This window comes from Streptomyces sp. NPDC002788 (assembly GCF_053592115.1).
In genome coordinates, this window is record NZ_JBSFVB010000005.1 from 190,301 (window position 1) to 414,447 (window position 224,147).

Consider the following 224,147-nt stretch of genomic DNA (forward strand, 5'->3'; position numbering starts at 1 on the left):
CGATGCCCGGGATCTCCTTGGAGGAGCCGCCGAAGTGCTTCTGGGTCGGGGAGGCCACGCCGTACGCGGCGACCGTGCCGTAGACCATGCCGACCGCCCAGCCCGCGAGCAGGGCCCAGCGGTGGAACCAGCGCGTGAACAGGCCGCCGACCAGAGCCGGGAAGGTCTGCAGGATCCAGATGCCGCCGAGGAGCTGGAAGTTGATGGCGACCGTCTTGTCCATGGTGAGGACGAAGGCCAGTGCGCCCACCTTCACCAGCAGGGAGACCAGCTTGGAGACCTTGGTCTCCTGCGCGGGCGTGGCGTCCGGCTTGATGAAGTCCTTGTAGATGTTGCGGGTGAAGAGGTTCGCGGCCGCGATGGACATGATGGCCGCCGGCACCAGCGCGCCGATGCCGATCGCCGCGAACGCCACACCGGCGAACCAGTCCGGGAACATCGTCTCGAACAGCTGCGGGATCGCCAGCTGCCCGTTCTGCACCTTGATCCCGGCCGCGATCGCCATGAAGCCGAGCAGCGCGAGCAGGCCCAGCATCAGCGAGTACAGCGGCAGGATCGTGGTGTTGCGGCGGATCACCTCACGGCTCTTGGAGGACAGCGTCGCCGTGATGGAGTGCGGGTACATGAACAGCGCGAGCGCGGAGCCCAATGCCAGCGTCGCGTACGTCCACTGGCCCGCCTCCGGCGGGACCAGCGCACCGCGCGGCGCACCCGTCGCCGGGTTCGTCTGGCTGTACGCGTCACCCGCCTTGGCGAAGATCTCGTCGAAACCGCCCAGCTTGATCGGGATGTAGATGATCGCCACCGCGATGACGATGTAGATCAGCGTGTCCTTCACGAACGCGATCAGCGCGGGCGCCCGCAGACCCGACGAGTACGTGTACGCCGCCAGCACACCGAACGCGATCAGCAGCGGCAGGTCCTTGATGAACCAGTTGGTGTTCTCGCCGCCGCCGACCCCCATCACGTCCAGCACGGCCTGGATACCGACCAGCTGGAGCGCGATGTACGGCATCGTCGCCAGGATGCCGGTCAGCGCCACCGCCAGTGACAGGCCCTTCGAGCCGAACCGGCCGCGCACGAAGTCGGACGTCGTCACGTACCCGTGCTTGTGGGACACCGACCACAGGCGGGGGAGGAAGGTGAAGATCAGCGGGTAGACCAGGATCGTGTACGGCACCGCGAAGAAGCCGGCCGCGCCCGCCGCGTAGATCGCCGCCGGGACGGCCACGAAGGTGTACGCCGTGTACAGGTCGCCGCCGAGCAGGAACCAGGTGATCCAGGTGCCGAACGACCGTCCGCCCAGGCCCCATTCGTCGAGGCTGTGCTCGTTCTCGGCCTTGCGCCAGCGCGCGGCCAGGAAGCCCATGACCGTGACGGCCAGGAAGAAGAAGATGAAGACGGCGAGTGCGACGCCGTTCACGCCGTCCTTCACTCCGACGCACCGCCCTTCGAGGCCGAGCGGGCGCGCTGGTCACGCTGCCACAGCTTGTAGGCGATCATGGTCAGCGCGGTGGAGATCAGCACCCACGCCATCTGGTACCAGTAGAAGAACGGGATCCCGATGAAGGCCGGGTCGGTCTTCGCGTACGAGCCGACCCACAGCATGGCCACGAAGGGCGCTATGAGGCAGACGGCGATGACGACGCGCACGGGCGTCACCACCGGCCCTCTACTGGCTTCTGAGGCTTGCGACATCAGGCGGCTCCGTCCCCTCAGTGATCACCTGTGTAATGCGCAGGCAATCTAGGTCAGGGTGTGGCGAAAACGGAACCCCTCGTCCGTAATGCGGTACCCAAAAGAAATCGACGACTCCGCTGCCGGTCCGCTACTCCTGGGGGCGCTTCAGCCGCGCCACGAACTTGTACCGGTCCCCCCGGTACACCGACCGCACCCACTCCACCGGCTGCCCTTCCCGGTCCACCGAGTGCCGGGACAGCATCAGCATCGGCAGGCCGACGTCCGTGCCGAGCAGGCCGGCCTCGCGCGGGGTGGCCAGGGACGTCTCGATGGTCTCCTCGGCCTCCGCGAGATGGACGTCGTAGACCTCGGCGAGCGCGGTGTAGAGGGACGTGTACTTCACCAGGGACCGGCGCAGGGCGGGGAAGCGCTTCGCGCTCAGGTGGGTGGTCTCGATGGCCATCGGCTCGCCGTTGGCCATGCGCAGCCGCTCGATGCGCAGCACCCGACCGCCGGGCGTGATGTCCAGCAGGCCGGCCAGGCGGTCGTCGGCGGTGATGTAGCCGATGTCCAACAGCTGCGAGGTGGGTTCGAGGCCCTGGGCCCGCATGTCCTCCGTGTACGAGGTCAGTTGCAGCGCCTGCGAGACCTTCGGCTTTGCGACGAACGTGCCCTTGCCCTGGATGCGCTCCAGCCGGCCCTCGACCACCAGCTCCTGCAGCGCCTGGCGCACGGTCGTGCGCGAGGTGTCGAACTCCGCCGCCAGCGTGCGCTCGGGCGGCACCGGAGTGCCGGGCGCCTGCGTCTCGGTCATGTCCAGCAGGTGCTTCTTCAGGCGGTAGTACTTGGGCACGCGTGCGGTACGGACGGGCACCCCGGTCTCGTTCTCCGCACTGCTGACGTCGGTGCTCATGCTCCGCCTTCCCGGCTCCGGTCTGCCGACACGATCCCACTTGTATACCGTCGGCGCCTCTTTTGGTCTAGTCCACCGTTCCCTGTGGTCTACCCGCAGTATGCCGTGCCTGCCGGGCTTTTCGCTGGCTTCTTCTTTAAAGGATCCTGCATATGTAGGTCGCATAACGGCTGGTCAGGACCCTCTCGTAACCCTTGACGCCGCCCCTGGTCTGGTCCAGGCTCCCCACGCTGGTCTAAACCTTTGGTCCAGGATCGGCCCCTCGATCACTGCGGGGAACAGAGGCTCGTGGGATCCCTGAGGAGGGTGGCGTGAAGCGCAAACTGACAACCGCGATCGGCTTCATCGTGAACATGCCGAAGGAACTGGAGGAAGCGGCCATGGTCGACGGCTGTTTCCCGCACGGGCGCCTTCCTCCGGGTCGTCTTCCCGCTCCTGACCCCCGGCATGGTCGCCACCTCGGTCCACGGCTTCATCCAGGCCTGGAACGAATACCTCTACGCCCTGATGCTGCTCAGCCGGCAGTACCAGACCGCGACCGTCCGGCTCGGTAACCTCACCACCAAGCACGGCACCGAATACGCCCCGATGACGGCCCAAGCCACGATGATGGCCGTGCCGATCGTCGCCCTCTCCCTCCTCGTCCAGCGCAAGACGGCCGCGGGCCTGACCGCGGGCGCCGTGAAGGGATGACCCCAACCGATGACGACACTCGCCGGCGGCACCGACACACTCACCCGCGACGCCCTGACCGTCCTCCAGCCCGGCTTCACCGGCACCACCGCCCCCGACTGGCTGCTGCGCCGCATCGGTGAGGGCCTCGCCTCCGTCGGGCTGTTCGGCCGCAACATCGCCTCTGCGCGCCAACTGGCCGCCCTGACCGCACAACTGCGCGCCGAACGCGACGACGTCCTTGTCGCGATCGACGAGGAGGGCGGTGACGTGACCCGCCTCGAGGTGCGCACCGGCTCCTCCTTCCCGGGCAACCACGCGCTCGGCGCGGTCGACGACGTGGAGCTGACCGAGCAGGTCGCCCACGAACTGGGCCGCCGCCTCGCCGCCTGCGGGGTGAACCTCGACTGGGCCCCCTCCGCCGACGTCAACTCCGACCCGCGCAACCCGGTGATCGGCGTCCGCTCCTTCGGCGCCGACACGGGGCTGGCCGCCCGGCACACCGCCGCCTATGTGACGGGTCTGCAGTCGGCCGGAGTCGCCGCCTGCACCAAGCACTTCCCTGGCCACGGCGACACGGCCGTCGACTCCCACCACGCCCTGCCGTGCATCGACGTCTCCGCCGAGGTGCTGGCCGACCGCGAACTGACCCCCTTCCGCGCCGCCATCGCCGCCGGCACCCGGGCCGTCATGAGCGCCCACATCCTGGTCCCGGCCCTGGATCCCGACCGTCCGGCCACGCTCTCCCGGCGCATCCTCACCGGCCTGCTCCGCGGCGACCTCGGCTACGACGGCCTCATCGTCACCGACGGCATGGAGATGCGGGCCATCGCGGGCACCTACGGCATCGAACGCGGCAGCGTCCTCGCCATCGCCGCGGGCGCCGACGCGATCTGCGTGGGCGGCGGACTGGCCGACGACGCGACCGTGCTGCGCCTGCGAGACGCCCTGGTCGCTGCCGTACGCACCGGGGAACTCCCCGAGGAACGCCTGGCCGACGCGGCCGACCGGGTCCGGACCCTGGCCCGCTGGGCGGGCACGGCGAGCCGCTCGCCAGAGAGCACCCACGGCACCGAGATCGGCCTGCACGCCGCCCGTCGCGCCCTGACGGTGACCGCCGCGCCCGGCCTCGGCGACCCCGCCACCTTCAGGCCCCTCACCGAACCGCCCTACGTCGCCGCCCTCACCCCCGTCGCCAACATCGCGGTCGGCGACGAGACCCCGTGGGGCGTCGCCGCAGAGCTGATCCACCTCCTGCCCGGCACGGTGACCGGAAGCTTCTCCACCGAGGACGGCAAGGAGAGCGAAGCCGGGGAAGAGGCCGGCCGGGCGGCCCTTCAGGCAGCCGGGCGGCGGCGCATCGTCGCCGTCGTCCGCGACGAGCACCGCCACCCCTGGATGGCAGCCGCCCTCGACACCCTGCTGGCGACCCGCCCCGACACCCTCGTCGTCGAGATGGGCGTCCCCCAGGCCGCCCCCCGCGGCGCCCTGCACATCGCCACCCACGGCGCGGCCCGCGTCTGCGGCCGGGCGGCCGCCGAGGTGATCGCCGGAATCACGGGCCTCCAAGGCGGATAGGGCATGGCCGCAGTTGGCATTGCGGGTTGTAAGGCTGCATTCGAATGTAGTACTTCTTATACATGAGCGAGCAGGTGCACAACAGGTTGGCCGTGGTGCGCGCCGAACGGAAGGTGTCGCGCCAGAGCCTGGCCGAGGCAGTGGGAGCCCACTACCAGACCATCGGCTACATCGAGCGGGGGCAGTACAACCCGAGCCTCGACCTGGCGCTGAAGATCTCGAAGTTCTTCGGTCTGCCGGTCGAGGCCCTGTTCTCCCTCGAACCGTTCCGGCCGCTCACGGACGAGGTCTACGGGAGGAACAAGCCATGACGACGACACGCCTGACCCGCTACGACCGGGGGATGCTGCGGCTGATGAACGACCGCCGGGTAGCGGCCTGGTACGCCACGGCGGCGCGCCGCCGCCTGGCCGTCGCCGCGCACGTCACCCTCACCGTGGCCATCGGCGGGCTGATGACCCACTTCTTCCTCGCCAAGGGCGAGCCCCTGTGGCCCGCCGCCGTGATGGCGGTGCCGCTGCTGCCCTGGATGGTCGCCACCGGCGTAATCAACGGCGCCACCCGAGGCCTGCTGGAACTGCGCGAACAGGTCCTGGACGAGCGCCAGTCCGCCGAACGCACCCGCGTCCTGGCCCGGGCCCACCGCGTGACGACCCTGCTCCTGGCCACCGCGGCCGTCGTGCTGCTGATCACGGGCGGAGTCGAGGGTGACGCCCCGAAGGCCTATGCCGGACCCCTGCTCGTCGCCGTCCTCGTCGTCCACTGGATGATGCCCCTGTGGGTGGCAGGTTGGCGCGCCCAGGACGAACCGGCCGAAGACGAGGTCGACACCGGGGCCCTCGGCCGCTAGACCGGTACCTCGCAGAGCGCTGATCCGGATCTGGCTGCCCCCACAGCGGAGAGAGCCCGGAGGGCAATCCCTTCGGGCTCCCGGTACATGGTCAGATGACCAGCGCTGCCACCCCCACCCCCACGGGCGCGGCACCGGCCAGCAGGACAGGGCCGCCCAGCAGCAGGATGAGCACCGCGCCGAACACGAGCTGTCCCGTCGTACGGCGACCGACCTTGGTGGTCTCGGGTCCCGGGGGGTCGTACGTGATCTCCGCCCGCTCGGCACCCCTGTCCGAGCCCGTGCGCTCGCGCCGCACGCCTTGGCCAACGCCACACCACCAGTCCCGGACCTCACCACGACAACCGGAACATCCGAATCGAGTTGCGAAGTGCGGGGCTAGATGCCCTGCCACTCCGGCTTGTTGGCGTACGTGTGCCGGAAGTAGTCCGCGAGCTTCAGCTTCGACGCGGCGGCCTCGTCGACGACGACGGTCGCGTGCGGGTGGAGCTGGAGCGCGGACGCGGGGCACACCGCGGCGACCGGCCCTTCCACCGTCGCCGCGACCGCGTCCGCCTTGCCCGCACCGGTCGCGAGCAGCACCAGGTGCCGGGCCTCCAGGATGGTGCCGATGCCCTGCGTGATCACGTGGTGCGGCACCTGGTCGATGTCCCCGTCGAAGAAGCGCGCGTTGTCGATCCGGGTCTGTTCGGTCAGCGTCTTGATCCGCGTCCGCGACGCCAGCGACGAGCACGGCTCGTTGAACCCTATGTGCCCGTCGGTCCCGATCCCGAGCAGCTGAAGGTCCACACCCCCGGCGTCCACGAGGGCGTTGTCGTACGCCTCGCACGCCCCCTGCACGTCCTGCGCCGTGCCGTCCGGTCCCGTGAACCGGTCCATCCCGATCCCGAGCGGCTCCAGCACCTCACGCCGCAGCACCGACCGGTACGACTCCGGATGGTCGGCGGGCAGCCCCACGTACTCGTCGAGCTGGGCGATCCGCGCCCGCGCCACGTCCACTGCACCGGAGCGCACCTTCGCCGCCAACGCCTCGTACACCGGCAGCGGCGTCGAGCCGGTGGCCACGCCGAGCAGGGCGTCGGGCTTGCGCCGGAGCAGCTGAGCCATGGCCTCGGCGATGAGCTCGCCGCCCGCCTTGGCGTCCGGAACGATGACAACTTCCACGCTGGGCCTGCCGATCTGAGAGGAATGCTCACCTGGGACCGGACCCGGGAGGGGTCGTGTGGTTTAGACCAATCTAACAGAGCTGGGACCTCCCTCTCAGGGTGAACGCCGCCGTTCCCCGGCCGACGGCAGCCCTGTGCCGAGCACGTCTCCAGGAGGTGAACAAACACCGGCCGGGCGTGGCCGTTTCCGGCCCGGTGCAGGGGCGGTTACGTCAGTGCCCCCACCGGGACGACGGAACGGCTACGTCAGCCCCGGGACGCCGGATGGCTGAGCAAGAGAACCCTCCGTCGCATCCACCCAGCTCCCGGTCACCCACCGCCCGGCGTCCGAGACCGGGGAACGCCACCGCGTCGGAGACCCTGGCCCGCCACACCGGCGCGATGATCCAAGGCATGTCACAACAGGCGCGGGACGGGGCGAGCCGGGAGGAGCTGGAGGCGGTCGCGGAAATTGCCATGTCCATCTGGCCCCGCACAGGAACCCACACGGGTTAGGCTGCCTGATGGACGCCGACGCGTCCGAGAGTCGGAGAACTAACAACAACGAACAGCCTCCAACGCATGGACACCCGCAAGTGGTCTAGTCCACAATGCGTGGCGAGAGCGCGTGTCACAGCGCGCAGCCAGGCTCCGTCTTCCCCGCACAGGAAGACGGACCGAGGAACCGAGGCTCTCTGCCCTGACTGCCCCGGCTCCTCATCCTTCGGCCGACCGGGACCGCACACCCCACGGCCGATACTGCTCCGGGCTGCGGTGCCTGGAGGGTTGAGGGTCCCTCTCAGGCGCCGCGGCCCGCGGGTGTTTCAGGCCCCTGCAAACCCCCGGGTACGCTCGCACACGTGCCCTCCATGAACGAACTCGTACGCCAGCACACCGCCCTCGACGACACTGATCTCGAGTGGCTTCATCTGCTGGTCTCGGAGTGGCAGCTGCTCTCCGACCTCTCCTTCGCCGACCTGGTCCTGTGGGTCCCCACCAGCGACGGCACCCGGTACGTCTCGGTCGCCCAGATGCGGCCCAACACCGGCCCGACCTCGTACCAGGACGACATGGTGGGCCACCTCGTCCCGCGCGGCCGCCGCCCCATGCTGGACGTCGCCCACGACGAGGGGCGCATCGTGCGCGAGGGCGACCCCGAGTGGCGTGAAGAGGTCCCCGTACGGGTCGAGTCGATCCCCGTGCGGCGGGAGGGGCGCGTCCTCGGTGTCATCGCACGCAACACCAATCTCCTCACCGTGCGCACCCCGAGCCGGCTGGAGCTCACCTACCTGCAGAGCGCCTCCGACCTTGCGCAGATGATCGCGGCCGGATCCTTCCCGTTCGCGAACCAACAGCTCGACATGGACGCCTCACCCCGCGTGGGTGACGGTCTCATCCGGCTCGACGCCGACGGCATCGTCCAGTACGCCTCCCCGAACGCCCTGTCCGCCTACCACCGGCTCGGCCTCGCCTCCGACCTGGTCGGCCAGCCCCTCGGCAAGACCACCGCCGAACTCGCCCCGTCGAGGGGCCCGGTGGACGAGGCGCTCGCCAAGGTCGCCAGTGGCTGGGCGCCGCGCGAGTTCGAGATCGAGGCCAGTGACGGGGTCATCCAGTTCCGCGCGATCCCGCTCAAGCCCAAGGGCACCCGCATCGGTTCCCTCGTCCTGCTCCGCGACGTCACGGAACTGCGCCGCCGCGAGCGCGAGTTGATCACCAAGGACGCGACGATCCGGGAGATCCACCACCGGGTCAAGAACAACCTGCAGACGGTCGCGGCCCTGCTCCGCCTCCAGGCCAGGCGCATTGAATCCGACCGCGGCCGGGAAGCCCTCGAAGAGGCGGTGCGGCGCGTCGGATCGATTGCGATCGTGCACGAGACGCTCTCCCAGAACCTGGACGAGCGCGTGGAGTTCGACGACATCGCCGACCGCGTCCTCGCGATGGTCGCGGAGATCTCCCCGGGCAAGGTCACGGGCCGGCGGACCGGCCGCTTCGGCATCCTCGACGCCGAGGTCGCCACCCCGCTGTCGATGGTGCTGACCGAGATCTTGCAGAACGCCCTGGAGCACGGCTTCCGCGAGGGCGACACCGGCACGGTCGAGGTGTCGGCGGTCCGCGGCGGCACCACCAAGGAGGCCCGACTGCTGGTCACGGTCCAGGACGACGGCATCGGCCTGCCGGAGGGCTTCGATCCGCACACCGCCGGCAACCTCGGCCTGCAGATCGTGCGGACCTTGGTGGAGGGTGAGTTGGGCGGCACCTTCGACATGGTCCCGGCCCCGGAGCGCGGCACCCGAGTGATCCTGGACATCCCGGTCCGGGCGGACAAGTAGCGCCATCCGGAGCCCTCGAAAGGGAGCTACGACAGCATAGAGCCCCGGGCCATCAGGTGGCCCGGGGCTAAAGCTCGTTGCTGCTTGACTAAGCGCATCGGGGGGAACTGCGCGCTGCGGCTCGGGGGCGGGAGATGCGTACTCGCTGTACGCGCCGCCAAGCTCAGGCTGTCAGCAGGGGTGGATTGTCAGGCGGAGGCCTGACGGGCCCGGTTGCGGGCGGCGCGGCGCTTCATGGCGCGGCGCTCGTCCTCGCTGAGACCACCCCAGACGCCGGAGTCCTGGCCGGACTCGAGCGCCCACTGCAGACACTGCTCGATCACCGGGCAGCGACGGCAGACGGCCTTGGCTTCCTCGATCTGCAGCAGCGCAGGACCGGTGTTGCCGATGGGGAAGAAGAGCTCGGGGTCTTCCTCGCGGCAAACGGCGTTGTGACGCCAGTCCATGGCTGCTACCTCTCCTTGGTATTACGTGCAGGTGCTTGTGAATGTGAACGCTTTCACGAATCCCTCAACAAGTGAAGGGACGACCGCCAGTTCCCTGGCGTGGGTCCTGTGAATTGAAGAGGGGTTCTGGTGATCAGTGGAGGCCGATGTTGCGGGCCGTCCCGATCGCCACGTAGAGACTCGCAAACCTCAGCGGCGGATACAACCCCTTCTGGAAAGTTTTTTTTGATTCTTCGGTGTCGGCTAGGTCACAGCCGTACTTCCATGGGGTGGATCCTGGTCTAAACGTTCGAGTGAAAGGACTTTAGCCGGTTCTGCTCACACAATCACACGCAGTGCACGGCGTACGCCTGTGAACGTCACGCTGGTTCGCAGCCCTAGGTGGTCACCGTCCATCTGGAGGGGGAGAGGGACCTTCGAATGCAAGGTGAACTCTGTCAAGTCGTGCAGAGAAGTGGCGTGCTTTCCATGGGGTCCGCGCTCGGGGGACGAAGTGAGCAACTGGGTGCCATGCCGGGCAACAGCCACGGTGGACAGGCGACTGAGGGCGAAGATGTCGAGGCCGGTATCGAACGAGGCCTTAGGTGCCGCATAGATCGGGCGATTCCCCAGGAATGTCCACGGTGAGGTGTTCGAGACTATGGACAGCACCAGATCTGTGACCGGATCCTCGCCTGCCCGCTCCAGCGTGATCGTCCCGTGCCGGCGGTTCGGCTCGCCGAGGAGCTGACGCACAACCTGGCGTACGTAAAGAGCATGTGTGGATTTCCGTCCGCGCTCGCGGTGCTGCTCCACCCGGCCGACCACACCGGCGTCGAAGCCGAGCCCCGCGTTGAAGGTGAACCAGCGAGCCGGTACTGCCTCATCCTCCGTGCCCGGGGTGCCCGAGGTCAGGCCCAGGCCGACGGTCCGTTCGCTGCCGTCGCGCAGGGCGTCCAGCAGGGCGCCGGTGGCTTCCACGGCGTCGTTGGGCAGGCCGAGGGCGCGGGCGAAGACGTTGGTCGAGCCACCCGGGACCACGGCGAGGCCGGGCAGGTGCCGCGGGGCGGGGCCCGCGTGAAGCAGACCGTTCACCACCTCGTTGACCGTGCCGTCGCCGCCGAGGGCGACCACCAGGTCGATGTCGTCGCTGTCCGCCGCATGCCGGCCCAGGTCGCGGGCGTGGCCGCGGTACTCGGTGGTGACCGCTTCCAGCTTCATCTCGCTGGCCAGCGCGTGGATCAGTACGTCGCGCGTACGCGCACTTGTGGTGGTTGCCGCCGGATTGACCACGAGAAGTGCACGCATGACTGGCAGCGTACCTACTGGGGGGTACCTGGCCCAGACCGAGGTAGGGATCCGGTAAGAGAGCGGGGGTTGAACCTCGCCCCTGGGCGCCCGTACGGCGAGGGCTACCCTTCAGGGGTGAGCAGTGAGCAGAGCCCCACCATCGAGGAAACCACCGGCCCGCGCCCCCGGCGTCTGACGTACGCCGCGCTGCTGGCCGCACTGGAGGGGCTCGCCCTGGTCGTCGGCGGCGTCTGGATGCTCGTCCTCGGCCTCACCGGTGAGCCGGACGACCGGCAGCAGGCCGTGACCGGGGGCGTCACGCTGGTCGTGCTCGCACTGCTGCCCCTGCTCGCCGCCCGCGGTCTGCTCGCCCGCCGCAGCTGGAGCCGCGGCCCGGCCGTCATCACCCAGCTCCTGGCGCTGCCGGTGTCCTACAACCTGCTGCAGGCCGACAGCATGGCCATCCCGGGCGGGATCGCCCTCGCGGTCGTGGCAGTCGCGGCGCTCGTCCTGTTGGTGAACCCCGAGACGACCCGGGCCCTCGGGATCCGTGGGCCCGGCAACCCCGGCGACATCGAGAAGTAGCCGTCACTCCTCGACGAGGAGCTTCTCCCGCAGCTGCGCCAGCGTGCGCGCCAGCAGCCGGGAGACGTGCATCTGCGAGATGCCGACCTCCTGCGCGATCTGGGACTGAGTCATGTTGCCGAAGAACCGGAGCAGCAGGATCCGCTTCTCTCGCGGCGGGAGGTCCTCCAGCAGCGGCTTGAGGGACTCCCGGTACTCCACGCCCTCCAGCGCCTCGTCCTCCGCGCCGAGAGTGTCCGCGACCGCCGGGGACTCGTCGTCGGTGTCGGGGACGTCCAGGGACAGCGTGGAGTACGCGTTGGCGGACTCCAGGCCCTCCAGGACCTCCTCCTCCGAGATCGCCAGCTTCTCGGCGAGTTCGTGGACCGTGGGGGAGCGGCCGTGCAGCTGCGAGAGCTCGGCCGTGGCCGTGGTGAGCGAGAGGCGCAGCTCCTGCAGCCGACGCGGGACGCGCACCGCCCAGCCCTTGTCGCGGAAGTGCCGCTTGATCTCGCCGACGACCGTCGGCGTCGCGTACGTGGAGAACTCCACGCCGCGGTCCGGGTCGAAACGGTCGACCGATTTGATCAGGCCGATCGTGGCGACCTGGGTGAGATCGTCCAGCGGCTCGCCGCGGTTGCGGAAGCGCCGCGCCAGATGCTCCACGAGCGGCAGATGCATGCGGACCAGCTGGTTGCGCAGCTCCGCGTACTCGGGACTGCCGCTGTCCAGGGTGCGCAGTTTGAGGAACATCTCGCGCGCCCCGCTGCGGTCCGGGGAGCCGTGCCGCGCACCCTGTGTGTGGCGTGCGCTCGGCGTCTCGTCCTCGGAGTGTCGCTCGTGCTCGCTCATCGTCCCGCCCGTCGCCCTTCCCCGAGCCCTCGCCTCCTCCGCCGCCCTCGGCTTCGCGCGGGTGGGGGGACCCCCCTGGGCCGGGGATGCGGCGATCCCTACGCCCGGAGGCGCGCTCCGCGCGGCACTGTCCGACTCCGGCCGCCCGCCGCCCGGGGGGACGGCCCCCGCGGCGTCGTCCTCCGGGTGCGGGCGGGCCTGCTCGGGAATGCCGTCGATGCCGTCCGCCATGCGCCGGGCCGTGCTCGGACCGCTCGTGCCCGTATCCTCGGCCGGCAGCTCTCGTGTGCCGCGCTCTTCGTCCCGCACCGGCCCGTCCTCGTTCCTCACGCCGGCCCGGGTCCCGCGCCGCGCTGTTTGTAGAGGCTGATCGAAACGGTTTTGTCCTTGTCCACCGCGGAGGAGACCTTGCCCGCGAGAGCGGACAGGACGGTCCAGGCGAAGGTGTCCCGGGAGGGGGCATGACCATCCGTGGTCGGGGCCGAGACGGTGACCTCGAGTGAGTCGTCGACGAGGCGGAAGACACAGCTGAGCACCGAGCCGGGCACGGCCTGCTGAAGCAGGATCGCGCAGGCCTCGTCCACCGCGATGCGCAGGTCCTCGATCTCGTCGAGGGTGAAGTCCAAACGGGCCGCGAGACCGGCCGTGGCCGTACGCAGCACCGACAGGTAGGCACCCGCAGCCGGCAGCCGGACTTCCACGAAGTCCTGGGTCGCGGGCTCGCCTGCGATCTGGGACACCCTCACCTCCAAGGTGGTACAAGCGTTTCAGGGCCGAGGGTCGCCCCCCGGGTAACGCGATACGTGGTTCAGCGGTGACGCTATCGCGCTCTCGACGGTCCTGTCCCCGGGACCCCGACCCCTGCCGTCACTCACAGTAAACCTGTGGATACGCTCCGTGTCTAGGGGTCGGGCGGGCCCAAATAGGAAGAGCGCGCGCCGGATTGACGTACCCAGACGTCAGACGGTCGAACCGTCCGGCGGCGGGGCGCTGTCGGGTCACACCAGAACATGGTCGACGAAGCACCACCGCCAGGCCTCTCCGGGCTCGTGCGTCCGCATCACGGGGTGACCGGACTGCTTGTGGTGCTCCGCCGCGTGCCGCCCCGGCGAGGAGTCGCAGCAGCCGACGTGACCACAGGTGAGGCACAGCCGCAGCTGCACCGGATCCATGCCCTCCGCCAAGCACTCCGGACACGTCTCGTTGAGCGGACCAGGTTCGGGGTGCGGCAGCCCGTCGGCGTGCGTGCACTGTTTCATGATTGCCAGGTTACGACGGTCGAGCGGAAGACCGCGTGGAAACCGAGGGCGGGCGAGAACGATGGACGTGATGCCACTGCTGCTTCTGGTGGCGGGCAGCGCCGCGATAGCCGCGGCCGCGCGGCGCACACCGGTGCCGGCGCCGCTGCTGCTGGTGGCGGTCGGACTGGCGGTCAGCTACGTCCCCGGGGTGCCCGACTACACCCTCGACCCGCACATCGTGCTGCCGCTCCTCCTGCCCCCGCTGCTGCACACCGCCGCCATCGACAGCTCCTACCTCGACCTGCGGGCGCAGTTGCGGCCGGTCGCGTTGCTGTCCGTGGGGTACGTGCTGTTCGCGACCTTCGTGGTCGGCTGGGCCCTGTACCAGATCGTGCCGGACATGCCGCTGACCGCTGCCCTGGTCTTCGGCGCGGTCGTGGCGCCCCCGGACGCGGTCGCTGCGACGGCGGTCGCCCGCCGGGTCGGGCTGCCGTCACGGATCACCACGATCCTCCAGGGCGAGTCCCTGCTGAACGACGCCACCGCGATCACCGCCTACCGCGTGGCCCTGGCGGCCGCCGTCGGCGAGGGTGCCACCTGGGCCGGGGGCATCGGCGAGTTCCTGCTCGCCGCCGTCGGCGGAGTCGTGGTCGGGCTGGTGCTGACGGCGCCGATCCACTGGCTGCGCACGCACGTGAAGGACGCGCTGCCGCAGAACACGCTCTCCCTGCTCATCCCGTTCGTCGCGTACGCGGTCGCCGAGCAGTTGCACGCCTCCGGTGTCCTCGCGGTCGTGGTCGTCGCCCTCTACCTGGGACACCGCGCGTGGGAGGTCGACTTCGCCACGCGTCTGCAGGAGGAGGCGGTCTGGAAGATGGTCGCCTTCGTCCTGGAGTCGGCGGTGTTCGCGCTGATCGGCCTGCAGCTGCCGGTGGTGCTCAGGGGCCTCGGGCAGTACGAGGGCGTCGAAGCCGCCTGGTACGCGGTCGCCGTGTTCCTGGTGGTCGTCGCCGCCCGGTTCGTGTGGGTGTACCCGGCGGCCTTCCTGCCGCCGCTGCTGTCGGCCCGGATCCGGGAGCGGGAGGAGAGCCTTACGTGGAAGGCGCCGTTCGTCGTCGCCTGGGCCGGGATGAGGGGCGTGGTATCCCTGGCCATCGCCTTCTCCATCCCGCTCACCATGCACGGCGGCGACGAGCCCTTCCCACAGCGCAACCTCATCCTCTTCCTGACCTTCACCACCGTCATCGGGACCCTGGTCGTGCAGGGCCTGACCCTGCCCCCGCTGATCCGCCTGCTGAAGTTCCCCGGGCGGGACGTTCAGGCCGAGACGCTCGCCGAGGCCAATGCTCAGGCGCAGGCCTCCCGGGCCGCCGAGCGGCGCCTGGACGAACTCCTCACCGACGAGCGCAACACCCTGCCCGCCCCGCTCGCCGAACGGCTGCGCACCGTCCTGGAACGCCGCCGCAACGCCGTCTGGGAGCGGCTCGGGCAGACGAACCCGGTCACCGGGGAGTCCGTCGACGACACCTACCGGCGACTGTCGCGGGAGATGATCAGCGCCGAGCGCGAGGTGTTCGTCAAGCTCCGGGACGGCCGCTACATCGACGACGAGATGCTGCGGACCCTGCTGCGCAGGCTGGACCTGGAGGAGGCGGCGGCCTTCCGGGAGACGGCGTAGCGGCCCGGCCGGGCGTCAGGGGAAGGGGCGGCCGGTGATCACGGCCGCCACGGTCGTCCCGCGCGGGAAGGCGCCTTCGCCGGCCAGGGCGACGAGCCCGTACAGCAGCTTGGCGACATACAGGCGTTCGACGGGCAGGCCGTGACGCTGCTCGAAGTCCGCGGCGAACGCGTCGAGCTCGGCGGGCACGCGCGCGTAGCCGCCGAAATGGAAGCGGTCGTCCAGGTCCCAGGTACCGCGTCGGCCGCCGAAGGCCTGCCGCTGCAAGGCCTCGGTTCCCGCGGTCAGGAAGCCGCCTCTGAGGACCGGGACGCCCAGGGCGCGCTGCCCGGGGGCGAGACCGGCGGCCAGGCCGGCCAGGGTGCCCCCCGTGCCGCAGGCCACCGCTACGGCATCGGCCCGGCCGCGCAGTTCGGCGCCGAGCGCCAGGCAACCGCGTACGGCCTCGGCGTTGGTGCCGCCCTCCGGGACGACGTACGCCTCCTCGACGTCCGCCGCGCGCAGGATGTCGGCCAGGGGCTGTGGCTCGGACTTGCGGCGATACGTCGCGCGGTCCACGAAGTGCAGCCGCATGCCGTCGGCCGTGCAGCGGGCCAGGGAGGGATTCAGGGGCCGGTCGGCCAGTTCGCCGCCGCGTACGACGCCGACCGTGGGGATGCCGAGCAGCCGGCCGGCCGCGGCGGTGGCGCGCAGATGGTTGGACCAGGCGCCGCCGAAGGTGACGACGGTACGGCCGCCCGCCGCCGCGAGATTCGGTGCCAGCTTGCGCCACTTGTTGCCGATCAGCTCCGGGTGGATCAGGTCGTCCCGCTTCAGCAGCAGCCGCATCCCCCGGCGCTCGAACCGGCCGTCCACGACCTCCTGTACCGGCGAGGGCAGCCGGGGGCGAAGTGCGGCGAAGCGGGGGGTGCCGGGGCTGGTCACCGGGCCATTGTCACCCGGTGGTGGGGGAGACGGGCTCGGGGCTGACACCCGGCTCGGGCCGGAGCCCGCCCCGGCGCAGGTCGCGCACCAGTTCCATGAGCGACGGTCCGCCCCGCAGGCACCACGCACGACTCCGCGGCGCGGAAGGCGTAGGTGACCAGCGCGGTGAAGGTGAGCTCCCAGCCGCCCAAGCCGCCGCCGATGAGAGCGACAGGCTCCCACGGGTTGTCGCCACCCCGCCGTCTGGCACGGGTGCTTCAGATCGTTGAACGGGCCGCCTCTGCCCAGCAAAGGGAAGATCCATTCCCGCTCTTTCGGGTAATAGCACTGCGAGCCTGCGTGAGGAAGGCTTGCTCGCGGACAGCGATGCCCGAGGCATATGGGCGTCGGTCACAACCGGGGAGGCAGTTCTCTATGTCGGTAGGCGAAGAGGTCCGCACGGAGCACACCAAGCCGCAGCAGAGTCTGGGCACGGCGGCCGCGCGGAACCTGGCCACCACGACCAAGTCCGTGCCGCAGATGCAGGAGATCAGCTCCCGCTGGCTGCTGCGGATGCTGCCCTGGGTCGATATCCAGGGTGGTACGTACCGGGTCAACCGGCGGCTGACGTTCGCCGTGGGCGACGGCCGCCTGACGTTCGTCAAGACCGGCGACCGCGTCGAGGTCATCCCCGCGGAGCTCGGCGAACTGCCGGCACTGCGGTCGTACGAGGACGAGGAGGTGCTGTTCGAGATCGCCCGCCGCTGCGAGCAGCGGGAGCTCCAGGCGGGCGAGGTGATCGTCTCGTTCGGCAGCCCGTCCGACGAGGTGTACCTGCTGGCGCACGGCCGGGTGGAGAAGGTCGGTACGGGCCCGTACGGGGACGACGAATCTCTAGGCGTCCTCGCCGACGGCGCCTACTTCGGCGACGACGCGCTGCTCAACGAGGACGCGATCTGGGAGTACACGGCCCGCGCGCTCACCGCCTGCACCGTCCTCGTGCTGCCCCGCGCGGAGTTCGAGCAGATCGCCGAGCGCTCCGACACCCTGCGCGAACACCTCCGGCAGCGCCGCTCGATCCCCTCGCAGCGCTCCAACAAGTACGGCGAGAAGGAGATCGACCTCTCCGCCGGCCACTCCGGCGAGCCGGACATCCCGCACACCTTCGTCGACTACGAGGCCCGGCCCCGCGAGTACGAACTGAGCGTCGCCCAGACCGTGCTGCGCATCCACACGCGCGTGGCCGACCTCTACAACCAGCCCATGAACCAGACCGAGCAGCAGATCCGGCTGACGGTCGAGGCGCTCAAGGAGCGCCAGGAGCACGAGCTCATCAACAACCGGGACTTCGGTCTGCTGCACAACTGCGAGTACGACCAGCGGATCCAGCCGCACGACGGCGTCCCCAGCCCGGACGACATGGACGAGCTGCTCAGCCGGCGCCGCGGCACCAAGCTGCTCCTCGCGCACCCGCGCGCCATCTCCGCGTTCGGCCGGGAACTCAACATGCGCGGCCTCGTCCCCGAGACCATCGACATGGCCGGCAACCGCATCCCCACCTGGCGCGGTGTGCCGATCTTCCCGTGCAACAAGATCCCGGTCACCGAAGCGCGTACGACGTCGATCATCGCCCTGCGCACCGGCGAGGCCGACCAGGGCGTCATCGGCCTGCGCGCCACCGGCATCCCGGACGAGATCGAGCCGAGCCTCTCGGTGCGCTTCATGGGCATCAACGAACAGGCCATCATCAAGTACCTGGTCACGGCCTACTACTCGGCAGCGGTCCTGGTGCCGGATGCGCTCGGCGTCCTGGAGAACGTCGAGATCGGCCGCTGGCGGTGACGCTCCCGGTATGCCGACCGTGTCCCCGTCCGTCAGGACGGGTACACCCTCGGGGTACGCGCCCAGCGGCAGCGGAAGCGTTACCGTCCGCTCATCCTCCGAGGCGGTCTCATGGGTGAGTTCCTCACGGAGTTCAGGACGGACACGACGCTGCCCGCTCCCGGTGGGCAGCGCGGCGCCGAGCCCCGGTACGCGGCCGGGGCGCCGGAAAGGCGGGGGCCCATCGGGACACAGCGGGACACGCGGCCGGAACCGGCCGAGGGGCACGAGGCGGTCCTGCTCCTGGAGCGGGCCCGGGCGGAGGTCGACCCGGAGCTGCGGGCCGCGCTCGGCTCGCTGCCCGGACCGATGCGACGGGTCGCGCTCCACCACTTCGGCTGGGAGCCGGCCGACGGCACCCGGGCCGAGGGCGGCTCGGGCAAGGCGATCCGCCCCGCGCTGGTCCTCGCCGCGGCGACGGCCCTCGGGGGGCCCGAAGCACGGGCGGGGGCGGCCCGGGCGGCCGCGGCGGTGGAACTGGTCCACAACTTCACGTTGCTGCACGACGACGTGATGGACCGGGACACCACCCGCCGCCACCGGGCCACCGCGTGGACCGTGTTCGGCGACGCCGACGCGATCCTCGCCGGGGACGCCCTGCAGGCGCTGGCCCTGCGGCTGCTCGCCGAGGATCCTCACCCGGCGTCCCGGGCCGCCGCCGCCCGGCTCGCGGACTGCGTGGTCGAACTGTGCGCGGGGCAGCACGCGGACACGGCCCTGGAGCGCTGCGGCCCCGGCGAGGTCACGCTGGACGAGGTGCTCGCCATGGCGGAGGCCAAGACCGGCGCGCTGCTGGGCAGCGCCTGCGCGATCGGCGGGCTCTACGCGGGCGCCTCGGACGCCGAAGTGGCGGCGCTGGACGCGTTCGGCCGGGAGGCCGGGCTCGCTTTCCAGCTCATCGACGACGTCATCGGCATATGGGGCGACCCGGGCCGCACCGGCAAGCCCGCCGGCGCCGATCTGGCCGCCCGCAAGAAGTCCCTGCCCGTCGTCGCGGCCCTGGTCTCCGGCACCCCGGAGGCCGCCGAACTGGTCGAACTGTACGCACGACCCAGCGAGAAGGAGGACCTCGACCACATCGCCCTGACCGTGGAGCGCGCGGGCGGCCGTGACTGGGCGCAGGGCCAGGCGGCCGACCGGATGGCCCGGGCCGTGCAGCAGCTCGCACGCGCGGTGCCGGACCCGGAGGCGGCGGGCGGGTTGCTGGCCCTCGCCGAGTTCGTGACACGGCGCAGCAGTTGACGGCTGACAGAGGTCGGCGGCCGGCAGCGCGGCAGCAGCGGATCGCCGGCAGCACCTCGTGACCCTTCGGGCGACCGAGGGGAAGGACCCCGGAGCGTCGGGGCCGTGCGGCTCCTGACTCCGCACGGGCACCGGTGTCCGGCCGGCGGGCCCCGCACTGCCCCACGGTGTGCGGGGCCCGCCCCTTACCCGTGTCACTCGACCGAGTTTGGACGGATGTTCGACCGAATCTCGCCAAGCTCCCGCCCCGCCCGCCCCAGGCGGTTCCCGACACCCCTACGATCAACGCCCGTCGGGACGAGCGAAGGGGCGGAGCATGGGTGTGGCGATACGGACGGCGGGCGAAGGGGACAGAGAGCTGATCGTAGGGCTGCTCGACGAGGCGTTCCAGGACGACCCCGTGAGCGGCTGGGTCTTCCCCGGCGTGCAGGACCGCCGTGCCAAGCACCCCGGACTCATGGCCGCGTTCACCGACATCGTGCTCGAGGCCGGACGCATCGACGTCACCGAGGACGGCGCGGCCTGTGCGCTGTGGCTGTCCCTGCCCGCCGGCGACGGTCATGACGGCGACGCCGAGGACGAGGGCCCGGCCCAGGTGCGGGAGGCCGTCGACCCGGACAACGAACGCATCGAGCTGATCGGCCGGCTGACGACGGGCATCCACCCCTCCGGGCGGGCCCACGAGTACCTGTGGATGATCGGTGTGGCCCCCGGGCGCCAGGGCGAGGGGCTCGGTACCGCGCTCATCGAGTCGGTTCTCGACCGCTGCGACCGCGAGGGGCTGCCGGCCTATCTGGAGGCGAGCAGCGCCCGCAGCCGCAAGCTGTACGAGCGCCTCGGCTTCGAACTCGCCGGCCCGGCCCTCGGCCTGCCGGAAGGCCCGGAGATGTGGCCGATGTGGCGCGAGCCCGGGGCACGGACGACCGGCTAGCGCCTGCCCGGCCCGGGCTCAGCAGCACCACGGCCGTCACGTCGTCGGCGCCGCGCCGGAGGGCGCCCCGGCGGTCGGCCTGGGCAGGCATCCGAGCGCCGTCGGCCCTGCGGCCGGTCTGGGTCCCGGCAGGCTCCGACCCTCCCGTCGTCCGACCCTCCAGCCGCCCCCGACCCTGGCGCTCCACCCCCTCCTGGTTCACGGATCCCCCTGGCGCTCCACTCCTCCTGGTTCACCGACCCCCCTGGCCCTCTGATCGCCTACGGCTCGGGCATGCCGATGTTCGGGTCCCGATGCGCGATCTCGGAGTTCACCCTGGAGCCGGTGCGCACGTTCGGCAACGGCGTGCTGGTGCGCACCTCCAGCAGGAAGCGCTGAGCCCCCGACCGGCCTACCCTGAGGACATGGGCAGCGAAGAACACGTCTGTCCCACCTGCGGACAGCCAGTGGAAACCGTCGTCCGGCGGCACAAGACGCTGGGCGCATGGGTCCCGCGATGGTCGGCGGGCCCCTGCCGCAACCCCGAGTGCCGGTCCAACGACGCGCAGAGCGTGGAAACGGGCCGCACAGGCGAGGCCTTCCGGCGTTCCGGAGCCCCCCGGAAGGCCGAAGGCACCGGGCCCGCAGAGGTGGCCCGGCTCGTCGAGGGCACCGCCCCACCTGCTACGACCCCACCCGAGGCGGCCCCGGGTGGAACCGTCGCGGAAAACCCCTGAGACCGTGTCGCGAACCGTGGCCCGGCTCCGACGCCCCTGAGGAGAGCCGCCCACCTGGGCGGTCAGAGCCGAAGGAGCGGACCGATGAAGTACCTGGTCATGGTGCAGGGCACGCAGGTGCGTCCTCGGCGGCCGGGCAGTGGCCGTACCTCGTCCGAGGCGACGGACCGGGCCGAGATCCTCGGCCTGTACGACATCCTCGTCGGCTTGGTTCCCGGCCCGGTCGAACGCCTCAATCGCGCGGTCGCCGCCGCCACGGTCCACGGACCTCGGGCGGCTTCGGGTTCGCCCGCACGTTCCAGGAGGTGACCGCGTACGGCATCCAGGCGGTGTCCCAGGCCGGAGGATGGGACTGGCGTGTGAGGCATGAGCATGACGGGGGAGCGGCGTCGCAGGGTGTGGCGCTGGTTGGTGATCGTGTGGGCGCCGGTCGTGGTCGCCGCGGGCGGGCTGACGCTCTGGATGCAGGACGCGACGGAGCCCCAGGGGCCGTACGTCCGGGAGCAGACGCGGCCCGAGGAGAGCATCGACCCGCCACCCTGCCCGTCGGCCGACGGGACAGTCGTGTGCATGTTCAGCGACGAGGGCTAGATCCGCCTCCGGCCCGTCTCCGGGTCCCGGGTCGTCAGGCAGTACAGGCCGCCCGCCGGGTCGCGCATCACGGTCCAGCCGGGGAAGTCGGCCTCGAACGCGGCTCCGAGTTCCTCGTGCCGGGCCCGGGTCTCCGTGACGTCCGCGCAGGCGAGGTCGAGGTGGGCGGAGGCCGGGCGCTCCTCGTCGAGGCGTTGCAGGAGCAGACGGACCGGCAGACCGGGCGGCGGCTCGACGACGTGGAACTCGGGGAGAGCGCCGGGCAGCGACTCCCAGTCGGCGAGCAGCGCGCTCCAGAAGGCGACTTCGGCGTCGTACGCCGCCGGCGACACGTTGACGCAGACCTGGTCGAGCCGGCTGCCCCGGACCACGCCCGGGCGGGTCGACTGGCCACGCCATGGATCCGCGCAGAACAACTGCCCGCCGGGCGAGCGCAGCACGACGAGCGACCCGAGGTCCTCCACCACGCTCGCGCCGAGCCGCACCGCCGCGCGGGCGAACTCCGCTACGTCGTCCACGCAGAAGTCGAGGTGCGCGCCGCCGGGCCCGGACGCAACGGCCTGTACTTTCACGCTCGCGTCGGCGCCGGCCGGGAGCAGGGTGACGAACTCGTCGTGTTCCCCGCGCAGTTCGGACAGGCGGGTGTCCGTGACCGCCGTCCAGAAGTCACAGGCGGTGCGGAAGCCCGTGCGCGGGCGGTCGATGAAGGCGTATGTCCAGCTGATCCTCATGGCCGCGATCGTAGTGGGGACCGCCACGGCCACCTGCGTGAACCTTGACCAGGCTTTGCCTCACCGTGTCCCGCCCATTGGCCCGCGCTTGTTTGCATTCAGGAATGGACCACATCACGTTCCTCGTGGCGGTCGTGATCGTCACGGCACTCGCCTTCGACTTCACCAACGGATTTCACGACACGGCGAACGCGATGGCCACGTCCATCGCCACCGGCGCGCTCGCTCCCCGGACGGCGGTCCTGATCAGCGGTGTCCTCAACGTCGCCGGTGCCTTCCTGTCCACCGAGGTCGCCAAGACCATCTCGGGCGGCATCGTCGACGACAGCCTCGTCACCCCGGGGATGATCTTCGCGGGGCTGGTCGGGGCGATCCTGTGGAACCTGCTGACCTGGCTCGCCGGACTGCCGTCCAGCTCCTCGCACGCCCTGTTCGGCGGGCTGATCGGGGCCGTGTGGGTCGGGGCGGGCAGCCACGGGATCCACGTCGACAAGGTCGTCGAGAAGGTGCTGGTGCCGGCGGTGGCCTCGCCCGTCGTGGCCGGTGTCGCCGCGCTGCTGGCCACCTACCTCGCCTACCGGCTCACCGCCCGGGCCCGCGAGGAGTCCGTCACCCGGGGATTCCGGGTCGGCCAGATCGCGTCCGCCTCGCTGGTCTCCCTCGCCCACGGTACGAACGACGCGCAGAAGACCATGGGCGTCATCACCCTGACCCTGATCTCGGTCGGCGCGCTCGGCCACGACGCCGGACCGCCCCTGTGGGTCGTCGTCTCCGCGGGCCTGGCCATCGGCCTCGGTACCTACCTCGGCGGCTGGCGGATCATCCGCACCATGGGCAAGGGCCTGACCGAGATCCAGTCACCGCAGGGCTTCGCCGCCGAGACCGCCTCCACGACCGTCATCCTCACCTCCGCCCACCTCGGTTTCGCGCTGTCCACCACCCAGGTGGCCTCGGGCAGCATTCTCGGCGCGGGGCTCGGCCGCAGGCTCGCGGAGGTCCGCTGGGGCGTCGCGGGCCGGATGGCGGTCGCCTGGATGGTCACCCTGCCCGCAGCCGCGCTTGTCGGGGGACTGGCAGCCGCGGTCGTCCAGCACGGCGGCGACCTGGGCACGGCCGGCGTCGCCCTGGTCGGCGCCGCACTCGCCACCGGCATCGTGCTCGTCTCGCGCCGCAACCCGGTGGACGCGCAGAACGTCAATGACGCGCACGACGTCACCCTCCGCACCGAGCCGCCGGCCAAGGTCGGCACGGCCGCCTGAAGGACCGGGAGTCGACAGGCATCCGGACCGGACCGGACCGCACCGGGCCGGGTCACCGCGGTGAGCGTCGGCGCCACCGTCGCCGTGGTCGTCGTCCTCGCGCTCGGCGTCCTCGGCCTCGGCCCGCTGGAAGGCACACCCGCGAGCAGCGGGCGGCAATCCGCCCTCGGCCTCGCACAGGCCGCCCTGTGCTTCCTGGCCCGCGCGGCCGTGGCGGCGTACGGGATCTGTCTGATGGTGCCTCGGTTCCACCGAGGCACGTACGGCGAAGGGCCCGGCCGCTGATCCGCTGATCCCGGCCGGGCCCCTTCGCCGTGTGAGGCGATCAAGCCTTCTTGGTCTCCCAGAAGATCTTGTCGATCTGGGCGATGTAGTCCAGCGCCTTCTGGCCGGTGGCCGGGTCGGTCGAACCCTTGGCGGCCGAGAGGGCCTTCAGGGTGTCATTGACCAGCTGGTGCAGCTCCGGGTACTTCTCGAAGTGCGGCGGCTTGAAGTAGTCGCTCCAGAGCACCGAGACGTGGTGCTTCGCGAGCTCGGCGCGCTGCTCCTTGATGAGGGTGGCGCGCGCCTGGAAGTGCGGGTCGTCGTTTCCGGCCATCTTCTCCTGGACAGCCTTGACCGACTCCGCCTCGATGCGGGCCTGGGCGGGGTCGTAGACACCGCAGGGAAGGTCGCAGTGCGCGCTGACCTTGACCTTGGGTGCAAACAGGCGGGAAAGCATGGAGCATTCCTTCCTCGTGATCGTCTTCTCACAGGGGACATTACTCCGTGGCGGAGGGCTTTTCGCGAGTGCCCCCTAAGGCTTAGGACAAAAGTCCGGGGTGAGTGAGACTGGTGAAGGAAAGAACCGGGGAGGTGCCGGGTGATGCCGGAGCTGTCGCAGGAGTCCGAGCGCGGAGGACCGGTCCCGCCCTTCGGAGTCGCCGAGGTGACCGGGCCCTCGATGGTGCCCACGCTCTACCACGGGGACCGGCTCCTGGTGCACTACGGGGCCCGGATCAGGCCTGGTGACGTCGTCGTGCTGCGGCATCCCTTCCAGCAGGACCTGCTCGTGGTGAAGCGAGCCGCCCAGCGGCGCGAGAACGGCTGGTGGGTGCTAGGGGACAACGCCTACGCCGGCGGCGACAGCACCGACTACGGCGTCGTGCCCGACGACTTGGTGCTGGGGCGGGTCCGATTCCGCTACCGGCCGCTCAGGTCCGGCCGGCGCTCGCCCTGGGCGCTGCTCGGCTGGGCGCTGTCGGCCGCCAGGCCCGTCCTTTCGGGCCGGTCGGGCCGGGCCGCCTCCAAGCGCTTGCGGGCCCGGTAGGCCGCCACGTTGGCCCGGGTCGCGCACCGGTCGGAGCAGTAGCGCCGGGAGCGGTTGGTGGAGGTGTCCAGGTAGGCGTTGCGGCAGGGCGGGGCCTCGCACAGGCCGAGGCGGTCCACGCCGTACTCGGTCAGGTGGAAGGCCAGACCCATCGCCGCGATCGCGGTGTAGCCCGCGGTCGCGTTGGAGGGGTGGTCCGCCAGGTGCATGTGCCACAGCGGGCGGCCGTCGTCGTCACGGAAGTCGTGCCCGGAGATCTGCGGGCTCACCGGGAACTCCAGCAGCAGTGAGTTGAGCAGGTCGACGGCGAGCGTCTCGTCGCCCACGTCGGCCGCCTCGAAGACCGCGCGCAGCCGGGCCCGGATCGAGCGGAACCGCGTCACGTCCGCGTCGGTGGCGCGACGGGCCGCCGACTGGCTGGGGCCGAACAGTTCGCGGACGGCCTCGACCGACGTCAGGGTGTCCTTGCCCCGGGCCGGTTCCTCGGTGTTGACGAGGCGCACGGCATAGTCCGAGTAATAGGCCAGTTCCACTTGTAGTCCTTACGGAGGAGCTCTATTGTCGTGAGCGCGCACTTGTAACAGCTGATGGCGCTTCCAGGGTATTACGAAGGAGGGGCTCGATGACGGACGCGGACTTCACCACGGCCACCACCGACTGGCAGGCCTGGCAGGAGAGCTGGGACCGCCAGCAGGAGTGGTACCTGCCCGACCGCGAGGAACGGTTCCGGATCATGCTCGACATGGTCGAGGCCCTCGTCGGCCCCGCCCCCCGGGTGCTCGACCTCGCCTGCGGCACGGGGAGCATCACCGCCCGGCTGCTCGCCCGGTTCCCGGACGCCACCAGCACCGGAGTCGACCTCGATCCGGCGCTCCTCGCCATCGCCGAGGGCACCTTCGCGAGCGACGAGCGGGTCTCTCTCGTCACCGCGGACCTCAAGGACCCCGACTGGCCGGCGAAGCTCCCGTACGACTCGTACGACGCCGTCCTGACCGCGACGGCTCTGCACTGGCTGCACCGGGAACCCCTCGCGGACCTCTACGGCCAGGTCGCGGGACTCGTCCGCGACGGCGGTGTCTTCATGAACGCGGACCACATGATCGACGAGACGACGCCGAGGATCAACGCCGCGGAGCGCGCTCAGCGGCACGCCCGTATGGATCAGGCCAAGCGGGACAGCATCCTCGACTGGGCCGAGTGGTGGCAGCTCGCCGCCCAGGATCCGGTCCTCGCGGAGCCCACGGCCCGCCGCTACGAGATCTACGGCGAACACGCCGACGGCGACATGCCGTCGGTGCAGTGGCACGCGCGCGTGCTGCGCGAGAAGGGATTCGACGAGGCCAGGCCGGTGTGGTGCTCGCCGTCGGACACCTTGCTGCTGGCGCTGAAGCAGACGGGTGCCGGGCACTGACCGCGCCGGGCCGGGCGGGGCCGACCGAGGGCGGCACGGGAGATGTGCCGGCCTTCCCGTGCCGGCCTTCCCGCGATGCCGCTGCGGCGTGAGGCCTGTCGGCGGCCGTCGATGTGCGGCCCCGATCCGCTCCGCAGCTGTTTCATCCGACGGCGCCTCGATCGGGGCGGTGGTCGTGGTGTCGGCCGCCAGGGCACGTGAGCGGACGCCCGTGGTCGATCCCGCACCCCCCTTACCCCGCCCGGCGGCCAGCCCGGATCCCACCGGTGGAAGCGCTGCGCCGCTGACGGCGTCGACAACGCGAAGGGGCGGTACGGGCCACCTGTACCGCCCCTTCCGTCGCCTTCTGTCAGAGCACCTTGGACAGGAACGACTTCGTCCGCTCGTGCTGCGGGTTCGTCAGCACCTCGCGCGGGTGGCCGGATTCGACCACCACACCGCCGTCCATGAAGACCAGGCTGTCGCCCACCTCGCGGGCGAAGCCCATCTCGTGCGTGACGACGATCATCGTCATGCCGGACTCGGCCAGGTCGCGCATGACGTCCAGGACGTCACCGACCAGCTCCGGGTCGAGCGCCGAGGTCGGCTCGTCGAACAGCATCAGCTTCGGGTCCATGGCCAGGGCCCGGGCGATGGCGACGCGCTGCTGCTGGCCGCCGGAGAGCTGCGAGGGGTAGCTGCCCGCCTTGTCGGCCAGGCCCACCCGGTCCAGGAGCTCCAGGGCCCGCAGCCGGGCCTGGCTCCTGCTCACGCCCTTGACCTGGACCGGCGCCTCCATGACGTTCTCCACGGCCGTCATGTGCGGGAACAGGTTGAAGCGCTGGAAGACCATGCCGATGTCCCGGCGCTTGACGGCGACCTCGCTGTCCTTGAGCTCGTAGAGCTTGTCGCCCTTCTGGCGGTAGCCCACCAGCTCGCCGTCGACGTACAGGCGGCCGGCGTTGATCTTCTCCAGGTGGTTGATGCACCTGAGGAAGGTCGACTTGCCGGAACCGGACGGTCCGATGAGGCAGAACACCTCGCCGGACTTCACCTCCAGGTCGATTCCCTTGAGGACCTCGACGGGGCCGAAGGACTTGTGGACGCCCTCGGCCTTGACCATGGCGGTCATGCGGTGCCTCCCGTCGACGCCGAGCGGTTGGACAGGGACAGCAGGTTCGCCTTGATCTTCTGGAACGGCGTAGCCGGGAGTGAATGGCTCGAGCCACGCGCGTAGTACCGCTCCAGGTAGTACTGGCCGATGCTGAAGACCGAGGTCAGCAGCAGGTACCAGGCCGCCGCCAGGAACAGCATCTCGGCGGGTGCGCCGGAGGTCTGGCCGATGTCCTGGGCGGCGCGGAGCAGTTCGGGGTACTGGACGACCGAGACCAGCGAGGTCGTCTTCAGCATGTTGATGACCTCGTTGCCCGTCGGCGGCACGATCACGCGCATCGCCTGCGGGATGACGATCCGGCGCAGCGTCCGGGAGTGGCTCATGCCCAGCGCGTGCGAGGCCTCGGTCTGGCCCTCGTCGACCGAGAGCAGACCGGCACGGCAGATCTCCGCCATGTAGGCGGCCTCGTTGAGGCCGAGGCCCAGCAGGGCCGTCAGGAACGGGGTCATGAAGTCCGACCACTCGTCCTTGTAGAACGGCCCGAGGTTGATGTACTCGAAGACCAGGCCCAGGTTGAACCAGACGATCAGCTGTACCAGGACCGGGGTGCCGCGGAAGAACCAGATGTAGAACCACGCGATCGACGAGGTCACCGGGTTCTTCGACAGACGCATCACGGCGAGCAGGACGCCGCCGATGATGCCGATCGCCATGGACAGCACCGTCAGCAGGAGCGTCTTGCCCACGCCGTCCAGGATCCGGTCGTCGAGGAAGTAGTCCGGGATCGCGTCCCAGTTGATCTTGCCTTGTGAGAACGCGTAGACGACCCCGACCAGCAGGGCGATGGCGACGACGGCGGACACGTACCGCCCGTAGTGCCGGACCGGAATGGCCTTGATGGCCTCCGGCCCGGCCGGGGGCGTGTCGGCCGGGCCCGTCGTCTTGTCGATGTGAACAGTCACGGGTGTTGCCTTTCAGTGCCGCTGCGACGCGGTCACTTGCCGCCGTTGATGGTGGCTTCCTTGACGGCGCCGTCCGTGACGCCCCACTTCTTCATGATCTTTTCGTACTCGCCGTTCGCGATGACGGCGTCCAGCGCGGCCTTGAGGGCGTCCCGCAGCTGCGTCTGGTTCTTGGCGACCGCGATGCCGTACGGGGCGGCCTCGACCTGCTCGCCGACCAGCTGGAAGTCCTTGCCGCCGCCGGAGGTCTTCACGGCGTACGCGGCGACAGGGAAGTCGGACGAGCCGGCGTCGGCGCCGCCCGCCCGCAGGCGGGTCTGGGCCTGCTGGTCGTTGTCGAAGGGCTCGATGGCGATCTTCTTGCCGGCCGGGCACTTCTTCGACTCCGCCTTGGCGAGGTCCTCGGAGACCGTGCCGCGCTGCAGCACGATCTTCTTGCCGCACAGGTCCGACCAGGTCTTGATGCCCTGGTCGTCGCCCTTCTTGGTGTAGATCGACACGCCGGCGGTGAAGTAGTCGACGAAGTCGACGCCCTCGCCGACCTTCTTGCCGGTGTCGGAGTCGATGCCCTCCTGGCGGTCCTTGGTGTCGGTCATCGCGGACATGGCGATGTCGTACCGCTTGGAGCGCAGACCCGTGATCAGCGTGTCGAAGGTGCCGTTCTCGAACTGGAAGTCGACCCCGAGCTGCTTGCCCATGGCAGCGGCGAGGTCCGGGTCGATACCGACCGTCTTGCCCGAACTGTCCTTGAACTCGACCGGGGCGTAGGCGATGTCGGAGCCGACCTTGATGACACCCTTGTCGCGGATGGCCTGGGGCAGCTTGTCGGCGAGCGGGGCCGAGGCCGCGGTGTCGCTCTCCGAGCCGCTGTCCTTGGTCTGGTCACCGCATCCGGTGAGCATCAGCGTGCCTGCGACCGCGATCGCACCGACCGCTGCTAGCCGGGAGCGGGCGGCGGTCGTACGACGGGTGGAGCTTGCGGTCATGGTGGGTTCCTCCGGCGGATGGGTGGAGTTGCCGATGGGGCGGTGCGCTGCCGACGGGTTCGGCAGCGCCGTGGACTGCCGGCGGTGCCGACAGAGCCGTGGGTCGACGAGAGCACACGTCTTCGAGTGTCGCGACCTCGTGTGATTACGGCATCTTGCCATTCGGACTGCGCCATTCTGGGGGCCAGCCATGTCAAAATCGGATAACGGGCGACCCCCGAACCGCACCACTCCGGTACATCACGGCCGGACCTTCTGCGGGAGTCTTTCGTTCCGACCGGAAGATCTTCGGTGTTTCCCGGATTTTCGAAACGGGGGCCATGCACTTCGCCGACGCTTGAGCGGTTGTCGCGGGTTTGTCCAGGCCTTGTCCTGATTTTGGACGAAGAGTCAGGCCACCGGCATGTGACCTTCGCGTTATGGACTCGTCCTCGGCGCCTTCCGTCCGGTAAGAAGGGTCTTTACACCCCTCATCCGGGGCTCAGGGCGCGTGTGCGGCGCGCCCGTCGCGTATGCGCCCGTACGTATGACGTACACGCCCGACCACGGCCGTACGCGGTCCCGCCCACGCCTCACCAGGAGTGGCCACCCTCAAACCGATGAAGATTTAAGGGGTAAAACGAAGTGGCAGCGGAGATCGTCAATCCTCGCGGCGAGAGCAAGACCGGCGATACGGATCCCGAGGGCGGTGCGGAGCCCCTCGACTCCTTCGACCCGGCGTTCGCATTGCACCGCGGCGGCAAAATGGCTGTGCAGGCCACGGTGCCGGTCCGTGACAAGGACGACCTGTCCCTGGCGTACACCCCCGGTGTCGCGAAGGTGTGCAGCGCGATCGCGGAGCAGCCGGAGCTGGTGCACGACTACACGTGGAAGTCGTCGGTCGTGGCCGTCGTGACGGACGGTACGGCCGTGCTGGGGCTCGGAGACATCGGGCCCGAGGCCTCCCTCCCGGTGATGGAGGGCAAGGCCATCCTGTTCAAGCAGTTCGGTGGTGTGGACGCGGTCCCGATCGCCCTGAACTGCACGGACGTCGACGAGATCGTCGAGACGGTGGTCCGGCTCGCGCCCTCGTTCGGCGGCGTCAACCTGGAGGACATCTCGGCGCCCCGGTGCTTCGAGATCGAGCGGAAGCTGCAGGAGCGGCTGGACATCCCGGTCTTCCACGACGACCAGCACGGCACGGCCGTGGTGACGCTGGCGGCCCTGCGGAACGCCGCGCGGCTGAGCGGGCGGGCGGTGGGCGACCTGCGGGCCGTCATCTCCGGTGCCGGCGCGGCGGGTGTCGCCATCGCGAAGATGCTGGTCGAGGCCGGGGTCGGGGACGTGGCGGTGGCCGACCGCAAGGGTGTCGTGTCGGCGGACCGGGACGACCTCACGCAGGTGAAGCGGGAGCTGGCCGGGTTCACGAACAAGGCCGGGATCACGGGGTCGCTGGAGGCGGCGCTGGCCGGGGCCGATGTGTTCATCGGGGTGTCCGGGGGGACGGTGCCGGAGTCCGCGGTGTCGTCGATGGCCGAGGGCGCGTTCGTCTTCGCCATGGCCAACCCGAATCCCGAGGTGCACCCCGAGGTCGCGCACAAGTACGCGGCCGTTGTCGCCACCGGGCGGTCGGACTTCCCGAACCAGATCAACAACGTGCTGGCCTTCCCGGGGATCTTCGCGGGGGCGCTGCAGGTGCGGGCCTCCCGGATCACCGAGGGGATGAAGCTGGCCGCCGCGGAGGCGCTGGCCGCTGTGGTCGGGGACGATCTCGCGGCCGACTACGTCATCCCGTCGCCGTTCGACGAGCGGGTCACTCCGGCGGTCACGGCCGCGGTGGCGGCTGCGGCTCGGGCCGAGGGTGTGGCTCGGCGCTGACGGTGACGCCGGCGTTTGTGTGATGTGGCCCCGCCCGGGATCGGGCGGGGCCATTTCTTTACGTTCGGGCAGGGCTGTTCGGGTGGTGCGTCGGGGTGCGGGTGCGCGTCTTCGCCTGGCGGTGGGTGGTGGGTCGGGGCCGCGCCGGGGGGTGTCCGTCCCCGGAACGGCGCGATGGGGTCTCACGCCGGCTGACTGTCCGTTGACGCTCCAACCGTTGGGGGCGGCCACCCCCCGACACGGCCCCTACTCGCCGTGCGCGGGCGCGGGTGCGCTCGTTCGGCGGCACCGACCCCCGGACGTTGGCAAGAGGGTGTGTCTCACAGACGTCGGTGGTTCCACTCGGCAGGTGGTGGAACCTATCGTCAAGGCCATGTTCGCTGTCTACGCCGCCCGAATCGACCGCGACCAGCCGCTCTCCGGCCTGGAGTTGGGAGAGCGTCCGGCTCCCGAGGCCCGTCCCGGCTGGAGTACCGTCACGGTCAAGGCCGCCTCCCTCAACCACCACGACCTGTGGTCCCTGCGTGGCGTGGGCCTCGCAGAGGACAAGCTGCCGATGATCCTCGGCTGTGATGCCGCCGGCGTCGACGAGGAGGGCAACGAGGTCGTCCTGCATTCCGTGATCGGGCAGAGCGGGCACGGGGTCGGCCCCAGGGAGCCCCGTTCCATCCTCACCGAGCGCTACCAGGGCACCTTCGCGGAGCAGGTCTCCGTGCCCGCCTGGAACATCCTGCCCAAGCCCGAGGGGCTCTCCTTCGAGGAGGCCGCCTGTCTGCCCACGGCATGGCTGACGGCGTACCGGATGCTGTTCACCAACGCGGGGGTCCGGCCCGGTGACTCCGTGCTGGTGCAGGGCGCCGGCGGTGGTGTCGCCACCGCCGCCATCGTGCTGGGCAAGGCCGCCGGGCTGCGGGTCTTCGCCACCAGCCGGGACGAGGCCAGGCGGAAGCGGGCACTGGAGCTGGGGGCCGTGGAGGCCGTGGAGTCCGGGGCGCGGTTGCCTCAGCGGGTCGACGCGGTGATCGAGACCGTCGGGGCTGCCACGTGGTCGCACTCGGTGAAGTCGCTGAAGCCCGGCGGCACGCTGGTCATCTCCGGTGCCACCAGCGGCGACCGGCCCTCGCACGCCGAGCTGACCCGGATCTTCTTCCTCGAACTCAAGGTCGTCGGATCCACGATGGGCACGAAGGACGAACTGGAGGACCTGCTCGCGTTCTGTGCCGCGACGGGAGTGCGGCCCGTCATCGACGAGGTCATGCCCATGGACCGTGCGCGTGAGGGCTTCGAGCGGCTGGCCTCGGGAGAGCAGTTCGGGAAGGTCGTGCTGACCAATCCCTGAGTCCTCCTGAAGGTGCGTCGACGGCCGGTCCCGGGTGGGCCGGCCGTTTTCGTGTGTCAACGGTGGTTGACGCAGGCGTGGTGTCAACGTAGGTTGACGGTATGACCGAAGCAACCGATCTGGCCGAACGCGCCGGTGACCGTGATCCACGGGTCGGCCTGCGGGCCGTCGCCGCATTGCGCCGGCTGTTGGAGCAGCTGGAAGCCGTACAGGTGCGCAATGCGCGCAATCAGGGCTGGTCGTGGCAGGAGATCGCCACCGAACTCGGTGTGAGCAGGCAGGCCGTGCACAAGAAGTACGGGAGGCATTGATGTTCGAGCGGTTCACCAAAGACGCGCGGGACGTGGTGAAGGGGGCGTTCGAGTACCTGGAGGGTGGTGGTGGCGGGCCGTGTGTGGAGCCGGAGCATCTGCTGCTTGCCCTGCTCGACCGTGAGGGCAGTCGTGGGGCCTTCGCGCTCGCGGCCCTGGGGCTGGGTGCGGGCAGGGAGTCCGTGCGTGAGGCGCTGAGGCAGGCGCGGCGGCGGGCCGGGCTGTCCCGGGCCGAGAGTGACGCGCTTGCCGGGCTGGGGATCGATGTGGCCGAGATCGTCGCCCGGGTCGAGGACGTGCACGGGGTTGGGGCGATGTCCGGGGACCCGAAGGACAAGCGGTGGTGGTCGTCCGGGCGTCCTTCCTTCGGGCGGGACGCCAAGGACGTGCTGGAGCGCTCCCTGCGGGTCGCTCTCGCCCAGCGGGACCGGCACATCGGGGACGAGCACATCCTGCTCGCCCTGACCATGCGCCCCGGGGTGCCGGCCGAGGTCCTCGCCGACCACGGGGTGACGTACGCGTCCCTGCTGCGGGTGCTGTACGGAAGTGGTGGCGAGGCCAAGGCGGGATGAACCGCGGCCGGTTACTTCCTCGGGGTGCGCAGGAGTGCACCTATGTGGGCCGCAGCCGTCGACAGGTGGCGGCGGGCGTCACGGAGCTGGTCGGGAGTGACGCCGTTGTCGCGGGCCGCGTCGCGGATGTCGTCCCGGAAGCGGTCGAGCAGGCGGTCGAGGTCGCGCGCGGGGTCGCCGGTGGAGTCTGCGGGGTCCTCGTGAGCCCAGGCCGGTTCGTAGGCGGCTGGGAAGCCCTCGGCGGGTTGTGAGGGTGCCGGCTCCGGAGTCCGCTTGGCCGTGCCGCTCCAGTCGAAGCCGAAGTCCTTGCCGTAGTCCTTCCCGAACTCCCCCACTTCTTTGACCAGCTCGCTCAGACCCTCGCGCAGGCCCGTCGGCCAGTCGCCGCGGGTGAAGTGGTCCTGCACCTGCTCCTGGACCCGGCGGGTGATGCGCTGCACCTGCTCCTGGGCCTGGGCCCGGGCCTGCTCCTGGGCCTCCTTCGCCTGGCGGCGGGCGCGCTGGGCGTCCTCGCGGGCGCGGCGGCTCTCGTCCTTGGCGCGCCGGGCCTGCTCCTTCCATTCCTGCCGGGCACGCCGCATCTCCTCCTTGGCGATGCGCCAGGCCTCCTTGTCGCCGAACTGCGAGAAGCCGCCGGACGGGGTGCTGCCTTCCGTGCCGTCGGTGCCGGTGCCGGTGCCGGTGCCCCGGGCCTCCGCCGCCGCGCGCATCTCGCGGCGCAGGTCGCCCGCGGCCCCGCGTACATCGGCCTGGATCTCCGCGGCCAGCTCCGCGACCGACTCGCGGATCTCCAGTTCCAGGTCGGCCAGCTCGCCGCTGCGGTCGGCCAGTTCGGCGCGGCCCTCGTCCGTGATCGAGTAGACCTTGCGGCCGCCCTCGGTGGTGTGGGTGACCAGGCCCTCGGCCTCCAGCTTGGCCAGGCGGGGGTAGACCGTGCCCGCCGACGGTGCGTACAGCCCCTGGAAGCGCTCTTCGAGGAGGCGGATCACCTCGTAGCCGTGGCGGGGGGCCTCGTCCAGCAGCTTCAGCAGGTAGAGGCGGAGGCGGCCGTGGGCGAAGACGGGAGGCATGTCAGAGCACCTTCTTGTCGGTCGTACCGTCGGCCGGGGCGCCGGTGGCGCCGGTGTCCCGGCCGGAAACGGAATTGTCTCCCGGACCGGCAGGGGGGTCGCTCTTCGGGTCCGCCGGTGAGCTGCCGGTGCCGGGCCGGCCGCCCCACGGCTCGGCGCCCTCGTTCGCCGGCTCCTTGACGGACCATTCGGACATGGCAGGCCTTCCGATTTGACGCGCCATATCGCGTCCTCGCATTTACGATATATCGCGGCCCGAGAAAGTCAAGACGCCCGTTCTGGGGATGGCGAGGCGGTGAGAACTGCGCATGGCCAGGCGAATCGCCCTAGCGTGTGACCATGCCGACGGAAGCTGTCCGCACCGGTCCGCCTCTGGGGCGCTGCTGTTGTGCCGTGCGGTGCCCGGAGCCCGTCGCCCATCTGCCACGCCCGCCTGCTCGGACTGCTCGCGGTCCTTGCGCGCGTGGGCGTCTCGATGCCCCCCGACTCGCCCCCGGCGCACCCGCCGATCGCCTCCGGGAAGCCGTCGCCCTCCAGCCGGGCAGCGTGCCCGTCGAGTGGCCGGGCCGGGGGACGGCGGTCGCGGAACCCGACACCGTCGAAGCCGTCTCGGCCCCTGGATGCCCTGGACCGGCCGCCCCAGGGCCGGCGCCCTGGCCCTCGCCCAGGCGGCGGCGGGCGTACCGCTGATGCTGTGGGGGCTCCGCAGACGCAGCGGCGGCTGGGTCACGGCCGGAGCGCTGCTCCTGGCGCACGGCGCACCGGGCCTGGCCTACGCCCTCACGCACCCACGCGACTGACTCCGCTGGGGCGGACCGGCGACGACAGCCACCGGTCCGGCACCGCCCGGGGCGACCGCAGCGCCCGGAAAGCGTCCAGGAGCGGTTCCTACTCGTCGTCCTCGTCGTCCAGCCGCGCCAGCCACGTCGCCAGCCGCTCCACCGGCACCTCGAAGTCGGGGTTGAGATCCACGAACGTCCGCAGCTGCTCGGCCAGCCACTCGAAGGTGACCTCCTCCTCGCCGCGCCGCTTCTCCAGTTCCTCGATGCCACGGTCCGTGAAGTACATGCCGTCAAGGATAGGTGGGCGCAAACGGCCGGGCCGCACCCCCGGAAGCGGGGATGCGGCCCGGCCGCACAGGACGCACGAGGGCGGTTACGCCTCGAACACCTCACGCACCAGCTGCTCCTGCTCGGCCTGGTGCCGCTTCGCGGAACCGACGGCCGGGGACGAGGAGTGCGGACGCGAGATGCGGCGCAGGCGCTCGCCGTGCGGCACGTCCGCACCGACCGCCAGGTCCAGGTGGTCGATCAGGTTGAGCGCGATGAACGGCCAGGCACCCTGGTTCGCCGGCTCCTCCTGGGCCCACAGGTACTTCTCGGCGTTCGGGTACTTCTTGATCTCCGCCTGGAGCTCGGCACCCGCCAGCGGGTACAGGCGCTCGATACGGATGATCGCGGTGTCCGTCACGCCGCGCTTCTGGCGCTCGGCCTCCAGGTCGTAGTAGACCTTGCCGGCGCAGAAGACGACCTTCCTGACCGCTGCCGGGTCGACCGACGCGTCGCCGATGACCGGCTGGAACTGGCCCGTCGTGAACTCCTCCGCCTTGGCCGCCGCCGCCTTCAGGCGCAGCATCGACTTCGGCGTGAAGACCACCAGCGGCTTGTGGTGCGGGTTGTGCACCTGCCACCGCAGGAGGTGGAAGTAGTTCGACGGCGACGTCGGCATGGCGACCGTCATGTTGTTCTGCGCGCACATCTGGAGGAAGCGCTCCGGGCGCGCCGAGGAGTGGTCCGGGCCCTGGCCCTCGTAGCCGTGCGGCAGCAGCAGGACGACGCCGGAGGTCTGGGCCCACTTCTGCTCGGCCGACGAGATGAACTCGTCCACGACCGTCTGCGCTCCGTTGACGAAGTCGCCGAACTGCGCCTCCCACATCACGAGCGCCTCGGGGCGGGCCAGCGAGTAGCCGTACTCGAAGCCCATCGCCGCGTACTCGGAGAGGAGGGAGTTGTAGACGTTGAGCCGCGCCTGGTCCTCGGAGAGGTACTGCAGCGGCGTGTACTCCTCGCCCGTGCTGCGGTCGATGATCACCGCGTGGCGCTGGCCGAACGTACCGCGCTGCGAGTCCTGGCCCGCCAGGCGGACCGGGACGCCCTCCAGCAGGAGGGAGCCGATCGCGAGGGTCTCGCCCATGCCCCAGTCGATGGTGCCGTCCTCGACCATCGCCGCCCGGCGCTGCAGCTGCGGCAGCAGACGCGGGTGGACGGTGATGTGATCGGGGATGTTGACCTGCGACTCGGCGATGCGCTTGACGACCTCCGTGGTCACCGCGGTGTTCACGGCGACCGGGAACTCGGCCTGCGGGTCGGACGTCTCCACGATGTTCGGCTGCGAGGTGGCCTCGCGGACCTCCGTGAAGACCTTCTCCAGCTGGCCCTGGTAGTCCTGCAGCGCCTGCTCGGCCTCTTCCAGGGTGATGTCCCCGCGACCGATGAGGGACTCGGTGTAGAGCTTGCGCACCGAGCGCTTCTTGTCGATCAGGTCGTACATCAGCGGCTGGGTGAAGGCCGGGTTGTCCGACTCGTTGTGGCCGCGGCGGCGGTAGCAGATGAGGTCGATCACCACGTCCTTGTTGAACGCCTGGCGGAACTCGAAGGCCAGACGGGCCACGCGGACCACGGCCTCCGGGTCGTCGCCGTTCACGTGGAAGATCGGGGCCTCGATCATGCGGGCCACGTCCGTCGCGTACATGGAGGAACGCGAGGACTCCGGCGCGGCGGTGAAGCCGACCTGGTTGTTGATGACGATGTGGACCGTGCCGCCGGTGCGGTAGCCGCGCAGCTGCGACATGTTCAGGGTCTCGGCCACCACGCCCTGGCCCGCGAAGGCCGCGTCACCGTGGATCGCCACCGGCAGGACGGTGAAGTCCGTGCCGCCCTTGTTGATGATGTCCTGCTTGGCGCGGGAGACGCCTTCCAGGACCGGGTCCACCGCCTCCAGGTGCGAGGGGTTCGCGACCAGGGAGACCTTGATCTGCTCGCCGTCGAGGCCCGTGAAGGTGCCCTCGGCGCCCAGGTGGTACTTCACGTCGCCGGAGCCGTGCATCGACTTCGGGTCGAGGTTGCCCTCGAACTCGCGGAAGATCTGCGCGTACGACTTGCCGACGATGTTGGCGAGGACGTTCAGGCGGCCACGGTGGGCCATGCCGACGACGACCTCGTCCAGCCGGGACTCGGCGGCCGAGTCCAGCACCGCGTCCAGCAGCGGGATGACGGACTCGCCGCCCTCCAGGGAGAAGCGCTTCTGGCCGACGTACTTCGTCTGCAGGAAGGTCTCGAAGGCCTCCGCCGCGTTCAGGCGGCGCAGGATGCGCAGCTGCTCCTCGCGCTCCGGCTTGGAGTGCGGGCGCTCGACGCGGTCCTGGATCCACTTGCGCTGCTTGGGGTCCTGGATGTGCATGAACTCGATGCCGGTGGTGCGGCAGTACGAGTCGCGCAGCACGCCGAGGATGTCGCGCAGCTTCATCATCGACTTGCCGGCGAAGCCGCCGACGGCGAACTCGCGCTCCAGGTCCCACAGGGTGAGCCCGTGCTCGGTGATGTCCAGGTCGGGGTGCTTGCGCTGCTGGTACTCCAGCGGGTCGGTGTCGGCCATGACGTGGCCGCGGACCCGGTAGGAGTGGATCAGCTCGAAGACGCGGGCGGCCTTCGTGACGTCGTCGTCGTGGCTGGCGTCGATGTCCTTGAGCCAGCGGACCGGCTCGTAGGGGATGCGCAGCGCCTCGAAGATCTCGTCGTAGAAGTTGTTCTCGCCGAGCAGGAGGTTCGCGACCTGGCGGAGGAACTCGCCGGAGGCGGCGCCCTGGATCACCCGGTGGTCGTAGGTCGACGTGAGCGTCATGACCTTGGAGATGCCGAGCTTGTTCAGGGTGTCCTGGGAGGTGCCCTGGAACTCCGCCGGGTAGTCCATGGAGCCGACGCCCATGATCACGGACTGGCCGGGCATCAGGCGCGGCACGGAGTGCACGGTGCCGAGACCGCCCGGGTTGGTCAGGGAGACCGTGACACCGGAGAAGTCGTCCATCGTCAGCTTGCCGTCGCGGGCGCGGCGGACGATGTCCTCGTAGGCCTGCCAGAACTCGAAGAAGTTCAGCGTCTCGGCCTTCTTGATCGCCGCGACGACCAGCTGGCGGTCGCCGTTCGGCTTGACCAGGTCGATGGCGAGACCGAGGTTGACGTGCTCCGGCTTGACCAGGGTCGGCTTGCCGTCCACCTTCGCGAACGAGTAGTTCATCGCCGGCATCGCCTTGATGGCCTGGACCATCGCGTAGCCGATGAGGTGCGTGAAGGAGATCTTCCCGCCACGCGCCCGCTTCAGGTGGTTGTTGATGACGATGCGGTTGTCGAACAGCAGCTTCACCGGGACCGCGCGCACGGACGTGGCCGTGGGCAGCTCCAGTGAGGCGTCCATGTTCTTCGCGACCGCGGCCGCCGGTCCGCGCAGCACGATCTGCTCCGGTCCCGCGGGGGCCTCGCCGGCGGGCTCGGCCTTCTTCGGGGCGGCCGCAGGCTTGGCGGCGGCCGGCTTGGCGGCGGCCGGGGCCGCCTTCGCCGGAGCGGGGGCCTGAACCTGAGCCGGGGCCTGCGCCTGCGCGGCGGGCTTCGCCTGGGCGGGAGCCTGCGCGGCGGCGGGCTTCTCGGCCGCCGGGGCGGGGGCCGGGGCGGCCGGGGCCGCCGGCTGAGCGGTGGTGGTCCCTGCGGCCCCCGCGGCCGCGGTACCCGCCGGAGCCGAGGCGGCAGCGCCGCCCGGCTTGTAGTCGGCGAAGAAGTCCCACCAGGCTCGGTCTACGGAATTCGGGTCCTGGAGGTACTGCTGATAGATCTCGTCGACGAGCCACTCGTTGGCACCGAACGACGCAGCGGGGTTCTTACCCGCTTGGTCGGTGTCGGTCGAGATGCTCGAGTTACTGGGGGACTGTGGCGACACGGCGGCAACCGCCCTCTTCCGCTTCACAAGATGATGGACAGCGGGAATCAAGGCTACGCCTCCGGGAGCGGGAAGGTCAGGCCGGGCCCGTTCAACGTCGCGCAAGTCACATCTTTGAGTGCGTTTCGGCGCTTGAAATGGCGGGAAACAAGCGTGGTTCCGCTTCAGAAGGGAAGGGCTGAGCAGGGCCTGACGCGCCGACGGCGCGGGCCTGTGCCTGATCACACGTGTCCGTCAGCGCGGACGCCCGTGGATCTTGTGGCTCCGCTTCGAACTTTACGTCAACTTGGCATAGATGGAAGTCCCGGAAGGGTGACAAGAATCCGGCAACCCCGCTCGGATTCGGCCACTCCGATCCGGCCGCCGTGCAGATCGACGGCCCAGCGGGCGATCGCCAGGCCCAGACCCGTGCCGCCGTCGCTGCCCGGCCCCTGCGGCCGCTTGGCGTTACCGCGGTTGAACCGCTCGAAGACGCGGTGCCACTCCGCCTTCGGAATTCCGGGGCCCTCGTCCAGGACCTCCAGCTCCAGCGACTCCGGCAGCGCGCCGCGCCGCGCCCTGACCGTGACCCGGCCGTGCGGCGGGCTGTGCTTGACCGCGTTGTCGATGAGGTTGGCGACGACCTGGTGGATGCGCTCCGGGTCAGCGTGCGCGGTCAACTCCGGCGGATGGACGTCGAGGTGCAGATGGACGTCCGTGCGGGTGTGACTGCCCGAGCCGGTGGCGATGCCCGCGCGCACGGAGGCGACCATGTTGGCCTCCTTCAGCACGCCGGACAGGTACGGCCACACCTCGAACCGCCGCTGTTTCAGCGGGACGACGCCGTTGTCCAGGCGGGACAGGTCCAGCAGTGTCTCCACCAGCCGGCCGAGCCGCTCGGTCTGCTTCAGCGCCGTGCGCATCGTCTCCGGGTCGGCCTGCGTGACACCGTCGACGATGTTCTCCAGCACCGCGCGCAGCCCGGCGATGGGCGTACGCAGCTCGTGCGAGACGTTCGCCACGAGCTCCTTGCGCTGGCTGTCCTGGGCCTCCAGCTCGTCGGCCATGGCGTTGATCGTCACGGCCAGGTCGCCCAGCTCGTCACGGCGGTTCTCCCGCACCCGGCGGGTGTAGTCACCCTGCGAGATGGAACGGGCCACGGCTGTCATCTCGTCCAGCGGGGCGGTGAGCGAATGGGCCACGAACTGCGTAATGAGCAGTGTGGCGATCATCGAGAAGACCGTGATGAAGCGAAGCTCCGTCTTCGTGTGCACCGCGATCACCGACAGACCCGTGGTGATCAGCACCGAGATGACGACCAGCGCGCCCAGCTTGGTCTTGATCGAGAACGGGCTCACCCCGCCCCAGGGTTCCGGCTCCCCGGGGTTCCTCCGTGCGGCCGGCCCGCCGCTCATGGCGTCGGGGTCTCCAGGGCGTAGCCCACGCCGTGCACCGTGCGGATCCGCTCGGCGCCGATCTTCCGGCGCAGCGCCTTGATGTGGCTGTCGACCGTGCGGGTGCCGGAGGCGTCCGCCCAGTCCCAGACCTCGGCGAGCAGTTGCTCGCGCGAGAGCACCGCGCGGGGGGTGTTCGCCAGGCACACCAGCAGGTCGAACTCGGTGGGCGTGAGGTGGACGTCCTCACTGCGCACCCGGACCCGGCGCTGCGCGTGGTCGATCTCCAGTTCGCCGAGGCGCAGGATGCCGGAGCGGGGGGTGGCCGCCGCGATCGCGGCCCGCTCCACCCGGCGCAGCAGCACGTGCACGCGCGCCGCCAACTCCCGCATCGAGAACGGCTTGGTCATGTAGTCGTCGGCGCCTACGCCGAGCCCGACCAGCATGTCGGTCTCGTCGTCACGCGCGGTGAGCATCAGCACCGGCACCGGGCGGGCGGCCTGCACGCGCCGGCAGACCTCCAGACCGTCGAAGCCGGGCAGCATGATGTCGAGGATCAGCAGGTCGGGCTGCCAGGCCTCGGCCGTGTCGACCGCGGCCGGACCGTCGCCCGCGGTTTGCACGAGGAATCCCTCGGCTCGCAGGCGGGTCGCGATGGCATCCACGATCGTGGCGTCGTCCTCGACGACGAGAACCCGGCGCTGCGCGCCCGGGGTAGCCGTCGCCGAACCGTTGTGGGAGGTGTGTGTCTGCTCCATCGCCCGCCCCTGGGGTGTGCTTTCCGGAATCAGTGGGGTGATTCCTTCTGACTGGCCGTGCCTGCGCATGGTTGCGATTGACGCTTGAATGATCGGCGTCAGGGGAGCAGCGTACGGGGCGGCGGTATGCCTTTGCTATCCAGGGCGGATGCCGAGGTGCACGACGTCGGGAACGCCCCGGGCAACCGGGATCTCTTCGGTACGCACCTGTTGGAACCCGGCATTCCGCAAGGTTTCTTCGAATTCCGGAGAGGGTCGGGCGGACCAGACGGCGAGAACCCCGCCGGGTCTCAACACCCTTGCGCAGCTTGCCAGTCCGGCTTCTCCGTAGAGATCTCCGTTGCCCTCCGTGACGGTCCAGCCGGGGCCGTTGTCGATGTCGAGGCACAGGGCGTCGAACGTGGCGGATGTCTCATTGACGTACGCCACCAGATCGGCTTCGACGATTTCCGTGCGGGGGTCCGCGAGGGCCGTGGCGGAGAACGCGGAGAGCGGGCCGTGGAGATGCCACTCGACGATCGCGTGCTCGCGTTCCACCACTGCGATCCGCCCCCACCGCCGGTTCGCCGCCGCGTGCGCGAGGGAGAAGCCGACGCCGAGTCCGCCGATCAGCACGTCGGGGCGGTCCCGGCCGGGCAGGGCGTCCAGGGCCGCGTCGACCAGTCGCCGCTCCGAGCGGCCGTCGGAGGTGTCCATGAGGAAGCAGCCGTTGGCGATGATCTCCAGCCGGTCGCCGTGCCGCCGCAGCACGACCTCGCCGTGCGGGCCCTCGCGCCGGTCCAGTACGTCAGGCGTGTCGAATGAGGTGGGCATCGGCTCATCCTCCCAGGTCTGTGCTGCCGGGGCGGGGGAATATCAGGGGGACGCGAGGAGCGGCCAGGAGGTTGCTGTGAATCGGCTTTCGCGTGGCGTCCGTCACAGACAGCGGGGTGGTGGCAGGCGAAGGCTGGGACATGATGGAAGGAGCGCCCGGATTGGAACGCACCGCGCCGCCCGACGAGACGGCCTCACCGCTACCGACGGGCGCGCCCGCCTCCGGTGTGTCGGGGCTGCTGGACGGTGTGCCGCGCCAGCGCGGCACGGACGAGAGCGCGGACGCGGGTCTGCGCCTGTCCGCTCCGGCGGAACCGCCCCAACGGCGCTCGCCGCGCCCCTGGCGGTTGCTGCCCACGCCCACCGGGACGCCATTCACCTGCGGGTACGCGGCCGTGCTCTGGGCGACCTCACTGTTCTCCGAACACGCGGACCCCGCGCTGGTGCACGCGCTGCTCCAGGGTTCCAGCACCGATGTGGCGCACCTCGCGCGGACGCCGGAGCTGGTGCTGGTCGGCAGCGCGCTGTGGGTCGCGGGCGGAGTGACCTCGCCGTTCGCCATCGCCTTCGTGCTGGTGCTGACCGCGCTGGAACGGCGCATCGGCGGTCTGCGCACGGCGGCTGTCTTCCTGCTCGGGCATGTCCTCGCCACCCTCGCGACCGAGGTGCCCGTGGGGCTCGCGGTACTGGCCGGGCACCTCCCCGAGTCCTCGCTGCACCGCCTGGACTACGGCGTGAGCTTCGGTGTCGCGGCCGGCACCGGTGCCCTGGCCGGACTGCTGCCGCTGTGGCTGCGCGTGCCGCTGCTGACCGCCTTCGGCGGAATGCTCCTCCAGGACCTGCTCGCTTTCACCGACCCGATGACGAACTGGGGGCATCTGATCGCCCTGGGCGTCGGCATCGCGACCTGGCCGGTGGTGCGGCGGTGGTACGCGTCCCGCCTCGGGCCGAGGGTCCGCAGTGAGGTCCCTCAGGCCTGAGCAGAGGCCGCAGGACCGTGCCTGGCACTGGTCAGCGGGGCCACCACCTCCCAGCCCAGCGCCTCGTAGAGACCTCTCCCCGCGGGTGTCCCGGCCAGGACACCGGTCCGCGCCCCCTGCCGGAAGGCGGCGCTCTGCAGCGTCCGCACGACGAGACTGCCGAGACCCTTGCGGCGGTGTTCGGTGGCCGTCTCGATCAGGTCGACGACGGCGGTTTCACCCGTCGGGGCGGCGATCTGGCCGCGTGCCGCCAGGGACCCGTCCGGCGCGGCCACCATCAGGCGGGTCACCCCGCCGCGCGACCAGCTGCGCAGCCGGTAGCCGTCGGGGACGTCCGGAGCGCCGTCCGCCGCCAGCGGGACCGTCATCAGGTAACCGGGCTCGGGGTCGATCCACCAGCCGCCGTCCAGCCGGCCGGCGACCACCGAGGGGTCCTGGAACACCTTCAGCCACACGCCGTCCCCGGTCACCGCGCCGGCCACCTTGCGGACGGTCGTCTCGTCGAGGTCCTCGCCCGTCGCGCCGAACACGTGCCGCGTGACGTGCCCGTACATCCCCATGTCGATCGTCCAGCCCCACGGCTCGGTCACGGGCGGAGCCGCACCGCGCGACACGGTCCACCCGTCCACCCATGCCCGCACGGTTCCGTCCACGCGCTCCCCCTCGCACCCGTAATGGGCGCCAGTTGAATTGGTCTATTACCGAGAGGGCCATACGCGCCCCCTCGTCCCAGGCGTCAGCGGTGATCGCTGACAGCGAACGCCGGTCGGGGAACATCCAGTCGCCCCCATGCATTGAGTCGGCATAGCTCAACTTGACTGCCGAAGGGGAGATCATGGCTTCGACGTCCACACCGCTCACCCTGCCCGTGCTGCCGCTCGACGGCGAGGTCGTGCTGCCCGGAATGGTGGTCCCGCTGGACCTGAGCGACTCCGAGGTCCGTGCCGCGGTGGAGGCCGCCCAGGCCGCTGCCCGGACAACGTCCGGAAAGCCCCGGGTGCTCCTGGTGCCGCGCATCGACGGGACGTACGCGAACACCGGTGTGCTCGGCACCGTCGAGCAGGTCGGCCGGCTCGCCGACGGCGACCCGGGCGCGCTGATCCGCGGCCGGGGGCGGGTGAGGATCGGTGCGGGGACCACAGGTCCCGGCGCCGCCCTCTGGGTCGAGGGCACCAGGGTCGACGAGACCGTTCCGGAGCCGCTGCCCGGGCAGGTCACCGAACTGGTCAAGGAGTACAAGGCCCTGGCCACCGCCTGGCTGCGCAAGCGCGGTGCCTGGCAGGTCGTCGACCGGGTCCAGGCCATTGATGACGTCTCGGCGCTCGCCGACAACTCCGGTTACTCGCCCTTCCTGACCACCGACCAGAAGGTCGAGCTGCTGGAGACCGCCGACCCGGTGGCCCGGCTCAAGCTCGCCACCCAGCAACTGCGCGACCACCTCGCCGAGCAGGACGTGGCCGAGTCCATCGCCAAGGACGTCCAGGAGGGCGTCGACAAGCAGCAGCGCGAGTTCCTGCTGCGGCGTCAGCTGGAAGCCGTCCGCAAGGAGTTGCGCGAGCTGAACGGCGAGCAGGAGGGCGAGGAGTCCGACGACTACCGGGCCCGCGTGGAGGCCGCCGACCTGCCCGAGAAGGTCCGCGAGGCCGCGCTCAAGGAGGTCGACAAGCTGGAGCGGTCCTCCGACCAGTCGCCCGAGGGCTCGTGGATCCGCACCTGGCTCGACACGGTCCTGGAGATGCCGTGGAACGAGCGCACCGAGGACGCGTACGACATCCAGGGCGCCCAGGCGGTCCTGGACGCCGAGCACTCCGGTCTGGAGGACGTCAAGGAGCGGATCACCGAGTACCTGGCGGTACGCAAGCGGCGCAACGACCGGGGACTGGGTGTCGTCGGCGGGCGGCGCGGCGGTGCCGTGCTCGCGCTCGTCGGGCCGCCCGGCGTCGGCAAGACCAGCCTGGGTGAGTCCGTCGCCCACGCCATGGGCCGGAAGTTCGTGCGCGTCGCCCTCGGCGGTGTGCGGGACGAGGCCGAGATCCGCGGCCACCGGCGCACGTACGTCGGTGCGCTGCCGGGCCGGATCGTCCGCGCGATCAAGGAAGCCGGGTCGATGAACCCGGTCGTGCTGCTCGACGAGATCGACAAGGTCGGCTCGGATTTCCGGGGTGATCCGGCCGCCGCCCTGCTCGAAGTGCTCGACCCGGCGCAGAACCACACCTTCCGCGACCACTACCTGGAGGTCGAGCTCGACCTGTCGGACGTCGTCTTCCTGGCCACCGCCAACGTCCTGGAGGCGATCCCGGAGGCTCTGGCGGACCGCATGGAGATCGTCCGCCTGGACGGCTACACCGAGGACGAGAAGATCGTCATCGCCCGCGACCACCTGCTCCCGCGCCAGCTGGAACGGGCCGGGCTCGACAGGGACGAGGTGACCATCGACGAGAGCGCCCTGCGCAAGCTCGCCGGCGAGTACACGCGCGAGGCGGGCGTGCGCAACCTGGAGCGGTCCGTCGCACGGCTGCTGCGCAAGGTCGCCGCCCAGCACGAACTGGGCGAGCGCAAGCTGCCGTTCACCGTCCGGGACGAGGACCTGCGCGATCTCATCGGCCGGCCGCACCACGTGCCCGAGTCCGCCCAGGACCCCGCCGAGCGGCGGACGTCCGTGCCGGGCGTGGCGACCGGGCTCGCGGTGACCGGAGCGGGCGGTGACGTCCTGTTCGTCGAGGCGTCGCTGGCCGACCCGGAGACGGGCGCGGCCGGACTGACCCTGACCGGTCAGCTGGGAGACGTGATGAAGGAGTCCGCGCAGATCGCGCTGAGCTTCCTGCGCTCCCGCGGCGCCGAACTCGAACTGCCGGTGGCCGATCTGAAGGACCGGGGCGTGCACATCCACTTCCCCGCGGGCGCGGTGCCGAAGGACGGCCCGAGCGCGGGCATCACGATGACCACGGCCCTCGCGTCCCTGCTGTCCGGCCGGCTGGTCCGCACGGACGTGGCGATGACCGGCGAGGTCTCGCTGACCGGGCGGGTCCTGCCGATCGGCGGCGTGAAGCAGAAGCTGCTCGCCGCGCACCGGGCGGGTGTCACCACGGTGATCATCCCCAAGCGCAACGAGCCCGACCTGGACGATGTCCCGGCGGAGGTGCTGGACAAGCTCGACGTCCACGCCGTCACCGACGTCCGCCAGGTGCTGGAGCTGGCGCTCTCGCCCGCCACCGCGGGTGCGACGCCGGAGGTTCCGGTGGCCGCGTGACGGAGGTCATCGGATGAGGGAAGGCCCGGGTTCTCGTGAGGGAAGCCGGGCCTTCACCGTGTGGTGACCCTGTGTAGGCATACGCCGTGACCTGCGGAATACTTGCCGAGCTGCGGCGATGCCCGCGAGTGGCGGAAAATGCAGGTACCCGGCGACGACTGAGGCAGGACTTACGTGCACGAGGACGGCAACGAGGACGAAAACCGCGATGCCGGTGCGGCCGGAAGCGGTGTGGACCAGCCTGCCTTCCTCGCGCTGGAGCGCGAGCTGACCGTGCTGCTGCGGCGCGCCCGGGCCAGTCAGGGCGAGATGGCCCGCGAGGTCCACCCCGACCTGGAATCGTCCGCGTACGGGCTGCTCGTCCGGCTGGACGAGTTCGGCCGGCAGCGGGCCACCGAACTCGCCGCCTACATCGGCGTCGGCAAGGCCACGATGTCCCGCCAGCTGCGCGCTCTGGAGGAGCTCGGCCTGGTCGCCCGCGAGCCCGACCCCGCCGACGGGCGGGCCTGGCTGGTCGCCCTGACCCAGGAGGGGCACGACCGCGTCCGCCGGGTCCGGGAGGCCCGCCGCGCCCGCTACGCCGGCCGCCTCGCCGACTGGGACACCCGCGAGGTCACGGAACTGGCCCGGCTGCTGCACCAGCTCAACCGCGGCATGGAGAAGTAGCCCCGGCGCCGAGTGCCTAGAACTCGACGTACACGACCGTCGCGTCGTCGTGCGTCTTGCTCCGGCCGAGGAACGTCCTGGCCGAATCCGATCGCTCCAGCTCCCGCACGCGGTCCACCAGCGCCTGCGGTCCCTCCTTGCGCACCAGCTGGAAGCAGTCCGCCCAGTCGCCCTCCTCGAACCGCTCCACCCAGCGGCCGGCGCCGTCCGTCAGGGCGGCCAGGGCGCGGACCTCGTGGCGGGGCAGGGTGCCGGTCACCGCTCGCCGGGCCACCGACGGATCGGCCGCCGCCGTGAAGAAGCCGCCCTCCTTGTTACGCAGCGTCGCGTCCACCAGCGCGTCCGTGGCCAGGGCCGAGCGGGGGAGAAGGGCCAGCCGGTCGTCCAGGACGGGCGTCACCGCACCGTCCGGGGACTCCACGAGGAGAGCCGAGTCCGACAGGACCAGGTACTCCACCGCGGCCGGGGTCCAGCGAGCCGCGACCACCGTGGCCTGCGGAGTGCGGGGGTGAGAAAGGTCACAGGTTGCGGCGTGCGCTTCGGCGGTACGCGCGATGGCGCGGGACAAGGCGCCTACCAGAGGGACATCCGGGAGTGAAACGGTCAGTTCGGTCAGTGCTCCGCCGAGGCGTGCGGTGAACCAGGGGACGGAATGCAGACAGCCCGTCCCGGTCTTCGGCGGCGTGACCCCGTCCAGGACGACGACGCAGCCGCCCTGCCCCGAGGCCGGTAGTCCGACGCCGGCGAAGTCCTCGTTCGGGTGGTCCGCGTCTCCGGGTTCCGAGGCGAGTTCAGTGCGCATCCAGCCAGTCTGCACGAGCCCTTCACAAGGTCCGCAAATGGTCGGCGACGGCTGCCGGATCGGCGTCCCCGGGCGGGTCGGGGGCCCTGTTTGGGATGGAATGCTTTGCTCCGGGAAGGCGTGGTGGCGAATACTGCCACCGGCCCGCCATCGTCGTCCAACCGGCGTGCCGCGCAAGGCCGCTGTGAGGGTCGACGGAACTTGCCCCTCAACTCCCCTCCGGGGTTCACTCCTTCGGGTGGCGGGTCAGGTGATGCGCGTGCGCTGCCCACCGGCGCTGGGAGGGTCGGGAAGTGTACCGGGAGTACGCGCCAGTCGACGGAGCGTCACCCGGACCCAAGGGTTCACGAGTCAGGAATGCGAGCACCGGTGCAGAAGACGCGGCCTCGTCGCACAGGCAAGCAGACGGCCACCGATCAGGGAGCTGAGCCGACGCCACTCACCGGCAAGGGCCGCCTCACACATGTCCGCAACCGGCTGATCGTCGCCGTCGCCGTGGTCGCCGCGGCCATCGCCGGGGCCGGGACGCCTTCCGTCCTGGCCGCCTCCGGGCAACTCCACGAGTCACAAGGGCTGGTGACGCTCGCGGAACAGACGCAGGACGCCCTCGTCCTCGCGCACTCCCTCGCCGACGAGCGCGACGACATCACCGCCTACATCGCGGCCGGCCGCCCCAAGTCCAAGGCGCCCTCCGAGCAGCGCAGCGCCCGCGTGGACCGGCAGGTCGAGGAGCTGCGCTCCGACACCGACACGCCCGCCTCGCTCCGGTCCGACCTCGACGGCATAGCGGCCGTGCGCAGGGCGGCGCTCACCGGCAAGAGCAGCGCGCTCGAAGCGCACCAGGCGTACTCCACGACCATCACCGAACTCCACCGGCTCGCCGAGGAACTGGCGCAGCAGACACCGCCGCGCGCCGGCTCCGGCGGCCACGCCCTGGCCGAACTGGACTCCGCCGTCCAGCAGGCCGCCGCGGCCCGCGGCCTGCTGCTCGCCGCGCTCAGCGTGCCGCGCAGCACCGGGACGGTCATCGACCCCGTCACCGGCCTGCCGACCCGGACCTCCACCTCCTCGGACGCCGACACCCGGCAGCGCGACGCCCTGAGCGCCGCCGCCCAGCAGGCCCGGCTGCGCTCCGACGCGGCCCTGGCCGACTTCCGCGACACCGCGCCCAAGGCGGCCCGCAGCTCGTTCGACAGCACGGTCACCGGCACCGAGGTCAACTCCGCCGACACGTACCTCGCGACCCTGACCGACCAGCCGACCCTCTCCGGCAGCGAACTCTCCACCGGCACCAAGAAGCTGGACGCGGCCCTCTCCGCCCGTGTCGACCTGATGCGCGGTGTGGAGTCCGCCCTCTACGACCGCCGCACCAAGGACCTCGAGGCGCTGCGTGACGACGATGTCACCGCGCTGGAGATCCGCATCGCCGTCCTCGGCGCCCTCATGCTGCTCGCCGTCGGCGTCGCCACGGGCATGGCCCGCAGCCTCACGCGTCCCCTCGCCGTCCTGCGCCTGGGCTCCAAGCGCCTCGCCGAGGCCGAGGACCCGGGGGCCGAGGAGCCGGTGAAGTTCACCGGCCGCAACGACGAGTTCGCCCAGGTCGTGCGCTCCGTCAACGCCCTGCGCGCGCACGCGGCGGCCCTCACCGAGCGGATCACCACGCTGGAGGCCGACCGCAAGCACCTCGTCGGCCAGCGCCAGAAGATGGCCGACGCCCGCGAGGAACTGCGCGGCGAACTCGCCGAGTCCGCCGCCCACCTGGAGCGTTTGCGTACGGCCATCGGCGGTACGTTCGTCAGCCTCGCGCTGCGCACCCTGGGCCTGGTCGAGCGGCAACTGGCCGTCATCGAGAACCTGGAGGAGCGCGAGCAGGACCCGGACCGCCTCGCCACGCTGTTCAAGCTCGACCACTTCGCGACGGTCATGCGCCGGCACAGCGAGAACCTCCTGGTTCTCGCCGGTACCGAGCACGTCCAGCACGCGGCCGGGCCCGTGCCGCTCGTGGACGTCGTCCGTGCCGCCGTCAGCGAGATCGAGCGGTACGAGCGGGTCCGGATCGCCGCGCTGCCGCCGCACGCGCACATCGCCGGGTTCGCCGCGGACGACCTCTCCCACCTGCTGGCCGAACTCATGGAGAACGCCACCTCGTTCTCCCCGCCCGACCTGCCCGTGGAGATCTCCGGCTGGCTGCTGGAGAACGGCGAGGTCATGCTCTCCGTCCAGGACGAGGGCATCGGTATGACCGAGGACCGGCTGGAGCGCCTCAACGCCCGCCTGTCCGACTTCGACCCGGAGTCGCCCTACGACCAGGAGGGCGAGGACGGTCTCGGCCTCGGCCTGTACGTCGTGGCCCGCCTCGCCCACCGCCACGGTGTGCGCGTGCAGCTGCGTGAGCAGAAGCAGGGCGGTGTCGCGGCGGTCGTCGTCCTGCCCCGCACGCTGCTGGCGGCCGCCACGCCCGCGGCCGTCCCGGCCTCCGGTCCCCTCTCCGGCACCACCCACTCCTACTCCTTCCCCGGCGCGGACGCCGAGGCCAACTCCAACGTCCTGCCCGGCCGCACGGCGGGCGGCGACCCGCTGGTGGCACTGGCGGAGAAGGCGGTGCAGCGGGAGGAGGCGGGGGCCGCCGGCCACGAGGGGCACGCGGAGTCCCGGGCGGCCACGGATGCCGCGGAGGCCGCGGAGCACCCGGAACCCGCGGAAGGGGCAGCACCGGCGGCTCGGGCGGACGCGGCAGAACCGGCCGCATCCGCGGAATCCGTACCGGCGGCACCGCTGGAAACCCCTGCCGAGACCACGATGGAGCTGCTGCTCCCGGCACCGCGGGCGGCATCGGACGCGGCAGCGCCGGGTGTGGCGGAGTCCGCGCCGCAGGCGGAACCGGAGCCGATGCGCCACGAGCCCGCGCCCGACGGCGAATCGGCCCCACAGGGTGCACCCGCACCCGACGGCGCGACCCGCACGGGGGGTGCGGGTGGGAACGTGACCGCCGAAGGCGAAGCCGAGGCGGAACACGAACGCGCAGCCGACGACGAAGAGGACCGCGTCACCGACAAGGGCCTCCCCAAGCGCACTCCCAAGATCACCGCTCCGGCCACGACCCCGCGCCAGCGCGGCGGGTCGGTCGACGCCGACGTCCTCCGCCGCCGCCTCGGCGGCTTCCGCCAGGGCGCCCAGGCCGGCTACCGGGACGTGGAGGCGGAGATCGCCGAGCAGACGGCCTCGCACAAGCGGCCGGCCACCGGCACAGCAGTACCAGCTGAATCCGAAGAAGCCACGGGGGGCACAGTCGAGGAGGCAAGCAGTTGACCGCTCCCAGTACCTTCGGACTGATCGGACTGAGCAGTGAGGCCCGCAACCTGCACTGGCTGCTGACCAACCTCGTCGAGGAGGTCCCCGGCATCCTTTCGGTCGCGGTCGTCTCGTCCGACGGACTGCTTCTGCTGTCCTCGGACGACCACCGCAACAAGGAGGCCCGCGAGGCCCTGCACTCCCGCGGGACCCGGCGGACCGGACCACGCGGCTCCGCCGCCGACCTGGCCACCATCGTCTCCGGTATCGGCAGCCTCACCGTCGGCGCCGCCAGGCTGATGGAGTTCGGCGGGGTCCGGCACACGATGGTCGCGATGGACGAGGGCACTCTGTTCGTGATGTCCATCAGCGACGGCTCGCTGCTCGGCGTCCACGGCTCCGCGGACTGCGACATGAGCGTGGTGGCGTACCACATGGCCCTGTTCGTGGGCCGCGCCGGCCATGTCCTGACGCCGGAACTCCGCAGCGAGCTCCGAAAATCCCTGGAGGAGTCCCAGACGGCGGGGAGTGCCCGATGAGCAGTACGCCCAAGCACCAGCTCCCGGTCCGCGGTGGTGAGCGCAAACCCGCCCGGGTCCGCCCCTACTCTCTCACCGGCGGCCGGACCCGCTTCGGCCACGTCCTCCTCGTGGAGACGTTCGTGGCGAGCACGGCCGCGCTGGACGCCGCGGAGGAGCGCAAGGAGCTCACGAACGGCTCCCTCTCCACCCGTGTGATGCCGGAATTGCGGGCCATCGTCGAACTGTGCCGCCGGATGCGTACGGTGGCCGAGATCGCCGCGCTGCTGAAGATGCCGCTCGGCGTGGTCCGCGTACTCCTCAGCGACCTCGCGGACCAGGGAAAGATCCGTGTGTACGGAACGGGAACCGGCCACGGCACGGGCCGCCCGGACCGAGCTCTGCTGGAAAGGGTGCTGAGTGGACTCCGTCGTCTCTGACGCCGCTCACGGCGTCTCCGCTACATCCCCGTTCGCCGAGCCCGACGAGGGCATGCACGCCTGGCAGACGGACCGCACCCGGGCCCCCATCGCCACGAAGATCGTGGTGGCGGGTGGCTTCGGCGTGGGCAAGACCACGCTCGTCACCTCCGCCTCGGAGATCACGCCCCTGCAGACCGAGGCGCTGATGACCGAGGCGAGCGAGGCCACCGACGACCTCACCGCCACGCCGGGCAAGACCACCACCACCGTGGCCATGGACTTCGGGCGCATCACGCTCGACGACGACCTGGTGCTCTACCTGTTCGGCACCCCGGGCCAGCAGCGGTTCTGGTTCATGTGGGACGACATCGTGCGCGGCGCGATCGGCGCCGTCGTCATGGCCGACACACGGCGTCTGAAGGACAGCTTCCCGGTCCTGGACTACTTCGAGAGCTCCGGACTGCCGTACGTGGTCGCGGTCAACCACTTCGACGGCAGCGAGATGTTCGAGCCGGAGGACGTGCGGGAGGCCCTGACCATCCCGCAACACATACCTGTCATGATCATGGACGCGCGTCGCCGGATCTCCGTGATCGAGACCCTCCTGGCCCTCGTGGGCCACGCGCTCGACGAAACCCCCGAGTAGAGGAACAGCCCCGCATGCGGAAGATACTCGTCGTCGGAGCCGGTCAGTCCGGGCTCCAGATAGCTCTCGGCCTCCAGTCGCAGGGGTACGAGGTCACCCTGATGTCCAACCGGACGGCGGACGAGATCCGCACGGGCCGGGTCATGTCGACGCAGTGCATGTTCCACACGGCACTGCAGCACGAGCGTGATCTTCAGCTGAACTTCTGGGAGCCCCAGGCCCCGAAGATCGAAGGGCTCGGTGTCTCGGTCGCCGCCCCCGGCTCCTGGGCCGAGGGCCCCTCCGCCCGGGCCATCGACTGGCTGGGCCGCCTCGACGGATACGCCCAGTCGATCGACCAGCGAGTGAAGATGGCCGGCTGGATGGAGACGTTCGCCCAGCGCGGAGGCCAGCTCGTCATCCACGGCGCGGCCGTGGGCGACCTCGACTACTTCTCCCGCACGTACGACCTGGTGCTGGTCGCGGCGGGCAAGGGCGAGCTGGTGCAGATGTTCGCCCGCGACCCGGAGCGGTCCCCCTACAGCGAGCCCCAGCGGGCGCTGGCCGTGTCGTACGTCCACGGCCTCGGCCCGCGCCCCGAGCACCCCGGCACCGAAGCGGTCCGCTGCAACCTCGTGCCGGGCGTCGGCGAACTCTTCGTGATGCCGTGCCTGACCACCTCCGGCCGCGCCGACATCCTGTTCTGGGAGGGCGTACCCGGCGGCCCCCTCGACGCCTTCAACGGCGTCAAGGACCCCGCTGAGCACCTCTCCCTGACTCTGGAACTCATGGAGCGGTACGTTCCCTGGGAGTACGCGCGGGCCACCAAGGTCGAACTGACCGACGCCGGCGGCACACTGGCCGGCCGCTACGCCCCCACCGTCCGCAACCCCATCGGCCGCCTCCCCGGCGGCGGGCTGGTCCTCGGCGTCGCCGACGTGGTCGTCGCCAACGACCCGATCACCGGACAGGGCTCCAACTCGGCCTCCAAGTGCGCCGCCGCCTACCTCGCCTCGATCGTCGAGCACGGCGACAAGCCGTTCGACGAGGAGTGGATGCGGTCCACCTTCGACCGCTACTGGAACACCGCCCAGCACGTCACCAAGTGGACCAACGCGATGCTCGCCCCGCCGCCTGAGCACGTCCTGAACCTCATCGGCGCCGCCGGTGGGATCCAGCCGGTCGCCGACCGCTTCGCCAACGGCTTCAACGACCCGTCCGACTTCGAGAACTTCCTCTACGACCCGGACAAGACCCAGGCCTACCTGGCCGAGGCGTCCGGCGCGGGCGCCGCGTAACCCTCGTAGCCCTCGTCCGGCCCGTCCGTGGCACCCTCAGGGAGCTCCGGCGGCTGGTACCGCCGCAGGGGCTTCCCGTCCGGGTCCGGGCGTACGGCGCCCAGGACCGGGTTGGCCGCGATCGGTGACACCTTCACCTTCGCGCCCGGGCGGGGTGCCTGGACGACCATGCCGTCCCCCAGGTACAGCGCCACGTGCGTGGCCTCGGGGAAGTACACGACCAGGTCGCCCGGGCGCAGCTCGTCCAGCGGGATCCGCTCCAGCCGCTTCCACTGCTCCTGGCTGGTCCGGGGGACGGGCGTCCCGGCCGCGGCCCAGGCCTGCGAGGTCAGTCCCGAGCAGTCGTACGCCTTCGGGCCCTCCGCGCCCCACTCGTACGGCTTGCCGAGCTGCCGTACGGCGTAGCGGACGGCCCGGCCGCCCTCGGCCGTCGGCCGACGGACGCTGCTCCTGCTGCCGCCGCTGCCGCTGAGTGCGCCGGACGCCATGAACTTCTCCTGGGCCTCCGTGATGCCGTCCTCCTCCAACTCGGCGAGCGCGGTCAGCTGGTCGCGGCTGAGGGAGGCGAGCAATTCCTCGACGTCCCCGAGGCGTGTGCGGACCTCGTCCCGTTCCTTCTCGCGCCGCTCGGCGAGCGCGAGTTGCCTGTCCAGGGACTTGCGGGACTTGCGGGCCAGGTCACGGGCCTTGCGCTCGTCACCGGTGAGCCGGCCGACGGTGTCGGCCCGCTCCCGCGCGAGCCGGCCGATCACATGCCCCTGCTCGATCGCGTGCTGCGGGTCGCGGGCCAGGAGCAGACGTACGTACGGGGAGATGTCGGTGCTGCTCTGGTACTGCTGCCGGGCCAGCCGGCCGGCCGCTGCCCGGCTGTCGTGCAGGGAGAGCCGGGCGCGTACGAGGGCGCGGTCCAGGCGGTCGGTCTCGGCGCGCTGCTCCTTCAGCTTCTCCTCGGTGGCGTTGTAGGCCTCGGTGGCCTCCTCCGCCTTCCGGTACAGCTCCTGAAGATCTGTCAGGAGACCGGCGACGGAGACGTCCTGTGCGAGGTCGGGGTCCGGGGCGGCTGCGGCCGGGGTGGGGGAGAGGAGCGTTGTCGCCGCCGTCGCCGCGACGCAGACCAGACGCACGAGTCTTGCCGACATGCCATCACCTCCGTTGCGGGGGCGGCCTTTCGGCCACCGGACACTCGTGAGGATCAGGCGGGTGAGCGTGGTGTGCCCGGTGGGTGTGCGCGGTTCGGCGCAACCAGGTCACCCGTCGGCGTCGTCCGGCTTGCTCGGCGGCGTGGCGTCTGGCTTGCCGGGTGGCGTGGCGTCCGGCTTCGACCAGGGCCAGTTGAGCCGGCGGGCCGGGGCGCCCTCGGGGGCGTAGGCGTACTTCCAGCGGTTGGTCAGGCCGACCTTGCCCTGTCCCCGGGGTACGCGGCGATAGACCAGGATCGTGGGCGGGCCGCCGTCGGGGGCCGGGACGGGGATGCGGTACGTCTTGGGCGGGTGCCCGGTGATGCCGAGCAGGACGGGCAGGATCCTGCCGTCCATGGGGCCGCCCTCGAACGGGGTGTCTTCGCTCTTCACGGGATCAGTGTCGGACATCCTCGGCGAGGGCCCGGACCAGGGCGTCGGTCTGCGGGTCGCGGCGGGCGGTCACGGTCAGCATGGCGACGAACTGCTCGACGAGCCAGTCGCGGAGCTCCCCGGCGGGGGGCTGCTTGTCCTCGTCGAGCCAGATGAGCGACGACGCCTCCACGGCGGTGATCCACATGCGGATGGTCATGCGCAGGCGGGGCCCCGGGTCCGTGGCCCGCAGGTGGCTGAGGATGTGCTCGGCGGCGATACGGCGGACACCGTCGACGATGGCGGTGGTGCGTGAGGTCTCCACGACGCTGCCGCCCTGGAGGAGGGCGCTGAAGCCGGTGTCGTGCTGGTCGACGAAGGTGAGGTAGCGGTCGAGGGCGCGGGACAGACGGGGGAGGAGGGGGCCCTCGCGTGGTTCGTCGAAGCAGTGCTGGAGCTCGTCGGCGGCGGAGCGCAGGGCGGCCTCGTAGAGCTGCTGCTTGCCGCCGGGGAAGTACCGGTACACCAGGGGCCGTGACACCCCGGCCGCCTCCGCCACGTCGTCCAGGGAGACCTCCTCCGGGGCGCGGTGGGCGAAGAGGTTCAGTGCCGAGGTGAGGAGCTGGCTGCGGCGTTCCTCGACGCTGAGTCGCCGGTAGGCGGGGGTGGGGGCGGCTGGTGTCATGCTCGCAGCGTAATCGGGGCGTCGGGGGGCTGCGTGGCGGTTGCCGTCCGGCGGTGGAGCGGGGAGCCTGCGGCGGCCTGTGGCTGCTTCGGTGGGGGTGCGCACCTGCGCCTGCGGGGCGGTGGTGGGTCGGGGCCGCGTCCGGGGGGCCGTCCCCGAAGAGCGGACTGTCGGCCCTCCGGGCCGAGTTCCGCGCTGGAGGGTCGCCCCGCACCGGACGAGCAGCGAGAGCACTGCGACGCCCCATCCGGACCCACCGGGCGGGGCGTCCGATCGTCCGGACCGCTACGCCAGCAACCCCGACGACTTCCACAGCCGTCGCCCGACCCCGCGCAACACCCCGATGTCGTCGAGGAAGTCCGTCAGCCGCCTGGAGCCGTTGCGCATGACCTCCCGGCGATGCCCGCTCTCCCGGACCTGGGCGAGGGCCTCCCGCTTGTCCAGGCCCACGTTCGTGTAGACGTCGGGGTTCACGAACGCCACCGAGAAGACGCGGGCGAACTCGCCGGAGGTGACGCGGGTGAACTCCTGGGACCACTTGGGGGCCGTCACCATCTGGCGGCGGAGTTCCTCGCGGGCGTAGCGGACGTGGCGGGCCTCCTCCACGACGTGGATGCGGGTGACGCCCCGGATGAGGGTCTGGACGCGTTCGTCGGGGAAGGTCAGGCGCTGCATCCAGTCGAGGACCTCCTCGCCCAGCAGGGTCGCCGTGAAGGAACCCGGGGTCGTCGAAATGGTCTTGAACAGGCGGCCCAGGTGCTGGTGCGGGCGGCTGACCGGGTAGTAGGGCGTGCCGCCGCGGGTGATCAGCCGGGCGAACATCTTGGAGTGCCGGCACTCGTCCTCGATCTCGGTGAGCGCGTAGCGGACGTGCGCGCTCGTCGCCGCCTTGTCGTAGATGTGCCGGACCAGCAGCTGCATGAGGATGATCTCGAACCAGATGCCGAGGGAGGCCAGCGCCGCCGCCTCGTGCCGGGAGAGCAGGATCCGCTGCTCCTCGCTCATCCGCTTCCAGAGCGGGGTGTCGTACAGCGACACCAGCTCCGGCGGCCAGAACCACTTGCCCTCCTCGAAGGGCGCGTCCCAGTCCAGTTCCTGGTCCGGGTCGAAGGAGTGCCTGGCTGAGGAGTCGAGCAGCCGCTGGGCCACCTGCTCCCGGTCCTTCAGCAGGCCGAGGGCATCGCGCAGGCCGTCGAGCGCGTCGGCTTCCGTCAGGGTCGTCATGGCTGCCCACCTCGTTGTGCACACGTCACCGTCCCCCTTATGAGACTGCCTGTCAGCAAGCTCGTCAATCCCCTGTGCGCGACTTGTTGACCCGGCGTCTACCACGTGTGAGCCTGCGGGACATGCCGACCTTCGACCTGTACGCCAAGGAACCCGAAGAGCCCGTGTGGCAGGTGCCGGCGACCGGTGCGGCCCGTTTCGACTGGGAGGCCGTCTTTCCAGGCCGACGTGACGGTGTCGGCCGCGACCGCCTCCTGGCCCTCTACCAGAAGGGCAAGGACAAGCAGTGGGACGGGCAGAAGCGGATCGACTGGGAGCTGGAGGTGGATCCGTACGATCCGCTGGGGACTCCCGACGAGGCGATGTCGCTGTACGGGACCCGGCACTGGGCGAAGCTGACGGACAAGGACAAGGGCGATCTGCGGCGGCACTACGCCTCCTGGCAGTTCAGCCAGTTCCTGCACGGCGAGCAGGGCGCGATGATCTGCGCCGCCCGGATCGTGGAGTCGGTCCCCGACCTGGACGCCAAGTTCTACTCCGCGACCCAGACGATGGACGAGGCCCGGCACGCCGAGATCTACGGCCGTTTCCTGCACGAGAAGATCGGACTGCTGTACCCGATCAACGACAACCTCCAGTCCCTGTTGGGGGACACCTTGCGCGACTCGCGCTGGGACATGCCGTACCTGGGCATGCAGGTGCTGATCGAGGGCCTCGCGCTGGCGGCCTTCGGCATGATCAGGGACACGACGGACAAGCCGCTGCCGAAGCAGATCCTCGCCTACGTCATGCAGGACGAGGCCCGGCACGTGGCCTTCGGCCGGATGGCCCTGCGCGACTACTACAAGCAGCTCACCGACGCCGAGCTGAGGGAGCGCGAGGAGTTCGTCATCGAGGGCTGCTACCTCATGCGCGACCGGCTGCGGGGCGTGGAGGTCCTGGAGAACTTCGGCATCCCGAAGCCCGAGGCCGAGGAGTACAGCGAACAGTCCGAATTCCTCGCCCTGTTCCGCAAACTCCTCTTCAGCCGCATCGTCCCCTGCGTCAAGGACATCGGCCTGTGGGGCAAACGCCTCCAGCAGGCCTACGTCGACATGGGCGTCCTGGAGATGGGCGACTCCGATCTGGACCTGCTGATGACCCAGGACGAGGAGATCGCCGAGCAGTTGGACGCCGAGCGCTTCGCGGCGGAGGAGAAGGAGCGGGTGGCGGAGGTGCAGGGGGCGATCGAAACCGGTCGACGGGTCGAGGATTGATCACTCGTTCGACGGGCGGATCGGCATATCCGCCTGGGTACGCCGGCTGCGCCAGGCGTACCTCACCGCCGCCGACCGCCGCCGCTAGGCCGAGCAGCCCAGCCCCTCCGGCACCTCGCCGATCAGTGGTGTCGCCCCCTGGGGCGGGAACTGCGTCCGCAGCGTGAAGGCGTACGGGGTCGGGCCGTGGGTGCGGATGTGGAGGAGGCGGGACTCCGCCTCGGCGACCGTGGGGCGGTGACCCGCAGGGACCCACCACAGGGTGACCATGGCCTCCTGGACCCGCTCGAACCACTCGCGGCGACGGGCGAGCATCTCCCGGTGCCTGCCCTGGTACATGTACGCGGTCAGGGAGTCGATGTCGCGCCACACCGACATGTTGAGGATCAGCCAGGAGTCCCCGAAGACGGGCACATCAGTGGCGTTGCCCGTGTCGCTCTGCAGGCGCCAGACGAAACCGTCGGCCGCGTCGGCGTCGGCGTTCACCGGGTCGAGGGCGTCTACGAAGTCCTTCAGCTGCGGGGAGTCCAGCGGTGCCTTGAGGCGGCCGATGTTGACCTCGGCGAGTTCATACGCGGTGGCAGGCTGAGTCATGCACCGAACGTTAGGTCGGGAGCCCCGGCCGTGGTAGTCCCGTCTCACCGACCGGGCACCTGCGGGCGGGACTTGAGCACCGCCTCCATCACCGCCCGCGCGATCGGCGCCGCGTCGCCGCCCCCGCTGATGTCCCGGCGCTCCGCCTCGGCGTCCTCCACGACCACCGCGACCGCCACCCGTGGCGCCGGATCGCGGTCACCCTGTGCCCAGGAGACGAACCAGGCGTACGGCGTACCGGAGTTGCGGCGGCCGTGCTGCGCGGTGCCGGTCTTGCCGCCGACCTTGGCGCCGCGGATCGCGGCCCGGCGCCCTGAGCCGTTCTCGACCACCTCCCGCATCAACGCGCGCAGCCGGACCGCCGTCGAGGGGGACATCGCCTGGCGGACCGCGCGCGAGCCCGCGGTCGCGAGGACGCTGCCGCCCGGCCGGGTCGTGCGCTCCACCAGGTACGGCTCCCGCACCTGGCCGCCGTTGGCCACGGCCGCCGCGACCATCGCCATCTGCAGTGGTGTGGCGCGGGTGTTGTACTGGCCGATCGACGACAGTCCGAGCTGCGCCCGGTCGAGCGAGGTGTCGAAGGTGGACCGGGCCACCGGGAAGGGGATCCGCAGCGACGGGTTGTTGAAGCCGAAGGCGTGTGCCATGGCCGTCATGTCCCCCACACCGACCTCGACGCCGAGCTTGGCGAACACCGTGTTGCAGGAGAGGGTGAAGGCCTCGCGCACGGAGGCGTTCCGGCAACCCCGGGACGCGTTCGTCAGGCGGGTCCGCGTCCCGGGCAGGGTGTACGGGTCGGGCGAGTCGGTCGGCGCGTCGAGGTCCGTGACCACACCGGTGTCCAGCGCGGCGGCCGTGGTGACGACCTTGAAGGTCGAGCCCGGCGGATACGTGTGGCGTACCGCCCGGTTGAGCATCGGCCGGTCCTTGTCCGAGGTGAGCCGTGTCCAGGCCCGGGCCGCCGCCGACCCGTTCCCGGACAGCGGCTGGGGGTCGTAGGACGGGCGGGACACCAGGGCCAGGATCCGGCCGGTCGACGGTTCCAGCGCCGCGACCGCGCCCTTGAGCCCGGCGAGTCCCCGGTAGGCCGCCTGCTGCGCGGCCGGGTCGAGGGTCGTGACGACGTCACCGCCGGTGCTCCGTGCCCGCGTGAAGTCGTTCCACAGCGGGAACGGAGCGAGCATCGGATCCGAGCCGGACAGGACGCCGTCCTCGGTGCGCTCCAGGAGCGTCGTCCCGTACAGCTGGGAGGCGAAGCCGGTGACCGGCGCGTACAACGGGCCGTCCGTGTAGGTCCGTTCGTAGCGGAGGTGCTCGCGGGTGTCCTTCGAGCCGGTGATCGGCCGGCCGCCGACCAGGATGTCGCCCCGCGGCTCCTCGTAACGGGTGATGTCGGGGCGGCGGTTGGCCGGGTTGCGGTCGTACTCGGGGGCCTGGACGACCTGGACGCGGGCGGCGTTCAGCAGCAGCGCCACCAGCAGCAGCGCACAGAAGACGCCGGCGTGCCGGATGTGCCGCGTCACCGGGTGTCCTGCCCGTCGCCCTGCCGCCGGGCCGAGTCGCTCACCCGGACCAGCAGCGCCACGATCGCCCAGTTGGTGACCACCGACGAACCGCCCTGCGCCAGGAACGGCATCGCCATGCCGGTCAGCGGGATCAGCCCGGTCACCCCGCCCGCGATCACGAACACCTGCAACGCCACCAGCGAGGCGAGGCCGACCGCGAGCAGCCGGCCGAAGGGTTCGCGCAGGGCGAGGCCGGCCCGGTAGCCACGCTCCACCAGCAGCCCGTAGAGGAGGAAGATCGCGGAGAGGCCGACCAGGCCCAGTTCCTCACCGGCCGTGGCCAGGATGAAGTCCGACTTCACGGCGAAGCCGATGAGGACGGAGTGGCCGAGGCCGAGGCCCGTGCCGAGCAGGCCGCCCTCCGCGAAGGCGAACAGGGACTGGGCGAGCTGGTTCGCGCCATCGCCGGCCTCGATGGAGGCGAAGGGGTGCAGCCAGGTCTCGATCCTGCTGTGCACGTGCGGCTCCAGCCGGCCCACGGCGACCGCGCCCAGCGCCGCCAGCAGCAGGCCCACGGCGATCCAGCCGGTGCGGCCGGTGGCGACGTAGAGGAGGACGACGAACAGGCCGAAGAACAACAGAGAGGTGCCCAGGTCGCGTTCCAGGATCAGGACGCCGACGCTCACCAGCCACACCGCGACGATCGGGCCGAGGACCCGGCCGGTGGGGAGCTGGAGCTTCCAGATGCGGCGGCCGGTGCAGGTGAGGGCGTTGCGGTTCGCGGCCAGGTACGCGGCGAAGAACACCGCCAGCAGCACCTTCGCGAACTCGCCCGGCTGGATGGAGAACCCGGCCACCCGGATCCAGATGCGGGCCCCGTTCACCGCCGGGAACAGGATCGGCAGGGTGAGCAGTACCAGGGCGGCGACGACGCAGACGTACGTGTAGCGCTGCAGCACCCGGTGGTCGCGCAGCAGCAGGACGACCAGGATGAACAGCGCCACACCCAGCGTCGACCAGACCAGCTGGGCCGGTGCCGCCCGGTCGCCCGGGGTCTCCAGGTCGAGCCGGTAGATGAGCACCAAACCCAGCCCGTTGAGCAGCACGCCGATCGGCAGCAGGAGGGGGTCGGCGTAGGGGGCCCGCAGGCGTACGGCCAGATGGGCCAGCAGCGCCAGCACGCCCAGCCCGGCGCCGTAGCCGGCCGCACCGGGGGGCAGGGTGCCGTGCTGGGCCAGGCCCACGGCGCAGTAGCCGTACACCGACAGCAGTACGGCCAGGACGATGAGGGCGAGTTCGATGCCCCGGCGCCGGGGGAGGCGGCGGACGGCGGGCGCGGGTGGGTCCGCCGTCGCCACGGTGATTCCGGCCTTGCTCATGTCCGGAACCTACCCAAACGGTTCGTCATGTGTGTCTTTGGATGACCGAATGTCAGCACCAGCGTGGCGCGGGGCCGATGTTGTCGATGTAGCGGGCCGCGCCCCAGGCCCAGGTGCCGTCCGTGAGCAGGTACCACAGGGGGTTGCCCTGCACGGTCTCGCCGCCCGTCTTGCAGAAGATCCTTACGATGTCGCCCTTGTGGGCGTACCGGATGATCTGCGAGCCACGGTTCGGGGCACTGCGCAGCGCCAGCGTGCCGGCCGTGACGACGCCCTGGTAGAGCTGCGAGTCGTGGTCGCCCCCGTTCCCGCCGCTCGGGTCGTGGTCGCCCCCGTTCCCGCCGCTCGGGTCGTGGTCGCCCCCGTTCCCGCCGCTCGGGTCGTGGTCGCCCCCGTTCCCGCCGCTCGGGTCGTGGTCGCCCCCGTTCCCGCCGCTCGGGTCGCGGCCGTCCCCGTTGCCGCCGCTCGGGTCGTGCTGGCCGTGCTGGTTCCCGTTGCCGCCGCTCGGGTCCCAGTCGTCGTGCGTGGCGGCGGCGGGCGTGGCGGCGGCCGCCGCGGCGAGAAGTCCGGCGGCGGTGGCTATGGTGAGGCGGGAGCGCAAAGACATGGGGGTTACCTCCATGTAGGGGCGAGAGTGCCGAAGCTGACTAATCGCCACATTAGGAGCGGCCCACGGCCCCCGCCCTTCACAGTGGGCCATAGGAGGAAGCGCCCCGAACTCTCAGTCCGCCGCCAGCACCAGAGTCGCCATCGCGCCACCGTCCGGCGCGTTCGCGAACTCCAGCCGCGCGCCCAGCACCTCCGCCTGCCCCAGCGCGATGGTCAGCCCGAGCCCGTGACCCCGCGTACCCCCCTCCGTACGGAAGCGCTGCGGACCGTGCGTCACCAGATACTCCGGAAACCCCTCCCCATGATCACGAACGGTCACCACCGGACCGTCCACGGTCAGCACGACCGGCCCCCGCCCGTGCTGGTGCGCGTTGGCCACGAGATTGCCCAGCACCCGCTCCAGCCGCCGCCGGTCCGTCTCCACGGACACGTCCCGTACGACCCTGACCTCCGTGCCGTTCCCCGCCGCCCGCACCGCCCGCTCGGCCAGCGGCCCCAACTGCTCGGTGTCCAGCTCCAGCCGCTCCCGCCCGGTGTCCAGCCGGGAAATCTCCAGCAGGTCCTCCGTGAGCGTGCGCAGCGCCGCCACCCGGTCCCGCACCAGCTCCGTCGGACGGCCCGGCGGCAGCAGCTCGGCCGCCGCGTGCAGTCCGGTCAGCGGCGTGCGCAGCTCGTGCGCGACATCCGCCGTGAACCGCTGCTCCGCGAGCAGCTTGCCCTGCAGCGACGACGCCATGGAGTCAAGCGCGGCGGCGACCGCCGCCACCTCGTCCTGCGGGCCCGTCGGGCCCTTCGTCCGCGGGTCCGTACGGGGGTCGTTCACGCGCGCGTCCAGATCGCCCGCGCTGATCCGCCGCGCCACCCGTGCCGTGGTGTGCAGCCGCCGCGTCACCCGCGTCACCGCGAACGCGCCGACCAGCAGCGTCGCGCCGATCGCCAGGCCCGACGACCACAGGATCGCCCGGTCGAGGCCCGCGATGGTGCGGGCCTGCTGCGAGTAGTCGACCGCCACGGCCAGGGCCCGTTCTCCGTCGGCGGGCCCCGCCGCCCACATGGTGGGGCGTCCCTCCCGGTCGGCGACCATCGTGCCCCGCTCCCCGGCCACCGCCAGGTCGCGCAGCTCCCGGGGCAGCCCCGGCGGGTCCACCCCCGCGCCCCGCCGCAGCGCGTCCCCGGCCTCGTACCGTTCCGCCGCCTGGGCCAGCCGCTGCAACGCCTGGTCGCGGGCCTGCCCGACGGTCTGGTTCGTCACCTGCACATGCACCAGCACACCGAGCAGGGCGGCCAGCGCACAGCACATCACGGTGATGAAGGCGGCGGCCTTGGCGGCGAGCGTGCCGGACCACTGGGGGAGCGAGGGTCTCATCCGGTGCTCGCCGAGGGGGAGACGGTGGGGGAAGGCGACGGGGGCCGGGAGTGCTTGCGCGGGCCGGTGCGCAGCATCTCGTCGTGGGTGAGGAGCATGGCCCGCTGGTCCCGGTCCCACGTCCACTGGAGGCGGTACTCGTAGCCGGCGACCTCGGAGGGCGAGCGGATGACGAGCGAACGCCCGGCCAGCTCGACGCCGCTCAGAGCGTCCTCCCAGGTCATCACCTGCTCGAGCCGGTTCTTCTCGACGGTGTAGACACGCACGGCGGTGGTCCTGCCGGGCAGCAGCCGGAAGCCCAGCGTGAGGTCGGCGCGTCCGTCGCCGGTCAGGTCCCGGTAGTAGGGCCTGAGGACCGGGCACGTGCCGTGTCCCGGACCCTCGGCGCAGTCGGCCATCCGGGCCTCGGTGTCGCGGTAGGGGGCCTCGGCGCCGTCGTAGTCGGCGGGGTGTGCGGAGATCTCGGCCCGGACGATGCCGACCGGGTCCACCCTCCTGATGTCGTCGCCGGGGACCTTCACCCCCTTGACCACCTCGGTGTCCACCTCGCCGATCTCGAAGGCCGGGCTGGACGCCGGTGTCAGCTCGGGCCAGAGCCGGGCCGGTCCGACCGCCGTCGGGGCCGACCCGGCTCCCTCGAGCCCGCCCGCGTCCCCGCAGCCCACTGCGCCGGCCAGCAGCAGGGCGACGACAGCGACACGGCCGGCCACCCGGCCACGGCGGTTCCGCGGGCGGCCGGAGCGGCCGGCAGGTCCGTCGGGGCGGCCGGCGAGGTGGCCGAGGGGACTGCCGGGGCGGCCGGCGAGGTGGACGAGCGGACTGCCGGGGCGGTTGCCAGGGCGGCTGAGGGGCACTGCACTCCTGCGGTTCGTGGGTGATCACGCGGCTCGGACACGACCGCCGGCCGCGTACACCTTATTCGTAGGGAAGTCCTATTTGCGCGGGAGGGCAGTCATGCCGTGCTACCCGGTGCCCTGCTGCTCGGTCAGTTCCTCCAGCAGCCGGGCCGTGGTCAGCCCGGCCCGCAGGTACTCGACGAACAGGTCGTTGTGCAGCGCCCAGGGCGAGCGGCGGTCCCGGATCAGCCGGATCGCCGCCTCGGCCGAGCTGCCCCGGCGCATCAGCGCGTGCGCGACGACCAGGCCGGAGCGGTTGTAGCCGTGGTAACAGCGGACGAGGACCCTGCGGCCCTCCTCCAGCGCCTCGCACGCGGCCTCTGCCAGCCGGATCACCCCGGCCAGCTGTGTTCCGTCCAGCGGCCCGTCCGGGATCGGCCACACATGGTGCCGCACGCCAGGGGCGGGCCCGTGCCCCGGCAGCCGCAGCAGCGTCTGCACGAGATCGAACTCGTCCCGGACGACGGCGAACTCCCTCTGGCCCGAGGCGCCCGTGAACTCGTGGCCGCCCATCCACAGACCGGGGGCGACCTCGTTCCACGGGCTCTCCGGAGTCGGCACATCGGGTTTCCCGCGGGTACGCAACGACGCCTCCCCACCCTCACCGCCCGAGGGCCCGCACGGCGTTGACCAGGCACGGAGTCCTTCCCGCGCCCGATACCCAGGCAGGCCCAACTCCTCTCAAAGGTAACCGGGTTCTTGCCCCCGCAGCACCCCGCCTGTTCCCATGGTCGGGGGTGATGGTGCATGGACGGACTGCGCGTCATACCGACCTGGCGGCACGGACGTGAGCGGCTGTACGTCCGCCTCCCAGACGGCAGGAACATCGCCTGGTACGACCGTGAGGCGGCCCGGGTGAACCTGCTCGGCGAGGATCGCGAGAACGAGGTCCTGCGGGCCCTCAGGCCCTTCGTCACCGGCCCGGTGACGGTCGGACCGCCCCCGGTGCCCACCCCCGCCGAACTCGCCCGCCTCACCCTCCACCCCGACGACGACCTGGCCCCCAACCGCCCCGGCGAGGCCCTCGTCGTCGACCTCGACCGCGCCCCCGGCCCGGCCCACCGGCTTCGCCCCGACCCCCGCCGCCGCGCCCTGGCGGCCGAGCAGGCGGTCGGGGACGCCCTGGACGACCTGGACGGCGCCGGCTGGCACACGCTGCACTCCGTGCCGCTCCCCGGCGGCGACCGCATCCACCACCTGCTGATCGGCCCCGGCGGCCTGTACGCCGTGCACGCGCTGTACGCCCGCAAGCAGCGCGTGACGGTTTCCGACCCGCTTGTCACCCTGGGCCGCCGCGACCCGCACCCCCTGCTCCGACGCGTCCGCGCCGACGCCGACCGCGCCTCCTACGCCCTGACCGCCGAGGTCCGGCCGGCGCTCGCCCTGGTGGACCCCGCGGGAGTGTCGGTCCCGGCCCCGCCACGCGAGGTCCGTGTCCTGACGGACACGGAGCTGCGGGGCCTGGCGCGCCAGGGCGGCGTCCTCAAACCGGCGGACGTGGAGGCCCTGCACGCGATGGCCCGGGACCGGAACACCTGGGCACGGGTGTGAGCGGGGGCTGACGGGGCTGACGGGGCTGAGCGTGGCTGACGGGGCTGCCGGGTTGCTTGGGTGTTTCGGTGGCGCCGGCCCGGCGGGGGCTGCTGGGTCGTCGGGGATTGTCGGGGCCGGTCCGGCGGGGGCTGCCGGACCGCTCGAGTCGTCCGCCCAGCCGTCAGCGGCCTTGCGAGCCGCCCCCTTGCATCCCGACCAGCCGTCCCACCCGCGGCTATGGCAGCCGTCCCGCCGACCCCGGGTCCAGCAGCGGCGCCAGCAGATCCCCGTAGTCCTGCAGCCGAGGCGCGATGTCCCCCGCCTGGAAGTCCAGCCGGCCATCCACGCCCGACGCCTCGATCTCCTCCCAGGTCACCGGCGCCGACACGGTGGGTTCCGCGCGGGCCCGGAGCGTGTAGGGCGTCGCCGTGGTCTTGCGAGCGGCGTTCTGGCTCCAGTCGACGAAGACCTTGCCGGACCGCAGGCTCCGCGTCATCCGGTGCAGGGCGAGGCGCGGCATGGCCTTCTCCGCCTCGACGGCCAGCGCCTTGGCGTATTCCGACACCCGCTCGGAGGACGCCCCGCGCACGGCGGCGAGCAGATGCAGCCCCTTCGAGCCGGAGGTCTTGGCGTAGGTCTCGAAGCCGTCCTCCGCGAGCCGCTCCCGCAGCCACAGCGCGACCTCGCAGCACTGCACGATGCTCGCGGGCGCCCCCGGATCGAGGTCGAACACGATCCGGTCGGCCTCCTCCGGCGTGCCCACGAGCCACTGGTGGGTGTGGAACTCCGTGACGAGGTTCGCCGCCCACATCAGACTCGGCAGGTCCTGCACCACAACCATTCGCGAGGGCCCCTCGACCCGCGGCACCTCGGCGGTGGTGACCCACTCGGGCGTACCCGGCGGCACGTTCTTCGCGAAGAACACCTGCCCGTCCGGCCCGTCCGGATACCGCAGGAAGGACACCGCCCGGTCACGCAGATGGGGCAGCAGGACCTCGGCGACGGTCGCGTAGTAGTGCAGCACCTCGCCCTTGGTGAAGCCGGTGGCGGGATAGAGCACCTTCTCCAGATTGCTGAGTGCGAGCCGTCGCCCCTCCACCACTGTGATAGGCGCCATACGATAAGAATCCCACGCAAACCATGACGAACACTCCCGAGCGTGACCCGAAGGGTGCTGCACGTGAGATCCATCTGGAACGGCGCCATCTCGTTCGGCCTGGTCAGCATTCCGATCAAGCTGGTGAACGCCACCGAGAGCCACTCGATCTCCTTCCGTCAGATCCACACCGAGGACGGCGGCCGCATCCGCTACCGCAAGTTCTGCGAACTGGAGGACCGCGAGGTCACCCAGGAGGACATCGGCAAGGGCTACGAGGACGCGGACGGCACGATCATCCCGATCACCGAGGAAGACCTGTCCAGCCTGCCCCTCCCCACCGCCAAGACGATCGAGATCGTCGCCTTCGTCCCGGCCGACCGGATCGACCCGCTCCAGATGGACGCGGCGTACTACCTGCAGGCGAGCGGCGCCCCGGCGGCGAAGCCGTACACCCTGCTGCGGGAGGCGCTCAAACGCAGCAACAAGGTGGCGATCGCCAAGTTCGCCCTGCGCGGCCGGGAACGCCTCGGCATGCTCCGGGTCGTCGGCGAGGCCATCGCGATGCACGGCCTGCTGTGGCCGGACGAGGTCCGCGCCCCCGAGGGCCTCGCCCCCGACACGAACGTCACCGTCCGTGACCAGGAGCTGGACCTGGCCGACGCGCTGATGGACACCCTCGGCGAGGTCGACCTGGAGGACCTGCACGACGAGTACCGCGAGGCCGTGGAGGAGGTCATCGCCGCGAAGGCCGCCGGAGAGGCCCTGCCCCAGGCTCCGGAACCCGCGGCCGGAGGCAAGGTCCTGGACCTCATGGCGGCCCTGGAGAGCAGTGTCCGCGCGGCCCGCGAGTCCCGAGGCGAGGAGGCCGCCGACCACGCCGAGGTCGAGTCGCTTCCCCCGCGCAGGACGTCCCGCGCGGCTCCCAAGCAGACCGGCGGCAAGAAGTCGACGTCCACAGCGAAGAAGACGGCGGCCAAGAAGACGGCGGCGTCGTCGAAGAAGTCGACGGCCAAGTCGGCCCAGGGCGCGAAGAAGACGGCGGCGAAGAGCACCGCGAAGAAGACCCCGGCGAAGAAGTCGACGACCCGCAAGCGCTCGGCCTGACCCGCTTCAGGGCACGTCCGCGTTGCCCCTCACGTCCGCGATGCCCCTTTCGGTGCTCCGGCCGACTGGCCCGCTCCCGCGCGGGGTACCCCGCCCCAGGGGGAGACGGGAGAGAGCGCCATGCCGCGGCCCACGGACCACCCCACCGACGACGACACCCTCGACGTCCACTTCATCGGCAACGCGACGGTGCTGTTGTCGTACGGCCCCCTGACCCTGCTCACCGACCCGAACTTCCTGCACCGGGGCCAGTACGCCTACCTCGGATACGGCCTGCTCAGCCGCCGGCTGACCGAACCGGCCCTCGACGTGGCCGAGCTCCCACGGATCGACGGGATCGTCCTGTCGCACCTGCACGGTGACCACTGGGACCGCCGGGCCCGCCGGCACCTGGATCACACCGTGCCGATCCTGACCACCCCGCACGCGGCCCGCCGCCTCAAGGTCGTGCAGGGGTTCCACCGCACGGCGGGCCTGCCCACCTGGAAGTCGCTCACCCCCGCGCGCGGCGCGGCCCAGGTCACGGTCACCGCCCTGCCCGGCCGACACGCCGGCAACGCGATGCTGCGCAGGCTGCTGCCGCCGGTCATGGGGAGCATGCTGGAGTTCGGCCCTGCCGGGGGTCCGCCCCGCGTCCGGCTCTACCTCTCGGGCGACACACTCGTCCACGAGGGCCTCGACGAGATCAGCCGGCACTTCCCGGCCGCCGACCTGGCCGTCCTCCACCTGGGCGGCACCCGCCTCCCCGGCGGCTTCGTCGTCACCATGGACGGCCCCCAGGGAGCCGAACTCGCCCGCCGCCTGCGCCCCCGGCTCGTCCTGCCGGTGCACTACGGCGACTACACGGTGATGCGCTCACCGCTGTCCGAGTTCCTGACCGAGGCGGAGAGGCTCGGCCTGGGGGACCGCGTCGTCCACTGCGGCCATGGTGAGCGCGTCCGGGTGTCGTGCGAGGCGGGGGCGGTTCCGAGGCTCCACTGACCAGGGCTCTTGATGCCCTGCGCGTCGGACAGAACCTGATCCGGAGGGCATGTCCCGGGGGCGATCGAGGTCAGGCCACCCGCCTGTCCTCCTGCTCGGACTCTTCCTCGTCGTCCTCGTCCGGCAGATGGACATCGTCGACGGAGATGTTGACCTCCACGACCTCCAGCCCGGTCATCCGCTCCACCGCGTTGATGACGTTGGTCCGGATGTCCGCTGCGGTGTCGGCGATGGCGGCGCCGTACTCGACGACGACGTCCAGATCGACGGCGGCCTGACGCTCGCCGACCTCCACCTTCACGCCCTGCGTGACACCACTGCCCGTGCCGGGCACGCGGTCGCGCACGGCACCGATGGCCCTGGTCATCCCGCCGCCGAGCTGGTGCACCTCGGGAACTTCCCGGGCGGCCATGCCCGCGATCTTCGCCACGACCGGGTCAGCGATCGCGGTGCTCCCGCGCGTCTCGGGGGCGCCCTTGCCGCCCTGCGACGACAGGGCGCCGTCCTGTCCGGTTCTGGTCGTGGGGTTACTGCGCTGTGTGGTCTCCGTCATGACCGTCACCTCGATGATCGGTGAGGGGTACGAGCAGCGTCGTTCTTCTCCACGGTAGAACAGCAGGGCGGATGGGGCGAAAGTGGCGGAAATGACGCAAGGGCCCCGTCGGGGGTTCATCGCGACAGACGAGCGACCTCCGCCTGGGACTCCTCGCACAGCAGGGCGAGTTCAGCCAGGGGACGAGGGTGTCCACGTCGCCGGACACACAGCCGCTCCGAGCCGCTCGGCACACGCCTGCACATACGCGAAGACCCCGGCCTCAGCGTTTCCGCCGGTGACGGGGTCCTTGGGCACCTCATGCAGGTGCCCCCGGCAGGATTCGAACCTGCGCACCCGCCTCCCGAGGCCCCTTGGTTCCTGGACGACACAGCAGGTCACGGGCCTATCTGTGGCAGACCAGGCGGGTCGAGTCCACGGATAGCGCGGCCGTCTGAGCACCGTAACTTTTGGCGGCCGGCCACCCGCCCTTCGAGTGGCCGGCCGCCAGGTGGCGTGGTCGGTGCAGCACGGCCCGTGATCCGAGACGACGTCTGTCCCGAACGCCCACTCAGTCCGCTGTGGGCCGCCAGGACGGTGCAGCGCGGCGGGCGGATCGTGCTGCGAGAAGGCCGATCGTCACCGCGGCCAGGGCGAAGCCGGTGGCTGCGGCGACCAAAACCGGCAAGGAGAATTTGCCCTCCCGCAGGGAGATGACGAAGAACAGCGAGTGCCAATTGGTGACGAACGTCGCGCCGAAGGTCGCGATCAGCAGCGGCACAGTCAGGTACCACAGAGCAATCGTGCGGAAGACCTGGTCATTTCCAGTCAGGACGCTCAGGGGCGCCAGCCCCGCTCTGATGCGTACGAACTCGGCGGCGGCGCCACGAGCAGCAGGGCCAGACCAGTACCGCCGAAGAGGATGAGCCAGTTATTGGTCCGGCTCTTCTGCTGAGCTCCGATCACCCAGACTTCGCCAGGAGTCTCGACGTTGATGCCCGGGTGTGCGGCATAGGCGGCCTTTTCCACCTCAGCCCGGTGCCCGGGCTCATCGGTGGTGATGATCAGAGACCCGTTGACCTGGCCAACGGACAGATCGCCGCTGACAGCCCGGACGGTGAGATTACCCCCGAAGGGGCGGGCCAGCTCTTCCAGCCGTGGATCAGTCGTGCCGACCGGCTGAGCGGTCGCCGGGCAGGGCAGATGCAGTGACCTCAGATCAGAGCAGGATCCCGTCAGATCGATACGGGGTGCCTCGTCACCGGGGTGAGCAGTCGCCGCCAGAAGGTGCGCTCCGTCAGGGAGGCCACGGGAGAGGACCTTTACGGCCTGAGGAGTCAGAGTGCTGCTGTGGGCGGTGTAGAGGGTGTCTCCGACGCGCTGAGTGATCCGCTGGGCTTCGGCGGCACTGTCACCCAGACGGCTGTTCCAGACCTGGAGATGGCTGATGAGACCGATACCGATGATGAAAACCACGGAGAGCCGCACCAGGACACCCGGGTGGGACGCGGTCCAGCGGCCTGCGATGAGTCGGCCGGCATTCCCCTTGCGATAACCACTCGCAGCGATGCGCTTGCCGTTGGCCACACTCAGCATGGCCATCACCGAGGGCAGAGTGGCCCACATCAGGACGGTACCGGACAGGAAGACTACGAGGTCAGCCCCCTTGGGGGCGTATTGACTGAAGGCGATTGCCAGCACGCCCACCACGCACAAGCCCAGACGCCATTTCGGCAGACGTGAAGAGAAGGTGCCCGGCCGCGTCGCTGTCTTTGAGCGTTGCACGCGGTGAAGGAGGACTACCAGCAGCAGCATCAAGACCAGTGAGGCGACAAGTGCGGCGGCCAGCTCGGGCCACGCCCGTCGCAGGTCGGCTGCGTTGATGACGTAGCCGGTGACGGGCAGGCGTGTATCGGTGGCCAGCAGCAGCGCTGCCGGGATGAGGGACACCAGCGTTCCGGCAGCGGCCGGAACGAAGGCTTCCCCGATGTTGATCACAGCCCGATGGGCCCATGAGGCGCCAAGGGCGTTGACGAGTTGGCTTCGACGGTCACGAGTAGCCGATCCGACGCGGGTGGCCACGACCAGCAGAGCCAGGGCCGGTACGGCCATCAGAACAGCGATAGTGCCGGCAGTGTCAGCCTTGTTGTGGGGGTAGATTTCCTGGTTCATTGGGAAGAGCTGGCCGAAGCCGGTGATGTACTGCCAGGACTCTGCTGTGGGGTCGGCCGGCGGGTGTGCGGGGCGGACGTAGGCGATGCGTTCGGAGGGGGACCTCAGCCCTTGCGTGTCGATGAGTCCGGCGTAGTGACCGTAACGGTCAAGGCTGTCGTAATCCTCCGCCGCCTGGGCCAGTCGGGGGGAGAGGAAGGCTTCACCGGGCCGGGGCCAGCGTGAGAGCCCTGGTGGTGGAGGGCTCTTGGACGCGACGGGCTCGATATAGATGATGCTGTGCGGTGAGGTGCCGAAGGAGTCGACGGCTTCCTTCCACAGGGCAGTAGCCTGACGGGCGTTGCTGGTGAGGAGGGGGCCGCGGGCAGCGTCGCGCTGCATGCGTCCATCGAAAGTCGCGCTTGTGGTGAAGAGCGCCAGCGCAGTCATGGCCAAGGCGGCCGAGGCCGCCATCAGCGCCCAAAAACGCAGCCGCGTTCCCGGCGTCGTGCGTGCCGCAGCCAGACCGATTCCGAGGAGCTGGCGCCACAGTCGTCCTGGGCGGCGGGGCTGGGTGTGCTGTGAGCCGATCACGCCGACGTTCCTCGATCGGCGGGAATGAGAGTGCTTTCCTGAAGCTGGAAGGCGTGAGTAGCGCGGTCGGCGATAGTGGGGTCGTGAGTGACGACCAACAGGGCGCAGCGGCGCTCTTGGCACATTCTGAAGAGCTGGTCAGCGACCTTCTCGCGTGCTTTGTGATCGAGGGCGCCGGTGGGCTCATCGGCCAGTAGTACGGACGGCTGTGCGATCAGGGCGCGGGCGACTGCAGTGCGCTGGCGCTCCCCGCCGGAGAGCATGCCGGTGGGGGTGGTGTCATGGGGGACGTCGAGTTCCATGAGAAGCTCGGTCGCCGTCGCGAAGGCGTGGTGATGGTCAGAGCCGTCCAGGAGCATAGGCAGGGCGACGTTTTCCGCGGGAGTCAGTTCGGGCAGCAGCTCGCCGAACTGGAAGACCATGCCGAGGTGCCTACGACGGGCCTTGGCCAGGGCACCGGGCAGCAGACCGGTCAGACGATGTCCACCAGCGGCGATCGAGCCGGAGTCCGGCTTGATCAGACCGAGCACGCACATCAGTAGCGTGGACTTGCCCGATCCGCTGGGCCCGGTGATGGCCGCAGACTCACCCGGAGCCACGGTGAGCTCGACGTTGTCGAGAAGTACGCGGTCCTCGACCTGATAGGTCAAGCCCTCTATTTGAAGGCCATCACCCAGCGGCGGTGTGTGGGGCACAGCACGTCCTTAAGGCAAAACGGAGACGAAACGGAAACCGCTGGGCAAGCCGCACTGCTGCTTGCCCAGCGGATGGCATCACGGTGAAGACACGTTACGGGGCAACCCAGCCAGAGCAGTCGTCCTCGGCCAGGTTGGGGAGCTCAAGGAAAGCCCGATCCCAAGCATCCGTCGAAAAAGCCGAAGGTGGGGGGAAGTTGACCCCCGAGTGGTGGCCAACCCCGAGCAGGCTCGATCGCTGCTGACCGCTGTCTCTTACATCGGTTGCGTCGGTGGGTACGGCCGGGCGCGTGGTCGTCGGCTCGTCGGCCTGCTCGCCTGCATGTACGACGGTGCCTTCCGTCGGGCTGAGGCTGCCGGCCTGACCGAGGCAGACCGGAAGCTGCCTGAGGCCGGCTGGGGCACTGCCCTGCTGAACCGGACTCGTCCCAGCGTCGGCCAGCAGTGGACGGACTCCGGTGAGACGCATGACGATCGAAGTCTCGAGAACCGGCCGACGGAAGAGGTCCGGCTCGGCACTGCCGAGGACGCGCGGCTGTTCACCAACGAGCGTGGGGAGGTGGTCGGCTCCTCGCCGCACTACCGCGTCTGGCAGGAGGTCCGTGCGCTGGCGCTTCCCCCGGCCGTGGTCGCCTCACCGCTCGCGGCCCGACCGCACAACCTCCGGCACTCGGCACTGTCGACCTGGCTCAACTCCGGGTGGCCCCGACCGACGTCGCCGAACGTGCGGGCAGCAGCGTGGAGGTCCTGCTGAGCCGCAACGCCAAGTGCATAGACGGCCGGCAGAAGATCGCCAACCGCGAGATCGAGGAGTTGTCGCGCGAGTACGAGTGATCCCGCGCGGCGCTAGGCTTCGAGTCCCTGGACTCGTCCGGGGGCTTTCGCCGTTGGTGGGCCGGCAGGGATCGGTGGCAGTGCCACTTCTGCTCGCTCACGGCCAACGAGTCCTGTGGTGGTCCTCAAGAGAAGACCGCGCCTTGTGATTTTTTGGGAGATGTCATGGGCTTGCTTGCGGTCCTCGATGAAGCCGTGGCCACGTTCAAGGCTCCTCTGGGAGAGGACGACCGGGCGCAGGGCTGGACCGATGATCTCCGAAGAGAGGTGCAGGCAGAGATCTCGATCAATCGCTCGGTGCTGCGTCGCCACGGGCTGGGTATGGCGCGGCACCTGCGTCCTCGCCTCGACGAGTGGATGGAACATGAGGGCGTGCAGCCCGGGCGCCTCCGGGACCTGGTGGGTGACGTGCAGCGGTCGCTCGTGGAAGCTCGGACCATGACGTGAGAAATGCCTACCGACCTGGGCGTTCGTCGCCCGCCGCCAGTCAATCCACGGACCCCGACATACAGCCGCTCCAGGCAGCACACGCCTGCACATACGCGAAGACCCCGCACTCAGCGTTTCCGCTGATGACGGGGTCTTTGGGCACCTCATACAGCGTGCCCCCGGCAGGATTCGAACCTGCGCACACGGCTCCGGAGGCCCTTACAGGTTCCGACGTTCGAGCAGGTCGCAGGCCTCTGAACCACAGGTGGCGCGCGCTTCGTCCACAGGTAGTCCACGGGGTGTTTTGTAGGCCGCTCGGAGAGTGGGGAAAGAGCCTGGGCCAACACCACGGAGCGCGGTTCACTGAGGCTTCTGCCGACCTGTAGTGATTGCACGGGCTGAGCGCGCGACGCGCTCATGTTGGTGGCCGCACCCCGGCCCTGCCGACTGCATTGGCGGCTGTGCGCACAGGGCGGAAGGACAGGGAAGAGCGTGCTGGGACCCTCTGGCAAGTGCCGCCTTCGGGGCCTGCCGTCCTTCCGGCATAGGCGGCTAAGGGTGGCCGTAGCGAGTTGCAGCCCTCTGCCTCGAACGAGGGTTCAGTTACAGCAGGAGTGCTGCCCGGGTGCGGGAAAGCAGCAGGCTTTCTGTCAGCTTTCAGGGGGGGGAGGGGGCCGACAGGGATGCGCCAGCAGGCCGCAAGAGCGACGAACAAGCGCATTTGCCTATCGCGCGGAGAATCTCATGAGTAGCGTGGGTTGAGCTGGGCGGATGGCGAGGTCACTGCCGAAGCGCGACGCGAGAGCGTGTGTCCGCAGCCGCAGGTGGGCATGCGGCTGCGGGTGGGGAAGCTGGAAAGGTTTGATGGGGTCCGAGTACAAGCAGTGGCACGAGGTGCTCTCTGCAGAGTTCTTCGGTGCGGGCAATGCGCTGCGTAGCACCGTCCTGTACGTCGATGCCGAGGTTGAGAGAGAGCTGGCCGAGCGCGTAGGAACGGGCCTTGCCCAAGCTGTCGCCGGCGAACTCAACTGGAGTGATCCAGACAGACCGCTGCTCAGCCGCATCCAGCGCGAGTGCGAGATGTGGGAGCGAAACGGGAGTGCGGGCCCGCCGCCGAGCCTGCCGGTGCTGGCCCTGTCTGTGCTGGCGGCTACCAGCATGGCGTCCTCGGACGGCATGCTGAAGACCAACTTCTACGGGCGGTGGAGCCAGCTGTTTGGCGAACAGCCTTCCAGCCCTCGGGCTCACAAGCTTGAACACGCCTTTGAGGACGTGGCAGGGATGTGGGAGGAGCTGGACACATGGCTCGAGGAGACGGGCGGTCTCTACGGCACCAGCACAATCAGCACTGACGAGTTCTACTGGAAGATCGGCTTCCCAATCTCACAGGCGCTGGTGCGCGGTTCGGACCGGCAGATCCTCACCCGGTTTTTCGCCGCCACCCGCTTGCGGCCGCACAACCCCGACGAGGTTTCCGGCCGCGAGTTGCTGCGGCGCCTGCGCGTGTGGACAGCAGGGCGGGACCGGCACCTGTCGCCCCGGCTCATGGAAGAGCTTGCCAGCGCCCTGGATACGGGCGACACCCTGATCGCCAGCCTGGTCAAGCGGCTCGCCGATGACTGGGACGGCACCCTCCACGAGCCGGAGCGCGAGCATAGGCGCCGCGCCATCGGACTGAGACTCGTAGTCGCGGACCGAGGCAGGCGCCTGGAATGGCTCGCCGAAGCGTGTGACGGTATCGACGAGACGCGCGTCGCAGTGCCAGGCGGCCGTACGTTCACGCTGCACAAGGGGTATGGGGACGTCTACGAGGGGCTGGAATCGCTGCACCCCTCCTGGCAGCAGCTGGGACACGGCCTGCGCCTTGAAGGGGAGGAGCTGGTCCTTGAGTGGGCACCGCAGGAGGTGCTGCTGCTGCGGCTGCACCCGCACCTAGGGGAGTGGGTGAGTACGGAGTATTTCGAGCCCGGCGAGCAGCACTGGATTCTGGCCGCTGACTCTGCTGTCCGTGCAGTGCGCTCAATGGTCGATGCCCTCGGCGGCCGCACCATCCGTGAAGTATCGGCGCCGGTGCCGGGGTGGAAGCTGATCAAGGGCGTGCGCGCCGTCAATGGGCTGGCCTTCGTGAGGGCCCTCGACCGGGGCGGAGACCACGCACATGTCCTCGAGCCTCAGATCCGGCACCACGCCGCGCTGTCCGGCGGGCTGCGCATCGCCCCTGAGTACCGGGCGGGTGCCGGAGTGGCCGGCCATTTCCTCCGTGGCGGTGCTCCCGACCTCATGTTGCCGGCCAGCGACTCACCGGACGGCCGTGTGGAAATCGTCCTCGACGGCCGTACTGAGAAGTTGCGTGCCGATCCCCGGGTGCCCTTCCCGCTCTGCCTGATCCCACTTGATGAGGGAGAACACCGTGTGGGTACGGCCCACAGCAGCCAGCTGTTCACACTGCACGACGGACTTCACGAAGGCCTGCCGCCGGGCACCGGGACGCTGGGGTACCCTTGCGACGGCACTGCCCAGCCCGAGCTGAGCGACGTAACGGGCTCCAAGGCCGCCATCCGTGGGGCTGATGCGGCAAGCAGCATCAGCCTCCCGCGAACCGAGCTGCTGCGCTCAAGTGTTCTGGAAGCCGTGCTGCTGGATCCCCGCGGCGGCGTGCACCGGGCCAAGCAACGGTCGGTCCCGGCCTGGATGGCTTCCCGTCTGCCTGCTGCAGCCCTCGGCCCCTGCCTCGAGATCGAGGTGCCGGACGGCTGCGTCTGGCTGGTCTACCGTACGGCGACCCGCTGGTCGGTCAGGGCGTTGGCAGCAGCAGCTGACATACCCCCTCCCGCGCCGGCATCCGATGGCTACGCCTGGGCGTACGCCGTTCTTTGCGCTGCCCAGCGCCTGCAGGATCCTGCCTGGCTTGACTACGTAGCGGCAGCGGAATCGATCAGCGGAAGGCGGGGAGCCTGATGACCGACACAGGAGCTCTGCTGTTGCGCTGGCTGAGTGAGCAGGGCGCCGGCACTCTGTCTGATGCCAAGCAGGGCATGTGGTGGCTTGCAGCTAAACACTGTCAAGACATCGAACCGGGAGCCGCGGGCCGCTGGCTGCGCGACGCCGTCTCTCTGGCTTACATGGACATTGACTGGCGCAACCGGCGCTGGTGCGCGGCCCCGCCAGTCCTGACCCGCCTGCCGCAGGCGCGGGGGCTGGCGGTACTCACCGGGAGCCGGACGGCTGCGTTTGACGCGCGCGTAGCGCAGGCGGTGGAGGATGGGTTGCTGGAGCTGTTCCGAGTGCCCAGTGACCGTCCGCCCACCGACATCCCCTTGCCTCCCTCCCTCATCGTCCAGTTTGACGACGAAGCAGGGCTAGCAAGCTGGGCGGCCGAGCTCGGCGTCTCCTACACACCGTGCTTCGCGCTGCAAGGAGCTGCACTCTTGCCGCCTTTGAGTCTTGGAGTGCCTACCTCTGCACCGGAGTTCGGCAAGCCGCTGGAACAGTACGACCTTGAGCGCGGCGAATACCGTCTTGTCCCGCGGCCCCAGGGTGATGGTCTGTACCGGCTCAAGCGGCGCGACAGCAAGCGTGTATGCCAAATCCTGCGCGACCGGCAATGGTACGAGACCAGCCACGAGCAGGGCGTCTACCTCGTGCTGGAGAGCCAAAGCCGGACTGCGGATGTGCTGCGCTGGAGGCCCGAGAAGGACTCCGGGCGTGAGAGATTCGGGACCCTATTCGTCGACTGGGGATACCCCCTGCCTGACCTGCACCGGCGCGTGGCCGTGATGTGCTGCGGCCTCGCGCCCCGTATCAACGCCCAAGCCAAGAACCTCGCCTACGACAACGTGCCCTACGCCGTAGCCGCCAAGATTGCACAATCGCTCGGACAGCATTTGGGGGAGAACGATGAGTGACGCCGCTTCGCAGCAGCCTGGCCGGGACGTGGACATCCTCGGTTCGTTCGAGCACTTGAAGGATGCGCTCTTCCGTTACTACAACACGCCGTTCGGGCTTGCTGACGAGCACCTCGAACGTGAGCGCCAGGACCTGTTCGACGTGGACGGCGGAGCCTGGAGGCGTCCTCTGCTGGAGGTCCGCCCGCGCTACGTTCAGATGGATGCGGGCATCGCGGAATCCGTGAAGGCAGCAGGAGCCCACCCTGATCTGGCGGAACTGGTCCAGCTTGGACTGATGCAGGGCGTCCCCTCCCTGTACGAGCATCAGCACCGGGCCCTGGCCGCCGCTGTGCGCGACGGGCGCGACGTCGTCGTCACGGCTGGTACGGGCTCGGGCAAGACAGAGTCGTTCATGCTGCCCATCCTCGCCGACCTCGTCCGCGAGTCCGCCGACTGGCCGATCGCCTCGCCGCCGTCGAACCGCTGGTGGGCCTCTCCCAACGGTGAGTATCAGCCCCAGCGGGCAGGCGAGGCCGGCCGACACGCAGCTGTACGCGCCCTCGTCCTCTACCCCATGAACGCGCTCGTCGACGACCAGATGATGCGCCTGCGCAGGGCGCTGGACAGCGATGATGCCAGGGCATGGCTTGCCCGGTCGCGGCCCGGCCACCGCTTCTACTTCGGCCGCTACACCGGGGCAACCCCCGTCCCCGGTGAGATCGGTTCGCCGACCGGCGTCAAGACGTTGCGCAAGGAGTTTGCCGCCACGGGGGAGCGCTCCCGCCAGGCGCAGAAAGCCTCCGGTGACGGCCGGTACTTCATCCCCCGGCTGGATGGCGCGGAAATGCGCTGCCGCTGGGACATGATCCAGGCTCCGCCCGACATCATGATCACGAACTACAGCATGCTCAACGTCATGCTGATGCGTTCACGCGAGTCGCAGATCTTCGACAAGACGCGCCGCTGGCTGGAGGAGGTGCCCGACGCCCGCTTCACCCTGGTCGTCGATGAGCTCCACATGTACCGGGGCACGGCGGGCACAGAGATTGCTTACCTCCTGCGTAACCTGCGCCACCGCCTCGGCCTGGACCACAGGCCGGACAAGTTCCGCATCCTGGCGGCCTCCGCCTCCCTCGAAGCCCCGCGCGACCTGGACTTCCTGCAGGAGTTCTTCGGCGTCGACCGCAACCGGTTCGTGGTCCTCGGCGGCCAGCTTGTATTGCCGACGCACAACCGCACCGACATCTCCCATCATGCCGACGCGTATGCCGCCCTGGACCCGGATCCCGCGCCCGCCCAGGCCGAGCAGCTCCTGGCAGATACTGGCGCTGGTGACGCGCTGGTCAACGCCCTGCGTGACGGTGACCGCCTCATCGCCGACTTCGACGACGCCGTTGCCGCCCGCATCTTCCCTGCCGCCGACACCGCCGTGCAGAAGAACGCGTTGCGCGGAGTCCTCACCGCACTGCGCCGCTCGGCCGATCCCAGGACGCCCAAGCTGCGCGGACACCTCTTCTTCCGCAACATCCCCGGCGTCTGGGCCTGCTCAGACCCTCAGTGTCCCGACGCTCCACGCCCGGAAGGCATGGAGAGAACCGTCGGCAAGCTGTACTCGCGCCCCACGCCGCGCTGCAGCTGCGATGCACGCGTCCTGGAACTCCTCTACTGCCAGAACTGCGGAGATCCGTTCCTCGGCGGGTACGCACCAGAATCGGCCTTCCGTAACGCGGCCAAGGGACGCCCCTTCGAAGCCGGCCTGCTTGCGGATCTGCCCGACCTCGACTCACTGCCCGACGCCGCTGCTACGGGGCCGAGCGCAGCCAACTACATCGTCTACTGGCCGCGTAAGGACGACCCGGCGGTGGACAAGCTGGAGTGGAACTCCACCTCGGACAAGGGCACGCTGAGCGCCGACTTCGAGTTCAAGCGCAGCCAGTACGACCCGCGCACCGGCATCCTCCGCAACCAGCGCGACCACAGCGGCTGGTCCTTCCACACCAGCGTTCCGCAGCCCAAGAGGGGGCGGCCCCGGCTCAAAGCGGAGGACCTCCCCGCGGCACCGACCCAGTGCCCCAACTGCGGTGACAACTGGGAGGTCAGGCAGATCGGAACGGAGCATTTCAGCCTCAACGACTCCCGCCGCATGCGTACACCAGTCAGGTCCATGCGCACCGGTTTCGAGAAGGTCAACCAGGTGCTGACCACCGGGATCCTCTCCCACCTGCCGAACAGGCAGGCCGTGGTCTTCTCCGACAGCCGCCAGGACGCAGCGAAGCTGTCCGCAGGCCTGGGACTGCGCCACTACCAGGACCTCCTGCGCCTGCTGCTTGCCGAGGAGGTCAAGGGCCAGGGGGATCCGGCCGCCGACCTCGCAGCCGTATCGGCCTTCTACCGCAAATCCCCAGACAACCCCGTCGACAAGGCGACAGCCAAAGCCGCCCGCGACCGGCTGCGCGCCCGCGATCCGGAGACCTACGACGCCTGGGTGAAGCTCCAGAAAGCATCCGAAAGCCTCGACGATCTCGACGATGACCTCCCCGACCCGGCAGAAGAGGCTGCACTTTACAGCCGCCTCAGCCGGGTGCCCAGCCTCGACAGCCATGGCACCGCCGTCGCTGAACGCCTGGTCCAGCTCGGCATCAATCCCGGCGGCCCGAAAGCGTCCCTGCAGCAGACCAGCTACCAGAATGGCTCCCAGCCGCAGTCCTGGACCTCCCTGTACCAGTGGCCCGAGCCCCCTGGCGGCAAGGTACGTGACGAATCCAGCCTGGTCCTGAGCGACCGGCAGGAGCAGCTGCGCCAGAACATCCGCGAGGCCCTCACCAGCGAGCTGCTCAACGGGCTGTTCGGCAGCGCCGGACGCGACTTCGAGTCTCTGGGCCTGGGCTGGCTCACCCTCGCCACCGATCAGGCACCGCTTGAAGCCGAGCGGGCCTCCGATGCCGCGCTGGCCCGGGCCAGCCTGCGAGTCCTCGGCCACATGCGCCGTTTCGCAGGACTGCGCAGCCCGGCTGACGAACCGCCCAAGAAGTTGCGGGACTTCTGGGCCAGCGCAGCGGACCACCTGGGGCAGGACCCGGACGACCTCCGCAATACCGTCGAGAGGATCTGGGGCGAAGCAGTCAAGAAATACGTCATTCAGCCTGAGCACGTCGCCTTGCGGCACGGCCGAGCGGTGTCCTGGACCTGCTCCGTCTGCCGCCGAAGGCACCTCCACCCCGGCGTCGGAGTGTGCACGAAGTGCCGACGGCCCCTTCCTGCTGCGCCCGAGCCGTTCGAGGGAACAGACGCCGACTACTACGCCTGGATGGCACGCAGGCAGTTCGGTGATTTCCGCCTTAACGCCGCCGAACTCACCGGCCAGACCGACCGCCTGGACGCCCAGGCCCGCCAGGCCCGCTTCCAAGGCATCTTCCTCGACGGCAAGGAGCACAAGCTCCCCGATACCCTCGACATCCTCTCTGTCACCACCACGATGGAAGCCGGAGTCGACATCGGCCCGCTGTCCGCTGTCCTGATGGCGAACATGCCGCCGACCCGGTTCAACTACCAGCAGCGCGTCGGACGGGCAGGACGACGCACCTCGCCGGTCGCGCTCGCACTCACCGTGTGCCGCGGCCGCAGCCACGACGAGCACTACTTCCAGGACCCGCAGCGCATCACCAACGATCCGACCCCGCCGCCTTACCTGTCCACCGACATGCAGGACATCTACCAGCGGGTCCTCGCTGCCGAAGTACTCCGCAGGGCATTCGACGCAGTACAGGGTGCGGCTGGGGACGACACAGGGCCCGACCCGACCCGCAATGTCCACGGCCAGTTCGGCCACACCGCAGACTGGCCCGCCGTAAGCGAAGCGGTCAGCGGATGGATCAAGTCACACGACGCCGAAATCTGCAGTCTCGCCGAAGCCCTCGCCGACCGCACCCGTAGCACCTGGTCCCCGGCACAGGCGGCGGCATGGGTGGCCCAGGAGCTCGTTAACCGCGTCACCCAGATCGCCGACGAGCCTCGCGGCCACCACGAACTCAGCCAACGCCTGGCGGAGTCAGGCCTGCTGCCGATGTTCGGATTCCCCACCTCAGCCCGCTACCTGTACACCAAGCGCCCTTTCGACTCCTACCCCTGGCCGCCGAGCGGTGTAGTCGACCGGTCGCTGGACATCGCGATCTCGCAGTTCGCTCCCGGCGCCGAGACGGTCAAGGACGGACAGGTCCACACGGCAGTCGGCGCAGTCGCGTTCGAGCCGACCGGGCGAGCCCCCCGAGCCGTGCAGGAACCGCTCGGACAGCCCGTCCTCATCGGTATCTGCCGCGCCTGCGGCCACCTCGCAGAGGACGTACAGGCGCTGCCGGAGCAGGAGGACGCCCCGCCGCAGCCCTGCCGCGCCTGCGGAACGGCCGACGGCTCCTACCGCGAGATCGAACTGCGCGAACCGGCCGGCTTCTACTCCGCGGGCAAGGCACGCGACTTCGACGGCAACTTCGCATGGAGGGCCAGGTCGCTCGCCCCCCGCACCGCCGCAGACCTTGAGCACGGCGCACCGCTGAAGATCGAGACGCCTGGCATGGTGGTCCACGCCGGCAAGGGCGAGCGGTACGCAGTCAACGACAACGGCGGCCGACTGTTCCAGTTCTCAAAAGTAAGCCCGACCACACGCTGGTCCGGCGCCTACCTGGAGGCCGGAGCTGCCGATCTGTTCCCCTGGCTTGCAAAGGACATCGCCGCCGACGGGGAACCGCTCACCACCGCCATCGGCGCCACCCAGCGCACGGACCTGTTCCTGCTCGGCCCCCAGGCAAGCGAGATCCCAGCGCTCGGTCTGCGCCTGAACCTCACTTCCGTGCCGCAGCGCACCGGCTTCCCCGACGACCGCTCGGGCCGACGTGCGGCCTGGTACTCGCTGTCCGCCCTGCTGCGCACAGCAGCCGGCTCGCTCCTCCAGGTGCAACCCAACGAGATCGCATCCGGCATCCACGGTGCCGGCTCCGGCAACAGCAAGGCTCGCACCTTCGCCTTCCTCTCCGATACCTTGGACAACGGCGCCGGCTACTGCACACACCTCGCTGAACGGGAGGTCTTCGAGCAGCTCATGGCGACTGCCAACAGGATGCTGACCGACTTCGCGGACGGTGCGCACGGTCGCGAGTGCCGCGGCTCGTGCTACCAGTGCCTGCGCGACTACACGAACATGGCGTATCACAGCCTTCTGGACTGGCGACTTGCCGGCGAACTTCTGGCCATCCTCCAAGGCACAGGCGCCGCCAGCAGCCAGCATGGCCGCCGGGCCGCGGGACTGCTGCGGAACTGGGCGTCCGACTTCCCGCCGGGCGATGCGGAATTTGTGGACGACCTGGGCGGCATCGGCCCTGCGGTCCTCTTCGAAGAGCGGGTCTGGGTCGCTGCCAAGGGCCCGTTCGAGGCAGCCGACGCCACACTCTCCTCCCCCCGCATCAACTCTGTGCGCGACGCCGCCGCAGCCGACAGCCGAGACGTTCCGGACGTGGTATTCGTCGACGACTTCCTCCTCGACAAAGCCCCTGCCCGGGTGTCAGCCATGCTCGCCGACTTCGACGGGGTGTAGAAGATCCGCCCCTTGCGGCTCCGGAGCCGCAAGGGGCAACGGGAGCTGAGAGGCAGCACAGCCGCTGCAGCCGCGCACACGCCCGATGGCTGTCGGCTGCTTGTGCCAAGATGATCGGCTAAGGGAGGGGCATGGCCGAGCCGGAGGGGAATATGGACGACCCGGTACTGCTGCAGCGGTTCGCAGCCTGGCTCCAGCCCGGGCCGTCGGCTGAGGATGCGGAGCGCAGCGCCTTCTTCAAAGACGGCGTCATCGTGCTGGACACGAACGTCCTGCTGAGCCTGTACGAGTACACCGAGACCTCCAGAAAAGAGGTCCTGTCGGCACTTGAGCAGACCGCAGGACGGCTGTGGATGCCCTACCAGGTCGGCCTTGAGTTCGTCCGCGGCCGTCGCAGCACACTGGAATCCCGCAAAAAGGCACTCTCTGATGCTGCCTCAGAAGTCAACAAGAAGCTCATGGCAGCTCGCAAAGCAATCGTTGAAGCCAAGAAGGTCGTGTGCGCCCAGCTCGACAAGTACGCCCGGGCCCAGCAGGAGATCGCGGGACTCGACGCACTTGTCGCGGATGCCGGCGTAGATGCTCACCTCGACGTCTACCGGCACGAGTTCAAACGCCACCTGGACATGCTCAAAGCCGACCACGGCTTAGCACTGAACTCCGCCGATGCGGAAGACCCCATCCTTAAACACATTGCGAAGCTCTACGGGGAAAGGATCGGAGAGCAGCCTGACGACGACATCCTGCGCAAGCGTCTGGAGGAAGCGACCGCCTTCCGGTTCCCGAACAAGATCCCTCCCGGATTCTCCGACTCCGACAAGGACACGCCGTTGAAGTCCGCTGGGGACTTCCTCCTCTGGGAAGAGCTGATCGCGCATGTCCGCCAGCTGCCGCACAGTGGCCGCCGCGTGCTGTTCGTGTCGAACGACACGAAGGAAGACTGGTACGAGCAGGGCTCCAGCTCAAGCAGCTCCCGTCCGTGGCCGAGCCTCGTCGACGAACTGAGGCGGAGGGCACAAGCAGACTTGAGGATCGAGACACCGCCGCACTTCTTCGGCGGGGTCAGGGAGTTCTTGGACGCTGAGCTCGCCGCGGATACTTACGCGGAGATTGAGCGGGTGTCGGAGGCATTCGAGTTGAAAGTTCCGGACACACCGCTGGTGGTCACGGAGGAGACAGCGTCTCACCTAGATCCGCCGGAGGGCCTGGCGCTTGATGCGTCCAATTCAGTGGGGCTCGTCTCTTCGGCCGTGCGTGCGGCTGTGGAGTCGGCGTCGCCGTCCCAACGGTTGTTCCAGTGGTGGCTGATCGGTGTGACAGCTCAGCTTGGGCGGCGGGATGCTGGAGAAACGGAGCCCTCTGTAGGCATTGCTGCGGCAACTCGAAGCAGCAAGCCGCTCTCCCCGGACTGGGTGCCCGGTACCGCCCTCTCTCCAGGTGAATGGCTCCACCGCGACTCATCGTGGATCGCACCGTGGTTCATAGACCTGCTGGACTCCATCCCACAGGCGGACCGCACTATCCTGCGTCGGCTGGCAGCGCAGCAAGCGGAGAGCAACAGGCGCTCCGGCAGCTGACGCTCATGGATTTCCCAACTAGTGTTTTGAACAGACCAGTCGATAAGTCTTGAGCTTGGGAAGCTGTGACCAGTAAGGGCGATAGAGGCCGAGTAGGGAACGGCAATTTTCAACAGGTCGGAGAGACGCAGAGGCCGGGGCTGATCCCACCAGTCCACGGATAGGCTGCGGCTTCCGCTTGGCTAGGACTGGGGAAAGCTCTGCTTGAGCCACTGCCGCACGGAGCCCACGGTCGTTCGTCCCTGCTGGCGGAGCGAGTCGATGATGTCTCGCCCGCAGACCAGGGCAATGGGGTGGCCGTCTTCGTGGACCTCGTCCTGCACCTGCTTGTTGAAGAACGAGGTGGTGACCAGCACGCCGAAGTTCCGGTGCCGGATTCTGGAGATCAGCCGGGAGACCTCGCGCACCCCTACCGAGTTGTCCGCGGCATAGCACTTGGCCTCAAGAGCGAAGTCGATCGCGATGCGGTTTGCCACTGGCCCCAGGATGTAGGTGCCGACTGCATCCCGTCCGCCGTCGCGGCTCGGCCGGGTCACGTCAACCGCACCTGTGCTCGGTGCGATGAGCCGCCAGATCGCGACCGCGCATGCTTCGAAATCGTGCTCGCGGCCGCGGAAGTACTCTCGGATCTCCTCCAGCATGGCCACACCGGTCGTGTCTTCCGGAAGCTGGTCCGTCTTGGAGCGGATGGTGGTGGTGGCAGGAGCCAGCAGGGGGCGGTAGACCCGGCTTTCAACCCAGGTCCGCCATACCTCGGGGCACTCACCGGCCAGCGGGTCGCCGCCTGCCAGTAGGTGCTGAATCCAGTCGCGCGGAATGCGGTCCGCGTCAAGCACCGTGAAGCGAGCGCGGTAGTTCTGGAAGCGTTTGCCCGCTGTAGCCCGCCAGATGGCGGCAAGCTCGTCGTCAGAGGTCATCGTGGGGCCGCCGGGCGCTAGAAGCCCGCGGAAAAGCACCGAACGACCTGTCCGTGCAGCCTTCTCGAACAGGAGGAACGGGGGCACCTTGGCTCTGTCGGCTGGTGTCCCGTGGGAGACCTCGAAGGCATCGCGCAGCAGGACGTTTCCCGAACGCGGCGTCTCGTGAAGGCCTTGCCCAGGCTTCCGGTTGTCACCGTAGTAGGTGAAGGTCCCGGTCTGTACGTCCAGATAGTCGGGCCAGTCGACCTCGCCGCCGCTGGTGTACAGGACGGCGAGCTTCACCGTGCGATTGGTCGGCGAGCCGGCGTATCGGAAGCCTCCCTGGTTACCGATCCCCTTTATGAGCTTGGACATCGGATCGTCGCCAGAGTTGCCGCTCGTCCCGCCGGCGTAGAGCGCATCGACTTGAAGGTCGGCGGTCTCCAAGTCGGAGAACGCCACGTGCGGCACAGCATCGACAGGAAGGGTCATGCTGCTAGGTCTACCAGGCCTCACTGACAGCCCGGTTGGCTGACCGCGCTCCCCCCTGGGGTGTCAGTGGTGGAACGTAAGATCCATCCCCACTGCTGGAAGACCTTGGGGGGATGGTTGATGGAGTCCGTGCGCGTGATGGACCTCTTCGCTGGATGTGGCGGATTTTCGGAGGGCTTCCGCTCCTACGCCCCCGGTGCTGTCGGCTCGCGGGCAGTGTTCGAAACCATTGCAGCAGTGGACCTTGATCGCGCAGCGTTGGCGACGTTCCAGGCCAACCACCCCTCAGCTGAGGTGATGCACCTGGATATCGAGCAGTTTGACCCCAGCCCCTTCGCGAACCGCGTCGACGTCATCACCGGAGGACCGCCCTGCCAGGGATTTTCAGGGCTGAACAAGCGGGGATATTGGGACGATCCGCGCAACAGCCTCTGGCGGGAATACGTTAGGGTCGTCAGCACCGTTCAACCGAAGGTCTTCGTTATGGAGAACGTAGACCGCTTTAAGAAGTCGCATGAGTATGCAGGGATTCTGGATTCAGTTAAGCCTGGTGGACCGCTGGATGACTACACCCTCGTCGAAGGCCTGCTCAACTCGGCTGACTACGGGGTACCCCAGGCGCGGAAGCGGACGATCGTCATCGGTACGCACCGGGCACTGGGTGCGCCTATTCCACTGCCGACGCCCACTCACAGCCGGAACGCTCTCCAGCAGGCTAGTGACTTTCTTCCGTTCGATGGAGGGATGACGCTCCTGCCCTGGGTGCCCGTTGACACGGTGTTCGACCGCTCACGGCATCTAGTGATCAAGGAGGCGGTGCTTCCTGGACGCACCTGCACTGATGGTGTGCCCGGCCCGTTCTTGACGACTGAACTACACATAGGGCGAGCGCCGCAGGCAATATCGTTGGCACGCTATGCGGCGATCCCGCCGGGCGGCAATCGAAAGGATCTGCGCGGGAAGTGGGCGCTGATCGACGGCCGAGAGGTGTACCTCAGCACGGTAAGCTGGGACATGCACAACAGTGGCTCGGGAGACGTTATGGGGCGTCTGAGACTTGGCCATCCTTCGGTCACCATTCGGACCGAGTTCTTCAAGCCCGAGAAGGGCCGATACCTCCACCCAGTGGAGCATCGGCCGATCACTCACTTTGAGGCTGCCCTCATCCAGGGGTTCCCCGAGGAATATCTCTGGCATGGCACGAAGATCGACATTGCGAGGCAGATCGGTAATGCCGTGCCGGTCGGCCTTGCCCGCGCACTGGCTGGCGTCATTCATGACCGGCTAAAACCTAGCGCGATGGGTCACCGAGAGGTCCGGGTTCGCTAAGCGGGGCTCGGTGCCAGGAGAGAACAGAGACCGCTACGGCATGAAGTCCTCGACAGTCGGCCGTAGACGGAGCGCGGCAAGATCTCGCCCGCGCTCACCGATCCGTGCCCGGGCAACCTCTACGACCCCCAAACGCTCCCCGTCCTGGCTTAGCTCGCCAGAGACGGACTGCAGACTCGGCTCGCGCTCTTCGCTGGCGCCGCCGTGGCCGATCTCGCGGTCTTGCCCGCATTTATGTCCCGACGCGACCGGGCGGCCTGGGGCAAAGGCTTTGAAGGAGGCCACGGGGGCGACGGTGCCCAGCTCACGCCCGGGGCGGCCAGGATGCTCCTGATGCCAAACAGCGCAGACGGCATGGGCGGCGAAGTGTTTTGCGAGAGCTACCGGAGATCCGGTGGCATGATGTGCGCGGGGGCGGCCCGAGCCGCAGAAAACAAGTGGGGCGGGGACATGGGCAGACGCCTGATGCTCGGATTTTGTGCGGCACTTCTGGCGCTTGGCACGACTGCCTGCAGCGAAGACGGCAAGAGAGCGGAAGCATTACCGGCGGCCCAGGGCACAGCGGCCGACAACGCCAGCATTAGCCGGGCACAGGAGTGCACGAAGACGGTCCTTGCTGCAGTCACGGATAAAATGTGGGTCGACTCCGGCCAGGTGACCGACGACACGGAGAGCCAGGAACGCAACACGAGGCTGCGCGCTTTCTCCACCGCTTACTTGGGCGTCCCTGAAATGGACATCTTCATGCGGGCGGGCAGTGATGCCGTCAACGCCATCAACGGCGGTTCGACGGTCACGGAAAGCATCGCCAGCACGACCGGCCGAATCACGGAAGAATGCGCCGAGGCGTACCCATAGCCCATGCCAGATCGTCATTGCTAACCGGCGCGTCTGCGCACCTCACAGGTGTTGCCTGGCTGCTTTGACCAGTCGGCTGATGCCGTCACGGGTCCGTATCCTGGCATCGTCGAGTTCGGTTCTGCTGTCTGTCTTGGGCAGCGCCGTAACCTCTGCGAGCACGTCCTCCGCGGCCTGGCTCAGGGTCTCGTCCTCGGTGAGCATCTCGACCCGGAACAGTGCCTCCTGGGCGCTGGAGCGTAGATCGTAGGCACGGATCCGCACCGTGTCAGGGTCCTCCGGTGAAGGCTGTTCGTGCTCGCAGAACCAGAGGTGAACCAGGCAGCGCCGGTAGTTGACCAACGCGCCGGCGTAGGCAGAGTAGGCATCGAGTCGTTCCTGTCGGAGCTTCTCGCGACGGGTGAACTGGTGGCTCCTGTCGGCGGTGCGCTGCTGGAACGCCAGGGTGATCCCCGAACCGAGCAGCGTTCCCAGGACGGCTATGCCGCTGGCGATGATGGTCTCCACGCCTCAAGCTGATCACGCATCGCCGTCCTCCGTGGGGTGTTGCCCAACGCCAGTGCCAACCCGCTTTCCAACTGTGTTGGTGGGGTGTTGGGCTGTGTGCGGGGGCGTTCACCTGGGTTCATGAGCGGTCGGCTGCCAGTGTGGGGACGGCTCCGGATCTCGCCTGAACGGCCCTGAACGGCGCTGAATGAGATGGAAACTGAGACGGTCGGTAGGGCTGGGGCTCGCTAGCATCTTCGGTGTTGGAGGGGGAGTCATGGCGCTGGTCGGAAGGGGATCGCGACGGATCGTTGTCGACGGCACGGTCTACCGCTGGCGGCTGCGGGGCCGGCCGACGTACTGCCAGGGGCTGGCCTGGTCGCCGTGTACGTTCGCTGGGGAGCATGCGAACACTCCGGGGATGACGCTCGTGGTCATCACCGACCAGCCGCATCCGAGCAACTGGATCGGCCGCGAGGCTGAGCCTGTACTGCCGTCCGGTGTAGCCGCGGCTGTTCGGCTTGCCTTGCGTGAGGGTTGCCCTCCGACGGTTCCGGGCTCACCGTTCCACCTCGACCAGTCCACTGGCTTCACGTCCTCGCCCTGAGCGGTGCAGAGGCTGAACACCGCTTTAGGAGTTCGAGCAGTTGACCGTTCCGGTGGTGGTCGACGTCGTACGCCGTAGATACCAATCTCGTGATTGCCCTGTCCGCATCCGCCAATGTGCGCAGTTGTTGATGTCAACCATGGACGTCAGAAGTACCTGCTACGGTCGACCGCTGACCTGAAGGGATTGAAGATGCCGCTGCGGAAACCTCAGCTGGGGGAGTCACTCAACGAGCGGAATCCCGCAGTGGCGGCCGACTGGCACCTCAAACTCAACGGAGGGCTGACCCCGAACGATGTCAAGCCTTTCTCGAGCTTGAAGGTCTGGTGGTGTTGCTCGAAGTGCGGGCATGAGTGGCAGGCGGTCATCGGCAACCGAACGAAGCGAGCTTCCCGGTGCCCCGAGTGCTCAATGCGTCTCGTCCGTGAAAGTCGCACCACTCCGGGGCCAGGTGAATCACTTGCCGAGGTTGACCCGGAGTTGGCCACCCAATGGCATCCGGAGAAGAACAGCCCGCTATTGCCGACTGACGTGAAGCCGAGCCGATCGCTCAAGGTGTGGTGGCGTTGCCCGACATGCGGTCACGAGTGGCAGGCCATCGTTAGAGTACGGGTGTCAGGCCAAGGATGCCGCAGGTGTGCCGCTCGTCGCCGTGCCGGGGCGCGCAGAACGACGTTTCCCCGGAGAGGGCTACCGCTACCGGACCCCCTGCTTGCCGAGTGGCATCTATACCGAAACGAGCGTGAGCCGTCCAGCGTGACGGGCGGTAGTGACTATAGGGCGTGGTGGCGCTGCTCAAAGTGCCAGCATGAATGGCAGGCATCCGTAGCCAACCGCGTTGCTCACGGGTCGGGTTGCCCATCCTGCGCTCACCGTCGGCGTGCCGAGGCAGCCAGTCGTCCCGCGCCAGGGCAGTCCCTGGCCGACCTGCACCCGGCCTTAGTCAATGAGTGGGACGTTGATCGTAATGGGACGCTGAGCCCTGCAGATATCCGCCCAGGAAGCCTGCGGGCCGTGTGGTGGCTTTGCGCGGGATGCGGGCTCAGTTGGCAGGCGGCGCCAAGCTCGCGCACCTCACGTGGCTCTGGCTGTCGCAAGTGCTCGGCGCGGAAGCGGGCGGAGAAACAACATGAGCCGCCGAAGGACGGGTCTCTGGCCGACTCACTGCCCGATGTGGCTGCTGAGTGGCATCCAACCCTTAATCGCCCTCTGCGCCCTGAGGATGTCAAGCCTCGATCGAATCGCAAGGTGTGGTGGCGATGCCGTGAGGGCCACGAGTGGCACACGACAATTGTTCACCGTGCCAATGGTGGGCGTTGCCCGCTGTGCCTGTTGCATGGCACGTCGGCGCAACAGATTCGCCTCGCTGCCGAGCTGACTGCCCTTGGTTTGCCGGTGTCGGCACGGCATGAACCGATCAAGGTTATCGGTCGCCGTGCCGTTCGAGGCGACATCGTTCTGGCCGCCTGGGGTGTGGTTGTCGAACTCGATGGGGAGTTCTGGCACACCGGGAATGTGGCTCGTGATGAGGCGCAGACGCGGGCCTTACTGGGTGCTGGCTGGCACGTGCTGCGGTTGCGTGAAGGGAAGCTACCTGAACTGGATGTCGGTGAGATGTCGGTGCCTGTTCCCGCCTATGCCGATGCACACACTCTCACGTGCGCAACCGTTGACGGTCTTGCGCAACTTGGATGCGACGTACCCGACATACGAGACTATCGCTCGGCCGGCTGCCCCATTGCCACCGCGCAAGCCGACATTGACATCTATTCACTGCGAGATGTAAGCCTTGCCTCCGAGTTCCCTGACGTTGCCGCAGAGTGGCATACGACGAAGAACACCACGAACCCTGATCGAGTGGCCCCGTACGCCAACGTGAAGGTCTGGTGGGCCTGTACCACGTGCAGGCACGAGTGGCAGGCTCTCATAACCAACCGCACGTCAAATGGCTCGGGGTGCCCCCTATGCGGTCGGACGCGATCAGATACTTCCCGTGCGACCCCTAAGCCAGGCCGCTCCCTCGCTGACCTTTTTCCACACGTGGCTGCGACCTGGCATCCAACTTTGAACGGGGAGGTCACTCCGGCTGACGTCAACCCTGGTTCAAACACAGATCGATGGTGGCTCTGCCCTAACTGTGGAAAGGCCTTCCCCTCAACACCACACAACCGGAAGAGAGCCGCTCTGCTCTGCCGGTCGTGCTCGCTTAGCCATCCACGTGGGAAACGCGCTCGGATGCCGCGACTGGGCCAATAGGTTCGTCTTGATTTACCACGGTATCGGGACGGGGATCTTTTGGCGGCTGCCGGATGGTCATGACGAGGGATGGCCACGGCCGACCCGTGACGACGGCCGAAGCCCTCAGCTTGGGAAGCTTGGATCTCCTACGGGCGGCTCTTGGGCTGACCTGCAACGGAGCGGCTACGGGAGCTGGCTGGTCGACGACTTGGTCTCCGCCACTCCCCGCGGTTCCCCGCAGGACCTGGCACGGTTATGGCTTCGCGCTTAATGCGATCCGGGTCCTTTGTGACCCTGTTTCGGGTTTGGTGACCTGCTCGTTCGACTCGGCCACTGTCCATGACTTGTCCGGGGTAGACCTGGAGCGGGTACCCGGTGTGCCCCCGACTGGCCGTCCCTCAGGCTGTGTCTGGGCTGATCAGCAACTTGATCACGGGTGAACCAGTGTCATGTTCGGCTGCAGTTGCGTGCTGCTGTTTGGCTACGCCTGACCTAGTGAGTGTTGCTTAGGGCCTTACGTGCGACGTCAGCAAAGGTCTTTGCTGTGAAGGCGTCATAGGCATCCTCGTACGCTTCCCTGAAGGTGTCGATGATTTCTTCTCCGTCTCCTTCCTGGACCCCCTGGAACCACTTGGTGCCCTCCTTGTCGAGGAGGCTGAGAGCGGCCAGCAAGGAATCTGCGGATGCCGCCACGGGATCGGGACCAGCGATGGCTACGCGGCTATGAGCCGTGGCTGCCTCTACCCATAGAGGCACTGCTGCCTCCACAAGGGCTTCGTCAGCGATCCCTCTGCGCAGCTTGTAGTCAATTTGCCACCAATGCATAACGAATTGCCGCGCTGCACTGACTAGGGCATCGCATGCTTCTCGGCGTATGTCAGCTCTCCGCCGTGCATCGTCCGCCTGCTGCTGGGACAGGACCTGGCGGTTTTGAGCGATCAGGGTGAACAAGCCGCCAGCCAGGCCACCTAGAGTGCCGATGCTCGTTCCGATGAGCGTTGCCGTGGTCGCGTCCATGGGCTGAGTACACAGCTTGTACGGCCTGGCTGTCATGGATGTTGCGGTTTTGGCCCGTGCAAGCACTTGCCGCCTTGGTGCTCGCTCATCGCGCATGAAGCAGGGCTTCTGTTCGGCGAGCGAGTGAAGTCAGGCGAGGTAGTCCTGCGCCGCCGGCTCGGAGATGTACCGGCGCCGCATCTCGGCGCTCGTGAGAAGGGAGGCGAGGCGACGGATGACGGGGCAAACGGCAACGCGGTGGCCTGATCAAGATTGCTTGCCCCGTTTGGCCCTCTGATGAGTGTCGGGGTGGCGGGATCTGAACCCACGACCTCTTCGTCCCGAAGCAACTTGGGTGCGCCCTAGACCTCGGGGCCGTGCGGCTCTCACCTGCTGCGATGGTCCGCAGGTGTGCGCGGTTGTCCGCCGCTGTCCGTCGGCGTTGTCACGCAGTTAGACACTCACACGGCAAGCTGGCGGGAGCTTCAGTCGCCTGCGAACCACAAGTAGCTGCCTGGGGTAGCCGCGCACTGCTCCAGCATCACTGCGAGATCGTCCAGCGCAGCGAGCTGACGCTCATCAGCGCAACTCCCCCTCAAGCCGCGGATCTCCTGGAGGGCGGTCGCGGCCTCTTGCTCGTTCATCAACGTGTTCCCGTACGGATCGACGGCGGTGAGCCTTCCGGGCACTCCAAGGAGTTGGAGCGAGCCGAGTGCATCGGCCAGTGCGTCGCCATGCCCGTGGGAGCTCCGCAGGAGCGTTGCGCGGGACTTGCGCCAGCTGTTGCGTGCTGGCCGTGCCGAGTGCAGCTCCAGATCAATCCCCATGCTTCATGATGACGCGCTGCGCTGCTGCACAGCCACAACTGATCACCGGCGGCCGTGACCTGCGGCTGCCTATTCGATCAACGCTCTGACCTGCTGCTGAGCTGTCGGCAGTTGTCGACGTTGGTCACCATCGAGCGCCCTTCCACGGCCCGAGGACGGCCCCGGGGAGGGCGCTCACTGGCTTCCTCCCGGCGAGACATCGGCCCGTGCTCCCATCGATGACTCGCATTCCCCGGGGCGGCTTCGCGAGGCGATCTGATGCAGGAGTTCAGAGATGGACCGTGGCCATGAGCCCCGGCTTCTGGAAGCCTGCTCACGGCGGATAACGACGCCCGCCAGAGATGGGCAGGCCAATCGATGGACCCTTACCGATTCCTGAGAATCCTGACTCTCGCGAACCGCACTGCGCTGAAAAGCTAGAGAGCATTTGAGGCGTTATTCCAGCGTCGCTCAAACTCGTTGATCAGCTCATTTCCGAAGGTGGAATCAGATTTCACCTGAAGATTCGTTGCTGTAAGCGATGATTTTCCATGCCAAAAGACGCCTATAAAGGCACATTGGTCACCGCTGTACATTTGAAGCGGCGGAATCCCGGTGTACTGTCGGACTTGCACGTCGCCGCCGTTCAGCGTTGACAGGAAATGAGATATTTGGCGCTTGTTGGCCTTGATATGGTCGGATACATCCGTTTCACTCTGAAAGCCTTGATCCAGTGCTCGAAGTCGAGCACACGCAGCTTCATCGCTAAGTATAAGTATTTCCACTATCGCGCCAGCCGCCACTGCCTGCCTGATTGAATTTGCCAGAGCTTCGAAGTTTCCGATCCACGTTTGCAGGATCCTAATCTTTTTCCTTGATGCTGCAAGCTCATCTCTGGCCTTATCCGTCGGAAAATCGGGGAATACATCTTCGATTCCCATACCTTCAAGTCGGCGTAGGTTGGCGAGCTGCCCTTCTAGGGCCGCCGTCACTGCGGTCTCGACAATTTCAAGAAAGTCGCGCCTGAGGAGAAAGTCTGCGAGCCAGCCAACAAGTACTGAAGCTAGCAATATTACTGCTATCCCCTTTGCGACATCTCCAAGCCAGATGTGCCGCCATACCGTTGCACCCAGGGCAACGAGTGAAACGCCCACGAGGGCAATAATCAGTGCAACAATGACAGCCTTATGGGGGTTGAGCCGTTCGCCGAGTGTGGTCATTTTGCAAACCCCTCAAAGGTCGAATGCTGGCACGCTAAGGGCGCTGTGGTAATCGCTCAGCGCTTCGTTAAGCAGGTGTGAAAGTAGAGCCTTATATGTCCAGCCGGATAGGTTTGCACTTTGCGTAAATAGAGACGCAGGGCGCAGATCTGGTTTGTGGTTCGCTTCTAGGAAGAAAGCCTCTGAGTCGCAGAATCGAAAATCTATGCGAGCAAAGTGACGTAGATTCAAGGCTCTTGAAACCTGAATTGCTGCGTCTATGCACCGGGGTGCTTCCGTCGAGAATTCGGTGGCGACGCCCTCCAGTACCCTTGACAATCGATGCTCTCGTTCGTACCCGGGTACCTGTGTTGCAGAGTCGGCTTCCCATTTCATAGATCGCTGAAGTGGGTGTAGGCCGACCATGCGACCGCCTACTTGAAGGATAGGAACCGTCACATCCGCCCCTTCGATATAAGCTTCGACTAGCGAAGGTGTTCTGTATCTGGAGCGCAATGACAGTACAGCTTCGTCTAGTTCTTGTGGCGTGCATACTAGGTAAACTCCGCACCCGCCAAACCCGTGGATTGGCTTTACGACCAATGGGAAATTGGCAGACAGGGAATGACTTCCAGTGTCGGTCTCAATGAGGCGGAATTCTGGTGTCTTGACGCCAACTGTCTGCACGATTCTCTTGGCTACGGACTTATCGTCAGCCATCGCGGAGGGCATAGGCGGTGAGCCTACGTAGGGAAGTCCCAGCATTTCGAGCATGCTGGGGAGGTGGCATGTTGGATCTCGTCCTTGGCCTCCAGCGCTGCATACCCATACAACTTCTATTCTGAGATTTTGAAGAGTGCTTGCGAGTGATGGGCTCTCTTGGAGGACATACGCTGTATGACCCAAACTCGCTAGCCCCTCTGAGATCGCCTCGGCATTTTCCTGGTACTCTTCCCATTCGCGTGAAATGAAAGTGCTCCGGAGATGATCTCCGCGCTTCGGTGTACGCACAACTGCTATTCGCATGGCCATCACCGTTAGTACTTCCCCCTGCGCCTACGGGACCAATTTTTCATGCCTTAGTCATGATCGCCTCTGGGTGCGCTCACGTTGTGAGACATGATTCCAGGTCTCGGTCAACGCGATTGAGGTCCAAGGAGTTGGGCGCCTTGGCTTGACCACGCGGTCGGTGGAGCGGCTTTGGGCGGGAGCTGCTTTGGGGCGAGTGATCGTGGCCCCGTAAGCTTCCGGCGAGTCGGGCAGTCTGTGGACCTGCCCGTTAAAGCACGACGTTGGGGCCATGATCTTAGAGGCTCGCCCCGAAGTGGCTGCCTAAAGCCGTGGAGCCGACCGCCCCCGCCATAGAGGGTGTCTCCCACTTCATGCCCGCAGCCGCCGAGCGCGCCGCCGGGCGCGGCCAGCCGGGGCGCAGACAGGAGGCAGGCCGCGCCGCAGAGGCGGCGCGCGCCCGCGCCGTGCGCGGGCCTTGAACCCGTGAAGAAGGTTGTTACTCAGTAGGGGCTGTGATGCGCCACAAGGGAGCGTCGTACTGCTTCGGACGGCTGTTGATGAGCAGTTGGCGCAGGTCCTCGCGCAAGGAGCCGTTGAGGTTCAGGGCCTCAGTGATGCGGCGGAACGTCGTGTGGGTAACCCCGCGGCTGTGGGCCTCGGCCTCGAAGTGGTCGAGCTGAGACAGTACGGCCTCCGGGTCGAGCTGTGCCGGTGGCTGATCCTTGAGCCACGCGGCCTTGTTGCGCTCGTAGTCGATCTCCGAGTAGCCGCAGATTTCGCGGCTGTGCGCCTCAACTTCGTCCAGGGTGGCGGTCGTCAGGATGGCGCGGGCCAACTGGTTGCGGGTCAGTGCCTCGTCCAGGTCGACCTCATGGACCGTCGGTCCTTCGTTGGTGAGCGGGACCGGGAGGCCGGCGTCTCGCATCTCGCAGGTGCCGCGTACGCCTCGGGCTGTCGCCGCGAGCATCGCGGTTGCCTCGGACGGGTGCCATTCCAGGACCGAGCTGATCGGCTCGATGTCCTTCGCGGTGAGGGTGTGGAGGAGCGGGCCGAGCATGCCGCGCAGTTCGTCGAGAGGGAGTTCGCCGTCGAGGCCAGGGCCCGCCACCAGGAGGCGGACGGGAGCGTTCACCTGGCAGCACGCGGCGAGCGTGAGGGCATCGGCGAGCGGGCTCTTCAGTGTCGGCTCATCGCCGCGGGCGAGGATGTCGCCGCCCACATCCAGGAGGTCGATCGACTCTGGTGACAAGTGGTCCACCAGCTCTTCGAGTTGGCGGGTCACGCCCTCGACCCCATGGCGCGGATCGATCAGCGCGAACGTGTGGTGGAGGTCGGCTGCGAGTCGGGGGAGAGTCGAGCCTGCCGGAGCGATCGGGCGGGCTTCGGCCGGCACTGTCCAAACAACTGGAGTGAGGGGCTGGAGGCCGGTGAAGTTGTCCGGTCCTCGGGGACCCGGAACCGGGTCGATCAGGAGGCGGTCCCACGCGTACGTGAGGATCACCGCCTGGTCCTCGTCACCGTAGAGGGCGGCGTGAATCATTGCGGCGGCGACTGCGTCGCCCCCTCCTCCTGCTGCGACGATCAACCGCGTCATGCGGATCAGCCTACGGGGTAGGGGGTTGACCACTCACCCTATAGTGGCTAGAGGCCATAGCCACTTGTATCGAGAAGCAGGCCTCAGCTCGGTAGCGGGGTGCCCGACTACTCGCCTGGGGCTTGCCTTGGGTGAGGAGGACTGATGCCGCAGATCGAGGAGGCTCAGCCGAAGTATCTCCAGATCGCGCACTACATCCGTGATCAGATTCTTCGGGGTGACCTGCGACCGGGTGATGAGGTGCCGTCTGAACGGCAGTTGGCGGCGGACTGGAAGGTGTCCCGGCCCACGGCCGCACGGTCGTTGGAGGCGCTGAGCCATCAAGGGCTCGTCGAGAAGCGTCAGGGGTCGGGCACGTACGTGCGGAGCCTCGAAGTCAACCGGCGGGCTCGTGAGTTGTACGGGCGCGCTCGGCAGACCGGGAAGATCTACACGCCTGGTGAGTACGCCGTGATCACCTCTGCCGGTTGGCTGGAGGCGCCGGATCACGTCGCTGAGGCGCTGGGCCTGGTCAAGGACCGTCGTGCTGTGCACCGGCGGCGGGTGACCAACAACCAGGACGGGCCGATCACGCTCTCCACCTCGTGGTTCGCTCCGGATGTCGGTCAACGTGCGCCGAAGCTTCTGGAGCCGGAGCGGATCCAAGAGGGGACGCTGCTGTACGTCGAGAACATGACCGGACGGCAGGGGAGTTACGCGGAAGATCGCATGTGCGCGCGTGCGGCCACGGACGAAGAGGCCGAGGACCTGCAACTTGCCGCCGGCTCCGCCGTACTGATCGTGCACCACGTCGTATTCGACCTCCAGGACCGGCCGCTGGAGTTCGCAGAGGCCACCTACCCGCCGCATCGCTGGGCGTTCGAGCAGGGCTACCCCCTCACCTGAGGGGGCCAGTTGCAGCGAATCGCTTGCGTCGACCAAGTGGCTAATGCCACTATCCAGAAAGTGGCTAAGGCCACTTCACTGGGAGGAGGCGCGGTGTGACGAGTCAGCGGCCGGATCAGGGCACGCACTTACCTTGCCGGGGTTGCCGGGGGCGCGGCTGGAAACGTGTCGGCTCGCGAACGACCCTGGCGCTTGCCACCGCCGCCGACCGCACCCGTGCCACATCGAAGCGGCGCTGCCTCGACTGCGACGGCAGCGGCAGGAAGTGAGCACCCATGGCCTACATGATCGACCGCTACCCGTCTGAGGAGTCACCGCGTCTCGGTGCGATGACCTTGCACCCTGTCGCTGAGTCCGTACCGCGGGCTCGGCGCTGGTTCCGCAAGTTCATCGCCCCCTACAACCCGGCCTGCTCCGTCGATGACTGTGCGCTGATGATCTCGGAGCTGATGACCAACGCCATCGCTTACGGCCGGTCGGACGAACCCTGGCTCGTGCGGGTCGAGTGGTTCCGCGAGGGGACTTCGCTCCGGGTCGACGTGCACAACCCCGGCTTTCCGGCGAACGTGCGGCTGAGGCATCCCGACGCCGACGACTCCCACGGGCGCGGGCTGCTCCTGGTTGATTCACTGGCCGAGTCATGGCACGCCGCGCCGAGCCGCTTCGGCGGAACCGTCGTCTCCTTCGTGATGGCCGATGCCTGGCCCGGAAGGTAAGAGTTCGCTCCGCTTCTACTTTGACAATCGAAGATTCGCTAGTCTGGTTGACCAGTTGACTTGGCCAATCCCGACAGGCGGCGTTCATGGCGTATGAAGTGGAGCCACCGAAGTACGTGCGCCTCGCACAGACGATCCAGCGCCGCATCGAGGACGGCACGTACCTGCCTGGCACTCGGGTGCCCAGCGAGAACCAGTTGGTGCAGTCCTTCGGGATGTCCCGCCCCACCGTCGTGCGGGCGCTGGAACTGCTGAAGCGTGACGGCTGGCTGGAGTCCCGACAGGGGTACGGCACGATCGTGCGAGGCCGCCCGGCTGTCGTCGAGCAGAAGGACCGCCGGGGGAGTGAGGCGCTCACGCGCGACGAGTCGCAAACGGCGGGGCGGTTGGTCGAAGTCGGTTACGTCCCCGTTCCGGTGCGTGTCGCCTCTGCCCTTGGGCTGCCCAAGCGGGCCAAGATTCTCATGCGCCGCTTCCTGGTGGAGGAGGATGGCGAACCGGTGGAGCTGGTGTCGTCCTACTTCCCCGCCGGCCTGGTCGAAGGCACGGAGCTGGAGAGCGCCGATGAGCTGTCGGGTGGCACCCGCGCACACCTGGAGACGCGTAAGAAGGTCCGCTTCGACCATGTGGCGGAACGGGTTTCGGCCCGTCTGCCCGAGCGCGCCGAAGCGGAGCTTCTGGATCTCCCTGAGGGTGTTCCGGTCCTCAGTGTCCTGGTCGTCGCGTGTGATGCTTCCGGGCAGGCGCTGCAGGTCTCCGATGTGCTGCTTCCTGCCGACCGTCAAGAACTGGAAGATACCTATCGCCTGAACTGAGTCTGGAAGAGGGCCAGTTCGCCGTCGGCTCTCACCCGATTCACGCTTGACAAGTCAACTTGGCATCTCTAGCTTCGAACTTGCTAAGTCAACTTGTCAGGCTGGCAGGTTGATCGACTCAGAAGGAGAAATCTGTGCGTGTGATCCGCATTGACGCCTCGACCGCCACGATCCTGCTCACCGAAGCGTCGGCGCCGAAGGTGCGCGACCGGCAGACCGGTGAGATCGCCAAGGACGCCGTGAGTGGTGAGGCGCTGATGACGGTCGGTGTCGTCTACATCGACGAGGGTGAGTCGTCGCTGCTCCAGGTCACCGTCCCCGAGAGCGGTGTGACGGACGGTCTGACCGTTGGGGCCCCGGTTTCGCTGCCGGGGCTCATCGCTCGGCCGTGGGAGAGCGTGTTCAACGGGCAGCAGCGGCACGGTATCGCCTACCGGGCGACCGCCGTTGCTCCTGGCGCCTTCCCGATGGAGCAGGCGGGCTGATCGTCGTGACCGACCTGGTGACGTGGGCCGAGCTGGGCGGGTCGCTCGCTGCGATAGGCGGCGCGGCCTATGCCCGGCATGCCCATCCGGCGGCGTACTGGTCCACGGTCGGACTGCCCGTCTCGGTGGCCCGGCTGCTGGCCTCGTACACCTCCACCATGGACGCGTGCGGCCTGACGGTCGAGCCGCCCCGGTGGCGGGCCCTGGCCGTCAAGGCCACGACTCGCCGTGAGGTTCGGCCCGTGCCTCCACGTCGGGGCGTGATCCGGCCCACCTCGACCGGCCTGCGGCTCCGGCTGCGGCTGGCTCCGGGCCAGGAACCGGCGGACGTGGCGGCCTCGGCCGAACGGCTCCGTCATGCCTGGGGTGTTCACGCCGTGTACGTGCGGGACGTCAAGCCCGGTGTCGTGGAACTGCGGCTCGTCGGCTTCGACGTCCTGCGCAAGGTGCGGATGCCACGTCGGACCGATGCCGGTCCGCTCCGCGTGCCGGTGGCTTTACGGGAGGACGCAACCGCCTTCGTACGGGACTACCGGGCCGTACCCCACGAACTCGTGCTCGGCGCCACGCTGTCCGGCAAGTCCATGTTCCTGCGGAACCTGCTTGCCGGGCTGGCCGCTCAGCCGGTGGTCCTGGTCGGGATCGACTGCAAGCGCGGTGTGGAGCTTGCGCCGTTCGCTCCCCGGCTTTCGGCGCTGGCGACCGACCCGGAGCAGGCTGCCGAGCTGCTGCCCGTGCTCGTCAAGGAAATGGAGGACCGATACGACCTGATCAAGGCGCGGCAGGGCGTCGCCCCTGGTACCCCGGATGAGCTGATCACCTCGGACGTCTGGGGCCTGCCGGAGGACGAACGCCCGGCTCCCATCGTGCTGTTCGTCGACGAAGTGGCGGAACTCTTCCTCGTCGCCACGAGGAAGGAGGAGGAGCGACGGGACGAGATGGTCACCCAGCTCATCCGGCTCGCCCAACTCGGCCGTGCGGCCGGCATCTACCTGGAGGTCTGCGGGCAGCGCTTCGGGGCCGAGCTGGGCAAGGGAGCGACCATGCTCCGGGCTCAGCTCACCGGCCGGGTCTGCCACCGGGTGAACGACGAAGCGTCCGCGAAGATGGCGCTCGGTGACATCGCCCCTGAGGCTGTCCTGGCCGCCTGCGCCATCGCCGCCGAGTTGCCCGGCCTCGCCGTCGTCGGCGACACGGCCGGCGGCTGGTCCCGCATCCGTACCCCGTACCTGTCCCTCGCTGACGCTGCGGCCACCTGCCGCGAGACGGCGCACCTGGCCCCGGACGTTCCGGCGCTCGCGCCGTTCCGGCCCCACGTCCCTCCCGTGCCGGTGAAGGGGTCCGGCCCTCTGGCCACTCCTCGGCCGATCACCGAGTAACCGACCCGCTCCCACGGTCAGCGCGGCCGTCCCGCGCCAAGCCCCCCTACCCACCCATGCCCGGAACTGGAAGGAGTGGCCGTGCGCGCCCTGCCCGTCCGTGTGGACGTCGTGCTCGTTCAAGCGGTGATCGCCGCCGCGCTGTCCTTCGCTCATCTGCATGACTTGGCGCTCGCTGCCGGACAGGACGGCTGGAAGGCGTGGGCCTATCCGGTCTCCGTCGACCTGCTGTTGGTGGCGGCCTGGCGGCGCCTGCGCTCCGGTGAGTCGAAGACGGCCGGGTGGTGCTGGTTCCTCGTCGCGCTGGCGGCGTCCCTTGGCGCCAACGTCGCCACCGCCGGTCTGCTCGACCTGGAGAACGTACCGGCGTGGCTCCGCATCCTCGTCGCCGGTTGGCCCGCGGTCGCCTTCCTCGGCGGCACGCTGCTCGCTCACGGAGCAGCGCATCCCAGCGCGGACCCGGCGACGGCACCGGAACCGCCTTCGACGGCACAGGCGCCGGGACCGACCGCCGCAGACATCGAGCCGCCCACGGCTGCGCCCGAACTGCCAGCCACTGCACCGGAGTCAGCTCCGCCGCCTCCATCCCCGGTACCGCCCGCGCTCGTCACCCTCGCCCGCAAGGTCGCTGACGAACACCGCGCCCGGACCGGGACCGACATCGACACCTCGACCCTTCGCGCCCGACTCGGTGTGCCCATGTCGCTCGCCGAAGCCATCACCACCCAACTCACCTGACCCGGAGGAATCTCCCCCTTGCGCCCGTCCACGCTCCGCGCGCTGAAGCGCGCCGCCGAGCTGACCCGACAGAACCGTCTGACCGAAGCCGTGCTGATCGCCGAACCGGTCATCCTCGCCGCCGACAGCTACGAGGGCGACGAGATCTTGCGCTGGCTGGCCGACCACGTCACCGACTTCACCGGCGAGACCGACAAGGAGATCCCCTGATGTCCGCCAACCGCCGCTTCCGCCGCGTCGTCCGCATCGGCCCCGTCCAGGTCGCCACCTACTACGACGGCCGGGGCCGCGAGAAGCACACCGCCGCCTGCACCGCTCCACGCTGCGGCTTCTCCACCGACTACGACAGCCGCGCCGCCGCCGAGCTGGCCGCGCACCCACCGCTGCCGCGTCCGCTGAGGAGCTCCAGTGACCGTCTCGCTGCCGCTCGTCTTCGTCCTGGGCGTCATCGCCTGGGCCGCGATCAAGTTCCTCGGCATCCGCCTCTGGGTCGCCGTCGTGATCGCGCTGTTCGGCTTCTGGCTCTCGCACACCATCCTCGCCCCGGCCATCGAGTCCGGCACCCGCTCCGGAGTCGACGTCGTCAACGGCACCCACGAATGACACCCCGACCGACAAGGAGTCCCGCGATGTTCCGCCCCAAGCTGCCCGACACCCCGCAAGTCCCGAGCATCACCACCCACATCCCGCAGGACCACGCCCCGGCTCCCTCCGCCGGCCGCTCCGTCGCCCCGTTCGTCGGGGTCGGCGCCGGTGCGGTCGCCGCCGTAGTGGTCATCGGCGTCGTCCTCACCGCGCTCCTGGCGGCGGTCGCCGTCTCGGCCGTGTCCGTGGCCATCGCCGCCGTGGTCCTGCGCTCCCTCGTCACCGGCGCGAACAAGCGCTGACCGGCCGCCGGGGCGGCAAACGCCGCCAAGCATCCCGCCGCCCCGGGGCCGTCCCTCCCAACCGCCGAAACAGCCGAAAGGAAGACCCATCATCACCCGGCAGACTCCGCCCCCGCTGGCGGAACTCTCCATGCTGGCCTCCCTCGGCACCATGCCCGAGCTGGCCCGCCAACTCTCCGGCCTGGGCGGCTGCACGAACCCCGTGCGCCTTGACGGCCACCGAACCGAGTACGCGGTTGACCGGACGACCGGAGAGATCGGGCGCGTTCTCCAGCACCTCGACTCGTCCTCCCTGCCCGCCGGAAGTCTCCTCGTCCGCTGCAACAACCGTCGCGCCACCCGCTGCGCGGCCTGCGCGGAGGTCTACCGCCGAGACACCTTCCACCTGATCACAGCCGGACTGCGCGGCGGCAAGGGCACCGCCGAACAGGTCGGCAAGCACCCGCGCGTCTTCGCCACCCTCACCGCACCGAGCTTCGGCCCGGTCCACAACCGCCCCTCCAGCGGGCGGCCCTGCCGCTGCGGTGTCTGGCACGAGGACACAGACCCGGTCCTCGGTACGCCCCTCGATCCGGGCGCGTACGACTACGAAGCGGCTGTGCTCTGGAATGCCCACGCCGGAGCCCTCTGGCGGCGCTTCTCGATCTACCTGCGCCGTGAGATCGCCAAGCGCGCCGGACTCACCCAGCGTGCGTTTCGGGATCACGCGCGCGTCTCCTTCGCCAAGGTCGCCGAGTACCAGAAGCGGGGCGCCGTCCACTTCCACGCGGTCATCCGCCTCGACGGCCCGGAGGGCGGCGACACGGCCCCTCCGGCCTGGGCGTCCGCCGAGCTGCTCACCGACGCCATCCAGGCCGCCGCCACCGCCACACGCGTCAACGGACCGCACGTCGACGGCCGCGCCCACACCTTCACCTTCGGCCGCCAACTCGACGTCCGAACTATCCGCTCCGCCGACTTCGACGGCGGCCAGGAGCTAACCGAACGGGCCGTAGCGGCGTACATCGCCAAGTACGCCACCAAGGGCGCCGAGACAGCGACCGGCACCCTGGACCGGCCGATCCGCTTCCTCGCCGAACTGGCACAGGCCCGGATCACCGACCACGCCCGGCGCATGATCCGGACGGCCTGGGCCCTCGGCGCACGCAAGGACCTCGAACACCTCCGCCTGCGTGCCTGGGCCCACATGCTCGGCTTCCGCGGCCACTTCTCCACCAAATCCCGCCGCTACTCCACCACCCTCGGCGCCCTCCGCGATGCCCGCGCCGAATGGCGCCGCGCCCAAGCCGCCACGGCCGCTCCCCAGGACGGCGAAACCACGCTCGTCCTCGCCCACTGGGTCTTCGCCGGAACCGGCCTGAGTAACGGAGAGGCCTGGCTCGCTGCGTCCCTCGAACCCGCCCCCGGAACGGAAGGAGAACCGACATGGACGCCCGTCGCGACGAGCTGATGACCGTTCGCCAAGTCCTGGATGAGCTGGGCGGTGTCTCCCGTCGGACGTTCTACCGCTGGCGAGAACTTGGGTACGGGCCAGCCGCATTCAAGCTGCCCAATGGAGAGCTGCGGGTTCGGCGGAGTGACTTCAACACATGGCTGCGACAGCTGGAGGAGGCGGCGTGAAGTCTCTCGATGTGAAGGTCTGGGGAGTCCGCAAGCGGGACACCAAAACACCCTCGTACGGTGTCCGCTGGTCCGTCGCAGGCAATGTGTTCTCGGAGTCCTTCCGCACCAAGGCGCTTGCCGACCACTACCGCGCGAAGCTCATGCGTGCCATGCGCGACGGCGAGGAGTTCGACACGGAGTCGGGACTTCCGGCCTCGATGGAAGAGAAGAAGTCGGCCGTGTCGTGGTACGCCTTCGCGCTCAGGTACCTCGCCATGAAATGGCCTCATGCCGCCCCCAATACGAGGGATGGCATCAACGAATCTCTCACCAGCGTGACGCTGGAGCTCCTGGACGAGCGCGCCGGACGACCGTCCGACGAGGACCTCCGCAGAGCACTGCGCAATTGGGCCTTCGTGCTGCCGGGGCCCGATGGCCGGGAAGTCCCGGACGACGTGCGGAACGTTCTCCACTGGGTGTCCAAGGCATCCCGGCCGCTCGCCGATCTCGCTGAAGCGGCCACGGCTCGCACGGTCCTCGACTCGCTGAAGCTCAAGCTCGACGGCACGGCGGCAGCGGCGGAGACCGTGCGGCGCAAGCGTCGGACGCTCGTCAACGCCGCGAACTACGCCGTCGACCTGGGGGAGCTGCGGGAGAACCCCATCACGGCTGTCCGCTGGCAGAAGCCGAAGGTTTCCAACCAGGTCGATCCACGGGTTGTCGCCAATCCGGAGCAGGCACGGAACCTCCTGGCGGCGGTTTCCTACGTGGGCGGGTACCGGCGTGCTCGTGGTCGTCGCCTCGTGGGTCTGTTCGCTGCCATGTACTTCGGTGGCTTACGGCCGGCGGAAGCGGTCGGCCTCGTCGAGACGGACCTGAAGCTTCCCGAGCAGGGCTGGGGCTCGGCGTTGCTCCACCGGACCCGGCCGTCCGTCGGCAAGCAGTGGACCGACTCGGGGGAGACCCATGACGACCGCGGGCTGAAGAACCGGCCGACCGAGGACGTGAGACGGGTGCCGATCCCGCCTCACCTCGTGGCCGTGCTCCGCGAGCACCTGGCCACCTTTGGCACGGCGGACGACGGACGGCTGTTCTTCAGCGAGAAGGGCTCGGTCGTCCCGTCCTCGACCTACTACCGCGTGTGGCAGGAGGCTCGGCTCCTTGCGCTTCCACCGGCCGTCGCGGCCTCGCCGCTCGCGAGTCGGCCGTACGACCTTCGGCACTCGGCGCTGTCGACGTGGCTCAACGCCGGTGTCGACCCAACCGAGGTGGCCGAGCGAGCCGGCAACAGCGTCGAGGTGCTCCTGACCCGCTACGCCAAGTGCCTCGACGGACGGCAAGACGTCGCCAACCGGCGTATTGAGGATCTGTTGCGCGAGTACGAGTGATCGCAGACCACGGTAGCTCCAATGCCCCCGGACTTGTTCCGGGGGTATCGGCATGCTTTGGCCGAGAGGGGCGCTCCTCTCCTGCGGAATTCCGCGCCGGTGGCTCCGGGGTATATGTCGGGCCGGGCCATTAAGTCAGGTCGGCTTCTCTCACTCGTTCAGAGGCGCCTCTCATGCGCATTACGCGCATGAGGCCCAGAGTTGACCACGTCTAGTTGCGTCTACTTACAGGGGTAAAGGATCATGCCGACGTTTGTTGCGCTGCTGAACTGGACCGACCAGGGAGTCCGCGGCTACAAGGACACCCCGCAACGCGCCGAAGCCTTCACGGCAGCGGCTCAGAAGCTCGGGGTGAAGGTCCTGAACCTCTTCTGGACCGTCGGCCCGTACGACATCGTGGCTGTCGTGGAGGCGCCCGACGACGAGACTGCCACCGCAGTGCTCCTACAGGTCGGCGCGTTGGGCAACGTCCGTAGCACGACCCTGCGAGCCTTCGGCCGGGAGGAGATGGACCGCATCATCGCCAAGGCCACCGGCTGACGGACTTCCCCGTCGAGGTCTTGTTGGTACGAGTGACACGCTCAAGGCGATACCGTCCAAGGCGCCTGGACCTGTTCGGGGCCTTGGGGGATACCGGGCACGACCTGCGCTTACGTCCCAAGATCCCGTCCACGCCTCGTCCACGGACCTCGACATACGCCCGCTCCGGGCGGCATACGCCTGCACATACGCGAAGACCCCGGCCTCAGCGTTTCCGCTGGTGACGGGGTCTTTAGGCACCTCATCAAGGGTGCCCCCGGCAGGATTCGAACCTGCGCACACGGCTCCGGAGCCCAGGTGAGAGCAGGACTCCACCGGGGCCCTGACCTGCGCCGGAGGCTCTGAGCAGGCAGGCGCCGAGCAAGATCATCACGTCCCTATTACGTGGGCCACCTGTCGGCCGGCGACTCCGGGCCGTATCGTCGAAGCATGATCTCGGGCAGCGATGGGGGACCGGTCGGCGGCGGCACGGAGTTCACGGCGGAGGGCCTGGCGGCCATCCTCCATGAGGCGTGCGAGACGGCCGGACTTGACTCCCGCGGCGCCGAGTTGCTGCGGCTGGGGTCGAACGCGGTCTACCGCCTGGCTTCGTTACCGGTCATCGTCCGCATCGCCCGCGATCCGGCGGTGCTGACGGAGATGGAACGGGCCGTGAACGTGGCCCGGTGGCTGGAGACAGAGAACTTCCCAGCCGCCCGAGTGCCAGCCTTGGTGAGTCAGCCGATGGTCGTCGGCGGCCTGGTGGTCACCTTCTGGGAGAGCGTCCAGGAGAACGAGGAGTACGCGACGCTCGGTGAGCTGGCTGACCTGCTGCGCCGCTTGCACTGGCTGGAAGAACCTGAGTCACTCGGCCTGCCGTACTTCGATCCGATGGCCAAGCTGACGGCGTCACTAGACGGGCTGAACGGCGTGGCCGAGGAAGACAGGGCCTTCCTGGAGGAGCGAGCGGCCAGGCTCTCCAAGGACTATGACCGGCTGGACTTCGTCCTTCCCTTCGGCATGATCCACGGAGATGCCAACATCGGGAACATCCTCCGGCACCGGGACGGACAAGCGGTACTCATCGACCTGGACGGCTTCGCGCTGGCCCCACGAGAGTGGGACCTGATCCTGACGGCGATCTACCACGACCGTTACGGGTGGCACTCGAAGACGGAGTACGCGGAGTTCGTCCACCGGTACGGCTTCGACCTCATGAACTGGCCAGGCTACGAGACCTTGGCCGACCTCCGAGAACTCATGATGGTGGCATGGGTCGGTCACCAGGCCGGAACGAGTGAACGTTCTGCCGCCGAGTTCGCCCGGCGGGTGCGGTCCCTGCGGACGGGCGAGGGGCGCGAGGAGTGGAAACCCTTCTGAGGGTGCCCTGGTCAAGTTCGCGTCAGCGCATGGTCAGCTGTACTGCTCCGAAGCGATCCACAACCTGTGTTCGCGGGCCTGCTCTGCAAGTTCATGCACCGCGCTGCTTCGGCCGGCCGCGCTGAGATTACGGCGGAACTCGGCGAGATAGCTGATGCATCGGGCCGACTTGAGCTGTTCTCCGAGATCCAACGCGTCGAGCGCCACCCGACAAGCCTCCTCGACGTCCCCGGCCCGTAGGTGGGCATCGGCCAGGACCATGGTCGCGAAGAAGTCGCTCCGTACGTGGCTGCCGCTCATGGCGTTCTCGGCGTGGGCGACGGCTCGGCGGGCGCTGTTCACGTCACGGAAGCAGTGGGCGGCCTCGGCGGCAAGTTCGGTCTCGTCGAAGTAGCTGATCCACTCCGGCTCGTCCTCGTTGTTCCGGCTTTCGAGGGCCTTGGTCGCCGCGCTCAGGGCAGCCTCGCACGCAGCGACATCGCCGGTACGCGCCAGGGCTCGGGCCTCCATCGCATGGAACTGTGCGCGCAACGTCGGTGTAGCCACGGGAGAGATGCCCATGAGGGCGGCCCGCGCGAGAGTGGCGGCCTCGGTGTACCGACCCAGGAAGGTCGCCTGGTGGCTCATCGCTGACAGGATGCTGCCTGCAAGTCGACGGTCGTTGGCGTCCTGGGCGAACCGGAGGGCTTGGAGAAGGTACCGCTGCGCGAGTCCGTGGTGACAGGCGTCGTAGGACATCCAGCCAGCGAGGAGGGTCGCTTCCGCCACGGTAGAGAAGAGGGCTCGCCCTACCTGCTCGGTGTACCGGCCGCGCAGGAGTGGGGCCACATCGTTGTTGAGGTACTGGATGACGGAGTGACGTGCGTGGTCTCCGCCGAACTGGTCGTCGAGCTGGGCGAACATGTCCGCCGTGGTCTTAATTGCTGCCACGTCGCCGAGACCGACACGGGCGCCTTCCGTACGAGGCTGAGGGATGCTGGGCTCGGGGGCGACCAACCATCGGAGGGACGCTTCGTTCCATGCGGGCTCGGACGGCTCCGCGGCGAGCAACGGGTCGTACTGATTGAGGTCGGCACGCCACAGTTGGCCGACCGTCCGAATGGCATCATCCGGGCTTGCGGGATACGCGGCGTCGAGTAAAGCGCTGTCGGCGACTTCCCCGTAACTCAACCCGAGTTCGGCCGCGCTGGTGCTGAAGGCGTCACACAGCAGCGGGCCGTAAAAGTCGTCCGGGGTACTGTGGCCGTTCTCCCAGCTGGCAATACGGCGCTTCACGCTGGCGTCCGAGGGGAGTTGGTGGCCGCGCTGAGCAGCAGCCTGTCGTAGTTCCCTTACCAATCGAGGCTGGCTCCAGCCCCTACCCGTGCGAGCTTCACGTAAGCGGACACTGCTCGGCTTCAAGGCGCCTTTCACTCCCTGCGTGATGCCGGTGCGACAACTCGGGTTTCCGTTACTGAATGTACGTGCTGGTCATCGCCTCGTGCAGTCAGTAACCGGAGTTCGTCTGCAAGAGAGGGGAGGACGGGGGATGACGCATTGCGCGTGGACGCGTCATCCCCCGTCACCTCTCGTCATCTGCCCTGGCCAGGGGCCGGACCGGAAGTCTGAACGTGCTGCGGCATCGGGGCCGCAACGTAGGCCGACTGAAGGTGAGACGTCATGCAGAGGATGACCAGGCGCGGCATGGAATGGCTGTCTGCGGCGGCGGACGATCCCGCGCAGTGCCGACAGATCTGGGCGGATGATCCGCGGATGCCTTGCCTGCTCGCGACGGGGCGCCTCTTCGACGTGGTGAGCGTAGACCAGCGCCTCGGCCTGGAGATGTTCGACCGGCTCTTGCGCAGTGGCATGCCATTCGGCCCCTCGGTCGTCGACCGCCAAGCACAGCGCGTTGGCTTCTTCCTCGGCTCGAACAGCCGCGACACCTTCTCGCACTTCCTCGGGCGAGAAACGCCCTCCCCGCCGCAGTACCGGTACCTCGGCCATGGCTCCGCCGTCGTAGTCCCCGGCCCCATCCCGCTCTCCGCGGACCGATACCAGTGGCTCCGCGCGCCGACGCGCCGGCCGGAGGCCAACCCGCTGCGCCCGGTCGCCCTCGCGACGGCTCTTGCGGCCTCCGCGGAACTCCTGGCGAGGATCGACCGCTTCGACGAGCAGTACCCGACCCCGTACGCGGCGGTCGCTGCACTTCCCGAGGAGACCACCACCGATGCGGGATGAGCCGACCAGTGGGCACGACTCCGCCACGTGGTCACCCCTCGAAAGCGACGGATGGTACGCGGCCCGAGACGCCACCACCGCACTACGGGACGTTCTCGTGCGCGCCGGTCTGGAGAAGGACTTCCCCTACCTGCGCGCGGACTTGAATGCCTTCGGGCACGGCCTCGTCGAGCTGGGACGAGTGTCCCCCGACACGGCCGAACGCCTCGCAGAGCTTTTGCGCCTGGCGCTGGCAAGTGGCTTCGGCGCGGACCGTGACAGCTCTGGACCTGCGCAGGCCACAACCAATGAGTACAAGGGAAGGACCTGAAGTCATGACCGACCGGCGAGGAGTGGTGGCCAAGCGCGCGGAGGACTTGTCGCCTGGCGTGCCTTACGTCCGCGGTTGGAACCGCGCCCGACGAAGCGCCGGCACTCTGGCCGATCAACTGGTGCTGCTCGGACTGGACTCCGACTTCCCCGGCCTGGTGGCTGACGTCAACATCTCCGGTGACGGGTTGGTACAGCTTGGCACCGTGCACCCTGAGGCGGCCGAACTGCTGGCACAGCTGATCACGGCAGGACTGGAAGCGGAGCACCGTGGCCCGACGGGTGAACCGCCTATGACCACTCGACGCGAAGCACCTGCTGCCTGAACCGCTCCTCTTGCGCCGGTTGTTCTCCAGTGCGGTCCTCGGTCTACCGCTCGGCCGGGACCGGCGCCCCAGCGCCGCAGCCCGGACGAGCGGCAGACCGGTGTAAGACATCAGCTTGGGAAGCTGCGGTTTCTTGAGGCTGTCTTGGGCGCTGACCTGGGCGAACGACTGGGCAGCGCGCTCGTTTGCCAGGACTGCTTTGACCGTGATTCCCCGCTGTTCCCCGCTCGATCTGGTGTGCTTGTGGTGCGGTGCCCATGAATGAATACGCAGGAGGCACGTAACGACGGGTATTGACAGCGACCAGCGCCCCCGACGCCTTGGTTGAGGGGCGGAGGCTCGACGGTGGCTTGTCAGGTGAGGTCGACGAGGGTGGGCGTCACTTCGTTCTCAAGGTCGTACTCGGAGAACTCCCATGTCGTGACCACCGTGTCTCTGGGAACGCGGTAAACGAACTGCATCTCGTCATCGAAGCCGGGCTGCAGCTGCGCGTTGCACTCCGGGTTGCCGACGACGTCGTAAAGATCTTCGATCGTGTCGAAGCGACGACCCTGGTCGTCGATGAGCGCGTTGACGATGGGCAGTGAGCAGGTCAGGTCCATGCCGGCCTTGCCCTCATTACTGACGACGGTTTTGAGGATGACGTATTTCGCGTCGGCGCCTGCGGATTTGTGGGCTCCGGCGAGCGTGATGCTGTCGGCTTCCACCATCTTCGTGATCTTGACGACGGCTCCACCGTTCCGGGCCTCGTCGCCGACCTTGGTGTCTGTGCTCTGGTCGGTTGTCGCTGTGGCGCCCTCGTTGACCGCGGGCTCGGGCTCGACGGTTTCCGTCACAGTGACGGTGGGCTGTGGCTTCGCCGTGTCGTCGCCGCTGCCCGAGATGGCGATCCCTGTGCCGACGATGGCGGCGGCGATGATGGCCGCGCCGCCGACGATGTAGGCGTTGGTGTGGTTCTTCTTGCCAGGCTGCGGCGGCTGAGCCGGAATCGGCGGCGGCGTAATGTTGGTACTCATGATCCCCCCGGGATGGTGCTGCTGTGAGGCGAATCATCCCCTGCGAACGGCTGCGCTGACAGCAGTTTGGGACCACAGTGGCGGCAAGTTGATGATTACACCATTCCAGGTCGTACCCGGTGTGGCGCTGTTGTCGTCGCGTGGGTGGTGGTGTGGATGCAGGTGACTGACTGGCCCCGCCGCGGCCGCTGTCGCCGACTGGTGCAACGGCCGAACAGAGACGCTGGTGTACGTCCCCGTCCGGCGTCGTTGATGTCAGCCTTGGATGTCAGAGGCTTTCTGATCCGTAGATCCACAGACATCGGGGTCATCGTGGCCGCCGCACGGTGCCTCAGAGCGGCCGGTTGTTGTACAGCAGTGCTCGGCTCAGCGCAGCGAGGACTTGGTCGCTGCTGCTCCCGCTCATGCGCCTGCGTTCTCAGCAACGCAGACATACATGGGCGGTTGTGCACCGCCCTCGTTCGGAAAGTCCAGGACTCCCGGATAAGTCATCCTGGTGTCTGGGTAGGCCCCTTCGCAGTACTGAGGACTGTCCGAGAAGACAGAAGTGCCGTCCGCCTGGATCACTTGTCCGTCTGTGCCAACGAGGTAGGCACCACACTGGTAGCCTGCCGCGTTCATAAGAAGGGTGGCGTCCTTCCCCGCGCTGTCGCTGCTGCCCGTCCATGCGAGACAGTAGGTGGCTCCGGGATCCCCGCCGGTGGCCGGCTGCGCAATAACGTGAATGGCTTGGAGAGGCGCGGGGCCGCCGCACAGCCCGTCGATGTCTGCTACATGCCAGGGTGCGCCAGCAACACAGACATCGGCCTTCGGCTTACAGTCAGCCGGGCCGTCGGGCGTCTTGTAGGTCACTCGGATGCACGATGGCGATGCGTCCGCTGAGCGGGGCGGTGTAGCGCTCGATGCCGAGGGCGGCTCCGGGTATGTCGGAGAGGTCCCGCTGTTCGCCTGTCCAGCTCCTGCGACGCTGTGTGTTGCCTGGGGGAGTGCCTTCCCGTCGGGAGCGTGACCGGATCCCGTCTGCTGGTGCAGAAGCAGGGCCAGGCAGACGCCGACAACCGCTGCAACCGCTCCCCCGAGCATCGTCGCCTTCCAAGGGAACTGCGGCGGTCGGGGAGCTATTTCGTTGCGGATCACAGGGATGCTCTCCAGCGTGTCCCCGTTGTGGAAGGCAAGCACTTCGTCAGGACGCGGCGGCCGTTGCGGTGCCGGTGGTGTGCTCACGGTCCCCCCTGCTTGCTGTGCGTGACGGTCACGGTAGGACACCTCAGGCACGGATGAGGCAGATTGGTTGGAAGTGCAACATTGTCGTGATTCCGGTACTGGCCGTCCCACCTGGTCCGGGGAGCGGCGTCCGGAGCCTCACCGGTCGATGCCGGTTAACGGGGGCGTCGGCGACTGACGACAACGCTGCAGATATGCGTGCCAGCACCCGCGTCTGCGGGGTGTTCCAAATGACAGGCGGGCTCGTCTGCTCCCCCGTACAGATCGGCGCGGAGACCCCCCTTGGCTTCCGACGGCTCTGGGCTCCTCGTTCCACCTCGACCAATCCGCCGGCTTCACGCCCTCGTCCTGAACAGAGCAGGGAGAGGGCTGGCGCCCTGTACCTCAGCCGACGACAGTCAGCCACGATGGTGGGCGCGGTGCCCGATCACGCAAGCGTGTGCCTCGCTGCACCCCCACAGGCCTCAGCCACGCTGCCCGTATCGTCGACCAGAGCAAGCCGCGACGGCCGGGCCGCGATGAGAGCGCCAATGTGAGAAGGGTGGGGTTCGCTGGTGAGGCACTCATCGCAGCAGAGGCTACTTTCCACCTTTCCCCTTTTCTGTCAATCGCCAGGCATACTGCGATCGAATCCTGTCAGGAACAGGCTCGATCATGCCCGCGTTCTTCAGTTTGTAGAATACTTGCTTTACGCGGTTTTCCGAGGCGATTCCGGTGAGTGATCGCGCAATCTTGTTGGAAATCTCCGCATTATTGCGCAGATACTCAAGGATTAGCTCTTCGGGTCGCGCAAGCGGCGTGTGCGCGAGAATGACGACGAAAGCGTTGTCTTCGACGACAAACTGAGGTCCCTTCAGTTTTGCCGCTTTCATGGCACTCATTACGGTATCAAGACCCTCGCCAATGTCCTTGTTCGGCGGGTCGGGGTACTTATTCAGCAGCCGAACAATGCTAGGGTTGCGGGCGAATCGATCGGTCAAGATGTTTTCGGTCGTCATGTGACCGGGGAGTCGGCCAGGACTCCTAACCTCGACCCTGTTGTCGAAGATTGAGATCAAGATGTCGTCGGAGACGTTGTAATCCCTATGGATCACGGCATTAACAATGATCTCCTTGAGGGCTTCTGGTGGATACTTAACTGGCGACATTTGACCGTCGGTCCCCAAAATCGGGACAGCCTCGATAATCTTCGCAACAGCATCGAGGGTGCGTTCGATCAGGACCCGCACAGGTCCATCGATGGTTAGTGGTGTCCCCTTGAGAAACTTACGGTCTGGTCCTTCATTGCTCTCGTATCGAGCGATCTTCACCGAGCATCGCTTGGGCACAACGGCCGCCGGCTCCTCGGAGTAGAGAATTGCTGCGGATACTGTAGCCTTACCATCCTTCTTCGATACGAGCCTCTGACGAGTCAAGAATTTTTCCGCAGAGGTTGCGGGGCTATAGTTGGAAAGGAAGTAGGTCAGCTCATCCTCTTCCTTGATCTCGTCTAGCTCGTAGTCTTCGAGGAGTTGATCTTCGTATGACCTTGCACCTTTCGAAAGGGCAAGGTCTGCAATCCGATGGCCGGTCAGCTTGAGTGTCTGGGCGCCTCGCCTCTGATGCACCTCACCCTTAGAGATCCTGTGAACATCTGCACTCTTCTGTACCGTGACGAGACAGCAAACCCCGCGCTCTGGTGCGCCTTTAACCCAAAGATATTCCATGTCATAAGGAATCGGAGGCTGCGTTTCATTCACTAGATTCTGGTGAATGAAGTTTGCGGCTTCGATATTTTTGAAACCTTGCCAGCGGTCAATTCCAGACGCCCGTTTTTCGTCCTCGATGCCGACGATGAATTCTCCACCTTCGGCATTTGCGAGTGCCGTGGCAATCTCTTGAATTTTCCTACCGTCAGATTCCGCGCTTTTGAAGTCCCAAAAATGCGACTCCTGCCTCGCGATGATCTTCGTGGCTTCTGAAAGCGGGATGTGCCGCTCTTCCATCGTTCCCCCGTAGAGCCGGTTGTCGTGCACAAGGGTGGGTTGTCATCGCATGGCGAGGCGAGAATTCTACCCGTAGTGGCGGGGGTGAGGCAGGCTCCGCAGTGGGGTCCACCTCGGCGCGAGGAAGTCCCTCCCTGGTGTCGGCGGGTGATCGCTGTGCGCGGCACGGGCGCCGGGCGGGCTGGAGCGGGGCGGAGACAGGAGCGCAGGCCCGGCCGGGGGCCGGGCCGCGCGCGGTGAGCGGAGCGAGCCGCACTTGATGACGTAGAGAAAGTCTGAGCCAACTCGGGCTGTGCTACAGCCGGAACGACAGCTCCAGCTCGTCGCCGGGGAGGTGGAACTCCTCTAGGGCGAGAGGCCTCTCTGACTCGGTGAGGGTCACTCGAATGATGTGGAGCATGGGGACCCCGTCGGCAAGGCGTAGCGCTTGGGCCTGGTCCGGTAGGGGCATGCGGGTGCGGACGAACTCCGTGAAGTGGAGTTCGTGGCCCAGGTCCATGAGTGCCGTGTAGAGCTCTGGCGCCGGCGGTGGGGCTTCCTCCTCGTACTTGGTATCGATCAGTACCGAGAACGGGATGTATGTGCGGTGGAGTTGGCGGAGGTGGCCGTGATCCGCGGTTTGCAAGGCGTCGTACGTGAACATCGGCTCACCCGGCGGGATGCGGAGTAGGTCCGCCAGGGCTAGCGGGGCGTCGGTGCGGGTGGCTACCGGGGGTTCGGCGTCTGTCCAGCGGATGCCATCCGCTTCGACGTAGCGACCGTCCGAGGTGCGGCGTACGCCGCGCGGGCGTGTGTGCCTGGGGCGGCTGTGGGGGGAGCGGGCGAAGGTGCCGCGGCCCATGATGGCCTCGACGAGACCAGAAGCCCGAAGCTCACTCAGTCCCTGACGGACTGTGGGGCGCGTCACGCCGAACTGCTTCGCCAACGCCTCCTCGGAGGGGAGCGGTTGGCCGGCGGGGAAGGTGCCGTCCAAGATGCCTTCGCGCAGGTAGTCGGCAATCTGCCGGTACTTCGGCTGCGTGTTCTTCGGCGGCATTCGGGCCCTCCGTGGCCGTGGCTTGCTCGGCTGTGCGTCCTCGTAGACAGCTTGTCCACGTTCGTGGACAGCTTCGCTCATGGGTAGGTCGGTTGACAACCCGTACTACGGGTGGTCACTCTTGTCTTCATCACCCGTACTACGGGTGGTATAGCAACCCGCAGGATTGGCCTGCGGGTGTCAGAGACGAGGAGATCCGAACAGTGGCAAGCCTTCCGATCGACACCGCGAAGTTCACGGGGATCATCTGTGCCGTTCCCCCGGCTCCGCGAGTCGCCAACCGTGAGACCGGTCAGCTCCGTGTGGACCGCGAGACCGGCAAGACCATGTACCAGGTCGGCCTCTGCCTGATGGCGGGCGCGTCGGCCGACGTCGTGAACGTGAGCGTGGCCGGTGAGCCCGCCGGTGTGCAGCTCGGTATGCCTGTGGCCGTGCGGGACCTGGTCGCCACGCCGTGGGAGAACGAGGGGCGGCACGGGATCGCGTTCCGTGCGGCGGAGATCCGGCCCATGAGTGCTCCCGCTGGTACGGCGGGTAAGGGGACCGCGCAGTGATGGGGCTGGCCTCCGCCTCTTCGGCCGGTGTGACCTGGCCGAGTTGGGCTCTGGTGGTGGCCGCAGTGCTGGTGTCGGGTCTGCTTCTGGCAGGCCCGGCCCTGCGCCGCCGATCCCCCGCGGCCTGGTGGCTGTTATTTGGCTTCCCGGTCGTGGCCTTCCGGGTCGTGCAGACCTGGCGGCCCCTGATGGCCGGGTGCGGACTCGCCGTGAGTCGTCGGCCGGCGCTGACCGTGGTGTCCGGGCTCGTCGGCAAGGGGGCGCCTCCGCCTCAGCCGCGCGTGCCCCGGCGGGGCCTCATACGGCCGACCTCCGGCGGATTCCTGTTGCTCGTGCGGCTGCTGCCGGGCCAAGTCCCGGAGGACTACGTCAAGGCCGCGCCCGCCATGGCGGAGAACTGGCAGGTGCACGCGGTGCGGGTGACCTCCTGCAAGCCGGGGGTCGTCCGGATCGTCGCCTCGGCGGCCGACCCGTTGGCCGACCCTCGGGTGCCGAAGCAGCGGGGGCCTGGCCAGCTCCTCCGGGTCACCGTGGGTGCCCTGGAGACGGGAGCCGCGTGGGTGGTCGACCTGCGGCGGGTGCCGCACTGGCTGATCGTAGGCGCCACCCGCTCCGGGAAGTCGACGCTCATCAACGCCCTCGTGGCCGGTCTCGCCCCGCAACGCGTCGCTCTCATCGGGATCGACTGCAAGGGCGGCATGGAACTGTCCCTCTACGAGCCTCGGTTGTCCGCCCTCGCGACCAACCGAGAGCAAGCGGTCCGGCTGCTGGTGGCCCTAGTGGACCTGACCCTTGACCGAATGACCCTCTGCCGGGCGGCTCGCGTCCGGAACATCTGGGGGCTGACGGACAAGGAACGCCCGGTGCCCGTCGTCGTGATCGTCGACGAGATCGCGGAACTGTTCCTCGTCGCGAGCAGGAACGAGAAGGACGAAGCACACGCGGCCGGCACGGCACTAATCCGGCTGGCCCAGCTGGGGGCGGCCCTCGGAGTGTTCCTGGTCGTGGCCGGCCAACGCGTCGGCTCCGACCTGGGGCCCGGAGTCACCGCGCTTCGCGCGCAGTTGGGCGGTCGGGTGTGTCACCGCGTGGCCGACCCTGGTACCGCCGAGATGGCGCTCGGTGATCTCAACCCCGACGCACTGAAGGCCGCACAGGCCATCACCCCGGAGCAGGCCGGTACGGCCGTACTCGCGTCCGGCGACGGCTGGGAACGCGCCCGGTCCCACCTGGTCACGGAAGCGGAGGCGGAAGCCGTCGCCGCCGAGTATGCGCACCTGACTCCCGTTCTGTCCGAACTGCACGTCGAACCGTGAAAGGGGCCTGCCGTGCTGGTGTCCATGTCGGCCGTGCTGCTGCTCGGCCTGCTGATCTGGTTCCTTCTGCGCATCCGGTACCTCAGGTGGGCCGACGCGCTGATCTGCGGAGCCTTCGGCTTCCTGCTCGCCCGGACCGTGGCCGCGCCCGTGGTTCAGGCCCTCCTCGACGGAGTGAACGGCTTCCTCGGCCAACTCCGCTTCTGATCCGCCCCATCCACGAACAGAGAAGGGGACTCCCTGTGTCCGACTACGTCATCCGCTCCGGTGACCGTGCCGCCTTCCTGGCCGGCCTGCGGCAGCTGGTGGACTTCCTGACCGCCAATCCGGCCGCTGTCGTGCCGCGTCACGCGGCCGTCGTGGTCCTGGTCGACGCCTCCGACTCCGTCGCTCGCCTCGACGGTGTGCGGTCCGTCGCCGCTCCGCTCGGTGTGCCGACCGAGGACATCGGTCGCGGCTACTTCGACGCACGGCGCGACTTCGGACCGATCTCGTACGGAGTTGTCGGGATCCCTCCCGAGGAACGGCAGTGATCGCCCGTACGACGGGCTCCCGACGGGGCGCGAAGTCGCCAAACCCGACCCCGCCAGGAACCCACTCCATCCGCCACGTGAGCAGTGAAAGGAGTACTCACACTTTGTCCACCGCGCATCATTCGCGCAAATTCCCGTCGCTCGACTGCGAACTCAGGCAGCGTGACGCGCAGGTCGCGACCTGCGCCGGACGGGAACAGATCGTCCTCGTCGAACTTGACGGAACCGAGCAGTGGCTGTGTCCCGCGCACGCGGCGGCCGTCTGGCTTACGGACCCGACGCTTCGCTTCAGCGCCAAGACTCGGCCGGAGGGGATCTCGGCCGTGATGGGGCAGGCGTTCGGCGGCGGGGGTGGTCGCCGATGACCACTGCGCTTCCGCAGGGCGTTGCTGCTCTCGTCGGCAGGGCGTCGGATCCGGGGTTCACGGCCTGGCGCCGGAACATCATCCGCCTCGGTGGCTGTACCAACCCGATTCACCTGGTCGGCGCGGCAACCGTCTACGACACGACAACCGGCGCAGCCCTCCTCTCCTACGGCTCCGATGTCTATGGAGGGCGGCTGCTCACCGCGTGCGGCAACCGGCGTGCGACGGTCTGCCCGGCCTGCTCGGCTGTGTACCGGGCGGACACGTACCAACTCGTCCGGGCCGGACTCGTCGGAGGTAAGGAGGTGCCGGAGGCGGTGGGCGGTCACCCGCAGGTGTTCGCCACGCTCACCGCTCCCGGCTTCGGCCCTGTCCACACCCGGCGGGAACGGGATGGGCATGTGCGGGTCTGACCGGCCTCGCCGGATCGAGGAGCGTTGTCCGCACGGGAACCCGGCCGGATGCCGAGACCGGCACCCGGCGCACGATCCCCGTCTCGGGGAACCGCTCTGCCCACGCTGCTACGACTACGCCGGGGCTGTGCTGTGGCATGCGCTCGCCGGTCGGCTCTGGCACCGGTTCGGATTGGAGCTGCGGCGGGAGGTCGCCCGGCGGGCCGGTTTGTCGCGTTCGGAGTTCGGGGACGTCGCCCGGCTCTCGTACGCGAAAGTCGCCGAGTACCAGCGGCGGGGACTGATCCACTTCCATGCCGTCATCCGGCTCGACGGTCCGGACGGTCCCGGCTCGGCTCCACCCGGCTGGGCGACCGTGCCGCTCTTGGTGGACGCGGTACGGGCCGTCGTCGGTCGGGTGCGGCTGAGCGCTCCCGGTGCGGGCGTAGTCGGTCCGCGGATGCTGCGCTTCGGCACTCAGGTCGATGTACGCCCGGTCACCTCGTACGGTCGGGGCCCGGGGGAGCGGCCCGCTTCTGCGGGGGCCGTGGCGGGCTACATCGCCAAGTACGCCACCAAGGGTGCGGAGTCCGCCGGCGCGGTGGATGGCCGCATTCATCGCGCGCGGGACATGGTCGTGCTGCCGGTGCGCGCGCATGTGCTGCGCATGATCAGCACGTGCTGGTGGCTCGGCGGCCTAGCGGAGTTCGAGTCGCTCGGGCTGCGCCGCTGGGCCCACATGCTCGGGTACGGCGGTCACTTCTCCACCAAATCGCGTCGCTACTCGACTACCCTGACCGCGCTCCGGCAGGCCCGTGCCGACCATCGCGCGGAGCAGCAGCGGGCCTCCCTCGGCCTGGCCGACTACCCCACGGTCACGATCGGCGAGTGGCGTTACGCCGGGCGCGGCTACTCGCCGGAAGCGGCTCTCCTGGCTGCCTCGGTGCGGGAGGGCGGTGGTCTCCATGGCACGTGACAGCCGCGCGAAGTCTGGCGAGCTGCTCACGGTCCGCCAGGTGCTCGACGAACTGGGCGGCATCTCAAGGCGCACCTTCTACCGCTGGCGTGAACTGCGCCTCGCTCCGGCCTGTATCCGGCTGCCGAACGGGGAGCTGAGAGTTCGCCGAGACGTGCTCGACGAGTGGTTGGAACAGCGGGCAGAGGGGGCGGCGTCGTGAAGTCGTACAAGGCTTCCGTCTGGAAGCTGTCGGTCAACAAGACCACCAAGAAGCCGACCTACCTCGTGCGCTGGGTGGTCGACGGACAACCGTTCAGCGAGTCGTACAAGACCAAGACACTGGCCGACCGCTTCCGGGCCAAGCTGGTGCGCGCGCTCGACAAGGGCGAGCCGTTCGACACCGTCACCGGTCTGCCCGACTCGCTGCGCGGCGGTAAGGCGGCGCTGTCCTTCCTCGACCTGGCAGTGAGGTACGTGGATGCCCGGTGGGCGGAGGCGTCGGCCAAGCAGCGGGACAGCATGACCGATGCGCTGGCGACGGTCGTTCCCGTTCTGGTGAAGCCGGGGCGGGGGCGGCCCGCTCCCGAGGTGCTGCGGCGTGCGCTGCGGTCGTACGTCCTGCCTGTGCCTCGTAGGGAGCGTGAGAGGCCTGAGGAGATCAGTGCGGCGGTGAAGTGGATCGAGAAGGCGTCGCTGCCGGTGGCGGAGTTGCAGGAGATCACCCGTGCGCACGACCTGATCGATGCGCTGAGTCGGCGGTTGGATGGCAAGCCCGCGGCGACGCAGACATACCGGCGGCGGCGGGCCGTGGTCTTCAATGCGCTTGAGTACGCGGTGGAACTGGAGTACCTGCCGTCCAACCCGTTGAGCCGGGTCCGGCGTAAGCGGGGCAAGCGCGCGTTGCAGGAGGTTGATCGCCGGGTGGTCGTCAACCCTCGGCAGGCACGGGAACTGCTGACCGCGCTCACGTACGTGGGTGGCTACGACCGGGCGAGCGGCCGGCGGCTACGGGCGTTCTTCGGGTGCTTGTACTACGCGGCCATGCGACCTGGGGAGGCCCTCGGCCTTCGCCGCTCCGACTGCACGCTTCCGGCATCAGGCTGGGGCCGCATAGAGCTGGCGGAGACCCGCCCCACGGCAGGCAAGGCGTGGACGGACTCCGGGGAGGCGCACGACCGGCGCGGCCTGAAGCAGCGGTCCCACGGGGAGGTACGGACCGTGCCGATTCCGCCTCCGCTGGTGCGGCTGCTCCGCGAGCACCTGGAGGAGTTCGGCACGGCGAAGGACGGCCGGCTGTTCTCCAGTGAGCGGGGCAACGTGATCGCGGCGTCCTCGTACTCCCGAGCGTGGAAACAGGCGCGGGAACTGGCGCTCGTGCCCGATCAAGTGTCCTCGGTCCTGGCCTTCCGGCCGTACGACCTCCGGCACGCGGGTGTCTCCCAGTGGCTCAACTCCGGAGTGCCTGCGCCGGAGGTCGCCGCTCGTGCGGGCCACTCGGTGGACGTGCTGCTGAAGATCTACGCCAAGTGCATCGACGGCCAGGAGCAGGAGATGAACGACCGCATCATGCAAGGGCTGGGGGAGGGGGACGACCCTACGGACTGACAGCCGACCATGATCGACCGGCCCATGCCCCGGACCGTGAGAGGTCCGGGGCTTCGGCCTGTCCACGGGTGGTCCACAGGGCTACTCTCAAGGTCGGCGAAACGGCATGTGACCAGCGACGAAGCCCACCAAGATCAACACGCTATTACAACGTGATCACTGGCAAACAACTGCTTCCGGCGGCATTCGCCTGCACACACAACAAGACCCCGCACTCAGCAAACGCGCTGATGGCGGGGTCTTTAGGCACTTCCTGCGAAGTGCCCCCGGCAGGATTCGAACCTGCGCACACGGCTCCGGAGGCCTCTTCGGTCCCATGCATGCGCGCAGGTCAGAGTGCTCTAGTGCCGCCACTGAACGAGGCTAGTCCATGGATAGTCCACGGCTCGTGGGCACTGCCTCCGGCGCGATACCTACGGGGCATCGAGCCCTCCTGGGTCGCGCCGCAGTTTCTCGACCTTCCTGAGGAAGTCCTGATGTGCCTGATCAGTCTGTTCCAACAGGTCGTACCAGCTACGCCGTTCGACGTTCACACTCTCTTTGAGGAGTCTGCGGTTGGTGCGACTCAGCCGATCAATGTGATCGACAATGAAGGTGAGCCGGCGGATTGGGAAGGTAGCCCCAAATTCCGGAGTATCGTCAAGGAATTCTTCGAGGCTTTCCAGATAGTCGACCGCCCTGGTGAATTCGTCGTCTGTGAGGTGGTAGTCGACTCGTTTGATCTCAACCACCCAGATGGTACCTCGGGGGCCGTTGAGGAGTACGAAATCTGGTCGGCGCTCCGGGTCGCGGATCGCAGTGGTAGCGATCAGCTGGTTCGATTTCTTGAAGTACCAAGACTCGAAACTGTTGCGGACACGTTCGAGTGCATCGTTCATGCCCAGCGGGGTCCATTCGGGAGCCAGGAGCCACGGAGCTTTCTCGATGAGTTCTTGAAGGGGACGTTCTAGCGTGGCTCCATCTGTGATCAGCTGTCGCAGTCTGGTGACGACCTCCACCCGTTCCTGCGCTACTTGGCCGAGAGCATAAAACTCTGCGACTCTGGCCTTCTGGAATAGTGCGAGAACTATGTCGAGCGGACTATCTACTTCCTTAGAAACTTGGTGCAGCGTTTCCAAGAGCTCCTTGTGCGGTGCGATGTTCTTGGACAGTTGAAGGTAGCGCTCAACTCGCTGAGGGTCCGAGGCTGCTTCGCGGTCGCTGTCGGCGACCAGAACACGAAAAGCCTCCTTTACCGAATTTCGGTACTGCGGGTCGCCAGGGGCCTCGACTAGAAGTCGGGCATCAAGATCCGCGGCCTGCTCGAAAACCTCACGCGTCCGCCTCTGGACTGATGACCTGCCCCGCTTGGCGAGCTCCTTGACCTGTTTCGCGCCCCACGTCTGCAGGACTTGGCCAAGGTCGGAGGTCCAGATGATGTCCTGCCGGTCGGACCGGACTAGGTCCTCGTCTTCGTCCAGCCACTCAACGTGGATCTCACCCGTTAAGTACGATCGAACGCTCCATTCCCCTGTGAAACCAGAGGTCGCGCCGAAGTCCCGAGTCGTGGCCACGATCTTTCCGCGAGCATAGATGCGCACACCGGCCATGACCTCGTCTTTGTACGGGTTCTTCGCGAAGGCGAGCCATCCTGACACGGGAAGCGGATCAGAACCCTCTGGGCCGATGAGGGTTCGGTCGAACGTGACCTTGGTGTCCTCCTGAAGGTCAATACTCAACTCGCCGAGACGAAAAGACTCCTGTGCAAGCCCAGGGAGTGCTTCACTTTCTCGGGTATTGAATATCTCGACATCCCAGTCGTCGCGGCGAATGCCGAAGCGAGCGCAGAGCTGCCGGTGCAGTTCTTCCCCCTTGGGGACCAGCTTTCGGTTGAAATCTGTGAGACGAATACTCGTGCCGTGATGTTCCCGAAACGTACCGTCGAGATGGCCCACTTCAGGAAGGTAGTCGTCCTCGGAGTCAAACATCATGTCGTCGAGGTGCAGCTTTATGTGGGACACCCGGTATCCCTGGACGGTCGGCTCGCCCCCAGCTGTGATTACCTCAACCGTCCGACAGATCCCGAAGGGCGCCAGCTTCCCAATGCCCTTCCTGCCCATGACGCGTCGCCCCTTGAGGCGGGAAGTGTCCTTGCCGAAGCGCCCCCGCCGATCGGAACCGACAAGCAAGTAATGGGTGTTGACCTCATCGGCCGTCATCCCGTGCCCGTTGTCCTCCACGGAGATCTCATACTGATCCGCGACCGGCTTGCCGGCCGGTGAGGCAAGCCAAGTACCAAACGGCAGGCGGACCTTCACCTCTGTGGCATCCGCGTCGTAGGCGTTGGCGATGATCTCGGCGAGGACTGCGGAGACGCGGTCGTACAGCTTGATGCCGAGCTTGTCGACTGTGAGCCGGCTGATCCGCATGCGGTAGGGGCCGGTGGCATCGCCTGGGCCGGGAGCGCTCCTACCGGAAACGTCGTGGCTCCGGTCTTTCTGCCTTGGCACTGCTGGGAAGAGGCCATCAGTCTCCGGCCGCTCCGGACCCACGTGCGTCACGAACCCACCCCCCGGTGTCATCAAGTACCCGCCAGCTAAGCACAGCTGAAGGGCCGTCAAAAAGATGTACCTGATGCGCTGACGTCCTGACAGACTAAGATCACGCCATGCCCACGTACAGCGCTGTGGATCTGTTCGCTGGGGCGGGGGGCGCAACACGAGGCCTGAGGGATGCAGGTTTCGCGATGCTCGCCGCCGTGGAGAATGACCTGGAGGCGGCCGGAACCTACCGTAGGAACCACCCCAGAGTGGCCCTCTTCGTTGAGGACATCCGCACTGTGGAACCGCAGGCACTCCTTGCCGGCACCGCTCTCTCTCCAGGGGAACTTGATCTGCTCAAGGCCTGCCCGCCCTGTCAGGGGTTCTCTACCCTCGCCAAGGGCCTGGTCGACGAGCGTCGGAACGACCTTGTGCTGGATACCTTCCGCTTCGTCGAAGCGCTGCGGCCGCGAGTCGTCTTGCTTGAGAACGTCCCGGGACTGGCCAGGGATCGTCGACTACCCAACCTCCAACGCATGCTGGAGGAGGCTGGGTATCAAATAAAGACAAGCACAATGGACGCCGCCGCGTTCGGGGTGCCCCAGCGTCGCAAGCGCTTCATATGCTTCGCCGTCAGGGAAGATGTCCCCTTCGCGTTCGACGGCAACCTCACGGATCTGTTGCCTCGCAGCTTCCAGAGGGCCCAGCGGACCGCCGGGCAGGCGCTCGCACACCTGGCGCGCCGTTCCCGTCCCGACGACCCGCTGAACGTGCACCGCAAGAGCTCGGCCTCCGTCGAAGCGCGGATTGCAGCCATTCCGGTGGGTGGCAACCGTTTCGATCTACCGGAGGAGCACCAACTGGACTGCCACAAGCGACTAGCTTCGCGCAACGCCGGTTCTTCTTATGGCAGGGTCAAGCTTGATGAACCTGCCCCGACCATGACCACACGGTGCACGACTCCAGCCTGTGGCACATTCATACATCCGACCGAGAACCGTGGTTTGACACTGCGTGAGGCAGCCACGTTTCAGACGTTTCCAGTGAACTACAAGTTCTACGGTCACTACGGTTCTATCGAGCGCCAGATCGGCAATGCCGTCCCGGTACGCATGGCGAAGGGGCTTGGGCTGATCGCCTCCACCATCCTGAGCGGATCGCTCGCTTGAAGCACATGCACGGGCGGGAGACCGACTTGGGCCGCTGCTCGGCGCTGGGCTGATGTGCCTCTCGCCTGCTGCGATGGTCCACAGACGTCCACTTGTCTTTGTGCGTGGGCGCTTATCCACGCAGTTAGAGACTCACCGCCCTACCCCATGGCGTAGGCACCGGGCATCCCGTTCATGATGGTCTGTCAGGGGCGACCACACACACGGGTGTCTCGCTGTACTCCCACAGGCCTCAGCAACACTGCCACTGCTGTTGACCAGAGCAAGCCGCGGCGGCCGACCCGCGAAGACAGCGCCCGAGCTCCCAGCTTTGGAAGCTGCGATCCGTTGGGGACGGTGAGGGCGCTGACCTGGGCAGACGGCTGGACACAGCCCTGTAGCGCTCGGCGGCCTTCACCGTGAGTCCCCGCGGGATCTAGTGCGCTTGTGGTGCGGCCGTGGTGGGTGCGCACAGCCGCCCCCGGTCAGCTCTTCAGCTTCTTCGAGAGAACCAACGTCAGCTGCTGAGAGCGAACTCGGCGTGACCCCAGGTCGGACGAGTTTCGGATGCCCGACGTGTACTCTTCGACGATCCCCTCGACTTCATCGGCCGTCATGTCGAGCGCATTTGCAAGAGATGCCAAAAGATCGACAGCTTCTCCGTTCTCGCCATTGCGCTTCCTGGCCGAGACCGCACGCTGAAACAGGTCTAGAAGTTCCCGAATCTCTGCTTTCTGGCTCGGGGTGGCGTTTCCTAGTTCCTCGCGCAGTTTCCAGGAGGCATGTAGCAGCGTGAACATGTCGACGATGTTCGACCATCTGGTTCGGCCAACCCACTTTATGGTTTCACTGAGGAGCGTCAGCAGTTCGAGAAACTCCACCGAACGGTCCTGGTATTCCTCGAAATCTGCGGAAATCTTGTCATAGCGTTCGTTGAGTTCGGTCTTTTTGTTAGACAGCCCGAAGATGCAGGTGCCGAAGACCTCGGCATAGAATTCCAGATCGCCACCCCGTTTGCGTCGCTCACCACTGAAGACGCCGGATACTGTGCTGATTTGATGAGCTGCGCAGTCTTTGAGGAAGTCGTTGAACGGCCCAGGTAGCAAAGCGTTTCGGAGCTCTTGTTCCGTCAGTACCATGTTGACCCTGTTGACGCGAGCAAAAACTGCGCGCACAAACTCGTCAGCAAGGTTGGAGAGGCGTCGAATCGGGAAACGGTATTGAAAGAACTCTTGACGTACGTCATCGGGTAGATCCTTGAAGAATTTCCCCTCGAACTTCCCGCTTAGTGTCTCGTCCTCCAGCCCGTCCAGCGGAAACTTGTTTTTCAGGAAATCAAGCAACGAGGTGAGGCGCTGCTGGCCGTCGACAACGGACGCGATCTGCTCCCCATCCGGCGATGTCTCATACGAGAGGTAAATCTCCGGGATCGGATACCCGAGGAGGATAGTCTCCATCAAGGACACCTTGGCGCGTTCGGGCCAAACAGCCTGGCGCTGATACTCGGGCTGGAGGATCAGCTCGCCGGACTTGTCCAGTGACCGGAACTCCGCCACCGTTTTCGACTCGATCTCGAACTTGAGTCCGTGATCAGCCATGGTGCACGCCCTCCTCAATCGCGCGATCGCGCGCGATGTTCACACTTTTCACCTGATAGCTTCTGAGTGACCTATGGTTACGGTACAGGCGATAATTGATCTCGCAGTTCCTGAAGGCGCTACCGAGATCCTGGATAAAGATATCTCTGGACCGTGACCACTGCTCGCCGAAGGACAACCGTGGCAGTACGATGTCGAGGGCGATGCACTCCTCGAAAACCAGCTTGCGCAGGTAGTTCTTCTTCTGGGAGAAGAGCTCGTCCTCGATTATCTCTCGAAGCTCACTCCATGCCGTGTCGAACAGCTCTGGTGAGATAATCGCGATGTCCAAGTCCGAACCTTCATGGAATTTCCTGAAGTTCTTCTTCGGGTTCATGGAGTATCCCAGACGAGCGCTTCCGACCAGTTGGACAGCCATCGGATCCACGCCCAGCTCGGTTGCAACCAGATGCCGCCATTTGATGTAGTCGATTTCTTGAGGCCACACTGCCGGTGTTCCGTCGAACAGTCGGGCGGTTACAAAGTAATCAACTTCCTGTCCCAGAGATCTGAATTCCTTCCAGAATTCGGGCAGCCCTGAAACATCGTCCATCGTGTCCCCTCAGCGAGCGTCGAGCTGAGCCAGTGTGTGCTGCAACCGTTACATCTGCGCTGCACCCGGTTGAAAGTCATACCCGGAACCACTGCCTCGCGCGCGGTGGCCGTGCGATCTCCCAGGAAATCGTGCGACGATCCTAGCGCGTTTCATCACCCCGCAGGTCTGATTGGTTCGGGCTGTTCCCCGTCGCCCACCACCCTGCAGGTGGAGGTCAGTCGGCTGTACTGCTGAGGTCAACGAACCTACTCCCGGGAAGACTGCGGCTTGTCTGTTAGCGGTCCTTGCCGAGAGTGGGAAGGCCGCCACGGAAGGGGCGGTATGCGGAGCCGTTCGCGCGGGGTGTAATGCCGAGTTGCTTCTTCAGTGCGGCCAGGCGCTCCGCGTCCGCATCCGCCTGCTGGGCTTCGTCCTCGGTGGCCCGTAGCCGTGCGGCCTCCGCGTCGGAAACGATCCGCTTGGCCTTCCCCGTGTGGATGTCCTCTGTCTCTAGGAGAAACCCGAGACCCCACAGTCGGTACCGATCGGCGGCCTCGTTGTCGCTGTTCTCGAGGGCTTCGCGCTGCTGCGCTTCGTACAGTCGGGCCATGTCGACGCAGAGGGTGTGCCGGCTTCTACCGATCCACGTTTTCCCAGACATGGTGTTGTCGCTGGCCCCCATGGTCCCCCCTCGTCGCCTCTGTGACGGATCGTAGGCGCCTGCTCGTGAGAACGGGAGACTTTCGTGGAACGGCGTAGAGCAAGCTTGGGCAGGGGACTCGTTCGGACTGTCAGCGACGGCCGATGCCTGCGGTGCGAGACGATGAACTCGCCTCAATCAGATTAACGCGCGTGAACGCGGGCTTGTTTCTGCCGCGCAGGTCGGCGGAGCGGGTTTGGGGTGGCGCTGCTTTGGCGCGAGTGATCATGGCCCCGTAAGCTTCCGGCGCGTCGGGCAGTCTGTGGACCTGCCCGGTAAAGCACGACGTTGGGGCCATGATCTTCGAGGCTCGCGCCCAAGTGGCTCCGTAAAGCCGTGGAGCCGACCGCCCCAGCCACGACGTACCTCTTCTCTGGCATCAGGTGGCTGATTGCTGTGCGCGCGGCACGGGCGCCGGCCGGGCTGGAGCGGGGCGCAGACAGGAGCGCAGGCCCGGCCGGGGGCCGGGCCGCGTGCGGTGAGCGGAGCGAGCCGCCTTGAAACCAGTAGAGAAAGTTGTAACTCAGTCCGTGGTGCGGGGCTTGAAGTCGTACGCGCAGGCTGGGAGATCGACGCCATGACGGTGAGCCATCGGTAGGAAGACCACTGGCCGGATCGTCCATGTGATGCGGGTGCTGGCGTGGGTCAGAGAGACCGTGCAGGGTTCCATGCGTAAGAGGGCTCGTCGCGTATCGATGCGGCCGTCGTAGAGCCAGGCCCATGCCTCGTCGGAGGCGTCCGGGTCGAGTGCTGGTGAGATGGTGCGCAGGGCGACCGCTACCCATCTGTCTGCCTGTGGTGCCGAGTAGGCGTCGAAGGATGCCCGGAGTGCCGGCCACCCTGCCTCGTCGTTGACGTCCTGTGTCCAGCACTCGCACCAGAAGCCCCGCTGGGGCTTGTCCATCAGCACAGGTGTCCTCCCGGCTGGGTGCCCATGAAGAGTTCGGCGGTGACGGTGTAGCCGCTGTGGTTTCCGTGGACGACGACCCGGTGCGCGATGACGCTGACCATGCCCAAGCCGCGGCCGTGTACCGCGTCCATGCTCGGCTGCTCGACCTTCGGGGCCGTACCCGTCCCTCCCTCGTCGGTGACCGACAGGGCGACCACCTTGGGGGAAACCGCGAGGGCCAGGTGAAAGCTGCCGACCCTGCCGCTCGCCGTGTGAAGGATCGCGTTCGCGCTCAGCTCGCTCACGATCAGTTCGGCGTCGTCGGCCAGGGGAGATCCGCGCAGGATGTCCCGTGTCCAGCGCCGGGCCCGGCTGACCTCTTCCGGAAAACCTGGGCAAGTGAGTCCCCAGACCCGGGCGGTGCTCGTATACTCGTGCATACAAGTTCCTTCGTGCTGGTAGGCCGCCATGTGCAGCGGGTTCGGGCTAGACGAGTTTCACGCCGTCGTGGGCGCGGATGGCCGGCGGGGAAACCGCGTCCAATGCGTCCAGGACGCGGATCGCGTACGCCTCGTCGGCGAGTTCGATGACTTCTTCACGGGTGGCCCAGCGCAGTGCGCGGGTCTCGTCCCCTGTGGTGGGCGTGCCGTCGGCGGCCTCACAGCGGAAGACCATGGAGACGATCAAGCCCTTCATGTTCTTGTAGATCCCGGTCAGGGTCGCGGGAAGCGCGATCTTGATGCCGGTTTCTTCGAGAACTTCGCGCTGGAGGGCCTCGGGGATGGTCTCCTCGCGTTCGAGGATTCCGCCCGGGGGTTCCCAGTGGCCGTTGTCGCGGCGCTTGATCAAGAGGGCGCGGTCCTGGTCGTCGACGATGACTCCGGCGACGCTCACGGAGTGCGGACGGTCGGTGCTCACGTTCCTCTGCCCTCTCGGCTGGCTAGGCTCTCCACCGTAGCAACAAAGCTCGCCCACTCGTCTAGATACCTAAAGGAGTACACGTGCCCTCTCTTTCCTCCGGCCTCCTTGGCGACCTCGACCCCACGAGCGATCGTGCGGTCTTCCGGCAGATCGCCGACCAGCTGCGCGAGGCCATCGACCGTGGGCGATTCAAGGAAGGCGAAAAGCTGCCCTCCGAAGCGGAGCTTGTCGAGCATTACGGGGTTTCCCGTATGACGGTTCGAAACTCCTTCTCCGTCCTCCAGGGCGAGGGCCTGGTGCACGCCGAGCACGGCAAGGGCGTCTTCGTACGACCACGACCGCCTGTACGGCGGCTCGCCTCCGACCGGTTCGCCCGGCGCCACCGCGAGCAGGGGAAGTCCGCGTTCATCGTGGAGGCCGACGCCGCCGGCAGTCACCCTCAGGTGGACAGCCTGGAGGTCAAGGAGGAGAAGGCCAGCCAGGATGTCTCCACCCGGCTCGGGTCCGTGCGGCGGGTGCTGGCCCGGCGTCGCCGGTATTTGCTGGACGGGCGGCCCGTGGAGTTCGCTACCTCGTACCTGCCGCTCGACATCGCGCGCGGTACGCCGATCGCCGAGCCGAACCCTGGACCCGGTGGCATCTATGCCCGGCTTGAGGAGCTGGGGCACCGCCTCGACCACTTCGAGGAAGAGATCCGTGCCCGAATGCCCTCGCCTGATGAGGTTCGGACGCTGCGGCTGGCCTCCGGTGTGCCGGTCATTCACCTGATCCGTACCGCGTTCGACGGTGAGGGGCGGGCCGTGGAGGTCTGCGACACGGTGATGGCGGCCGACGCCTACGTCCTGTCGTACCAGCTCCCGGCGACGTGATCGAGTGATGGGCGGTGGTGCGCGGGGTGCTTCTCCGAACTCGTACACCCCAACACGCGTACTCGTATAGACGAGTGGGCAAGCTGTGTGGCAAGGTGGTTGCCGTTCCCGGGAGATCGGGTTCGAACGCTGCATCTTGTATAGACGAGTAGATGGGAAGAAGCTTTGCGCACCATCCGTGTAGAGACCTCGGCCGCAACGATCCTGCTGACCGAGGCCCCCGAGCCCAAGGTCCGCGACCGGCAGACCGGCGAGATCGCCAAGGACGCCACCAGCGGAGAGGCACTGATGACGATCGGCGTCGTCTACCTGGAGGACGGCGAGTCATCGCTGATCAAGGTCACCGTTCCCGAGAGCGGAGTGTCCGAGGGGCTGACGCTCGGGGCTCCGGTCTCGCTTCCGGGTCTGGTGGCCCGGCCGTGGGAGAGCGTCTTCAACGGGCAGCAGCGGCACGGCATCGCCTACCGCGCCGCCGCCGTGACTCCGGCCGCGTTCCCGGCTGCCACCGGGGCCGCTGCCTGATGACCGATCTGACGACAATCCTGGAGGTGGGTGGTCCTGTCGCCGCACTCGGCGGCGGGGCCGCCTACGCCCGGGCAAAGCATCCCGGGGTGTACTGGTCCACGGTCGGCTTGCCGATATCCACGGCCCGGCTGCTCAGCTCGTACGGCTCGGTTATGGAGGCCTGCGGCCTGACGGTGGCTCCGTCCCGGCTGCGGATGCTGGCGGTCAAGGCCACCACTCGCCGTGAAGTTCGTCCCGTACCGCCGCGTCGGGGCCTCATCCGGCCCACCTCGACCGGGCTGCGGCTCCGTCTGCGGCTCGCTCCGGGGCAGGAACCAGCCGACGTCGCCGCCTCGGCGGAACGGCTGCGGCATGCCTGGGGCGTTCACGCCGTGTACGTGACCACGGTCAAGCCGGGAGTGGTTGAGCTGCGGCTGGTCGGCTTCGACGTGCTGCGGCGAGTGCGGATGCCGCGCAAGGTGGACGCCAAGTTCCTTCAGGTGCCGGTGGCCCTGCGGGAGGACGCCATGCCGTTCATACGCGACTACCGGACCGTGCCCCACCAACTCACCCTCGGCGCCACGCTGTCGGGCAAGTCCATGTACCTGCGGCACCTGATCGCCGGACTCGCCCCTCAGCCGATCGCCCTTGTCGGGATCGACTGCAAGCGCGGTGTGGAGCTGGCGCCGTTCGCGGCCCGCCTCTCCGCGCTGGCGACCGAACCGGAACAGGCAGCCGAGCTGCTGCCCGTGCTCGTGAAGGAAATGGAGGACCGATACGACCTGATCAAGGCCCGGCAAGGCATCGCCCCGGAAACCCCGGCCGAAGAGATCACCTCCGACATCTGGGGACTGCCCGAGTCCGAACGCCCCGTCCCCCTCGTGCTGTTCGTGGACGAGGTCGCCGAACTGTTCCTCGTCGCCACCAGGAAGGACGAGGAACGGCGCGACGAGATGGTCACCCAGCTCATCCGGCTCGCCCAACTCGGCCGCGCGGCCGGCATCTACCTGGAGGTCTGCGGGCAGCGCTTCGGCGCCGAGCTGGGCAAGGGCGCCACCATGCTGCGAGCCCAGTTGACCGGCCGCGTCTGCCACCGAGTGAACGACGAAGCCTCCGCGAAGATGGCGCTCGGCGACATCGCACCCGAAGCCGTCACGGCCGCCTGCGCCATCGCCCCCGAACGGCCCGGCCTCGCCGTGGCCGGTGACACCTTCGGCGGCTGGTCCCGCATCCGCACGCCGTACCTGTCCCTCGGCGACGCCGCCGAGACCTGCCGCGAGTACGCGCACCTGGTGCCGGACCTGCCCGTGCTCAAGCCCTTCCAGCCCGAGGTGACGGTACGGCCGGTCGAGTCCCCGGCCCCGATCGCCGAACCGCGCCCGGCAACCGGCTGACCTCCTCACCAACCCCGGTCGGCGTGACCGTCTCACGCCAAGTCCCTACCCCTCGCATGCCTGAATCCGGAAGGAGCCGCATCATGCGCGCCCAACTGGCCCGCGTTGACGCGGTACTCATCCAAGCCGTCATCGCCGCAGCGCTGTCCTTCGCCCACCTACACGACATTGCCTCGGCGGCCGGGCAGGACGGATGGAAAGCCTGGGCCTACCCGATCAGCGTCGACCTGCTGCTCGTCGCCGCCTGGCGGCGCCTGCGATCCGGGGAAGCGAAAGCGGCCGGGTGGTGCTGGTTCCTCATCGCGCTCACCGCCTCACTCGGAGCCAACGTCGCCACCGCCGGCCTCCTCGACATGAACCACGTCCCGCCCTGGCTGCGCATCCTCGTCGCGGGTTGGCCCGCGGTCGCCTTCCTCGGCGGCACCCTGCTTGCACACTCCGCACCGAAGACGATCGACCACGCCGCCGAACCCGACACGGACGACGACGAGGTCCACGACCAGGCAGAGGAACCAGAACTCCTCCCCGAACCACCCGTCCACCCGGCACCCGAGCAAACCCCGCCCCAGCGCCCGGTCAACGAACCGGAACCGCCTGAGCGTCCCGCCCTGCCCGTTCTGGCCGCCCTCGTCGCACACGCCCGCAAGGTCGCCGCCGAACACCACACCCGCACTGGCACACCCATCGACACCCCCACCCTCCGCGCCCGCCTCGGCGTCCCCGCCCCCATGGCCGAAGCCATCGCCACCCACCTCTGAAAGGAGACCTGCGTGACTGCCAACCGCCGCTTCCGCAACGTCGTCCGCATCGGCCCCGTCCAGGTCGGCACGTACTACGACGGCCGGGGCCAGGAGAAGCACACCGCCGCCTGCACCGCCCCGCGCTGCGGCTTCTCCACCGACTACGACGGCCGCGCCGCCGCCGAGCTGGCCGCCCGCACCCACCGCTGCCCCGTGCGCTGAAAGGACCTCGCCCATGACCGTCAGCCTGCCGCTTGTCGTCGTCCTCGGCTTCTTCGCCTGGGGAGCAGTCAGGTTCCTCGGCGTCCGCGTCTGGATCGTCGTCCTGATCGCCCTCTTCGGCTTCTGGCTCTCCCGCACCTTCCTCGCACCCGCCATCGAGTCCGGCACGCGCTCCGGCGTGACCGTCATAAACGGCTCACACACCTAGACGAGTAGATAAGGAGCCCTGACCGTGTTCCTCCCGAAGTACCCCGACAGCCCGACCCCGCCGCCCGCTCACACCCACACCCCGACCCAGACGGCACCCGTACGGCGCTCGCTGCCCTCGGTCTCCATGGATCAGAAGGCCGTCGTCGCCCTGGTCGTCGGTGGCGTCGTCCTCACCGCGCTCCTGGCCGCCGTCGCCGTTACGGCGATCTCCGTTGCCGTGGCCGCCGTCGTCCTGCGCTCCATGCTCCGCGACCACCGCCGCTGAACCGCGTCGGCCTCCGGGGCGGCGGCACACGACCAAGCATTTCGCCGCCCCGGGGCCTGTTCCTCCCGACCGAGCCAGTCAGAAGGGGAAACGCCATCTTCACCCGCACCACTCCGGCCCCACTTCCGGAACTCGCGAACCTGGCCGCGCAGGGCACGCTGCCGGGTATCCTCCGCCAGCTCTCCGGACTCGGCGGCTGTACCAACCCGATCCGCCTCGACGGCCACCGCACCGAGTACGACGTCGACACCCGCACCGGCGAGATCGGCAACGTCCTCCACCGCCTCGACTCGTCCAGCCTCCCGGCCGGTCAGCTCCTGGTCCGCTGCAACAACCGCCGCACGACCCGCTGCGCGGCATGCGCCGAGGTCTACCGCCGCGACACCTTCCACCTGATCACCTCCGGCCTGCGTGGCGGCAAGGGCATCCCCGAACACGTCGCCGCGCACCCGCGCGTGTTCGCCACCTTCACCGCGCCGAGCTTCGGCCCGGTCCACAATCGCCCTTCCAGCGGGCGCCCGTGCCGCTGCGGCACCCATCACGACCAGGACGACGACGTACTCGGCTCCCCGCTCGACCCGGACACCTACGACTACGAAGCCGCCGTGCTCTGGAACGCCCACACCGGCCCCCTGTGGCGGCGCTTCTCCACCTACCTGCGCCGAGAGGTCGCCAAGCGCGCCGGCCTCTCCCAACGGCGCTTCCGCGAGTACGCCCGCGTGAGCTTCGCCAAGGTCGCCGAGTACCAGAAGCGCGGCGCGGTCCACTTCCACGCCGTCATTCGCATCGATGGCCCCAGCGGCGGCGACACCTCACCCCCTACTTGGGCAACCGCCGAGCTGCTCACGGACGCCATCCGTGCTGCGGCCACCAAGGTCCGAGTGGACGGCCCGGTCATCGACGGCCGCACGCACACCTTCACCTTCGGCCGCCAACTCGACGTCCGCACAATCCGCTCGGCCGACTTCAACGACGGCCAGGAACTGACCGAACGGGCCGTCGCCGCCTACATCGCCAAGTACGCCACCAAGGGTGCGGAGACCGCGACGGGAGCTCTGGACCGGCCGCTCAAGTTCGCCGCCGAACTCGCCCAGCTCGACATCAGCGACCACGCCCGCCGCCTGATCCGCACCGCATGGTTCCTCGGCGCACGCAAGGACCTCGAACACCTCCGCCTGCGCGCCTGGGCCCACATGCTCGGCTTCCGCGGCCACTTCTCCACCAAGTCCCGCCGTTACTCCACGACCCTCGGTGCCCTCCGCGACGCCCGCGCCGAATGGCGCCGCGCACAAACCGCAGCAGCCAACGGCCCCGAGCCCGAGACGACGTACGTCCTCGCGCACTGGGTCTTCGCCGGTACCGGTCTGTCCGACGCCGAAGCCTGGCTGGCCGCATCCCTCGAGCCCGCCCCCGGAATGGAAGGAGAGCCGACATGGACCGTCGGCGAGACGAGCTGATGACTGTCCCGCAGATCCTCGCCGAGCTCGGCGGAGTGTCCCGGCGAACCTTCTACCGCTGGCGCGAGCTGGGGCAGGCTCCGGAAGCGATCAAGCTTCCGAATGGTGAGCTCCGCGTCTGGCGCAGCGACTTCGACGCGTGGCTCCACGGGCTCGCGGAGGCGGCGTGAAGTCGCATGACGTACGGGTGTGGGGCATCCGTAAGCGGCCGTACAAGACGCCGTCGTATGACGTGCGATGGAAGGTCGGCGATGCCCCGCCGTTCTCTGAGACCTTCAGGACGAAGGCACTCGCCGACAACTTCCGGGCCAAGCTTCTTCGGGCTGCGCAGAAGGGCGAGGCATTCGACACGGAAACCGGTCTACCGGACTCCATGGCACCCGCCAAAGCGTCTTGCACCTGGTACGACTTCGCACGGGCGTACGTCGCCATGAAGTGGCCGCACGCGGCTCCGAACTCCCGCGACAGCTTGAACGAGACGATGACGCTCGTCACGACTCAGCTGCTGGGTGATCGGCCTGGGCGTCCAGCTGACGACGTATTGCGCCGTGCGCTGCGTGGCTGGGCTTTCGTAGTCCAAGCCTCGGGCGAGGAAGATCCGCCGGTCGATATCGCGAACGCTCTTCGCTGGGTGGCCAAGGCCTCGCTGCCGTTGGCGACACTCAAGAATCCGGCGGACATCCGCCGCGTCCTCGACTCGCTCAAGCTCAAACTGTCCGGCGCTCCAGCAGCCGCCGAGACGGTACGGCGCAAGCGCGCGGTCCTCTTCAACGCCCTCGCCTACGCGGTCGAACTGGGGGAGCTCCCGGAGAACCCGGTCACGCTCGTGAAGTGGAAGCCGCCGAAGGTGACCAAGGAAGTCGACCGCCGGGTCGTGGTGAACCCTCGGCAGGCACGCGAACTCCTGGCCGCAGTCTCTTACGTCGGTGGCTACCGCAGAGCCCGTGGGCGGCGCATGGTCGCGCTCTTCGCCTGCATGTACTTCGGTGGGCTTCGGCCGGCGGAAGCTGTGGCGCTGCGCCGTCCGGACTGCACGCTGCCGAAGACCGGATGGGGTTCGCTGATCCTGGAGAAGACCCGCCCGACCGTTGGGAAGCGCTGGACCGGAACCGGGGAGGTTCACGACAACCGCGGCCTCAAGAATCGCCCCGCGAACGAAACGCGCATCGTCCCTATCCCGCCTCGCCTCGTCCGAATGCTCCTCGCCCACATCGAGGAGTTCGGCACCGCCGAGGACGGGCGGCTATTCGCCAACGAACGTGGGGGAGTGGTCGCCTCCACTACGTACTGGCGCGTCTGGGACGAGGCCCGGCACCTGGCGCTCACGCCGGAACAGGTGGCCTCGCCGCTGGCCGCTCGACCGTACGACCTGAGGCACGCCGCGCTCTCCTCCTGGCTTAATGCGGGTGTCGACCCCACTGAGGTTGCGGAGCGTGCGGGCAACAGCGTCGAAGTGCTGCTAAGCCGGTACGCGAAGTGCCTCGATGGTCGCCAGGACATCGCCAACCACCGGATCGCCGAGCTCCTCGGTGAGGGCGACGGCCAGGAGGACGAGCACAGCCACGGGGTGGCGGCGCACTCCACGCTTCCTAGTTGAGCTGGGGAAGACTGGCGGTTACGGCCGGGGCCTGCTTCGGACGGGCCCCGGCTGGTCGCGACCTTCGACGTCCTACAGGTATCGCCCACCGGTCGGCAGCGTCACGCCCCGGTCCTCGGGATGCGGGTAGTAGATGGTCGTTTCCCCGGTGCGCGGATGGTCCCGGAAGAGAGCGTGATCGAGGCTCGCCCGAGCCTGGTTGAGTGCTTGTTCGGCCGCCATGAGCTTGCGATAGGGCTCGCCCTCCACGCCGCTCCTCGGGTAGGCGTTGGCGAGCTGAGTGACACGGTGGACGAGTTCGGCGTGGATGGCCGCGAGAGTGCGGCCGAGGTCCTCGTGTTCTTCGAGGGACAGGCGTGGCTTGGTCACGGTTTCTTTTTCCTCCCGTTCGGGATGGCGCTGTCCTGTCTGGTGACGGTACGACCGGGGAGGGCGCTCCGTCCGGGAGTTTGATCAGACGGCGGTGATGGTGATAGTCGGCGAGATGATCCGAAGGAAGCGGCCTAACCCCGACACGCGCACCTGCGGCATGATGGCCCCTGGACTACGGCCCGGGGGCCTCAGTGCTTTCCGCGCCTGACCTGTGGATTCCTGGCGTGCGGCCAGTCCACGCATAGTCCACGGCACCCGACATACAGCCGCTCCGAGCGGCACACGCCTGCACATACGCGAAGACCCCGACTCCAGCTAACTCGCTGGTGGCGGGGTCTTTAGGCACCTAATCCAAGGTGCCCCCGGCAGGATTCGAACCTGCGCACACGGCTCCGGAGGCCGTTGCTCTATCCCCTGAGCTACGGGGGCGTGTCGGCCGGGGAGCTGTTGCTCGCGGCGACGGGTAGAACACTACCAGCTCCCTCGGGGTGGTCATGAACGGGTTTTCGCTGTCGGGGGCGGGGGCGGGGGTGCGGGTCGCTCGTGAGGGGTGGAAGTGGGGAAAACCGGGACGCCGTGGCCGTGCTCGACCTACTCTCGAGTTGTGCCAGGCGCGTCGGGCCGGGTGCTTGTTGTGGACGACAACAAGGTCATCCGGCAGTTGATCAGGGTCAACCTCGAGCTGGAGGGGCTGGAGGTCGTGACCGCGGCCGATGGTGTCGAGTGTCTTGATGTCATTCATCAGGTGCGGCCCGATGCCGTGACCCTCGATGTCGTCATGCCCCGGCTGGACGGGCTCAGGACCGCCGCTCGGCTGCGAGCCGATCCGCGCACTCGTGACGTGCCCCTTGCCATCGTCAGCGCCTGCAGTCATCACGAGGTCGAGGCCGGGCTCGAGGTGGGCGTCGACGCCTTCCTTTCCAAGCCCTTCGAGCCTGCCGAACTGGTGCAGATGGTGCGACAGTTGGTCGAGCGGGCTCGGGGTGGGGGGCGCCAGCGCGATGGTGGTTCCGACGCCGGTGGCGGTGGCGGTGGTGGTGCCGCCCAGGCGTCGGCAGTCGATCAGCCGGCCGTGCCGTAGTCCGGCATTCGACGGGCCGTGCCGTAGTCCGACATTCGACCGGCCGTGCGGTAGCCGGTCAGTCGGCCCGCCCGTTCCGCAGGGTCGGCACCTCCTCCCGAAGCCCGAGTCCACAACAAGCCGCCGTCAGCCCTCCGATAGTGGATCGCCCCGGCACGCCGAAGGCGGCCACCAGCCACCGGCCACCAGCCACCAGCCTCCGACCCCCCGCGTCCACATCCCGGACCCTCGCCAAACCGGCTCGCATACCCACCCCCCTCCTCCCATACGCTTGTCCCCGTGACCCCCGTCGAGCTCTCGCGCACCGTGCTGCATGCCGTGCGTCGTGCTGTCGCCGAGGGTGAGCTCTGCGTGACCGTGCCGGAGCGCGCGGTGGTCGTGCCGCCCGGCCCCGGGGGATGTGGCGACTACGCCACCAGCATCGCTCTGCAGCTGGCCCGCTCGGCGGGTGAGCCGCCGCGGCGCGTGGCCGAGATTCTGCGGGCGCGGCTTCTCGACGAGCGCCGCATCGCCGACGTCGTCGTCACCGGGCCCGGCTTCCTCAACCTCAGCCTGGAGAGCACCGCCTCCGCCGACCTTGTCGAAGAGATCCTGCGGCGCGGGCAGTGCTACGGCCACGCCGCCGGACCGAGCGGGAACAGCGTCCTGCTCCGGTGCCCGGCAGAGGTCCGTGCCGTCGTGGTCGCGGATGCCCTCGCCCGCGTGCTGCGCAGCCAGGGGGACTCGGTCCGTGTCGAGTGCGACGGCCGGCTCGATCCGCGGTGGGAATCCGTCCTCGGCGCGGACGCCACCGTCCGGGGAGGCGGGCAGGCCACCGCCGGCGGAAACGGCTCCACCACCGGCGAGGTCCACGCCACAGGCGGGCACCCCATCGACGTGGGCGACATCCCCGCCACGGGCACCTCCACCGGCGGAACCGACTCCCCCGGCGCGGACGCCCCCACCGACGCGAGCGTCACCACCGACCTAAACGACACCCTCAGCGCGGACACCCCCACCGCCGGAGACAACACTCCCGCCGCGGACACCCCCACCGACGCGGGCGTCACCTCCACCACGAGCCCCACCCCCCAAGCACCCCGCCCCCTCACCAACCACCCCGTAACCTTCCCCCCAGTACCCCTCCGCCCCGTCCCCGCCCCAACCGACCCTCTCCCCCTCGGCCGTGACGCCGCTCGTTGGGCCCTGCTGTACCCCGCCGGTCACGACCGGCCCCGTATCACCGGTGATCACCTGGTGCAGCGGGAGAGCAATCCCCTCTTCCGCGTCCGGTACGCCCACGCCCGTACCCGGGCCGTCCTGCGTAACGCCGCCGACCTGGGCTTCCACCCCGAGCCCGGTCCCGTGCGCCACAGCGACGCCTCAGTGCTGGTCGCCGCACTCGGCGATCACCCCCGCGTCCTCACCGCCGCAGCCACGCACCGCACTCCCGACCGCCTGGCCCGGCACCTCGTCGCCGTCGCCGACGCCACGCTGCCCCTGCTGGCCGCCGTGCTGCCCCTCGGTGAGGAGAAACCCTCGGCCGCCCACCGTGCCCGGCTCGCTCTCGCCGAAGCCGCCGGGACGGTGCTGGCCGGCGGCCTGTCCCTGCTCGGCATCGACGCACCCGAACACCTCTGAGAGCCAAGAAGAGGCACACGAACCATGAGCCGTTCCGCACACCCCGCCGGGCCCCGTCACGCCGATGTCCTTCCCGAGGGCCACTACTCCGCCCCGCCCGCCGACCTCAACGCGCTGGACCCCAAGGTGTGGGCCCAGACCGTGACGCGTGACGAGGAGGGCGTGGTCACCGTCGGCGGGATCCCCGTCACGCGGATCGCCGAGGAGTTCGGCACCCCCGCCTACGTCCTCGACGAGGCCGACTTCCGGGCACGCGCGCGTGCGTGGCGCGGCGCGTTCGGGACCGACGCCGACGTCTTCTACGCCGGCAAGGCGTTCCTGTCCCGTGCCGTGGTGCGCTGGCTGCACGAGGAAGGGCTGAACGTCGACGTCTGCTCCGGCGGCGAGCTGGCCACGGCACTGTCCGCGGGGATGCCCGCCGAGCGCATCGCCTTCCACGGCAACAACAAGTCCGTCGACGAGATCACCCGGGCCGTCGAGGCCGGTGTGGGGCACATCGTGCTCGATTCCTTCCAGGAGATCGTCCGCGTCGCCCACATCGCGCAGAGCCTCGGGAAGCGGCAGAAGGTCCTCATCCGGATCACCGTCGGCGTCGAGGCCCACACCCACGAGTTCATCGCCACGGCCCACGAGGACCAGAAGTTCGGCATCCCGCTGGCCGGCGGGCAGGCCGCCGAGGCCGTGCGCCGGGCCCTGCAGCTCGACGGGCTCGAGCTCGTCGGCATCCACAGCCACATCGGCTCGCAGATCTTCGACATGTCCGGCTTCGAGGTCGCCGCCCACCGGGTCGTCTCGCTCCTGAAGGCCGTCCGCGACGAGCACGGCGTGGAGCTGCCCGAGATCGACCTCGGCGGCGGGCTCGGGATCGCGTACACGAGTGACGACGACCCTCGCGAGCCGCATGAGATCGCCAAGGCGCTCAGCGAGATCGTCAGCCGTGAGTGCGAGGCCGCCCAGCTGCGCACGCCGCGCATCTCCGTCGAGCCGGGCCGGGCCATCGTCGGCCCGACCGCGTTCACGCTCTACGAGGTCGGCACCATCAAGCCCCTCGACGGGCTGCGGACGTACGTCTCCGTGGACGGCGGCATGTCGGACAACATCCGCACCGCGCTGTACGACGCCGAGTACAGCGTCGCGCTGGTCTCCCGCACCTCCGACGCCGAGCCGATGCTCGCCCGGGTCGTCGGCAAGCACTGCGAGAGCGGGGACATCGTGGTCAAGGACGCGTTCCTGCCGTCCGACCTGGCGCCGGGCGACCTCGTCGCCGTTCCGGCCACGGGCGCGTACTGCCGGTCCATGGCCAGCAACTACAACCACGTGCTGCGCCCGCCGGTCGTCGCCGTCGACGGCGGTGAGGCGCGGGTGATCGTCCGCCGTGAGACGGAGGAGGACCTGCTGCGGCTCGACGTCGGCTGAGTGAGAAGCCGAAGGTGAGGGGCGGCGGAAGATCTCCTGTCTTCGGCCGCCGCGAAAATGAAATAGACGTCTCACGATCCGGACCGGGGGCAGAAACTCCCGTCCGGTGAGTGAGACTGGTTCCACCGTAGACGGTATTGAGGAAACGAGGTCGGATGATGCGTACGCGTCCGCTGAAGGTGGCGCTGCTGGGCTGTGGAGTCGTCGGCTCAGAGGTGGCGCGCATCATGACGACGCACGCCGACGACCTCACGGCACGCATCGGGGCCCCGGTGGAGCTCGCGGGCGTCGCCGTCCGACGTCCCGACAAGGTGCGCGCGGGCATCGCCCCCGAGCTGGTCACCACCGACGCCACCGCCCTGGTCAAACGTGGCGACATCGACGTCGTGGTCGAGGTCATCGGCGGCATCGAGCCCGCCCGGACCCTCATCACCACCGCCTTCGAGCACGGCGCCTCCGTCGTCTCCGCCAACAAGGCACTGCTCGCCCAGGACGGGGCCGCCCTGCACGCCGCCGCCGGGCAGCACGACAAGGACCTCTATTACGAGGCCGCCGTCGCCGGTGCCATCCCGCTGATCCGGCCGCTGCGCGAGTCCCTCGCCGGCGACAAGATCAACCGGGTGATGGGCATCGTCAACGGCACGACGAACTTCATCCTCGACAAGATGGACTCCACGGGGGCGGGCTATCAAGAAGCCCTCGACGAGGCCACCGCCCTGGGCTACGCGGAGGCCGACCCCACCGCCGATGTCGAGGGCTTCGACGCCGCCGCCAAGGCCGCCATCCTGGCCGGTATCGCCTTCCACACGCGTGTGCGCCTCGATGACGTCTACCGCGAGGGCATGACCGAGGTCACCGCCGCCGACTTCGCCTCCGCGAGGGAGATGGGCTGCACCATCAAGCTCCTCGCCATCTGCGAGCGGGCCGCGGACGGGGCGTCCGTCACCGCGCGGGTGCACCCGGCCATGATCCCGCTGAGCCACCCGCTGGCCTCCGTGCGCGGCGCCTACAACGCCGTGTTCGTCGAGTCCGACGCCGCCGGGCAGCTCATGTTCTACGGGCCCGGAGCGGGCGGTTCCCCGACGGCCTCGGCCGTGCTCGGCGACCTCGTCGCCGTCTGCCGCAACCGGCTCAGCGGCGCGACCGGACCGGGCGAGTCCGCCTACGCCGCGCTGCGGGTGTCGCCCATGGGCGACGTGGTCACGCGCTACCACATCAGCCTCGATGTGGCCGACAAACCGGGCGTTCTCGCCCAGGTCGCGACCGTCTTCGCCGAGCACGGTGTCTCGATCGATACGGTTCGCCAGCAGGGGAAGGACGGCGAGGCGTCCCTCGTCGTCGTCACGCACCGTGCGTCCGACGCCGCCCTCACCGGGACCGTCGAGGCGTTGCGCAAGCTCGACACCGTGCGTGGTGTCGCCAGCATCATGCGGGTTGAAGGAGAGTAACCAGCAATGACCCACCAGTGGCGCGGAATCATCGAGGAGTACCGGGACCGGCTGCCGGTATCCGACACCACGCCGGTCGTGACGCTCCGCGAGGGCGGCACGCCGCTCGTGCCCGCGCAGGTGCTCTCCGAGCGCACGGGCTGCGAGGTCCACCTGAAGGTGGAGGGCGCGAACCCGACCGGGTCCTTCAAGGACCGCGGTATGACCATGGCCATCACCCGGGCCAAGGAGGAGGGCGCGAAGGCCGTCATCTGCGCCTCCACCGGCAACACGTCGGCCTCCGCCGCCGCGTACGCCGTGCGGGCCGGGATGGTCTGCGCCGTGCTCGTGCCGCAGGGCAAGATCGCACTCGGCAAGATGGGCCAGGCCCTCGTGCACGGCGCGAAGATCCTCCAGGTCGACGGCAACTTCGACGACTGCCTCACCCTCGCCCGCGCGCTGAGCGACAACTACCCCGTGGCGCTGGTCAATTCGGTCAACCCGGTGCGGATCGAGGGGCAGAAGACCGCCGCGTTCGAGATCGTCGACATGCTGGGCGACGCCCCCGACATCCACGTCCTGCCGGTCGGCAACGCGGGCAACATCACCGCGTACTGGAAGGGGTACAAGGAGTACGCCGCCGACGGTGTGGCCGCGAAGACCCCCCGTATGTGGGGCTTCCAGGCCTCCGGCAGCGCCCCGATCGTGCGCGGCGAGGTGGTCAAGGACCCGTCGACCATCGCCACGGCCATCCGCATCGGCAACCCGGCCTCCTGGCAGTACGCGCTGGCCGCGCGGGACGAGTCGGGCGGCTTCATCGACGAGGTGACGGACCGTGAGATCCTGCGCGCCTACCGGCTGTTGGCCTCGCAGGAGGGCGTCTTCGTCGAGCCGGCGTCCGCCGCGTCCGTCGCCGGTCTGCTGAAGGCGGCCGAGCAGGGCAAGGTCGACCCGGGGCAGCGGATCGTGTGCACCGTCACCGGCAACGGGCTGAAGGACCCCGACTGGGCTGTCGCCGGTGCTCCGCAGCCGGTCACCGTCCCCGTCGACGCCGCGGCCGCTGCGGAGCGCCTCGGACTGGCCTGACGTGCGCCGACGCTCCGAGCGCCGGTGCAACGCCCGGCACGGTCCGGCGTAAGACGGCGCCTGCCCGGGGAGGTTCCCCACGGGGGGTGCACAGGGGGCTTGCGACACGCATTGTGCGCCTCCTGTGCGCCCTATGTCGCCACAGAACCTTCCTTCGATAGGCTGTACTGAACCCGCCCGCCGCATATGCCTCCGCATGGAGCGCGGTGCCGCGCCGTCTCCGCGGCCGGGACAGCGGCCGGCCACCCGGTCGGCAGCGGCCCCCAGGGTTCTCGTACGCCGTCGAATGCCCGCTGAACGTCATTCGACAATCACCGCAGCTCAAGGAGAGTCATCGAGAGATGGCCGGTCCCGCGTTCCGCGCCGCCCCCGTCCGGGTGCGCGTCCCCGCCACCAGCGCCAACCTCGGCCCGGGCTTCGACGCCCTCGGCCTCGCGCTGGGCTTGTACGACGACGTCGTCGTCCGGGTGGCCGACTCCGGGCTGCACATCGACATCGCGGGTGAGGGCAGCGAGACGCTCCCGCGCGACGAGCAGCACCTTCTCGTACGTTCCCTGCGCACCGCCTTCGATCTGCTGGGCGGACAGCCGCGCGGCCTGGAGATCGTCTGCGCCAACCGCATTCCGCACGGCCGGGGCCTCGGCTCCTCCTCTGCCGCCATCTGCGCCGGGATCGTCGCCGCCCGGGCCGTGACCATAGGCGGCGAGGCCAAGCTCGACGACACCGCGCTGCTGGAGCTCGCCACCGAGATCGAGGGCCACCCCGACAACGTCGCCGCGTGCCTGCTGGGCGGCTTCACCCTGTCCTGGATGGAGGGCGGTGCGGCCCGCGCGATCAGGATGGACCCCGCCGATTCCATCGTTCCGGTGGTTTTCGTACCCGGAAAGCCGGTACTCACCGAGACGGCGCGCGGCCTGCTCCCGCGCACCGTTCCGCACGTCGACGCGGCCGCCAACGCCGGCCGGGCCGCCCTGCTCGTCGAGGCGATGACCCGCCGCCCCGAGCTGCTGCTGCCCGCCACCGAGGACCGGCTGCACCAGGAGTACCGCGCCCCCGCCATGCCCGAGAGCGCGGCGCTGGTCGAGCGGCTGCGGGGCGACGGCATCCCCGCGGTCATCTCCGGCGCCGGGCCGACGGTCATGGCGCTGGCCGACGCGGACACCGCCGACAAGGTCGAGGCCCTGGCCGGGGCGGAATGGGCCGCCAACCGGCTGAGCCTCGATCCGCAGGGCGCGAGCGTGCTTCCGCTCGCGAGCTCCGGCGACATGTGACGGCACACGGTTGCCGGATTTCGAGAGGGGGAATGTTTGTTGGATCCGGTAGTGTTAATCTCAAGTCTGCACCCGACCCCACCATGGCGAGGTGCCTCGTGTCCCCGTCCGGGACAGACATTCTTCCGGGAGCCCCCCAAGCCGCACTGTGTTCCGTACGTCGGACCGTACGCCGTACGAGGACACTGAGCGCGGCGCAGGGCACGCTCCGGAACCGGTGCGACCACGCCGCGTGACACTGACACTGGGTGCCACGGCTCAAGGAAGCGCCATCACCAGATTCCTCCGCCGCTTAGGCGGACCACCGCCCCGGCACGGTTCACACCACACGGACCGAAGCCGGACAGCACAACCGGTCGCCGAGCCAGACAGGCCGACGTCCGCTCCAGGGAAGGACCCTTCGTGAGCGACACCACCGATCTGATGGGCGCACGTGTCGAGGAGACCGCTGCCGCGCCCGCCACGGACGCCTCCGCGCCTGCCACCGGTGCCGGCTCCCGGCGGCGCCGCGGTACCGGCCTCGAGGGCATGGTGCTGGCCGAGCTGCAGCAGGTCGCATCCGGCCTCGGCATCAGGGGCACCGCGCGTATGCGCAAGAGCCAGCTGATCGAGGTCATCAAGGAGGCGCAGGCGTCCGGCGGCGCCGCTCCGGCCGCGAAGGCCGACGCCACCGCCGAGACCAAGCCCAAGCGCCGCGCGACTTCCCGGGCCCGTACGGGCGACAACGCCGAGAAGGCCGAGAAGAAGGCGGACGCGAAGGAGGCCGCCGAGGCCCCCGCGGAGAAGGCCGACAAGGCCGTCGCTCAGCAGCAGATCGAGATCCCCGGCCAGCCCGCCTCCGACGACGCTCCCTCCGAGCGCCGCCGTCGCCGCGCCACCGCCGAGGCCGGAGCCCCCGCTTCCGCTGCCGAGACGGTCGCTGCCGAGGCGAAGAACGAGCCCAAGGCCGAGACGCCGGCGCAGCAGCAGTCCCAGACCAACGAGGCCAAGTCCGACAGCGGTGAGGGCGGCGAGGGCCGTCGTCGCGACCGCCGTGACCGCGGGCGGGACCGCGACCGCGACCGTGACCGTGATCGCGACCGCCGCGGCGGCAAGGGCGACGACCAGCAGGCCGGCGGCCAGCGCGGCCAGCAGCAGAACCAGCAGGGCGGCCGCCAGGACCGGAGTCAGCAGGACGACGACGACTTCGACGGCGGCCGTCGTGGCCGTCGCGGCCGCTACCGCGACCGCCGTGGGCGCCGTGGCCGCGACGACGTCGCCTCCGAGCCGCAGATCACCGACGACGACGTCCTGATCCCCGTCGCGGGCATCCTGGACATCCTCGACAACTACGCCTTCATCCGCACCTCCGGCTACCTGCCCGGCCCGAACGACGTGTACGTCTCCCTCGCCCAGGTCCGCAAGAACGGCCTGCGCAAGGGCGACCACGTCACCGGCGCCGTGCGCCAGCCCAAGGAAGGCGAGCGGCGCGAGAAGTTCAACGCGCTGGTGCGCCTGGACTCCGTCAACGGCATGGCGCCCGAATCCGGGCGCGGACGCCCGGAGTTCAACAAGCTGACGCCGCTGTACCCGCAGGACCGCCTCCGTCTGGAGACGGACCCGGGTGTCCTCACCACCCGCATCATCGACCTCGTGTCGCCGATCGGTAAGGGCCAGCGTGGTCTGATCGTGGCGCCGCCGAAGACCGGCAAGACCATGATCATGCAGGCGATCGCCAACGCGATCACCCACAACAACCCCGAGTGCCACCTGATGGTCGTCCTCGTCGACGAGCGTCCGGAAGAGGTCACCGACATGCAGCGGTCGGTCAAGGGCGAGGTCATCTCCTCGACCTTCGACCGCCCGGCCGAGGACCACACCACCGTCGCCGAGCTGGCCATCGAGCGCGCCAAGCGCCTGGTGGAGCTGGGTCACGACGTGGTCGTGCTGCTCGACTCGATCACCCGTCTGGGCCGTGCGTACAACCTCGCCGCCCCGGCCTCCGGCCGCATCCTGTCCGGTGGTGTCGACTCGACGGCGCTGTACCCGCCGAAGCGCTTCTTCGGTGCGGCCCGCAACATCGAGGACGGCGGCTCGCTGACGATCCTCGCCACCGCCCTGGTGGACACCGGGTCCCGCATGGACGAGGTCATCTTCGAGGAGTTCAAGGGCACCGGCAACGCCGAGCTCAAGCTCGACCGGAAGCTTGCCGACAAGCGCATCTTCCCGGCGGTGGACGTGGACGCGTCCGGCACCCGTAAGGAAGAGATCCTGCTCGCCAGCGACGAGCTCGCCATCGTCTGGAAGCTGCGCCGGGTGCTGCACGCCCTCGACCAGCAGCAGGCGGTCGAGCTGCTGCTCGACAAGATGAAGCAGACGAAGTCGAACGCCGAGTTCCTGATGCAGATCCAGAAGACGACCCCGACGCCGGGCAACGGCGACTGAGGTAAGCACTCACAAGAGGGCCGCTCCCCGAACGGGGGGCGGCCCTTTGTGCTGTTCGTGTGCCGGTAGGATCACGCTCTCTTCGAACTTGTGATCCCAAGGGGGGACATTCGTGGGTACACCTATGCCCGGGGGCGGTCGGCACAGACGCCGGATACGCATCGCACTGCCCGTCGCCGCGGCCGGTGTCGCCGCCGCCGTGGCCGGCGCGCTGCTGACGACGTCCGCCGGTGCGGCCACCCCGCTGCCGCAGCCGACGGTCAAGCCCGCCACCAGCTCGCCTTCGCTCGCCGAGCTGGAGAAGCGCGTCGCCGGCGCCATGGCCGGTGACGACGTCGCCGGGAAGACCAGCAAGGCCTCGCTCAGCGCGAGCACCGGCACCAGCAGCATCGACCCGAAGGTCATCGGCGGTAACGAGACCACCATCAGCACCGCCCCGTGGATGGCGCAGCTCCACTACTACGACGACCGGGGCACCTCCAGCACCGGCGACGACATAGGCTTCTTCTGCGGCGGCGCCGTCATCGCGCCGACGAAGATCCTCACCGCCGCGCACTGCGTCAAGGGCTACAACTGGAACGCCAACGGCGCCGTCGTCACCGGCACCGCCCAGCTGCCCTCGGCCGACGGGACCGACCTGCACGGCGGCACGGTCACCGGCGTCTGGCGGCAGTGGAACCACCCGTCGTACAACGCGACGACCATCGACAACGACATCGCGGTGCTGACCCTGCCCGTCCCGGTCAAGGCCACCCCGATCCGCATGACGACGTCCGGGGACACCACCTCGTACAAGGCCGGTACCAGCGCCAAGGTCTACGGCTGGGGCCGCACCAGCTCCACCAGCGACGACATCTCCGAGACGCTGAAGACGGCCACGCTGCCCGTCCAGTCCGACACGACGTGCTCCGGCGCCTACGGCAGGGACTTCGTCAAGGGCCACATGGTCTGCGCGGGCGAGCCCGCCACCGGCAGTGACACCGGCACCGTCTCGGCCTGCAACGGCGACTCCGGCGGCCCCCTGGTCGTGAACAACCGGATCGTCGGTGTCGTCTCCTGGGGCGTGACCGACTGCGTCGCCAAGGGCGCCTACAGCGTCTTCAGCAAGGTCAGCACGTACGTCGGCGCCGCCTACCCGCGCGTCGACGACACCAACGTCAACGGCGACCACAGGGCCGACCTGTGGGTGCGCAACGCCTCCAGCAAGACCGGCTACTCCAAGAACTCCAACGGCACGACGTTCGCCGCCCGCGAGTCCTGGGGCAACTGGAACGGCGTCAACGTCGTCCTGCAGACCGACCTCGACCGCGACGGTTACCAGGACCTGGTCTACCGGCGCAGCAGCGACGGTGATGTCTTCTGGACCCACTACGTGATCTCCAGCGGCACCTGGTCCACCAAGCAGATAGCCGACAACTGGAAGACCCGCACCCGCATCATCACCCCCGGTGACGTCACCGGCGACTACCTGCCCGACCTGCTCTCGGTCGACTCGGCGGGCGTGATGTGGATCTACCCCGGCAAGGGCAACGGCACCTTCGCGCCCCGCGTGAAGGTCGGCTCCGGCTGGAACCAGTACAACTCCGTGCGCGGCAAGGGCGACCTCACCGGGGACGGCAAGACCGACCTGATCGCCCGCAGCAAGTCGGGCGGCTACGTGTACCTGTACAAGGGCACGGGCACGGCCGGCGCCGGCGCGTTCTCCAGCCGCATCAAGGTGCGCACCTGGAGCAGCACGACCTACAACGCCTTCGACGCCACCGGCGACATCACCGGCGACGGCAAGGCCGACTTCCTGGCCCGCACCCCCGGCGGCACGCTCTACCTGTACCCGGGCACCGGCAAGGCGACCAGCGAGATCTTCGCCACAAGGAAGTCAGTCGGTACCGATTTCAAGCAGTACGACATCTTCGGCTGAAATCGCAGGTGAGCGGGTTACGTCCCGCCACGGTCGAACACGCTCTGTGCCCACCGCCGCACGCGGTGGGCACAGTCCGTTGTGCAACCCTTTCCCGAGTTTCCCCGTCTGACCAGGCGGAGCGACGATAGTGCGAGGAGGAGGTCCCCACCTCCACGCCTGGCGCTGACCGCAGGGGGTAACCGACCGTAGACGAGCTGAGGAGCACATGTCTGCCGAGAGCACGCCGGGTCCGGGCATACCGGGCGAGACCGGCGCCAACGGATCACGTCACCGCGCCAAGAGCCGGCGCCGCGGGCCCGGCAAGCGCCACAAGGGTCTGATGATCACGGCCTGGACTGCCGCGGGCATCGTCGTCCTGGGTGGCGCCGGGGCGGGGTACATGTACTTCAAGCTCAACGGCAACCTCAAGAGCGTCGACATCGACCAGGCCCTCGGCACCGACCGGCCCAAGAAGCCCGACAACGGATCCGAGAACATCCTCGTCCTCGGTTCCGACACCCGTGCCGGCGGCAACAAGAAGCTCGGCGGCGGCACCGACGACGGCAGCGCCCGCTCCGACACGGCGATGATCGTGCACGTCTACAAGGGCCACAAGAAGGCCAGCGTGGTCTCCATCCCGCGCGACACCCTCATCGACCGGCCTGCCTGCACGGACACCAAGGGCAACGAGCACCCCGCCTCGAACGGCGTGATGTTCAACTCCGCGTACTCCACCGGCGGGGCCGCCTGCGCCGTGAAGACGGTCGAGTCGATCACCGATCTGCGCATGGACCACTACCTGGAGGTCGACTTCGCCGGCTTCCAGAAGCTCATCGACGACCTCGGCGGCGTCGAGGTCACGACGACCAAGAGCATCGACGACCCCGACAGCCACCTGAAGCTGAAGGCCGGCACGCACAGACTCGACGGGGAGCAGGCCCTCGGCCTGGTCCGCACCCGCCACGGTGTCGGCGACGGCTCCGACCTCGGCCGCATCCAGCTCCAGCAGGCCTTCATCAAGGCCCTGGTCAACCAGGTCAAGGACGTCGGCGTCTTCACCGACCCCCAGAAGCTTCTCGACCTCGCGGAAACCGCGACCAAGACGGTGACGACCGACTCCGACCTCGGCTCGGTCAACAAGCTCGCGTCCTTCGCGGGCGGCCTCCAGGGCATCACCCCGTCCAACATGCACATGGTCACGATGCCGGTGGCCTACGACCCGGCCGACCCCAACCGCGTCCTGCTGCAGAAGAAGAAGGCCGACCAGATCTGGAAGGCCCTGCAGAACGACAAGCCGATCCCGAAGTCGGCGACGGAGGGCACGGCGACCGGTGAGGCGAAGGGCGTCGTGAGCGGCTCCTGAGGTCGCGCTCCCAGGGTGCGACGCTGCAGCGATGCGCGGCTCCTCCGCGTGGGCGCGAGCATCCCATGACGAACCGCGGGGAATAGATCACAACAACCCCCGGTTTTGGGAGAAGGCACCAGTCCTGGCAGACTGGTACGTCGGCTCCGGTTCACGCTCCCGCATCCCGCGGCGGCGACCCGGCGCCCTCCCGAAACCTAGGAGACACCTTGAAGCGCGACATCCACCCCGCGTACGTCGAGACGCAGGTCAGCTGCACCTGCGGCGCGTCGTTCACCACCCGCAGCACCATCGAGTCCGGCGCCATCCGTGCCGATGTCTGCTCCGAGTGCCACCCGTTCTACACGGGCAAGCAGAAGATCCTCGACACCGGTGGCCGCGTGGCCCGCTTCGAGGCCCGCTTCGGCAAGGCCGCCGGCTCCAAGAAGTAGCGAGCCTCCAGTTCGCCGGTCCACGGACGCGCCCCCTCACCGGGCGCTCCGGGACCGGCGTTTTTGGTCGCCCGCCCTTCACCCCCGTCCCTGCACAGGAGCCCAAGATGTTCGAGGCCGTCGAGGAACTCGTCGCCGAGCACGCCGACCTGGAGAAGAAGATCTCCGACCCGTCGGTCCACTCCGACCAGGCCAACGCGCGCAAGCTGAACAAGCGTTACGCCGAGCTCACCCCGATCGTCGCCACGTACCGCTCCTGGACGCAGACGGGCGACGACATCGAGACCGCGCGCGAGTTCGCCGCCGACGACCCCGACTTCGTGGCCGAGGTCAAGGAGCTGGAGAAGCGGCACGAGGAGCTGACCGAGAAGCTGCGCCTCCTCCTCGTCCCGCGCGACCCCAGCGACGACAAGGACGTCATCCTCGAGATCAAGGCGGGCGCGGGCGGCGACGAGTCGGCGCTGTTCGCCGGTGACCTGCTGCGCATGTACCTCCGGTACGCCGAGCGCGTCGGCTGGAAGACCGAGATCATCGACGCCACCGAGTCCGAGCTGGGCGGCTACAAGGACGTCCAGGTCGCCGTGAAGACCAAGGGCGGCCAGGGCGCCACGGAGCCCGGGCAGGGCGTATGGGCCCGCCTGAAGTACGAGGGCGGCGTGCACCGCGTGCAGCGCGTCCCCGCGACGGAGTCCCAGGGCCGGATCCACACCTCCGCGGCCGGTGTCCTCGTGACGCCGGAGGCCGAGGAGATCGACGTCGAGATCAACCCGAACGACCTCCGCATCGACGTCTACCGCTCCTCCGGGCCCGGCGGGCAGTCCGTCAACACCACCGACTCCGCCGTGCGCATCACGCACATTCCGACCGGAGTCGTCGCCTCCTGCCAGAACGAGAAGAGCCAGCTGCAGAACAAGGAGCAGGCGATGCGTATCCTGCGCTCCAGGCTGCTCGCAGCGGCGCAGGAGGAAGCCGAGAAGGAAGCCGCCGACGCCCGCCGCAGCCAGGTCCGCACGGTCGACCGCTCCGAGAAGATCCGCACGTACAACTTCCCGGAGAACCGCATCTCGGACCACCGCGTCGGCTTCAAGGCGTACAACCTGGACCAGGTCCTGGACGGCGACCTCGACGCGGTGATCCAGGCCTGCGTCGACGCGGACTCGGCAGCGAAGCTGGCAGCGGCGTAAGGCACGAACGAGCACACTCGGAGGACTTGCGTGAATCTGCTGCTCGCGGAGGTGGCCCAGGCCACCCAGCGGCTCGCCGACGCCGGCGTGCCCTCGCCGCGCACCGACGCGGAGGAACTCGCCGCGTTCGTGCACGGCGTCAAGCGCGGCGAGCTGCACTCCGTCAAGGACTCCGACTTCGACGCCCGCTACTGGGAGGTCATCGCCCGCCGCGAGGCCCGCGAACCGCTCCAGCACATCACCGGGCGCGCCTACTTCCGCTACCTGGAACTCCAGGTCGGTCCCGGGGTGTTCGTGCCGCGGCCCGAGACGGAGTCCGTGGTCGGCTGGGCCATAGACGCCGTACGGGCCATGGACGTCGTCGAGCCGTGCATCGTCGACCTGTGCACCGGCTCCGGCGCCATCGCGCTCGCCCTGGCCCAGGAGGTGCCGCGCTCGCGCGTGCACGCCGTGGAGCTGTCGGAGGATGCCCTGAAGTGGACCCGCAAGAACGTGGAGGGGTCCAGGGTCGACCTGCGTCAGGGCAACGCCCTGACGGCCTTCCCGGACCTCGACGGCCAGGTCGACCTGGTCATCACGAACCCGCCGTACATCCCGCTCACCGAGTGGGAGTACGTCGCCCCCGAGGCGCGGGACTACGACCCCGACATGGCCCTGTTCTCCGGCGAGGACGGCCTCGACCTCATCCGCGGCCTGGAGCGCACCGCGCACCGGCTGCTGCGCCCCGGCGGCGTCGTGGTCGTGGAGCACGCCGACACCCAGGGCGGCCAGGTGCCGTGGATCTTCGCCGAGGACCGCGGCTGGACCGACGCCGCCGACCACCCGGACCTGAACAATCGCCCGCGCTTCGCCACGGCCCGCAAGGCGCTGCCGTGAGCGCACCGCGGTCTTCGCAGTCTTCATCCCAGCAGCACGTGTACGAGGAGGCCAGCTAAAGATGGCACGGCGATACGACACCAACGACGCGACCGACCGTGTGACCGGTCTGCGCGAGGCAGCGTCCGCCGTCCGCCGTGGCGAGCTCGTGGTGCTGCCGACGGACACGGTGTACGGCATCGGCGCAGACGCGTTCTCCGCGGAGGCGGTCGCCGACCTGCTGGACGCCAAGGGCCGGGGGCGCAACATGCCCACCCCCGTGCTCATCGGCTCCCCGAACACGCTGCACGGGCTCGTCACGGACTTCTCCGAGCTGGCCTGGGAGCTGGTCGACGCGTTCTGGCCGGGCGCGCTGACGCTCGTCGCCAAGCACCAGCCGTCCCTCCAGTGGGACCTGGGCGACACCCGTGGCACGGTCGCCGTGCGCATGCCGCTGCACCCGGTCGCCATCGAGCTGCTCACCGAGGTCGGCCCCATGGCCGTGTCGTCGGCGAACCTCACCGGCCACCCGGCGCCGGAGGACTGCGACGCCGCGCAGGAGATGCTCGGCGACTCCGTCTCCGTCTACCTCGACGGCGGCCCGACCCCCGGCAACGTCCCGTCGTCGATCGTCGACGTCACCCGCGAGGTCCCCCTGCTCCTGCGTGCGGGCGCCGTCTCGGCGGACGAGCTGCGAAAGGTCGTACCCGACCTCGAGGTGGCGAATTGACGGCCCCTGAGTCCCCCGGGCTCTCGGCTGCGCTCGACCAGGGGGGACCCCCATGCGTGGCATAGGAAACGGGGAAAGCGCGGCGGAGATCACGACGACCTTCGTGGGACTTCCGCGCGACAGCTTCCGCATCCTCCACGTCAGCACCGGCAACGTGTGCCGCTCACCCATCACCGAGCGGCTGACCCGCCATTTCGTCAAGGAGCGGCTGGGCATCCTGGGCGGCGGGCTGATCGTGGAGAGCGCGGGCACCTGGGGCCACGAGGGCGCGCCCATGGAGTCCCACGCGGAGACCGTCCTCGCCGACTTCGGCGCGGACGCCTCCGGCTTCACCGGACGCGAGCTCCTCGACGAACACGTGATCCGCGCCGACCTGGTGCTGACCGCCACCCGGGACCACCGGGCGCAGGTCATCTCCATGGGCCACTCGGCGGGCCTGCGGACCTTCACGCTCAAGGAGTTCACCCGCCTGGTCAGGGCCATCGACCCGGCGACCCTGCCCCCGCTGGAGGAGGGCGTGGTCATCCGCGCGCGTGCCCTGGTGCGTGCCGCGGCCGCTCTACGCGGGTGGCTCCTGGCGCCGAACGCCGAGGCGGACGAGGTGTACGACCCGTACGGCGCGCCCCTGACGTTCTTCCGGTCCATCGGGGACGAGATACACCAGGCGCTCGATCCGGTCGTCACGGCTCTGACGGGCGTCCCCGCAAGGACGTAGCAGCCGAGCGCCGATCAGGCCCCGGGCCTACATTGGTCGTACGTCACCGTCGACGCCCGGAGCCCACCATGACGGTCAGCCCTGCCATCGAGGCCGATGTCCTGCGCCGCCAGGACCCCCAGCTCGCCGACGTCCTGCTCGCGGAGCGGGAGCGGCAGGCGACGACGCTCCAGCTGATCGCCGCCGAGAACTTCAGCTCACCGGCCGTGCTGGCGGCCCTCGGCTCACCGCTCGCCAACAAGTACGCCGAGGGCTACCCGGGGGCACGCCACCACGGCGGCTGCGAGATCGTGGACCTCGCCGAGCGTCTCGCCGTCGACCGGGCCAGGGCGCTGTTCGGCGCCGACCACGCCAACGTCCAGTCCCACTCGGGCTCTTCGGCCGTCCTCGCCGCCTACGCCGCCCTGCTGCGCCCCGGCGACACCGTCCTCGCCCTCGGCCTGCCCCACGGCGGCCACCTCACGCACGGCTCGCCCGCCAACTTCTCGGGCCGCTGGTTCGACTTCGTCGGATACGGCGTGGAGGCCGAGTCCGGGCTGATCGACCACGAGCAGGTCCGCGCCCTGGCCCGCACGCGCCGGCCCAAGGCGATCGTGTGCGGCTCGATCGCCTACCCCCGGCACATGGACTACGCGTTCTTCCGCGAGGTCGCCGACGAGGTGGGCGCCTACCTCATCGCGGACGCCGCGCATCCGCTCGGGCTCGTCGCCGGGGGAGCGGCGCCGAACCCGGTGCCGTACGCGGACATCGTCTGCGGGACCACGCACAAGGTGCTGCGCGGCCCGCGCGGCGGCATGATCCTGTGCCGCGCGGAGCTGGCCGAGCGGGTCGACCGGGCCGTGTTCCCTTTCACACAGGGCGGGGCGCAGATGCACACCATCGCCGCCAAGGCGGTGGCGTTCGGGGAGGCGGCAACACCGGCGTTCGCCGCGTACGCCCATCAGGTGGTGGCGAACGCGCGGGTTCTCGCGGCCCGGCTGGACGCCGAGGGCCTGGCCGTCACCACCGGCGGCACGGACACCCACCTGATCACCGCCGACCCGGCGCCGCTCGGCGTCGACGGACGCACCGCCCGGGGCCGTCTCGCGGCGGCGGGAATGGTCCTGGACTGCTGCGCACTGCCGCACGGCGATGCCCGCGGACTCAGGCTCGGCACGGCCGCGATCACCACGCAGGGCATGGGCGAGGCGGAGATGGCCCGGATCGCCAAGCTGCTCGCCGGGGTGCTCAGGGGCGTGACGGAAGCCTCAAGAGCACGTGAAGAAGTGCGGGAGCTGGCAGGTGGATTTCCGCCGTATCCCCGCTGAGTCGGGGTAAGCGCACCAGGGTGCACAGCCACTCGTGCAACCATCGTCGCTACCCGGAAGTCCCCACCCGTATGCGCGCATCGCTAGGGTGTGGAGCTGAGATGGCCAGCGAGACCTGTGGGGAAGCCCGTGCGTGAATACCTGCTGACGCTCTGCATCACGGCCGCGGTGACGTATCTGCTGACAGGGCCGGTACGGAAGTTCGCGATCGTGGCCGGAGCGATGCCGGAGATCCGGGCACGTGACGTGCACCGGGAGCCCACTCCGCGGCTCGGCGGGATCGCGATGTTCTTCGGCCTGTGCGCGGGCCTGCTGGTCGCCGACCACCTGACCAACCTCAACCAGGTCTTCGAGGCGTCGAACGAACCCCGGGCGCTGCTGTCCGGGGCGGCTCTGATCTGGCTGATGGGCGTACTGGACGACAAGTTCGAGCTGGGCGCCCTGATCAAACTGGGTGGCCAGATGATCGCAGCCGGCGTCATGATCCTTCAAGGCTTGACCATCCTGTGGCTGCCCATCCCCGGTGTCGGAACGGTGTCCGTCACCCCGTGGCAGGGCAACCTGCTCACCGTGGCGCTCGTGGTCATCACCATCAACGCGGTCAACTTCGTGGACGGCTTGGACGGCCTGGCGGCAGGGATGGTGTGCATCGCCGCAGCGGCGTTCTTCCTGTACACCTACCGGATCTGGTACGGCTACGGTGCGGAAGCGGCGGCCCCGGCGACCCTGTTCTCCGCGGTGCTCATGGGTATGTGCCTCGGCTTCCTTCCGCACAACATGCACCCCGCCCGGATCTTCATGGGTGACTCCGGGTCCATGCTGATCGGTCTGGTCCTCGCGGCGAGCGCCGTCTCCGTCACCGGCCAGCTGGACGTCGAGGCACTCAACGTCAACCTGGGTGGCACGCGGGAAACGACCCACGCGATGCTCCCCGTCTTCATCCCCCTGCTGATGCCGTTGACGATCATCGCGATCCCGGCCGCCGACCTGGCCCTGGCGATCGTTCGCCGCACCTGGCGCGGCCAGTCCCCGTTCGCCGCCGACCGCGGCCACCTGCACCACCGGCTGCTGGAGATCGGCCACTCGCACAGCCGCGCCGTGCTCATCATGTACTTCTGGTCGGCGCTGATCGCCTTCGGCGCTCTCGCCTACTCGGTCAATTCGACGTCCATGTGGATCGTGCTCGGCGTCGTCTTCCTCAGCGTGATCGGCCTGCTCCTGCTCCTGCTGCCGCGCTTCACGCCGCGGGCCCCGCGCTGGATGGAACGGTTCCTGCCGCCGCGCTACCGGCGCCGCGGTTCGGTCGCGGCCCTCTCACCCGACGCCTCGACGCCGGCGTCCGCGGCCGAGCAGGCCGCTTCCGTCAGGCCCGAGGACCGCACACCGGCGGTCTCCGGGGTCTCCGGTGTCAATGGGGCGACCGCCATCGGCGCCCGTTCGCGTCTGGGCGACCGAAGCAAGGCCGGGACAAGGTAAGAATCTGACTAGAGCATTGCCAAGTCGTGGGATTGCGATGGGGGTGCTAAGCGCCCCAATACCAGACAAGTCGGCGCCGATCTCGCTCAGACGCGCATGTTCACTCTCATGTGTGACTGTCCGCACACCGTCAGGTAAAGACTGCATCAAATAGTTTGTGATACGGTTCACGAGAACCCCCCGGATAGAGCCGAAGGACCGCAGTGCGACGGTCCATTGGCGTGAGGTCTCCACTCAGCCCGGGACTACGCTCGTCCATGACGACACCCCTGCCCCCTGCGAAAGCGGAGTTGCCGCCATGCCGTCCAATGACGCCCGGAACCTGGCCCAGGCCGCCGTGCCCACGGCTGCCGTCGGTGCTGTTGCCGCCGTTGTCAGTGGCGTGGTGGCCGGCGGTAAGGGGGTAATCGGGGCGGTCGCCGCGACACTTGTCGTGATCCTCTTCATGGGGATCGGTCTCTACGTCCTGCAGCGCACTGCCAAATCGCTTCCGCACCTCTTCCAGGCGATGGGCCTGATGCTCTACGCAGCGCAGATTCTGCTGCTGTTCGTCTTCATGGCCGCCTTCAAGAACACCACGTTGTTCCACCCCAAGGCCTTCGCCCTCACGCTCGTCGCCGGCACTCTGGCTTGGATCGCCGCGCAGGCGCGTGCCCATATGAAGGCCAAGATCCTTTACGTCGAGCCCGATTCGACGACGGGCGGGAAGCCCGCAAAGTCGGGGCACTCGTCGTGAGGGGTAGGGCCGGGATAAGCAGGCATGAGATCTCCTGCTATCGTCCGGTGCCAACTGCGGCATCGCGGGCGCGGGCATCCGAGCTGACGCCTGCTCTATCGCGAGGCGAGATGCCCCTCAGCCGCCCCCACATCCGTAACACCAGTCCCGTGCCGAACCGCGGCCCTGTGCCGCGCCGACACAACGAGGTTGCCGTACCCATGCGTCACGCCGAAGGAGCCCGTGGTGAGTGCTGACCAGACCCAGCTCGCCTTTGACTGGAGCTGTCGGATCATGTCCGACAACGGGTGTGGTTTTCCGGCTCCGGGCCTGCACTCGTTCCTCTTCAAGCCGATTGCCACGGTTGGAGGCTTCGAGTTCAACAAGGTGATGCTGCTTGCCCTCATCACCACGCTCCTGGTCGTCACCTTCTTCACTCTTGCCTTCGGCAAGGCGAAGGTGGTGCCGGGCAAGCTCCAGATGATCGGCGAGGCCGGCTACGACTTCGTCCGCCGCGGCATCGTCTACGAGACTCTCGGCAAGCGGGAGGGCGAGAAGTACGTCCCGCTGATGGTCTCGCTGTTCTTCTTCATCTGGATCATGAACATCTGGTCCGTGATCCCACTGGCGCAGTTCCCGGTGTCGTCGATCATCGCCTACCCGATGGTGCTGGCCGCCATCGTCTACGTGGTGTGGGTCTCGCTGACCTTCAAGCGGCACGGTTTCGTCGGTTTCTTCAAGAACGTCACCGGCTACGACAAGGAACTCGGCCCGGTCCTCCCGCTCGTGATGGTCATCGAGTTCTTCTCGAACCTGCTTGTTCGCCCCTTCACGCACGCGGTCCGACTCTTCGCCAACATGTTCGCCGGCCACCTGATGCTGGTGATGTTCACCGTCGCCTCCTGGTACCTGCTGAACAGCTGGATGATCCCGGCCGCCGGTGTCTCCTTCGTCATGACGATGGTCATGATCCTCTTCGAGCTCTTCGTGCAGGCCGTCCAGGCGTACGTCTTCGTCCTCCTGGCTTGCTCGTACATCCAGGGCGCTCTCGCCAAGCACCACTGAGCCCCACTCCCTCAAGCCCCTGATCGTCCGGTGGCCAACCCCCGCCGGTCCATGAAAAAGAAGGAAGATTCAGCATGGCTGCCCTTGAGACCCTCGCCGCTGTCGAAGGCAACATCGGTTCCATCGGCTACGGCCTCGCCGCCATCGGCCCCGGCGTCGGCGTCGGCATCATCTTCGGTAACGGCACCCAGGCCCTCGCCCGCCAGCCCGAGGCGGCCGGTCTGATCCGTGCCAACCAGATCCTCGGCTTCGCCTTCTGTGAGGCGCTCGCCCTCATCGGCATCGTCATGCCGTTCGTCTACAACTGACGAACGCCGACGAGCCGAACCTTTCGACGAAAGGCACTGATGTGATCGCCAACCTGGTGCAGCTGGCGGCCGAGGAAGAGCAGAACCCGCTCATTCCTCCGGGCCCCGAGCTGCTCGTCGGCACCATCGCCTTCGCCATCGTGTTCTTCTTCTTCTGGAAGAAGCTGCTTCCGAACATCAACAAGGTTCTGGAGGAGCGCCGCACGGCGATCGAAGGCGGTATCGAAGAGGCCGAGACCATGAAGGTCGAGGCCCAGGGCGTCCTTGAGCAGTACAAGGCACAGCTCGCCGAGGCCCGGCACGAGGCCGCGCGTCTGCGCCAGGAGGCGCAGGAGCAGGGTGCCGCCCTCATCGCCGAGATGCGGGCCGAGGGCCAGCGGCAGCGCGAGGAGATCGTCGCCGCGGGTCACGCCCAGATCGAGGCCGACCGCAAGGCCGCCTCGTCCGCGCTCCGCCAGGACGTCGGCAAGCTCGCCACCGACCTGGCCGGCAAGCTCGTCGGCGAGTCCCTCGAGGACCACGCCCGCCAGAGCCGTGTCATCGACCGGTTCCTCGACGAGCTCGAGGAGAAGGCCGAGGCAGGCCGATGAACGGAGCGAGCCGCGATGCCCTGGCAGCCGCACGAGAGCGTCTCGACGCGCTGACGGACTCCACGTCCGCCGACGCGGCGCGGCTCGCCGACGAGCTGGCCGCCGTCACCGCGCTGCTCGACCGCGAGGTGTCGCTGCGTCGGGTCCTGACCGACCCGGCGCAGGCCGGAGAGGCCAAGGCCGAGCTGGCCCAGCGCCTGCTCGCCACCCAGGTCAGCGGCCCGGCCGCCGACCTGGTGGCCGGCATGGTGCGCTCCCGCTGGTCGCGGTCGCGCGACCTGGTGGACGGGCTGGAGACGCTGGCCGACACCGCCGACCTCACGGCCGCCCAGCAGGTCGGCAAGCTCGACGACGTCGAGGACGAGCTGTTCCGGTTCGGCCGGATCGTCTCCGGCAGCACCGAGCTGCGTGCCGCGCTGACCGACCGCAAGGCCACCACCTCGGCCAAGGGCGAGCTGCTGCGCAGCCTCCTCGGCGGCCGGGCGCAGGCGGCCACCGAGCGTCTGGTGACGCGCCTTGTGACCGCGCCGCGGGGACGTAGCCTGGAGTCGGGACTGGAGTCCCTGTCCAAGCTCGCCGCCGAGCGCCGGGACCGCATGGTGGCCATCGTCACCTCGGCGGTACCGCTGAGCGACCCGCAGAAGCAGCGCCTGGGCGCCGCCCTCGCGAAGCTCTACGGCCGCAAGATGCACCTCAACCTGGACGTGGACCCCGAGGTCCTCGGCGGGATCCGGGTGCAGGTCGGCGACGAGGTCATCAACGGCTCCCTCGCGGACCGCATCGAGGACGCCAGCCGCCGGCTCGCCGGCTGAGCCAGCAACTCAATAGCAGTACGTACTGACGACGGCCCTGGTTGGGCCGTGCAGAAGAATCCTGGGGGTCGCCCCCAGACCCCCAAAGTGAAACTTCGGGCCCAACAAGGAGAGCAGGGAACCCAGATGGCGGAGCTCACGATCCGGCCGGAGGAGATCCGGGACGCGCTGGAGAACTTCGTCCAGGCGTACAAGCCGGACGCGGCCTCGCGCGAGGAGGTCGGTACGGTCACCTTCGCCGGCGACGGTATCGCGAAGGTCGAGGGTCTGCCCTCGGTCATGGCCAACGAGCTGCTGAAGTTCGAGGACGGCAGCCTCGGTCTCGCCCTCAACCTCGAGGAGCGCGAGATCGGCTGCGTCGTCCTCGGTGAGTTCAGCGGCATCGAGGAGGGGCAGCCGGTCAGCCGTACCGGCGAGGTCCTGTCCGTCGCGGTCGGCGAGGGCTACCTCGGCCGCGTGGTGGACCCCCTCGGCAACCCGATCGACGGCCTCGGCGAGATCGAGACCGACAGCCGTCGCGCACTGGAGCTGCAGGCCCCGGGCGTCATGGTCCGTAAGTCGGTGCACGAGCCGATGGAGACGGGCTACAAGGCCGTCGACACGATGACCCCGATCGGCCGTGGCCAGCGCCAGCTGATCATCGGTGACCGGCAGACCGGCAAGACCGCCCTGGCCGTCGACACCATCATCAACCAGCGCGACAACTGGCGCACCGGCGACCCGAACAAGCAGGTCCGCTGCATCTACGTCGCCATCGGCCAGAAGGGCTCCACCATCGCCGGCGTGCGCGGCGCTCTGGAGGAGGCCGGCGCGCTGGAGTACACGACCATCGTCGCCGCCCCGGCGTCCGACCCGGCCGGCTTCAAGTACCTGGCGCCGTACACCGGTTCGGCCATCGGCCAGCACTGGATGTACCAGGGCAAGCACGTCCTGATCATCTTCGACGACCTGTCGAAGCAGGCCGACGCCTACCGCGCCGTGTCGCTGCTGCTGCGCCGCCCGCCGGGCCGTGAGGCCTACCCGGGTGACGTCTTCTACCTGCACTCCCGTCTGCTGGAGCGCTGCGCGAAGCTCTCCGACGAGATGGGTGCCGGCTCGATGACCGGTCTGCCGATCGTCGAGACGAAGGCCAACGACGTCTCGGCGTTCATCCCGACCAACGTCATCTCCATCACCGACGGTCAGTGCTTCCTGGAGTCGGACCTGTTCAACGCCGGTCAGCGCCCCGCGCTGAACGTCGGTATCTCGGTCTCCCGAGTCGGTGGTTCCGCCCAGCACAAGGCGATCCGCCAGGTCTCCGGCCGTCTGCGTGTGGACCTCGCCCAGTTCCGTGAGCTGGAGGCGTTCGCCGCCTTCGGTTCCGACCTGGACGCCGCGTCCAAGGCGCAGCTGGAGCGTGGTCAGCGCATGGTCGAGCTGCTGAAGCAGCCGCAGTACCAGCCGATGGCCACCGAGGACCAGGTCGTCTCCATCTGGGCCGGCACCACCGGCAAGATGGACGAGGTTCCGGTCGCCGACATCCGCCGCTTCGAGAAGGAGCTGCTGGAGTACCTGCACCGCAAGGAGCAGGGTCTGCTGACCTCCATCCGCGAGGGCGGGAAGATGTCGGACGACACGCTCCAGGCCATGGCCGACGCCATCGCGGCATTCAAGAAGCAGTTCGAGACCTCCGACGGCAAGCTGCTCGGCGAGGACGCCCCGGCTGCCGGCAAGTGACGTAAGGAAGGGACCTGACTCATGGGAGCCCAGCTCCGGGTCTACAAGCGTCGCATCCGTTCCGTCACCGCGACCAAGAAGATCACGAAGGCGATGGAGATGATCGCCGCCTCGCGCGTCGTCAAGGCGCAGCGCAAGGTGGCGGCGTCCACGCCGTACGCGACCGAGCTCACCCGGGCGGTCGCGGCGGTCGCCACCGGATCGAACACCAAGCACCCGCTGACGACGGAGCCGGAGAACCCGACCCGCGCCGCGGTCCTGCTCCTCACGAGCGACCGCGGCCTGGCCGGCGCCTTCAACTCCAACGCCATCAAGGCCGCGGAGAGGCTCACGGCGAAGCTCGAAGGTGAGGGCAAGGAGGTCGTCAGCTACATCGTCGGCCGCCGTGGTGTCGCCCACTACAACTTCCGCGAGCGCAAGATCGCGGAGTCGTTCACGGGCTTCACCGACGACCCGTCCTACGCGGACGCCAAGAAGGTCGCGGCTCCGCTGATCGAGGCCATCGAGACGGAGACGGCCGAGGGCGGCGTGGACGAGCTCCACATCGTCTACACCGAGTTCGTGTCGATGATGACGCAGACGGCGATCGAGGCCCGGCTGCTGCCGCTCAGCCTCGACGAGGTCGCGGCAGAGGCCAAGCCCAAGGGCGAGATCCTCCCGCTGTTCGACTTCGAGCCCTCGGCGGAGGACGTCCTGGACGCCCTGCTGCCGCGTTACGTGGAGAGCCGGATCTACAACGCGCTGCTCCAGTCGGCCGCCTCCAAGCACGCCGCCACGCGGCGCGCGATGAAGTCGGCCACCGACAACGCCGGAGAGCTCATCGAGACGCTCACCCGGCTTGCCAACCAGGCCCGCCAGGCCGAAATCACCCAGGAAATCAGCGAGATCGTCGGTGGCGCCAGTGCCCTGGCCGACGCGACCGCGGGGAGTGACTGACAAATGACCACCACTGTTGAGACGGCCACGGCGACGGGCCGCGTCGCGCGGGTCATCGGCCCGGTCGTCGACGTGGAGTTCCCCGTCGACGCGATGCCGGAGATCTACAACGCCCTGCACGTCGAGGTCGCCGACCCGGCGCTGGCGGGCGAGAAGAAGACCCTGACCCTGGAGGTCGCCCAGCACCTGGGTGACGGCCTGGTCCGCGCCATCTCCATGCAGCCCACCGACGGCCTGGTCCGCCAGGCCCCGGTGGTCAACACCGGCGCGGGCATCTCCGTACCGGTCGGCGACTTCACCAAGGGCAAGGTGTTCAACACCCTCGGTGAGGTGCTGAACAGCGACGAGTCCTACGACGGCGAGCGCTGGTCCATCCACCGCAAGGCCCCCGCGTTCGACCAGCTCGAGTCGAAGACCGAGATGTTCGAGACGGGCCTGAAGGTCGTCGACCTGCTCACCCCGTACGTCAAGGGCGGCAAGATCGGTCTGTTCGGTGGTGCCGGTGTCGGCAAGACCGTGCTGATCCAGGAAATGATCATGCGTGTCGCCAACCTCCACGAGGGCGTCTCCGTCTTCGCGGGCGTCGGTGAGCGCACCCGTGAGGGCAACGACCTCATCGCGGAGATGGAAGAGTCCGGCGTTCTGGACAAGACCGCCCTGGTCTTCGGTCAGATGGACGAGCCCCCGGGCACCCGTCTGCGCGTGGCCCTGGCCGGCCTGACGATGGCGGAGTACTTCCGTGACGTCCAGAAGCAGGACGTGCTGTTCTTCATCGACAACATCTTCCGCTTCACCCAGGCCGGTTCCGAGGTGTCGACCCTGCTCGGCCGTATGCCCTCCGCGGTGGGCTACCAGCCGAACCTGGCCGACGAGATGGGCACCCTGCAGGAGCGCATCACCTCGACCCGTGGTCACTCGATCACCTCGATGCAGGCGATCTACGTCCCCGCGGACGACCTGACCGACCCGGCCCCGGCCACCACCTTCGCCCACCTCGACGCGACGACGGTGCTGTCCCGTCCGATCTCCGAGAAGGGTATCTACCCGGCCGTGGACCCGCTGGACTCGACGTCCCGGATCCTCGACCCGCGGTATATCTCGGCGGACCACTACAACGCCGCGATGCGCGTGAAGAACATCCTGCAGAAGTACAAGGACCTGCAGGACATCATCGCGATCCTCGGTATCGACGAGCTCGGCGAGGAGGACAAGCTCGTCGTCCACCGTGCCCGTCGCGTGGAGCGCTTCCTGTCCCAGAACACTCACGCCGCCAAGCAGTTCACCGGCGTGGACGGTTCGGACGTGCCGCTGGACGAGTCGATCGCCGCGTTCAACGCGATCTGCGACGGCGAGTACGACCACTTCCCGGAGCAGGCGTTCTTCATGTGCGGTGGTCTCGAGGACCTGAAGAAGAACGCGAAGGAGCTGGGCGTCTCCTGACCCGAGCCGCGCTCGAGTCATGAGGGGGCGGGGCTCGTCCCGCCCCCTCTTTCACGCCCATTAGACTTGTAACCAACACCCGGCACTCCCGCCGGGTGGTGACCCGAGGAGCCACCCTTGGCTGCTGAGCTGCACGTCGCGCTGGTCGCGGCCGACCGTGAGGTCTGGTCCGGCCAGGCCACCCTGGTCGTCGCGCGCACCACGTCCGGCGACATCGGCGTCATGCCCGGTCACCAGCCGCTGCTCGGTGTGCTGGAGTCGGGCCCGGTGACCATCCGTACGAGTGATGGCGGGACGGTCGTCGCCGCGGTCCACGGCGGATTCATCTCGTTCGCGGACGACAAGCTCTCGCTGCTGGCCGAAGTCGCCGAGCTGTCGGACGAGATCGACGTCCAGCGCGCGGAGCAGGAGCTGGAGCGCGCGAAGGCGGAGGACGACGCGGAGGCCCGGCGCCGCGCGGACGTCCGTCTGCGGGCGGCGACGGCGGCGCGCTGACTTCGCCCGCCGTGTGATGACGTCACTCAGCCGCGGCTGGGTACCGGAGAGATCCGGACCCAGCCGCGGCTGAGGCGGATGTGGGTGTTTTTACGTTCCGTTACCTAGGAGACGAGGAGGTCGGTGTCGATGGTCCTCGCTCTGACTGTGTGCGGAATCGTGGTGGCCCTCGTGGTGGTGGGACTGTTCGTCTTCGGTCTGCGCCGCCGGCTCATCCAGCGTTCGGGCGGCACCTTCGACGCCAGCCTGCGCTGGGACGCTCCGGAGGAGGGCGACGCGAACGGCAAGGGCTGGGCGTACGGGGTGGCCCGGTACAACGGCGACCGCGTCGAGTGGTACCGCGTCTTCTCGTACTCGCCGCGCCCGCGCCGCGTCCTGGAGCGTTCCGCGATCGAGGTGGCCGGGCGTCGGGTCCCGGAGGGCGAGGAGGAGCTGGCACTGCTCTCCGACCATGTGATCCTGGCCTGTCTGCACCGGGGCACGCGTCTCGAACTCGCGATGAGTGAAGACGCGCTGACCGGTTTCCTCGCGTGGCTCGAGGCAGCCCCGCCCGGACAACGAGTGAATGTGGCGTAGCCGCATTCACTCGTCGGGTGGGGTCCCGGCCGAAGTCCGGGGGAGCGTCAACGTGGGGTAACCCGCCGAACCGTTCTACGAAAGTCCGCTGCTGACCGCGGTCACCAGCTCCCCGTCGCCGGTGTCACCGCTGAACTCCCAGAAGAACGCGCCGCCGAGCTCCTGGCTCTTCGCCCAGGTCATCTTCCCGGCGATCGTGGCCGGAGTGTCGTACGACCACCAGTTGCTGCCGCAGTGCGCATACGCGGTGCCGGCGATGGTGCCCGTGGCCGGGCAGGAGTTCTTCAGGATCTTGTAGTCCTCGACGCCCGCCTCGTACGTGCCGGGAGCCGCACCGGTCGCCGATCCGCCCGGGGCGGACCGGGTGACGCCGGTCCAGCCGCGGCCGTAGAAGCCGATGCCGAGCAGGAGCTTGGCGGACGGGACGCCCTTCGCCTTCAGCTTGGCGATGGCGTCGGCCGAGTTGAAGCCCGCCTGCGGGATGCCGGGGTACGAGGTGAGCGGCGAGTGCGGGGCGGTCGGGCCGTCCTTGTCGAAGGCGCCGAAGTAGTCGTACGTCATCACGTTGTACCAGTCGAGGTACTGGGCGGCGCCGCCGTAGTCGGCTGCGTCGATCTTGCCGCCGGAGGAGCCGTCCGCGGTGATGGCCGCTGTGACCAGGTAGTTCGGGCCGAACTCGGCACGCAGTGCCCGGGCGAGGTTTCTGAACGCCGCCGGGCCGGAGGTGTCGCAGGTCAGGCCGCAGGCGTTCGGGTACTCCCAGTCGATGTCGATGCCGTCGAAGACGTCGGCCCAGCGCGGGTCCTCCACGACGGCCTTGCAGGACTTGGCGAAGGCGGACGCGTTCTGCGCGGCCTGCCCGAAGCCGCCCGAGTACGTCCAGCCGCCGAAGGAGTACAGCACCTTGATGTGCGGGTACGCGGCCTTCAGCCGGCGCAGCTGGTTGAAGTTGCCGCGCAGCGGCTGGTCCCAGGTGTCGGCGGTGCCGCTGACGGACTGGTCGGCGGTGTAGGCCTTGTCGTAGGCGGCGTAGGTGTCGTCGACGGTGCACTGGCCGTCCTTGACGTTGCCGAACGCGTAGTTGATGTGCGTGACCTTCGACGCGGAACCGGACGTCACCAGGTTCTTGACGTGGTAGTTGCGGCCGTAGACGCCCCACTCGGTGAAGTAGCCGAGCTTGACCTTGTCGCCCCTGGGCGGCTCGGTGGTCCCGCCGGTGGTGCGCACCGCGCGGGCGCCGCTGACCGGGCCGGTCTGGTCGGCGGTGTCGCGGGCCTGCACGGAGTAGGAGTAGTCGGTGCCCTCGGTCAGGCCCGTGTCGGTGTACGAGGTGCCCGTCACGGTGGCGACCTTGGTGCCGTCGCGCAGGACGTCGTAGTTCTTGACGCCCTTGTCGTCGGTCGCGGCGGACCAGGTCAGCCTCACCGAGGTGTCGGTGATGCCGGAGGCGGTGGGTGTGCCGGGGGCGCTCGGTGCGCTGTCGCCGGGCTCGGTGGTGCCGCCGTCGCAGCTGCCGCCGTCGAGCTTGCAGTTCGCGGGGGAGCCGGAGCCGCTGCCGTTGAAGCCGAAGGTGACGGAGGCGCCGGGGGCGAGGGTGCCGTTCCAGGACTTGTTCTTCGCGGTCCAGTGGGTGCCGGAGGCGGTGACGTCGGCATCCCAGGACGAGGTGACGGACGTTCCGGAGGGGAAGTCCCACTCGACGGTCCAGGAGCTGATGGCCGTGGTGCCGGTGTTCTTCACCGTCCACTCGCCCTCGAAGCCGGAACCCCAGTCCTGGGTCTTGGCGTAGGTCGCGGTGGCGGACGTGGCTGCCTGGGCCGGGCTCGCCAGGCCGACGAGGCCGGCCAGGGGGAGCAACAGGGTCGCGAATCCCGCCGTGGCTCTGTGTCTGAAGCGCATGCTGCGCCTCCTCGATGGAGTTGTGGGGGGGGGCGTGACTGAGCCTCACGCCACTCATGGTGCGGTGAGGATAGGAAGGTCTGGACCACTGGTCAATAGGTCTGGACCACCGCGAACGGTGACGATCTACGGCCGGATCAGATCCCCAACTCCTGCGCCAGCACCGCCGCTTGTACCCGGCTGCGCAGCTCCAGCTTCCCCAGCAGACGGCTGACGTGGGTCTTCACCGTCGCCTCGGCCATGTCGAGCCGCTCGGCGATGCCCGCGTTGGACAGGCCCTCGCCGAGGCAGGACAACACCTCGCGCTCGCGCCGGGTCAGCTGGCCGAGGACGGCCGGGTCGGCCGCGGGCTCCCGCGCGGGCCTCGCGGCGAACTCCGCGATCAGCCGCCGCGTGACCGCCGGGGCGATCAGCCCCTCCCCGCGCGCGACCGTGCGCACGGCCTCCAGCAAATCCTTCGCCTCGGTGTTCTTCAGCAGGAAGCCCGAGGCGCCCGCGCGCAGCGCCCCGAAGACGTACTCGTCGAGGTCGAAGGTGGTCAGCACGAGCACGTCCGCCAGCTGTTCCCCGACGACCTGCCGGGTCGCCGACACCCCGTCCAGGCGCGGCATCTGCACGTCCATCAGCACCAGGTCCGGTCGCAGTTCGCGAGCCAGCGCCACCGCCTGCTCGCCGTCGGCCGCCTCGCCGACCACCTCGATGTCGGGCGCGCTGCGCAGGATGAGGACCAGGCCGGCACGGACGGCGGACTGGTCCTCGGCGACCAGGACGCGGATCATTCGGGTTCTCCTTCGACGACTGGCAGGGTGGCACGAACGGTCCAGATCTTGCCGTCGGGCGAGTCCTCGGGCCCGGCCTCGAAGGTGCCGTCCAGCAGTGCGGCGCGTTCCCGCATGCCGACCAGGCCGGCTCCGGAGCCGGGGGCACCGGGTCCCTCGCGGTCGCCGTACGGGCTGGTCACCGCGACGGTCAGCACGCCGTCCCGCTGGGCCAGGGACACCGTGACCCGGCCTGGCCCGGCATGCTTGAGGGCGTTGGTGAGGGACTCCTGGACGATGCGGTAGGCGGCGAGTTCGACGGGCGTGGGGACCGTGCCGTGAGTCGCGTCGAGCGTGACGTCGAGGCCGTTGGTGCGGGCGGCCTCGGCCAGGGTGCCGAGTCCGTCGAGGGTGGGGGCGGCGACCGGCTCGGTGTCGCCGCCGGCGTCGCGCAGGATGCCGATCAGCCGGCGCATCTCCGCGAGTCCCTCCACGCTGTTCTCGCGGATGACCACCAGGGCGTCCCGGGAGGTCTTCGGGTCGTCCAGGGAGAGCGCGGCCGTGGAGTGGATGGCGATCGCCGAGAGGTGGTTGGCGATCATGTCGTGCAGTTCGCGGGCCATCCGGGCGCGTTCAACGGTGACCGCCTGGGTGCGGTCCAGCTCGGCGAGCAGCGCGGTCTGCTCGGCGCGCAGCCGGGCCGCCTCGGCGGCGTCGCGGTGGTTGCGGACGATCAGGCCGGTGGCGGCGGGCGCGAAGGCCACCACGCCGGTGACCACGCCGATCAGCAGCGCCTCGGGCTCCCGCCACAACGCGAACGGCACCACCGTGCCGGCCACCGTCAGCAGCCCGGTGATCCTGGGGATGCGGTGGGCCGATGCGGGCGGGCCGTACAGGACGGCCGCGTACATGAGGTCCGTGTACATCATGATCGTCACCAGGTTGCCCTGTGTGACGACGTCCAGGACGATCGCGGCCGTGCCGATCAACAGCGCGGTGCGCGGGGCGGTCCGGCGCAGCAGCTCGCAGCCGGCCATGACCAGCAGCGGCAGCAGGACCGGCCAGCGCCCCGGCAGCAGCACGTACGCCTCGGTGTGCGGACGGGTGGCCAGGCCGAGGCCCCACAGCAGCAACCCGCCGAGCAGACCGCCCAGCGCGACGTGGACGTCGAAGCGGTGCGGGCGGGGGAGTCGGACGGCCATGGCATCATCCAACACGGCCGCCGGGCCCAGCGCCTGATCCCCGCGAAGGGTCCCCGACTGCATCTTTCGATGTACCGCCGCTTCGTCAGTCGCGACGACGATTCCGGCCGTGCCGACCGGGAGCCTGGAGGGTGACCGAGAGGAGCGAACCGTGATCGTCGCCTTGATCGCCGCCTGTGAGATCGGCTTCTGGGTACTGCTGGCGGCCGGGCTGGCCTTCCGCTACCTGCTGCGCATGCCGCGTACGGGGCTGGCGCTGCTGCTGTGCGAGCCGCTGCTGGAGGTCGTCCTGCTGGTCGCCACCGCGCTGGACCTGAAGAACGGCGCGGATCCGAACTGGGCGCACGGGCTGGCCGCGCTGTACATCGGCTACACCGTGGGGCACGGCCACCGCACGGTGAAGTGGCTCGACGGCCACGCCGCCCACCGGTTCGGCGGGGCGCCGCCGCCGGTCAGGCCCCCGCGCCACGGCATGGCGCGGGCGCGCCACGAGGGCAAGGTCTGGACGGGCACGCTGATCGGTGCAGCGGTCGCGACCGGGCTGCTCCAGCTCGCCATCGGGTACGTCGACGACCCGAGCCGGGTCACCTCTCTGGAGAGCTGGCGCTACGTGGCCTGGCGCGCGGCCGGCATCCACGGCCTGATCGCGCTGAGCTACTGGATCTGGCCGCGGAAGGCCCCGGCGGGTGGGTCGGAGGTCGCGCCGGAGAAGGAGAGCGTGCAGCGATGAGCAAGGCGCGGAGAAACCTGGTGGAAGGTGCCGTCACCCTCGTGATCGGCCTGGGGTTGTGGATGTTCACCGGCGACGTGGAGGTCCCCGTCGTCGCCCTCACGAAGGTCGGCGTCGTGATGATGTGCGTCGGCGGCGTGCTGGTCGCCGCCGGGCTGTGGCAGGGCGCGCGGCGCCGGGCCTGAGCGCCGCCTGCCGGGTGCGTTGCGTCGTGGCTGCGCGCGCAGTTCCCCCGCGCCCCTTGAGGGGCGGGCCTCAGCGCTCACCGCCGGGTACCCACAGCACGTCCCCGACCTCCTTGTTGGCCGTCCTCGCGAGGATGAACAGGAGGTCGGAGAGGCGGTTGAGGTAGGTGGCCGTAAGGGGGTTCATCGTGTCGCCGTGCGCCTCCAGGGCCGCCCACGTCGAGCGCTCCGCACGGCGTACGACCGTGCAGGCCTGGTGGAGGAGGGCCGCGCCCGGGGTGCCGCCCGGGAGGATGAAGGAGCGGAGCTTCTCCAGTTGTTCGTTGAAGCGGTCGCAGTCCGCCTCCAGCTTGTCGATGTAGAACTGCTCGACCCGCAGCGGCGGGAACTCCGGGTTCTCCACCACCGGCGTCGACAGGTCCGCGCCCACGTCGAACAGGTCGTTCTGCACGCGGGTGAGGACCTTGACGACCTCCTCGTCCAGGCCGCCCAGCGCGATCGCCGTGCCGATCACCGCGTTCGCCTCGTTGGCGTCGGCGTACGCGGAGATCCGCAGGTCGGTCTTGGCGACCCGGCTCATGTCACCGAGGGCGGTGGTGCCCTGGTCGCCGGTCCTGGTGTAGATGCGCGTCAGATTGACCATGTGGCCAATCTAGACGTTCGTGTGGGAGGGGGTCATCGAGTCGCCCAGGAGTGAGGGAAGCATGCTGCGCCCGCACTCGGAGCACGTCCGCGTCCGCCGCGACGACCCCGACGGGTCGGCGGAAGACACCGGCTCCAGCCTGAGCAGAGGGAAGCGGCCGAGGAACAGCGCGCCCGCACCCAGAAGGGATCGAACCGCCGGAAGGCGAGGCAAGAAAGAGCACGCCGACACGGTCGGCCCGAAGGAACGTACCGGCCCGCGGGCACAGGGGCCCACAGGGCGTGGAGGCCTCGGTGCCAGCCGGTCTGGGAAGCGCCAACCAGCGCGAAACCGCGAGGATTTGGCGCTCCGGCGGCTGAGGCCGCAATCCCCTCGGCTTCGGCCGCCGGGAGGATCCCCGAGTCCGTCGTACGGGACGTGACACGGGTCTCACTCCATGAGACGTGAAACGCGTTACTAAGTCAGGCGCACGCCGCCTCACGAGCGCTAGTGTCCGCCCGAGAGGCAGACATAAGCAGCGCGTCAGGGGAGTCGCACAGTGGCACGGAAGCTCGCCGTCATCGGAGCCGGCCTCATGGGATCCGGCATCGCCCAGGTCTCCGCACAGGCGGGCTGGGAGGTGGTCCTGCGCGACGTCACCGACGAGGCGCTGAGGCGGGGCACCGACGGCATCAAGGCCTCGTACGACAAGTTCGTCGCCAAGGGCAAGCTGGAGGCGCACGACGCCGACGCCGCCCTGGCCCGCATCACCGCGACCACCGACCTGGACGCCGCGGCCGACGCGGACGTCGTCGTCGAAGCCGTGTTCGAGAAGCTCGAGGTCAAGCACGAGATCTTCCGCGCGCTCGACAAGATCGTGAAGGACGAGGCGATCCTCGCCTCCAACACCTCCGCCATCCCGATCACCAAGATCGCGGCCGCGACGGAGCGTCCCGAGCGGGTCGTCGGCACGCATTTCTTCTCGCCGGTGCCGATGATGCAGCTGTGCGAACTGGTCCGCGGCTACAAGACCAGCGACGAAACCCTCGCCACGGCCCGGGAGTTCGCCGAGTCGGTCGGTAAGACCTGCATCGTCGTCAACCGTGACGTCGCCGGCTTCGTGACGACCCGTCTCATCTGCGCACTCGTCGTCGAGGCGGCGAAACTGCACGAGTCGGGCGTGGCGAGCGCCGAGGACATCGACCTGGCCTGCAAGCTGGGCTTCGGCCACGCCATGGGCCCGCTGGCGACGGCGGACCTGACGGGCGTCGACATCCTGCTGCACGCCACGAGCAACATCTACGCGGAGTCCCAGGACGAGAAGTTCGCGGCTCCCGAGTCGATGCGCCGGATGGTTGACGCCGGTGACATCGGACGCAAGAGCGGGCAGGGCTTCTACAAGCACTGAATCCGCACACGCCCCGGGGTCCATCACACCCCGGGGTGAATTCGGTATCGGTTCGCTTACAGCAAGCAACCTCTGCGTCCTCCACGCAGTCAGAGGTTGCATCACCCACATCGGAACGCGGAGCACGAGACGCACGCACGGGAGCGCATATGTACATCAGGGGCGACCACGCCGAGCTGGTCGTCGGGGGCCGCCTCGACGTCCGCAGCGCGGCGGACGCCCGTACGGTTCTGCACTCGGCCGTCGACGACGGAGTCGGCGATCTCGTGCTCGACCTGTCCGAACTGGACTCCTGGGACGCCACGGGACTGGGCGTCATCATGGGGGCCCACCGGCGGGCCGGCCGCTGTGGCCGCCGCCTGGTGCTGCGCGCCGTCCCGCCGCAGATGCAGCGTCTGCTGGTGGCCACCCGCCTGCACCGGATCCTGGCGATCGAAGGGGGCATCGGGGTGGAGACACTGCCCCGCGTGTGACGCCTCGTACGGGTGTGAACCCGGCGACCGGGGAGACCCGGACGGACGTCGTCGAATCGTGCGACGGCACAATCCTCACGACACCGTGACGTTACGGACGGCGCGGTACCCCGGACTGTCGTAGATACTGTGCGAAGGTTTAGGGTTCGGCTGCCCGCTGCCATGTCACCCTTCGAGCGGGCCCGGACCAGAAGCGACAGCGCGGTGTGCAGTAAGGCCGGGAGGGGCTTTTCCGAGCACACACACGCTTTTGGGGGGCTTGACCTATGGACCCGAACAACCGGGGACCCGAGGAGTACGGCCACGACCGCGACGGTGAGACGCCGCGTCAGCGCCCGCCCAGGGAATCCCTCACACCCGACTTCGGACAGCACGCGCCTGCGCTGGCCCGCACGGTGCAGCTCGTCTCCGGCGACTTCCTGCTGACCGTCAACCCCGTCGACGGCAGCGAGATAGAGGCCTGCCCGCCCGCCGAACGGCCCGCCCGGCCCGTGAAGCTCACCGCGGCCGAGCGCGCCGAGGCCGACCGCACGGCCCGGCCGCCCGTTCCGCCCGGCCCCGCGCAGCCCGCCCTGCCGCTGCTGGCCCGCCAGGACGAACGCGAGCGTCTGGTCCGCCTGCTCGCCCGCGGCCGCTCCACCCGCCTGACCGGCGCCGCCGGCTCCGGCCGCACCCGGCTCCTCGATCTCGTCGCCGAGGACTGCTCGGACCTCGCCCCCGACGGTGTCGTCCGCCTCAACGGCTTCGGCCGCACCTCCGGTGACCTGCTGTACGACCTGTTCCACGCGGTCTACAGCGCCCCCCTGCACCGCCCGGACCGGGACGAGCTGCTCACCCTTGTCCGTGAGATCGGCGCGGTCGTCGTCCTTGACGACCTCGAGTTCGGCGGCGCCGCCCTCGACGAGCTGCTGGAGGCGACCCCGGAGTGCGCCTTCCTGCTCGGCGCCACCCCGGACGTGCCGGCCCCCTCCGCCGACGCCGCCGTCGAGGAGGTCCTCCTCAGCGGCCTGGAACGCGCGGACGGACTCGACCTGCTGGAGCACGCCGTCGGCCGGCCCCTCACCGACGAGGAGTCAAACTGGGCGGGCGACCTCTGGTTCGAGTCCGAGGGCCTGCCGCTGCGCTTCGTCCAGGCCGGCGCCCTGCTCCGCCAGCGTGACCGGCTGCGCGCCGGCACCAGCGCCGTCGACGAGTTCGGCGTCTTCGAGGACGCGGCCCCCGACACCTGCGACGGGGCCGACGGTGACGACGTACCGCTGCCCTCGCTCGGCGAGGCCGCCGCGCCCGCGCCGCTGCTCGCCTCCCGGCTGAGCGCCTCGGCGCGCGCCACCCTGCGGTTCGCCGTCGCCCTCGACGGCGAGGTCCCGCACCAGGCGCATCTGCCCGCCCTGGTCGGCGACACCCACGCGGACGCCGCGCTCGGCGAACTGGCCGCCTGCGGCCTGGTCTCCCCGGTCGGCTCCCGCTACCGGCTCGCCGCGGGCGTGCAGGCCCAGCTGGAGGCCGCCGGATACGCCGACGAGGCCGAGGCGGGCGCCCGCAGTGCCGCCCAGCACTACTCCTGGTGGGCCGGACACCCCTCGGTCACCCCCGAGCGGGTGTGCGCCGAGGCCGACGCGCTTCTGGCGGCCCTTGCGGTCCTCGGGCCGATCACCCGGCCGCCCGCCGAGGGCGAGGAGAGCGCGGCCGTGCACCTGGCCCGCACCGCGGCACCCGCGTTCGCCGCCGGACTGCACTGGAGCGCCTGGGAACGGTCCGTGCGGTCCGGCGCCGAGGCAGCCCGGCTCGCCGGGGACATCGCCGAAGAGGCCTACTTCCACCACGAGCTCGGCGTCCTCGCCCTGTGCGGGGGTCAGCTCGACCGGGCCCGGGCCGAACTGGAGGCCTCCATCGGCCTGCGCGGGGCCCTCGCCGACAAGCGCGGCACCGTCGCCGGACGCCGTGCCCTGGCCCTGGTCGCCGACCGCTCGGGCACGCCGATCGGGCTCGGGCCGACCGCGGGCGAGGAGGTGCCCGAGGCCCGGTACGAAGAGTCCGCGTCCCCGGCCGGCGGTGTCCCGGCGGCTTTCCCGACGCTCCAGCCGCCCTCGTCCCCGGCCCTCGTCACCCACGCCGGCTCGCCCGCGCCGCGCAATGCCCGGGGCGGCCCCAAGGGCCTGGCCCGGCGCAACCTCGTGGCCTCCGGTGCCGGTGCCCTGCTGGTCGCCGTCCTCGGCACGGTGGTGACCCTCGGCGCCACCTCCGACAAGGATCCCGACAGGCCGTCCGACCAGGTCGGCGTCAACCCGTCGGCCAGCCAGGACGTCAACGACGGCAGCCTGGGCGCCGACCGCCCGGCCAACGACAGCAACGGCGACACGGGCCCGGCGACGAGCCGCCCGACCGACCCGGGCCCGGACGGCACGCCGGGCACCTCGGACGACCCGACACCTTCGGGCGACCCGAGCGGTTCGCAGGACCCCAGCGACCCGGCGTCGCCGTCGAAGCCGCCGTCGTCCTCGCAGCCGCCGTCCACGTCCAAGCCGCCGACGACGTCCAAGCCGCCGACGTCCGAGCCGCCCACCTCGCAGCCGCCCACCTCGCAGCCGCCGACCTCCCAGCCGCCCACCTCGCAGCCGCCGACGCCCGACCCGCCGTCGTCGCCGTCCACGTCGGACTCGGCGAGCGGTCCCGCCTCCAGCGCCCCCGCCACCGCCAGCGCGCCGGAGAGCGGCGGGACGGGCACGCCGAGCAGTTCGCAGTCGGTGATCTGACAGCCGTACACACAGCGGGGCCGGGTCCGTTCCGCGGACCCGGCCCTCGTCGTCGTGAGAAGGGGGTGATCAGAACAGGCGCAGCTTGTCGTCCTCGATGCCGCGCAGCGCGTCGTAGTCGAGGACCTGGCAGCCGATGCCCCGGTCGGTCGCGAGGACGCGGGCCTGGGGCTTGATCTCCTGCGCGGCGAAGACGCCGCGCACAGGGGCGAGATGGGGATCGCGGTTCAGCAGCTCCAGATAACGCGTCAGCTGCTCCACACCGTCGATCTCACCGCGTCGCTTGATCTCCACCGCGACGGTCTTGCCGTCGGCGTCCCGGCACAGGATGTCCACCGGCCCGATGGCCGTCGGGTACTCGCGGCGGATCAGGGTGTAGCCCTCGCCGAGTGTCTCGATGCGGTCGGCGAGCAGCTCCTGAAGGTGTGCTTCCACGCCGTCCTTGATCAGGCCGGGATCGACGCCCAGTTCGTGCGAGGAGTCGTGGAGGACTTCCTCCATCGTGATGATGAGCTTCTCGCCCGCCTTGTTGACGACGGTCCAGACTCCCTCTTCCTCGCCGGCGCCCTCCTTCAGCGTGCAGGGCGGCGACATCCAGTTCAGGGGCTTGTAGGCCCGGTCGTCGGCGTGGATCGAGACGCTGCCGTCCGCCTTCACCAGGATCAGGCGCGGGGCCGAGGGAAGGTGGGCGGTGAGCCGCCCGGCGTAGTCCACGGAGCAGCGGGCAATGACGAGACGCATGGTCGGCAACGCTACTCGACGGGCACCTGTCGAAGCGATTCGCCCTGGAAAACGCATGTTCGGTAATGGCCGATTGTGTGCATGGTGTGCTCAGTGAGAGTGCCTCATCTGCACATTTTCCTGGTGTCGTCACCGTCCGGTGCTTACCGTATGAGCGGGAGGTCGCGATATGTGTACGCAGCGTGTCTGGATCGCGAACTCCCTCATCTGTCCGGCAACCCCTGCTTGGCGGGGGTGCGAGAGGAGAACTCATGTCGCTCGACGTCTCACCGGCCCTACTCGAACAGGCCGAGCGAGGCGAGGTCGACGAAGCGGAATTCGTCGACTGCGTCCGGACCTCCCTGCCCTATGCGTGGGAGATGATCAGCTCCCTGGTGGCCCAGCTGAAGGTGGACGGCGGCGCGTTCGCCGACAACCAGACGCCCCCGCCGGACGAGCAGGCGCGCGGCCAGCTGCTGCGTGCGCTTGCGAGTGACGCGATACGCGGCGCGCTGCAACGGCACTTCGGTGTGCGACTGGCCTTCCAGAACTGCCATCGGGTGGCCGTGTTCCCGCTTGACTCCTCAGTCGACGAGAAGCTGACCCGCTTCACCTCGGTGCGCAGTCAGTTGCTGAACCAGTCGCCCGAGTTCCGGGACTGCTGACGCGGCGCCGTTCGCTTGCCGCTCCGTACGGGGAGGTGCATTTTTTGTACCGGAGCGGCAAGCTTCCCCGTGCCGTCCCCGGCAGCCCGAAGTCCCGCGTGTCGCGCGGTCGTTCTCCGACACCCGGTCACCTCAACGGAGTCGGGGGAGCACCTCGGCGCCGAGCCGGCGCACGTTCTCCTCGGTCGCCGCCAGGTCCCCGGAGCCCTCGACCAGCAGCGCGAAGCGGGAGATGCCGGTCCGCTCGCTGGTCGCCGCCAGCCGGTCGGCGCACAGCCGCGGCGTGCCCACCGGGTGCAGCCCGCAGAGCAGTTCGGTGTACGCCAGGGGGTCGCGCATCCGGCGCGTGCGACCGTCGACCGTGACATGCGCCTCCAGGCCCTGCTTCAGCCAGCCCGGCATCGCCTTCATCAGCGTCTCCGCCGCGTCGACCCGCCGGTCCGCGATCTGGCAGACACCGGCCGACACATGGGACGCGCCCAGGATCTCCTCGGCCGACCGGCCGCAGGCCCGCGCGTGCTGCCGCCACAGTGCGACCATCTCGGCCTTCTCCTCGTCCCCCACGTGCATCCCCAGCAGCATCGACAGCCCGCGCTCGGCCGCCAGCCGCACACTCGCCGGCGACGTGCACGCGACGACGAGCTCCGGCCCCGCGACCTCGGTCAGGGCTTCCGACGGCCGGGGCACCACCGGGACTTCACGGAAGCGGAAACGCTCGCCGTCGGCCGCCACGGACGGTTCGCGCAGCCAGCGCACCAGGATGTCCAGGGACTCCGGAAACCCCTTCTCGTACGCCTCCAGGCCCGCGCCGAACACCTCCAGGTCGACCCACGGCCCGCCGCGCCCGACGCCGAGGGTGAAACGGCCGCCGCTCGTGTGGTGCAGCAGCGCGGCCTGTTCGCCTAGGGTCACCGGGTGGGCGTTGGGCAGGACGCTGACCGCCGTACCGACCCGGATGCGGCGGGTGCGGCCCAGCAGCAGGGCGGCCAGGGTCACGGCCGACGGGCACGTGCCGTACGGCACGAAGTGGTGTTCGGCCAACCAGACCGTGTCGAGCCCGGCCTCCTCGGCCACCTCGGCCGAGCGGACCGCGCGGTGCAGCGCCTCTCCCTCGCCCTGACCGGGGAACTGGGCCCCCAACACGAAACTTCCAACACGCATCGCTTTCCCGCTTCCTTGGCTCCGACAGGAGCTCCCCCACAGGGCATAACCGTCTGACACGTGCCGAGGACACGGCCGGGCGGAGTACTTTGCGGATTGTCTGCAGAACGGGCAGCTCCGCGGGGAACCCGGGGGCGATCCCGCGGGCGGCCCGGCGCGGGGACCGTCCCGCCCGGCCAGGGACTTGTGACGATCGGCGCCGTACGCGTACCCGCGTACGCGCCGCGTAGGCTGGAGCCGGCCCGTGCTTCCTGTATAGCCCCGAGAGGTGTCCCGTGTCCCCGCGTCGCAACCGACCCAAGGGCGCCGGATCGTCCGGCCGGACCTCCGAGGACGACCGCGGCCGCTACGGCGGTTGGCAGTCCTCGGAGCACTGGCAGGGCGAGAGCTGGAGCGTGCGGCACGTGGCGGGCGCGAGCGCGCAGGGCAAGTCGTACCGCTGCCCCGGCTGCGACCAGATGATCCCGGACGGGGTGCCGCACGTGGTGGCCTGGTCCGAGCACACGGGCGTCGACGACCGTCGGCACTGGCACAGAGCCTGCTGGAACGCGCGGGACCGCCGCACCCCGGGGGTGCGGCGGTCCCGTAACGCGCCCAGGTTCTGACGGAACTCAGACGTCCCGCTTCTCCAGCAGCACGAAGGCGGCGGCGAACGCGACGGCCGTCGCGACGAGGATGATCCACAGCGGGTCCCAGCCGGAGGGGCCGGACTCGCTGAGGGAGTTGGAGTAGAAGACGCTGAGCTGGTTCGGGATCGAGTACTCGAACAGGACGTCACGCACGCCCCGCAGCGAATCCGAGAACATGAACAGCGCGATCACCAGCGGGGCGAGCACGGCGCCGATCATGATCGTGATGGCACCCGCGGAGTGGCGGATGATCGAGCCGACGGCGAGCGAGAGCAGACCCAGCAGGGCGATGTAGGCCGCGATGCCGATCGTGCCCTTCAGCCACTCGCCGCCGGAGGGGGACTTGGCGCCGTCGCCCTCCAGCATGGCCACGTGCATGAAGGCCACGAGCGCGGCGGACACGAGCGTCACCACGAAAGCGACCAGGAAGAACACCACGGCCTTCGCCAACAGCACCCGGCCGCGGCTCGGGCAGGCGACCATCGTGGTGCGGATCATGCCGGTGCCGTACTCCGAGGCCGTGGTCAGCACGCCCAGCGTGATGACGCACATGCTGCCGAGCAACAGTCCGAAGAAGCCCAGGCCGAGCGGGCTCTGGCCGCTCAGGGCCGGGTCGGAGTTCGCCACCACCACGCCGGTCAGCGTGCCGATGCCGATGACGAGGAGCACGAACACGCCGAGCGTCCACATCGTGGAGCGCACCGACCTGATCTTCGTCCACTCGGACGCGATGGCGTTCCCGAGGTGCGTGCGCACGACCGGGATCGGCGAGGTGTAACCGGCGTACGGGGCACCGGCCGCCGCCTGCCAGGCGGGCGCGGCCTGCGGCATCTGGGAGTGGGGGCTGCTCATCGGGCGTCCTCGGGCTTGGTCAGATCGGTGGTCGGGGCGGCGGCCGGCGCGGAGGCGGGCGCGGGCGGAGCCGCGGCGGTCGGGGCGGGAGCGGGGGTCGCCGGCGCAGCGGACGCGGGGGCGGCGGGCGCGGAGCCCTGCGGTGCCCTGGGCGCGGGCGAGGCGCCCGCGGCGGCGGTGTGGTCCGCGGGTGCCTGCGGCGCCTGAGGCGTGGACCGCGGTGCCTGCGGGGCGGGCTGCGCGTACGGGTTGGGCATCCCCGCGCCGGGAGCCCCCGGAGCCCCGGCCGCTCCGTAGGGACCCGCGGGTGCCTGTCCCGGCGCGCCCTGTGGTGGCATCGGGACCGGCAGGCCGCCCTGCTGGGGCGGCGGCGGGGCGTACCAGCCGGGCTGGCCCTGGCCGGGCACCGGCATCGGCGGCTGGGCGCCGGGCGGCAGCGGCTGCTGGAGGCCCTCTTTCTGGTCGATGGTCGAGCGGTAGTCGACGGCGCCCTGCGTCATCCGCATGTACGCCTCCTCAAGCGAGGCCTGGTGCGGCGACAGCTCCCACAGCCGTACGTCGTGGTCGTGCGCGATGTCGCTGATGCGGGGGAGCGGCAGCCCGGTCACGCGCAGCGCGCCGTCCTGCTCGGGCAGCACGTGCCCGCCCGACTCGGTGAGCGCGGCCGACAGCTTCTCGCGCTGCTGCGGCTCGCTGTCCGGCGTGCGGACCCGCGCGAAGTCGGCCGAGTTGGCGGAGATGAAGTCCGTCACGCTCATGTCGGCGAGGAGCTGCCCGCGCCCGATGACGATGAGGTGGTCGGCGGTCAGGGCCATCTCGCTCATCAGGTGGGAGGAGACGAAGACCGTACGGCCCTCCGCGGCGAGCGCCTTCATCAGGTTGCGCACCCAGAGGATGCCCTCGGGGTCGAGGCCGTTGACCGGCTCGTCGAAGAGCAGCACCTGCGGGTCACCGAGCAGCGCCGCGGCGATGCCGAGCCGCTGCCCCATGCCCAGGGAGAAGCCCCTGGAGCGCTTCTTGGCGACGTCCTGCAGACCGACGACGCCGAGCACCTCGTCCACCCGCTTGGCCGGGATGCCCGACAGCTGGGCCAGGGACAGCAGGTGGTTGCGGGCGGAGCGGCCGCCGTGCACGGCCTTGGCGTCCAGCAGGGCGCCGACCTGACGGGCGGCGTTGGGCAGCCTGCGGTACGGATAGCCACCGATCGTCACATGCCCGGCTGTCGGGTTGTCCAGCCCGAGGATCATCCGCATCGTCGTCGACTTGCCGGAACCGTTCGGCCCGAGAAAGCCGGTGACGGCTCCGGGCCGCACCTGGAAGGAAAGGTTGTACACAGCGGTCTTGTCGCCGTAGCGCTTGGTCAGGCCGACTGCTTCGATCATGCTCCGCACCCATCGCAAGGTTCAGGACAGCGGGGCACACGCCCCCGTAAGGGTTAGGAGGATATCGAGGCGCTGACGGTTCCGCCCAAGAGCAGGTAAAAGGTCACGTCAAGCCTGTCCCTCTAGGCGTCCCGCTTCTTCAGCAGCACATACCCGCCGATCAGTGCCGCGAGCACCCACAACCCCATGATCCCCAAACCGCCCCAGGGCCCGTACGGGGTGTCGTCGTCGATGGGGGTGACCACCTGCATGATCTTGCTGCCGGCCTGGTCGGGCAGGAACCGGCCGACCTTCTTCGTCGCGTCGACGTTCCCCAGGATGTTGGAGATCAGGAAGAAGAACGGCATCAGGATGCCCAGCGACAGCATCGGTGAGCGCAGCATCGCGGCGACGCCCATGGAGAACATCGCGATCAGCGCCATGTAGAGGCCGCCGCCGAACACGGCCCGCAGCACCCCCGGGTCCCCGATCTCCGCCCGGTGCTCACCCAGCATCGCCTGCCCCAGGAAGAAGGCGGCGAAGCTGGTGACGAGCCCGACCAGCAGGGCCAGCGCGGAAGCGACCGCGATCTTGCTGAACAGGAAGGAGCCGCGCTGCGGCACCGCGGCCAGCGAGGCGCGGATCATGCCGGTGCTGTACTCGTTGGACACGACCAGCACGCCGAACACGATCATCGCGAGCTGGCCGAGGCTCATCCCGGCGAAGCTGATGAACGTCGGGTCGAACTCCGCCCGGTCCTGCGCGTTCATGGAGTCGAACTCGTTCTTCGACAGGGCCGAGATCAGCATGCCGAGGGCGACCGTCACGACCACCACCAGGGAAAGGGTCCACACGGTGGACGCCACTGACCGGATCTTGGTCCACTCCGACCGTACGACCTGCGTCGTCGCCATGCTCAGCCCCTCTTCCAGCCGTCGCCCCACTGCTGCCGTGGCGGCTCGGCACCCGTCTCGCTGTGTGCGTGGTACTCCACCGACTCCGCCGTCAGCCGCATGAACGCCTCCTCCAAAGACGCCTGTTGAGGGCTCAGCTCATGCAGTGTGATCCGGTGCCGTGCCGCCAGCTCACCGATGTGCTCCGCCTTGCCGCCGTCCACCTCCAGCACCCCGTCACCGCTCTCGACGGCCACGACCCCGGCCTGGTGGAGCACATCGAGCAGCCGCTCCCGCTGCGGACTGCGCACCCGGACGTACGACCGTGAGTTGCGGTCGATGAAGTCGGCCATGGAGGTGTCCGCGAGCAGCCGCCCCTGCCCGATGACGACGAGGTGCTCGGCCGTCAGGGCCATCTCGCTCATCAGGTGGGAGGAGACGAACACGGTCCGGCCCTGCGCCGCCAGCGACTTCATCAGGGTGCGGATCCAGTGGATGCCCTCCGGGTCGAGGCCGTTGACCGGCTCGTCGAACATCAGGATGCGCGGATCGCCCAGCAGCGCGGCCGCGATGCCGAGCCGCTGCCCCATGCCCATCGAGAAGCCCTTGGTCTTCTTCTTCGCGACCGCCGACAGCCCGACCGTGTCCAGCACCTCCCGCACCCGGGCGCGCGGAACGCCGTTGCTCTGCGCCAGGCACAGCAGGTGGTTGTAGGCGGTGCGCCCGCCGTGCCAGGCCTTGGCCTCCAGCAGGGCGCCGATGTACGTCAGCGGGTCCTTGAGCTGCTGGTAGTGCTTGCCGTCGATACGGACGTCACCGGCGGTGGGGTGGTCGAGACCGAGGATCATCCGCATGGTGGTGGACTTGCCCGCGCCGTTCGGTCCGAGGAAGCCGGTGACGATGCCCGGTCTCACGGTGAACGACAGGTTGTTGACCGCCACCTTCTCGCCGTAACGCTTGGTCAGCCCCTCCAGCTCAATCATGCCGCCACGCTAGAACGCCGCAAAGCCCTCTGCCACCCGAGCGGCAGAGGGCTTTGCGGAGGTTCAGACTCCGTATGCCGGGCTGTTACCGGGACTGCTGAGCCGGCACCCCGCGGGAGATCGGCTCGTCCTCGGCCGGCGTGCCGGCCGCGGCCACCGCGGCGCCCGTGAGCGTCGCGAGCATCTCGCGGACGTTCGTCAGCTGGGCGTTGATGCTGTCGCGGCGGTTGGTGAGCGCCGCGAGCTCGCGCTCGGATTCCGAACGGATACGGTCGGCCTTGGCGTTGGCGTCGGCCACGATGTCCTCGGCCTGACGCTGGGCCGTCTCCACCGTCTGGCGGGCGCGGCGCTCGGCGTCCGTGCGCAGCTTCTCCGCCTCCAGGCGCAGTTGCTCGGCGCGGTGCTCGATCTCGGCGAGACGCTTCTCCGCCTTCGCCTGACGGGACGCCAGGTCGCGCTCGGACTGCTCGCGGCGCTTGGCGAGGTTCGTCTCGAAGTCGGCGGCGGCCTGCGCGGCCTTGGCGCGGGTCTCCTCGAAGAGGGCGTCCGCCTCCTCACGCTTGGACTGCGCGTCCTTCTGTGCCTCGGCACGCAGCTGGGAGGCCTCGCTCTTGGCCTTCTCGACGATCCGCAGGCCCTCGTCCTCGGCCTTGGCCTTGCGGTCCGCCGAGTACGACTCGGCGTCGTTGCGCACCTGCTGGGCCGCCGACTCGGCGAGCTCACGGTGCTGCTCTGCCGCGCGCCGGGCTTCCTCGCGAAGGTCCTTCGCCTCTTCCTCGGCGAGGCGGAGGATCTTCTCCACGCGTGCGCCGAGGCCCGCGTACGACGGCTCGGTGTCGCTGATCTGGGCCTGGGCGTTCTGCGTCTCGAGGTGGAGCTCCTCGATGCGCTTTTCCAGAGCGGTGATGCGGGCGAGAGCGCTGTCACGGTCGGAGACGAGCTTGGAGATACGTTCGTCCACCTGAGCGCGGTCGTACCCACGCCGCACAAGCTCGAAGCCGTAGGGGGAAGTGTCGCTCATGGGGTTCCTGTCGAATGAGACCGGTGAGGTGATAGGTGGAATCCTAGGGGCCGAAACGGTGTGTCATCGAGCGGATGCGCGTTTGATCTGGAAAATGAGACCCCTTTTGAGTGGCTAAGCGCCGGATGGCTTGCCAAAAATTGGTCAAAGCCCCCGGATGGTGCCGGAATCGGGCTCCCCGGCCCGGCCGGCCCGCTAGCCGTCCGAGGACTTGCCACCCGATCGTGGCGCGCCGACCGTCGCACCCGCCTTGACCCCGTTGTCCTTGGACGCGGAGGGGGCCTCGAAGGACTCCAACGCCTCCAGGACGTCCTGGACACGGGAGATCTCGGCATTGATGTCCTCGCGGCGGCGTACCAGCACCTCCAGCTCGCGCTTGCCCTCCTCGACCGTGCGCTTCGCCTCGCGGATCGCCTCGGCCTTGAGCTCCTCGGCCTCACGGATCAGCGTGGACTTCTTCTGCTCGGCCTCCTTGAGCAGCCCCTCCGCCTTCTTCACCGCGGCGATACGGACCTTGCCCGCCTCGGAGTTGGCCTCCGAGACGATCTCCTTGGCCTTCGCCTGCGCCTTCGCCAGCTGCTCCTCGGCGGCCTTGACGAGGGCGTCGCAGCGGTCGCCGGCCGACTTCATCGCCTCGGCCGACTCGCGGCGGGCCCGCTCGTGCAGCTCCTCGATCTCCGAGGTGATGCGGTCGCGCAGCTCCTCGGCACGCTCCCTTATCTGCGTGGCGTCCCGACGCGCGCCGACCAGCAGCTCGTCCGCGTCCGCCCGGGCCTTCTCCACCCGCGAGTTGCCCTCGACCGTCGCCTCGGACACCAGCCGGTCGGCCTCCGTACGGGCCGCGCCCACCATCGTGTCGGCCTGCTCCTCGGCCTCCGCGGTGGTCTTGTGTGCCTGCTGCTGCGCCTCGGTGAGCAGCTTGTCCGCCTCGGCGGTGGTCTCCGTGATGAGCTTGTCGACCTGCTCGGCCGCCTCGGAGCGCCGCTTGTTGGCGTCCTTGCGGGCCTCGTCAAGCGTGCGGTCGGCCTCCTCGCGCGCGGTGGCGACGAGCCGCTCCGCCTCCGCCTCCGCGTCGGCCTTGACGCGCTGGGCCTCGGTGCGGACCCGCTCCGCGTGCTGCTGCGCCGACCCGACCGTCTCGGCGGCCTCGGCCCGCAGCCGCTCCGCCTCGCCGGTGGCCTCCCCGACCAGCTGGTCGGCCTTGGCGACCGACTCGGCCCGCACCCGCTCGGCCTCCGCGGCCGCCTCGGACCGGACCCGCTCGGCCTCGGAGACGGCTTCGGTGCGTACCCGCTCGGCCTCGGTGACCGTCTCCATCCGCAGCCGGTCGGTCTCCTGGACCGTCTCCGTCGTGAGCCGCTCCGCCTCGTTGCGCGCCTCGGTGATGAGGGCGTCCGCCTGCGTCGCCGCGTCGGACCGGATGCGGTTGGCGTCCTCACGGGCGTCCGCCCGGGTGCGCGCCGCGCTCTGCTCGGCCTCGGCGATCGCGTCGGACGCCTCCGTGCGCACCCGCTGGGCGTGCTCGGCGACATCCGTACGGATCCGCTCCGCCTCCGCGATCGCCTCGGACATCGTCCGCTCGGCGAGCGCCTTGGCGGCCTCGGACTCCTCGTGCGCCTCGCGCCGCAGCCGGCCCGCGTCCTCGCTCGCCCGCTCCCGCTCCGCGTAGGCGTCGGAGCGGACCCGGTCCGCCTCCTCCTGGGCCTCCCGGCGCGTACGCTCCGCCGCGTGCTCGGCGGCGCTGCGCAGCCCGGCGATCTCCTCCTGGGCCTGCTCGTGCAGCCCCGCGACGGAGTCCCGGACCTGCTGCGCGTGCTGTTCGGCCGCGGACACCATCTCCGTGGCCCGCCGGTCCGCCTCCTCGACCAGCCGTACGGCCTCGGTCTGCGCCTCCTCCACGCGCTTGCGCGCCGAGGCCAGCAGCTCCTCGCTCTGCTCGCGGGCCCGCTCGCGCTCCTGGTCGGCCTCCTGCCGGGCGGAGCCGAGGACTTCCTCGGCCTCGCGGCGGCGCCGGTTGGCCTCGTCCCGGGCGGCGGCCAGCGTCTCGGACGCCTCCGCGGCGAGCCGCTCGGCGGCGGCCTGCGCCTCCGCGCGCATCCGGTCCGCGCTCTCCTGCGCCTCCGACTTCAGCCGCTCGGCCTCACTCGCGGCCTCCGACCGCAGCCGCACGGCCACGGCCTCGCCCTCGGCACGCGCCGCGGACGCGTCCGACGCGGCCTCGTCGCGCAGCCGTTCGGCCTCCGTCTCGGCCTGCTGCTGGAGCGTACGGATCCGCTCGGCGGCCTCGGCGCGCAGCCGCTCGTTCTCCTCGGCGGCCTCGCGGCGGATCCGCGCTGCCTCCTCACGGGCGTCCGACAGCGCCTGCTCGGCCGCCGTCAGCCGCTCCTCCGCCTCCGTCTGGAGCCGGGTCAGCTCCTCGGCGGCCTGCGCGCGACGGGCCTCTATGGCCCGCTCGGTGTCCTCGTGCAGCTCCCGCGCCGCGCGCTCGGCGTCCGCCTTGAGGGACTCGGCCTGCTCGACGACCTCCTCGCGGTGACGCTCGGCCTCCTGCCGCGTGCGCTGGAGGGTCTCCTCGGCCTGCCGGCGCAGGGTCGTCGCCCGCTCGATGGCCTCGGTGCGGACCTTCTCGCTGTCCGTCTGGGCCTTCGTGCGCAGCTCGTCCGCGTCGGCCTTGGCCTTGGCGAGCAGCTCCTCGGCGGACTTCGCCGCCTCCTCGATCTGCGCCACCGCCTCCTTGCGGGCCTCGGCGCGGATCTTCTCGCCCTCGTCGACCGCGTCCGACCGCAGCTGCTCGGCCTCGCCGCGCAGCCGGCGGGCCTCCTCCTGCAGCTCGACCGTCTTGGCGCGGTACTCCTTGGTGTCGTCCTTCGCCGCGCCCTTGAGCTGCTCGGCGATGTCGTGCGCCTCGGCGCGCAGCCGGTCCGCCTCGGCCTCGGCCTCCTTGCGGATCCGCTCGGCCTCCTCGGCCGCGGCCTTGGTGGTCTTCTTGGCGTCCTCCGACGCCTTGTTCAGGACCTCCTCGGCGGTCCTCGCCGCCTTGGACAGCTGGGTCGCCGTCTCCTCGGCGGTGAGCGCACGGGCCTTCTCCGAGGCCTCCGCGACGATCTTCTCCGCCTCGGCGCGGGCGTCCGCGACGAGCTGCTCGGCCTCGGACTTGGTGTTCTCGGCCTCCTTCGTGGCCTCCTCGACCAGCCGGGCGACCTGCTCCTTGGCGGTGCGCGTGCGCGTCTCGTTCGCGGTCTCCGCGCTCGCCAGGGCCTTGGCGGCGGCCTCCTTGGCCTCGGCGACCAGCTTCTCCGACTCGGACTGCGCCTTGCGCAGCGCCTCCTCGGCCTCGGCCATCCGCTGCTCGGCGGCCTTGCTCAGCTCCTGGGCCCGGCGGCGCGCCGACTCCGACTCCGAGGCGGTGGACGTCCGCAGCTGCTCGGCGTGGTCGGTGGCCTCCTGAGCCTGCGTGGAGGCGGCGTTGAGGAGCCGCTCGGCGTCCGTGCGGGCGCGGCGCAGGATCTGCTCGGCCTCGGCACGGGCCTCCTCGGCCGCGCTCGTCAGCCGCTGCCGGGCCTCGGTCGCCAGCCGCTCGGCCTCCGCGCGGGCGGTGGCCAGGGACTGCTCGGCCTCCGCCCGGGACTCCTCCAGCAGCCGGCGCGCCTGCTGCTCGGTGCGGGCCCGCAGCTGCTCCGCCCACGCCACGTTCTCGTTGACGTGCGACTCGACCGTCTGGCGGCGCTCGGCCAGCTCCTGGTCCAGCTGCTGGCGGCGGGTCACCGCCTCCTGGTGAAGCTCCGCCTGGAGCCGGGCCGCCTGCTCGGCGTGCTCCTGGAGGATCCGCTGGGTCTGCGCCCTGGCCTCGCTCAGCTCCCGCTCGGCGTCCGTACGGATCTGGTCGGCCTGCACCTGCGCGTTGCGCAGCAACTGCTCGGCCTGCCAGCCGATGTCGCCCCCCTCGAAGGAGGGCCGGGACATGATGGTGCGCCGCGCCTCGTGCAGCTTGGCGCGCAGCACCTCGACCTGGTAGCCGAGGTCCTCGGCGTGCTGGATCGCCTTTTCCCGCTCGGTCTTCAGCCGCTTCATCTCGGCTTCGAACCGAGAGAGGTGGTCGACGTCAGCCGCCGGCTCTCGCTCCTGGCTCTCGTAGCCCCGCACTGCGCGGTCCCATCCGTCCCCTGGTCGCAACTCTCTCCAAACGAGCTCCGTCCATCCGCCGAACGGGGCCCCCGGGGAATGGTGTCAGATCATCGGCGGAGCAGAGGCCGCTGCCCCGACGCTCGTCCCCCGAAACCCGGACCCCGGTGGTCCTGCCGTCGCACGGCGGGACCGCGGTCACCCTGGCTGAGCGGCGACCGCACCCAACCCTACCGGCCCTTATGTACGACGGTCAGTGCTCAGGTGACTCAACAGGCGCCGAAGTGACCAGTTCTGTCAGCACGCCATGACAGTCCTTCGGGTGCAGGAAGGTGATCCGTGACCCCATGGAACCGCGTCGCGGCTCTTCGTACAGCACGCGTACGCGCTTGTCCTTGATCTCCGCGGCGTCCCCGTCCACATCCGCCGTACCGAAAGCGATGTGGTGGACGCCCTCCCCGTTCTTCGCGAGCCACTTCGCTACGGTGGAGTCCTCGCGGGTCGGCTCCAGAAGCTGCAGGTAGGAGGCGCCGCCGTCGGACGTGTCGTTGATCTTGAGCATGGCCTCCCGCACGCCCTGCTCCTCGTTGACCTCGGAGTGGAACACCTCGAAGCCGTAGGTGGCACGGTAGAACTCGACGGTCTTGTCGAGGTCGAAACAGGCGATCCCGATGTGGTCGATTCGCGTCAGCATGGATTCAGTGCAGCGCGCCGGAGGTGGTTACGCAACGTGCGCGCGATCACACCGACAGCCCGATGACGGGGTGGAGTACCGGTCAGTACATTCGAAGTAAACCCTCGTTCACTCCTCGGCTGTGCAGCCGGTAAGGGGATCGCAGCTCATGTCTTCTGCTACGACCAGCTCGGTGATCGTCTCAGGCGCGCGTACGCCCATGGGGCGGTTGCTCGGTTCGCTGAAGTCCTTCTCCGGAGCCGATCTCGGCGGCTTCGCGATCAAGGCCGCCCTCGACCGTGCGGGGATCGGCGGCGACCAGGTGCAGTACGTGATCATGGGGCAGGTGCTCCAGGCCGGGGCGGGGCAGATCCCGGCGCGCCAGGCCGCCGTCAAGGCGGGCATCCCGATGAACGTGCCGGCGCTGACCATCAACAAGGTGTGTCTGTCGGGCCTCGACGCGATCGCGCTCGCCGACCAGCTGATCCGCGCGGGTGAGTTCGACGTGGTCGTCGCCGGCGGCCAGGAGTCCATGACCAACGCCCCGCACCTGCTGCCGAAGTCCCGCGAGGGCTTCAAGTACGGCGCGGTCCAGATGCTCGACGCCATGGCCCACGACGGGCTGACCGACTCCTTCGACGGCGTCGCCATGGGCGAGTCGACGGAGAAGCACAACACCCGCCTCGGCATCGGCCGGGCCGAGCAGGACGAGATCGCCGCGCTGTCCCACCAGCGGGCCGCCGCCGCGCAGAAGAACGGCCTGTTCGAGGCGGAGATCACCCCCGTCGAGATCCCCCAGCGCAAGGGCGACCCGGTGCTGTTCAGCAAGGACGAGGGGATCCGCGGCGACACCACCGCCGAGTCCCTGGGCAAGCTGCGTCCGGCGTTCTCCAAGGACGGCACGATCACGGCCGGTTCCGCCTCGCAGATCTCCGACGGTGCCGCCGCCGTCGTCGTGATGAGCAAGGCCAAGGCGCAGGAGCTCGGCCTGGAGTGGATCGCCGAGATCGGGGCGCACGGCAACGTGGCCGGTCCGGACAACTCGCTGCAGTCCCAGCCGTCCAACGCGATCCTGCACGCGCTGAAGAAGGAGGGGCTGGAGGTCTCCGACCTCGACCTCGTCGAGATCAACGAGGCGTTCGCGGCGGTTGCCGTGCAGTCCATGAAGGACCTCGGAGTATCCACCGAAAAGGTGAACGTCAACGGCGGTGCGATTGCCCTGGGTCACCCGATCGGGATGTCCGGTGCGCGACTCGTGCTGCACCTCGCGCTGGAGCTGAAGCGGCGGGGCGGTGGCGTGGGCGCGGCCGCGCTGTGCGGTGGCGGCGGTCAGGGTGACGCGCTGATCGTCCGGGTACCGAAGGCCTGAGACCCCTTCCGGTGGGTTTCTTCGGTAGGTCTCTTCGGTAGGTCCCTTTTCTGAACGGAGCTGTGATGCAGGACGTCTCCACGCTGGTGGCCCAGGCCAGAGAGGGGCGGCCGCGGGCCGTGGCCCGGCTGATCTCCCTGGTGGAGGGGGCGTCCCCGCAGCTGCGCGAGGTCATGGCGGCGCTCGCGCCCCTGACGGGCGGGGCCTACGTCGTGGGGCTGACCGGGTCGCCCGGGGTCGGCAAGTCCACGTCGACCTCGGCGCTGGTCTCCGCGTACCGCAAGCAGGGCAGGCGGGTCGGCGTGCTCGCCGTCGACCCGTCGTCGCCGTTCTCGGGCGGTGCGCTGCTCGGCGACCGGGTGCGGATGTCGGAGCACGCGTCCGACCCGGGCGTGTACATCCGCTCGATGGCGACGCGCGGGCACCTGGGCGGGCTGGCCTGGGCCGCCCCCCAGGCGATCCGGGTCCTGGACGCGGCCGGCTGCGAGGTGATCCTCGTCGAGACGGTGGGGGTCGGGCAGTCGGAGGTGGAGATCGCCTCGCAGGCGGACACGTCCGTGGTGCTGCTGGCACCGGGGATGGGGGACGGGATCCAGGCGGCCAAGGCCGGGATCCTGGAGATCGGTGACGTCTACGTCGTGAACAAGGCCGACCGGGACGGGGCCGATGCGACGGCCCGCGAGCTGAACCACATGCTGGGGCTGGGCGAGGCGCGGGGGCCGGGCGACTGGCGCCCGCCGATCGTCAAGACGGTCGCGGCGCGCGGCGAGGGCGTCGACGAGGTCGTCGAGGCCCTGGAGAAGCACCGGGCCTGGATGGAGGAGCGGGGGGTCCTCGCGGAGCGGCGGATGTCCCGGGCTGCCCGAGAGGTCGAGACGATCGCGGTGACGGCACTGCGGGAGCGGATCGGGGACCTGCACGGGGACCGGCGGCTGGGGGCGTTGGCCGAGCGGATCGTGGCGGGGGAGCTGGATCCCTATCGGGCGGCGGATGAGCTGGTCGCCGGGTTGACGGAGGGCTGAGCGTCGCCGGGTGCGTGTGCCTGCGGCGGCGGCCCGTGGCTGCTTCGGTGGGGGTGCGCGTGCCTGCGCCTGCCGCCGGGTGGTGGGTCGAAGGCCGCGCCGGGGGATGTCCGTCCTAGGAACGGCGCGAGGGGGCCGGACGCCGACCGACTGTTCGCTGACGCGCCAACCGCTGCGGGCGGCCCCCCGACACGGCCCCTTCCGTGCGACGGCGGCTGCGGGCACCTCGTGCTTCCGCCCCAGCTGCCGCGGCGAGCGCCCCGGCCCGCCCGGCTGCGGGCCATCGTGCCGCGGCCAGGGCGGCACGGGTGGGCGCAGCGGCACCCCGCTCCGCCGCGCTGCGAAACGCCCCGGCGCCAGACCAGACGCCGGGGCGGTTGCAATCTCGCAGTGACTGTTCAGTCCCGGTCGTCGGCGTCGTCGTCCTGAGCGTCCGAGCGCTCCGCCGTGACCTTGCCCGTGCTGAGGTTGACCTTCCAGTCCTGCTCGCCGCCGCCGGACTTATGGGTCTCGGCCTCCCAGAACGTGCTCTTGCCGTCCTCGTCCAGGTCGACGGACGTCACCACGCCCTTGCCGGCGGCGGCCTTCGCGGCCTCCTCGGCCGTCACCGAGGAGCCCTTCAGCGCCGCCCGCACCTGCGCCGTGTCGTCCTCGTCGTCGGTGTGCGAACCGACCACCTTGCCGTTCGAGGGGTCGACGCTCACGCTGTGCCAGGTGTTGTCGCCGGACAGGACGTCGACCTTCCAGACCGCCTTGCCGCCGTCGTCCTCGTCGTCCAACTCGGCGGAGACGGCCGTACCCGACGTGTGCTTCAGCGCGGAGGCGATGGCCTCGGACGCGGTGACGTCCGCGGATGCCGCCCGTACGGCGTCGTCGTCGCGGTCGTCCCGCGCGTCCGCACCGTCCCGGTCGTCACGGCCGTCGTCATCCGACAGCCGGGTGTTCGCCGCCTGCCGCGCCGAGCCCTCGTGGCCTGCCGTGGTCGCGAGAGCCGTGGCCGTACCGCCTCCGATCAGAGCGGCGGCGGTCACAGCGGCGATCACGATGTTGCGCTTCATGCGGGTTCCTCCCGAGTCGTTTGGTTTTCGACGTCTTCCAATCTGGCGGACCGAGGCTGAGAGGGAGCTGAAGGCCCCTGAAATGATCTTCAGGTTGGCTTTGCCACTCTTTACGCATGCGCCTGTTGATCGTGGAGGACGAGAAGCGGCTGGCTCTGTCGCTCGCCAGGGGCCTGACGGCCGAGGGGTACGCCGTGGACGTCGTCCACGACGGGCGGGAGGGGCTGCACCAGGCCTCGCAGGGGGCATACGACCTGGTGATCCTCGACATCATGCTGCCGGGGCTCAACGGCTACCGGGTCTGCGCCGCCCTGCGCGCCGCCGGGCACGAGGTGCCGATCCTGATGCTGACCGCCAAGGACGGCGAGTACGACGAGGCCGAGGGGCTCGACACCGGCGCGGACGACTATCTGACCAAGCCCTTCTCGTACGTCGTGCTCGTCGCCCGGATCAAGGCCCTGCTGCGGCGGCGCGGGCAGGGGGCCGGGGCGTCGCCCGTGCATGTGCACGGGGACCTGAAAGTGGACACGGCGGCTCGGCGGGTGTTCCTCGGTGAGGACGAGATCGCCCTCACCGCCAAGGAGTTCTCCGTGCTGGAGCAGCTCGTGCTGCGAGCCGGCGAGGTGGTGTCCAAGTCCGCGATCCTGGAGCACGTCTGGGACTTCGCGTACGAGGGCGATCCGAACATCGTCGAGGTGTACGTCAGCACCCTGCGGCGCAAGCTGCGGGCGGGGCTGATCCGGACCGTGCGTGGGGCCGGGTACCGGCTGGAGACGTCGCCGTGAGGAGGCTGTTCGGTTCCGTCCGGGCGCGGGCCACCCTGGGGGCCACGCTGGTGGTCGCGGTGGCGCTCGTCGCCGCCGGCGCCGCCGTGCTGCTGTCCCTGAGGTCCAACCTGATGGGCGAGGCCGGTACGCAGGCCGAGCGCTCCGCGCGGGCGGTCGCCTCCGAGCTCGCCGCCGGGACGCCGTACGACAAGCTGTCCGGGCTGGACGGGGGTGACGGGCCGGTGCAGGTGCTGGACGAGCACAAGCGGCTGGTCGCGGCCAGTGAGGATCTGGAGCGGATCAGCGGGACGGACAGCGCGCAGGTGAAGCCGCAGCCGGCCGTGGCGCCGAGCGCGGACGACGATGACGACGCCGACGACCCGGGCGAGGCCCTCGAACCCGGGGAGATCTCCGGGGAGAGCGTCACCCGCAACGGGTCGGCGACGATCGACGGCGACACGGAGGACTACCGGTTCGCCGCCGTAGAGGTGGAGACCCACGACCGGGGACACCTCACGGTCTACGCGGGTGCCCCGCTGGCCGCCGAGCACGGGGCCGTGCGCACCGCGATGACCGTGATGCTGATCGGGTTCCCACTGCTGCTCGCCGTCGTCGCGGGCGTGACCTGGCTGGTCACCCGGCGGGCCCTGCGTCCCGTGGAGGGCATCCGGCGCGAGATGGCGGCGATCACCCACTCCGAGGACCTCGCGCGGCGCGTCCCGGAGCCCGACACGCACGACGAGATCGCCCGGCTCGCCAGCACCACCAACGAGACGCTCGCGGCCCTGGAGGCCTCCGTGGAGCGGCAGCGGCGCTTCGTCGCCGACGCCTCCCACGAGCTGCGCAGCCCGATCGCCTCGCTGCGGACGCAGTTGGAGGTGGCCGCCGCCCACCCCGAGCTGCTGGACCTCGACGGGGCCGTGGAGGACACCGTACGGCTGCAGCGGCTGGCCGCCGATCTGCTGCTGCTCGCCCGGCTGGACGCGGGGGAGCGGCCCAACGACGGGAAGGTCGACCTCGCCGGGCTGGCCCGGGAGGAGGCCGAGGGGCGGGCGGGTGTGACCGTGGACGCGGAGCCGGTGGAGGTGGCCGGATCCCGGGGGCAGTTGGGGCGGGTGCTCGCCAATCTGCTCGACAACGCCCAGCGGCATGCCCGGTCGGCCGTCACCGTGAGTGTGAGACGGGAGGGCGAGCGGGCCGTGGTCGGGGTGGGAGACGACGGGGACGGGGTGCCAGAGGCCGACCGGGAGCGGATCTTCGAACGGTTCGTACGGCTGGACGCCGCCCGCAGCCGGGACGACGGAGGGGCCGGGCTGGGTCTCGCCATCGCCCGGGACGTCGCCGTACGGCACGGCGGCACGCTCACCGCCGGGCAGGGACCCGCAGGCGGAGCCCTGTTCGAACTCCGCCTGCCGCTCGTGTAGCGAAGCTGCGGTTACGGGCGCCCGCGCTGGCCGCGCAAGTGCTCGGCGATGGGCTTGAGGGCCTTGTCGAGCTCCGTCAGAGCCTCAGGGGACAGCAGGTCGATGAAGTGCCTCCGCACGGACGCCACGTGGTGGGGCGCCACCTTCCGCATCGTCGCCATGCCGTGGTCGGTCAGGACCGCGTAGAGCCCCCGGCGGTCGGACTCGCAGCTCTCCCGCCGGACCAGGTTCGCGTTCTCCATGCGCGTGATCTGGTGCGAGAGGCGGCTCTTGGACTGGAGCGTGGCGGAGGCGAGGTCGCTCATCCGCATCCGCAGATCCTCGGACTCGGAGAGATTCACCAGGATCTCGTAGTCGTTCATTGTCAGGCCGAACGGCTGCAGGTCCTTCTCGAGCTGGTACGTCAACAGCCTGTTGACCTCCAGGTGGGTGCGCCAGGCGCACTGCTCCGCATCGGTCAGCCAGCGAGTGGCCGTCTCGGTCTCCATGAATGAAGTCTACCTAAAAGGTTGAAAGGCGAACTAGTGAGGGTTTTCGTGTGACGGCGCACGCCTGCCGAACAGGAGTGCGCAGACGTTCGATGTCACACTCCGCAGACTACCGCTCACAGCCCGAAGCGACGCTGGAGGTCCCCCAGCTGTCCGGGAAGACGCGGTGCGCCGGACTGCCCGGGGTGGGGGCTGTGCGCCCCGCCGCCGGGCACGCCGGCCTGGTGCGGAACGGCCCCCGTGGCCTGCTCGGGCATCAGGGTCTCGGACGACTGGAGCAGCACCGTGCCGGCGCCGACGAACTCGAACTGGTGCTCCTCGCCGGAGGCCCCTCCGAGGCCCGTCAGTGCACGTAGACCGCCCATCACGCCGGTCATGTAGCCGTGGTCGTAGTGGTGGCAGGGAGAGGGGCAGTCGGCCCAGCCGACCAGGGCCTGGGGGTCGACCCGGACGGGGGGTTCCATGAACACCACCGGGCCGTTCGACGCGGCCACGAACTTTCCGGTTCCGATGAGGGTCAGAAAACCCGGCACGATGGATTGCTTCAGCGACAGACTTGGCTGAAAAGCGAGCAAGTTGCCCGAGCGAATGGTCAGGTTGCCGTCCTCCAAGTCGTACGAATTGACATCGAAGGCCCGGTCGGCGAGGAGCATCTTGCCCGAGCCCTCCGCCACGACCCAGTCGCTCGCGTGCAGTGGCGAATGGAAGGACGTACGGACAAGACGGTCCAGCCGGCCGTGTCCGACCCCGTTGAACTCGATCGAGCCGTAGTAGGCGATCATCTTCCCCTTCTGCAGGAACCACTGGCTCCCCTTGAGCTCCACGCAGAAGGTGTGGGCGTTGACGTTGTCGTCGGGCGGCAGTGTCGCCGGGTCGAAGACCGCGGGGCCGGCGCCCGGGGTTCCGTACGTGCTCACAGCTTCTCCTCCGACGCCTGGACGTACACCGCACCGCTGCCGCTGAGCTCCAGCTGGAACGCCTCGCCCGAGCCGCGGCCCACCATGTCCCGCCAGCCCAGGGCGGTGGACAGCTTGTTGCGGACCTCGCCGTGGTGGGCGACGTAGGCCTGCGGGTCCACGTGCACCGGCCGCTGCGGGGTGATCGGGATCTCGATGACGCCGCCGTGGGCCATCACGGCGACGGCCCCGTGCCCCTTCAGCGTCGTGGTGAACAGCCCCTGGCCGCTGACCTGCCCGCGCACCATGCCCATGACGCCGCCCTGCGAGCCCAGGAACATCGTGCCCTGCTGGAGCGACCCCTCGAAGGCCAGCAGGCGGTCCGCCTCCACGTACAGCGTGTCGCCGGTGAGCCGGATGACCTGGACGTGATGCCCGCCGTGCCCGAACAGGACCGTGCCGCTGCCCTCCACGGTCATCAGGGGTGTGTCCTCGTCGGCGACCCGGCGGCCGATCATCGACATGATCCCGCCCTGCCCGCCCGCCATGCTGGGCGTGAAGGACACCTCGCCCTTGTAGGCGAGCATCGCTCCGCGCTGGCTGAACAGCTTCTGCCCCGGCGCGACCGTCGCCTCGACCATCTTCGCGTTGATCTCCCGGAAGGCCATCACACGTCTCCCGCGATCGTGTTCCGCTCGCTCGGCTGCACGTACACCAGCCCGTCCCCCTCGAACCGCATCTGGAAGGCCTCGCCGCCGCCCTCCCCGAGCAACGTGCGGAACGTCACACCGGACTGGAAGGACTGGCGCAGATTCCCCTGGTGCGCCACATACGCCCCCGGGTCGACGGTCAGCGGGTACTGCGGGCTGACCCGCAGCACCACCGCCGGGCCGTCCGACATGATCGCCGCCTGGCCGTGGCCCTCGACGGTCGTCGTGAACAGCCCGTTGCCCTGCGAGGCGCCGCGCAGGCCCGTGAACTCCGTCCCCGTGCGCAGCCCGCCGTCGGTCGCGAGCAGGTTGCTCGACTCCACGTAGAGCTTGTCGCCCTGGATGCCGACCAGGTTGATCTCGGAGGCGCGGTCCGCGAACCAGCAGGTCCCCCGCCCCTTCACCTCCATCAAGGTCATCTGCTCGCCGGTCAGCCGCCGGGTCACCATGCCTCGTATGCCCTCGCCGCCGCCGCTGAGCTTCTTGAAGGCCATCTCGCCGTCGTACGCGACCATCGAGCCGTTCTTCGCCTTCACGGCGTCTCCGGTCATGTCGACGGCCAGCACCTTGCTGCTGTGAAGTCGGAACATCGCCACGTACGCGAAGGTAGCCGCAGATCGGGTCCTACGGACAGGGACCGTGGGTGGAGAACGACCCTGAGCGCACCCCTAGGGGCCGGGGCCCACAGCGGTTTGCCACAATGGGCGGGACGCTTGTGCGTACGTTCACAAACCGTCAGGCCGCAAGACCGTTCAGACAGTCCAGACCGTCGCGTCTCTCCCACCGAAGGTGACCCGTGGACCTCAAGACCGCCACCGCCATCCGCCGCCTCCGCCTGGTCTCGGCCCCCGAGGCGATCTCCTTCCTCCTCCTGCTGGTCTGCTCGGTGCTGAAGCGGACCACGGACTTCAACGCCGTGCCGGTGATGGGCATGGTGCACGGGGTGCTGTTCATCCTGTACGTGATCTTCTTGGCGGACGCGTGGAACCGGGCGAAGTGGCCGGTGAAGACGGCCGCGCTGTACTTCGTGCTCTCGGTGCTGCCCACCGGTGGGTTCTTCGCGGAGCGCAAGCTGCGGCGTGAGGTCGAGGACGCGGTCATCGCGTCCCGGGCGCGCAACGAAGGCGTGGTGAACGCGTGATCGTCGCCTTCTCCGTGACGCCGCTGGGGGTCGGGGAGGACGTGGGGGAGTACGTCGCCGACGCCGTGCGGGTGGTGCGGGAGTCCGGGCTGCCGAACCGTACGGACGCGATGTTCACGTCCGTGGAGGGGGAGTGGGACCAGGTCATGGACGTCGTCCGACGTGCGGTCGCCGCGGTGGAGCGGCGGGCGCCCCGGGTGTCACTCGTCCTCAAGGCGGACATCCGTCCCGGGGTGACGGACGGACTCACGTCCAAGGTGGAGACGGTGGAGCGGCATCTCGCGGAGTAGCTCCCGAGGGCAGTGACGATGACGGAGCCCCGGTCCGTGCGGGCCGGGGTTCTCGGACGGGTCGTGAACCGGCAGGAAAGAGCATGGCCCGGTCAAGCCGCCGTAGCGGAGGCCGGTGGTGATGGACCGAAGAGCGAGACAATGCTGACCACCATGTGACCGGCCGGTAAGGTCGGGTTCGTGCCGAAGCCGCTCAGTCTCTCCTTCGATCCGATCGCGCGTGCCGACGAACGCTGGAAGCAGCGCTGGGGAAACGTGCCGTCCATGGCCGCGATCACCTCGATCATGCGCGCCCAGCAGATCCTGCTCGCCGAGGTCGACGCGGTGGTCAAGCCCTACGGGCTGACGTTCGCCCGCTACGAGGCACTGGTACTGCTCACCTTCTCCAAGTCCGGCGAGCTGCCGATGTCCAAGATCGGCGAGCGGCTCATGGTGCACCCCACGTCGGTGACGAACACCGTGGACCGGCTGGTCAGGTCGGGGCTGGTCGCCAAGCGGCCCAATCCGAACGACGGCCGCGGCACGCTCGCCAGCATCACCGGCAAGGGCCGCGAGGTGGTCGAGTCGGCCACCCGCGACCTGATGGCGATGGACTTCGGGCTCGGGGTGTACGACGCCGAGGAGTGCGCGGAGATCTTCGCGATGCTGCGGCCGCTGCGGGTCGCGGCGGGAGACTTCGAGGAGCAGTGACCCGGGGCAAGATCTCCCGGAACGGGTCGTTACGCTCGACGGCATGAAAAAGAGCGTGCTGACCCGCTACCGCGTGATGGCCTACGTCACCGGCGTGCTGCTGGTCCTGCTGACCGTCGGCGTCATCGCCAAGTACCTGCTCGAGCTGGACGGCGCCGATGGCTTCACGCGCGTCGTCGGCATCGCGCACGGCTGGCTGTACGTCGTGTACCTGATCTTCGCCTTCGATCTCGGCTCCAAGGCGAAGTGGCCGGTGGGCAAGCAGCTGTGGGTGCTGCTGGCCGGGACCGTCCCGACGGCCGCGTTCTTCGTGGAGCGCAGGATCAGCCGCGAGCTGGAGGGCCGGCTCGCTCAGGACTCGCCCGCGCCCGCCAAGGCGTAGGCGCGCCTCGCGGCATTTCCACCGCCGCACGCGTGCGTGCGGCGGTCGGTCTCACCCGTTCGCCAGGGTCACTCCCGTCAGCCATCGACATTTACTAGGACGTCCAAGTAAATTCGAGGGTATGGACGCTGACGCCATCGAGGAGGGCCGCCGTCGCTGGCAGGCCCGGTACGACGCCGCGCGCAGGCGCGAGGCCGACTTCACCACGCTCTCCGGCGATCCCGTGGAGCCGGTGTACGGGCCGCGGCCCGGGGACAGGTACGACGGGTTCGAGCGGATCGGCTGGCCCGGGGAGTACCCCTTCACCCGCGGGCTGTACGCGACGGGCTACCGAGGGCGTACCTGGACCATTCGGCAGTTCGCCGGGTTCGGCAACGCCGAGCAGACCAACGAGCGCTACAAGATGATCCTCCGCAACGGCGGAGGCGGGCTCTCGGTCGCCTTCGACATGCCGACGCTGATGGGCCGGGACTCCGACGACCCGCGGTCGCTGGGCGAGGTCGGGCACTGCGGGGTGGCGATCGACTCGGCGGCCGACATGGAGGTCCTGTTCAAGGACATCCCGCTGGGTGACGTCACGACCTCGATGACCATCAGCGGCCCGGCCGTCCCCGTCTTCTGCATGTACCTGGTCGCCGCCGAACGGCAGGGCGTCGACCCGTCCGTACTGAACGGCACGCTCCAGACGGACATCTTCAAGGAGTACATCGCCCAGAAGGAGTGGCTCTTCCAGCCCGAGCCCCACCTGCGGCTCATCGGCGACCTGATGGAGTACTGCGCGGCCGGCATCCCCGCGTACAAGCCGCTGTCCGTCTCCGGCTACCACATCCGCGAGGCCGGGTCGACGGCCGCGCAGGAGCTGGCGTACACCCTGGCGGACGGCTTCGGGTACGTCGAGCTGGGCCTGTCGCGCGGGCTGGACGTCGACGTCTTCGCCCCCGGTCTGTCCTTCTTCTTCGACGCGCACGTCGACTTCTTCGAGGAGATCGCCAAGTTCCGGGCGGCACGGCGGATCTGGGCCCGCTGGATGCGGGACGTCTACGGCGCGAAGTCGGAGAAGGCCCAGTGGCTGCGCTTCCACACCCAGACCGCCGGCGTCTCCCTCACCGCGCAGCAGCCGTACAACAACGTCGTACGGACGGCCGTGGAGGCGCTGGCGGCCGTGCTCGGCGGGACGAACTCGCTGCACACCAACGCGCTCGACGAGACGCTGGCCCTGCCGAGCGAGCAGGCCGCCGAGATCGCGCTGCGCACGCAGCAGGTGCTGATGGAGGAGACCGGCGTCGCCAACGTCGCCGATCCGCTGGGCGGTTCCTGGTACGTCGAGCAGCTGACCGACCGCATCGAGGCGGACGCGGAGAAGATCTTCGAGCAGATCAAGGAGCGGGGCCTGCGGGCGCACCCCGACGGGCAGCACCCGATCGGGCCGATCACCTCCGGGATCCTGCGGGGCATCGAGGACGGCTGGTTCACCGGGGAGATCGCCGAGTCGGCGTTCCGGTACCAGCGGGCGCTGGAGAAGGGCGACAAGAAGGTCGTCGGGGTGAACGTCCACACCGGGTCGGTGACCGGGGATCTGGAGATCCTGCGGGTCAGCCACGAGGTGGAGCGGGAGCAGGTGCGGGTGCTGGCCGGCCGGAAGTCGGCCCGCGACGACACGGCGGTGCGCACGGCCCTGGACGCCATGCTGGCCGCCGCCAGGTCCGGCGCCAACATGATCGAGCCGATGCTGGACGCGGTACGGGCGGAGGCCACGCTCGGGGAGATCTGCGGGGTGCTGCGGGACGAGTGGGGGGTGTACACCGAGCCTGCCGGTTTCTGAGCGCTCAGCGTGGGGGGGCCAACCCCTGCAACAGCACCCTGGTGAAGCTCCTCACCCAATCCTCGTCCGCCGGCTGGGCGCTCACCAGAGTGCGGTGCACCACCGCACCCGCCACCATGTCGAAGATCAGGTCCACCGTGCGGGCGGCCGAGGCGGGGTCCGGTTCCGGGGGGAGTTCGCCCCGGGCCTGGGCCCGCGCGCGGCCCTCCAGGACCAGGCGCTTCTGGCGGTCGACCACGGACGAGCGGATGCGTTCCCGCAGGGCCTCGTCGCGGGTGGCTTCCGCCACCACCGCCATCAGGCCGCTCTTCGCCTCCGGGAGGGCCAGGATAGTGGCGAACTGCAGGACCACGCCCTCGATGTCGGCGGCCAGGGAGCCGCGGTCGGGAAGTTCCAGCTCGTCGAAGAGTTCCGCCACCGCGTCGACGACCAGTTCGTTCTTGCCGGCCCAGCGGCGGTAGAGCGTCGTTTTCGCAACCCCGGCGCGGGCGGCGACGTCTCCCAGGGTGAGTTTGGACCAGCCCAGTTCCACCAGAGCCTCGCGGGTCGCGGCCAGGATCGCGGCGTCCGCCGCGGCGTTGCGCGGACGCCCGGTGCGGCTGGCTGAGCTGCGGCTCTGCATGCCATGACCATAAACCGGCGGTTCCTGTGTGGCCGTGAGGGAGATCACCGGGGGGTGTTGTCCCGCGGGTGCCGTATGGCATTACGCTACGACTCGTAGCGAAAGCCCGTGCAGGACGTACACGGGCCTCGGTACACACGGCGTGGGGTGGGGACCCGGCGCCGGAGGGCACTCGACCGGCCCGGCTTTCACACCGTTTTTCACACGCGCGCGCAGTACGGGGGAGGATAGGCGCATGCAGCCACGGAACATGTCCATGAGCGGAGTCGTCGACCTCGCCGCGGTGAAGGCGGCCCAGGAGGCCAAGGCGAAGGCGGAGCAGGCGCGCGCCCAAGCAGCCCGTGAGGGCGGGTCGGGGGCGATCTCCCCGGCCGATCTCGTCATCGACGTCGACGAGGCGGGGTTCGAGAGGGACGTCCTCCAGCGGTCGGCCGAGGTGCCCGTCGTCATCGACTTCTGGGCCGAGTGGTGTCAGCCCTGCAAGCAGCTGAGCCCGGTCCTGGAGCGGCTGGCCGTCGAGTACAACGGCCGCTTCCTGCTCGCCAAGATCGACGTCGACGCCAACCAGATGCTGATGCAGCAGTTCGGTATCCAGGGGATCCCCGCGGTGTTCGCGGTGGTCGCCGGGCAGGCGCTGCCGCTCTTCCAGGGTGCCGCGGGTGAGGAGCAGATCCGGCAGACCCTGGACCAGCTGGTGCAGGTCGCCGAGCAGCGCTTCGGTCTGACCGGCCTCGTCGTCGACCCCGAGGCCGAGCCGGGCGGCGCCCCGGCGGCCCCCGAGCGGCCGGCCGGCCCCCACGACGCCCTCCTAGAGGCCGCCGTGCAGGCGCTGGACTCGGGTGACCTGGGCGGTGCCGTCCAGGCGTACAAGAACGTGCTGAACGAGGACCCGGGCAACGAGGAGGCCAAACTGGGTCTCGCCCAGGCCGAGTTGCTTCAGCGGGTGCAGGGCGCCGACCCGCAGCAGGTGCGCAAGGACGCGGCCGAGAAGCCGGCCGATGTGCAGGCGCAGATCGCCGCCGCCGACCTGGATCTGGTGGGCGGCCATGTCGAGGACGCCTTCGGCCGGCTCATCGAGACCGTGGCGCGCACGGTGGGTGACGACCGGGACACCGTACGGATGCGCCTGGTGGAGCTGTTCGAGGTCGTCGGGCCCGAGGATCCACGCGTGATCGCGGCTCGTAGGGCCCTGGCCCGCGCCCTGTTCTGACCAGTCGTTAAACACGCGGGCCTGTGGTGCCCGTGTGAAAAAAATGCCCTCAGAGGGCCACTGCGGCCGCGCTTTACCAAAGCTTGGTAATCGCGGCCGCTGTTACTGCGAGTAAGTCGCAGACGTTGATCTGTCGGTTTCTGTCCATTGATCAACAGCTTTGCACCGCTGCCCGGGACCACCCTGAGTCGCCGACCGAGACCGATGGGTCGTTGTTCGGTTACCCGGCCGTTACTAGCGAGTAACGAACCCCCTTGTGCGGGCGGCGAGAATGCACCACGATCGGCCACGCTCGGTCCATTCCCGTACCCCGGCAGCCGGTTGGGTCGCGGGACGTCCTGGGTCCCCACCGAGCAGAGTCGGCGGCAGTGGCGCCGGCTCTTGGGCAGGGGGGTCTTCGCTCACCCGGCGAAGCCTGTCCAGCAGGGTTGTGCGTGATGCGTGTCAGGCGCGACCAGTGGTTGTCGCTCGGGGGTGATCGCCGGTGATTCGGGCGCAGTCGCGCCACCGAGTGCAGGCGCTCTCCTTCCCGAGGACGTAGCACTTCTCCCATCCCTGCCCGGCTGAGCCGCGACTCGCGGCGAGCCAGGGCAGGAGATGTACGTCCGAGAAGGAGGAAATATGGAGTCCCAGGTGCGTGGCGGGACCAGATGGAAGCGGTTCGCTGTGGTCATGGTGCCCAGCGTCGCCGCCACGGCTGCGATAGGTGTCGCCCTCGCGCAGGGCGCTCTCGCCGCGTCGTTCAGTGTCTCCGGCCAGTCGTTCAAGGTCACGACCAAGCAGCTCGTCGGTGAGGGCTTCTCGCAGTACGGCGCACTCGACGAGGGGTACACGCCCGACGGCAAGAAGACCGTGCACCCGGTCGCGGTCTCGTCGTTCAAGTCGGCGACGATCAAGGACCTGTGCCAGTCGGTCGTCACCCCGAACATCCCGGTGCTCGGGAACGTCAGCCTGATCCTGCGTGCGGGACAGGGGGCGAAGCCGGTCGAGGCGCAGAACCTCTACATCGATGTCGCCGACCTCAGCGCCGACGCGACGTTCGAGAACATCGACATCGGTGTGGCCGCCAAGGACGCCAGCAAGGGTCCGGCCATGAGGAAGGGTGAGACGGCGAACCCGTACGGCTTCGCCCAGCAGGCGGACCGGGCGATCCTGTCCGACGTGAAGCAGACGGCGTGGGCGACCACCGCCGGAACCTTCAAGCTCAGCGGCCTGAAGATGTCGCTGTCGACGGGTGTCAAGGAGTGCTACTAAGCACTCCTTGACGGGCGGGGGAGCCGGTGGCGCCCCCGCCCGTCCACCTTCCGGCCGGGCCTTCACGGACGGCCCACATCACCACCACAGCAACGCCGTACCAGGGAGCTGTTTTTCCATGAGCGCCGAGACTCCTGCCGCTGACGGCCAGTTCACTCTCCGGAGGCAGCAGTTCCGCGCCTGGCGGGGTACGCGGCCGTTCTGGGCCGGGCTGTTCGTCCTGCTCAGCGGACTGCCCATCGCCTACTTCCCGTACGCGAACCTCCGGATCGGCCATCTGACGCTGGCGATGGCGACCACCGCGGGTGCCGGGTCCCTGATCATCGGCGTGCTGCTCGTCGTCCTGGGCGTCAGTCTCTGGTTCCAGAAGCACGTCCGTGTCTTCGCGGGAGTCGCGGCGATCCTGCTGGCGCTGGTGTCCATCCCCGTGTCCAACCTCGGCGGCTTCCTCATCGGCTTCCTCCTCGCCCTCTTGGGCGGGGCGATGGCAGTGGCCTGGGCGCCGGGCCCGCGGCCCGCGGGGCAGCCGGCCGGCCACGCCGCCGCGGGCGACGGCGGGGCTCCCGGGGCCACGGACCACGACACCACGGTGCTCAAGCCCGTGGGCGGGGTGGGCGAGCCGAACGATCTGTCAGGAACGAACCCGGCCAACGGGGCGAACGGGAGGCACAGTGCCGGCTGACGAGGTGGCCCACGGGGCTGATGTGGAGGCGTCCCGTGGGAGGACCGGGCCGCGCCACGCGGCACCCAAGAAGCCGCTGTTGACCAGGTTCAACAGGCCGACCGGCAAGGCGATAGCCATGGCTGCGATGCCGACGGCGGTGCTCATGGGTATGGGCTTCACGTCGACACTCGCCATCGCCGACAGCAACAACCCGGCGACGCCGACGTCGAAGAGCCTGACGGCCGATGAGTACAAGGACTGCGTGGCGGCCCTGGAGGACTCCGAGAAGGACCCCAAGGGCGACGACTCCGCCTCGCCCACGCCGTCCCCCTCGGCCAGTGACGGCGCGACGGACGACAAGGGCGACACGGCTCCCATGCCGTCTCCCTCGGCCACTCAGGGCGGTTCGGACGAGGACGGTTCCTCGTCGTCGGATGCAGGTTCCGACGACGCGGCCGAGCCGGAGCCGGCCCCGTCCACGAGCAAGCCGGCCACGGGCGGCGACGACGCGGCATCCACGCCGTCCCCCTCGCCGTCCAAGAGCGGCGGCAACGTGCTGGAGGACATCGGCGAGGCCATCGGCGGCATCTTCGACGGCGGTGACAAGGCCGGGGCGAGCCCGAGCCCCACCCCGTCCGCGTCGGCGACCGAGAGCGCCGAGAAGCCGGCCGAGGGCGCTTCCGGGGCCGTGAAGGACACGGCCGAGAAGGTCACCGGCACGGCCGAGGACACCGCCGAGGACACCGCCGGCAAGGCATCCGAGTCGGCCGGGGACACCGGCAGGACCGCCGAGGACGCCGGCAAGGCGGTCGAGAAGGCGGCCCAGGAGGCGGCCCGGAAGGCGGCGGAGGCAACCGCCTCGCCCAGCCCGTCCCCGAGCGCCACCACGGACCCCGAGGACTGCCCGGCCGCCACCGACGCCGAGGGCGGCGTCGACAACCCGGTGCCGCTGCCCGACGACCCGTGGTACCTCAACGCCAGCTCGCTGACGCTGAAGGGCGCCGACTACAAGGGCATCGTCGAGGTGCGCACCGCCAACGGCACCGTCAAGAAGGTCCTGAAGTACGTCATCTCCGGCGGCACCGACATCGGTGACCTTCACCAGACGGTCAAGGACAAGCAGTCCGGCAAGACCTACCACGTGCAGGCGGCCAAGGGCTCGATGTCCACGATCACCGACGGCGACACGGTGATGTACACGGAGAGCATTTCCGGCAACCTGCTCGGCCTGATCCCGATCACGTTCGATCCGGAGCACCCGCCGCCGCTGAACATCCCGCTGATCTACTTCACCAACGTGAAGGTCACTCAGGCAGGCCAGTTCGGCGGGACCCTGCACGTGCCCGGGCTGCACAACTACATCACCGACTGAGCGCCCCTCACAGCCTGTTCGGGAGCCGCACACACCGAGGGCGCCCCCTGGAATCCCAGGGGGCGCCCTCGGCGTCGTACAGCGGCCCTCAGGGCCCTTTCCGGGTCAGCTCGTCGCCCCGCCCAGGTGGTGGACGCGGACCATGTTGGTGGTGCCGGGGACACCGGGGGGCGAACCGGCGGTGATGACCACGATGTCGCCCGCGTTGAAGCGGTTGAGCTTGACCAGCTCCTGCTCGACCAGCTCGACCATCTCGTCGGTGCTGTTCACGAACGGCACCACGTAGGGCTCCACGCCCCAGCTGAGCGCCATCTGGTTGCGGGTGCCCTCGTCGGTGGTGAAGGCGATGATCGGCTGCTGCGCGCGGTAGCGCGAGAGGCGGCGGGCGGTGTCACCGGACTGGGTGAAGGCCACCAGGCCCCGGCCGCCGAGGAAGTCGGCGATCTCGCAGGCCGCACGGGCCACCGAACCGCCCTGCGTACGCGGCTTCTTGCCGGGGACGAGCGGCTGGAGCCCCTTGGACATCAGCTCCTGCTCGGCCGCGGTGACGATCTTCGACATCGTCTTGACGGTCTCGATCGGGTACGCGCCCACGCTGGACTCCGCCGACAGCATGACCGCGTCCGCGCCGTCCAGGATCGCGTTGGCCACGTCGGAGGCCTCGGCGCGGGTCGGACGGGAGTTGGTGATCATCGACTCCATCATCTGGGTCGCCACGATCACCGGCTTGGCGTTGCGCCGGCACAGCTCGATCAGGCGCTTCTGCACCATGGGGACCTTCTCGAGCGGGTACTCGACGGCGAGGTCACCGCGGGCGACCATCACACCGTCGAACGCCATCACGACGTCCTCCATGTTCTGCACCGCCTGCGGCTTCTCCACCTTGGCGATGACCGGGACGCGGCGGCCCTCCTCGTCCATGACGCGGTGCACGTCCTGGACGTCCTTGGCGTCCCGGACGAACGACAGCGCGACCAGGTCGCAGCCCATGCGGAGCGCGAAGCGGAGGTCCTCGACGTCCTTCTCGGACAGGGCCGGCACGTTGACGGCCGCGCCCGGCAGGTTGATGCCCTTGTGGTCGGAGATGACGCCGCCCTCGATGACGATCGTCCTGACCCGGTGCCCCTCGACCTCGGTGACCTTCAGCTCGACGTTGCCGTCGTTGATGAGGACCTGGTCGCCCTTGGTCACGTCGCCTGGCAGGCCCTTGTAGGTCGTCCCGCAGATCGTCTTGTCGCCGGGGACGTCCTCGGTGGTGATGGTGAACTCGTCACCGCGCACCAGCTCCACGGGACCCTCGGCGAAGGTCTCCAGGCGGATCTTCGGGCCTTGCAGGTCGGCGAGGACACCGATGGCCCGGCCGGTCTCCTTGGCGGCGGCCCGGACGCGGTCGTACCGGCCCTGGTGCTCGGCGTGCGTGCCGTGGCTGAAGTTGAAGCGGGCCACGTTCATGCCGGCTTCGATCAACGAGACGAGCTGCTCGTGGGAGTCGACCGCGGGGCCGAGAGTACAGACGATTTTCGAACGGCGCATGGGGCGATCCTATCGGTTTGTTTCACAACGGAATATTCCGTCAGGCGGAAAAATACAAAAGGGCGGGACGCCGCTCAGGTGTGATTCTCCGAACCAATTACCAGCGCGTAGGTCTGTGTCGCGATCTCCAATTCCTCGTCAGTGGGCACCACCGCCACCGCGACCCGGGCGCCCTCGGGCGAGATCAGCCGCGCCCCGTCGCCGCGCACCGCGTTGCGCTCCCCGTCCACGGCCAGGCCCAGCTCCTCCAGGCCCGCCAGGGCGGCCTCCCGCACGGGCGCCGCGTTCTCGCCGACGCCGGCGGTGAAGGCCACCGCGTCCACCCGCCCGAGAACGGCGTAATAGGCGCCGATGTACTTCCTCAGGCGGTGAATGTAGATGTCGAACGCCAGCCCCGCCTGCTCGTCGCCCGCGTCGACGCGGCGGCGGATCTCCCTCATGTCGTTGTCACCGCACAGACCGATCAGACCGCTCTTCTTGTTGAGGAGAGTGTCGATCTCGTCGGCGGACATTCCACCAACACGCATCAAATGGAAGATGACGGCCGGGTCCATGTCTCCCGAGCGCGTACCCATCACGAGCCCCTCCAAAGGCGTCAGTCCCATGGAGGTGTCCACACACTTCCCGCCCCTGACGGCCGAGGCTGACGCGCCGTTGCCCAGGTGCAGCACGATCACGTTCACCTCGGAGGGGTCCTTGCCCAGCAGCTCCGCCGTGGCGCGGGAGACGTAGGCGTGCGAGGTGCCGTGGAAGCCGTAGCGGCGGATGCGGTGCTCGTCGGCCGTCTTCACGTCGATCGCGTAACGGGCCGCCGACTCCGGCATGGTCGTGTGGAAGGCGGTGTCGAAGACGGCGACCTGCGGAAGGTCCGGCCGCAGCGCCCGGGCCGTGCGGATGCCGGTGAGGTTGGCCGGGTTGTGCAGCGGGGCCACCGGGATGAGCCGCTCGATCTCGGCGAGCACGGCCTCGTCGATCACGGTCGGCTCGGTGAAGGACTTGCCCCCGTGCACCACGCGGTGCCCGATCGCGGCCAGTTCGGGTGAGTCCAGGCCGAGGCCGTCCTTGCCGAGCTCCTCGGCGACGGCCTTCAGCGCGGCGTCGTGGTCGGCGATCGCACAGCCGCGCTCGCGGCTCTCCCCGCCGGCCGGGGTGTGCTTCAGCCGGGAGGTCTGCTCGCCGATGCGCTCGACCAGGCCCACCGCGAGCCGACTGCTGTCGCGCATGTCGAGCAACTGGTACTTCACCGACGAGGAGCCGGAGTTGAGGACGAGGACACGGGTGGGGCTCACTGGGCGATCGCCTTCTCGCTCGGGGACGGGGCGGGGGACTGGGCCTGGATCGCCGTGATGGCGACGGTGTTGACGATGTCCTGGACGAGGGCGCCCCGGGACAGGTCGTTGACCGGCTTGCGCAGACCCTGCAGCACCGGTCCGACGGCGATCGCGCCGGCTGAACGCTGCACGGCCTTGTAGGTGTTGTTGCCGGTGTTCAGGTCGGGGAAGATCAGCACGCTGGCCTGCCCGGCGACCTCCGAGCCGGGCAGCTTGGTCGCCGCGACCGACGGCTCCACGGCGGCGTCGTACTGGATCGGGCCCTCGATCTTCAGGTCGGGCCGGCGCGAGCGGACGAGCTCGGTGGCCTCGCGCACCTTGTCGACGTCGGCGCCGGAGCCGGAGGTGCCGGTGGAGTACGACAGCATGGCGATGCGCGGCTCCACGCCGAACTGCTCGGCCGTGGCCGCGGACTGGATGGCGATGTCGGCGAGCTGCTCGGCGTTCGGGTCCGGGTTGACCGCACAGTCGCCGTAGACGAGGACCTTGTCGGCCAGGCACATGAAGAACACCGACGAGACGATGTCGGCGTCCGGCTTCGTCTTGATGACCTCGAAGGCCGGGCGGATGGTCGCGGCCGTGGAGTGCACCGAGCCGGACACCATGCCGTCGGCGAGGCCCTCCTGGACCATCAGCGTGCCGAAGTAGTTCACGTCCGAGACGACGTCGTACGCCAGCTCCACGGTGACGCCCCGGTGTGCGCGCAGGGCCGCGTACTTCTCGGCGAAGGAGTCGCGCAGGTCGGAGGTCGCCGGGTCGATCAGCTGGGACTCGCCGAGGTCCACGCCGAGGTCGGCGGCCTTCTTGCGGATCTGGTCGACCGGGCCGAGCAGGGTCAGCTCGCACACGCCCCGGCGCAGCAGCACCTCGGCGGCGTGCAGCACGCGCTCCTCGGTGCCCTCGGGCAGCACGACGCGACGCAGGTCGGAGCGGGCCTGCTCCAGCAGCTTGTGTTCGAACATCATCGGCGTCACACGGTCGCTGCTCGGCGCGGAGACCCGGCGGGCCAGGTCACCGGTGTCGGCGTAGCGCTCGAACAGGCCGAGTGCCCGCTCCGCCTTGCGCGGGGTGGCCGCGTTGAGCTTGCCCTCCAGGGAGAACAGCTGCTCCGCGGTGGGGAAGCTGGTGCCGGCCACCGACAGCACCGGGGTGCCGGGCGCGAGGCGGTCGGCGAGGGTGAGGATGTCGTCACCCGGCACCTCGTCCAGGGTGAGCAGCACGCCCGCTATCGGCGGGGTGCCGGCGCTGTGCGCGGCGAGCGCGCCGACGACCAGGTCCGCGCGGTCGCCCGGGGTGACGACGAGGCACCCCGGGGTCAGGGCGCCGAGGAAGTTCGGCAGCATCGCGCCGCCGAAGACGAAGCCCAGCACGTCCCGGGCGAGGCCCGAGTCGTCGCCGAGCACCACCCGGGCGCCGAGGGCGTGGCTGATCTGCGAGACGGTCGGGGCGGACAGCGCCGGCTCGTCGGGCAGGACGTAACAGGGCACGGGGAGCCGGGAGTCGAGCTGACCGGCGATCTCGTCGCGGTCCTGGCGGGCGACCCGGTTGGCGACCATGGCCAGGACGTCGCAGCCCAGGGTGTCGTAGGCGCGGTAGGCGTTGCGCGTCTCGGCGAGCACCGACTCCACGGTCTGCTTGCGGCCGCCCACGACCGGGATCACCGACGCGCCGAACTCGTTGGCCAGCCGGGCGTTGAGCGACAGTTCGTCCGGCAGTTGGGTGCCGGCGTAGTCCGTGCCGAGGACCAGGACGACGTCGTAGTCCCGGGCGACCAGGTGGAAGCGGTCGACGAGCGTGGACACCAGCTCGTCCGTGCCGGCCTCGGCCTGGAGGGCGGACGCCTCGTGGTAGTCCATGCCGTAGACGGTCGCCGGGTCCTGGGTGAGCCGGTAACGGGCGCGCAGCAGCTCGAAGAGGCGGTCGGGCCCGTCGTGGACCAGGGGGCGGAAGACGCCGACTCGGTCGACCTGCCGGGTGAGGAGCTCCATGACCCCCAGTTCGACGACCTGGCGGCCGTCGCCGCGGTCGATGCCGGTCACATACACGCTGCGGGTCACGCGCGCTCTCCGTTTCGTCTCGAATGGGCGTACACATCAAGCCAGCGGCTATCCAGCCAGGGGCACAAAAATCGCCCACCGAGGTGAGCAGAACCCTCTTGACAATACCTCTCACGCTATATAAGGCGCCCGTCAGCGTCGGGTGCCGCATCGGGGTGCGGGGCGTGAAACAATCGGCAGTGGCTCACCGGTATCCACAGCGAGCAGGAGATACAGCACGATGCGCATCGGAGTTCTCACCGCAGGCGGCGACTGCCCCGGCCTGAACGCCGTGATCCGGTCGGTCGTGCACCGGGCGGTCGACAACTACGGCGACGAGGTCATCGGCTTCGAGGACGGTTACTCGGGCCTGCTGGACGGCCGCTACCGCAACCTCGACCTGAACGCGGTCAGCGGCATCCTCGCCCGCGGCGGCACCATCCTCGGGTCGTCCCGGCTGGAGCGCGACCGACTCCGCGAGGCGTGCGAGAACGCCTCCGACATGATCCACGAGTTCGGCATCGACGCGCTGATCCCGATCGGCGGCGAGGGCACGCTGACGGCGGCCCGCATGCTGAGCGACGCGGGTCTGCCCGTCGTGGGCGTCCCGAAGACGATCGACAACGACATCTCCTCCACCGACCGCACCTTCGGCTTCGACACCGCCGTGGGCGTCGCCACCGAGGCGATGGACCGCCTGAAGACCACCGCCGAATCCCACCAGCGGGTGATGGTCGTGGAGGTCATGGGCCGGCACGCGGGCTGGATCGCGCTGGAGTCCGGCATGGCCGCGGGCGCGCACGGCATCTGTCTGCCGGAGCGGCCGTTCGACCCGGCCGATCTCGTGAAGATGGTCGAGGAACGCTTCGCCCGCGGGAAGAAGTTCGCGGTGGTCTGCGTCGCCGAGGGCGCCCACCCCGCCGACGGCACCATGGACTACGGCAAGGGCGCGATCGACAAGTTCGGCCACGAGCGGTTCCAGGGCATCGGCACGGCGCTGGCCCACGAACTGGAGCGGCGGCTCGGCAAGGAGGCCAAGCCGGTCATTCTCGGCCACGTCCAGCGCGGCGGCTCACCGACCGCGTACGACCGGGTGCTGGCCACGCGGTTCGGCTGGCACGCCGTGGAGGCCGCGCACCAGGGCCGGTTCGGCAGGATGACCGCGCTGCGCGGGACGGACATCGTGATGGTGCCGCTCGCGGACGCCGTGACCGAGCTGAAGACGGTGCCGAAGGACCGGATGGACGAGGCCGAGTCGGTCTTCTAGTCCGGCCTCGGGTCGGTCAGTTCGGCCTCGGGTCGGTGTCGGCCTGGAGCTTCGTCCAGAAATGCTCCACGATCCGGTCGAGGAACTCCTGGCCGGCGTCGCCCGCGTGGCCGCTGCCGCCGCCCCAGCTCAGGGTGGCTGCCATGTGCCCCTGGTAGTCCTCGTGCAGGCCCTGCAGGGCTGACTCCAGGAACCGCCGGTCCAGGGGCACGAGTTTGGCCACCGGGCGGACGTGGGCCTGCCAGCGGGTGGTGGCCGCGTTGCGCAGCAGCTCGCCCAGCCTGGCGTCCCGTCCGGTGACGGTGACGAAGTCGGGCAGACCGAGGCCGAGCAGGTCGGCGAGGGCCGCCGACTGGCGCTCGGTGCCGCGCCAGCTGTCGGTCTCCTCCATGCGCAGATACGCGTGCACGTCGTGCCCCACGGCCCGGGCCACGTCCTCGGGGGCGAGGCCGCGGGCGACGCGGTGCTCGCGCAGGGTGCGCGGTCTGCCGATGAGTTCGGCGGGCGAGCACCACAGCACGCCTGCGAGGGCGGTGAGTTCGGAGCCGGTCGGGGCCGCGATCCCGCGTTCCCAGGCGATGACGTGGTCCGGGGAGACGTGGGGGTGCCCGTACGAGACCCGCATTCCGTGGGCGACGTGTTCGGGGGCCATGCCGAGGGCCGCGCGCAGGCGACGGGCGGCGGGGGCGTTGAAGGGCGGGGGCGTGGTCGTGGGTGTGGACTCGCTCGGGCGGGGTGAAGGTCGGCGCACGGGCCACAAGCTAGGGGCGCCAGGCAGTGGCGACTACGGTCTGTTCGGCCAGGATCACGGATTGTAGGAACCTACGGCTACCGGCTGGTTCCTGCCGGGCTGAAGATCGCCTGTCGGGTGGACGGGTGTGCGGGCGAGGATGGCGCCGGGCCCGGTGATCGTGGGCCCGGAAAGGCGGTGGGTCACATGAACGGCAAGCTCAACGGGCATATTCGCGAGCGGCTTCTCGCTCCGAACTTCTGGCACCTGGCGACGGTGGGTGCGGACGGGGCGCCTCAGGTGTCGCCCATGTGGGCGGACATCGAGGGCGAGTACGTCATGGTCAACACCTCGGTGGGGCGGGTGAAGGAGGAGAATCTGCGGCGCAATCCGTACGTCTCGCTGTCCCATCACGACCCCGGCAACCCGTACGACCGTGCGGAGATCCGCGGGAAGGTCGTGCGGTTCGTGGAGGGCGAGGCCGCGGAACGGGCGATGGACCGGCTGGCGCGCAAGTACCTCGGCGAGGACCGGTACCCGTGGCTGCTGCCGGGGGAGCGCCGGGTGATGCTGCTGATCGAGCCGACCCGGGTGCGGAGGCTGGAGGGGGTCGAGCCGTTCCGGGCGGGAGTGCTGCCGGAGGGGGCGGCCGGCTGAGACCAGGTCCGTGTGCGGCGCGCTGGGTGAGACGCATCAGCTCGCCCTGTCGGGGGAGTTCGTCGACGCAGCGCTCGGTGAGCAGTGCCTTGCCGGGCGCTCCGGTGTGCGCCGGGGGCGCGGCGATGGACCCGGCTGATGGTCCGGGTGACTGTGCCGGCGGGCGGCGCGCGGTGGCCGCCGCCCGGCGCCCGGTCTCGTGCGGTGGCCGCCGCCCGCGCCGGGGGTGGGTCGGGGCCGCGCCGGGCGGTGGGCGAAGGGGACTCGGTACGGGGCGGTCACTGCGTGTGCGGCGGCTGGACCGGCGGCTGATGAACCGTCACTGACCCGTGACCCATCGGTACTGCAGCTCCGGCCGCCCCACCGTGCCGTACTGCGGGCGGCGGGCCGCGCGGCCCGCGTCCACCAGGTGCTCCAGATAACGGCGTGCCGTGATGCGGGAGATGCCCACGGTCTCGGCGACACCGGCGGCCGTGAGGCCCTCCGCGCTGTCGCGCAGGGCGATGGTCACCCGCTCCAGCGTCGGCGAGCTCAGGCCCTTGGGCAGGGCGGCCGGTCCGGGTGCGCGCAGGGCCGCGAGCGCCCGGTCCACCTCGTCCTGGCCGCTCGCCTCACCGACCGCCGCGTGGAACTCGGCGTAGCGCACGAGCCGGTCGCGCAGGGTCGCGAAGGTGAACGGCTTCAGGACGTACTGCACGACCCCGAGCGAGACGCCCTCACGGACCACGGCCAGGTCGCGGGCCGACGTCACCGCTATCACGTCGGCGTGGTGACCGGCCGCCCGCAGGGAGCGCGCCAGTTGCAGGCCGTGCACGTCCGGCAGGTGCAGGTCGAGCAGGAGCAGGTCGACCGGGGTGCGCTCCAGGGCCCGGCGGGCCTCCGCGCCCGTGTGCGCCCTGCCCACGGCCACGAACCCGGGCACCCGGCCGACGTACAGCACGTGGGCGTCGGCGGCGACCGGGTCGTCCTCCACCACCAGGACGCGGATGGCCTTCTCGCTGCTCGTCATACGTCGCCTCCAGCGCCTCTGGCCACCGGGGCCCCGGACGTCACACCCTCGGCCGCCGCCTCCGGCTCCCACAGCGGCAGCCGTACCTCGAACTCCGCCCCGCCCCCGTCGGCCTCCGTCACCGTCAGGGAGCCCTCGTGCCGCTGGACCGCCTGCCGTACGAGCGCCAGTCCCAGGCCCCGGCCGCCCGGGCCCGCCGGTTTCGTCGAGAAGCCCCGCTGGAAGACCGCCTCCGCGTGCTCGGGGTCCACGCCCGGACCCGTGTCCGAGACTCGCAGCACCAGTTCCGGGAGGCCCCCGGTGTCCCGGGTGTACGCCGCCACCGTCACCCGGGCCCGCACGCTCCCCTGTGCCGCGTCCACGGCGTTGTCGATCAGATTGCCGAGGATGGTGACCAGGTCCCGCGCGGGCAGGGTCTCGGGGAGCAGGCCGTCGTCCAGGCTGCTGTCCTCGGACACCATCAGCTCCACGCCCCGTTCGTTCGCCTGGGCCGTCTTGCCCAGCAGCAGCGCCGCCAGCACCGGCTCGCTCACCGCCGCCACGACCTGGTCGGTCAGGGCCTGCGCCAGCTCCAGCTCGGCCGTCGCGAACTCCACCGCTTCCTCCGCCCGGCCCAGCTCGATCAGCGAGACGACCGTGTGCAGCCGGTTCGCCGCCTCGTGCGCCTGTGAGCGCAGGGCCTGTGTGAAACCCCGCTCAGAGTCCAACTCGCCCATCAGCGACTGGAGTTCGGTGACATCGCGCAGAGTGGCGACCGTACCGCGCCGTTCACCGCCCGACACCGGCGACGTGTTGATCACCAGGACCCTGGAGGCCGTCAGATGCACCTCGTCGACCCGCGGCTCCGACGCCAGCAGCGCGCCCGTCAGCGGGGCCGGCAGTCCGAGCTCGGCCACCGACCTGCCCACCACGTCACCGGTCACGCCGAGCAGCTCCCGCCCTCCGTCGTTGATCAGCGCCACACGGTACTGCCCGTCCAGCATCAGCAGCCCCTCACGTACGGCGTGCAGGGCGGCCTGATGGTAGTCGTGCATCCGGCTGAGTTCGGCCGCGTTCATCCCGTGGGTGTGGCGGCGCAGCCGGGCGTTGATGACGTACGTGCCGACCGCGCCCAGCGCCAGCGCGCCGGCCGCGACGCCGAGCAGGGCCGTCAGCTGGTCCTGGACGCGCTGGGTGATCTCCTCGACCCGGATACCCGCGCTGACCAGGCCGACCACCGTCCGGCCGTCCTGGATCGGGGTGACCGCGCGGACCGACGGGCCGAGCGTGCCGGTGTAGGTCTCGGTGAAGGTCCGGCCTCTCAGCGCCTGCGCGGTGTGGCCCTGGAAGGTCTGGCCGATCTGCTTCGGGTCGGGGTGCGTCCAGCGGATGCCCCGCGGATCCATGATCGTGATGAAGTCGACCTCGGTGTCCCGCATCACCTTCAGCGCGTACGGCTGCAGCTCGGCGGACGGGTCGGGGGTGCGGGTCGCCGCCAGCACGGACGGCGAGTCGGCGACGGAGCGCGCCACCGCCCTGGCCTGGCGCCTCGCGGCCTCCTCGGCCTGGCTGCGGTCGCTGATGTAGGTGAACAGCGCGTATCCGGCCACGACGACCGCTATCAGGACGGCCTGCATGGCGAAGAGCTGGCCCGCCAGACTGCGGGGGCCGGGGACGGTGAAGCGCATGTCGTCAGTCTGCCTCGTGGCTGATTGTGAACTATATGAACGGAAGGGTGACCGCGCTCACAGAGAAGGACATAGTCGCGGCATTCCCCATAACGCATCTCCGGGAGCCCCGCTCCCTTTCCCCCGGACGTGAGCCGCACGCCGGTGATGCCGACGACGTCGTCAAGGAGGGCCGCCGTGACCAGCGCAGCCGATACGGCACCTGCCGCACCCAAGGCAAAGCGGGACCGCACGCACTATCTCTACATCGCGGTGATCATCGCGGTCGCCGCCGGTATCGCGGTGGGTCTGGCCGCACCCGACTTCGCGGTCGGGCTGAAGCCCATCGGCACCGGCTTCGTGGCCCTGATCAAGATGATGATCTCGCCGATCATCTTCTGCACGATCGTGCTGGGCATCGGCTCGGTGCGGAAGGCCGCCAAGGTCGGAGCCGTCGGCGGTATCGCCATGGGCTACTTCATGGTGATGTCACTGGTCGCGCTGAGCATCGGCCTGGTCGTCGGCAACATCCTGGAGCCGGGCACCGGCCTCGCGGTGACCGACGCGATCAAGGACGCCGGTCACGCACAGGTCGACGCCGAGGCCAAGGACACCACGGAGTTCCTGCTCGGCATCATCCCGACCACGATCGTCTCCGCCTTCACCAACGAGTCGGTTCTGCAGACCCTGCTGATCGCCCTGCTCGCCGGCTTCGCGCTGCAGGGCATGGGCTCGGCCGGCCAGCCGATCCTGCGCGGTATCGAGCACATCCAGCGGCTCGTCTTCCGCATCCTCGCCATGGTGATGTGGGCCGCCCCGATCGGTGCCTTCGGCGCCATCGCCGCCGTCACCGGCTCCGCCGGCCTGGACGCGCTCAAGAGCCTCGCCGTGCTGATGCTCGGCTTCTACGTCACCTGCTTCCTGTTCGTCTTCATCGTGCTCGGCATCCTGCTGCGCGTGATCTCCGGCCTGAACATCCTCACGCTGTTCAAGTACCTGGGCCGGGAGTTCCTGCTGATCCTGTCCACCTCCTCCTCCGAGTCCGCGCTGCCGCGGCTCATCGCGAAGATGGAGCACCTGGGCGTCAGCAAGCCGGTGGTCGGCATCACCGTCCCGACCGGCTACTCCTTCAACCTCGACGGCACCATGATCTACATGACCATGGCCTCGCTGTTCATCGCCGACGCCATGGGCACGCCGATGTCCATCGGCGAGCAGATCCCGCTGCTGCTCTTCCTGCTGGTCGCCTCCAAGGGTGCCGCCGGTGTCACCGGTGCCGGTCTCGCGACGCTGGCCGGTGGTCTGCAGTCGCACAAGCCGGCCCTGGTGGACGGCATCGGCCTGATCGTCGGCATCGACCGCTTCATGAGCGAGGCCCGCGCCCTGACCAACTTCGCCGGGAACGCCGTGGCCACCGTGCTGATCGGCACCTGGACGAAGGAGATCGACAAGGAGCGCGTCAACCAGGTCCTCGCCGGTCAGCTGCCCTTCGACGAGAAGACGCTGCTGGACGACGGCCACGGCGGCCCGGCCGAGGACCACGTCGAGGTGGCCGAGCCGGGCGGTGAGAAGGAGCTGGCGAAGGCCTGACGGCCGCGCAGCGCCTCCCGAGACTCCGGGCGGCTGGGTGTCCCCCCGTCGCTCAGCCGCCCGGTCATCACACTCGGAAGATCAATCGTTCAGCTTCGCCACCAGCTCGGTGGCGCTCGAGGCGGGCACGCCCGCCGCGGTCAGGATGGTGACCGCGGCGCAGCGGCCCGCCTCTTGCGCTGCCACGAGCCCGTCGTTCACCGCCTCCATCAGCGCGACCAGCATCTGCTCCTGCACATAGGCCAGGGCGGGCGCGGGCAGCGGTGAGCTGAAGACGCCCTGGTCGAGGCCGCGCCGGAGCACGCCGGTGGCCGCCTTTCGGACCGGGGCGAGCCGTTCCCGGATGCCCTGCATGGTGACCGTGCGCTGGGCCAGCGCGATCAGCAGCCGGTAGCGGTCGGCGAGCTCCCACACCGCCAGCACCGAGCGTGCCACGGCCTCGGCCGGGTCCTCCACGCCCTCGCGCCCCGCCGCGTGCGCGGCTGACAGGGCCTCCACCGCGTTGTCGACGAGCGTGCTGATCAGCGCCTCGCGATTCGGGAAGTGCCCGTACACCGTCCGCCGTACGACGCCGGCGGCGCGGGCGATCTGGTCCATGGACGCGTCGGGGTCGCGCAGCAACTCGGCGAGGGCGACGTCGAGGATGCGGCGCCGGTTGGCGTCGGCGCGGCTGGAGTGACCGGTGGGCATGACAGCCATTCTGCACGCCCCGCCCCGGGCTCCGCCTCCGCTGTTTGCACACTGTTGTGCAGTAGGCGTACATTGCACATGACTGAGCAATTGCACAGTGATGTGCAATCCGTCGCGCGACCCGAGGAAGGCGACCCCTGCCATGCGACTCGTCATGACCGAACCGGCCGAGAGGACGGAGCGCCCCTACGCCCGCCGCTGGTGGGCGCTCCTCGTGCTCTGCCTGAGCCTGCTGATCATCGTGATGGCCAACACGGCCCTCACCGTCGCAGCGCCCGACATGACCGAGGATCTCGGGCTGTCCAGCGCCGACCTGCAGTGGGTGATCGACGGCTACACCGTCCCGTACGCCGCGCTGATGCTGCTGCTCGGCGCGATAGGCGACAAGTACAGCCGCCGGGGCGCGCTCGTCCTCGGGCTGCTCGTGTTCGCGGGCGGCTCCGTCTTCGGGTTCCTCGCCGACAGTGCCACGACGGTCATCGCGGCCCGGGCCGTGATGGGTGCCGGCGCCGCCATGATCATGCCCGCCACCCTGTCGCTGCTCGCCGCGACCTTCCCGCGTGCCGAACGCGCCAGGGCCATCACCCTGTGGACCGCCACGGCCGGGCTCGCCATCGCGGCCGGGCCGCTGGTCGCCGGGGCGCTGCTGGAGGACCACGGCTGGTCGTCGACGTTCCTCATCAACGTGCCGATCGCGGCGCTGGCCGTTGTCGGCGCCTTCGTCCTCGTGCCGCCGTCCAAGGCCGGAAACCACGGGCGCATCGACTACGGCGGCGGGCTGCTGTCGGTGGTCTGGATCGCCGCGCTGGTCTACATGATCATCGAGGGCCCGCACTTCGGCTGGGGCGTCAAGGCCGTCACGGCGGCGGTCGTCGCGGGAGCGGGCCTCGTGGCCTTCGTCCTCTGGGAGCTGCGCCACCCTCGCCCGGTCCTCGACGTCCGCCGCTTCACGAACCGCGGCTTCGCGGGCTCCAACCTCGCCGTCGCGCTGTTCTTCCTGGCGGTCTTCGGCGCCTTCTACTACCTGACGCAGCACCTGCAGTTCGTCCTCGGCTACGACGCCCTGGACACCGGCCTGCGCATGCTGCCGCTGGCCGGTGCGGTCTTCGTGGGCGCCGCCCTGACCGGCTACCTCACGCCCCGGGTCGGCATGAAGTGGACCGTCACGGGGGGCATGCTCGGCGGTACGGCGGCCCTGGCACTCCTCACGCAGGTCGACTCCGGCTCGTCGTACGGCGACTTCGTCGCGCCCCTGGTCGTCCTCGGACTCGCCATCGGGCTCGCGCTGTCGCCCTGCACCGACGCGATCATGGGGGCGTTCCCGGAGTCCGAGCTGGGCGTCGGCGGCGCGGTGAACGACACGTCGCTGGAACTCGGTGGGTCGCTCGGCATCGCCATCCTCGGCTCGCTGCTTGCGACGTCGTACTCCGGCCACCTCTCGGACGCGACGGCCGGCAGCAAGCTCCCCGCCTCCTCGCTGGAGGCGGCCCAGGACTCCGTCGGCGCCGGGTACGCCGTGGCGCAGGGCATCGGCGACAAGGCGCGGCAGCTGGCCGAGCAGGCGGCGCACACGAGCGACCCGCAGCAGGCCGAGCGGCTGCGCGCCCAGGCCGAGCAACTCGGCGGCGGGGCGAGGCGGATGGCCGACGCGGTGGGGTCTTCCTTCGCCGACGCGGTCGCGCACACCAGCCTGGTCGGGGCCGTGATCCTGGGCGTCGGGACGGTCGTCGTGGCGCTGCTGCTGCCCGGGAAGGGGAAGACCGCCGCGGACGAGCCCGCCGAGGACAGGGAGCTGGAGTCCGCCGGAACCCGCTAGACGTGGACCGGCTCGGTGGCCGCGTCCAGGCGGGCCCGCTCCTCCGGGGTGAGCGGCAGGTCCGCCCCGGCCGCCGAGTCCCTGACCGTCTCCGGACGGCTCGCCCCCGGGATCGGGAGGATCGGGAGGACCGTCGGGGACCGCGTCAGCAGCCAGGCGAGGCCGACCCGTTGGGGACTGACACCGCGGTCGCCGCCACCGCGTGGATATGAAGCCGAACCGGGTGGCCCGGGTGTTGTCCATGCCGTAGGGGCGGCGAAAGGAGAACGGCGAGACGTCGCCGACCTCGACGGGCCGGAACACGGCCCGCCCACCCCGGACGTGCGCCGCAACGGCCTCGCACAACTCCTCGGTGCTCGGGTCAAGGGGCGGCTGCTCCAGGAGCGCGCCGACGTGCTGCAGAGGACGCGCCCGGGGACAAGCAAATCCCCCGAGCAATTGCGCTCGGGGGATTTCCTTGCGTATATTTATCTGTTCGTGACTTCAAGTCGATTGAAGCCACAGTGAAGTTCAGTGAGCACAGTATATCCGGGCGGGAGCGGAATTGTCAAACACCGAATTTCCGGACGATGAATTGCGACAGGAACAGGAATTCATCGACGGGTTGTACGCGCGCGTGGACGCGCTGCGGGGCGACGCCGAGACCTCCGTCACGGACGCGCTCGCGCAGGGCAACACCCCCATGCAGGCCAGACTGGAGCGGGACATCCTCGTGGCCGAGCGCTCCGGGCTGCTCGCCGCGCTGAACGCGGTGGACGGCTCCCTGTGCTTCGGCCGGATCGACCTCACCTCGGGCATCACCCACCACATCGGCCGCATCGGCCTGCGCAGGGACGACGCGGAGCGCACCCCCGTCCTGATCGACTGGCGCGCCGACGTCGCCCGCCCCTTCTACCTGGCCACCGGCCACACCCCGATGGGGCTCAGGCGCCGGCGGCACATCGCGACCGACGGCCGCACGGTCACCCACCTGCACGACGAGATCCTCGACCTCGGCGACCGGACCCGCACCGGCCACGAGGACCCGACGGGCGACGCCGTCCTGCTCGCCGCGCTCAACTCCGCGCGCACCGGCCGCATGAGTGACATCGTGCAGACCATCCAGGCCGACCAGGACCGCATCATCCGCGCCCCGCACCGCGGCGTCATGGTGGTGGAGGGCGGCCCGGGCACCGGCAAGACGGCCGTCGCCCTGCACCGCGCCGCCTACCTGCTGTACGAGCACCGGGAACTGCTCGCCAAGCGCGCGGT

General features: G+C 69.2%; 215 protein-coding genes, 2 tRNA genes and 7 pseudogenes (2 of these 224 running past the window's edge). 133 read left to right on the forward strand and 91 right to left on the reverse strand.

Going from position 1 to position 224,147, the window contains the following annotated elements:
* From mctP to ACWD1U_RS11875, 3 genes are all read right to left on the reverse strand, one after another.
* On the reverse strand, positions 1-1,435 hold the 5' portion of the coding sequence (gene mctP / locus ACWD1U_RS11865) for a monocarboxylate uptake permease MctP (protein ID WP_451106691.1). Its footprint begins 194 nt before the window's first position; the window shows 1,435 of its 1,629 coding nt (coding positions 1-1,435); it begins with the start codon at positions 1,433-1,435; its stop codon lies beyond the left edge, outside the window.
* Positions 1,432-1,698 carry a DUF3311 domain-containing protein gene (locus ACWD1U_RS11870; protein WP_451106693.1) on the reverse strand — a complete coding sequence of 89 codons (267 nt, stop codon included), beginning with the start codon at positions 1,696-1,698 and terminating at the stop codon, positions 1,432-1,434. Before ACWD1U_RS11870 ends, mctP begins: the two co-directional genes overlap by 4 nt.
* A gap of 130 nt (positions 1,699-1,828) precedes the next feature.
* Entirely contained in the window at positions 1,829-2,593 is a 765-nt protein-coding gene (locus ACWD1U_RS11875) for a GntR family transcriptional regulator (protein WP_451106695.1), read from the reverse strand.
* Between the two features lie 329 nt (positions 2,594-2,922).
* Between ACWD1U_RS11875 and ACWD1U_RS11880 the strand changes: the two are divergent.
* The 4 genes and pseudogenes from ACWD1U_RS11880 to ACWD1U_RS11895 form a co-directional block, all read left to right on the forward strand.
* Positions 2,923-3,286, forward strand: a pseudogene (locus ACWD1U_RS11880) (carbohydrate ABC transporter permease); the annotation flags it as partial.
* A gap of 9 nt (positions 3,287-3,295) precedes the next feature.
* On the forward strand, positions 3,296-4,843 hold the full coding sequence (locus ACWD1U_RS11885) for a glycoside hydrolase family 3 protein (protein WP_451106697.1): 1,548 nt from the start codon (positions 3,296-3,298) through the stop codon (positions 4,841-4,843).
* A 62-nt stretch (positions 4,844-4,905) separates the two neighbouring features.
* Complete coding sequence (locus ACWD1U_RS11890; RefSeq protein WP_451106699.1) at positions 4,906-5,154, forward strand: helix-turn-helix transcriptional regulator; 249 nt, start codon at positions 4,906-4,908, stop codon at positions 5,152-5,154.
* Complete coding sequence (locus ACWD1U_RS11895; RefSeq protein ID WP_451106700.1) at positions 5,151-5,693, forward strand: hypothetical protein; 543 nt, start codon at positions 5,151-5,153, stop codon at positions 5,691-5,693. The genes ACWD1U_RS11890 and ACWD1U_RS11895 overlap by 4 nt, the downstream gene beginning before the upstream one ends.
* A gap of 91 nt (positions 5,694-5,784) precedes the next feature.
* On the opposite strand, the gene ACWD1U_RS11900 is transcribed toward ACWD1U_RS11895, so the two are convergent.
* Both ACWD1U_RS11900 and nagB read right to left on the reverse strand, forming a co-directional pair.
* Entirely contained in the window at positions 5,785-5,991 is a 207-nt protein-coding gene (locus ACWD1U_RS11900) for a hypothetical protein (RefSeq protein ID WP_451106702.1), read from the reverse strand.
* A gap of 80 nt (positions 5,992-6,071) precedes the next feature.
* Positions 6,072-6,857 (reverse strand): glucosamine-6-phosphate deaminase, encoded by a 786-nt coding sequence (nagB, locus tag ACWD1U_RS11905; RefSeq protein ID WP_451106704.1) that lies wholly within the window; start codon positions 6,855-6,857, stop codon positions 6,072-6,074.
* Positions 6,858-7,204: 347 nt separating this feature from the next.
* On the opposite strand from nagB, the pseudogene ACWD1U_RS11910 reads away from it, so the two are divergent.
* A pseudogene (locus tag ACWD1U_RS11910) lies at positions 7,205-7,354 on the forward strand (TetR/AcrR family transcriptional regulator); the annotation flags it as partial.
* Positions 7,355-7,707: 353 nt separating this feature from the next.
* Positions 7,708-9,174: a sensor histidine kinase gene (locus ACWD1U_RS11915; RefSeq protein ID WP_451107006.1), complete on the forward strand. Its 1,467-nt coding sequence runs from the start codon at positions 7,708-7,710 to the stop codon at positions 9,172-9,174.
* A 188-nt stretch (positions 9,175-9,362) separates the two neighbouring features.
* Here the strand turns inward: ACWD1U_RS11915 and ACWD1U_RS11920 are convergent, their stop codons facing one another.
* Together ACWD1U_RS11920 and ACWD1U_RS11925 are read right to left on the reverse strand one after the other, a co-directional pair.
* Positions 9,363-9,620 (reverse strand): WhiB family transcriptional regulator, encoded by a 258-nt coding sequence (locus tag ACWD1U_RS11920; RefSeq protein WP_003992873.1) that lies wholly within the window; start codon positions 9,618-9,620, stop codon positions 9,363-9,365.
* Positions 9,621-9,938: 318 nt separating this feature from the next.
* Entirely contained in the window at positions 9,939-10,907 is a 969-nt protein-coding gene (locus ACWD1U_RS11925) for a diacylglycerol/lipid kinase family protein (protein ID WP_451106706.1), read from the reverse strand.
* Between the two features lie 117 nt (positions 10,908-11,024).
* On the opposite strand from ACWD1U_RS11925, the gene ACWD1U_RS11930 reads away from it, so the two are divergent.
* The gene (locus ACWD1U_RS11930) at positions 11,025-11,474 is read left to right on the forward strand and encodes a hypothetical protein (protein ID WP_451106707.1); all 450 of its coding nucleotides are present in this window, start codon (positions 11,025-11,027) and stop codon (positions 11,472-11,474) included.
* Positions 11,475-11,477: 3 nt separating this feature from the next.
* Here ACWD1U_RS11930 and ACWD1U_RS11935 read toward each other — a convergent pair whose 3' ends face one another.
* The 3 genes from ACWD1U_RS11935 to ACWD1U_RS11945 all read right to left on the reverse strand — a co-directional run bounded on the left by ACWD1U_RS11935 (position 11,478) and on the right by ACWD1U_RS11945 (position 13,564).
* Positions 11,478-12,614 carry a SigB/SigF/SigG family RNA polymerase sigma factor gene (locus tag ACWD1U_RS11935; RefSeq protein ID WP_451107007.1) on the reverse strand — a complete coding sequence of 379 codons (1,137 nt, stop codon included), beginning with the start codon at positions 12,612-12,614 and terminating at the stop codon, positions 11,478-11,480.
* A gap of 17 nt (positions 12,615-12,631) precedes the next feature.
* The gene (locus tag ACWD1U_RS11940) at positions 12,632-13,045 is read right to left on the reverse strand and encodes an ATP-binding protein (RefSeq protein WP_003992877.1); all 414 of its coding nucleotides are present in this window, start codon (positions 13,043-13,045) and stop codon (positions 12,632-12,634) included.
* 258 nt (positions 13,046-13,303) lie between these two features.
* Positions 13,304-13,564, reverse strand: coding sequence for a UBP-type zinc finger domain-containing protein (locus ACWD1U_RS11945; RefSeq protein ID WP_451106708.1), 261 nt, complete (start codon positions 13,562-13,564; stop codon positions 13,304-13,306).
* A gap of 61 nt (positions 13,565-13,625) precedes the next feature.
* Between ACWD1U_RS11945 and ACWD1U_RS11950 the strand changes: the two genes are divergently transcribed.
* A complete protein-coding gene (locus tag ACWD1U_RS11950) occupies positions 13,626-15,224 on the forward strand; it encodes a Na+/H+ antiporter (RefSeq protein ID WP_451106709.1) in 1,599 nt (532 codons plus the stop codon).
* 15 nt (positions 15,225-15,239) lie between these two features.
* Here the strand turns inward: ACWD1U_RS11950 and ACWD1U_RS11955 are convergent, their stop codons facing one another.
* A complete protein-coding gene (locus tag ACWD1U_RS11955) occupies positions 15,240-16,148 on the reverse strand; it encodes a 1-aminocyclopropane-1-carboxylate deaminase/D-cysteine desulfhydrase (protein ID WP_451106711.1) in 909 nt (302 codons plus the stop codon).
* A gap of 414 nt (positions 16,149-16,562) precedes the next feature.
* On the opposite strand from ACWD1U_RS11955, the gene ACWD1U_RS11960 reads away from it, so the two are divergent.
* From ACWD1U_RS11960 to ACWD1U_RS11990, 7 genes and pseudogenes are all read left to right on the forward strand, one after another.
* Positions 16,563-17,969 (forward strand): family 2B encapsulin nanocompartment shell protein, encoded by a 1,407-nt coding sequence (locus tag ACWD1U_RS11960; protein WP_451106712.1) that lies wholly within the window; start codon positions 16,563-16,565, stop codon positions 17,967-17,969.
* Positions 17,970-18,080: 111 nt separating this feature from the next.
* Entirely contained in the window at positions 18,081-19,250 is a 1,170-nt protein-coding gene (locus ACWD1U_RS11965) for a family 2 encapsulin nanocompartment cargo protein polyprenyl transferase (protein ID WP_451106714.1), read from the forward strand.
* A 316-nt stretch (positions 19,251-19,566) separates the two neighbouring features.
* A complete protein-coding gene (locus ACWD1U_RS11970; RefSeq protein WP_451106716.1) occupies positions 19,567-20,181 on the forward strand; it encodes a GNAT family N-acetyltransferase in 615 nt (204 codons plus the stop codon).
* A 255-nt stretch (positions 20,182-20,436) separates the two neighbouring features.
* Positions 20,437-20,559, forward strand: a pseudogene (locus ACWD1U_RS11975) (dihydrofolate reductase family protein); the annotation flags it as partial.
* A 26-nt stretch (positions 20,560-20,585) separates the two neighbouring features.
* Complete coding sequence (locus ACWD1U_RS11980; RefSeq protein WP_451106717.1) at positions 20,586-20,897, forward strand: hypothetical protein; 312 nt, start codon at positions 20,586-20,588, stop codon at positions 20,895-20,897.
* Positions 20,898-21,047: 150 nt separating this feature from the next.
* A pseudogene (locus tag ACWD1U_RS11985) lies at positions 21,048-21,173 on the forward strand (RNA polymerase sigma factor); the annotation flags it as partial.
* Between the two features lie 90 nt (positions 21,174-21,263).
* On the forward strand, positions 21,264-21,488 hold the full coding sequence (locus tag ACWD1U_RS11990; RefSeq protein ID WP_451106718.1) for a hypothetical protein: 225 nt from the start codon (positions 21,264-21,266) through the stop codon (positions 21,486-21,488).
* On the opposite strand, the gene ACWD1U_RS11995 is transcribed toward ACWD1U_RS11990, so the two are convergent.
* The gene (locus tag ACWD1U_RS11995; protein WP_451106720.1) at positions 21,485-22,219 is read right to left on the reverse strand and encodes a VOC family protein; all 735 of its coding nucleotides are present in this window, start codon (positions 22,217-22,219) and stop codon (positions 21,485-21,487) included. The two genes, ACWD1U_RS11990 and ACWD1U_RS11995, sit on opposite strands and share 4 nt — an antisense overlap.
* Positions 22,220-22,323: 104 nt before the next feature.
* Here ACWD1U_RS11995 and ACWD1U_RS12000 point away from each other — a divergent pair, with 104 nt between their 5' ends.
* Positions 22,324-23,478: an anion permease gene (locus ACWD1U_RS12000; protein WP_451106722.1), complete on the forward strand. Its 1,155-nt coding sequence runs from the start codon at positions 22,324-22,326 to the stop codon at positions 23,476-23,478.
* Positions 23,479-23,538: 60 nt separating this feature from the next.
* A complete protein-coding gene (locus tag ACWD1U_RS12005) occupies positions 23,539-23,763 on the forward strand; it encodes a hypothetical protein (RefSeq protein WP_451106723.1) in 225 nt (74 codons plus the stop codon).
* Between the two features lie 40 nt (positions 23,764-23,803).
* Here ACWD1U_RS12005 and sodN read toward each other — a convergent pair whose 3' ends face one another.
* Positions 23,804-24,199 carry a superoxide dismutase, Ni gene (sodN, locus tag ACWD1U_RS12010; protein ID WP_451106725.1) on the reverse strand — a complete coding sequence of 132 codons (396 nt, stop codon included), beginning with the start codon at positions 24,197-24,199 and terminating at the stop codon, positions 23,804-23,806.
* A gap of 222 nt (positions 24,200-24,421) precedes the next feature.
* Here sodN and ACWD1U_RS12015 point away from each other — a divergent pair.
* A pseudogene (locus ACWD1U_RS12015) lies at positions 24,422-24,595 on the forward strand (S24 family peptidase); the annotation flags it as partial.
* A 65-nt stretch (positions 24,596-24,660) separates the two neighbouring features.
* On the opposite strand, the gene ACWD1U_RS12020 reads toward ACWD1U_RS12015, so the two are convergent.
* On the reverse strand, positions 24,661-25,320 hold the full coding sequence (locus ACWD1U_RS12020) for a CGNR zinc finger domain-containing protein (protein WP_451106726.1): 660 nt from the start codon (positions 25,318-25,320) through the stop codon (positions 24,661-24,663).
* Positions 25,321-25,409: 89 nt separating this feature from the next.
* On the opposite strand from ACWD1U_RS12020, the gene ACWD1U_RS12025 reads away from it, so the two are divergent.
* Complete coding sequence (locus ACWD1U_RS12025) at positions 25,410-26,198, forward strand: class I SAM-dependent methyltransferase (RefSeq protein ID WP_451106727.1); 789 nt, start codon at positions 25,410-25,412, stop codon at positions 26,196-26,198.
* Between the two features lie 349 nt (positions 26,199-26,547).
* On the opposite strand, the gene ACWD1U_RS12030 is transcribed toward ACWD1U_RS12025, so the two are convergent.
* Genes ACWD1U_RS12030 through ACWD1U_RS12040 form a run of 3 tightly spaced genes read right to left on the reverse strand, consistent with a single transcriptional unit; the run spans position 26,548 to position 29,239 of the window.
* Positions 26,548-27,309, reverse strand: a complete 762-nt coding sequence (locus ACWD1U_RS12030; RefSeq protein WP_451106729.1) for an amino acid ABC transporter ATP-binding protein — start codon at positions 27,307-27,309, stop codon at positions 26,548-26,550.
* Positions 27,306-28,253: an amino acid ABC transporter permease gene (locus tag ACWD1U_RS12035; RefSeq protein ID WP_451106731.1), complete on the reverse strand. Its 948-nt coding sequence runs from the start codon at positions 28,251-28,253 to the stop codon at positions 27,306-27,308. The genes ACWD1U_RS12030 and ACWD1U_RS12035 overlap by 4 nt, the downstream gene beginning before the upstream one ends.
* A gap of 32 nt (positions 28,254-28,285) precedes the next feature.
* Complete coding sequence (locus ACWD1U_RS12040; RefSeq protein ID WP_451106733.1) at positions 28,286-29,239, reverse strand: ABC transporter substrate-binding protein; 954 nt, start codon at positions 29,237-29,239, stop codon at positions 28,286-28,288.
* A 624-nt stretch (positions 29,240-29,863) separates the two neighbouring features.
* On the opposite strand from ACWD1U_RS12040, the gene ACWD1U_RS12045 reads away from it, so the two are divergent.
* The 4 genes from ACWD1U_RS12045 to ACWD1U_RS12060 all read left to right on the forward strand — a co-directional run bounded on the left by ACWD1U_RS12045 (position 29,864) and on the right by ACWD1U_RS12060 (position 33,318).
* Complete coding sequence (locus ACWD1U_RS12045; protein ID WP_451106735.1) at positions 29,864-31,096, forward strand: NAD(P)-dependent malic enzyme; 1,233 nt, start codon at positions 29,864-29,866, stop codon at positions 31,094-31,096.
* Between the two features lie 373 nt (positions 31,097-31,469).
* The gene (locus ACWD1U_RS12050) at positions 31,470-32,435 is read left to right on the forward strand and encodes a zinc-binding dehydrogenase (RefSeq protein WP_451106737.1); all 966 of its coding nucleotides are present in this window, start codon (positions 31,470-31,472) and stop codon (positions 32,433-32,435) included.
* A 101-nt stretch (positions 32,436-32,536) separates the two neighbouring features.
* Complete coding sequence (locus tag ACWD1U_RS12055; RefSeq protein ID WP_003992902.1) at positions 32,537-32,746, forward strand: HTH domain-containing protein; 210 nt, start codon at positions 32,537-32,539, stop codon at positions 32,744-32,746.
* Positions 32,746-33,318, forward strand: a complete 573-nt coding sequence (locus ACWD1U_RS12060; protein WP_451106739.1) for a Clp protease N-terminal domain-containing protein — start codon at positions 32,746-32,748, stop codon at positions 33,316-33,318. The genes ACWD1U_RS12055 and ACWD1U_RS12060 overlap by 1 nt, the downstream gene beginning before the upstream one ends.
* An 11-nt stretch (positions 33,319-33,329) precedes the next feature.
* Here the strand turns inward: ACWD1U_RS12060 and ACWD1U_RS12065 are convergent, their stop codons facing one another.
* Positions 33,330-34,388, reverse strand: a complete 1,059-nt coding sequence (locus ACWD1U_RS12065) for a PadR family transcriptional regulator (RefSeq protein ID WP_451106741.1) — start codon at positions 34,386-34,388, stop codon at positions 33,330-33,332.
* Between the two features lies 1 nt (position 34,389).
* Positions 34,390-34,584: a hypothetical protein gene (locus tag ACWD1U_RS12070; protein WP_451106742.1), complete on the reverse strand. Its 195-nt coding sequence runs from the start codon at positions 34,582-34,584 to the stop codon at positions 34,390-34,392.
* 424 nt (positions 34,585-35,008) lie between these two features.
* On the opposite strand from ACWD1U_RS12070, the gene ACWD1U_RS12075 reads away from it, so the two are divergent.
* Positions 35,009-35,188, forward strand: coding sequence for a hypothetical protein (locus tag ACWD1U_RS12075; RefSeq protein WP_451106744.1), 180 nt, complete (start codon positions 35,009-35,011; stop codon positions 35,186-35,188).
* 88 nt (positions 35,189-35,276) lie between these two features.
* Here ACWD1U_RS12075 and ACWD1U_RS12080 read toward each other — a convergent pair whose 3' ends face one another.
* The 5 genes from ACWD1U_RS12080 to ACWD1U_RS12100 form a co-directional block, all read right to left on the reverse strand.
* Entirely contained in the window at positions 35,277-35,456 is a 180-nt protein-coding gene (locus ACWD1U_RS12080; protein WP_003992906.1) for a DUF6104 family protein, read from the reverse strand.
* 87 nt (positions 35,457-35,543) lie between these two features.
* The gene (locus ACWD1U_RS12085; RefSeq protein ID WP_451106745.1) at positions 35,544-39,374 is read right to left on the reverse strand and encodes a multifunctional oxoglutarate decarboxylase/oxoglutarate dehydrogenase thiamine pyrophosphate-binding subunit/dihydrolipoyllysine-residue succinyltransferase subunit; all 3,831 of its coding nucleotides are present in this window, start codon (positions 39,372-39,374) and stop codon (positions 35,544-35,546) included.
* A 281-nt stretch (positions 39,375-39,655) separates the two neighbouring features.
* A complete protein-coding gene (locus ACWD1U_RS12090) occupies positions 39,656-40,768 on the reverse strand; it encodes a sensor histidine kinase (RefSeq protein ID WP_451106747.1) in 1,113 nt (370 codons plus the stop codon).
* Entirely contained in the window at positions 40,765-41,505 is a 741-nt protein-coding gene (locus ACWD1U_RS12095) for a response regulator transcription factor (RefSeq protein ID WP_030246200.1), read from the reverse strand. The genes ACWD1U_RS12090 and ACWD1U_RS12095 overlap by 4 nt, the downstream gene beginning before the upstream one ends.
* Before the next feature lie 135 nt (positions 41,506-41,640).
* On the reverse strand, positions 41,641-42,318 hold the full coding sequence (locus tag ACWD1U_RS12100) for a spermidine synthase (protein WP_451106748.1): 678 nt from the start codon (positions 42,316-42,318) through the stop codon (positions 41,641-41,643).
* 161 nt (positions 42,319-42,479) lie between these two features.
* On the opposite strand from ACWD1U_RS12100, the gene ACWD1U_RS12105 reads away from it, so the two are divergent.
* The gene (locus tag ACWD1U_RS12105; RefSeq protein ID WP_451106750.1) at positions 42,480-43,298 is read left to right on the forward strand and encodes a rhomboid-like protein; all 819 of its coding nucleotides are present in this window, start codon (positions 42,480-42,482) and stop codon (positions 43,296-43,298) included.
* Here ACWD1U_RS12105 and ACWD1U_RS12110 read toward each other — a convergent pair.
* Positions 43,289-43,951: a GNAT family N-acetyltransferase gene (locus ACWD1U_RS12110; RefSeq protein ID WP_451106751.1), complete on the reverse strand. Its 663-nt coding sequence runs from the start codon at positions 43,949-43,951 to the stop codon at positions 43,289-43,291. The two genes, ACWD1U_RS12105 and ACWD1U_RS12110, sit on opposite strands and share 10 nt — an antisense overlap.
* 182 nt (positions 43,952-44,133) lie before the next feature.
* Here ACWD1U_RS12110 and lon point away from each other — a divergent pair, with 182 nt between their 5' ends.
* Both lon and ACWD1U_RS12120 read left to right on the forward strand, forming a co-directional pair.
* Entirely contained in the window at positions 44,134-46,548 is a 2,415-nt protein-coding gene (lon, locus tag ACWD1U_RS12115; protein WP_451106753.1) for an endopeptidase La, read from the forward strand.
* A gap of 174 nt (positions 46,549-46,722) precedes the next feature.
* The gene (locus tag ACWD1U_RS12120; protein ID WP_451106754.1) at positions 46,723-47,214 is read left to right on the forward strand and encodes a MarR family winged helix-turn-helix transcriptional regulator; all 492 of its coding nucleotides are present in this window, start codon (positions 46,723-46,725) and stop codon (positions 47,212-47,214) included.
* Between the two features lie 16 nt (positions 47,215-47,230).
* On the opposite strand, the gene ACWD1U_RS12125 is transcribed toward ACWD1U_RS12120, so the two are convergent.
* Positions 47,231-48,016 (reverse strand): protein phosphatase 2C domain-containing protein, encoded by a 786-nt coding sequence (locus tag ACWD1U_RS12125; protein ID WP_451106756.1) that lies wholly within the window; start codon positions 48,014-48,016, stop codon positions 47,231-47,233.
* Positions 48,017-48,385: 369 nt separating this feature from the next.
* Between ACWD1U_RS12125 and ACWD1U_RS12130 the strand changes: the two genes are divergently transcribed.
* Genes ACWD1U_RS12130 through ACWD1U_RS12150 form a run of 5 tightly spaced genes read left to right on the forward strand, consistent with a single transcriptional unit; the run spans position 48,386 to position 54,170 of the window.
* Positions 48,386-51,325 (forward strand): nitrate- and nitrite sensing domain-containing protein, encoded by a 2,940-nt coding sequence (locus ACWD1U_RS12130; protein WP_451106758.1) that lies wholly within the window; start codon positions 48,386-48,388, stop codon positions 51,323-51,325.
* Positions 51,322-51,846: a roadblock/LC7 domain-containing protein gene (locus ACWD1U_RS12135; protein ID WP_451106759.1), complete on the forward strand. Its 525-nt coding sequence runs from the start codon at positions 51,322-51,324 to the stop codon at positions 51,844-51,846. The genes ACWD1U_RS12130 and ACWD1U_RS12135 overlap by 4 nt, the downstream gene beginning before the upstream one ends.
* Positions 51,843-52,265 (forward strand): DUF742 domain-containing protein, encoded by a 423-nt coding sequence (locus ACWD1U_RS12140; RefSeq protein WP_451106761.1) that lies wholly within the window; start codon positions 51,843-51,845, stop codon positions 52,263-52,265. Before ACWD1U_RS12135 ends, ACWD1U_RS12140 begins: the two co-directional genes overlap by 4 nt.
* On the forward strand, positions 52,246-52,893 hold the full coding sequence (locus tag ACWD1U_RS12145) for a GTP-binding protein (RefSeq protein ID WP_451106763.1): 648 nt from the start codon (positions 52,246-52,248) through the stop codon (positions 52,891-52,893). The genes ACWD1U_RS12140 and ACWD1U_RS12145 overlap by 20 nt, the downstream gene beginning before the upstream one ends.
* A gap of 14 nt (positions 52,894-52,907) precedes the next feature.
* Complete coding sequence (locus tag ACWD1U_RS12150; protein WP_451106764.1) at positions 52,908-54,170, forward strand: styrene monooxygenase/indole monooxygenase family protein; 1,263 nt, start codon at positions 52,908-52,910, stop codon at positions 54,168-54,170.
* Here the strand turns inward: ACWD1U_RS12150 and ACWD1U_RS12155 are convergent.
* The 4 genes from ACWD1U_RS12155 to ACWD1U_RS12170 form a co-directional block, all read right to left on the reverse strand.
* Positions 54,134-55,309: a C40 family peptidase gene (locus ACWD1U_RS12155; protein WP_451106766.1), complete on the reverse strand. Its 1,176-nt coding sequence runs from the start codon at positions 55,307-55,309 to the stop codon at positions 54,134-54,136. The genes ACWD1U_RS12150 and ACWD1U_RS12155 overlap by 37 nt on opposite strands.
* 108 nt (positions 55,310-55,417) lie before the next feature.
* Positions 55,418-55,741, reverse strand: coding sequence for a hypothetical protein (locus tag ACWD1U_RS12160; RefSeq protein ID WP_451106767.1), 324 nt, complete (start codon positions 55,739-55,741; stop codon positions 55,418-55,420).
* Between the two features lie 4 nt (positions 55,742-55,745).
* The gene (locus ACWD1U_RS12165; RefSeq protein ID WP_451106769.1) at positions 55,746-56,405 is read right to left on the reverse strand and encodes a TetR/AcrR family transcriptional regulator; all 660 of its coding nucleotides are present in this window, start codon (positions 56,403-56,405) and stop codon (positions 55,746-55,748) included.
* Between the two features lie 285 nt (positions 56,406-56,690).
* Entirely contained in the window at positions 56,691-57,629 is a 939-nt protein-coding gene (locus ACWD1U_RS12170; protein ID WP_451106771.1) for an AurF N-oxygenase family protein, read from the reverse strand.
* Between the two features lie 122 nt (positions 57,630-57,751).
* Between ACWD1U_RS12170 and ACWD1U_RS12175 the strand changes: the two genes are divergently transcribed.
* Positions 57,752-58,885 carry a ferritin-like domain-containing protein gene (locus tag ACWD1U_RS12175; RefSeq protein WP_451106772.1) on the forward strand — a complete coding sequence of 378 codons (1,134 nt, stop codon included), beginning with the start codon at positions 57,752-57,754 and terminating at the stop codon, positions 58,883-58,885.
* Positions 58,886-58,969: 84 nt separating this feature from the next.
* Here the strand turns inward: ACWD1U_RS12175 and ACWD1U_RS12180 are convergent, their stop codons facing one another.
* From ACWD1U_RS12180 to ACWD1U_RS12210, 7 genes are all read right to left on the reverse strand, one after another.
* Positions 58,970-59,479: a DUF3291 domain-containing protein gene (locus ACWD1U_RS12180; protein WP_451106774.1), complete on the reverse strand. Its 510-nt coding sequence runs from the start codon at positions 59,477-59,479 to the stop codon at positions 58,970-58,972.
* Positions 59,480-59,523: 44 nt separating this feature from the next.
* Positions 59,524-61,002 (reverse strand): penicillin-binding transpeptidase domain-containing protein, encoded by a 1,479-nt coding sequence (locus tag ACWD1U_RS12185; protein ID WP_451106775.1) that lies wholly within the window; start codon positions 61,000-61,002, stop codon positions 59,524-59,526.
* Entirely contained in the window at positions 60,999-62,363 is a 1,365-nt protein-coding gene (locus ACWD1U_RS12190; RefSeq protein ID WP_451106776.1) for an FtsW/RodA/SpoVE family cell cycle protein, read from the reverse strand. Before ACWD1U_RS12190 ends, ACWD1U_RS12185 begins: the two co-directional genes overlap by 4 nt.
* Positions 62,364-62,415: 52 nt before the next feature.
* Entirely contained in the window at positions 62,416-62,970 is a 555-nt protein-coding gene (locus ACWD1U_RS12195; RefSeq protein ID WP_451106778.1) for an SH3 domain-containing protein, read from the reverse strand.
* A 114-nt stretch (positions 62,971-63,084) separates the two neighbouring features.
* Positions 63,085-64,338 (reverse strand): ATP-binding protein, encoded by a 1,254-nt coding sequence (locus ACWD1U_RS12200; RefSeq protein WP_451106780.1) that lies wholly within the window; start codon positions 64,336-64,338, stop codon positions 63,085-63,087.
* On the reverse strand, positions 64,335-65,048 hold the full coding sequence (locus ACWD1U_RS12205) for a hypothetical protein (protein ID WP_451107009.1): 714 nt from the start codon (positions 65,046-65,048) through the stop codon (positions 64,335-64,337). Before ACWD1U_RS12205 ends, ACWD1U_RS12200 begins: the two co-directional genes overlap by 4 nt.
* Before the next feature lie 252 nt (positions 65,049-65,300).
* On the reverse strand, positions 65,301-65,819 hold the full coding sequence (locus ACWD1U_RS12210) for a protein-tyrosine phosphatase family protein (protein WP_451106782.1): 519 nt from the start codon (positions 65,817-65,819) through the stop codon (positions 65,301-65,303).
* 162 nt (positions 65,820-65,981) lie between these two features.
* On the opposite strand from ACWD1U_RS12210, the gene ACWD1U_RS12215 reads away from it, so the two are divergent.
* Positions 65,982-66,785 carry a nuclease-related domain-containing protein gene (locus tag ACWD1U_RS12215; protein WP_451106784.1) on the forward strand — a complete coding sequence of 268 codons (804 nt, stop codon included), beginning with the start codon at positions 65,982-65,984 and terminating at the stop codon, positions 66,783-66,785.
* 217 nt (positions 66,786-67,002) lie between these two features.
* Here ACWD1U_RS12215 and ligD read toward each other — a convergent pair whose 3' ends face one another.
* Entirely contained in the window at positions 67,003-67,884 is an 882-nt protein-coding gene (gene ligD, locus ACWD1U_RS12220; protein WP_451106786.1) for a non-homologous end-joining DNA ligase, read from the reverse strand.
* Positions 67,885-67,947: 63 nt separating this feature from the next.
* Here ligD and ku point away from each other — a divergent pair, with 63 nt between their 5' ends.
* Together ku and ACWD1U_RS12230 are read left to right on the forward strand one after the other, a co-directional pair.
* Positions 67,948-68,970, forward strand: a complete 1,023-nt coding sequence (gene ku / locus ACWD1U_RS12225; RefSeq protein ID WP_451106787.1) for a non-homologous end joining protein Ku — start codon at positions 67,948-67,950, stop codon at positions 68,968-68,970.
* A 120-nt stretch (positions 68,971-69,090) separates the two neighbouring features.
* Entirely contained in the window at positions 69,091-69,951 is an 861-nt protein-coding gene (locus ACWD1U_RS12230) for an MBL fold metallo-hydrolase (protein WP_451106789.1), read from the forward strand.
* A 70-nt stretch (positions 69,952-70,021) separates the two neighbouring features.
* On the opposite strand, the gene ACWD1U_RS12235 is transcribed toward ACWD1U_RS12230, so the two are convergent.
* The 4 genes from ACWD1U_RS12235 to ACWD1U_RS12250 all read right to left on the reverse strand — a co-directional run bounded on the left by ACWD1U_RS12235 (position 70,022) and on the right by ACWD1U_RS12250 (position 73,887).
* Positions 70,022-70,504: an Asp23/Gls24 family envelope stress response protein gene (locus ACWD1U_RS12235; RefSeq protein ID WP_451106790.1), complete on the reverse strand. Its 483-nt coding sequence runs from the start codon at positions 70,502-70,504 to the stop codon at positions 70,022-70,024.
* 550 nt (positions 70,505-71,054) lie between these two features.
* Entirely contained in the window at positions 71,055-71,264 is a 210-nt protein-coding gene (locus ACWD1U_RS12240) for a hypothetical protein (protein WP_451106792.1), read from the reverse strand.
* A gap of 56 nt (positions 71,265-71,320) precedes the next feature.
* Positions 71,321-73,228 (reverse strand): permease, encoded by a 1,908-nt coding sequence (locus tag ACWD1U_RS12245; RefSeq protein WP_451106793.1) that lies wholly within the window; start codon positions 73,226-73,228, stop codon positions 71,321-71,323.
* Positions 73,225-73,887, reverse strand: coding sequence for an ABC transporter ATP-binding protein (locus tag ACWD1U_RS12250; RefSeq protein ID WP_451107011.1), 663 nt, complete (start codon positions 73,885-73,887; stop codon positions 73,225-73,227). The genes ACWD1U_RS12245 and ACWD1U_RS12250 overlap by 4 nt, the downstream gene beginning before the upstream one ends.
* A 735-nt stretch (positions 73,888-74,622) precedes the next feature.
* Here ACWD1U_RS12250 and ACWD1U_RS12255 point away from each other — a divergent pair.
* Together ACWD1U_RS12255 and ACWD1U_RS12260 are read left to right on the forward strand one after the other, a co-directional pair.
* Positions 74,623-74,757, forward strand: a complete 135-nt coding sequence (locus ACWD1U_RS12255) for a hypothetical protein (RefSeq protein WP_451106794.1) — start codon at positions 74,623-74,625, stop codon at positions 74,755-74,757.
* Positions 74,758-74,922: 165 nt separating this feature from the next.
* A complete protein-coding gene (locus ACWD1U_RS12260; protein WP_451106796.1) occupies positions 74,923-75,204 on the forward strand; it encodes a hypothetical protein in 282 nt (93 codons plus the stop codon).
* Between the two features lie 156 nt (positions 75,205-75,360).
* Here ACWD1U_RS12260 and ACWD1U_RS12265 read toward each other — a convergent pair.
* Positions 75,361-75,456, reverse strand: a tRNA-Arg gene (locus ACWD1U_RS12265).
* Between the two features lie 594 nt (positions 75,457-76,050).
* Between ACWD1U_RS12265 and ACWD1U_RS12270 the strand changes: the two genes are divergently transcribed.
* From ACWD1U_RS12270 to ACWD1U_RS12285, 4 genes are all read left to right on the forward strand, one after another.
* The gene (locus ACWD1U_RS12270; protein WP_451106797.1) at positions 76,051-78,144 is read left to right on the forward strand and encodes a hypothetical protein; all 2,094 of its coding nucleotides are present in this window, start codon (positions 76,051-76,053) and stop codon (positions 78,142-78,144) included.
* Entirely contained in the window at positions 78,144-79,091 is a 948-nt protein-coding gene (locus tag ACWD1U_RS12275; RefSeq protein WP_210955986.1) for a hypothetical protein, read from the forward strand. Before ACWD1U_RS12270 ends, ACWD1U_RS12275 begins: the two co-directional genes overlap by 1 nt.
* Positions 79,084-84,657 (forward strand): DEAD/DEAH box helicase, encoded by a 5,574-nt coding sequence (locus ACWD1U_RS12280; RefSeq protein WP_451106800.1) that lies wholly within the window; start codon positions 79,084-79,086, stop codon positions 84,655-84,657. Before ACWD1U_RS12275 ends, ACWD1U_RS12280 begins: the two co-directional genes overlap by 8 nt.
* A gap of 131 nt (positions 84,658-84,788) precedes the next feature.
* Entirely contained in the window at positions 84,789-86,234 is a 1,446-nt protein-coding gene (locus ACWD1U_RS12285) for a PIN-like domain-containing protein (protein WP_210955988.1), read from the forward strand.
* A gap of 182 nt (positions 86,235-86,416) precedes the next feature.
* Here ACWD1U_RS12285 and ACWD1U_RS12290 read toward each other — a convergent pair whose 3' ends face one another.
* Positions 86,417-87,625, reverse strand: a complete 1,209-nt coding sequence (locus ACWD1U_RS12290) for a restriction endonuclease (RefSeq protein WP_451106802.1) — start codon at positions 87,623-87,625, stop codon at positions 86,417-86,419.
* 69 nt (positions 87,626-87,694) lie between these two features.
* On the opposite strand from ACWD1U_RS12290, the gene ACWD1U_RS12295 reads away from it, so the two are divergent.
* Both ACWD1U_RS12295 and ACWD1U_RS12300 read left to right on the forward strand, forming a co-directional pair.
* Positions 87,695-88,954 (forward strand): DNA cytosine methyltransferase, encoded by a 1,260-nt coding sequence (locus ACWD1U_RS12295; protein WP_451106804.1) that lies wholly within the window; start codon positions 87,695-87,697, stop codon positions 88,952-88,954.
* A gap of 333 nt (positions 88,955-89,287) precedes the next feature.
* Entirely contained in the window at positions 89,288-89,812 is a 525-nt protein-coding gene (locus ACWD1U_RS12300; RefSeq protein ID WP_451106806.1) for a hypothetical protein, read from the forward strand.
* Between the two features lie 42 nt (positions 89,813-89,854).
* On the opposite strand, the gene ACWD1U_RS12305 is transcribed toward ACWD1U_RS12300, so the two are convergent.
* A complete protein-coding gene (locus ACWD1U_RS12305) occupies positions 89,855-90,319 on the reverse strand; it encodes a hypothetical protein (RefSeq protein WP_451106808.1) in 465 nt (154 codons plus the stop codon).
* 778 nt (positions 90,320-91,097) lie between these two features.
* Between ACWD1U_RS12305 and ACWD1U_RS12310 the strand changes: the two genes are divergently transcribed.
* Complete coding sequence (locus tag ACWD1U_RS12310) at positions 91,098-93,161, forward strand: zinc-ribbon domain-containing protein (protein ID WP_451106809.1); 2,064 nt, start codon at positions 91,098-91,100, stop codon at positions 93,159-93,161.
* Positions 93,162-93,635: 474 nt separating this feature from the next.
* On the opposite strand, the gene ACWD1U_RS12315 is transcribed toward ACWD1U_RS12310, so the two are convergent.
* From ACWD1U_RS12315 to ACWD1U_RS12335, 5 genes are all read right to left on the reverse strand, one after another.
* Positions 93,636-94,160: a hypothetical protein gene (locus ACWD1U_RS12315; RefSeq protein WP_451106811.1), complete on the reverse strand. Its 525-nt coding sequence runs from the start codon at positions 94,158-94,160 to the stop codon at positions 93,636-93,638.
* Positions 94,161-94,624: 464 nt separating this feature from the next.
* A complete protein-coding gene (locus ACWD1U_RS12320) occupies positions 94,625-94,966 on the reverse strand; it encodes a hypothetical protein (protein WP_451106812.1) in 342 nt (113 codons plus the stop codon).
* Between the two features lie 416 nt (positions 94,967-95,382).
* Complete coding sequence (locus ACWD1U_RS12325; protein ID WP_451106814.1) at positions 95,383-96,165, reverse strand: hypothetical protein; 783 nt, start codon at positions 96,163-96,165, stop codon at positions 95,383-95,385.
* Between the two features lie 12 nt (positions 96,166-96,177).
* On the reverse strand, positions 96,178-97,176 hold the full coding sequence (locus tag ACWD1U_RS12330; protein WP_451106815.1) for a D-alanine--D-alanine ligase family protein: 999 nt from the start codon (positions 97,174-97,176) through the stop codon (positions 96,178-96,180).
* 475 nt (positions 97,177-97,651) lie between these two features.
* On the reverse strand, positions 97,652-98,749 hold the full coding sequence (locus tag ACWD1U_RS12335) for a DUF1152 domain-containing protein (protein ID WP_451106817.1): 1,098 nt from the start codon (positions 98,747-98,749) through the stop codon (positions 97,652-97,654).
* A gap of 144 nt (positions 98,750-98,893) precedes the next feature.
* Here ACWD1U_RS12335 and ACWD1U_RS12340 point away from each other — a divergent pair, with 144 nt between their 5' ends.
* The 15 genes and pseudogenes from ACWD1U_RS12340 to ACWD1U_RS12410 all read left to right on the forward strand — a co-directional run bounded on the left by ACWD1U_RS12340 (position 98,894) and on the right by ACWD1U_RS12410 (position 109,543).
* Positions 98,894-99,634, forward strand: coding sequence for a GntR family transcriptional regulator (locus ACWD1U_RS12340; protein ID WP_030901875.1), 741 nt, complete (start codon positions 98,894-98,896; stop codon positions 99,632-99,634).
* Positions 99,635-99,909: 275 nt separating this feature from the next.
* Positions 99,910-100,350, forward strand: coding sequence for an ATP-binding protein (locus tag ACWD1U_RS12345; RefSeq protein WP_451106819.1), 441 nt, complete (start codon positions 99,910-99,912; stop codon positions 100,348-100,350).
* 86 nt (positions 100,351-100,436) lie between these two features.
* Positions 100,437-101,165 (forward strand): GntR family transcriptional regulator, encoded by a 729-nt coding sequence (locus ACWD1U_RS12350; protein ID WP_451106820.1) that lies wholly within the window; start codon positions 100,437-100,439, stop codon positions 101,163-101,165.
* Between the two features lie 134 nt (positions 101,166-101,299).
* Positions 101,300-101,650: an SCO3933 family regulatory protein gene (locus tag ACWD1U_RS12355; RefSeq protein WP_451106822.1), complete on the forward strand. Its 351-nt coding sequence runs from the start codon at positions 101,300-101,302 to the stop codon at positions 101,648-101,650.
* Positions 101,651-101,655: 5 nt separating this feature from the next.
* Entirely contained in the window at positions 101,656-103,029 is a 1,374-nt protein-coding gene (locus ACWD1U_RS12360; protein ID WP_451106824.1) for an FtsK/SpoIIIE domain-containing protein, read from the forward strand.
* An 81-nt stretch (positions 103,030-103,110) separates the two neighbouring features.
* Positions 103,111-103,767, forward strand: a complete 657-nt coding sequence (locus tag ACWD1U_RS12365) for a DUF2637 domain-containing protein (protein WP_451106826.1) — start codon at positions 103,111-103,113, stop codon at positions 103,765-103,767.
* Between the two features lie 18 nt (positions 103,768-103,785).
* Positions 103,786-103,977, forward strand: coding sequence for an RING finger protein (locus ACWD1U_RS12370; protein WP_030868215.1), 192 nt, complete (start codon positions 103,786-103,788; stop codon positions 103,975-103,977).
* Positions 103,977-104,166: pseudogene (locus ACWD1U_RS12375) on the forward strand (mobile element transfer protein). Before ACWD1U_RS12370 ends, ACWD1U_RS12375 begins: the two are co-directional and overlap by 1 nt.
* A 9-nt stretch (positions 104,167-104,175) precedes the next feature.
* Positions 104,176-104,370, forward strand: coding sequence for a hypothetical protein (locus ACWD1U_RS12380; RefSeq protein ID WP_030246370.1), 195 nt, complete (start codon positions 104,176-104,178; stop codon positions 104,368-104,370).
* A gap of 26 nt (positions 104,371-104,396) precedes the next feature.
* Positions 104,397-104,654 carry a SpdD protein gene (locus ACWD1U_RS12385; protein WP_451106828.1) on the forward strand — a complete coding sequence of 86 codons (258 nt, stop codon included), beginning with the start codon at positions 104,397-104,399 and terminating at the stop codon, positions 104,652-104,654.
* Between the two features lie 130 nt (positions 104,655-104,784).
* Positions 104,785-106,104, forward strand: a complete 1,320-nt coding sequence (locus tag ACWD1U_RS12390; RefSeq protein ID WP_451106830.1) for a replication initiator — start codon at positions 104,785-104,787, stop codon at positions 106,102-106,104.
* Positions 106,080-106,274 carry a helix-turn-helix transcriptional regulator gene (locus ACWD1U_RS12395; protein ID WP_030851903.1) on the forward strand — a complete coding sequence of 65 codons (195 nt, stop codon included), beginning with the start codon at positions 106,080-106,082 and terminating at the stop codon, positions 106,272-106,274. The genes ACWD1U_RS12390 and ACWD1U_RS12395 overlap by 25 nt, the downstream gene beginning before the upstream one ends.
* On the forward strand, positions 106,271-107,644 hold the full coding sequence (locus ACWD1U_RS12400; protein WP_451106832.1) for a tyrosine-type recombinase/integrase: 1,374 nt from the start codon (positions 106,271-106,273) through the stop codon (positions 107,642-107,644). Before ACWD1U_RS12395 ends, ACWD1U_RS12400 begins: the two co-directional genes overlap by 4 nt.
* Before the next feature lie 243 nt (positions 107,645-107,887).
* A complete protein-coding gene (locus ACWD1U_RS12405) occupies positions 107,888-108,184 on the forward strand; it encodes a GYD domain-containing protein (RefSeq protein WP_031077045.1) in 297 nt (98 codons plus the stop codon).
* Positions 108,185-108,613: 429 nt separating this feature from the next.
* A complete protein-coding gene (locus ACWD1U_RS12410; protein ID WP_451106834.1) occupies positions 108,614-109,543 on the forward strand; it encodes a phosphotransferase family protein in 930 nt (309 codons plus the stop codon).
* 33 nt (positions 109,544-109,576) lie between these two features.
* On the opposite strand, the gene ACWD1U_RS12415 is transcribed toward ACWD1U_RS12410, so the two are convergent.
* Positions 109,577-110,818: a hypothetical protein gene (locus tag ACWD1U_RS12415; protein WP_451106836.1), complete on the reverse strand. Its 1,242-nt coding sequence runs from the start codon at positions 110,816-110,818 to the stop codon at positions 109,577-109,579.
* Positions 110,819-111,202: 384 nt separating this feature from the next.
* Between ACWD1U_RS12415 and ACWD1U_RS12420 the strand changes: the two genes are divergently transcribed.
* The 3 genes from ACWD1U_RS12420 to ACWD1U_RS12430 are packed head-to-tail and all read left to right on the forward strand — an operon-like array spanning position 111,203 to position 112,398.
* Positions 111,203-111,763, forward strand: a complete 561-nt coding sequence (locus ACWD1U_RS12420) for a bifunctional DNA primase/polymerase (protein ID WP_385956580.1) — start codon at positions 111,203-111,205, stop codon at positions 111,761-111,763.
* Positions 111,753-112,073: a hypothetical protein gene (locus ACWD1U_RS12425; protein WP_451106837.1), complete on the forward strand. Its 321-nt coding sequence runs from the start codon at positions 111,753-111,755 to the stop codon at positions 112,071-112,073. Before ACWD1U_RS12420 ends, ACWD1U_RS12425 begins: the two co-directional genes overlap by 11 nt.
* A 4-nt stretch (positions 112,074-112,077) precedes the next feature.
* On the forward strand, positions 112,078-112,398 hold the full coding sequence (locus tag ACWD1U_RS12430) for a hypothetical protein (protein WP_451106838.1): 321 nt from the start codon (positions 112,078-112,080) through the stop codon (positions 112,396-112,398).
* Positions 112,399-112,751: 353 nt separating this feature from the next.
* Here the strand turns inward: ACWD1U_RS12430 and ACWD1U_RS12435 are convergent, their stop codons facing one another.
* The 3 genes from ACWD1U_RS12435 to ACWD1U_RS12445 all read right to left on the reverse strand — a co-directional run bounded on the left by ACWD1U_RS12435 (position 112,752) and on the right by ACWD1U_RS12445 (position 117,659).
* On the reverse strand, positions 112,752-113,414 hold the full coding sequence (locus ACWD1U_RS12435; RefSeq protein WP_451106840.1) for a hypothetical protein: 663 nt from the start codon (positions 113,412-113,414) through the stop codon (positions 112,752-112,754).
* Between the two features lie 1,802 nt (positions 113,415-115,216).
* Positions 115,217-116,623, reverse strand: coding sequence for an RNA-binding domain-containing protein (locus ACWD1U_RS12440; RefSeq protein WP_451106842.1), 1,407 nt, complete (start codon positions 116,621-116,623; stop codon positions 115,217-115,219).
* A gap of 295 nt (positions 116,624-116,918) precedes the next feature.
* Entirely contained in the window at positions 116,919-117,659 is a 741-nt protein-coding gene (locus ACWD1U_RS12445) for a GntR family transcriptional regulator (protein ID WP_451106844.1), read from the reverse strand.
* Positions 117,660-117,862: 203 nt separating this feature from the next.
* On the opposite strand from ACWD1U_RS12445, the gene ACWD1U_RS12450 reads away from it, so the two are divergent.
* From ACWD1U_RS12450 to ACWD1U_RS12485, 8 genes and pseudogenes are all read left to right on the forward strand, one after another.
* The gene (locus ACWD1U_RS12450; protein WP_451106846.1) at positions 117,863-118,213 is read left to right on the forward strand and encodes an SCO3933 family regulatory protein; all 351 of its coding nucleotides are present in this window, start codon (positions 117,863-117,865) and stop codon (positions 118,211-118,213) included.
* A complete protein-coding gene (locus ACWD1U_RS12455) occupies positions 118,213-119,529 on the forward strand; it encodes an FtsK/SpoIIIE domain-containing protein (RefSeq protein ID WP_451106848.1) in 1,317 nt (438 codons plus the stop codon). The genes ACWD1U_RS12450 and ACWD1U_RS12455 overlap by 1 nt, the downstream gene beginning before the upstream one ends.
* A 12-nt stretch (positions 119,530-119,541) precedes the next feature.
* Entirely contained in the window at positions 119,542-119,736 is a 195-nt protein-coding gene (locus tag ACWD1U_RS12460) for a hypothetical protein (RefSeq protein ID WP_187826519.1), read from the forward strand.
* A 35-nt stretch (positions 119,737-119,771) separates the two neighbouring features.
* On the forward strand, positions 119,772-120,062 hold the full coding sequence (locus ACWD1U_RS12465; RefSeq protein ID WP_451106850.1) for a hypothetical protein: 291 nt from the start codon (positions 119,772-119,774) through the stop codon (positions 120,060-120,062).
* Between the two features lie 104 nt (positions 120,063-120,166).
* Entirely contained in the window at positions 120,167-120,427 is a 261-nt protein-coding gene (locus ACWD1U_RS12470; RefSeq protein WP_451106852.1) for a hypothetical protein, read from the forward strand.
* A pseudogene (locus ACWD1U_RS12475) lies at positions 120,424-121,795 on the forward strand (replication initiator). Before ACWD1U_RS12470 ends, ACWD1U_RS12475 begins: the two are co-directional and overlap by 4 nt.
* A complete protein-coding gene (locus tag ACWD1U_RS12480) occupies positions 121,785-121,997 on the forward strand; it encodes a helix-turn-helix transcriptional regulator (RefSeq protein WP_451106853.1) in 213 nt (70 codons plus the stop codon). The pseudogene ACWD1U_RS12475 and the gene ACWD1U_RS12480 overlap by 11 nt, the downstream one beginning before the upstream one ends.
* Positions 121,994-123,382 carry a tyrosine-type recombinase/integrase gene (locus ACWD1U_RS12485; RefSeq protein ID WP_451106854.1) on the forward strand — a complete coding sequence of 463 codons (1,389 nt, stop codon included), beginning with the start codon at positions 121,994-121,996 and terminating at the stop codon, positions 123,380-123,382. The genes ACWD1U_RS12480 and ACWD1U_RS12485 overlap by 4 nt, the downstream gene beginning before the upstream one ends.
* Before the next feature lie 413 nt (positions 123,383-123,795).
* On the opposite strand, the gene ACWD1U_RS12490 is transcribed toward ACWD1U_RS12485, so the two are convergent.
* On the reverse strand, positions 123,796-125,922 hold the full coding sequence (locus ACWD1U_RS12490; protein ID WP_451106855.1) for an ATP-binding protein: 2,127 nt from the start codon (positions 125,920-125,922) through the stop codon (positions 123,796-123,798).
* 107 nt (positions 125,923-126,029) lie between these two features.
* Here ACWD1U_RS12490 and ACWD1U_RS12495 point away from each other — a divergent pair, with 107 nt between their 5' ends.
* Complete coding sequence (locus ACWD1U_RS12495; protein WP_451106857.1) at positions 126,030-127,070, forward strand: DNA cytosine methyltransferase; 1,041 nt, start codon at positions 126,030-126,032, stop codon at positions 127,068-127,070.
* Positions 127,071-127,534: 464 nt separating this feature from the next.
* Here the strand turns inward: ACWD1U_RS12495 and ACWD1U_RS12500 are convergent, their stop codons facing one another.
* The 7 genes from ACWD1U_RS12500 to ACWD1U_RS12530 all read right to left on the reverse strand — a co-directional run bounded on the left by ACWD1U_RS12500 (position 127,535) and on the right by ACWD1U_RS12530 (position 131,967).
* The gene (locus ACWD1U_RS12500; RefSeq protein WP_451106858.1) at positions 127,535-128,647 is read right to left on the reverse strand and encodes a DUF262 domain-containing protein; all 1,113 of its coding nucleotides are present in this window, start codon (positions 128,645-128,647) and stop codon (positions 127,535-127,537) included.
* The gene (locus tag ACWD1U_RS12505) at positions 128,640-129,239 is read right to left on the reverse strand and encodes a hypothetical protein (RefSeq protein ID WP_451106859.1); all 600 of its coding nucleotides are present in this window, start codon (positions 129,237-129,239) and stop codon (positions 128,640-128,642) included. Before ACWD1U_RS12505 ends, ACWD1U_RS12500 begins: the two co-directional genes overlap by 8 nt.
* A 277-nt stretch (positions 129,240-129,516) precedes the next feature.
* On the reverse strand, positions 129,517-129,831 hold the full coding sequence (locus ACWD1U_RS12510) for a hypothetical protein (protein WP_451106861.1): 315 nt from the start codon (positions 129,829-129,831) through the stop codon (positions 129,517-129,519).
* Positions 129,832-130,444: 613 nt separating this feature from the next.
* Positions 130,445-130,825: a hypothetical protein gene (locus tag ACWD1U_RS12515; RefSeq protein WP_451106862.1), complete on the reverse strand. Its 381-nt coding sequence runs from the start codon at positions 130,823-130,825 to the stop codon at positions 130,445-130,447.
* Positions 130,825-131,250, reverse strand: coding sequence for an ATP-binding protein (locus tag ACWD1U_RS12520; RefSeq protein ID WP_451106864.1), 426 nt, complete (start codon positions 131,248-131,250; stop codon positions 130,825-130,827). The genes ACWD1U_RS12515 and ACWD1U_RS12520 overlap by 1 nt, the downstream gene beginning before the upstream one ends.
* 46 nt (positions 131,251-131,296) lie before the next feature.
* The gene (locus ACWD1U_RS12525; protein ID WP_062931480.1) at positions 131,297-131,704 is read right to left on the reverse strand and encodes an NUDIX hydrolase; all 408 of its coding nucleotides are present in this window, start codon (positions 131,702-131,704) and stop codon (positions 131,297-131,299) included.
* 20 nt (positions 131,705-131,724) lie between these two features.
* Positions 131,725-131,967 carry a hypothetical protein gene (locus ACWD1U_RS12530; RefSeq protein ID WP_451107027.1) on the reverse strand — a complete coding sequence of 81 codons (243 nt, stop codon included), beginning with the start codon at positions 131,965-131,967 and terminating at the stop codon, positions 131,725-131,727.
* Here ACWD1U_RS12530 and ACWD1U_RS12535 point away from each other — a divergent pair.
* From ACWD1U_RS12535 to ACWD1U_RS12580, 10 genes are all read left to right on the forward strand, one after another.
* Positions 131,881-132,600: a GntR family transcriptional regulator gene (locus tag ACWD1U_RS12535; protein WP_234310251.1), complete on the forward strand. Its 720-nt coding sequence runs from the start codon at positions 131,881-131,883 to the stop codon at positions 132,598-132,600. The two genes, ACWD1U_RS12530 and ACWD1U_RS12535, sit on opposite strands and share 87 nt — an antisense overlap.
* Positions 132,601-132,765: 165 nt before the next feature.
* The gene (locus tag ACWD1U_RS12540) at positions 132,766-133,122 is read left to right on the forward strand and encodes an SCO3933 family regulatory protein (protein ID WP_030851889.1); all 357 of its coding nucleotides are present in this window, start codon (positions 132,766-132,768) and stop codon (positions 133,120-133,122) included.
* Positions 133,122-134,498 carry an FtsK/SpoIIIE domain-containing protein gene (locus tag ACWD1U_RS12545; protein ID WP_451106866.1) on the forward strand — a complete coding sequence of 459 codons (1,377 nt, stop codon included), beginning with the start codon at positions 133,122-133,124 and terminating at the stop codon, positions 134,496-134,498. The genes ACWD1U_RS12540 and ACWD1U_RS12545 overlap by 1 nt, the downstream gene beginning before the upstream one ends.
* 83 nt (positions 134,499-134,581) lie before the next feature.
* Complete coding sequence (locus ACWD1U_RS12550; RefSeq protein WP_451106867.1) at positions 134,582-135,256, forward strand: DUF2637 domain-containing protein; 675 nt, start codon at positions 134,582-134,584, stop codon at positions 135,254-135,256.
* 12 nt (positions 135,257-135,268) lie between these two features.
* The gene (locus tag ACWD1U_RS12555) at positions 135,269-135,460 is read left to right on the forward strand and encodes a mobile element transfer protein (protein WP_059419022.1); all 192 of its coding nucleotides are present in this window, start codon (positions 135,269-135,271) and stop codon (positions 135,458-135,460) included.
* Between the two features lie 13 nt (positions 135,461-135,473).
* Positions 135,474-135,668, forward strand: coding sequence for a hypothetical protein (locus ACWD1U_RS12560; protein WP_053670608.1), 195 nt, complete (start codon positions 135,474-135,476; stop codon positions 135,666-135,668).
* A gap of 24 nt (positions 135,669-135,692) precedes the next feature.
* The gene (locus ACWD1U_RS12565; RefSeq protein ID WP_451106869.1) at positions 135,693-135,935 is read left to right on the forward strand and encodes a SpdD protein; all 243 of its coding nucleotides are present in this window, start codon (positions 135,693-135,695) and stop codon (positions 135,933-135,935) included.
* Between the two features lie 158 nt (positions 135,936-136,093).
* Positions 136,094-137,392: a replication initiator gene (locus tag ACWD1U_RS12570; protein WP_451107013.1), complete on the forward strand. Its 1,299-nt coding sequence runs from the start codon at positions 136,094-136,096 to the stop codon at positions 137,390-137,392.
* Complete coding sequence (locus ACWD1U_RS12575) at positions 137,368-137,562, forward strand: helix-turn-helix transcriptional regulator (protein WP_033314625.1); 195 nt, start codon at positions 137,368-137,370, stop codon at positions 137,560-137,562. The genes ACWD1U_RS12570 and ACWD1U_RS12575 overlap by 25 nt, the downstream gene beginning before the upstream one ends.
* Positions 137,559-138,989, forward strand: coding sequence for a tyrosine-type recombinase/integrase (locus ACWD1U_RS12580; RefSeq protein WP_451106871.1), 1,431 nt, complete (start codon positions 137,559-137,561; stop codon positions 138,987-138,989). Before ACWD1U_RS12575 ends, ACWD1U_RS12580 begins: the two co-directional genes overlap by 4 nt.
* Positions 138,990-139,061: 72 nt before the next feature.
* Here ACWD1U_RS12580 and ACWD1U_RS12585 read toward each other — a convergent pair whose 3' ends face one another.
* Positions 139,062-139,358, reverse strand: coding sequence for a hypothetical protein (locus ACWD1U_RS12585; protein ID WP_451106873.1), 297 nt, complete (start codon positions 139,356-139,358; stop codon positions 139,062-139,064).
* 360 nt (positions 139,359-139,718) lie between these two features.
* Positions 139,719-139,790, reverse strand: a tRNA-Arg gene (locus ACWD1U_RS12590).
* A gap of 127 nt (positions 139,791-139,917) precedes the next feature.
* Here ACWD1U_RS12590 and ACWD1U_RS12595 point away from each other — a divergent pair.
* The 26 genes from ACWD1U_RS12595 (at position 139,918) to ACWD1U_RS12720 (ending at position 168,300) form a co-directional block, all read left to right on the forward strand.
* Complete coding sequence (locus ACWD1U_RS12595; RefSeq protein ID WP_451106875.1) at positions 139,918-140,442, forward strand: response regulator; 525 nt, start codon at positions 139,918-139,920, stop codon at positions 140,440-140,442.
* A 279-nt stretch (positions 140,443-140,721) separates the two neighbouring features.
* Positions 140,722-142,062: an ArgS-related anticodon-binding protein NrtL gene (gene nrtL / locus ACWD1U_RS12600; RefSeq protein WP_451106876.1), complete on the forward strand. Its 1,341-nt coding sequence runs from the start codon at positions 140,722-140,724 to the stop codon at positions 142,060-142,062.
* Positions 142,063-142,086: 24 nt separating this feature from the next.
* Positions 142,087-143,478: a diaminopimelate decarboxylase gene (gene lysA, locus ACWD1U_RS12605; protein ID WP_451106878.1), complete on the forward strand. Its 1,392-nt coding sequence runs from the start codon at positions 142,087-142,089 to the stop codon at positions 143,476-143,478.
* Positions 143,479-143,633: 155 nt separating this feature from the next.
* On the forward strand, positions 143,634-144,926 hold the full coding sequence (locus tag ACWD1U_RS12610; protein ID WP_451106880.1) for a homoserine dehydrogenase: 1,293 nt from the start codon (positions 143,634-143,636) through the stop codon (positions 144,924-144,926).
* Between the two features lie 6 nt (positions 144,927-144,932).
* Positions 144,933-145,991, forward strand: a complete 1,059-nt coding sequence (gene thrC / locus ACWD1U_RS12615; protein WP_451106882.1) for a threonine synthase — start codon at positions 144,933-144,935, stop codon at positions 145,989-145,991.
* 341 nt (positions 145,992-146,332) lie between these two features.
* A complete protein-coding gene (thrB, locus tag ACWD1U_RS12620) occupies positions 146,333-147,262 on the forward strand; it encodes a homoserine kinase (RefSeq protein ID WP_451106884.1) in 930 nt (309 codons plus the stop codon).
* A gap of 402 nt (positions 147,263-147,664) precedes the next feature.
* Positions 147,665-149,686 (forward strand): transcription termination factor Rho, encoded by a 2,022-nt coding sequence (rho, locus tag ACWD1U_RS12625; protein ID WP_451106885.1) that lies wholly within the window; start codon positions 147,665-147,667, stop codon positions 149,684-149,686.
* A gap of 124 nt (positions 149,687-149,810) precedes the next feature.
* A complete protein-coding gene (locus ACWD1U_RS12630) occupies positions 149,811-151,604 on the forward strand; it encodes a trypsin-like serine protease (RefSeq protein ID WP_451107015.1) in 1,794 nt (597 codons plus the stop codon).
* A gap of 208 nt (positions 151,605-151,812) precedes the next feature.
* Entirely contained in the window at positions 151,813-152,949 is a 1,137-nt protein-coding gene (locus ACWD1U_RS12635) for an LCP family protein (protein ID WP_451106886.1), read from the forward strand.
* Positions 152,950-153,158: 209 nt separating this feature from the next.
* On the forward strand, positions 153,159-153,380 hold the full coding sequence (gene rpmE, locus ACWD1U_RS12640) for a 50S ribosomal protein L31 (RefSeq protein ID WP_010040182.1): 222 nt from the start codon (positions 153,159-153,161) through the stop codon (positions 153,378-153,380).
* Between the two features lie 107 nt (positions 153,381-153,487).
* Positions 153,488-154,564, forward strand: coding sequence for a peptide chain release factor 1 (gene prfA / locus ACWD1U_RS12645; protein WP_451106887.1), 1,077 nt, complete (start codon positions 153,488-153,490; stop codon positions 154,562-154,564).
* 30 nt (positions 154,565-154,594) lie between these two features.
* Positions 154,595-155,440: a peptide chain release factor N(5)-glutamine methyltransferase gene (gene prmC, locus ACWD1U_RS12650; protein WP_234848501.1), complete on the forward strand. Its 846-nt coding sequence runs from the start codon at positions 154,595-154,597 to the stop codon at positions 155,438-155,440.
* 61 nt (positions 155,441-155,501) lie between these two features.
* Positions 155,502-156,149: an L-threonylcarbamoyladenylate synthase gene (locus ACWD1U_RS12655; RefSeq protein ID WP_451106890.1), complete on the forward strand. Its 648-nt coding sequence runs from the start codon at positions 155,502-155,504 to the stop codon at positions 156,147-156,149.
* A gap of 52 nt (positions 156,150-156,201) precedes the next feature.
* On the forward strand, positions 156,202-156,864 hold the full coding sequence (locus ACWD1U_RS12660; RefSeq protein ID WP_451106891.1) for an arsenate reductase/protein-tyrosine-phosphatase family protein: 663 nt from the start codon (positions 156,202-156,204) through the stop codon (positions 156,862-156,864).
* A gap of 68 nt (positions 156,865-156,932) precedes the next feature.
* Positions 156,933-158,171, forward strand: a complete 1,239-nt coding sequence (locus ACWD1U_RS12665; RefSeq protein ID WP_451106893.1) for a serine hydroxymethyltransferase — start codon at positions 156,933-156,935, stop codon at positions 158,169-158,171.
* 129 nt (positions 158,172-158,300) lie between these two features.
* Positions 158,301-159,647 carry an MraY family glycosyltransferase gene (locus ACWD1U_RS12670; protein WP_451106894.1) on the forward strand — a complete coding sequence of 449 codons (1,347 nt, stop codon included), beginning with the start codon at positions 158,301-158,303 and terminating at the stop codon, positions 159,645-159,647.
* Between the two features lie 298 nt (positions 159,648-159,945).
* Positions 159,946-160,383 carry a hypothetical protein gene (locus ACWD1U_RS12675; protein ID WP_451106896.1) on the forward strand — a complete coding sequence of 146 codons (438 nt, stop codon included), beginning with the start codon at positions 159,946-159,948 and terminating at the stop codon, positions 160,381-160,383.
* A gap of 273 nt (positions 160,384-160,656) precedes the next feature.
* Positions 160,657-161,427 (forward strand): F0F1 ATP synthase subunit A, encoded by a 771-nt coding sequence (gene atpB, locus ACWD1U_RS12680; protein ID WP_451107017.1) that lies wholly within the window; start codon positions 160,657-160,659, stop codon positions 161,425-161,427.
* 74 nt (positions 161,428-161,501) lie between these two features.
* Positions 161,502-161,735, forward strand: a complete 234-nt coding sequence (gene atpE, locus ACWD1U_RS12685) for an ATP synthase F0 subunit C (protein WP_143636214.1) — start codon at positions 161,502-161,504, stop codon at positions 161,733-161,735.
* A gap of 41 nt (positions 161,736-161,776) precedes the next feature.
* Positions 161,777-162,325, forward strand: coding sequence for a F0F1 ATP synthase subunit B (locus ACWD1U_RS12690; protein WP_451106898.1), 549 nt, complete (start codon positions 161,777-161,779; stop codon positions 162,323-162,325).
* Positions 162,322-163,137, forward strand: coding sequence for a F0F1 ATP synthase subunit delta (locus ACWD1U_RS12695; protein ID WP_451106899.1), 816 nt, complete (start codon positions 162,322-162,324; stop codon positions 163,135-163,137). Before ACWD1U_RS12690 ends, ACWD1U_RS12695 begins: the two co-directional genes overlap by 4 nt.
* A 126-nt stretch (positions 163,138-163,263) precedes the next feature.
* Positions 163,264-164,853 (forward strand): F0F1 ATP synthase subunit alpha, encoded by a 1,590-nt coding sequence (gene atpA, locus ACWD1U_RS12700; RefSeq protein WP_451106901.1) that lies wholly within the window; start codon positions 163,264-163,266, stop codon positions 164,851-164,853.
* 21 nt (positions 164,854-164,874) lie between these two features.
* The gene (locus tag ACWD1U_RS12705; protein ID WP_451106903.1) at positions 164,875-165,789 is read left to right on the forward strand and encodes a F0F1 ATP synthase subunit gamma; all 915 of its coding nucleotides are present in this window, start codon (positions 164,875-164,877) and stop codon (positions 165,787-165,789) included.
* Between the two features lie 3 nt (positions 165,790-165,792).
* Complete coding sequence (gene atpD, locus ACWD1U_RS12710; RefSeq protein ID WP_451106905.1) at positions 165,793-167,229, forward strand: F0F1 ATP synthase subunit beta; 1,437 nt, start codon at positions 165,793-165,795, stop codon at positions 167,227-167,229.
* Positions 167,230-167,346: 117 nt separating this feature from the next.
* Positions 167,347-167,724 (forward strand): F0F1 ATP synthase subunit epsilon, encoded by a 378-nt coding sequence (locus tag ACWD1U_RS12715; RefSeq protein WP_031117493.1) that lies wholly within the window; start codon positions 167,347-167,349, stop codon positions 167,722-167,724.
* A gap of 129 nt (positions 167,725-167,853) precedes the next feature.
* Entirely contained in the window at positions 167,854-168,300 is a 447-nt protein-coding gene (locus tag ACWD1U_RS12720; protein WP_451106907.1) for a DUF2550 domain-containing protein, read from the forward strand.
* A gap of 75 nt (positions 168,301-168,375) precedes the next feature.
* Here ACWD1U_RS12720 and ACWD1U_RS12725 read toward each other — a convergent pair whose 3' ends face one another.
* The 3 genes from ACWD1U_RS12725 to ACWD1U_RS12735 form a co-directional block, all read right to left on the reverse strand.
* Positions 168,376-170,199: a glycosyl hydrolase family 18 protein gene (locus ACWD1U_RS12725; protein WP_451106909.1), complete on the reverse strand. Its 1,824-nt coding sequence runs from the start codon at positions 170,197-170,199 to the stop codon at positions 168,376-168,378.
* A 137-nt stretch (positions 170,200-170,336) separates the two neighbouring features.
* Positions 170,337-170,978: a response regulator gene (locus ACWD1U_RS12730; RefSeq protein WP_451106910.1), complete on the reverse strand. Its 642-nt coding sequence runs from the start codon at positions 170,976-170,978 to the stop codon at positions 170,337-170,339.
* Entirely contained in the window at positions 170,975-172,159 is a 1,185-nt protein-coding gene (locus tag ACWD1U_RS12735) for a sensor histidine kinase (protein ID WP_451106912.1), read from the reverse strand. The genes ACWD1U_RS12730 and ACWD1U_RS12735 overlap by 4 nt, the downstream gene beginning before the upstream one ends.
* A 151-nt stretch (positions 172,160-172,310) precedes the next feature.
* Between ACWD1U_RS12735 and ACWD1U_RS12740 the strand changes: the two genes are divergently transcribed.
* Both ACWD1U_RS12740 and ACWD1U_RS12745 read left to right on the forward strand, forming a co-directional pair.
* Positions 172,311-172,889 (forward strand): hypothetical protein, encoded by a 579-nt coding sequence (locus ACWD1U_RS12740; protein ID WP_451106914.1) that lies wholly within the window; start codon positions 172,311-172,313, stop codon positions 172,887-172,889.
* Complete coding sequence (locus tag ACWD1U_RS12745; protein ID WP_451106915.1) at positions 172,886-173,074, forward strand: DUF5708 family protein; 189 nt, start codon at positions 172,886-172,888, stop codon at positions 173,072-173,074. Before ACWD1U_RS12740 ends, ACWD1U_RS12745 begins: the two co-directional genes overlap by 4 nt.
* Positions 173,075-173,144: 70 nt before the next feature.
* On the opposite strand, the gene ACWD1U_RS12750 is transcribed toward ACWD1U_RS12745, so the two are convergent.
* Positions 173,145-173,717: a cob(I)yrinic acid a,c-diamide adenosyltransferase gene (locus ACWD1U_RS12750; RefSeq protein WP_451106917.1), complete on the reverse strand. Its 573-nt coding sequence runs from the start codon at positions 173,715-173,717 to the stop codon at positions 173,145-173,147.
* A gap of 538 nt (positions 173,718-174,255) precedes the next feature.
* Between ACWD1U_RS12750 and ACWD1U_RS12755 the strand changes: the two genes are divergently transcribed.
* From ACWD1U_RS12755 to ACWD1U_RS12765, 3 genes are all read left to right on the forward strand, one after another.
* Positions 174,256-175,104, forward strand: a complete 849-nt coding sequence (locus ACWD1U_RS12755; protein ID WP_451106919.1) for a 3-hydroxyacyl-CoA dehydrogenase family protein — start codon at positions 174,256-174,258, stop codon at positions 175,102-175,104.
* A gap of 149 nt (positions 175,105-175,253) precedes the next feature.
* Positions 175,254-175,577, forward strand: coding sequence for an STAS domain-containing protein (locus tag ACWD1U_RS12760; RefSeq protein WP_451106921.1), 324 nt, complete (start codon positions 175,254-175,256; stop codon positions 175,575-175,577).
* A gap of 266 nt (positions 175,578-175,843) precedes the next feature.
* Positions 175,844-178,330 (forward strand): ATP-binding protein, encoded by a 2,487-nt coding sequence (locus ACWD1U_RS12765; protein ID WP_451106922.1) that lies wholly within the window; start codon positions 175,844-175,846, stop codon positions 178,328-178,330.
* A gap of 69 nt (positions 178,331-178,399) precedes the next feature.
* Here the strand turns inward: ACWD1U_RS12765 and nucS are convergent, their stop codons facing one another.
* A complete protein-coding gene (nucS, locus tag ACWD1U_RS12770; RefSeq protein WP_451106924.1) occupies positions 178,400-179,071 on the reverse strand; it encodes an endonuclease NucS in 672 nt (223 codons plus the stop codon).
* A gap of 251 nt (positions 179,072-179,322) precedes the next feature.
* On the opposite strand from nucS, the gene ACWD1U_RS12775 reads away from it, so the two are divergent.
* On the forward strand, positions 179,323-179,715 hold the full coding sequence (locus tag ACWD1U_RS12775) for an SCO5389 family protein (protein WP_451106926.1): 393 nt from the start codon (positions 179,323-179,325) through the stop codon (positions 179,713-179,715).
* Positions 179,716-179,847: 132 nt separating this feature from the next.
* On the opposite strand, the gene ACWD1U_RS12780 is transcribed toward ACWD1U_RS12775, so the two are convergent.
* Positions 179,848-180,876, reverse strand: coding sequence for an LLM class flavin-dependent oxidoreductase (locus ACWD1U_RS12780; RefSeq protein ID WP_451106928.1), 1,029 nt, complete (start codon positions 180,874-180,876; stop codon positions 179,848-179,850).
* A 275-nt stretch (positions 180,877-181,151) separates the two neighbouring features.
* Here ACWD1U_RS12780 and ACWD1U_RS12785 point away from each other — a divergent pair, with 275 nt between their 5' ends.
* The gene (locus ACWD1U_RS12785) at positions 181,152-181,481 is read left to right on the forward strand and encodes an ATP/GTP-binding protein (RefSeq protein WP_451106930.1); all 330 of its coding nucleotides are present in this window, start codon (positions 181,152-181,154) and stop codon (positions 181,479-181,481) included.
* Positions 181,482-181,487: 6 nt separating this feature from the next.
* Here the strand turns inward: ACWD1U_RS12785 and ACWD1U_RS12790 are convergent, their stop codons facing one another.
* From ACWD1U_RS12790 to mce, 7 genes are all read right to left on the reverse strand, one after another.
* Positions 181,488-182,357 carry an ABC transporter permease gene (locus ACWD1U_RS12790; RefSeq protein WP_451106932.1) on the reverse strand — a complete coding sequence of 290 codons (870 nt, stop codon included), beginning with the start codon at positions 182,355-182,357 and terminating at the stop codon, positions 181,488-181,490.
* A complete protein-coding gene (locus ACWD1U_RS12795; protein WP_451106934.1) occupies positions 182,354-183,739 on the reverse strand; it encodes an ATP-binding cassette domain-containing protein in 1,386 nt (461 codons plus the stop codon). Before ACWD1U_RS12795 ends, ACWD1U_RS12790 begins: the two co-directional genes overlap by 4 nt.
* 122 nt (positions 183,740-183,861) lie before the next feature.
* Positions 183,862-184,632 carry an ABC transporter permease gene (locus tag ACWD1U_RS12800; RefSeq protein ID WP_451106935.1) on the reverse strand — a complete coding sequence of 257 codons (771 nt, stop codon included), beginning with the start codon at positions 184,630-184,632 and terminating at the stop codon, positions 183,862-183,864.
* A gap of 2 nt (positions 184,633-184,634) precedes the next feature.
* Positions 184,635-185,594 (reverse strand): ABC transporter ATP-binding protein, encoded by a 960-nt coding sequence (locus ACWD1U_RS12805; RefSeq protein ID WP_451106937.1) that lies wholly within the window; start codon positions 185,592-185,594, stop codon positions 184,635-184,637.
* 85 nt (positions 185,595-185,679) lie between these two features.
* Positions 185,680-186,615, reverse strand: a complete 936-nt coding sequence (locus ACWD1U_RS12810; protein ID WP_451106939.1) for a cellulose-binding protein — start codon at positions 186,613-186,615, stop codon at positions 185,680-185,682.
* Between the two features lie 195 nt (positions 186,616-186,810).
* Positions 186,811-190,758: a polarized growth protein Scy gene (gene scy / locus ACWD1U_RS12815; RefSeq protein WP_451106941.1), complete on the reverse strand. Its 3,948-nt coding sequence runs from the start codon at positions 190,756-190,758 to the stop codon at positions 186,811-186,813.
* 232 nt (positions 190,759-190,990) lie between these two features.
* Positions 190,991-191,431 carry a methylmalonyl-CoA epimerase gene (gene mce / locus ACWD1U_RS12820; RefSeq protein WP_451106943.1) on the reverse strand — a complete coding sequence of 147 codons (441 nt, stop codon included), beginning with the start codon at positions 191,429-191,431 and terminating at the stop codon, positions 190,991-190,993.
* Between the two features lie 148 nt (positions 191,432-191,579).
* On the opposite strand from mce, the gene ACWD1U_RS12825 reads away from it, so the two are divergent.
* Positions 191,580-192,779, forward strand: coding sequence for an acetyl-CoA C-acetyltransferase (locus ACWD1U_RS12825; protein WP_451106945.1), 1,200 nt, complete (start codon positions 191,580-191,582; stop codon positions 192,777-192,779).
* Positions 192,780-192,844: 65 nt separating this feature from the next.
* Positions 192,845-193,801: a methylmalonyl Co-A mutase-associated GTPase MeaB gene (meaB, locus tag ACWD1U_RS12830; protein WP_451106946.1), complete on the forward strand. Its 957-nt coding sequence runs from the start codon at positions 192,845-192,847 to the stop codon at positions 193,799-193,801.
* Positions 193,802-194,199: 398 nt separating this feature from the next.
* Here meaB and ACWD1U_RS12835 read toward each other — a convergent pair whose 3' ends face one another.
* On the reverse strand, positions 194,200-194,859 hold the full coding sequence (locus ACWD1U_RS12835; RefSeq protein ID WP_451106947.1) for a PepSY domain-containing protein: 660 nt from the start codon (positions 194,857-194,859) through the stop codon (positions 194,200-194,202).
* Between the two features lie 116 nt (positions 194,860-194,975).
* Here ACWD1U_RS12835 and ACWD1U_RS12840 point away from each other — a divergent pair, with 116 nt between their 5' ends.
* Together ACWD1U_RS12840 and ACWD1U_RS12845 are read left to right on the forward strand one after the other, a co-directional pair.
* Positions 194,976-195,644 (forward strand): response regulator transcription factor, encoded by a 669-nt coding sequence (locus tag ACWD1U_RS12840; RefSeq protein ID WP_451106948.1) that lies wholly within the window; start codon positions 194,976-194,978, stop codon positions 195,642-195,644.
* Positions 195,641-197,050, forward strand: coding sequence for an ATP-binding protein (locus ACWD1U_RS12845; RefSeq protein WP_451106950.1), 1,410 nt, complete (start codon positions 195,641-195,643; stop codon positions 197,048-197,050). Before ACWD1U_RS12840 ends, ACWD1U_RS12845 begins: the two co-directional genes overlap by 4 nt.
* Before the next feature lie 11 nt (positions 197,051-197,061).
* Here the strand turns inward: ACWD1U_RS12845 and ACWD1U_RS12850 are convergent, their stop codons facing one another.
* The 4 genes from ACWD1U_RS12850 to ACWD1U_RS12865 form a co-directional block, all read right to left on the reverse strand.
* The gene (locus ACWD1U_RS12850) at positions 197,062-197,538 is read right to left on the reverse strand and encodes a MarR family winged helix-turn-helix transcriptional regulator (RefSeq protein ID WP_451106952.1); all 477 of its coding nucleotides are present in this window, start codon (positions 197,536-197,538) and stop codon (positions 197,062-197,064) included.
* Between the two features lie 116 nt (positions 197,539-197,654).
* Complete coding sequence (locus ACWD1U_RS12855) at positions 197,655-198,455, reverse strand: AIM24 family protein (RefSeq protein ID WP_451106953.1); 801 nt, start codon at positions 198,453-198,455, stop codon at positions 197,655-197,657.
* Complete coding sequence (locus ACWD1U_RS12860) at positions 198,452-199,102, reverse strand: AIM24 family protein (RefSeq protein WP_451106955.1); 651 nt, start codon at positions 199,100-199,102, stop codon at positions 198,452-198,454. Before ACWD1U_RS12860 ends, ACWD1U_RS12855 begins: the two co-directional genes overlap by 4 nt.
* Complete coding sequence (locus ACWD1U_RS12865; RefSeq protein ID WP_451107019.1) at positions 199,102-199,734, reverse strand: AIM24 family protein; 633 nt, start codon at positions 199,732-199,734, stop codon at positions 199,102-199,104. The genes ACWD1U_RS12860 and ACWD1U_RS12865 overlap by 1 nt, the downstream gene beginning before the upstream one ends.
* Before the next feature lie 206 nt (positions 199,735-199,940).
* Here ACWD1U_RS12865 and ACWD1U_RS12870 point away from each other — a divergent pair, with 206 nt between their 5' ends.
* From ACWD1U_RS12870 to ACWD1U_RS12890, 5 genes are all read left to right on the forward strand, one after another.
* On the forward strand, positions 199,941-200,285 hold the full coding sequence (locus tag ACWD1U_RS12870; RefSeq protein ID WP_451106957.1) for a DUF3817 domain-containing protein: 345 nt from the start codon (positions 199,941-199,943) through the stop codon (positions 200,283-200,285).
* A complete protein-coding gene (locus ACWD1U_RS12875) occupies positions 200,282-200,575 on the forward strand; it encodes an MTH1187 family thiamine-binding protein (protein WP_351410524.1) in 294 nt (97 codons plus the stop codon). The genes ACWD1U_RS12870 and ACWD1U_RS12875 overlap by 4 nt, the downstream gene beginning before the upstream one ends.
* A 180-nt stretch (positions 200,576-200,755) precedes the next feature.
* Positions 200,756-201,265 carry a MarR family winged helix-turn-helix transcriptional regulator gene (locus ACWD1U_RS12880; RefSeq protein ID WP_351364659.1) on the forward strand — a complete coding sequence of 170 codons (510 nt, stop codon included), beginning with the start codon at positions 200,756-200,758 and terminating at the stop codon, positions 201,263-201,265.
* Between the two features lie 43 nt (positions 201,266-201,308).
* Positions 201,309-201,647 carry a DUF3817 domain-containing protein gene (locus ACWD1U_RS12885; RefSeq protein WP_451106959.1) on the forward strand — a complete coding sequence of 113 codons (339 nt, stop codon included), beginning with the start codon at positions 201,309-201,311 and terminating at the stop codon, positions 201,645-201,647.
* A 121-nt stretch (positions 201,648-201,768) separates the two neighbouring features.
* A complete protein-coding gene (locus ACWD1U_RS12890; RefSeq protein WP_451106960.1) occupies positions 201,769-203,469 on the forward strand; it encodes an acyl-CoA mutase large subunit family protein in 1,701 nt (566 codons plus the stop codon).
* Positions 203,470-203,473: 4 nt separating this feature from the next.
* Here ACWD1U_RS12890 and ACWD1U_RS12895 read toward each other — a convergent pair whose 3' ends face one another.
* Positions 203,474-204,091 (reverse strand): TetR/AcrR family transcriptional regulator, encoded by a 618-nt coding sequence (locus ACWD1U_RS12895; RefSeq protein ID WP_451106962.1) that lies wholly within the window; start codon positions 204,089-204,091, stop codon positions 203,474-203,476.
* 235 nt (positions 204,092-204,326) lie between these two features.
* Between ACWD1U_RS12895 and ACWD1U_RS12900 the strand changes: the two genes are divergently transcribed.
* The 4 genes from ACWD1U_RS12900 to ACWD1U_RS12915 all read left to right on the forward strand — a co-directional run bounded on the left by ACWD1U_RS12900 (position 204,327) and on the right by ACWD1U_RS12915 (position 208,591).
* Positions 204,327-205,301, forward strand: a complete 975-nt coding sequence (locus tag ACWD1U_RS12900) for a tetratricopeptide repeat protein (RefSeq protein ID WP_451106964.1) — start codon at positions 204,327-204,329, stop codon at positions 205,299-205,301.
* 621 nt (positions 205,302-205,922) lie between these two features.
* Complete coding sequence (locus ACWD1U_RS12905; protein WP_451106965.1) at positions 205,923-206,555, forward strand: DUF6230 family protein; 633 nt, start codon at positions 205,923-205,925, stop codon at positions 206,553-206,555.
* Between the two features lie 118 nt (positions 206,556-206,673).
* A complete protein-coding gene (locus ACWD1U_RS12910; protein ID WP_451106967.1) occupies positions 206,674-207,237 on the forward strand; it encodes a DUF6114 domain-containing protein in 564 nt (187 codons plus the stop codon).
* Complete coding sequence (locus ACWD1U_RS12915; RefSeq protein WP_451106969.1) at positions 207,227-208,591, forward strand: hypothetical protein; 1,365 nt, start codon at positions 207,227-207,229, stop codon at positions 208,589-208,591. Before ACWD1U_RS12910 ends, ACWD1U_RS12915 begins: the two co-directional genes overlap by 11 nt.
* A gap of 105 nt (positions 208,592-208,696) precedes the next feature.
* On the opposite strand, the gene pyk is transcribed toward ACWD1U_RS12915, so the two are convergent.
* From pyk to pta, 3 genes are all read right to left on the reverse strand, one after another.
* Positions 208,697-210,124 (reverse strand): pyruvate kinase, encoded by a 1,428-nt coding sequence (gene pyk, locus ACWD1U_RS12920; RefSeq protein ID WP_451106971.1) that lies wholly within the window; start codon positions 210,122-210,124, stop codon positions 208,697-208,699.
* 74 nt (positions 210,125-210,198) lie between these two features.
* Positions 210,199-211,413 carry an acetate kinase gene (locus tag ACWD1U_RS12925; protein WP_451106973.1) on the reverse strand — a complete coding sequence of 405 codons (1,215 nt, stop codon included), beginning with the start codon at positions 211,411-211,413 and terminating at the stop codon, positions 210,199-210,201.
* Entirely contained in the window at positions 211,410-213,512 is a 2,103-nt protein-coding gene (gene pta / locus ACWD1U_RS12930) for a phosphate acetyltransferase (protein WP_451106975.1), read from the reverse strand. The genes ACWD1U_RS12925 and pta overlap by 4 nt, the downstream gene beginning before the upstream one ends.
* Before the next feature lie 220 nt (positions 213,513-213,732).
* On the opposite strand from pta, the gene ACWD1U_RS12935 reads away from it, so the two are divergent.
* Positions 213,733-214,758 (forward strand): ATP-dependent 6-phosphofructokinase, encoded by a 1,026-nt coding sequence (locus ACWD1U_RS12935; RefSeq protein WP_451106977.1) that lies wholly within the window; start codon positions 213,733-213,735, stop codon positions 214,756-214,758.
* 16 nt (positions 214,759-214,774) lie between these two features.
* On the opposite strand, the gene ACWD1U_RS12940 is transcribed toward ACWD1U_RS12935, so the two are convergent.
* Positions 214,775-215,518 (reverse strand): helix-turn-helix domain-containing protein, encoded by a 744-nt coding sequence (locus ACWD1U_RS12940; protein WP_451106979.1) that lies wholly within the window; start codon positions 215,516-215,518, stop codon positions 214,775-214,777.
* A gap of 177 nt (positions 215,519-215,695) precedes the next feature.
* On the opposite strand from ACWD1U_RS12940, the gene ACWD1U_RS12945 reads away from it, so the two are divergent.
* Positions 215,696-216,145, forward strand: coding sequence for a PPOX class F420-dependent oxidoreductase (locus ACWD1U_RS12945; protein ID WP_403582268.1), 450 nt, complete (start codon positions 215,696-215,698; stop codon positions 216,143-216,145).
* A 319-nt stretch (positions 216,146-216,464) separates the two neighbouring features.
* Here the strand turns inward: ACWD1U_RS12945 and ACWD1U_RS12950 are convergent, their stop codons facing one another.
* Entirely contained in the window at positions 216,465-217,154 is a 690-nt protein-coding gene (locus ACWD1U_RS12950; protein WP_451106981.1) for a response regulator, read from the reverse strand.
* On the reverse strand, positions 217,151-218,821 hold the full coding sequence (locus ACWD1U_RS12955) for a sensor histidine kinase (protein WP_451106982.1): 1,671 nt from the start codon (positions 218,819-218,821) through the stop codon (positions 217,151-217,153). Before ACWD1U_RS12955 ends, ACWD1U_RS12950 begins: the two co-directional genes overlap by 4 nt.
* Before the next feature lie 177 nt (positions 218,822-218,998).
* Here ACWD1U_RS12955 and ACWD1U_RS12960 point away from each other — a divergent pair, with 177 nt between their 5' ends.
* Positions 218,999-220,390: a cation:dicarboxylate symporter family transporter gene (locus tag ACWD1U_RS12960; protein WP_451106983.1), complete on the forward strand. Its 1,392-nt coding sequence runs from the start codon at positions 218,999-219,001 to the stop codon at positions 220,388-220,390.
* A gap of 81 nt (positions 220,391-220,471) precedes the next feature.
* Here ACWD1U_RS12960 and ACWD1U_RS12965 read toward each other — a convergent pair whose 3' ends face one another.
* Positions 220,472-221,089, reverse strand: a complete 618-nt coding sequence (locus ACWD1U_RS12965) for a TetR/AcrR family transcriptional regulator (protein ID WP_451106985.1) — start codon at positions 221,087-221,089, stop codon at positions 220,472-220,474.
* A gap of 133 nt (positions 221,090-221,222) precedes the next feature.
* On the opposite strand from ACWD1U_RS12965, the gene ACWD1U_RS12970 reads away from it, so the two are divergent.
* On the forward strand, positions 221,223-222,896 hold the full coding sequence (locus ACWD1U_RS12970) for a DHA2 family efflux MFS transporter permease subunit (RefSeq protein WP_451106986.1): 1,674 nt from the start codon (positions 221,223-221,225) through the stop codon (positions 222,894-222,896).
* Here ACWD1U_RS12970 and ACWD1U_RS12975 read toward each other — a convergent pair.
* Complete coding sequence (locus ACWD1U_RS12975) at positions 222,893-223,210, reverse strand: aldo/keto reductase (protein ID WP_451107021.1); 318 nt, start codon at positions 223,208-223,210, stop codon at positions 222,893-222,895. The genes ACWD1U_RS12970 and ACWD1U_RS12975 overlap by 4 nt on opposite strands.
* Positions 223,211-223,422: 212 nt before the next feature.
* On the opposite strand from ACWD1U_RS12975, the gene ACWD1U_RS12980 reads away from it, so the two are divergent.
* Positions 223,423-224,147, forward strand: partial view of a HelD family protein gene (locus tag ACWD1U_RS12980; protein ID WP_451107023.1) — the start only. Its footprint extends 1,555 nt past the window's final position; 725 of the gene's 2,280 nt are visible here — the first part of the coding sequence; the start codon lies at positions 223,423-223,425; its stop codon lies beyond the right edge, outside the window.

Excerpts from the sequence above, each read along its gene's own strand:
- ACWD1U_RS11870 (WP_451106693.1), bottom strand. The coding sequence starts at position 1,698 with ATGTCGCAAGCCTCAGAAGCCAGTAGAGGGCCGGTGGTGACGCCCGTG.
- ACWD1U_RS11875 (WP_451106695.1), bottom strand. The coding sequence starts at position 2,593 with ATGAGCACCGACGTCAGCAGTGCGGAGAACGAGACCGGGGTGCCCGTC.
- ACWD1U_RS11885 (WP_451106697.1), top strand. The coding sequence starts at position 3,296 with ATGACGACACTCGCCGGCGGCACCGACACACTCACCCGCGACGCCCTG.
- ACWD1U_RS11890 (WP_451106699.1), top strand. The coding sequence starts at position 4,906 with ATGAGCGAGCAGGTGCACAACAGGTTGGCCGTGGTGCGCGCCGAACGG.
- ACWD1U_RS11895 (WP_451106700.1), top strand. The coding sequence starts at position 5,151 with ATGACGACGACACGCCTGACCCGCTACGACCGGGGGATGCTGCGGCTG.
- ACWD1U_RS11915 (WP_451107006.1), top strand. The coding sequence starts at position 7,708 with ATGAACGAACTCGTACGCCAGCACACCGCCCTCGACGACACTGATCTC.
- ACWD1U_RS11920 (WP_003992873.1), bottom strand. The coding sequence starts at position 9,620 with ATGGACTGGCGTCACAACGCCGTTTGCCGCGAGGAAGACCCCGAGCTC.
- ACWD1U_RS11925 (WP_451106706.1), bottom strand. The coding sequence starts at position 10,907 with ATGCGTGCACTTCTCGTGGTCAATCCGGCGGCAACCACCACAAGTGCG.
- ACWD1U_RS11945 (WP_451106708.1), bottom strand. The coding sequence starts at position 13,564 with ATGAAACAGTGCACGCACGCCGACGGGCTGCCGCACCCCGAACCTGGT.
- ACWD1U_RS11950 (WP_451106709.1), top strand. The coding sequence starts at position 13,626 with ATGGACGTGATGCCACTGCTGCTTCTGGTGGCGGGCAGCGCCGCGATA.
- ACWD1U_RS11960 (WP_451106712.1), top strand. The coding sequence starts at position 16,563 with ATGTCGGTAGGCGAAGAGGTCCGCACGGAGCACACCAAGCCGCAGCAG.
- ACWD1U_RS11965 (WP_451106714.1), top strand. The coding sequence starts at position 18,081 with ATGGGTGAGTTCCTCACGGAGTTCAGGACGGACACGACGCTGCCCGCT.
- ACWD1U_RS11970 (WP_451106716.1), top strand. The coding sequence starts at position 19,567 with ATGGGTGTGGCGATACGGACGGCGGGCGAAGGGGACAGAGAGCTGATC.
- ACWD1U_RS11980 (WP_451106717.1), top strand. The coding sequence starts at position 20,586 with ATGGGCAGCGAAGAACACGTCTGTCCCACCTGCGGACAGCCAGTGGAA.
- ACWD1U_RS11990 (WP_451106718.1), top strand. The coding sequence starts at position 21,264 with ATGAGCATGACGGGGGAGCGGCGTCGCAGGGTGTGGCGCTGGTTGGTG.
- ACWD1U_RS11995 (WP_451106720.1), bottom strand. The coding sequence starts at position 22,219 with ATGAGGATCAGCTGGACATACGCCTTCATCGACCGCCCGCGCACGGGC.
- ACWD1U_RS12000 (WP_451106722.1), top strand. The coding sequence starts at position 22,324 with ATGGACCACATCACGTTCCTCGTGGCGGTCGTGATCGTCACGGCACTC.
- sodN (WP_451106725.1), bottom strand. The coding sequence starts at position 24,199 with ATGCTTTCCCGCCTGTTTGCACCCAAGGTCAAGGTCAGCGCGCACTGC.
- ACWD1U_RS12025 (WP_451106727.1), top strand. The coding sequence starts at position 25,410 with ATGACGGACGCGGACTTCACCACGGCCACCACCGACTGGCAGGCCTGG.
- ACWD1U_RS12030 (WP_451106729.1), bottom strand. The coding sequence starts at position 27,309 with ATGACCGCCATGGTCAAGGCCGAGGGCGTCCACAAGTCCTTCGGCCCC.
- ACWD1U_RS12040 (WP_451106733.1), bottom strand. The coding sequence starts at position 29,239 with ATGACCGCAAGCTCCACCCGTCGTACGACCGCCGCCCGCTCCCGGCTA.
- ACWD1U_RS12050 (WP_451106737.1), top strand. The coding sequence starts at position 31,470 with ATGTTCGCTGTCTACGCCGCCCGAATCGACCGCGACCAGCCGCTCTCC.
- ACWD1U_RS12055 (WP_003992902.1), top strand. The coding sequence starts at position 32,537 with ATGACCGAAGCAACCGATCTGGCCGAACGCGCCGGTGACCGTGATCCA.
- ACWD1U_RS12060 (WP_451106739.1), top strand. The coding sequence starts at position 32,746 with ATGTTCGAGCGGTTCACCAAAGACGCGCGGGACGTGGTGAAGGGGGCG.
- ACWD1U_RS12065 (WP_451106741.1), bottom strand. The coding sequence starts at position 34,388 with ATGCCTCCCGTCTTCGCCCACGGCCGCCTCCGCCTCTACCTGCTGAAG.
- ACWD1U_RS12070 (WP_451106742.1), bottom strand. The coding sequence starts at position 34,584 with ATGTCCGAATGGTCCGTCAAGGAGCCGGCGAACGAGGGCGCCGAGCCG.
- ACWD1U_RS12075 (WP_451106744.1), top strand. The coding sequence starts at position 35,009 with ATGCCCTGGACCGGCCGCCCCAGGGCCGGCGCCCTGGCCCTCGCCCAG.
- ACWD1U_RS12080 (WP_003992906.1), bottom strand. The coding sequence starts at position 35,456 with ATGTACTTCACGGACCGTGGCATCGAGGAACTGGAGAAGCGGCGCGGC.
- ACWD1U_RS12090 (WP_451106747.1), bottom strand. The coding sequence starts at position 40,768 with ATGAGCGGCGGGCCGGCCGCACGGAGGAACCCCGGGGAGCCGGAACCC.
- ACWD1U_RS12095 (WP_030246200.1), bottom strand. The coding sequence starts at position 41,505 with ATGGAGCAGACACACACCTCCCACAACGGTTCGGCGACGGCTACCCCG.
- ACWD1U_RS12100 (WP_451106748.1), bottom strand. The coding sequence starts at position 42,318 with ATGCCCACCTCATTCGACACGCCTGACGTACTGGACCGGCGCGAGGGC.
- lon (WP_451106753.1), top strand. The coding sequence starts at position 44,134 with ATGGCTTCGACGTCCACACCGCTCACCCTGCCCGTGCTGCCGCTCGAC.
- ACWD1U_RS12125 (WP_451106756.1), bottom strand. The coding sequence starts at position 48,016 with ATGCGCACTGAACTCGCCTCGGAACCCGGAGACGCGGACCACCCGAAC.
- ACWD1U_RS12140 (WP_451106761.1), top strand. The coding sequence starts at position 51,843 with ATGAGCAGTACGCCCAAGCACCAGCTCCCGGTCCGCGGTGGTGAGCGC.
- ACWD1U_RS12150 (WP_451106764.1), top strand. The coding sequence starts at position 52,908 with ATGCGGAAGATACTCGTCGTCGGAGCCGGTCAGTCCGGGCTCCAGATA.
- ACWD1U_RS12155 (WP_451106766.1), bottom strand. The coding sequence starts at position 55,309 with ATGTCGGCAAGACTCGTGCGTCTGGTCTGCGTCGCGGCGACGGCGGCG.
- ACWD1U_RS12165 (WP_451106769.1), bottom strand. The coding sequence starts at position 56,405 with ATGACACCAGCCGCCCCCACCCCCGCCTACCGGCGACTCAGCGTCGAG.
- ACWD1U_RS12170 (WP_451106771.1), bottom strand. The coding sequence starts at position 57,629 with ATGACGACCCTGACGGAAGCCGACGCGCTCGACGGCCTGCGCGATGCC.
- ACWD1U_RS12175 (WP_451106772.1), top strand. The coding sequence starts at position 57,752 with ATGCCGACCTTCGACCTGTACGCCAAGGAACCCGAAGAGCCCGTGTGG.
- ACWD1U_RS12180 (WP_451106774.1), bottom strand. The coding sequence starts at position 59,479 with ATGACTCAGCCTGCCACCGCGTATGAACTCGCCGAGGTCAACATCGGC.
- ACWD1U_RS12190 (WP_451106776.1), bottom strand. The coding sequence starts at position 62,363 with ATGAGCAAGGCCGGAATCACCGTGGCGACGGCGGACCCACCCGCGCCC.
- ACWD1U_RS12195 (WP_451106778.1), bottom strand. The coding sequence starts at position 62,970 with ATGTCTTTGCGCTCCCGCCTCACCATAGCCACCGCCGCCGGACTTCTC.
- ACWD1U_RS12200 (WP_451106780.1), bottom strand. The coding sequence starts at position 64,338 with ATGAGACCCTCGCTCCCCCAGTGGTCCGGCACGCTCGCCGCCAAGGCC.
- ACWD1U_RS12215 (WP_451106784.1), top strand. The coding sequence starts at position 65,982 with ATGGACGGACTGCGCGTCATACCGACCTGGCGGCACGGACGTGAGCGG.
- ligD (WP_451106786.1), bottom strand. The coding sequence starts at position 67,884 with ATGGCGCCTATCACAGTGGTGGAGGGGCGACGGCTCGCACTCAGCAAT.
- ACWD1U_RS12230 (WP_451106789.1), top strand. The coding sequence starts at position 69,091 with ATGCCGCGGCCCACGGACCACCCCACCGACGACGACACCCTCGACGTC.
- ACWD1U_RS12235 (WP_451106790.1), bottom strand. The coding sequence starts at position 70,504 with ATGACGGAGACCACACAGCGCAGTAACCCCACGACCAGAACCGGACAG.
- ACWD1U_RS12260 (WP_451106796.1), top strand. The coding sequence starts at position 74,923 with ATGGGCTTGCTTGCGGTCCTCGATGAAGCCGTGGCCACGTTCAAGGCT.
- ACWD1U_RS12270 (WP_451106797.1), top strand. The coding sequence starts at position 76,051 with ATGGGGTCCGAGTACAAGCAGTGGCACGAGGTGCTCTCTGCAGAGTTC.
- ACWD1U_RS12275 (WP_210955986.1), top strand. The coding sequence starts at position 78,144 with ATGACCGACACAGGAGCTCTGCTGTTGCGCTGGCTGAGTGAGCAGGGC.
- ACWD1U_RS12280 (WP_451106800.1), top strand. The coding sequence starts at position 79,084 with ATGAGTGACGCCGCTTCGCAGCAGCCTGGCCGGGACGTGGACATCCTC.
- ACWD1U_RS12285 (WP_210955988.1), top strand. The coding sequence starts at position 84,789 with ATGGCCGAGCCGGAGGGGAATATGGACGACCCGGTACTGCTGCAGCGG.
- ACWD1U_RS12290 (WP_451106802.1), bottom strand. The coding sequence starts at position 87,625 with ATGACCCTTCCTGTCGATGCTGTGCCGCACGTGGCGTTCTCCGACTTG.
- ACWD1U_RS12300 (WP_451106806.1), top strand. The coding sequence starts at position 89,288 with ATGCCAAACAGCGCAGACGGCATGGGCGGCGAAGTGTTTTGCGAGAGC.
- ACWD1U_RS12310 (WP_451106809.1), top strand. The coding sequence starts at position 91,098 with ATGCCGCTGCGGAAACCTCAGCTGGGGGAGTCACTCAACGAGCGGAAT.
- ACWD1U_RS12315 (WP_451106811.1), bottom strand. The coding sequence starts at position 94,160 with ATGGACGCGACCACGGCAACGCTCATCGGAACGAGCATCGGCACTCTA.
- ACWD1U_RS12320 (WP_451106812.1), bottom strand. The coding sequence starts at position 94,966 with ATGGGGATTGATCTGGAGCTGCACTCGGCACGGCCAGCACGCAACAGC.
- ACWD1U_RS12325 (WP_451106814.1), bottom strand. The coding sequence starts at position 96,165 with ATGACCACACTCGGCGAACGGCTCAACCCCCATAAGGCTGTCATTGTT.
- ACWD1U_RS12330 (WP_451106815.1), bottom strand. The coding sequence starts at position 97,176 with ATGGCCATGCGAATAGCAGTTGTGCGTACACCGAAGCGCGGAGATCAT.
- ACWD1U_RS12335 (WP_451106817.1), bottom strand. The coding sequence starts at position 98,749 with ATGACGCGGTTGATCGTCGCAGCAGGAGGAGGGGGCGACGCAGTCGCC.
- ACWD1U_RS12340 (WP_030901875.1), top strand. The coding sequence starts at position 98,894 with ATGCCGCAGATCGAGGAGGCTCAGCCGAAGTATCTCCAGATCGCGCAC.
- ACWD1U_RS12345 (WP_451106819.1), top strand. The coding sequence starts at position 99,910 with ATGGCCTACATGATCGACCGCTACCCGTCTGAGGAGTCACCGCGTCTC.
- ACWD1U_RS12350 (WP_451106820.1), top strand. The coding sequence starts at position 100,437 with ATGGCGTATGAAGTGGAGCCACCGAAGTACGTGCGCCTCGCACAGACG.
- ACWD1U_RS12385 (WP_451106828.1), top strand. The coding sequence starts at position 104,397 with ATGTTCCGCCCCAAGCTGCCCGACACCCCGCAAGTCCCGAGCATCACC.
- ACWD1U_RS12390 (WP_451106830.1), top strand. The coding sequence starts at position 104,785 with ATGCTGGCCTCCCTCGGCACCATGCCCGAGCTGGCCCGCCAACTCTCC.
- ACWD1U_RS12395 (WP_030851903.1), top strand. The coding sequence starts at position 106,080 with ATGGACGCCCGTCGCGACGAGCTGATGACCGTTCGCCAAGTCCTGGAT.
- ACWD1U_RS12405 (WP_031077045.1), top strand. The coding sequence starts at position 107,888 with ATGCCGACGTTTGTTGCGCTGCTGAACTGGACCGACCAGGGAGTCCGC.
- ACWD1U_RS12410 (WP_451106834.1), top strand. The coding sequence starts at position 108,614 with ATGATCTCGGGCAGCGATGGGGGACCGGTCGGCGGCGGCACGGAGTTC.
- ACWD1U_RS12420 (WP_385956580.1), top strand. The coding sequence starts at position 111,203 with ATGCAGAGGATGACCAGGCGCGGCATGGAATGGCTGTCTGCGGCGGCG.
- ACWD1U_RS12425 (WP_451106837.1), top strand. The coding sequence starts at position 111,753 with ATGCGGGATGAGCCGACCAGTGGGCACGACTCCGCCACGTGGTCACCC.
- ACWD1U_RS12430 (WP_451106838.1), top strand. The coding sequence starts at position 112,078 with ATGACCGACCGGCGAGGAGTGGTGGCCAAGCGCGCGGAGGACTTGTCG.
- ACWD1U_RS12435 (WP_451106840.1), bottom strand. The coding sequence starts at position 113,414 with ATGAGTACCAACATTACGCCGCCGCCGATTCCGGCTCAGCCGCCGCAG.
- ACWD1U_RS12440 (WP_451106842.1), bottom strand. The coding sequence starts at position 116,623 with ATGGAAGAGCGGCACATCCCGCTTTCAGAAGCCACGAAGATCATCGCG.
- ACWD1U_RS12445 (WP_451106844.1), bottom strand. The coding sequence starts at position 117,659 with ATGCCGCCGAAGAACACGCAGCCGAAGTACCGGCAGATTGCCGACTAC.
- ACWD1U_RS12455 (WP_451106848.1), top strand. The coding sequence starts at position 118,213 with ATGGGGCTGGCCTCCGCCTCTTCGGCCGGTGTGACCTGGCCGAGTTGG.
- ACWD1U_RS12480 (WP_451106853.1), top strand. The coding sequence starts at position 121,785 with ATGGCACGTGACAGCCGCGCGAAGTCTGGCGAGCTGCTCACGGTCCGC.
- ACWD1U_RS12495 (WP_451106857.1), top strand. The coding sequence starts at position 126,030 with ATGCCCACGTACAGCGCTGTGGATCTGTTCGCTGGGGCGGGGGGCGCA.
- ACWD1U_RS12500 (WP_451106858.1), bottom strand. The coding sequence starts at position 128,647 with ATGGCTGATCACGGACTCAAGTTCGAGATCGAGTCGAAAACGGTGGCG.
- ACWD1U_RS12505 (WP_451106859.1), bottom strand. The coding sequence starts at position 129,239 with ATGGACGATGTTTCAGGGCTGCCCGAATTCTGGAAGGAATTCAGATCT.
- ACWD1U_RS12510 (WP_451106861.1), bottom strand. The coding sequence starts at position 129,831 with ATGGCCCGACTGTACGAAGCGCAGCAGCGCGAAGCCCTCGAGAACAGC.
- ACWD1U_RS12515 (WP_451106862.1), bottom strand. The coding sequence starts at position 130,825 with ATGGACAAGCCCCAGCGGGGCTTCTGGTGCGAGTGCTGGACACAGGAC.
- ACWD1U_RS12520 (WP_451106864.1), bottom strand. The coding sequence starts at position 131,250 with ATGCACGAGTATACGAGCACCGCCCGGGTCTGGGGACTCACTTGCCCA.
- ACWD1U_RS12530 (WP_451107027.1), bottom strand. The coding sequence starts at position 131,967 with ATGCTCGACAAGCTCCGCTTCGGAGGGCAGCTTTTCGCCTTCCTTGAA.
- ACWD1U_RS12545 (WP_451106866.1), top strand. The coding sequence starts at position 133,122 with ATGACCGATCTGACGACAATCCTGGAGGTGGGTGGTCCTGTCGCCGCA.
- ACWD1U_RS12550 (WP_451106867.1), top strand. The coding sequence starts at position 134,582 with ATGCGCGCCCAACTGGCCCGCGTTGACGCGGTACTCATCCAAGCCGTC.
- ACWD1U_RS12560 (WP_053670608.1), top strand. The coding sequence starts at position 135,474 with ATGACCGTCAGCCTGCCGCTTGTCGTCGTCCTCGGCTTCTTCGCCTGG.
- ACWD1U_RS12575 (WP_033314625.1), top strand. The coding sequence starts at position 137,368 with ATGGACCGTCGGCGAGACGAGCTGATGACTGTCCCGCAGATCCTCGCC.
- lysA (WP_451106878.1), top strand. The coding sequence starts at position 142,087 with ATGAGCCGTTCCGCACACCCCGCCGGGCCCCGTCACGCCGATGTCCTT.
- ACWD1U_RS12610 (WP_451106880.1), top strand. The coding sequence starts at position 143,634 with ATGATGCGTACGCGTCCGCTGAAGGTGGCGCTGCTGGGCTGTGGAGTC.
- thrC (WP_451106882.1), top strand. The coding sequence starts at position 144,933 with ATGACCCACCAGTGGCGCGGAATCATCGAGGAGTACCGGGACCGGCTG.
- thrB (WP_451106884.1), top strand. The coding sequence starts at position 146,333 with ATGGCCGGTCCCGCGTTCCGCGCCGCCCCCGTCCGGGTGCGCGTCCCC.
- ACWD1U_RS12630 (WP_451107015.1), top strand. The coding sequence starts at position 149,811 with ATGCCCGGGGGCGGTCGGCACAGACGCCGGATACGCATCGCACTGCCC.
- ACWD1U_RS12635 (WP_451106886.1), top strand. The coding sequence starts at position 151,813 with ATGTCTGCCGAGAGCACGCCGGGTCCGGGCATACCGGGCGAGACCGGC.
- prfA (WP_451106887.1), top strand. The coding sequence starts at position 153,488 with ATGTTCGAGGCCGTCGAGGAACTCGTCGCCGAGCACGCCGACCTGGAG.
- ACWD1U_RS12655 (WP_451106890.1), top strand. The coding sequence starts at position 155,502 with ATGGCACGGCGATACGACACCAACGACGCGACCGACCGTGTGACCGGT.
- ACWD1U_RS12660 (WP_451106891.1), top strand. The coding sequence starts at position 156,202 with ATGCGTGGCATAGGAAACGGGGAAAGCGCGGCGGAGATCACGACGACC.
- ACWD1U_RS12665 (WP_451106893.1), top strand. The coding sequence starts at position 156,933 with ATGACGGTCAGCCCTGCCATCGAGGCCGATGTCCTGCGCCGCCAGGAC.
- ACWD1U_RS12675 (WP_451106896.1), top strand. The coding sequence starts at position 159,946 with ATGCCGTCCAATGACGCCCGGAACCTGGCCCAGGCCGCCGTGCCCACG.
- atpB (WP_451107017.1), top strand. The coding sequence starts at position 160,657 with ATGTCCGACAACGGGTGTGGTTTTCCGGCTCCGGGCCTGCACTCGTTC.
- atpE (WP_143636214.1), top strand. The coding sequence starts at position 161,502 with ATGGCTGCCCTTGAGACCCTCGCCGCTGTCGAAGGCAACATCGGTTCC.
- ACWD1U_RS12695 (WP_451106899.1), top strand. The coding sequence starts at position 162,322 with ATGAACGGAGCGAGCCGCGATGCCCTGGCAGCCGCACGAGAGCGTCTC.
- atpA (WP_451106901.1), top strand. The coding sequence starts at position 163,264 with ATGGCGGAGCTCACGATCCGGCCGGAGGAGATCCGGGACGCGCTGGAG.
- ACWD1U_RS12705 (WP_451106903.1), top strand. The coding sequence starts at position 164,875 with ATGGGAGCCCAGCTCCGGGTCTACAAGCGTCGCATCCGTTCCGTCACC.
- atpD (WP_451106905.1), top strand. The coding sequence starts at position 165,793 with ATGACCACCACTGTTGAGACGGCCACGGCGACGGGCCGCGTCGCGCGG.
- ACWD1U_RS12720 (WP_451106907.1), top strand. The coding sequence starts at position 167,854 with ATGGTCCTCGCTCTGACTGTGTGCGGAATCGTGGTGGCCCTCGTGGTG.
- ACWD1U_RS12725 (WP_451106909.1), bottom strand. The coding sequence starts at position 170,199 with ATGCGCTTCAGACACAGAGCCACGGCGGGATTCGCGACCCTGTTGCTC.
- ACWD1U_RS12730 (WP_451106910.1), bottom strand. The coding sequence starts at position 170,978 with ATGATCCGCGTCCTGGTCGCCGAGGACCAGTCCGCCGTCCGTGCCGGC.
- ACWD1U_RS12735 (WP_451106912.1), bottom strand. The coding sequence starts at position 172,159 with ATGGCCGTCCGACTCCCCCGCCCGCACCGCTTCGACGTCCACGTCGCG.
- ACWD1U_RS12745 (WP_451106915.1), top strand. The coding sequence starts at position 172,886 with ATGAGCAAGGCGCGGAGAAACCTGGTGGAAGGTGCCGTCACCCTCGTG.
- ACWD1U_RS12750 (WP_451106917.1), bottom strand. The coding sequence starts at position 173,717 with ATGGTCAATCTGACGCGCATCTACACCAGGACCGGCGACCAGGGCACC.
- ACWD1U_RS12760 (WP_451106921.1), top strand. The coding sequence starts at position 175,254 with ATGTACATCAGGGGCGACCACGCCGAGCTGGTCGTCGGGGGCCGCCTC.
- ACWD1U_RS12765 (WP_451106922.1), top strand. The coding sequence starts at position 175,844 with ATGGACCCGAACAACCGGGGACCCGAGGAGTACGGCCACGACCGCGAC.
- nucS (WP_451106924.1), bottom strand. The coding sequence starts at position 179,071 with ATGCGTCTCGTCATTGCCCGCTGCTCCGTGGACTACGCCGGGCGGCTC.
- ACWD1U_RS12775 (WP_451106926.1), top strand. The coding sequence starts at position 179,323 with ATGTCGCTCGACGTCTCACCGGCCCTACTCGAACAGGCCGAGCGAGGC.
- ACWD1U_RS12780 (WP_451106928.1), bottom strand. The coding sequence starts at position 180,876 with ATGCGTGTTGGAAGTTTCGTGTTGGGGGCCCAGTTCCCCGGTCAGGGC.
- ACWD1U_RS12790 (WP_451106932.1), bottom strand. The coding sequence starts at position 182,357 with ATGAGCAGCCCCCACTCCCAGATGCCGCAGGCCGCGCCCGCCTGGCAG.
- ACWD1U_RS12795 (WP_451106934.1), bottom strand. The coding sequence starts at position 183,739 with ATGATCGAAGCAGTCGGCCTGACCAAGCGCTACGGCGACAAGACCGCT.
- ACWD1U_RS12800 (WP_451106935.1), bottom strand. The coding sequence starts at position 184,632 with ATGGCGACGACGCAGGTCGTACGGTCGGAGTGGACCAAGATCCGGTCA.
- ACWD1U_RS12805 (WP_451106937.1), bottom strand. The coding sequence starts at position 185,594 with ATGATTGAGCTGGAGGGGCTGACCAAGCGTTACGGCGAGAAGGTGGCG.
- ACWD1U_RS12810 (WP_451106939.1), bottom strand. The coding sequence starts at position 186,615 with ATGAGCGACACTTCCCCCTACGGCTTCGAGCTTGTGCGGCGTGGGTAC.
- mce (WP_451106943.1), bottom strand. The coding sequence starts at position 191,431 with ATGCTGACGCGAATCGACCACATCGGGATCGCCTGTTTCGACCTCGAC.
- ACWD1U_RS12825 (WP_451106945.1), top strand. The coding sequence starts at position 191,580 with ATGTCTTCTGCTACGACCAGCTCGGTGATCGTCTCAGGCGCGCGTACG.
- meaB (WP_451106946.1), top strand. The coding sequence starts at position 192,845 with ATGCAGGACGTCTCCACGCTGGTGGCCCAGGCCAGAGAGGGGCGGCCG.
- ACWD1U_RS12835 (WP_451106947.1), bottom strand. The coding sequence starts at position 194,859 with ATGAAGCGCAACATCGTGATCGCCGCTGTGACCGCCGCCGCTCTGATC.
- ACWD1U_RS12840 (WP_451106948.1), top strand. The coding sequence starts at position 194,976 with ATGCGCCTGTTGATCGTGGAGGACGAGAAGCGGCTGGCTCTGTCGCTC.
- ACWD1U_RS12850 (WP_451106952.1), bottom strand. The coding sequence starts at position 197,538 with ATGGAGACCGAGACGGCCACTCGCTGGCTGACCGATGCGGAGCAGTGC.
- ACWD1U_RS12860 (WP_451106955.1), bottom strand. The coding sequence starts at position 199,102 with ATGGCCTTCCGGGAGATCAACGCGAAGATGGTCGAGGCGACGGTCGCG.
- ACWD1U_RS12865 (WP_451107019.1), bottom strand. The coding sequence starts at position 199,734 with ATGTTCCGACTTCACAGCAGCAAGGTGCTGGCCGTCGACATGACCGGA.
- ACWD1U_RS12885 (WP_451106959.1), top strand. The coding sequence starts at position 201,309 with ATGAAAAAGAGCGTGCTGACCCGCTACCGCGTGATGGCCTACGTCACC.
- ACWD1U_RS12890 (WP_451106960.1), top strand. The coding sequence starts at position 201,769 with ATGGACGCTGACGCCATCGAGGAGGGCCGCCGTCGCTGGCAGGCCCGG.
- ACWD1U_RS12895 (WP_451106962.1), bottom strand. The coding sequence starts at position 204,091 with ATGCAGAGCCGCAGCTCAGCCAGCCGCACCGGGCGTCCGCGCAACGCC.
- ACWD1U_RS12900 (WP_451106964.1), top strand. The coding sequence starts at position 204,327 with ATGCAGCCACGGAACATGTCCATGAGCGGAGTCGTCGACCTCGCCGCG.
- ACWD1U_RS12905 (WP_451106965.1), top strand. The coding sequence starts at position 205,923 with ATGGAGTCCCAGGTGCGTGGCGGGACCAGATGGAAGCGGTTCGCTGTG.
- ACWD1U_RS12910 (WP_451106967.1), top strand. The coding sequence starts at position 206,674 with ATGAGCGCCGAGACTCCTGCCGCTGACGGCCAGTTCACTCTCCGGAGG.
- pyk (WP_451106971.1), bottom strand. The coding sequence starts at position 210,124 with ATGCGCCGTTCGAAAATCGTCTGTACTCTCGGCCCCGCGGTCGACTCC.
- ACWD1U_RS12935 (WP_451106977.1), top strand. The coding sequence starts at position 213,733 with ATGCGCATCGGAGTTCTCACCGCAGGCGGCGACTGCCCCGGCCTGAAC.
- ACWD1U_RS12945 (WP_403582268.1), top strand. The coding sequence starts at position 215,696 with ATGAACGGCAAGCTCAACGGGCATATTCGCGAGCGGCTTCTCGCTCCG.
- ACWD1U_RS12950 (WP_451106981.1), bottom strand. The coding sequence starts at position 217,154 with ATGACGAGCAGCGAGAAGGCCATCCGCGTCCTGGTGGTGGAGGACGAC.
- ACWD1U_RS12955 (WP_451106982.1), bottom strand. The coding sequence starts at position 218,821 with ATGCGCTTCACCGTCCCCGGCCCCCGCAGTCTGGCGGGCCAGCTCTTC.
- ACWD1U_RS12965 (WP_451106985.1), bottom strand. The coding sequence starts at position 221,089 with ATGGCTGTCATGCCCACCGGTCACTCCAGCCGCGCCGACGCCAACCGG.
- ACWD1U_RS12970 (WP_451106986.1), top strand. The coding sequence starts at position 221,223 with ATGCGACTCGTCATGACCGAACCGGCCGAGAGGACGGAGCGCCCCTAC.